Annotated in this window: 228 protein-coding genes, 2 tRNA genes and 1 pseudogene (2 of these 231 cut by a window edge); 100 read left to right on the top strand and 131 right to left on the bottom strand. The window is 65.8% G+C overall.

Features of this window, described 5'->3' with window-relative positions:
* The 3 genes in view from ACWV14_RS11020 to ACWV14_RS11010 are tightly spaced (each overlapping or abutting the next) and all read left to right on the top strand, a layout consistent with a single transcriptional unit that may run on beyond the window.
* Positions 1-83, top strand: partial view of a hypothetical protein gene (locus tag ACWV14_RS11020; RefSeq protein ID WP_454906754.1) — the 3' end only. It extends 109 nt beyond the left edge of the window; the window shows 83 of its 192 coding nt (coding positions 110-192); the start codon falls outside the window, past its left edge; it ends in the stop codon at positions 81-83.
* On the top strand, positions 80-355 hold the full coding sequence (locus ACWV14_RS11015) for a hypothetical protein (protein ID WP_454906756.1): 276 nt from the start codon (positions 80-82) through the stop codon (positions 353-355). Before ACWV14_RS11020 ends, ACWV14_RS11015 begins: the two co-directional genes overlap by 4 nt.
* A complete protein-coding gene (locus ACWV14_RS11010) occupies positions 352-915 on the top strand; it encodes an AAA family ATPase (RefSeq protein WP_454906758.1) in 564 nt (187 codons plus the stop codon). The genes ACWV14_RS11015 and ACWV14_RS11010 overlap by 4 nt, the downstream gene beginning before the upstream one ends.
* Positions 916-982: 67 nt before the next feature.
* Here the strand turns inward: ACWV14_RS11010 and ACWV14_RS11005 are convergent, their stop codons facing one another.
* The 3 genes from ACWV14_RS11005 to ACWV14_RS10995 all read right to left on the bottom strand — a co-directional run bounded on the left by ACWV14_RS11005 (position 983) and on the right by ACWV14_RS10995 (position 3,465).
* Complete coding sequence (locus ACWV14_RS11005; protein ID WP_454906760.1) at positions 983-1,396, bottom strand: hypothetical protein; 414 nt, start codon at positions 1,394-1,396, stop codon at positions 983-985.
* A gap of 155 nt (positions 1,397-1,551) precedes the next feature.
* Positions 1,552-1,857, bottom strand: coding sequence for a hypothetical protein (locus tag ACWV14_RS11000; RefSeq protein WP_454906762.1), 306 nt, complete (start codon positions 1,855-1,857; stop codon positions 1,552-1,554).
* Positions 1,858-1,971: 114 nt separating this feature from the next.
* Positions 1,972-3,465, bottom strand: coding sequence for a recombination directionality factor (locus ACWV14_RS10995; RefSeq protein WP_454906764.1), 1,494 nt, complete (start codon positions 3,463-3,465; stop codon positions 1,972-1,974).
* Positions 3,466-3,927: 462 nt separating this feature from the next.
* Between ACWV14_RS10995 and ACWV14_RS10990 the strand changes: the two genes are divergently transcribed.
* A complete protein-coding gene (locus tag ACWV14_RS10990) occupies positions 3,928-4,392 on the top strand; it encodes a hypothetical protein (RefSeq protein WP_454906766.1) in 465 nt (154 codons plus the stop codon).
* A gap of 105 nt (positions 4,393-4,497) precedes the next feature.
* On the opposite strand, the gene ACWV14_RS10985 is transcribed toward ACWV14_RS10990, so the two are convergent.
* Positions 4,498-4,929, bottom strand: a complete 432-nt coding sequence (locus ACWV14_RS10985) for a hypothetical protein (protein ID WP_454906768.1) — start codon at positions 4,927-4,929, stop codon at positions 4,498-4,500.
* 159 nt (positions 4,930-5,088) lie between these two features.
* Between ACWV14_RS10985 and ACWV14_RS10980 the strand changes: the two genes are divergently transcribed.
* Positions 5,089-6,966, top strand: coding sequence for a helicase-related protein (locus ACWV14_RS10980; protein ID WP_454906770.1), 1,878 nt, complete (start codon positions 5,089-5,091; stop codon positions 6,964-6,966).
* Positions 6,967-7,180: 214 nt separating this feature from the next.
* Here the strand turns inward: ACWV14_RS10980 and ACWV14_RS10975 are convergent, their stop codons facing one another.
* From ACWV14_RS10975 to ACWV14_RS10850, 26 genes are all read right to left on the bottom strand, one after another.
* Positions 7,181-7,882: a hypothetical protein gene (locus tag ACWV14_RS10975; RefSeq protein WP_454906772.1), complete on the bottom strand. Its 702-nt coding sequence runs from the start codon at positions 7,880-7,882 to the stop codon at positions 7,181-7,183.
* Between the two features lie 174 nt (positions 7,883-8,056).
* Positions 8,057-9,154, bottom strand: coding sequence for an IS5 family transposase (locus tag ACWV14_RS10970; RefSeq protein ID WP_454906774.1), 1,098 nt, complete (start codon positions 9,152-9,154; stop codon positions 8,057-8,059).
* Positions 9,155-9,583: 429 nt separating this feature from the next.
* On the bottom strand, positions 9,584-10,687 hold the full coding sequence (locus ACWV14_RS10965; protein ID WP_454906776.1) for a DNA polymerase III subunit beta family protein: 1,104 nt from the start codon (positions 10,685-10,687) through the stop codon (positions 9,584-9,586).
* Positions 10,688-10,853: 166 nt separating this feature from the next.
* Positions 10,854-11,813: a DUF932 domain-containing protein gene (locus ACWV14_RS10960; protein ID WP_454906777.1), complete on the bottom strand. Its 960-nt coding sequence runs from the start codon at positions 11,811-11,813 to the stop codon at positions 10,854-10,856.
* A 139-nt stretch (positions 11,814-11,952) separates the two neighbouring features.
* Positions 11,953-12,219, bottom strand: coding sequence for a hypothetical protein (locus ACWV14_RS10955; RefSeq protein WP_454906779.1), 267 nt, complete (start codon positions 12,217-12,219; stop codon positions 11,953-11,955).
* On the bottom strand, positions 12,216-12,539 hold the full coding sequence (locus ACWV14_RS10950; RefSeq protein ID WP_454906781.1) for a hypothetical protein: 324 nt from the start codon (positions 12,537-12,539) through the stop codon (positions 12,216-12,218). Before ACWV14_RS10950 ends, ACWV14_RS10955 begins: the two co-directional genes overlap by 4 nt.
* A 112-nt stretch (positions 12,540-12,651) precedes the next feature.
* Positions 12,652-13,455: an IS21-like element helper ATPase IstB gene (gene istB / locus ACWV14_RS10945; protein WP_454901618.1), complete on the bottom strand. Its 804-nt coding sequence runs from the start codon at positions 13,453-13,455 to the stop codon at positions 12,652-12,654.
* A complete protein-coding gene (istA, locus tag ACWV14_RS10940) occupies positions 13,445-15,034 on the bottom strand; it encodes an IS21 family transposase (RefSeq protein WP_454901620.1) in 1,590 nt (529 codons plus the stop codon). The genes istB (ACWV14_RS10945) and istA (ACWV14_RS10940) overlap by 11 nt, the downstream gene beginning before the upstream one ends.
* 65 nt (positions 15,035-15,099) lie before the next feature.
* Positions 15,100-15,369 carry a hypothetical protein gene (locus ACWV14_RS10935; RefSeq protein ID WP_454906811.1) on the bottom strand — a complete coding sequence of 90 codons (270 nt, stop codon included), beginning with the start codon at positions 15,367-15,369 and terminating at the stop codon, positions 15,100-15,102.
* A gap of 587 nt (positions 15,370-15,956) precedes the next feature.
* Entirely contained in the window at positions 15,957-16,502 is a 546-nt protein-coding gene (locus tag ACWV14_RS10930; protein WP_454906809.1) for a YcbK family protein, read from the bottom strand.
* A gap of 281 nt (positions 16,503-16,783) precedes the next feature.
* Positions 16,784-17,116, bottom strand: a complete 333-nt coding sequence (locus ACWV14_RS10925) for a hypothetical protein (protein WP_454906807.1) — start codon at positions 17,114-17,116, stop codon at positions 16,784-16,786.
* A 184-nt stretch (positions 17,117-17,300) separates the two neighbouring features.
* Positions 17,301-18,731, bottom strand: coding sequence for a DNA cytosine methyltransferase (locus ACWV14_RS10920; protein ID WP_454906805.1), 1,431 nt, complete (start codon positions 18,729-18,731; stop codon positions 17,301-17,303).
* Between the two features lie 2 nt (positions 18,732-18,733).
* Positions 18,734-19,099 (bottom strand): DUF5983 family protein, encoded by a 366-nt coding sequence (locus tag ACWV14_RS10915; RefSeq protein ID WP_454906803.1) that lies wholly within the window; start codon positions 19,097-19,099, stop codon positions 18,734-18,736.
* A gap of 143 nt (positions 19,100-19,242) precedes the next feature.
* On the bottom strand, positions 19,243-19,776 hold the full coding sequence (locus tag ACWV14_RS10910) for a hypothetical protein (RefSeq protein WP_454906801.1): 534 nt from the start codon (positions 19,774-19,776) through the stop codon (positions 19,243-19,245).
* Positions 19,777-19,850: 74 nt separating this feature from the next.
* Positions 19,851-20,453, bottom strand: coding sequence for a hypothetical protein (locus ACWV14_RS10905; protein WP_454906799.1), 603 nt, complete (start codon positions 20,451-20,453; stop codon positions 19,851-19,853).
* 256 nt (positions 20,454-20,709) lie between these two features.
* Positions 20,710-20,838, bottom strand: a complete 129-nt coding sequence (locus tag ACWV14_RS10900) for a hypothetical protein (protein ID WP_454906797.1) — start codon at positions 20,836-20,838, stop codon at positions 20,710-20,712.
* 151 nt (positions 20,839-20,989) lie between these two features.
* On the bottom strand, positions 20,990-21,187 hold the full coding sequence (locus ACWV14_RS10895) for a hypothetical protein (protein WP_301512338.1): 198 nt from the start codon (positions 21,185-21,187) through the stop codon (positions 20,990-20,992).
* Complete coding sequence (gene istB, locus ACWV14_RS10890; protein ID WP_301505346.1) at positions 21,184-21,975, bottom strand: IS21-like element helper ATPase IstB; 792 nt, start codon at positions 21,973-21,975, stop codon at positions 21,184-21,186. Before istB (ACWV14_RS10890) ends, ACWV14_RS10895 begins: the two co-directional genes overlap by 4 nt.
* Positions 21,968-23,485, bottom strand: coding sequence for an IS21 family transposase (gene istA / locus ACWV14_RS10885; protein ID WP_301505348.1), 1,518 nt, complete (start codon positions 23,483-23,485; stop codon positions 21,968-21,970). The genes istB (ACWV14_RS10890) and istA (ACWV14_RS10885) overlap by 8 nt, the downstream gene beginning before the upstream one ends.
* Positions 23,486-24,430: 945 nt before the next feature.
* Positions 24,431-25,171 (bottom strand): hypothetical protein, encoded by a 741-nt coding sequence (locus tag ACWV14_RS10880; protein ID WP_454906795.1) that lies wholly within the window; start codon positions 25,169-25,171, stop codon positions 24,431-24,433.
* Positions 25,168-25,593: a hypothetical protein gene (locus ACWV14_RS10875; protein WP_454906793.1), complete on the bottom strand. Its 426-nt coding sequence runs from the start codon at positions 25,591-25,593 to the stop codon at positions 25,168-25,170. The genes ACWV14_RS10880 and ACWV14_RS10875 overlap by 4 nt, the downstream gene beginning before the upstream one ends.
* Positions 25,590-25,904: a hypothetical protein gene (locus ACWV14_RS10870; protein WP_454906791.1), complete on the bottom strand. Its 315-nt coding sequence runs from the start codon at positions 25,902-25,904 to the stop codon at positions 25,590-25,592. Before ACWV14_RS10870 ends, ACWV14_RS10875 begins: the two co-directional genes overlap by 4 nt.
* 9 nt (positions 25,905-25,913) lie before the next feature.
* Entirely contained in the window at positions 25,914-26,189 is a 276-nt protein-coding gene (locus ACWV14_RS10865; RefSeq protein WP_454906789.1) for a hypothetical protein, read from the bottom strand.
* Positions 26,190-26,244: 55 nt separating this feature from the next.
* Positions 26,245-26,502: a hypothetical protein gene (locus tag ACWV14_RS10860; protein ID WP_454906787.1), complete on the bottom strand. Its 258-nt coding sequence runs from the start codon at positions 26,500-26,502 to the stop codon at positions 26,245-26,247.
* A 207-nt stretch (positions 26,503-26,709) separates the two neighbouring features.
* On the bottom strand, positions 26,710-27,030 hold the full coding sequence (locus tag ACWV14_RS10855; protein WP_454906785.1) for a hypothetical protein: 321 nt from the start codon (positions 27,028-27,030) through the stop codon (positions 26,710-26,712).
* A gap of 572 nt (positions 27,031-27,602) precedes the next feature.
* Positions 27,603-32,546, bottom strand: a complete 4,944-nt coding sequence (locus ACWV14_RS10850) for an N-6 DNA methylase (protein ID WP_454906783.1) — start codon at positions 32,544-32,546, stop codon at positions 27,603-27,605.
* A gap of 257 nt (positions 32,547-32,803) precedes the next feature.
* Between ACWV14_RS10850 and ACWV14_RS10845 the strand changes: the two genes are divergently transcribed.
* Complete coding sequence (locus ACWV14_RS10845) at positions 32,804-33,256, top strand: hypothetical protein (RefSeq protein ID WP_454906814.1); 453 nt, start codon at positions 32,804-32,806, stop codon at positions 33,254-33,256.
* 58 nt (positions 33,257-33,314) lie between these two features.
* Here the strand turns inward: ACWV14_RS10845 and ACWV14_RS10840 are convergent, their stop codons facing one another.
* From ACWV14_RS10840 to ACWV14_RS10805, 8 genes are all read right to left on the bottom strand, one after another.
* Positions 33,315-33,614: a hypothetical protein gene (locus ACWV14_RS10840; RefSeq protein WP_454906812.1), complete on the bottom strand. Its 300-nt coding sequence runs from the start codon at positions 33,612-33,614 to the stop codon at positions 33,315-33,317.
* 174 nt (positions 33,615-33,788) lie between these two features.
* Complete coding sequence (locus ACWV14_RS10835; protein WP_454912724.1) at positions 33,789-34,046, bottom strand: hypothetical protein; 258 nt, start codon at positions 34,044-34,046, stop codon at positions 33,789-33,791.
* Positions 34,047-34,209: 163 nt separating this feature from the next.
* Complete coding sequence (locus tag ACWV14_RS10830; protein WP_454912723.1) at positions 34,210-34,779, bottom strand: phospholipase D family nuclease; 570 nt, start codon at positions 34,777-34,779, stop codon at positions 34,210-34,212.
* Positions 34,780-34,907: 128 nt separating this feature from the next.
* Positions 34,908-35,096, bottom strand: a complete 189-nt coding sequence (locus ACWV14_RS10825; protein WP_454912722.1) for a hypothetical protein — start codon at positions 35,094-35,096, stop codon at positions 34,908-34,910.
* Positions 35,093-35,233, bottom strand: coding sequence for a hypothetical protein (locus ACWV14_RS10820; protein WP_454912721.1), 141 nt, complete (start codon positions 35,231-35,233; stop codon positions 35,093-35,095). The genes ACWV14_RS10825 and ACWV14_RS10820 overlap by 4 nt, the downstream gene beginning before the upstream one ends.
* 130 nt (positions 35,234-35,363) lie before the next feature.
* Positions 35,364-36,146, bottom strand: a complete 783-nt coding sequence (locus ACWV14_RS10815; RefSeq protein WP_454912720.1) for a hypothetical protein — start codon at positions 36,144-36,146, stop codon at positions 35,364-35,366.
* Complete coding sequence (locus ACWV14_RS10810; RefSeq protein WP_454912719.1) at positions 36,143-36,622, bottom strand: hypothetical protein; 480 nt, start codon at positions 36,620-36,622, stop codon at positions 36,143-36,145. The genes ACWV14_RS10815 and ACWV14_RS10810 overlap by 4 nt, the downstream gene beginning before the upstream one ends.
* On the bottom strand, positions 36,619-36,759 hold the full coding sequence (locus tag ACWV14_RS10805) for a hypothetical protein (protein ID WP_454912718.1): 141 nt from the start codon (positions 36,757-36,759) through the stop codon (positions 36,619-36,621). The genes ACWV14_RS10810 and ACWV14_RS10805 overlap by 4 nt, the downstream gene beginning before the upstream one ends.
* Positions 36,760-37,191: 432 nt before the next feature.
* Between ACWV14_RS10805 and ACWV14_RS10800 the strand changes: the two genes are divergently transcribed.
* Complete coding sequence (locus tag ACWV14_RS10800) at positions 37,192-38,097, top strand: ParB/RepB/Spo0J family partition protein (protein WP_454912717.1); 906 nt, start codon at positions 37,192-37,194, stop codon at positions 38,095-38,097.
* A 30-nt stretch (positions 38,098-38,127) separates the two neighbouring features.
* Here ACWV14_RS10800 and ACWV14_RS10795 read toward each other — a convergent pair whose 3' ends face one another.
* Positions 38,128-38,613, bottom strand: coding sequence for a lytic transglycosylase domain-containing protein (locus ACWV14_RS10795; RefSeq protein WP_454912716.1), 486 nt, complete (start codon positions 38,611-38,613; stop codon positions 38,128-38,130).
* Positions 38,614-38,828: 215 nt separating this feature from the next.
* Here ACWV14_RS10795 and ACWV14_RS10790 point away from each other — a divergent pair, with 215 nt between their 5' ends.
* The 4 genes from ACWV14_RS10790 to ACWV14_RS10775 all read left to right on the top strand — a co-directional run bounded on the left by ACWV14_RS10790 (position 38,829) and on the right by ACWV14_RS10775 (position 41,879).
* Entirely contained in the window at positions 38,829-39,395 is a 567-nt protein-coding gene (locus ACWV14_RS10790) for a hypothetical protein (protein WP_454912715.1), read from the top strand.
* A gap of 126 nt (positions 39,396-39,521) precedes the next feature.
* Positions 39,522-40,484, top strand: a complete 963-nt coding sequence (locus tag ACWV14_RS10785; protein WP_454912714.1) for a DNA-methyltransferase — start codon at positions 39,522-39,524, stop codon at positions 40,482-40,484.
* On the top strand, positions 40,481-41,470 hold the full coding sequence (locus ACWV14_RS10780; protein ID WP_454912713.1) for a DNA-methyltransferase: 990 nt from the start codon (positions 40,481-40,483) through the stop codon (positions 41,468-41,470). Before ACWV14_RS10785 ends, ACWV14_RS10780 begins: the two co-directional genes overlap by 4 nt.
* Positions 41,471-41,561: 91 nt before the next feature.
* Positions 41,562-41,879, top strand: coding sequence for a helix-turn-helix transcriptional regulator (locus ACWV14_RS10775; RefSeq protein ID WP_454912712.1), 318 nt, complete (start codon positions 41,562-41,564; stop codon positions 41,877-41,879).
* Here the strand turns inward: ACWV14_RS10775 and ACWV14_RS10770 are convergent.
* The gene (locus tag ACWV14_RS10770) at positions 41,827-43,068 is read right to left on the bottom strand and encodes a tyrosine-type recombinase/integrase (RefSeq protein WP_454906820.1); all 1,242 of its coding nucleotides are present in this window, start codon (positions 43,066-43,068) and stop codon (positions 41,827-41,829) included. The two genes, ACWV14_RS10775 and ACWV14_RS10770, sit on opposite strands and share 53 nt — an antisense overlap.
* Before the next feature lie 199 nt (positions 43,069-43,267).
* Between ACWV14_RS10770 and ACWV14_RS10765 the strand changes: the two genes are divergently transcribed.
* The gene (locus ACWV14_RS10765) at positions 43,268-43,792 is read left to right on the top strand and encodes an FKBP-type peptidyl-prolyl cis-trans isomerase (protein ID WP_422085869.1); all 525 of its coding nucleotides are present in this window, start codon (positions 43,268-43,270) and stop codon (positions 43,790-43,792) included.
* 78 nt (positions 43,793-43,870) lie between these two features.
* Here the strand turns inward: ACWV14_RS10765 and ACWV14_RS10760 are convergent, their stop codons facing one another.
* The 4 genes from ACWV14_RS10760 to coaBC form a co-directional block, all read right to left on the bottom strand.
* A complete protein-coding gene (locus tag ACWV14_RS10760) occupies positions 43,871-44,371 on the bottom strand; it encodes a glycine zipper 2TM domain-containing protein (protein WP_422085868.1) in 501 nt (166 codons plus the stop codon).
* 170 nt (positions 44,372-44,541) lie between these two features.
* A complete protein-coding gene (dut, locus tag ACWV14_RS10755; protein WP_019655978.1) occupies positions 44,542-44,988 on the bottom strand; it encodes a dUTP diphosphatase in 447 nt (148 codons plus the stop codon).
* A 2-nt stretch (positions 44,989-44,990) separates the two neighbouring features.
* Positions 44,991-45,485 carry a hypothetical protein gene (locus ACWV14_RS10750; RefSeq protein ID WP_454906823.1) on the bottom strand — a complete coding sequence of 165 codons (495 nt, stop codon included), beginning with the start codon at positions 45,483-45,485 and terminating at the stop codon, positions 44,991-44,993.
* On the bottom strand, positions 45,485-46,708 hold the full coding sequence (gene coaBC, locus ACWV14_RS10745) for a bifunctional phosphopantothenoylcysteine decarboxylase/phosphopantothenate--cysteine ligase CoaBC (protein WP_454906825.1): 1,224 nt from the start codon (positions 46,706-46,708) through the stop codon (positions 45,485-45,487). Before coaBC ends, ACWV14_RS10750 begins: the two co-directional genes overlap by 1 nt.
* Positions 46,709-46,900: 192 nt before the next feature.
* Between coaBC and ACWV14_RS10740 the strand changes: the two genes are divergently transcribed.
* The 7 genes from ACWV14_RS10740 to ACWV14_RS10710 all read left to right on the top strand — a co-directional run bounded on the left by ACWV14_RS10740 (position 46,901) and on the right by ACWV14_RS10710 (position 53,092).
* Entirely contained in the window at positions 46,901-48,583 is a 1,683-nt protein-coding gene (locus ACWV14_RS10740; protein WP_081267220.1) for a CTP synthase, read from the top strand.
* A complete protein-coding gene (locus tag ACWV14_RS10735; RefSeq protein ID WP_454906828.1) occupies positions 48,580-48,870 on the top strand; it encodes a DUF1330 domain-containing protein in 291 nt (96 codons plus the stop codon). The genes ACWV14_RS10740 and ACWV14_RS10735 overlap by 4 nt, the downstream gene beginning before the upstream one ends.
* A gap of 55 nt (positions 48,871-48,925) precedes the next feature.
* Complete coding sequence (eno, locus tag ACWV14_RS10730) at positions 48,926-50,209, top strand: phosphopyruvate hydratase (RefSeq protein ID WP_081267222.1); 1,284 nt, start codon at positions 48,926-48,928, stop codon at positions 50,207-50,209.
* Between the two features lie 19 nt (positions 50,210-50,228).
* On the top strand, positions 50,229-50,507 hold the full coding sequence (gene ftsB / locus ACWV14_RS10725; protein ID WP_422085863.1) for a cell division protein FtsB: 279 nt from the start codon (positions 50,229-50,231) through the stop codon (positions 50,505-50,507).
* A 284-nt stretch (positions 50,508-50,791) separates the two neighbouring features.
* Positions 50,792-51,412 (top strand): nicotinamide riboside transporter PnuC, encoded by a 621-nt coding sequence (pnuC, locus tag ACWV14_RS10720; protein ID WP_454907833.1) that lies wholly within the window; start codon positions 50,792-50,794, stop codon positions 51,410-51,412.
* Positions 51,409-52,080, top strand: a complete 672-nt coding sequence (locus ACWV14_RS10715; protein WP_454906830.1) for an AAA family ATPase — start codon at positions 51,409-51,411, stop codon at positions 52,078-52,080. Before pnuC ends, ACWV14_RS10715 begins: the two co-directional genes overlap by 4 nt.
* Positions 52,081-52,117: 37 nt before the next feature.
* Entirely contained in the window at positions 52,118-53,092 is a 975-nt protein-coding gene (locus ACWV14_RS10710) for a hypothetical protein (RefSeq protein ID WP_454906832.1), read from the top strand.
* A 27-nt stretch (positions 53,093-53,119) separates the two neighbouring features.
* On the opposite strand, the gene hslO is transcribed toward ACWV14_RS10710, so the two are convergent.
* Positions 53,120-54,118, bottom strand: a complete 999-nt coding sequence (hslO, locus tag ACWV14_RS10705; protein WP_454906834.1) for an Hsp33 family molecular chaperone HslO — start codon at positions 54,116-54,118, stop codon at positions 53,120-53,122.
* Between the two features lie 37 nt (positions 54,119-54,155).
* A complete protein-coding gene (locus tag ACWV14_RS10700) occupies positions 54,156-54,680 on the bottom strand; it encodes a gamma carbonic anhydrase family protein (RefSeq protein ID WP_454906836.1) in 525 nt (174 codons plus the stop codon).
* Positions 54,681-54,717: 37 nt separating this feature from the next.
* On the opposite strand from ACWV14_RS10700, the gene ACWV14_RS10695 reads away from it, so the two are divergent.
* On the top strand, positions 54,718-55,530 hold the full coding sequence (locus ACWV14_RS10695; RefSeq protein ID WP_454906838.1) for a ferritin-like domain-containing protein: 813 nt from the start codon (positions 54,718-54,720) through the stop codon (positions 55,528-55,530).
* Positions 55,527-56,213, top strand: a complete 687-nt coding sequence (locus ACWV14_RS10690; protein ID WP_454906840.1) for a pentapeptide repeat-containing protein — start codon at positions 55,527-55,529, stop codon at positions 56,211-56,213. The genes ACWV14_RS10695 and ACWV14_RS10690 overlap by 4 nt, the downstream gene beginning before the upstream one ends.
* Positions 56,214-56,237: 24 nt before the next feature.
* On the opposite strand, the gene ACWV14_RS10685 is transcribed toward ACWV14_RS10690, so the two are convergent.
* The 8 genes from ACWV14_RS10685 to ACWV14_RS10650 all read right to left on the bottom strand — a co-directional run bounded on the left by ACWV14_RS10685 (position 56,238) and on the right by ACWV14_RS10650 (position 63,370).
* Positions 56,238-56,717 carry a MaoC family dehydratase gene (locus ACWV14_RS10685; RefSeq protein WP_454906842.1) on the bottom strand — a complete coding sequence of 160 codons (480 nt, stop codon included), beginning with the start codon at positions 56,715-56,717 and terminating at the stop codon, positions 56,238-56,240.
* Positions 56,718-56,759: 42 nt separating this feature from the next.
* Positions 56,760-57,893 carry a thiolase family protein gene (locus tag ACWV14_RS10680; RefSeq protein ID WP_454906844.1) on the bottom strand — a complete coding sequence of 378 codons (1,134 nt, stop codon included), beginning with the start codon at positions 57,891-57,893 and terminating at the stop codon, positions 56,760-56,762.
* 94 nt (positions 57,894-57,987) lie between these two features.
* The gene (locus tag ACWV14_RS10675) at positions 57,988-58,575 is read right to left on the bottom strand and encodes a TetR/AcrR family transcriptional regulator (protein WP_454906846.1); all 588 of its coding nucleotides are present in this window, start codon (positions 58,573-58,575) and stop codon (positions 57,988-57,990) included.
* 74 nt (positions 58,576-58,649) lie between these two features.
* The gene (locus ACWV14_RS10670) at positions 58,650-59,642 is read right to left on the bottom strand and encodes a Bug family tripartite tricarboxylate transporter substrate binding protein (RefSeq protein ID WP_454906848.1); all 993 of its coding nucleotides are present in this window, start codon (positions 59,640-59,642) and stop codon (positions 58,650-58,652) included.
* A gap of 34 nt (positions 59,643-59,676) precedes the next feature.
* Positions 59,677-60,657: a Bug family tripartite tricarboxylate transporter substrate binding protein gene (locus tag ACWV14_RS10665; protein WP_454906850.1), complete on the bottom strand. Its 981-nt coding sequence runs from the start codon at positions 60,655-60,657 to the stop codon at positions 59,677-59,679.
* Positions 60,658-60,677: 20 nt separating this feature from the next.
* Positions 60,678-61,439 carry a DUF72 domain-containing protein gene (locus ACWV14_RS10660; RefSeq protein ID WP_454906852.1) on the bottom strand — a complete coding sequence of 254 codons (762 nt, stop codon included), beginning with the start codon at positions 61,437-61,439 and terminating at the stop codon, positions 60,678-60,680.
* On the bottom strand, positions 61,414-62,325 hold the full coding sequence (gene xerD, locus ACWV14_RS10655) for a site-specific tyrosine recombinase XerD (protein WP_454906854.1): 912 nt from the start codon (positions 62,323-62,325) through the stop codon (positions 61,414-61,416). The genes ACWV14_RS10660 and xerD overlap by 26 nt, the downstream gene beginning before the upstream one ends.
* A 70-nt stretch (positions 62,326-62,395) precedes the next feature.
* The gene (locus tag ACWV14_RS10650) at positions 62,396-63,370 is read right to left on the bottom strand and encodes a tripartite tricarboxylate transporter substrate binding protein BugE (protein ID WP_454906856.1); all 975 of its coding nucleotides are present in this window, start codon (positions 63,368-63,370) and stop codon (positions 62,396-62,398) included.
* Between the two features lie 117 nt (positions 63,371-63,487).
* Here ACWV14_RS10650 and ACWV14_RS10645 point away from each other — a divergent pair, with 117 nt between their 5' ends.
* On the top strand, positions 63,488-64,393 hold the full coding sequence (locus ACWV14_RS10645) for an AEC family transporter (protein WP_454906858.1): 906 nt from the start codon (positions 63,488-63,490) through the stop codon (positions 64,391-64,393).
* A gap of 6 nt (positions 64,394-64,399) precedes the next feature.
* On the opposite strand, the gene ACWV14_RS10640 is transcribed toward ACWV14_RS10645, so the two are convergent.
* The 3 genes from ACWV14_RS10640 to ACWV14_RS10630 are packed head-to-tail and all read right to left on the bottom strand — an operon-like array spanning position 64,400 to position 72,463.
* A complete protein-coding gene (locus tag ACWV14_RS10640; RefSeq protein WP_454906860.1) occupies positions 64,400-70,378 on the bottom strand; it encodes a DUF3320 domain-containing protein in 5,979 nt (1,992 codons plus the stop codon).
* 38 nt (positions 70,379-70,416) lie between these two features.
* Complete coding sequence (locus ACWV14_RS10635; RefSeq protein ID WP_454906862.1) at positions 70,417-71,169, bottom strand: sulfite exporter TauE/SafE family protein; 753 nt, start codon at positions 71,167-71,169, stop codon at positions 70,417-70,419.
* 43 nt (positions 71,170-71,212) lie between these two features.
* Complete coding sequence (locus ACWV14_RS10630) at positions 71,213-72,463, bottom strand: MFS transporter (RefSeq protein ID WP_454906864.1); 1,251 nt, start codon at positions 72,461-72,463, stop codon at positions 71,213-71,215.
* Positions 72,464-72,552: 89 nt separating this feature from the next.
* Here ACWV14_RS10630 and ACWV14_RS10625 point away from each other — a divergent pair, with 89 nt between their 5' ends.
* The 4 genes from ACWV14_RS10625 to ACWV14_RS10610 all read left to right on the top strand — a co-directional run bounded on the left by ACWV14_RS10625 (position 72,553) and on the right by ACWV14_RS10610 (position 75,771).
* Positions 72,553-73,425 carry an AraC family transcriptional regulator gene (locus ACWV14_RS10625; protein WP_422085844.1) on the top strand — a complete coding sequence of 291 codons (873 nt, stop codon included), beginning with the start codon at positions 72,553-72,555 and terminating at the stop codon, positions 73,423-73,425.
* Positions 73,426-73,483: 58 nt separating this feature from the next.
* The gene (locus ACWV14_RS10620) at positions 73,484-74,218 is read left to right on the top strand and encodes a phosphatase PAP2 family protein (protein ID WP_454906867.1); all 735 of its coding nucleotides are present in this window, start codon (positions 73,484-73,486) and stop codon (positions 74,216-74,218) included.
* A 96-nt stretch (positions 74,219-74,314) separates the two neighbouring features.
* Positions 74,315-74,557: an acyl carrier protein gene (locus tag ACWV14_RS10615; RefSeq protein ID WP_081270439.1), complete on the top strand. Its 243-nt coding sequence runs from the start codon at positions 74,315-74,317 to the stop codon at positions 74,555-74,557.
* Positions 74,554-75,771 (top strand): beta-ketoacyl-[acyl-carrier-protein] synthase family protein, encoded by a 1,218-nt coding sequence (locus tag ACWV14_RS10610; protein ID WP_454906869.1) that lies wholly within the window; start codon positions 74,554-74,556, stop codon positions 75,769-75,771. Before ACWV14_RS10615 ends, ACWV14_RS10610 begins: the two co-directional genes overlap by 4 nt.
* 10 nt (positions 75,772-75,781) lie before the next feature.
* Here ACWV14_RS10610 and ACWV14_RS10605 read toward each other — a convergent pair whose 3' ends face one another.
* From ACWV14_RS10605 to ACWV14_RS10590, 4 genes are all read right to left on the bottom strand, one after another.
* The gene (locus ACWV14_RS10605) at positions 75,782-78,334 is read right to left on the bottom strand and encodes a TonB-dependent siderophore receptor (protein ID WP_454906871.1); all 2,553 of its coding nucleotides are present in this window, start codon (positions 78,332-78,334) and stop codon (positions 75,782-75,784) included.
* Between the two features lie 98 nt (positions 78,335-78,432).
* The gene (locus ACWV14_RS10600; RefSeq protein ID WP_454906873.1) at positions 78,433-79,422 is read right to left on the bottom strand and encodes a FecR domain-containing protein; all 990 of its coding nucleotides are present in this window, start codon (positions 79,420-79,422) and stop codon (positions 78,433-78,435) included.
* Positions 79,423-79,427: 5 nt separating this feature from the next.
* On the bottom strand, positions 79,428-79,949 hold the full coding sequence (locus ACWV14_RS10595; RefSeq protein ID WP_454906875.1) for a sigma-70 family RNA polymerase sigma factor: 522 nt from the start codon (positions 79,947-79,949) through the stop codon (positions 79,428-79,430).
* A 46-nt stretch (positions 79,950-79,995) separates the two neighbouring features.
* Entirely contained in the window at positions 79,996-80,889 is an 894-nt protein-coding gene (locus ACWV14_RS10590; protein ID WP_454906877.1) for a LysR substrate-binding domain-containing protein, read from the bottom strand.
* A gap of 139 nt (positions 80,890-81,028) precedes the next feature.
* On the opposite strand from ACWV14_RS10590, the gene ACWV14_RS10585 reads away from it, so the two are divergent.
* From ACWV14_RS10585 to ACWV14_RS10570, 4 genes are all read left to right on the top strand, one after another.
* Positions 81,029-82,384 carry a M20/M25/M40 family metallo-hydrolase gene (locus ACWV14_RS10585; protein ID WP_454906879.1) on the top strand — a complete coding sequence of 452 codons (1,356 nt, stop codon included), beginning with the start codon at positions 81,029-81,031 and terminating at the stop codon, positions 82,382-82,384.
* A gap of 88 nt (positions 82,385-82,472) precedes the next feature.
* The gene (locus tag ACWV14_RS10580) at positions 82,473-82,925 is read left to right on the top strand and encodes a DUF2501 domain-containing protein (RefSeq protein ID WP_454906881.1); all 453 of its coding nucleotides are present in this window, start codon (positions 82,473-82,475) and stop codon (positions 82,923-82,925) included.
* Between the two features lie 91 nt (positions 82,926-83,016).
* Positions 83,017-84,744, top strand: coding sequence for a SulP family inorganic anion transporter (locus tag ACWV14_RS10575; RefSeq protein WP_454906883.1), 1,728 nt, complete (start codon positions 83,017-83,019; stop codon positions 84,742-84,744).
* 8 nt (positions 84,745-84,752) lie between these two features.
* On the top strand, positions 84,753-85,637 hold the full coding sequence (locus ACWV14_RS10570; RefSeq protein WP_454906885.1) for a LysR substrate-binding domain-containing protein: 885 nt from the start codon (positions 84,753-84,755) through the stop codon (positions 85,635-85,637).
* 10 nt (positions 85,638-85,647) lie between these two features.
* On the opposite strand, the gene ACWV14_RS10565 is transcribed toward ACWV14_RS10570, so the two are convergent.
* The 5 genes from ACWV14_RS10565 to clpB form a co-directional block, all read right to left on the bottom strand.
* Positions 85,648-86,229, bottom strand: coding sequence for a DUF3299 domain-containing protein (locus ACWV14_RS10565; protein ID WP_454906887.1), 582 nt, complete (start codon positions 86,227-86,229; stop codon positions 85,648-85,650).
* A 93-nt stretch (positions 86,230-86,322) separates the two neighbouring features.
* A complete protein-coding gene (gene arfB, locus ACWV14_RS10560; protein ID WP_422085835.1) occupies positions 86,323-86,730 on the bottom strand; it encodes an alternative ribosome rescue aminoacyl-tRNA hydrolase ArfB in 408 nt (135 codons plus the stop codon).
* 5 nt (positions 86,731-86,735) lie between these two features.
* Positions 86,736-87,920 (bottom strand): acetyl-CoA C-acyltransferase family protein, encoded by a 1,185-nt coding sequence (locus ACWV14_RS10555; protein ID WP_454906889.1) that lies wholly within the window; start codon positions 87,918-87,920, stop codon positions 86,736-86,738.
* Positions 87,921-88,029: 109 nt separating this feature from the next.
* The gene (locus ACWV14_RS10550) at positions 88,030-88,359 is read right to left on the bottom strand and encodes a hypothetical protein (RefSeq protein WP_422085833.1); all 330 of its coding nucleotides are present in this window, start codon (positions 88,357-88,359) and stop codon (positions 88,030-88,032) included.
* Between the two features lie 9 nt (positions 88,360-88,368).
* A complete protein-coding gene (gene clpB / locus ACWV14_RS10545) occupies positions 88,369-90,990 on the bottom strand; it encodes an ATP-dependent chaperone ClpB (protein WP_454906891.1) in 2,622 nt (873 codons plus the stop codon).
* Positions 90,991-91,128: 138 nt separating this feature from the next.
* Here clpB and ACWV14_RS10540 point away from each other — a divergent pair, with 138 nt between their 5' ends.
* Positions 91,129-92,124 carry a Bug family tripartite tricarboxylate transporter substrate binding protein gene (locus tag ACWV14_RS10540; RefSeq protein WP_454906893.1) on the top strand — a complete coding sequence of 332 codons (996 nt, stop codon included), beginning with the start codon at positions 91,129-91,131 and terminating at the stop codon, positions 92,122-92,124.
* On the opposite strand, the gene ACWV14_RS10535 is transcribed toward ACWV14_RS10540, so the two are convergent.
* Positions 92,121-92,597: a molybdenum cofactor biosynthesis protein MoaE gene (locus ACWV14_RS10535; RefSeq protein WP_454906895.1), complete on the bottom strand. Its 477-nt coding sequence runs from the start codon at positions 92,595-92,597 to the stop codon at positions 92,121-92,123. The two genes, ACWV14_RS10540 and ACWV14_RS10535, sit on opposite strands and share 4 nt — an antisense overlap.
* Positions 92,598-92,857: 260 nt before the next feature.
* On the opposite strand from ACWV14_RS10535, the gene dapA reads away from it, so the two are divergent.
* Positions 92,858-93,751: a 4-hydroxy-tetrahydrodipicolinate synthase gene (gene dapA / locus ACWV14_RS10530; protein WP_454906897.1), complete on the top strand. Its 894-nt coding sequence runs from the start codon at positions 92,858-92,860 to the stop codon at positions 93,749-93,751.
* Here dapA and moaD read toward each other — a convergent pair.
* The 7 genes from moaD to ACWV14_RS10495 are packed head-to-tail and all read right to left on the bottom strand — an operon-like array spanning position 93,738 to position 100,906.
* Positions 93,738-93,989 (bottom strand): molybdopterin converting factor subunit 1, encoded by a 252-nt coding sequence (gene moaD, locus ACWV14_RS10525; protein ID WP_081270455.1) that lies wholly within the window; start codon positions 93,987-93,989, stop codon positions 93,738-93,740. The genes dapA and moaD overlap by 14 nt on opposite strands.
* Positions 93,990-93,997: 8 nt before the next feature.
* Positions 93,998-95,284, bottom strand: a complete 1,287-nt coding sequence (locus ACWV14_RS10520; RefSeq protein ID WP_454906899.1) for a molybdopterin molybdotransferase MoeA — start codon at positions 95,282-95,284, stop codon at positions 93,998-94,000.
* On the bottom strand, positions 95,277-95,822 hold the full coding sequence (mobB, locus tag ACWV14_RS10515) for a molybdopterin-guanine dinucleotide biosynthesis protein B (RefSeq protein ID WP_454906901.1): 546 nt from the start codon (positions 95,820-95,822) through the stop codon (positions 95,277-95,279). Before mobB ends, ACWV14_RS10520 begins: the two co-directional genes overlap by 8 nt.
* A 32-nt stretch (positions 95,823-95,854) precedes the next feature.
* Positions 95,855-97,270, bottom strand: a complete 1,416-nt coding sequence (thrC, locus tag ACWV14_RS10510; protein ID WP_454906903.1) for a threonine synthase — start codon at positions 97,268-97,270, stop codon at positions 95,855-95,857.
* A 38-nt stretch (positions 97,271-97,308) separates the two neighbouring features.
* Entirely contained in the window at positions 97,309-98,631 is a 1,323-nt protein-coding gene (locus tag ACWV14_RS10505; RefSeq protein WP_422085825.1) for a homoserine dehydrogenase, read from the bottom strand.
* 14 nt (positions 98,632-98,645) lie between these two features.
* Positions 98,646-99,677: a DUF1176 domain-containing protein gene (locus ACWV14_RS10500; protein WP_454906905.1), complete on the bottom strand. Its 1,032-nt coding sequence runs from the start codon at positions 99,675-99,677 to the stop codon at positions 98,646-98,648.
* Entirely contained in the window at positions 99,674-100,906 is a 1,233-nt protein-coding gene (locus ACWV14_RS10495; protein WP_422085823.1) for a pyridoxal phosphate-dependent aminotransferase, read from the bottom strand. The genes ACWV14_RS10500 and ACWV14_RS10495 overlap by 4 nt, the downstream gene beginning before the upstream one ends.
* A 144-nt stretch (positions 100,907-101,050) precedes the next feature.
* Here ACWV14_RS10495 and ACWV14_RS10490 point away from each other — a divergent pair, with 144 nt between their 5' ends.
* The 8 genes from ACWV14_RS10490 (at position 101,051) to ACWV14_RS10455 (ending at position 106,691) form a co-directional block, all read left to right on the top strand.
* The gene (locus ACWV14_RS10490) at positions 101,051-101,434 is read left to right on the top strand and encodes an Mth938-like domain-containing protein (protein ID WP_422085822.1); all 384 of its coding nucleotides are present in this window, start codon (positions 101,051-101,053) and stop codon (positions 101,432-101,434) included.
* 146 nt (positions 101,435-101,580) lie between these two features.
* Positions 101,581-102,057 (top strand): peroxiredoxin, encoded by a 477-nt coding sequence (locus ACWV14_RS10485; protein WP_007830801.1) that lies wholly within the window; start codon positions 101,581-101,583, stop codon positions 102,055-102,057.
* 209 nt (positions 102,058-102,266) lie between these two features.
* A complete protein-coding gene (locus tag ACWV14_RS10480; RefSeq protein WP_454906908.1) occupies positions 102,267-104,072 on the top strand; it encodes a PhoH family protein in 1,806 nt (601 codons plus the stop codon).
* Positions 104,073-104,224: 152 nt separating this feature from the next.
* The gene (locus tag ACWV14_RS10475) at positions 104,225-104,596 is read left to right on the top strand and encodes a VOC family protein (RefSeq protein WP_454906910.1); all 372 of its coding nucleotides are present in this window, start codon (positions 104,225-104,227) and stop codon (positions 104,594-104,596) included.
* Between the two features lie 7 nt (positions 104,597-104,603).
* Positions 104,604-105,050: an EVE domain-containing protein gene (locus ACWV14_RS10470; protein ID WP_454906912.1), complete on the top strand. Its 447-nt coding sequence runs from the start codon at positions 104,604-104,606 to the stop codon at positions 105,048-105,050.
* A gap of 14 nt (positions 105,051-105,064) precedes the next feature.
* Positions 105,065-105,514 (top strand): GyrI-like domain-containing protein, encoded by a 450-nt coding sequence (locus ACWV14_RS10465; RefSeq protein ID WP_454906914.1) that lies wholly within the window; start codon positions 105,065-105,067, stop codon positions 105,512-105,514.
* Positions 105,511-105,981 (top strand): 6-O-methylguanine DNA methyltransferase, encoded by a 471-nt coding sequence (locus tag ACWV14_RS10460; protein WP_454906916.1) that lies wholly within the window; start codon positions 105,511-105,513, stop codon positions 105,979-105,981. Before ACWV14_RS10465 ends, ACWV14_RS10460 begins: the two co-directional genes overlap by 4 nt.
* Complete coding sequence (locus tag ACWV14_RS10455) at positions 105,981-106,691, top strand: helix-turn-helix transcriptional regulator (protein WP_454906918.1); 711 nt, start codon at positions 105,981-105,983, stop codon at positions 106,689-106,691. Before ACWV14_RS10460 ends, ACWV14_RS10455 begins: the two co-directional genes overlap by 1 nt.
* Positions 106,692-106,697: 6 nt before the next feature.
* Here ACWV14_RS10455 and dnaB read toward each other — a convergent pair whose 3' ends face one another.
* The 7 genes from dnaB to ppsA form a co-directional block, all read right to left on the bottom strand.
* Positions 106,698-108,104, bottom strand: coding sequence for a replicative DNA helicase (gene dnaB / locus ACWV14_RS10450; RefSeq protein WP_422085815.1), 1,407 nt, complete (start codon positions 108,102-108,104; stop codon positions 106,698-106,700).
* 170 nt (positions 108,105-108,274) lie between these two features.
* On the bottom strand, positions 108,275-108,727 hold the full coding sequence (gene rplI, locus ACWV14_RS10445) for a 50S ribosomal protein L9 (RefSeq protein WP_454906920.1): 453 nt from the start codon (positions 108,725-108,727) through the stop codon (positions 108,275-108,277).
* Between the two features lie 12 nt (positions 108,728-108,739).
* Positions 108,740-109,021, bottom strand: a complete 282-nt coding sequence (rpsR, locus tag ACWV14_RS10440) for a 30S ribosomal protein S18 (protein ID WP_007830781.1) — start codon at positions 109,019-109,021, stop codon at positions 108,740-108,742.
* A gap of 21 nt (positions 109,022-109,042) precedes the next feature.
* Positions 109,043-109,357: a primosomal replication protein N gene (priB, locus tag ACWV14_RS10435; protein ID WP_454906922.1), complete on the bottom strand. Its 315-nt coding sequence runs from the start codon at positions 109,355-109,357 to the stop codon at positions 109,043-109,045.
* 4 nt (positions 109,358-109,361) lie between these two features.
* Positions 109,362-109,736 (bottom strand): 30S ribosomal protein S6, encoded by a 375-nt coding sequence (gene rpsF / locus ACWV14_RS10430; protein ID WP_081270471.1) that lies wholly within the window; start codon positions 109,734-109,736, stop codon positions 109,362-109,364.
* Between the two features lie 116 nt (positions 109,737-109,852).
* Positions 109,853-110,323 carry a hypothetical protein gene (locus ACWV14_RS10425; protein ID WP_454906924.1) on the bottom strand — a complete coding sequence of 157 codons (471 nt, stop codon included), beginning with the start codon at positions 110,321-110,323 and terminating at the stop codon, positions 109,853-109,855.
* 126 nt (positions 110,324-110,449) lie between these two features.
* Positions 110,450-112,843: a phosphoenolpyruvate synthase gene (gene ppsA / locus ACWV14_RS10420; RefSeq protein ID WP_422085811.1), complete on the bottom strand. Its 2,394-nt coding sequence runs from the start codon at positions 112,841-112,843 to the stop codon at positions 110,450-110,452.
* 177 nt (positions 112,844-113,020) lie between these two features.
* Here ppsA and ppsR point away from each other — a divergent pair, with 177 nt between their 5' ends.
* The gene (gene ppsR / locus ACWV14_RS10415) at positions 113,021-113,848 is read left to right on the top strand and encodes a posphoenolpyruvate synthetase regulatory kinase/phosphorylase PpsR (RefSeq protein ID WP_081270474.1); all 828 of its coding nucleotides are present in this window, start codon (positions 113,021-113,023) and stop codon (positions 113,846-113,848) included.
* 74 nt (positions 113,849-113,922) lie between these two features.
* Here ppsR and ahpF read toward each other — a convergent pair whose 3' ends face one another.
* Entirely contained in the window at positions 113,923-115,479 is a 1,557-nt protein-coding gene (gene ahpF, locus ACWV14_RS10410) for an alkyl hydroperoxide reductase subunit F (protein ID WP_454906926.1), read from the bottom strand.
* A gap of 91 nt (positions 115,480-115,570) precedes the next feature.
* Positions 115,571-116,134 carry an alkyl hydroperoxide reductase subunit C gene (gene ahpC, locus ACWV14_RS10405; RefSeq protein WP_007830764.1) on the bottom strand — a complete coding sequence of 188 codons (564 nt, stop codon included), beginning with the start codon at positions 116,132-116,134 and terminating at the stop codon, positions 115,571-115,573.
* Between the two features lie 261 nt (positions 116,135-116,395).
* On the opposite strand from ahpC, the gene bfr reads away from it, so the two are divergent.
* The 12 genes from bfr to hemP all read left to right on the top strand — a co-directional run bounded on the left by bfr (position 116,396) and on the right by hemP (position 124,881).
* Positions 116,396-116,872 carry a bacterioferritin gene (gene bfr, locus ACWV14_RS10400; protein WP_081270476.1) on the top strand — a complete coding sequence of 159 codons (477 nt, stop codon included), beginning with the start codon at positions 116,396-116,398 and terminating at the stop codon, positions 116,870-116,872.
* 120 nt (positions 116,873-116,992) lie between these two features.
* Positions 116,993-117,637, top strand: coding sequence for a PepSY-associated TM helix domain-containing protein (locus ACWV14_RS10395; protein WP_454906929.1), 645 nt, complete (start codon positions 116,993-116,995; stop codon positions 117,635-117,637).
* A gap of 64 nt (positions 117,638-117,701) precedes the next feature.
* Positions 117,702-118,202, top strand: coding sequence for a DUF2271 domain-containing protein (locus ACWV14_RS10390; protein WP_422089159.1), 501 nt, complete (start codon positions 117,702-117,704; stop codon positions 118,200-118,202).
* A 56-nt stretch (positions 118,203-118,258) separates the two neighbouring features.
* Complete coding sequence (locus ACWV14_RS10385; RefSeq protein WP_454906931.1) at positions 118,259-119,068, top strand: DUF4198 domain-containing protein; 810 nt, start codon at positions 118,259-118,261, stop codon at positions 119,066-119,068.
* A 14-nt stretch (positions 119,069-119,082) separates the two neighbouring features.
* Complete coding sequence (locus ACWV14_RS10380; protein WP_454906933.1) at positions 119,083-120,087, top strand: FAD:protein FMN transferase; 1,005 nt, start codon at positions 119,083-119,085, stop codon at positions 120,085-120,087.
* Positions 120,084-121,454: a sulfite reductase subunit alpha gene (locus ACWV14_RS10375; RefSeq protein ID WP_454906935.1), complete on the top strand. Its 1,371-nt coding sequence runs from the start codon at positions 120,084-120,086 to the stop codon at positions 121,452-121,454. Before ACWV14_RS10380 ends, ACWV14_RS10375 begins: the two co-directional genes overlap by 4 nt.
* Before the next feature lie 94 nt (positions 121,455-121,548).
* A complete protein-coding gene (locus ACWV14_RS10370; RefSeq protein WP_454906937.1) occupies positions 121,549-122,229 on the top strand; it encodes a Fe2+-dependent dioxygenase in 681 nt (226 codons plus the stop codon).
* Positions 122,230-122,343: 114 nt separating this feature from the next.
* Positions 122,344-122,616, top strand: coding sequence for a (2Fe-2S)-binding protein (locus ACWV14_RS10365; protein WP_422085804.1), 273 nt, complete (start codon positions 122,344-122,346; stop codon positions 122,614-122,616).
* A gap of 113 nt (positions 122,617-122,729) precedes the next feature.
* Entirely contained in the window at positions 122,730-123,419 is a 690-nt protein-coding gene (locus tag ACWV14_RS10360) for an energy transducer TonB (protein WP_454907834.1), read from the top strand.
* A gap of 22 nt (positions 123,420-123,441) precedes the next feature.
* Entirely contained in the window at positions 123,442-124,155 is a 714-nt protein-coding gene (locus tag ACWV14_RS10355; RefSeq protein WP_454906939.1) for a MotA/TolQ/ExbB proton channel family protein, read from the top strand.
* 5 nt (positions 124,156-124,160) lie between these two features.
* Entirely contained in the window at positions 124,161-124,574 is a 414-nt protein-coding gene (locus tag ACWV14_RS10350; RefSeq protein ID WP_454906941.1) for an ExbD/TolR family protein, read from the top strand.
* A 94-nt stretch (positions 124,575-124,668) separates the two neighbouring features.
* A complete protein-coding gene (hemP, locus tag ACWV14_RS10345) occupies positions 124,669-124,881 on the top strand; it encodes a hemin uptake protein HemP (protein ID WP_422085801.1) in 213 nt (70 codons plus the stop codon).
* Between the two features lie 186 nt (positions 124,882-125,067).
* Here the strand turns inward: hemP and ACWV14_RS10340 are convergent, their stop codons facing one another.
* Entirely contained in the window at positions 125,068-125,475 is a 408-nt protein-coding gene (locus ACWV14_RS10340; protein WP_081268676.1) for a GlcG/HbpS family heme-binding protein, read from the bottom strand.
* Between the two features lie 177 nt (positions 125,476-125,652).
* Here ACWV14_RS10340 and ACWV14_RS10335 point away from each other — a divergent pair, with 177 nt between their 5' ends.
* Positions 125,653-126,354: a Bax inhibitor-1/YccA family protein gene (locus tag ACWV14_RS10335; protein ID WP_081268675.1), complete on the top strand. Its 702-nt coding sequence runs from the start codon at positions 125,653-125,655 to the stop codon at positions 126,352-126,354.
* A 60-nt stretch (positions 126,355-126,414) separates the two neighbouring features.
* Here the strand turns inward: ACWV14_RS10335 and rlmD are convergent, their stop codons facing one another.
* The 5 genes from rlmD to surE are packed head-to-tail and all read right to left on the bottom strand — an operon-like array spanning position 126,415 to position 131,379.
* On the bottom strand, positions 126,415-127,851 hold the full coding sequence (gene rlmD / locus ACWV14_RS10330; protein ID WP_454906944.1) for a 23S rRNA (uracil(1939)-C(5))-methyltransferase RlmD: 1,437 nt from the start codon (positions 127,849-127,851) through the stop codon (positions 126,415-126,417).
* Between the two features lie 41 nt (positions 127,852-127,892).
* Positions 127,893-128,918: a sigma-70 family RNA polymerase sigma factor gene (locus tag ACWV14_RS10325; RefSeq protein WP_454906946.1), complete on the bottom strand. Its 1,026-nt coding sequence runs from the start codon at positions 128,916-128,918 to the stop codon at positions 127,893-127,895.
* Between the two features lie 4 nt (positions 128,919-128,922).
* Positions 128,923-129,834 carry a peptidoglycan DD-metalloendopeptidase family protein gene (locus ACWV14_RS10320; RefSeq protein WP_454906948.1) on the bottom strand — a complete coding sequence of 304 codons (912 nt, stop codon included), beginning with the start codon at positions 129,832-129,834 and terminating at the stop codon, positions 128,923-128,925.
* An 11-nt stretch (positions 129,835-129,845) separates the two neighbouring features.
* Positions 129,846-130,619, bottom strand: a complete 774-nt coding sequence (locus ACWV14_RS10315) for a protein-L-isoaspartate(D-aspartate) O-methyltransferase (protein ID WP_454906950.1) — start codon at positions 130,617-130,619, stop codon at positions 129,846-129,848.
* A gap of 1 nt (position 130,620) precedes the next feature.
* Positions 130,621-131,379: a 5'/3'-nucleotidase SurE gene (gene surE / locus ACWV14_RS10310; protein WP_454906952.1), complete on the bottom strand. Its 759-nt coding sequence runs from the start codon at positions 131,377-131,379 to the stop codon at positions 130,621-130,623.
* A gap of 127 nt (positions 131,380-131,506) precedes the next feature.
* Between surE and ACWV14_RS10305 the strand changes: the two genes are divergently transcribed.
* Positions 131,507-132,493: an NADPH:quinone oxidoreductase family protein gene (locus tag ACWV14_RS10305; protein WP_422089157.1), complete on the top strand. Its 987-nt coding sequence runs from the start codon at positions 131,507-131,509 to the stop codon at positions 132,491-132,493.
* Positions 132,494-132,582: 89 nt separating this feature from the next.
* Here the strand turns inward: ACWV14_RS10305 and ACWV14_RS10300 are convergent, their stop codons facing one another.
* From ACWV14_RS10300 to ACWV14_RS10290, 3 genes are all read right to left on the bottom strand, one after another.
* On the bottom strand, positions 132,583-132,927 hold the full coding sequence (locus ACWV14_RS10300) for an H-NS histone family protein (protein WP_422085796.1): 345 nt from the start codon (positions 132,925-132,927) through the stop codon (positions 132,583-132,585).
* Between the two features lie 272 nt (positions 132,928-133,199).
* Positions 133,200-133,275: transfer RNA gene (locus tag ACWV14_RS10295), tRNA-His, on the bottom strand.
* Between the two features lie 85 nt (positions 133,276-133,360).
* Positions 133,361-133,993: a YbhB/YbcL family Raf kinase inhibitor-like protein gene (locus tag ACWV14_RS10290; RefSeq protein ID WP_454906954.1), complete on the bottom strand. Its 633-nt coding sequence runs from the start codon at positions 133,991-133,993 to the stop codon at positions 133,361-133,363.
* 153 nt (positions 133,994-134,146) lie between these two features.
* Here ACWV14_RS10290 and ACWV14_RS10285 point away from each other — a divergent pair, with 153 nt between their 5' ends.
* Complete coding sequence (locus ACWV14_RS10285) at positions 134,147-134,395, top strand: GlsB/YeaQ/YmgE family stress response membrane protein (protein WP_081268666.1); 249 nt, start codon at positions 134,147-134,149, stop codon at positions 134,393-134,395.
* Positions 134,395-134,739 carry a hypothetical protein gene (locus tag ACWV14_RS10280; RefSeq protein WP_454906956.1) on the top strand — a complete coding sequence of 115 codons (345 nt, stop codon included), beginning with the start codon at positions 134,395-134,397 and terminating at the stop codon, positions 134,737-134,739. The genes ACWV14_RS10285 and ACWV14_RS10280 overlap by 1 nt, the downstream gene beginning before the upstream one ends.
* A gap of 27 nt (positions 134,740-134,766) precedes the next feature.
* Here the strand turns inward: ACWV14_RS10280 and ACWV14_RS10275 are convergent, their stop codons facing one another.
* The 6 genes from ACWV14_RS10275 to ACWV14_RS10250 form a co-directional block, all read right to left on the bottom strand.
* Complete coding sequence (locus tag ACWV14_RS10275; protein ID WP_454906958.1) at positions 134,767-135,441, bottom strand: histidine phosphatase family protein; 675 nt, start codon at positions 135,439-135,441, stop codon at positions 134,767-134,769.
* 112 nt (positions 135,442-135,553) lie between these two features.
* A complete protein-coding gene (locus ACWV14_RS10270) occupies positions 135,554-137,476 on the bottom strand; it encodes a SurA N-terminal domain-containing protein (protein ID WP_454906960.1) in 1,923 nt (640 codons plus the stop codon).
* Between the two features lie 77 nt (positions 137,477-137,553).
* Positions 137,554-137,629: transfer RNA gene (locus tag ACWV14_RS10265), tRNA-Val, on the bottom strand.
* Positions 137,630-137,659: 30 nt separating this feature from the next.
* On the bottom strand, positions 137,660-137,932 hold the full coding sequence (locus ACWV14_RS10260; RefSeq protein WP_007830705.1) for an HU family DNA-binding protein: 273 nt from the start codon (positions 137,930-137,932) through the stop codon (positions 137,660-137,662).
* A 220-nt stretch (positions 137,933-138,152) separates the two neighbouring features.
* Positions 138,153-139,238, bottom strand: coding sequence for a tartrate dehydrogenase (locus tag ACWV14_RS10255; RefSeq protein ID WP_454906962.1), 1,086 nt, complete (start codon positions 139,236-139,238; stop codon positions 138,153-138,155).
* Positions 139,235-140,179, bottom strand: coding sequence for an alpha/beta fold hydrolase (locus tag ACWV14_RS10250; RefSeq protein WP_454906964.1), 945 nt, complete (start codon positions 140,177-140,179; stop codon positions 139,235-139,237). Before ACWV14_RS10250 ends, ACWV14_RS10255 begins: the two co-directional genes overlap by 4 nt.
* Before the next feature lie 38 nt (positions 140,180-140,217).
* On the opposite strand from ACWV14_RS10250, the gene ACWV14_RS10245 reads away from it, so the two are divergent.
* The gene (locus ACWV14_RS10245) at positions 140,218-141,177 is read left to right on the top strand and encodes a LysR substrate-binding domain-containing protein (protein ID WP_454906966.1); all 960 of its coding nucleotides are present in this window, start codon (positions 140,218-140,220) and stop codon (positions 141,175-141,177) included.
* Positions 141,178-141,195: 18 nt separating this feature from the next.
* Here ACWV14_RS10245 and ACWV14_RS10240 read toward each other — a convergent pair whose 3' ends face one another.
* The 4 genes from ACWV14_RS10240 to ACWV14_RS10225 all read right to left on the bottom strand — a co-directional run bounded on the left by ACWV14_RS10240 (position 141,196) and on the right by ACWV14_RS10225 (position 146,189).
* Positions 141,196-142,083, bottom strand: coding sequence for a DMT family transporter (locus ACWV14_RS10240; RefSeq protein WP_454906968.1), 888 nt, complete (start codon positions 142,081-142,083; stop codon positions 141,196-141,198).
* Complete coding sequence (gene pgsA / locus ACWV14_RS10235) at positions 142,080-142,646, bottom strand: CDP-diacylglycerol--glycerol-3-phosphate 3-phosphatidyltransferase (RefSeq protein ID WP_106933864.1); 567 nt, start codon at positions 142,644-142,646, stop codon at positions 142,080-142,082. The genes ACWV14_RS10240 and pgsA overlap by 4 nt, the downstream gene beginning before the upstream one ends.
* 60 nt (positions 142,647-142,706) lie before the next feature.
* Positions 142,707-144,674, bottom strand: coding sequence for an excinuclease ABC subunit UvrC (uvrC, locus tag ACWV14_RS10230; RefSeq protein WP_454906970.1), 1,968 nt, complete (start codon positions 144,672-144,674; stop codon positions 142,707-142,709).
* 87 nt (positions 144,675-144,761) lie between these two features.
* Complete coding sequence (locus ACWV14_RS10225) at positions 144,762-146,189, bottom strand: M20/M25/M40 family metallo-hydrolase (protein ID WP_454906972.1); 1,428 nt, start codon at positions 146,187-146,189, stop codon at positions 144,762-144,764.
* A 74-nt stretch (positions 146,190-146,263) separates the two neighbouring features.
* On the opposite strand from ACWV14_RS10225, the gene earP reads away from it, so the two are divergent.
* From earP to ACWV14_RS10210, 3 genes are all read left to right on the top strand, one after another.
* The gene (gene earP / locus ACWV14_RS10220) at positions 146,264-147,334 is read left to right on the top strand and encodes an elongation factor P maturation arginine rhamnosyltransferase EarP (protein WP_454906974.1); all 1,071 of its coding nucleotides are present in this window, start codon (positions 146,264-146,266) and stop codon (positions 147,332-147,334) included.
* A gap of 153 nt (positions 147,335-147,487) precedes the next feature.
* Positions 147,488-148,042, top strand: coding sequence for an elongation factor P (efp, locus tag ACWV14_RS10215; protein ID WP_081268654.1), 555 nt, complete (start codon positions 147,488-147,490; stop codon positions 148,040-148,042).
* A gap of 119 nt (positions 148,043-148,161) precedes the next feature.
* A complete protein-coding gene (locus ACWV14_RS10210; RefSeq protein WP_422085783.1) occupies positions 148,162-149,025 on the top strand; it encodes an LOG family protein in 864 nt (287 codons plus the stop codon).
* 71 nt (positions 149,026-149,096) lie between these two features.
* Here the strand turns inward: ACWV14_RS10210 and ACWV14_RS10205 are convergent, their stop codons facing one another.
* Genes ACWV14_RS10205 through pncB form a run of 5 tightly spaced genes read right to left on the bottom strand, consistent with a single transcriptional unit; the run spans position 149,097 to position 155,346 of the window.
* Positions 149,097-150,260 (bottom strand): MFS transporter, encoded by a 1,164-nt coding sequence (locus tag ACWV14_RS10205; RefSeq protein WP_454906976.1) that lies wholly within the window; start codon positions 150,258-150,260, stop codon positions 149,097-149,099.
* Positions 150,257-151,624: a DNA recombination protein RmuC gene (locus ACWV14_RS10200; protein ID WP_454906977.1), complete on the bottom strand. Its 1,368-nt coding sequence runs from the start codon at positions 151,622-151,624 to the stop codon at positions 150,257-150,259. The genes ACWV14_RS10205 and ACWV14_RS10200 overlap by 4 nt, the downstream gene beginning before the upstream one ends.
* Positions 151,625-151,648: 24 nt before the next feature.
* Positions 151,649-152,635 carry a 2-hydroxyacid dehydrogenase gene (locus ACWV14_RS10195; protein ID WP_422085780.1) on the bottom strand — a complete coding sequence of 329 codons (987 nt, stop codon included), beginning with the start codon at positions 152,633-152,635 and terminating at the stop codon, positions 151,649-151,651.
* A 28-nt stretch (positions 152,636-152,663) separates the two neighbouring features.
* Complete coding sequence (locus ACWV14_RS10190; RefSeq protein WP_454906979.1) at positions 152,664-154,076, bottom strand: sodium:proton antiporter; 1,413 nt, start codon at positions 154,074-154,076, stop codon at positions 152,664-152,666.
* Between the two features lie 49 nt (positions 154,077-154,125).
* Positions 154,126-155,346: a nicotinate phosphoribosyltransferase gene (pncB, locus tag ACWV14_RS10185; protein WP_454906981.1), complete on the bottom strand. Its 1,221-nt coding sequence runs from the start codon at positions 155,344-155,346 to the stop codon at positions 154,126-154,128.
* A gap of 190 nt (positions 155,347-155,536) precedes the next feature.
* Between pncB and ACWV14_RS10180 the strand changes: the two genes are divergently transcribed.
* Positions 155,537-155,770 (top strand): CsbD family protein, encoded by a 234-nt coding sequence (locus ACWV14_RS10180; RefSeq protein WP_081268647.1) that lies wholly within the window; start codon positions 155,537-155,539, stop codon positions 155,768-155,770.
* A gap of 50 nt (positions 155,771-155,820) precedes the next feature.
* Complete coding sequence (locus tag ACWV14_RS10175) at positions 155,821-156,228, top strand: hypothetical protein (protein ID WP_454906983.1); 408 nt, start codon at positions 155,821-155,823, stop codon at positions 156,226-156,228.
* Positions 156,229-156,298: 70 nt separating this feature from the next.
* Here the strand turns inward: ACWV14_RS10175 and ACWV14_RS10170 are convergent, their stop codons facing one another.
* Both ACWV14_RS10170 and ACWV14_RS10165 read right to left on the bottom strand, forming a co-directional pair.
* Positions 156,299-156,742 (bottom strand): acyl-CoA thioesterase, encoded by a 444-nt coding sequence (locus ACWV14_RS10170; protein ID WP_454906985.1) that lies wholly within the window; start codon positions 156,740-156,742, stop codon positions 156,299-156,301.
* Positions 156,739-157,665 carry a histone deacetylase family protein gene (locus ACWV14_RS10165; RefSeq protein ID WP_454906987.1) on the bottom strand — a complete coding sequence of 309 codons (927 nt, stop codon included), beginning with the start codon at positions 157,663-157,665 and terminating at the stop codon, positions 156,739-156,741. The genes ACWV14_RS10170 and ACWV14_RS10165 overlap by 4 nt, the downstream gene beginning before the upstream one ends.
* 182 nt (positions 157,666-157,847) lie before the next feature.
* Here ACWV14_RS10165 and ACWV14_RS10160 point away from each other — a divergent pair, with 182 nt between their 5' ends.
* Positions 157,848-158,399, top strand: a complete 552-nt coding sequence (locus ACWV14_RS10160; RefSeq protein ID WP_198088673.1) for a phasin family protein — start codon at positions 157,848-157,850, stop codon at positions 158,397-158,399.
* A 131-nt stretch (positions 158,400-158,530) separates the two neighbouring features.
* The gene (locus tag ACWV14_RS10155) at positions 158,531-159,289 is read left to right on the top strand and encodes a 3-hydroxyacyl-CoA dehydrogenase (protein WP_422085775.1); all 759 of its coding nucleotides are present in this window, start codon (positions 158,531-158,533) and stop codon (positions 159,287-159,289) included.
* Here ACWV14_RS10155 and ACWV14_RS10150 read toward each other — a convergent pair.
* Entirely contained in the window at positions 159,237-160,184 is a 948-nt protein-coding gene (locus ACWV14_RS10150) for a YihY/virulence factor BrkB family protein (RefSeq protein ID WP_081268641.1), read from the bottom strand. The genes ACWV14_RS10155 and ACWV14_RS10150 overlap by 53 nt on opposite strands.
* An 82-nt stretch (positions 160,185-160,266) precedes the next feature.
* Between ACWV14_RS10150 and dnaG the strand changes: the two genes are divergently transcribed.
* The gene (gene dnaG, locus ACWV14_RS10145; RefSeq protein WP_454906990.1) at positions 160,267-162,288 is read left to right on the top strand and encodes a DNA primase; all 2,022 of its coding nucleotides are present in this window, start codon (positions 160,267-160,269) and stop codon (positions 162,286-162,288) included.
* A gap of 123 nt (positions 162,289-162,411) precedes the next feature.
* On the opposite strand, the gene ACWV14_RS10140 is transcribed toward dnaG, so the two are convergent.
* Positions 162,412-162,741 (bottom strand): hypothetical protein, encoded by a 330-nt coding sequence (locus tag ACWV14_RS10140; protein ID WP_422085772.1) that lies wholly within the window; start codon positions 162,739-162,741, stop codon positions 162,412-162,414.
* Here ACWV14_RS10140 and rpoD point away from each other — a divergent pair.
* The 3 genes from rpoD (at position 162,734) to ACWV14_RS10125 (ending at position 167,405) form a co-directional block, all read left to right on the top strand.
* Positions 162,734-164,917: an RNA polymerase sigma factor RpoD gene (gene rpoD / locus ACWV14_RS10135; protein ID WP_454906992.1), complete on the top strand. Its 2,184-nt coding sequence runs from the start codon at positions 162,734-162,736 to the stop codon at positions 164,915-164,917. The genes ACWV14_RS10140 and rpoD overlap by 8 nt on opposite strands.
* A 102-nt stretch (positions 164,918-165,019) precedes the next feature.
* Complete coding sequence (locus tag ACWV14_RS10130; protein ID WP_454906994.1) at positions 165,020-166,255, top strand: multidrug effflux MFS transporter; 1,236 nt, start codon at positions 165,020-165,022, stop codon at positions 166,253-166,255.
* Positions 166,256-166,274: 19 nt separating this feature from the next.
* Positions 166,275-167,405 carry an HPP family protein gene (locus ACWV14_RS10125; RefSeq protein WP_454906995.1) on the top strand — a complete coding sequence of 377 codons (1,131 nt, stop codon included), beginning with the start codon at positions 166,275-166,277 and terminating at the stop codon, positions 167,403-167,405.
* Positions 167,406-167,414: 9 nt separating this feature from the next.
* Here the strand turns inward: ACWV14_RS10125 and ACWV14_RS10120 are convergent, their stop codons facing one another.
* From ACWV14_RS10120 to ACWV14_RS10110, 3 genes are read right to left on the bottom strand one after another with little or no spacing between them, the layout of a single operon-like run.
* Complete coding sequence (locus tag ACWV14_RS10120) at positions 167,415-168,404, bottom strand: tripartite tricarboxylate transporter substrate binding protein (RefSeq protein WP_422085770.1); 990 nt, start codon at positions 168,402-168,404, stop codon at positions 167,415-167,417.
* A gap of 47 nt (positions 168,405-168,451) precedes the next feature.
* On the bottom strand, positions 168,452-169,657 hold the full coding sequence (locus ACWV14_RS10115) for a CaiB/BaiF CoA transferase family protein (protein WP_454906997.1): 1,206 nt from the start codon (positions 169,655-169,657) through the stop codon (positions 168,452-168,454).
* Positions 169,654-170,601 (bottom strand): hydroxymethylglutaryl-CoA lyase, encoded by a 948-nt coding sequence (locus tag ACWV14_RS10110; protein WP_454906999.1) that lies wholly within the window; start codon positions 170,599-170,601, stop codon positions 169,654-169,656. The genes ACWV14_RS10115 and ACWV14_RS10110 overlap by 4 nt, the downstream gene beginning before the upstream one ends.
* Positions 170,602-170,711: 110 nt before the next feature.
* Between ACWV14_RS10110 and ACWV14_RS10105 the strand changes: the two genes are divergently transcribed.
* The 3 genes and pseudogenes from ACWV14_RS10105 to ACWV14_RS10095 all read left to right on the top strand — a co-directional run bounded on the left by ACWV14_RS10105 (position 170,712) and on the right by ACWV14_RS10095 (position 173,391).
* A complete protein-coding gene (locus ACWV14_RS10105; protein ID WP_454907001.1) occupies positions 170,712-171,614 on the top strand; it encodes a LysR family transcriptional regulator in 903 nt (300 codons plus the stop codon).
* A 140-nt stretch (positions 171,615-171,754) separates the two neighbouring features.
* A pseudogene (locus ACWV14_RS10100) lies at positions 171,755-172,657 on the top strand (MBL fold metallo-hydrolase); the annotation flags it as partial.
* Entirely contained in the window at positions 172,651-173,391 is a 741-nt protein-coding gene (locus ACWV14_RS10095; protein ID WP_454907003.1) for a DsbA family protein, read from the top strand. The pseudogene ACWV14_RS10100 and the gene ACWV14_RS10095, both read left to right, overlap by 7 nt.
* Before the next feature lie 4 nt (positions 173,392-173,395).
* On the opposite strand, the gene ACWV14_RS10090 is transcribed toward ACWV14_RS10095, so the two are convergent.
* From ACWV14_RS10090 to ACWV14_RS10055, 8 genes are all read right to left on the bottom strand, one after another.
* Positions 173,396-174,100, bottom strand: a complete 705-nt coding sequence (locus tag ACWV14_RS10090; RefSeq protein WP_422085765.1) for an ABC transporter ATP-binding protein — start codon at positions 174,098-174,100, stop codon at positions 173,396-173,398.
* A complete protein-coding gene (locus ACWV14_RS10085) occupies positions 174,093-174,854 on the bottom strand; it encodes an ABC transporter ATP-binding protein (protein WP_081268630.1) in 762 nt (253 codons plus the stop codon). The genes ACWV14_RS10090 and ACWV14_RS10085 overlap by 8 nt, the downstream gene beginning before the upstream one ends.
* Positions 174,851-175,849, bottom strand: a complete 999-nt coding sequence (locus ACWV14_RS10080) for a branched-chain amino acid ABC transporter permease (RefSeq protein WP_454907006.1) — start codon at positions 175,847-175,849, stop codon at positions 174,851-174,853. The genes ACWV14_RS10085 and ACWV14_RS10080 overlap by 4 nt, the downstream gene beginning before the upstream one ends.
* The gene (locus ACWV14_RS10075) at positions 175,850-176,722 is read right to left on the bottom strand and encodes a branched-chain amino acid ABC transporter permease (RefSeq protein WP_081268628.1); all 873 of its coding nucleotides are present in this window, start codon (positions 176,720-176,722) and stop codon (positions 175,850-175,852) included.
* Between the two features lie 140 nt (positions 176,723-176,862).
* Positions 176,863-178,035 carry an ABC transporter substrate-binding protein gene (locus ACWV14_RS10070; protein WP_285414466.1) on the bottom strand — a complete coding sequence of 391 codons (1,173 nt, stop codon included), beginning with the start codon at positions 178,033-178,035 and terminating at the stop codon, positions 176,863-176,865.
* Positions 178,036-178,202: 167 nt separating this feature from the next.
* Positions 178,203-179,189: a PDR/VanB family oxidoreductase gene (locus tag ACWV14_RS10065; protein ID WP_454907009.1), complete on the bottom strand. Its 987-nt coding sequence runs from the start codon at positions 179,187-179,189 to the stop codon at positions 178,203-178,205.
* Between the two features lie 41 nt (positions 179,190-179,230).
* Positions 179,231-180,013, bottom strand: a complete 783-nt coding sequence (locus tag ACWV14_RS10060) for a GntR family transcriptional regulator (RefSeq protein ID WP_422085761.1) — start codon at positions 180,011-180,013, stop codon at positions 179,231-179,233.
* A complete protein-coding gene (locus tag ACWV14_RS10055) occupies positions 180,010-181,128 on the bottom strand; it encodes an aromatic ring-hydroxylating dioxygenase subunit alpha (RefSeq protein ID WP_454907011.1) in 1,119 nt (372 codons plus the stop codon). The genes ACWV14_RS10060 and ACWV14_RS10055 overlap by 4 nt, the downstream gene beginning before the upstream one ends.
* 147 nt (positions 181,129-181,275) lie before the next feature.
* Here ACWV14_RS10055 and ACWV14_RS10050 point away from each other — a divergent pair, with 147 nt between their 5' ends.
* The 4 genes from ACWV14_RS10050 to ACWV14_RS10035 all read left to right on the top strand — a co-directional run bounded on the left by ACWV14_RS10050 (position 181,276) and on the right by ACWV14_RS10035 (position 186,646).
* Entirely contained in the window at positions 181,276-182,397 is a 1,122-nt protein-coding gene (locus tag ACWV14_RS10050) for a 5-methyltetrahydropteroyltriglutamate--homocysteine S-methyltransferase (RefSeq protein WP_454907013.1), read from the top strand.
* Between the two features lie 191 nt (positions 182,398-182,588).
* The gene (locus tag ACWV14_RS10045) at positions 182,589-183,251 is read left to right on the top strand and encodes a glutathione S-transferase family protein (protein WP_454907015.1); all 663 of its coding nucleotides are present in this window, start codon (positions 182,589-182,591) and stop codon (positions 183,249-183,251) included.
* Positions 183,252-183,276: 25 nt separating this feature from the next.
* Positions 183,277-184,659 carry a phospholipase D-like domain-containing protein gene (locus tag ACWV14_RS10040; RefSeq protein ID WP_454907017.1) on the top strand — a complete coding sequence of 461 codons (1,383 nt, stop codon included), beginning with the start codon at positions 183,277-183,279 and terminating at the stop codon, positions 184,657-184,659.
* Between the two features lie 340 nt (positions 184,660-184,999).
* The gene (locus ACWV14_RS10035; RefSeq protein WP_454907019.1) at positions 185,000-186,646 is read left to right on the top strand and encodes an Ig-like domain-containing protein; all 1,647 of its coding nucleotides are present in this window, start codon (positions 185,000-185,002) and stop codon (positions 186,644-186,646) included.
* 15 nt (positions 186,647-186,661) lie between these two features.
* Here the strand turns inward: ACWV14_RS10035 and ACWV14_RS10030 are convergent, their stop codons facing one another.
* Entirely contained in the window at positions 186,662-187,744 is a 1,083-nt protein-coding gene (locus ACWV14_RS10030; RefSeq protein WP_422085755.1) for an ROK family protein, read from the bottom strand.
* Between the two features lie 110 nt (positions 187,745-187,854).
* On the opposite strand from ACWV14_RS10030, the gene ACWV14_RS10025 reads away from it, so the two are divergent.
* Complete coding sequence (locus ACWV14_RS10025; RefSeq protein WP_454907021.1) at positions 187,855-189,414, top strand: glycine betaine ABC transporter substrate-binding protein; 1,560 nt, start codon at positions 187,855-187,857, stop codon at positions 189,412-189,414.
* Between the two features lie 272 nt (positions 189,415-189,686).
* Here the strand turns inward: ACWV14_RS10025 and ACWV14_RS10020 are convergent, their stop codons facing one another.
* From ACWV14_RS10020 to ACWV14_RS09995, 6 genes are all read right to left on the bottom strand, one after another.
* Positions 189,687-191,123 carry an aldehyde dehydrogenase family protein gene (locus tag ACWV14_RS10020; protein WP_454907023.1) on the bottom strand — a complete coding sequence of 479 codons (1,437 nt, stop codon included), beginning with the start codon at positions 191,121-191,123 and terminating at the stop codon, positions 189,687-189,689.
* 13 nt (positions 191,124-191,136) lie between these two features.
* Entirely contained in the window at positions 191,137-192,495 is a 1,359-nt protein-coding gene (gene gudD, locus ACWV14_RS10015; protein WP_454907025.1) for a glucarate dehydratase, read from the bottom strand.
* A 20-nt stretch (positions 192,496-192,515) separates the two neighbouring features.
* Positions 192,516-193,502, bottom strand: coding sequence for a Bug family tripartite tricarboxylate transporter substrate binding protein (locus ACWV14_RS10010; protein ID WP_455342653.1), 987 nt, complete (start codon positions 193,500-193,502; stop codon positions 192,516-192,518).
* A 58-nt stretch (positions 193,503-193,560) separates the two neighbouring features.
* Positions 193,561-194,472: a 5-dehydro-4-deoxyglucarate dehydratase gene (gene kdgD / locus ACWV14_RS10005; protein ID WP_454907029.1), complete on the bottom strand. Its 912-nt coding sequence runs from the start codon at positions 194,470-194,472 to the stop codon at positions 193,561-193,563.
* A 57-nt stretch (positions 194,473-194,529) separates the two neighbouring features.
* Positions 194,530-195,519, bottom strand: a complete 990-nt coding sequence (locus ACWV14_RS10000) for a Bug family tripartite tricarboxylate transporter substrate binding protein (protein ID WP_422085750.1) — start codon at positions 195,517-195,519, stop codon at positions 194,530-194,532.
* A 112-nt stretch (positions 195,520-195,631) separates the two neighbouring features.
* Complete coding sequence (locus ACWV14_RS09995; protein WP_422085749.1) at positions 195,632-196,477, bottom strand: FadR/GntR family transcriptional regulator; 846 nt, start codon at positions 196,475-196,477, stop codon at positions 195,632-195,634.
* A gap of 246 nt (positions 196,478-196,723) precedes the next feature.
* On the opposite strand from ACWV14_RS09995, the gene ACWV14_RS09990 reads away from it, so the two are divergent.
* The 19 genes from ACWV14_RS09990 (at position 196,724) to ACWV14_RS09900 (ending at position 218,457) form a co-directional block, all read left to right on the top strand.
* Entirely contained in the window at positions 196,724-197,524 is an 801-nt protein-coding gene (locus ACWV14_RS09990) for an NAD-dependent epimerase/dehydratase family protein (RefSeq protein ID WP_454907032.1), read from the top strand.
* Positions 197,514-198,404, top strand: a complete 891-nt coding sequence (locus ACWV14_RS09985) for an SMP-30/gluconolactonase/LRE family protein (RefSeq protein ID WP_454907034.1) — start codon at positions 197,514-197,516, stop codon at positions 198,402-198,404. Before ACWV14_RS09990 ends, ACWV14_RS09985 begins: the two co-directional genes overlap by 11 nt.
* 60 nt (positions 198,405-198,464) lie before the next feature.
* Positions 198,465-199,457, top strand: coding sequence for a TRAP transporter substrate-binding protein (locus ACWV14_RS09980; protein WP_285414454.1), 993 nt, complete (start codon positions 198,465-198,467; stop codon positions 199,455-199,457).
* A gap of 12 nt (positions 199,458-199,469) precedes the next feature.
* The gene (locus tag ACWV14_RS09975) at positions 199,470-199,964 is read left to right on the top strand and encodes a TRAP transporter small permease (protein ID WP_285414453.1); all 495 of its coding nucleotides are present in this window, start codon (positions 199,470-199,472) and stop codon (positions 199,962-199,964) included.
* Positions 199,955-201,307 carry a TRAP transporter large permease gene (locus ACWV14_RS09970; RefSeq protein ID WP_285414452.1) on the top strand — a complete coding sequence of 451 codons (1,353 nt, stop codon included), beginning with the start codon at positions 199,955-199,957 and terminating at the stop codon, positions 201,305-201,307. Before ACWV14_RS09975 ends, ACWV14_RS09970 begins: the two co-directional genes overlap by 10 nt.
* A 19-nt stretch (positions 201,308-201,326) precedes the next feature.
* Positions 201,327-202,904 (top strand): galactarate dehydratase, encoded by a 1,578-nt coding sequence (gene garD, locus ACWV14_RS09965; RefSeq protein ID WP_454907037.1) that lies wholly within the window; start codon positions 201,327-201,329, stop codon positions 202,902-202,904.
* A 23-nt stretch (positions 202,905-202,927) separates the two neighbouring features.
* Positions 202,928-203,689, top strand: coding sequence for an SDR family NAD(P)-dependent oxidoreductase (locus ACWV14_RS09960; protein WP_454907039.1), 762 nt, complete (start codon positions 202,928-202,930; stop codon positions 203,687-203,689).
* A gap of 51 nt (positions 203,690-203,740) precedes the next feature.
* On the top strand, positions 203,741-204,721 hold the full coding sequence (locus ACWV14_RS09955; RefSeq protein WP_454907041.1) for a tripartite tricarboxylate transporter substrate binding protein: 981 nt from the start codon (positions 203,741-203,743) through the stop codon (positions 204,719-204,721).
* A gap of 11 nt (positions 204,722-204,732) precedes the next feature.
* Complete coding sequence (locus ACWV14_RS09950) at positions 204,733-205,800, top strand: lactonase family protein (protein ID WP_454907835.1); 1,068 nt, start codon at positions 204,733-204,735, stop codon at positions 205,798-205,800.
* Between the two features lie 37 nt (positions 205,801-205,837).
* Entirely contained in the window at positions 205,838-206,833 is a 996-nt protein-coding gene (locus ACWV14_RS09945) for a Bug family tripartite tricarboxylate transporter substrate binding protein (protein WP_454907043.1), read from the top strand.
* 136 nt (positions 206,834-206,969) lie between these two features.
* Positions 206,970-207,821 (top strand): archaetidylserine decarboxylase, encoded by an 852-nt coding sequence (asd, locus tag ACWV14_RS09940; protein WP_454907045.1) that lies wholly within the window; start codon positions 206,970-206,972, stop codon positions 207,819-207,821.
* A 179-nt stretch (positions 207,822-208,000) separates the two neighbouring features.
* Positions 208,001-208,432 carry a winged helix-turn-helix transcriptional regulator gene (locus ACWV14_RS09935; RefSeq protein WP_454907047.1) on the top strand — a complete coding sequence of 144 codons (432 nt, stop codon included), beginning with the start codon at positions 208,001-208,003 and terminating at the stop codon, positions 208,430-208,432.
* Between the two features lie 85 nt (positions 208,433-208,517).
* Positions 208,518-208,868 carry an FKBP-type peptidyl-prolyl cis-trans isomerase gene (locus ACWV14_RS09930; protein WP_056590059.1) on the top strand — a complete coding sequence of 117 codons (351 nt, stop codon included), beginning with the start codon at positions 208,518-208,520 and terminating at the stop codon, positions 208,866-208,868.
* A 229-nt stretch (positions 208,869-209,097) separates the two neighbouring features.
* Positions 209,098-209,670 (top strand): nucleotide exchange factor GrpE, encoded by a 573-nt coding sequence (gene grpE / locus ACWV14_RS09925; RefSeq protein ID WP_454907049.1) that lies wholly within the window; start codon positions 209,098-209,100, stop codon positions 209,668-209,670.
* Between the two features lie 122 nt (positions 209,671-209,792).
* Positions 209,793-211,730 (top strand): molecular chaperone DnaK, encoded by a 1,938-nt coding sequence (dnaK, locus tag ACWV14_RS09920; RefSeq protein ID WP_081268602.1) that lies wholly within the window; start codon positions 209,793-209,795, stop codon positions 211,728-211,730.
* 108 nt (positions 211,731-211,838) lie between these two features.
* Positions 211,839-212,978 carry a molecular chaperone DnaJ gene (gene dnaJ, locus ACWV14_RS09915; protein WP_205367295.1) on the top strand — a complete coding sequence of 380 codons (1,140 nt, stop codon included), beginning with the start codon at positions 211,839-211,841 and terminating at the stop codon, positions 212,976-212,978.
* Between the two features lie 692 nt (positions 212,979-213,670).
* On the top strand, positions 213,671-215,593 hold the full coding sequence (locus ACWV14_RS09910) for a PrkA family serine protein kinase (RefSeq protein ID WP_237675294.1): 1,923 nt from the start codon (positions 213,671-213,673) through the stop codon (positions 215,591-215,593).
* Positions 215,594-215,644: 51 nt separating this feature from the next.
* Complete coding sequence (locus ACWV14_RS09905; protein WP_454907052.1) at positions 215,645-216,937, top strand: YeaH/YhbH family protein; 1,293 nt, start codon at positions 215,645-215,647, stop codon at positions 216,935-216,937.
* Complete coding sequence (locus ACWV14_RS09900) at positions 216,934-218,457, top strand: SpoVR family protein (RefSeq protein WP_454907054.1); 1,524 nt, start codon at positions 216,934-216,936, stop codon at positions 218,455-218,457. Before ACWV14_RS09905 ends, ACWV14_RS09900 begins: the two co-directional genes overlap by 4 nt.
* Before the next feature lie 4 nt (positions 218,458-218,461).
* Here ACWV14_RS09900 and aroQ read toward each other — a convergent pair whose 3' ends face one another.
* Together aroQ and ACWV14_RS09890 are read right to left on the bottom strand one after the other, a co-directional pair.
* Positions 218,462-218,902, bottom strand: a complete 441-nt coding sequence (aroQ, locus tag ACWV14_RS09895) for a type II 3-dehydroquinate dehydratase (protein ID WP_081268598.1) — start codon at positions 218,900-218,902, stop codon at positions 218,462-218,464.
* 39 nt (positions 218,903-218,941) lie between these two features.
* Positions 218,942-219,913, bottom strand: a complete 972-nt coding sequence (locus tag ACWV14_RS09890; RefSeq protein ID WP_454907056.1) for a LysR family transcriptional regulator — start codon at positions 219,911-219,913, stop codon at positions 218,942-218,944.
* 84 nt (positions 219,914-219,997) lie between these two features.
* Between ACWV14_RS09890 and ACWV14_RS09885 the strand changes: the two genes are divergently transcribed.
* The 4 genes in view from ACWV14_RS09885 to ACWV14_RS09870 are tightly spaced (at most 39 nt apart) and all read left to right on the top strand, a layout consistent with a single transcriptional unit that may run on beyond the window.
* Entirely contained in the window at positions 219,998-220,669 is a 672-nt protein-coding gene (locus tag ACWV14_RS09885; RefSeq protein ID WP_454907058.1) for a Rieske 2Fe-2S domain-containing protein, read from the top strand.
* 8 nt (positions 220,670-220,677) lie between these two features.
* Complete coding sequence (locus tag ACWV14_RS09880) at positions 220,678-221,523, top strand: aromatic ring-hydroxylating dioxygenase subunit alpha (protein WP_454907060.1); 846 nt, start codon at positions 220,678-220,680, stop codon at positions 221,521-221,523.
* Complete coding sequence (locus ACWV14_RS09875) at positions 221,520-222,164, top strand: glutathione S-transferase family protein (RefSeq protein WP_454907062.1); 645 nt, start codon at positions 221,520-221,522, stop codon at positions 222,162-222,164. The genes ACWV14_RS09880 and ACWV14_RS09875 overlap by 4 nt, the downstream gene beginning before the upstream one ends.
* A 39-nt stretch (positions 222,165-222,203) precedes the next feature.
* A protein-coding gene (locus ACWV14_RS09870; RefSeq protein ID WP_454907064.1) for an S-(hydroxymethyl)glutathione dehydrogenase/class III alcohol dehydrogenase crosses the window boundary here: on the top strand, positions 222,204-222,566 show its beginning. It continues 744 nt past the right edge of the window; the window shows 363 of its 1,107 coding nt (coding positions 1-363); it begins with the start codon at positions 222,204-222,206; the stop codon falls past the right edge of the window.

The raw sequence follows: 222,566 nt of genomic DNA, 5'->3' as shown, positions 1-222,566 counted from the left end.
AAGCGCGGGCGCGGATGGCAGAACAATTTTTGCAATTCATTCAGGACGCCATCCAGTCGGCGTCCAAAGGAAAACCGCCATGAGCGCACTACCCATCGGTATCTCCCAAGTCACCATCGAGCACCTCGACGATGCCGCCGACTGCTGCCGGGACGCCAGAGAAACCCTCGAGCGAATCAACCGCATGAACCCGACGTTGCCGCTCGGCAGCGTCCGCCAGCAGTTGACGACCTTGGCGGCGCAGTTGACGGACATGAAGGCGGAGGTCCACAAGCAGGTCTACGCCATGCCGGACGTCATGCGCGGAACGCTGTTTCCTGTCGCACAGGCCGCCCCCTGCACACCGCTGCGGTGACTCGCCACCCCGTTCTGTTCCTTGTCGGCTTGCACGGTTCGGGCAAGACCACGCTCGGCCGGCTTCTGAGGGACCGGCATGGCTGGCGTCAGTTGAGCGTGGGCGACCTCGGACGGCTGGCCCGCCGCAACAAGCTGCCCCAGGGGGTGTCGCTGCGGTTGATGCTGACCCTGGCGCAAGCCACGCCGGGCAAGCACATCGACGATGCTGCGGTGGCGCTGCTGTTGGCACAGATCGATGCGTGGCGCCGCGACACGCCCGTTGCGGTTGACGGCTTCCCCTCGCTGCCGGCACACCTGTCACGCACGCCGGATCGTGCCGGCGTCGTGCACGTGGAATGCGCCAGAGCGATATGCGAGCCGCGCCTGATGCTGCGCAGCGAGCAAACCCAACGCAAATGGACGCCGGGCCTGGCGAGCGCGCGTGACCTCGCCCTCGCCGACCTCGTATCGCACGCGGGCACCAAGCCGTACTTTTGCAAGATCAACAATGACGGCGGCCTTGATGACCTCAAAGCAACGGCCAACCAACTCGACACCTGGGCGTCGCAGCTTGCATAGGGCGGAAAAAAGCGCCGCCCTCCAAAAACGGTGGGCGGCGCTTTTCAATTCATGACACGCGTGTGATTCAAAACGGTCCTTGGTCGGCTTCCTGCTTCGCAGCACGCGCAGCCGACTCCAGAAGCGACATCGTGCCACCATCGTACGCATCGACGGACAACACGCCGGCCGTGATCTCCGCGGCATAGAGGCCGTCGTCAGCATCCTCAAGACGAAGGCGTCCGACCTTCGCATCCCGCTCCCGCTGTGACAGGAATGGCCCATGCAAGACGGGCTCGACGTCCCCGAGCACCTGGATTGCGTAGTAGGCAGCCGGCGATTCGACCTTGCTGGGGGCCGGCACGCCGTGGCAGGCCAGTCGAACGGCATCTTCGAGGCGCTTCATGCGCTCGACTTCGGCAACGACCTGATGAAAGGTGCCTCCTTGCCATCCCAGCGCACTGCACAAGGTCAGCAGCTGCGATTCATAAAGCTTGTTCATTTTTTGATTCCTCGGTAGGCGCAGTCGGCCGATGCCGTCTGCGCCGGTTGAAAAGAAAGGCGCTGCGCTGGACATCCCCACGCTGCGCAACGCAGGCTGGAGTCCAGCGGGCGGAGCCTCGTCATTCGGTGACACGTGGCCACCCGCTTCCTGGCTCAGCCGGGCGCATAGCCGGCGACCAACTCCCTGGGGACGAAGACCCAAGCCTGCACCCATGGACCATCCTCGCCGCGGCTGACCCTGGCCGGCTCGTCAATCTCAATCTCGTCGTTGGAGCCGACGCAGTGACGCAAAGTGGCTTGTCGCACCTCTTCATCGGTAGCAACCAATTCGCACCGCCACGCGTCCCACGTGCGCTGGCTCGGATTCCAGATGTAGCCCAATTCCTTGAGCTGCTCCACCGCGGCGATCTCGGCTTCTTCGCCAAGATCAGGGTCATCAGTTTCGGAAAGATCGCTCATTCTTCGAATTCCTCAGTAGGCACGGACAGCCATTGCCGTCCACACCGGTTGAAAAGAAAAAGCGCTGCACAGGGAATGCCCCACGCAGCGCCAGGCAGGCCGAAGCCCGATGGTTCAAGCGCCCGAATTCGCCTGCATGTGCGCGAGCGTGACTTCCAGCCCGCTGCTCTCGAGCAACTCATGCACATGCATCAAGGCTGCTCTCAGCAGTTGCCTGTTGCGCGTCAACTCCCGGCCGTACTTGCGCATGAGGTACGGCATCGCGGCTTCCCGAACCGGGATCCGGTTGACGTAGAGCGCAGTACAAAGCTCCAGGAAACCGCGGCAGCATTCAGCACCGCGAGCATCCAGCAGCGACTGCAGTTCGCCAAGGGCGCCAGGCACTTTGGCATCGCTGTCCCAGTCTTCGCCGAACTTGGCGATCGCCCAGTCCTGCGCCACGTGCCCCATGCCGTTGTCCTCCGCGAGGTCGATGAACTGCACGAGCGCCGACTCCTCCGATTCCGGGCCCCCCGAAGCACCCGACGTCGAAGTCTCCGACTGGCCATGCTGCTCATCCGCCGCGGTGGCGCCGGGGTGGATCTGACCCGCCCCGACGTCGTCGTCGGCCGCGGTCCCCGCTGTCGCCTGCTGCATCGCACCCGGCAGCCAGGCGGCCGGGAGGCCAACCACGCTGGGCACCGCGGAAGGCGCGGCCAACTGAAGCCGTCGCTGCTCCGCAAGCATGAGCACCTTTGACATCTGCAGCGTGGTCTCCACGAAGGGAACCCATTGCTCGCCGCGCTTCTCCGCGCCATGTTCGTCAAAGTAGGTGCGCGTCTTCTTGACTTTCGTCATGTAGAAGACCGGGTTGCCCTCCCTGTCGAACATCGGCATGCGCCCGCCGCAGATCCCGATGATCTCGTCCAATCGCTGGAAGATGTCCTCCGCAGCGTAGGTCGAACCGGTGGCCATCGCGAAAGTCGCCGATCCGGTCACCCCGGGGATGTAGAAATGCAAGGTGCCGCCGAAGCGACAGGCCCCCGAGCCGAACTCCGGGCAGCTCCCGGGCACGCATTCGCCGCGCACCGTTTCAGTACGGCGTTCGTGCTTCTTGCGCTTCGCCTGCTGCGCCGGATCGACGGGCTTGAGGTACAGGCAGCGCCGCACGCCATCGTCGCCATACGACGAGTGGTACTTGATCGGGCCTTGCGCCACGCGGAACTCGTTGGGAAAGAAATCCTCCACCGAGGGAACGGCTGGAAACACGATCGGAAAGCGGTACAGCTTCTCCTCGGTGTCCCCTTCGCGTTGTTCTCCGTACAGCTGAAGCATCGTGTCGACCACATGCTGACCTCCCTCCACGTCATGCGCATACACATTGAAGTGCTGCGTATTTCGGGGGAAGAACGGGAACTTGATGCCTGCCTTGTCGGCGATCTCCTTCTCGGCATCCTTGAAGCTGATCACGCCGGACTGCGCCTTGCGGAACAGCTCCAGTGCGAAGCTGTTCTGAGATGCCGTCTTCGTGATGGCCTTCGTGCCCGCGCGGATCTTGCCGGAGATCGGAAGGCGGTTGTTGCTGCTCGTGGCCCGGGCCATCAAGCTGTCTCGGATGATGCTACTCATCGTCTGTCCTTTAAGCGTGTTCACGCTGAAGGGTTGTCGGCGCCGGAAATCGGCGCCAACCTTCGTTCCGCATTCGCGGGGTTCAGAAGACAGCGAGGGCCTGAGCCCACATGGACGGATCGCGCGCGACCCGTCCATCTGGGAACTGGAAATCGAAAGATGGTCAGTTCCGCGCGAGGCGTAAAACCGTGAGACGCAGCGGGTGTGCTTGCGCGACTGCCGGGATCGGGTGGGTTGTGACAGCAGCCTTGCCCAGCGGTGCCGCACAAGCACGCCCTCTGCGTCTCGACGGCAGAGTCGACTGTGGGTTACGCCGGGCCTGCGCCGATGCCGATTCGTCACGAGATTCGGTCGCGATTCGAACCGGGCCGAGAGCGCGTGAGTCGACGTCCACGACAAGGAACCGCACCTGCAGGTGGCGGGGACTTGCCGACGGCAGCCGTCTCCCTATCCTCAACTGCCATGACTCAGATCGACCACACCGCAGCACATTGCAAGACGTTGGTGCGAATCCTTCGCGGCGCATTGTCGCCACGGCCAGCCGCCTTCAATGGCGTTCTCAACCCAGTGCATGAGATCGACGACTGCCTGCACGACCTCGAACGCGGTGCGGATCCAGTGCGATGCTGGTTCTTGATCCACATCGCCGCGGTTGGCGCACTGCGCGACCTTGCACGGCTCGATCGGGGCGACGTGCTCGATCATTCGACCTACCGAGATACCCGACCACTCAGGACGAGGTCCGACCACCCATGCAGCGCCCTGTTGAAGGCGATGACCCAGTGCAACGGGTTGGTGGACATGCGCGAGCCGCTCCAGGCGTTCGAGCTCATCGCACGCGATGAAATGTCCGCTTGCGCCCCCTTCGGACTCAAGCTATCGCGTCTGGGCTATGTTCCAGCACCCATGTGGAGAACCGTGCATTGAACGGCCCCGACAGGGTGCGCGCCCGCCCCCCTAGGGGGAGGCATGGCGCGCACCCGATCGGGACGGCTTCGAACAATCCGCCGCCCTCAGCAAGCCCCGCCGGATCTACGCCGGGTTGTAGTGGAGGATCGATTCCACCGTGCAGATGAGATCGACGCAAGCGCGCATGACAGCCCGGTTGCTGTGTCGCTTGTCATCCACGCAGAATCGGACCAGGTTTCGGTCCTCGTCCGTCACGATCGTCCCGGCAACGCGGATACCGCCTTCCTTCAGCGGCGTCTGGATCTGGAAGATCCGCATCTCGGAATCCATCCAGAGCGGCCTGTTCATCCGGAACGCATAGCCCACGAAATATTTATGCTCGAAGGCCTCCTGCGCGAGTTGGAGGTCTCGGGCTTGCAGCGCTCCCGGCTCGAAAACCAGACCGTTCGCGTCGACGGTGGTCGAGTGCGGACGCACGCGCAACGCCGTTTGAAACCGGGTGTCGACAATTTCCGGACGCAGTGCGCTCGTCATTTGCTTCGCAATGGTAGTCATGCTTTCCTTCGTTCCGCAGCACGCGGGATAGGTTGGTGAAAGCGAGACTGAAAACATGCTATGCGGCGACTCCACGCAAGAGCTGTCGAAAGAAGTGCTGTTTGAAATGCAATTTGTTTTGCGGATTGCGCGCACCGGCTCGCGTGCTACGTTGGGGACGTGAACGCGCGCGTGCCCTCTGTGGCCACACCTCTTGCCGCGCTCGGATGCGAATCCGACGCTGACGCCCTTCTGGTGCTGCCGAAGGGCTATGTGGACATGCGTGCGCCGCTTCGACGACTCTCCCAAGCTCCGCTGGACAGCCCTCTGTTCCTGCGCGCGACGGTCAAAAGCAAAATTGGCTACGACAGGCACAAGGAACGCACTTACTCCCCGTTTCCGGCGCGTCTTGGCATCACGATGCAGTTGGACGATGGTCAATACGAGGCGAGCGTCTTCGGCTCCACGGGCGACTGGCGTGAAATCCGCGCTGGCGACGAAGTGACGTTCACCGCGAAGGTCACGGTTTTTCGTGATGAACGCACTTTGTCCGACGTGTGCCTGGCCGCGGCGACGGGTCGGGTGGGGCCGCTCTATGCCGGCATCCAGGGGCGCCTGTCGGGAGCGCTCGTCGCACAGGCGCTGAGACTCGCAGTCCAGAATCGAGCCGCGCTGCGCGACGCCGCGCAACGAATCGCGGAGGAACCCGTTGTCGTGTCGGCGCTGGGAGCGCACGGCTTCAGGGAACCAGAGCCCTTCCTTGTCCACCTGCACTCGCCAAAAACTCCGTTGGTCGGCGCCAACGCCCTTGCGGCAGCCAGGGCGGCCACCGTGGCGCAGGTACGCCACGCAGGCGGCCTGCGGCCAAGTTTCGCGGCGCCGCAGGATGTGATCCCCATCGACGACGACCTGCGTCGCCTCGTTCCAGCGCAACCCGAAACGCTCAGCCCGGGTCAACGCGACGCCTTGAATCGCATCCGCAAGGCCATCAAGGCCCACCGCGCCGCTCGGGTGCTGCTCAACGGCGACGTCGGTTCGGGCAAGACGCTCGTGTTCCTGCTGGCCGCCGCGAGCGTTGCCGAGTCCGGCTTCCGCGTCGCCATCATGGTGCCCAGCGAATTGGTGGCGATGCAGATCCATGCACAAGCCACACGCCGATTCCCCGGTCTGCGCCCCGCCCTTGTGACAGGCGCCGCCGCCGGAGGCGCGTCCGATGACTCGCTCATGCTGATCGGCACCCAGGCGCTGCTGTCACGCCCCCTGGCAGGGTCGCTCCGGTTGCTGGTGATCGACGAGCAGCACAAATTCTCGGTGGAGCAGCGCGGCGCCCTGGCCGGCGATGCCACACATGTCATCGAGGCGAGCGCGACGCCGATCCCTCGATCGCTGGCCCTGGCGCTTTTCGACGGGTGGACGGAGGCGCGCATTCCCGGCTGTCCCGTCGAGAAGACGATTCGCTGCCACCTCCTGCACGATACGGACCGCCGGACGGCCGCCCATATCGTCAGCGAGCACATCGAGGCCGGCCGCAAGGTGGTGTTTCTCTACGCGCAACTCGGCGGCGGCAAGCCGAGTACCAAGTCGGTGCTTGAGGCTGCTGCGCGGCTCGAGCAACGCTTCCCGGGCAAGGTCTGCGCCTTGCATGGGAAGCTCAAGCCAGGTGCGAAAGAGCGTACCTTGGCAGACTTTGCCGCTGGCTTGAAACCGATCCTCGTCTCGACCACCGTGATCGAAGTCGGTGTCGATGTCCCGGACGTGGGCTGCATGGTCGTCAGCAGCGCCGAGCGCTTCGGCGTGGCCCAGTTGCACCAGTTGCGCGGACGCCTGGTGCGCAACGGTGGCGTCGGCGACTTCGTCATGCTGACGGGCAAGCCCGTCGACGGTGCCGGCACCCAACGGCTTCGAGCCGTTCGGGACACAACCGACGGCTTTGCGCTGGCGGAGCGCGACATGCATCTGCGCGGGTTCGGAGACGTGCTTGGCGAAATGCAGTCGGGCGCGGCACAAACGCTGTTCAAATTGGCTCGCCTCGAACCCAAAGACTTTTTGCCCGCCTAGCGTGCGCACTACGCATGCTCGCGAAGCCTAGCCAGCCGGTGATCCCGGAAATGACAATGGCTGACGCCCCCTGCTGCCGCGTCAGATCTGGATAAAAACAGCTTTCTGGCGCCACGTCGAACCGTCGACAACGACTCATTACGGAAATACGAAACGTCGCGCATGGTGCCCCAAAAGGCTACCGTTGAATCGACCATTTCGAAGCAGGAGAAGGTCATTCCACGTCGGACAGGCCTTCGAGGATGCGAGTGATCTCTTGGGATCGCCCGATGACATTCGTCAGCATTGATGTCACCTTGAAGGTTCCGTAGAACTCGTGCACCAGGGTGATACTGCTTTTGAATGACTTGATTCCGAAAATCTTGATGGTATAGATGCGCTTGTTCTGCGCATCGACCTTGCCAAACTCCATGACCTCTGGCGGCGAACCGGAGTAGAAGCGCTCAAGATGCTCGTTAATCTTCTTGAGCTGCGGGTCGGCGTACTCCAGGCTGTGATACGCATGCGTGATGTTGAAATGCGGAGGAAGACTCGCGCCGCACGACTTGAAGATGATTCCGCACGAAAGGGCCGTGAAGAAGTCGTCCAGCCGCTGGATGTCCACCGGATACCGGACGGCGCCGTCGGGCAGAACCTCGGAACCTGCGGCCAGCAGCTTCCTGAATGCCCCATTGTTGTGGTCGAGCTGACTGAAAATCTTGTTCTCAAACACTTCACGCGCCCGATTGCTGGGCGCCGCGTTCATGCAGATCTGCGCAAGCGCATAGATGTCGTTTTTCGACTTTTCGTTGTTGTGCTTCTTGCAGGACTTGACGGTCAGCAGTTGTACGTTTTCTCCCTGAGGAAAGAACGAGCGAGGTGGGATGTGCTCTTTCGTCACCCCCTCTTCGTCGCACCCTTGGAAATAGCACCGCATGATGTCTCCCTATGACCGTATTGACGCCTGAGGGCCTAACAGGCTGCTGAAGTATCAAGCGCGCCGAAGTCATCCTGCGCACTGAAGAAGGCGGTTGGGTGATTTCGACGTTGTGGGCTCGCTGCCGTCGCTGTTTTCTCTATTCCAGGCTCGTTTGAGGCACTCACTGACCCGCTACGCGGCCAGCGGACGGACTTCTGCCAAAGTCCGCATGCGCACGAGGTTGTAGGCGGCCATCGTCAGCACGAACAATTGGTCGACCTTCTTGATGCCGCGCACCATCACCTGCCGGATGGGACCGACGAACTTGGCCCAGCCGAAGCCTTGTTCGATGAGCTTTCGCTTGCGCTGCGAGATCGCATAGCCCTTGCTTTGGGCGATCTCGTCGGGCACCGCCGAGCGACGCCCAGACTTGTTCTGCGCAACGTGCGGCGTGACCTTCAAGCGATGCAGCGCCTCGATGAACTCGGCCGCGTCATAGCCCTTGTCGGCACCGAGCGTGACCTCGGTATCCAGACTCGCCACTGCTTGACGCGCGTCCCTGATCATCACCTTGGCCGCTTCACGTTCGGCGAAGCCGTCGGCCTGCGTCACCATGGCGTTGACGACCAGGCCGTGACGGTTGTCGGCGAGCGTGTGCCCCATGTAGCGCAGCTCGCTGGCCGTCTTGCCCTTGCGGTACAGCTTTGAATCGGGGTCCGTCTTTGACTCGTGTGTTTCGTTGCTGCGTCGCTGCCCCTTGAAGTCCCCGCCGCTGCCGCCAGCGTCGTCCCCGTCCTTGCGAACGAAGCTCTTGTGTCCGGCCCAGGCCTGAATCAGCGTGCCGTCGACACTGAAGTGCTCGCCCGACAACCAATCCTTGTTCTCAGCCGTCTCCAGCACTTCGTTGAAGAAGGCGACCACCGCGTCGTGCTCGATCAGGCGCTGGCGGTTCTTGCTGAACACCGTCGGCACCCACACCGCGTCATCCATTGCCAGGCCGATGAACCAGCGAAACAACATGTTGTATTGGGTCTGCTCCATGAGCTGGCGCTCCGAGCGCACGCTGAACAGGATCTGCAGCAGCATCGCGCGCAGCAGCTTCTCCGGCGCGATGCTCGGGCGTCCGCCCTTGATGTCGGCCTCGTACATCCGAGAAAACAACCCGTCCATCTTGGCCAGTACCTCGTTGACCATCACTCGGATGCGGCGCAGCGGGTGATCGGCGGGAACGAAGTCGTCCAGCCGTCTCATGGTGAACAAACCTTCGGTGAATGTGTCGGGGCCGCGCATCAGAGGGAGTTTCGTGAGTCTGCAAAGACAACGCCTCAGGCCCACCTACGAGGGGACCTTCGAGTGAGGTATTTCAGCAGCCTGCTAAGCCCGGATATGCACCAAATTATCTTTCGCGGCGAGCGATCTTGCGCCTGCCAACTCTCGTCGGAGGGATCTGGCGGGCAGGATTGGGGCATCCGGCGCATCTTGTCACGCACGATGAGATGTGCCGGAGTCGGCATGTCCTGTCGGCCCAAGGGATCATGGTCGTGAGCACAGTTCTGGGTTCGAACGTAGATGCAGACCAGTTCCCCGGAAGCATCGGCGGCCCGCTCGGCACAAAAAAAGCCCCCGCGCGTCCGAAGACGTGCGGGGGCTTTTTCAGTTCAAGCGGGCCTCAGCGTTGCGACCGAAGCCTGCGTTCCACCGATTCGAGCCGACCCGCCATCAGGTGCGCGACGGCATGACGACCACGCTCCAGTCACTACCCTCCGCGTCGCGGATCAGCACCTTGCCGGTGTCGGTCCCCTTCGAGGGGGTGTAGAGGAAGCAAGCCTTTTCAGTCTTCACCGCCGCGAGCGCCGGGATCAACAGCTTGGGCTGGAAGCCCAACTCCATCGCAACACTCACGGGCTCTTCGAGTTCGATGTGGTCCTTGCTCTCTTCATCGGTCGTGAGCGCGATGAATTGCTTGGCCTTGATGGCCACGTTGATGAAGCATGCGCCGCCCTTGGCGTCCGCTACTGCAGCGATCCGCTCCAGCACCGCCAGTGCCGCTTTGCGATCCACGTCGGCACGGTTCATCGCTTCGGCATCCGGAATCACCCGATCGAAGTTGGGATACTTGCCGGCGATGACCGGGCACATCACCTCGAAGGTCTCGGTCCGAAACCCGATGCCGCGGCTGTCGTCGCTGCCGACCGTGCAGATCTCCACCAAGCTGTTGGATTCCAGGACTGACGAGAGTGCCTCGGCGATCTGGATCGGAATGATCGAATCGGGTACCGCAGTGACCGCGAGGCCCGTCTTGAAGCATGCGAGACGAAAACCGTCGGTTCCGACCAGCGTCAGGCGGTTGTCACGCGTTGTCATCAGGACACCGGTGAGGTAGTACCGCACATCGTGGCGAGCCGCGAACGGGGCGACCCGCTCGAACGCGGCCTTCAGATCCGCACCGCTGAACCGCTCACCGATGGGCGTCGCACCATTCCAGCGCGATTCCTCGAGCAGGGACGCTTCTTCGTGGGCGATCTGCAAACGGATGTTGGCATGCCCGAACTTGATCCGCACATCGTCTTTCGTGACCTTGATCTGGCACGGCAAGGACGCGTCGGCGCCGCCCAGAACGGCCGACAAGCGATTGCCGTCGATCTGCGCCGTGAATTCTGTGGCGTCCTGAACGGCCAGGGTCGCCTTGGCGCTGCCCTGGGGGCCGTTGCTGGCATGGATCGTCAACGACGGACCGACACCTTGCAGCGTGACCAGCGAACTGTGCACCGCCTTCTGGACTTTGGCGAGCGCTGCTTTGAGCGCTCCGACTGTGGTCTTCATGAATTTCTTCCTTTCAATTTGCCCGGGATGGGCACTGCGAAGGGAGCAAGCGAAGCACGCTTGCGCAGCAAGGCGAAGTACCTGGCTGCGCAAACACACTTCGGAGGTGTTTGCCTTCGTCACGGACGCGCCAGACACGCCCGATTGGGCGTGTCTGGCGGTCGCGTCACAGCGCGAGAAGCGCTTCCTCGGCCGCGGCTTTCAGGTTCGCGCCCGTGCCGAACCATGCGCTGCTCAGACGGTTCTCGGTGGAATGCGCCCGAACCCGGTGGTCCGTGTACTCGGTCACCGCGTTGAGCAAGCCCCAGGCGGTGCCTTGCACACCCGGCAGGTTCGAGCCGATGGCTGCGCCGCTGAAGAGGCCCAAGATGGTCTGGAAGCCCCTGGTCTCCTGAATCTTCGTCTTCGGGTTCGTCGGAGACGGAAGCACCGACGCGACGACCAGTTCGGCGTCGCCGCGGGTCATCTTGATCTTGCTCAGGCTGCGCATCCGATCCACGAACTTCTCGAACGCCTGACCGCCGATGAGTCCCATTCGACCCTTGACGACTTCGGCATTGAATTCCGTGTTGTGGCGAACTTTGACTTCGAGACCGTCCTCGCCGAGGGCGATGGCCTGGGTGTTCCAGCAGACCACACGCGTGCTGATGAACTTAGCCGTCGTCGCCAGCGAACCGTCGCAACTGGTGATGAGCAACAGATAGGCCTTCACCCGGTCCGAGCCGACAACGTCGTTCTCCAGATGGGTTTTCGCGAGCGCCCAGATGCGCCGTCCGCCCTTCAGCGAACCGAGGGTCTCGATCATGAAGCCTTCGCTCTCGACGAGCGAGCGGAAGAATTCGACCATCTCCTTCGGCTGCACGACCTTGTAGCGGTCCGACACGACGCTGAGCGGTGCGTTCGAGTCGCTGCGATAGAGCACCTGGTAGTCGGAGAAATCATGCAGCGAGCCGTTCGTGTACTGCACGGGCGACGACTTGATTTCCCACTGCATGCGGGCCTGTTCGAGCCATTGCTCCAGGGAGGCTTCGGCCGCAACCCGTTGGCCAAGGCCGTGCCAGGGTGTGGCACCGACGTAGGCCATTTCGGCAACCCCGCTTTGTTGGATGGTCAGTTGATGTGCCATGAATTTCTCTCCTTTCGTTTGCCCAACCTGGGCGTAGAGAAGAGACAAGCCAGACAGGCTTTGCTGTGCGTTCGGCTCGCACAGCAAAGCCCGCATGCGCGGGCCTTGTCTGGAAGGTGTGGGCCCTTCCACTGGAAGATCACGCCAGTTCGGCGTTGCTTGGGGCGCGTGGCGCCAGAAACTCGAGGTTGATTCTCTTGACCTCGCTACGCAGCTGGTGCGCGTTGAGGCCCTCGATGGGTTGAAGGCGTCCTTCCGGCGTCGGCAGATACCCGCCATACCCATTGGAGCGCCAGTAGACGACGCCACTGAGCTTCCCGCGGCACATCACTTCGAAGGGAAGCGCCGCATCGCACACGTCGGCCCGCCATGGAGCTTCGCGCAGCTCGATGAACGCGGTGCTCACCGGGAAACTCCGAGTGATTGCCCGTTGGGTGCGAAGCGCTGCGACAAGATGATCCGGCCCTCTCGCTGCGGCACACCGCTGCGCACGAGGTCCACGACGAATTCGGTGTTGACGTAACCGTCGGTGACCTTCCTGAGCGTACCGGCCGGCAGCACCTCGATCGCCCCGGCATCGGCCGGCGGCTTGGTGACGAGGATGCAATCCGTCAGATCGCGGGCCTTTGCATCCGCCACGAGCGCGGCGGACTCGGCCGATTCGGCTTCGATGTTGACGAAGGCCAGCCGCACCACGCGGAAGACCTCGACGTCATAGGTTGCCATATGCCATCCTTTCCCCATGTCGGGGTATTGAACAAAGGATGTTGAGTTCCATGGAATCCTGACCCGCGATTTCCATCGAATATTGACCCACCCTCTTTGCGAGCCAGCCGGCTCACGGTGTGGATAAGTTCTTGGCTTTCTCCTTTTTAGGTTGGACTGCTTGAACGGGTTGAGCCGAGCTGTGCTTGAAGCGGAAGCTGTCGTTTCCGGTCTCCAGAATATGGCAGTGATGCGTGAGCCGGTCCAGCAACGCCGTCGTCATCTTCGCGTCGCCGAAGACGCTGGCCCACTCGCTGAAGCTCAAGTTGGTTGTGATCACCACGCTCGTGCGTTCGTAGAGTTTGGACAGCAGATGGAACAACAGCGCGCCACCTGATGCGCTGAACGGCAGGTAGCCCAGTTCATCGAGCACCACCATGTCCGCGTACATCAGTCGGTGCGCGATGTGGCCGGGATTGCCACTGGCCTTCTCTTGCTCGAGTGCGTTGACCAGTTCTACCGTCGAGAAGAAGCGCACCCGGCGGTGTTGGTGCTCGATGGCCTGCACGCCCAGCGCCGTGGCGATGTGGGTCTTGCCGGTGCCCGGACCGCCCACGAGCACCACGTTCTGCGCATCGTCCATGAACTCGCATCGGTGTAGCTGACGCACCAGCGCCTCGTTGACCTCGCTGTTGGCGAAGTCGAAGCCAGCGAGATCGCGATAGGCTGGGAAGCGAGCGAGCTTCAACTGGTAGGCCACCGAGCGTACCTCCCGCTCGGCTGTCTCTGCCTTTAGCAACTGCGAGAGCATCGGTTGGGCCGCCTCGAAGGCCGGCGATCCCTGCTCGGCCAGCTCCGCGACGGCCTGGGCCATGCCGTGCATCTTGAGTTCGCGCAGCATGATCACGATGGCGCCGCTGGCAGGGTCATGTCGCATGGCGCACCTCCTGGCTACTCGACTTGGAGTTCAGCGGCCCGCGCAGGCCGCCAGCAGCGCTGGCACGCCCCCGGAGCGTGTCGTAGCGCAGCACATCGGCCTTCGGCTCGTTCATCAGGCGCAGTGCCTGCGGTGCCGTGACAGGCGCCGGCGCAATGGGCTTGGCATCGAGCAGTCGGTGCAGCACATTCAGCACATGAGTCTTGCTGGCCACGCCGGCTTCCAGCGCCAGTTCGACCGCGGTCAGCACTGCCTGCTCGTCGTGGTGCAGCACCAGCGCCAGGATCTCCACCATCTCGCGGTCTCCGCCTGGCTGCTTCAGCAGCGCGGCCTGCAGCCGCCGGAAGCCCTGCGGCAGCTCGCTGAAGGGCGCTCCGTTCCTGAGCGCTCCTGGCTTGCGTTGCAGCACTGCCAGGTAGTGCCTCCAGTCGTAGACGGTCTGACCTGCGGTGTCGTGGCGACGGTCAATGATGCGCGTGTGCTCGCACACGATCTGGCCCTCGGCCGCCACGACGAGGCGTTCGGCGTACACGCGCAGGCTCACTGGCCGGTTCGCGTAGGAGGCCGGAACGCTGTAACGGTTGCGCTCGAAGTGCACCAGGCAGGTGGGCGAGACGCGCTTGGTGTGTTCCACGAAACCATCGAAGGGTCTGGGGATCTGCAACAGTAGTGGCCGTTCCTGCGCCCAGACATCGGCTACGGTCCCTGGCAGCTTGCCGTGGACGATCTCGCCCCACAGCGCCTTGCAGCGGTCCTCCAGCCAGTCGTTGAGCAGCGCCAGCGTGGCGAACGCCGGCACAGGTTGCCACAACCGGTGGCGCGCATCACGCACGTTCTTCTCGACCTGGCCCTTCTCCCAGCCCGAGGCCGGGTTGCAGAACTCGGCCTCGAACAGGTAGTGACTGACCATGGCGCTGAAGCGCGCGTTGATGTCGCGCTCCTTGCCGCGGCGTACCTTGTCCACGGCGGTCTTCATGTTGTCGTAGATGCCGCGCCGAGGCACGCCCCCGAGTACCTCGAAGGCCCGGTTGTGCGCATCGAACAGCATCTCGTGGGTCTGCAACAGGTAGGCGCGCACGATGAACGCACGGCTGTGGCTGAGCTTGAAGTGCGCCACCTGCAGCTTGGTGCGTTCACCAGCGATGACGGCCCAGTCCTCGCTCCAGTCGAACTGGAATGCCTCGCCGGGACCGAAGGCCAGAGGCACGAAGGTGCCGCGCCCGGTCGTCTGCTGGACCTCGTGGAGATGCGCATGCCACGCTCGTGCAAAGGCCGCCACGCGGTTGTAGGAGCCCTGGTAGCCCAGCGCCACCAGATCGGCGTGCATCTGCTTGAGCGTGCGCCGCTGCTTGCGTGACTTAGACGCCTCGCTCTTGAGCCAGCCGCCGAGCTTCTCGGCGAACGCGTCGAGCTTGCTCGGGCTGATGCGCTTCGCGTAGCTGGGCGCCGCCTCGCCCTCGCGAAGGTACTTGCGGATGGTGTTGCGAGACAAGCCCGTGCGCCGGGCTATCTCTCGGATGGACAGTTGCTCTCGCAGTGCCCAACGCCTGATGACACTCAGTGTCGCCACGTCAATCACTCCTGTGCTCCTGCTGCTAAAAGCAGCAGGTTAGGGTTATCACGTGGGTCAGATTTAGATGGAAATCACCGGGCCAAGTGGGTCACTTCTGGATGGAAATCAACACAAAGGATGCAGCGCGAGGCTTTCCGGTGCGCTCCAAATGAGCACAGCGGAAAGCCGGCTATTCGCCGTTGCAGCGTGAATTGAAAGAGAACCCGCTCCTCACCCACGCATGCGATGGTGTAGGCCGTCGACGCCTGCGCGCCGGCACTGCCCGCCCCGATCGCGAGGACCATCGGCAGGCACAGCGCGAGCGCGATCAGACGCGCGACACGGACAAACTGGGTTTTCATGGAAATTTCCTTTAGGTTGCTTCATTCCGCGGGATTGCGGAGCTTGATGAAAGGAGTCCGAATGGCTGTGTGAGGGTGCTCGACCGAGCGCCCTCACATACCCACTCATCCCGCAATCGCCGATATGGCAATTGATTGGACGGGGTACGGCATACCGCGCGACGGCGGAGGATGCTTATCGATCGTTGCCCGTCGCGCTGCCCGTGCCAAGGCAGCGTCTGAGGCGTCGTTCACCGCAGGTGAAGATATGGGGGCTTGGATGGTGTGAAGCTGAGCAACAGGCTCATCTTGTCGGTCAACCTGAAGGCCGCCTCGGGGCAGCTACATACAGCGCACGATTTCCTCCTTTCCGAACTTGTCGGGTTGAAAAGGGGCAAGCCAGAGCAGATCGGCTTGAGGGTGTCCGGTCAGCGACTGAACACTCTCAAAACGACGGCGATTCCGACCAAGGTGCCGCATGAAGGACTTGCCATGTCGGTGGAATCAGAGGACGTCGTTCCGCGCGAGGCGGTACTCGGAGTATCGAGCCTTGGACGCCGAAGACAATCGCCGAAAGAGGCCGTGTTCCGCACCTCATTGGTCCGGCTTCAGACCCCTCGCCAGAACCTCATACGACCGTCATCCAGATGAAGGAAGTCGCGCGCCTGATAGAAACCGACGCCGCCGCCCGAGAGGTAGAAGCCGAACCTTGCCAGGGACTCCGTGCTGACGCCGGGCACCCGACCATCCCACGCCCGTCCTTCCTTGTGCAGACTGTTGCGCGCTGCGCCCTCGGTGTTCGCGTTGGTTCGCGGCGTCCGGTAGCCGGAGTTCGTGACCAGCGGCCGCTGAATGCCGTTGGCCGTCAGCCACCCCTGCAATCCGCAGAGGATGTCCAGCAGCACGGGCGACATCTGCACCGCGGAATTGGCCTGTGAGTCCCGCAGCAGCATGCACAGCCGCGCATAGCCGCTCCAGACGATCTGCCCATCGGCGAAGTAGGTTTCGCGAACCTGCTCCCGGGTCTGCGGCCGGTACAACCACACCGAACGCGGTTGCGACCAGAAGTCGGCGGATTGCCCCATCGCAGCTGGTGTCACGATCTGGGCGATCGCACCGGCGGCGGTGACTTTCAGGAATTGGCGACGAAGCATATGGCCATCGTGCCAACGGCTGCGCGCGCCCCAGGTTGGAATGGCGCGGCTCTCGGCCCGGAATTCGACTGGATCGTCGTTCAGGCCAAGCGGCCAAATTTGGCCGCTAGATCTGGAGGCGCTTTGACAGCGACTTCGCCTACAGCCGCCAGAACGCAGACCTTATGGAAGCTTTTAACCTTGACCTGACAGCACATTGCAGACGTGATATGAAAATCAGAGTCATATCAAGTGCAACTCCAGCCAACCGTTGACAACGGGGCCGGACCTCGGCAGGCAGGTCAATCGACTGCTGGCCCAACCCCAATGTGATGCTTTCCCTTGGGGGTCAGTACGGCGCCCATGTTGTCCTCACTCATGCTCATGAAGCCAGCCTCGACCAGTTCTTTGAGGCCAAGCGCCACCCCTTCCCGTGTCATCTTCATGCCGTGTGCGACGGCCTGGATTCGTTGTCCGGCACTCACCGCCCCCTTGGGCGAAATGAAGTGCCTCTTGAAGTATTGAAGGACAGCTTGAGCATCTGGCGACATAGGCTTTTCGTGGGGAATGATGCGCCATGCTATCCCAGTGAGGGGCGCAGAGACTCCTTGGCGCTCGTCCAGTTGGTACTTCAAGAAGACCATGGCCTGACACCAAGGGGTGAGACTGCCGATTTCAGACGCCAATTCCCCGCAGAGCTCTTGCGCCGAGCCTGCATGCCCAAGGACGACCCCGCCAGATGTTCCTCTGGATCGCGACGTCACATATGAAAATGCCCCGTCACTCCGAAGAGCGACGGGGCACCTTGTCCATGTGAAATCAGCCGATGACCGCGCCCAGGCGCTCGGCCGCGGCACTGATGCCGCTGAGCTGTGGACCAGTAGCCTGAAGCGCCTTCAGCGACCGGCCGATGAGGCGAAACATCGCGCGCAAAGGCTCGTACGCGATGCCCTGCCCCAGCATCTCGTGGGCCGTCGTCGCCGGCAACCCGTCGATCAGGTGCAGCGGCACGCCCTTGATCCGTGCATGCTCGACCGGGGTGAACTTGCGCAGCAGGTCCGGATTCTCCGGATGCTGGACGTAGGGATCGGTCGAGCCACCCTTGTTGTAGTGCTTTCGAATCGTCGGCACGCTCGTTGACGTGGCATCGACGATCTGCATCCCGAAGCCCTTGCCCGCCGCCAGGTCGCGGACTTCCTTTTCCTTCAGGTAGCCGAGCTCCGACCAGCACTGTGCATCGGGCGCAACCGGATCAAGGTACGCCTCCAACACCGACGATCGCGCAGGCGCCGACGCCGGCAGGGCCTGTGTCGCATCGAAGACCAAGCCATCGGTCGCGGCCACCAGGATCCAGCGGACCCGGTTCTCGATGCACCCAAAATCCCGTGCCGACAGCACCACCTCGGTCACCTTGTAGCCCATGTCTCGAAGCTGCGATCGCAAGATCTCGGCCGAGGCACTGGACGCATAGGACTCCACGTTCTCGAGCAGCACGACGGCCGGCTGGGCCCTCTGGATGAGGGCAATCGCCGGTACCACCAGGTGGCCAACCTCCGGATGCGACTCCATCATGCTGATCCCGCGTTTGCTCTTGCCGGCCTTGGAGGCACCGGAGCACGGCAACCCCATCTCCAGCACTTCGACCTTGGGCAGACGAGCCATGGCCCATTCGTCCTGTGCGAGTTCCTGCAGCGGTGCCACCAGCATGCACGCATCGCCGGTCGCGTCGTTCTGCAACGTGGACTGCAGGGCGTAGCCTTCATCGATCTCATTGGCAAAGGCCAGGGCGACCTGCAGTCCTTCATCCCCGAACCCGGCATGGGCAGCGTGCGACAGGATGCCGCCACCGTGCGCCAGGCTTGCGGTAGAGAGTGGTTCTCCCAGAGCCAGCTTCGCGAGAAGCCGGTTCATGCGCTCCTGCTTGGCCAGCTCCGACGCCAGCGGCATCACCCAGACGCCATCGACACGGACCACGATGCGAACCACGCCCAGCCGCGCGAAGACCTGGAGAATCTCCGCGCTGTTGATGTCCACGACGGGAACCGTCCTTCCATTGCGGCGCTTGGAGCACACGCCATGCGTGCCCGTAGTGTGGGGTTTGAGCACCAGTGCCCCGCCCCTCGGCTCGATGTTGAACCGGCAGCCCGGGGACAGGCCTGCATTCGTGATGCGAGGCGTCTCCAGCCACAGCCGTGGCGCTCCACGGTTCATGCCGATCTTCTTGATCCAGAGGTCAAACTTCGCGCCCATGGTCATTGCTCCGCCGCGCCCGCAGCATCGTCGTACGACGCCAGATCGCCGCACACCTCGGCATCGCCGTCGAACATGATCCAGTCCGCGTCATGCCTTTGCGCGTAGCGAATGCACGCGGCCAGATCGCCCGGGCAGTGCTCGCCGATATCGACGCCGTCGGCCTTCGACGGAACGTAGACAAACCAGCCGTGTTCGTCCTTTCGATAGACGATGGCGTCGACCGCATCGTTGCTCATCAATTCCCGCGTCACCGCAGCGAGATGCGCTGTCGAGAGATCCAGAAGCGTGAGCTTTCTCGGCTCGGCTTCGCCAATCTGTTGAATCGCCAGTGGCGATGACACGGCCTGTGCAACCGAAGTTGTCATTGCGTACCTTTCATGCTGCGCAGAGCAGCTGTTGAGAAAGGCAACAGCACGTGGACTTGCATATGCGCGCGACGACACGCATATGCAAACCCACCAAGGTGGGTTCGCAGGGGCGCCGCTGGCGCCCGCCGGGTCAAATCAGGTCAGACTTCGCCAGGGCCGAAGGCCCGGCTGCTGGGCCATGGGTTGTCGTCAAGCGATCGGAATCTCTCGAAAAGCGCGACTTCCAACGGGCCGTCGAATTCCCAGCGGCGGCACGGCAGGTTCTTGTAGGCCCCATCTCCGGTGGTGCCGCCGAGCGTGCCGAACGCAGTCGACCTCGCGCATCTGACGTCCGATGCCGCCAGTTCGTGAAGCAGCGCCACACGGTGCGGGTCCATTCGGCCAATCAGATGATCGGACACGGTCACCCTCAGCTCGAGCCGAACGTCCGTCAACGCAGGGTCGCTGGCGTTGGTCAGTATCTTGCGCAGACGGGCGATGTACCGCTCGGGCGTCATCGCCCCGCTCTGTCCGAAGCTGCCTACGCACAGGCTGCCGCCCTCGCAAGCGCCGGCGTTTCGAATACTCCCCGCCATTGCTTCGTCGAACGTCCCGATGGATGCGACATGCCACCTGCGCGTTCTTGCTCCGCTTGCAGCGAACACGTTGCTCGAGCCCATCAGGACGGACAGCACCAGCAAATCTTCCTTCAGCCCATGCCGCGCCCTATCGAAGCGAACCGCACAGTGTCTGTACTCGCACTCGGAGCTCATGCTGCCTCCCAAAGCGGGGATTGCTGAAGAGACACATGGGTCTCCGCGGAAGGGAGTTGGGAAGCCGGCGGTGTCAAGACGACGAGTCGCAAATGACTGCCCGCCGGCGATTGACTGCCCAGACAGCCAAGACCGGCGAGCCGGCGCACCAGCGTACCGTTGGCGGCCGGACCAAATGGAATTCGCCAACGTCGATGTGCGGCGTCCTCGGCCTGCATGAACTGCGCCCCGTCGGTGAACGCATCGCTGTCGCACTCGCCATCCACATCGCGGACGACATCGCTGGCCGCAAGTCGCAGATCCCAGGCCAGGGCAAGCCCGGCAACTGTCGACACCGGCCGCGCCGCCTGGAACGCCGTGCGCCAGAGCGCCAAGTACTTCTCGGGCAGCATGCGCGCCCCGTTGACCGTCAAGGTTCCTGACTCCGCCCGCACGGCGAAGTCGCCGCACAGGGTGTAGAAGTGGCTGTATTGCCAGTTCTGGGCAGGCAAGCAGTCCCACCGGCCGTCGTGGCGGAACAGAACGATGCGGTTTTCCTCCTCTTCCGGCCGGACATCGTCCGCATGAACGACCAGGCGGCCCGTTTCGTTGATGACCATGGATTCCTTTCTTCTCCGTACAGGAGACACGTTGAGAAAGGACCAAGCCCAAGCTTGCCAATGAATCCCGAACCGGACGCATTGGACAGCCCCTTGGCGGAGGTGCAAGGAGAACGGCAGGTCCCGATGGAAGCAGCCGATATGACCAGGAACAATCGTTAGGCGCTGGCCCACGTCCGCGCTATTGCCGTCCGCCGCGTCTGCCGCTGTGCTCGCTTTTTCAAGCACAGTGGCAGACCCGAAGGTCTGCGGTTGGTCAGCCGGGCGCCAGTTCCCAGACACCAGGCTCCACGTTGCGATAACGCGAGTCCAGTTGAAGGGTCTGCCGCACCTTGGCCTTCCAGTTCTCGTTGGCTGCGACCTTCTCGGGCGCGTGATCACTCACCACGCGATAGAGGTCCGCCAGGACAATCTTTCGTTGTCTGTTGGCGGCGGTGTAAATCCGCTGCTATTCGGCGGTGAGGATGCGGTTTTGCAGGTGGTTGAGGCGCAATGGAAGAGGGCCCCTTGCGGGGCCCTGGTTGGGTGAGCGGGGTTCAGAACGGCTCGTCCGGATCGAAGGACGCAGGCGGCTCGTCGTGCACGAGCTGGTCGTACCAGGCCTGCTGGACGTCGCGGCCGTAGATTCTCCACAGCTGCTCGCGCAGCACGCGCAGGCACTCGAAGACGGCCAGGGCCTGCTCGGCAGTCCAGTTGGTGGGAAGCGTTGGTGGTTGTTCGCGCTCGGACATCATGACTTCTTGCTCCTGACAGGTTTGCCTGCGCGCTGCCTGGAACGCGCAGCCAGGCGCTCCTGAGCTTCCTTGGCGCGATAGGACTGGCCCTCGATGCGCACGACCTCGGCGCGGTGCATGAGGCGGTCCACGAGCGAGACGACGCACCCTGCGTTGGGGAAGACCTCGCCCCAGTCGGCAAACGCCTTGTTCGTTGTGACCACGGTGCTCTTGTGCTGGTAGCGGCGGCTGACCAGCTCGAAGAGCAAGTCGGCGTGGCGGTTGGAGTAGGACAGGTAGCCGACCTCGTCGATGAGCAGCAGATCGGGCGCGGCATAGCGGCGCAGCCTGCTGCGCAGGGCCGAGTCGCTGTCCAGCGCCGCGAGGTCGCCGAGCAACTGCCCGGCGGTGACGAACAGCACCGTATGTCCTGCCAGCACGGCCTGGTAGCCCAGGTTGCAGGCGCACATCGTCTTGCCCACGCCGTTGGGGCCGGCGAACACGACGTTGGTGGCATCGGCGAGGAACTGCAGCGTCATGAGCTCCTCGATGGCTGCGCGATCGATCTGCGTGGGCCAGCTCCAGTCGAAGTCGGCGACGGGCTTGAATTGCCCGATGTGCGCATCGCGAAGGCGCCGCTCCAGGCTTCGTCGGCCGCGTTCCTGGAGCTCCCAGCGCAGCCACTGCGCGATGCGCTGCGCCGCATCGGCGTCGGCCATCACCTCGGACCAATGGGCCAGAAGCCCATGCAGACGGAGGCCCTGGGCCTGTTCGCGCAACTCGGCGGCGTTCATCGGTGTCTCACTCATCGCGGCGATCTCCTTGGTCGGGCTGTGAGGCCTGCACGATCTGGTCGTACGACGCCAGCGCGTGCGAGCGCACCGGCGCGTCGCGCCGGGCGACCTCCTCGCTCAGGCGCAGCTCGGTGGGCGGCGGCAGGCCCTGCTCCTCGCGGGCGCGCTCCAGTGCCAGGCGCACGGCGTTGGGGTGTGGCACATCGCGTTTGAGCGCTTCGCCGATGGCCGCCTGCAGGGGCGCGGCGCCATAGCGATCGAGCAAGCGCAGCAGCGCGGCCGTGATGGTGCCCAGGTTGTGGCCGCGCGCGGCCGCCGCCTTGAGCAACGCGAGCGCCCCCGGCGCAGCATGGGCGAGCCGATCGGTGCCGCGATGCGCATGGGCGGCGCGCTTGCGCTCCACCAGCGCCTGGATATGGGCCAGATCCTCGATCTGTTGGCCGCTGTCATAGCTGCGCGGGTGCGAGGCGACTTCCTGTGCCCCGTCGAAGACGCGCATGCGCCGGTCATCGGCAAGCACCGACAGCGTGCGCCGCACATGGGTGTGCGGCACCGTGTAGTCGTTCAGGTCGAACCGCACGTAGGGTGTCTTGCCCACCTGCACGGCCACGCGCTCGCCCAGCGGGTACTCGCGCTCGGGCAACGCCAGCAGGCTCGATCGCTCGACCTCGAAGGCATCGTTCACGCTCAGGCGTGAATCCTCCGGCCAGCGCCGCTGCGACGCCTGGCCCTCGCACCAGGCGCGCGCCTGAGCGTTCAGATCGTCCAGGTCGATGAAGGCACGGGCGGCGAAGAAGCTGTCGCGAACGTAGCGTATGGCGCGCTCGACCCGGCCCTTCTCGTTCCCGCGCGCGATGGCCACCGGGCGCGGCTCGAAGCAATGATGGGCGGCGAACTTGAGCAGCTCGGGGTTGAAGCGCACGGCGTCGCCTACGCGCTCGAGTACGGCGCTCTTGAGGTTGTCGTAGAGCAGGACCCTCGCGCACCCGCCATAGGCGATAAAGGCCTCGGCATGGCCGCGCAGGAAGCTGTCCATCCGGGCATCGAGGAAGAACCTCAGGAAGATACGCCGCGAGTAGCTCAGCACCATCACGAAGGCCATCAGCGGTCGGCGTGCACGGCCGATCTGCAGGTGACCGAAATGAGCCCAGTCAACTTGGGCGGCCTCACCCGCAAGGGTGCGCAGCCGCAGGAAGGCCTCGGCCGCTGGGCGCGGGCGCATGCCGGCAATGACATGGCGGAAGTGCTCAGGGCTGCCGCGGTAGCCGCGTTCGTGGACCATCGTGAACAGCCGCGCGGCGGTGAGCGTGGGGAACTTGACCAAGGTCGCGAGGACGAAGTCGCGGTACGGATCGATGCGACTGGGCCGCAGCGGCGAAGCCGGCGCGGGATCGCCGGCCTGCGCGAGCACGCGCCGCACGGTATCGCGATGCACATGCAACTGGCGGGCGATGGTGCCTACGCGCCAGCGCTCGGCGCGGTACAGACGCAGGATCTGCGCACTCAGATCGGCATGGATAACCAAGGTGTCTCCTTCACGGACAGGGATCGATGAGGCGAGCAGGCCAGCGTGAAGCGCGGGCGTGACGCAGGAAGCCCTGGCGAGTCCAGGGCGACAGCGCCGCGGCACAGCGCCGGCAGCGCCAGGCGATCGGCGTCGCATCGGACACGGAGGGCGCGCGCACGTGGGCTTGCTCAGGCGCGGCCAGTGGAGCACCGAGGGCCGGGATCGGGGAACCCTGATGCGTCACGATGTTGGTGGCGGCAGTGTCCAACGCGGCCACTGAGTGGCACGGCCGCTCGCGTTCGCGGCGTCGCTGGCGCCAGCGGCGTGCGCGCTCGGCATGCGCCATGCGTCCGGCGCGGCCTGCCTGGTAGCGCCGTGCGGCCTCGCGCTGCGAGTCCTGGCGTGCTGCGCGAGAGCACGCCGGGCCGCAATAGCGCTGGCCGCGATCGCAGCGACTGCACAGCAGCACCTGTGCACGGCAGCGCGCGCACACGAACAGGCGGGCGGGATGGTCGACCAGTTGCCAGGCTCCTCGGGGTCACTCCCGAGGACCTCGCCGCTCAGAGCGGCGCCCCGCTGCTGCGAGCGGGCCCGGCCCGTTCGCAATACACTGGCGCTGCATCCGCTTCGGCGTGTTGTAGGGCACGGCGTGCGGAATGAAGCTGCCAGGCCAACGGCCGCCGCCGTGCCCGCCTACGACTCGGGCATGCCCCGAGTTCTACCGCACTCGCAGCCCACCCTCCCAGAGGACCGTGGCCGTCACGACGCGCCGCCGCGCAGCAGGCCGCCCTGCAGGGCGGCCTGCTGCGCGACCCATCCCACACGAACGATCACTGCAAAACCGCCGCCTCGCCGCCGGTCACGGAAACGGCACCTCACCGCCGATGAACAAAAGCGCCTTCTCACCGCCGATGAACAAAAGCGCCTTCTCACCGCCGAATAAGCGCGCTTCCTGACCGCCGTTCACAGTTGTCCCGTCTCAATGAACGCGGACTGCACCACAGCCTTCCAGGTTCCCGTCATGCGCCGCTGCGCCGCATGGGCCATGTCCGCTAAGGTGGCGAGCATCGACGCAATGCGCCGCGACCTCTTCCAGAGGACGATGTACTCGTGCAGGATGAAGGGATACTTCATCTTCCGGTACGCGCGATCGCCGCTGACCGTGTTGTGCTGGGTCTTCACGATCACTGCCGCGAGCTCCGATCGGGGCATCCGGGCGATCATCTCGGCGCTGAAGCAGTGGTACTGCCCGTGTTTGCGCATGTCGCCCATGATCATCCCGTAGTGGCCGTCGCCGACCGTCGCATTGCGCTGATTCAGCAGCGCCACATGCAGCTTCTCGTAGAACTCGTCGACGCTGTCACAGCGCGACAGGTCGTCGGCCTGCACACCGGGATATTGCTCACCGCTGTAGACCACCATCGAATGGTACGGCGGATGCGACAGGACCAGGTCGCCCTCGCGTCCTGCGGCCTGAAGCACCGAGTCGCGCAGGATGTTGAAGCCGCTGTGCAGATCGAGACCCAAACAGTCGATTCCCATCTCTCTGGCGACCTCCACGGACGTTCCCGAGCCGACCATGGGATCGATGAAGAAGCCCGGCTGCAGTTGCTCGAAAAGTGTCTTGTACACATGCCCCGAGCAATTGCCTCGCCATGCGCTGTCGCCCCACTTCCCCCGATCGGGAAACGACAGCACACTCACGCCAGAAACTCCCTGGCCGCGTCGATCGCGTCCTGAAGCTTCACGGCAAAGACCGTGGGCCCGAGTTCAGCCCCGTGATGCGCAAGCCGCGATGCGCCGCCAGCGCTCTCGACCAGTGCCACGAAGGTGGCCAGGCAGGTTCGTTCCGGCGAAGTAGTGCGGGACTCCAGCGCAACCCCGGCTGTTTCCGGACCGAGACGGTCTCCATCGCGGTAGCCCACGCCGATCTCGATGGCCTTGGCCTCGACATCTTCCATGACTTCGTCGACCCAGGTGCTGGCGACCCGGCCCCGATGCTGCTCGACATGCACGGTCAGCGCGGCCCGCAGTGCGGAGAGCGCATGCTCGGCGCTCGTGCCGAATGCCTCGAAATGAAAATTCCGGGTATCCAATGACACCCGGTGCAGAACAGTCGCATTCATGGCGATCCTCCAAAGAATGAGCGATAGATTCCCAGCAGCGTCGAGGCCATGAAGGCCAGCGTTTGCAACTGGAGCTTGTTGAACCCCTTGGCCCTGGCGAACGCCAGCCATGACAGGTTCGAGCCGAGAAAGCAGAGCCATCCCAGCCTTGTGTAGCCAGCGCCGAGACCGACGGCGAGCAGGAACGCGCCCACGATGCCGAACATCGACCCGAGGGATTCCCAGTCCAACCAGGTGACCAACGGTCTGGCAGGTTGGCCGCCATGGCGGCGATAGCGCGTGTGCAGTGCGCGCAGCGATTTCAAGTTCATTTGATTCCTTCAACTGGGACCGCCCCCTTGCGCAAACGCACCGGGAGGAAGAGTCCAGTTGTTGAGTACGACGGGCGCCGTGTAGTCCTCTGAGAGCGCCAGCGCGACGTTCGGGCCAGACGCGGTTTCATAGGGGGAGCCCGTGTCGGCAAGGGCTGCGACAGCCATCTTTCGATGGATCGTCACGCCGAAGTCGGCTTCGTGATGCGCAATCAGCGTGAATCGCTGTGGCGCGATCGCTCTCACCGTGGCCCATTGGTGGGCCGACGCGAAGACACAGGTCATGCAATCGAGGTCCGGCCGAGCGCAGGGCAAGGCGACTGGCGAAAGCCCGTCAATCTCAAGCTGTCGCACCGGCAGGCTCGACTGCTGACGCGCGACGACTGCGGGACAGGTCGAATTCGCACACCCAGGCGCCGACACCGTCGACGAATGCCTCGACATGACAGGTTTGGTACTTCGGGGGAACGATGCTCGGATAGCGGTCGACGAGAACGTCGACTTTTCTGACATCGGTGTTTGCAATCTCGTCAGCAGCAGCCGGGTCGAGATTGCGTGCGCGCTTCTTGAGCGAATTGAAGGCAATGATGAGGGTCATGCTCGTTTCCTTCTGCACAAGGCAGTTGAGTTGAGAAACGATGCCCGCAGGGACTTGCCGATGCGCTCCGAAAGCACATCGGTAAATCTCTTCAATCAGAGGATTGGCGACGCTGGCGAATCGCCACGCCCCACTGGCAGTAGCGCGAAGCGCTTTCCTACGGTGTGACCCGTCGGAAAGCCTTCGACACGTCCTAGCCGACGGCTGTCAGCCGTCGAAGCCCACGTCGCTGTGGGTCGCAATTCGGTTGCCGCGGTTGTGCTCCGCGTCGGCGGCGCTCTCGGTGATCATGGAGCCGGGAACCTTGATTCCAAGCTCGAGAAGGACCACCGCGATGAACACCTGATTGGCGCATGCGCCGTAGGCATTCACGTCTTCGATCGTGGAATAGAGGATTTCATCCTCGCCATCCCGCGGTTCGTCAACCCGCCGTATCTGCAGGAAGAACTCGCGTGTCGGGCGGTCCCAGCCTGTCACGATGGACACGGGTCGATCCCGAAAATTGGTGTTGTAGATGTGCTGGCTCATTGGTTTTTCCCCAGATGAATCATTCGATGCCAAACGAGCCCCTGCGTCCACAGACCGCAGGGGGCCGGGTCCGCATCGCCCAGAGGCAGGTCCTCCACGTGATCTCTCGCTTCGCGAAAAGCTGGCCCACCCGATAGAGGTACACCAGCGCGCTCGGCGCTTTCGGAGAATTCATTGTCTGGTTCCTTCCATGTGAATGGGCAGTTGAAAACCAGGGAGCCCGTCGGCTCACGTATCGGCGCGGCTTCGCGGATACGTCAACCGGCAAGGACTTGGGATCTTCGGCCGAAGCGTTCGACTTTGGACTGACCGGGGCCGAATGGGCAGCTCAGACAAGACCCCGTGACGAAACTTCGATCGTGCCGCGCGGAGCGACCTCGCCAGTGTGGCTCGCCCGTGCATGTCCGGCAACCTCGAAACGGACCGCGATCCGCACGTCATTGGCGCTGGTCGGAACTCGGCCGCCAAAGGAAAGGTCGGGCTGGCTTGTGATGCCTGAAGCAAGCACCACAAGCCAGCCCCCCAATGAAAGGGGGATGGGAGCAAGGGATTTCTCCCCTGCCCTTTGCCAATCAGGCGGCTTCGCCGACCTCCTCGAGTGCCACGCCAGCGCTGTCGCTTTGCATGAGCCCCAAGGAAGCGTCGATTTCCTCCTGCCGGACGACTGCAGCGCGCAGCCGCTCTTCATATTCGAACGTTCGCCCGACCTGCTGTTGCAGCGACGCGACCTCCGAAACCAGCGAATCGCGCTTGAGCCTGCGCTGTTCGAGGACGTCCACATAGACCTGCTTGAGACCCGGCAACCATCTTGCGATGGCGTCCTTGCCCATCGGCATGTCGGGCTCCACCTTCAACCCCGAGGGGCCACAGAGGGTCTTGCGCACGCCATCCCGACCGAAGAACTCCATCGTCAGCGTGAATCCTGCCCAGGAGGCCAGCTCAATCACTCGCTTGTCGCCGATATCACGGCCGCCGGCAGCAATGCGCGCCACCGCCATCTTCTCCATCAGCAACTTCCCGAGCTGCTCGCCAGACGGGTATGACCGGCCATCGACAACGAGAGATTCGCCGAGCCCTTCCGCTGCGGAAAGGTCCGACTTGAGCGCCGCGATGGATTGCTCCACCGACGCGAGGCTGTCGCTCGCCCAGTGCAGCCGCTGACGCAACTGCCACTGCTGCTCGTGGAACGCCGCCCGAATCTGCGACAGCTTGGCCACTTCCGCATCGACGCCGGCTTTCTCGATCACCAGGGGGTTCCCCGATGCGATCGCCTTGATCTCCGCGTACGACAGCGCCTGGCTGGTCACGTCTTCGATACTGCGCACATCGCCCTTGCCCTCCATCACTTGCGCAATGAAGCGCGCTTTGGTCTCCAGCGTCTGCCACATGTACGCGTCGAAGCTTCCTTCGGTGACGTAGCGATAGATCCAGATCTCGTCGTTCAGGTTGCCCTGGCGCTCGATCCGGCCGTCGCGCTGTTCCACGTCCCGGGGCCGCCACGGCGCATCCAGATGGTGCTCCGCGATCAGCCGGTCCTGCACGTTCGTCCCGAACCCCATGAGCTCGGTGGAACCAAAAAGAACCCGGATCTTGCCGACCCGCACCTTGCGGTGCAACTCGGCCTTCTGCAGGTCGGTGCCGTAGTCCTGCGCAAACGCGATCTCCGCCGCGGTCACGCCGCGTGCAATCAGCTTCTCTCTCATGTCCCGATACACCGAGAACAGGGTGTTCGCCGGCGTGGACAGGTCACAGAACACCAGTTGCGTGAGCCGCTGACCCTCGCCATCTTCCCAATGGCGGAAGACGTTCTCGAGGCAGGCGTTCACCTTGCCGCCCTTGTAGTCCGGCAATGCCGAATCGATGCAGCGCATGTCGAGTGCGGCTTTGCGCCCGTCACTCGTCACACACAGCATGTTGTCCTCTGCCGGCTCGACCAACCGATTTCGGATCGCCTCGGCCCGCTTCACCAACCCCGCAACATAGTCTTTCAACACGTCGCTGGCCGGCACGCTCACCACCGTATGGCTACCGCCGGCCAAACTCGGCACCGGCAGGTTCAGCATGGCCTTCGTGCGAATCTCGGCCACCTCGCGGAAGACCGTCATCAACTCGGGCACGTTGTCGAACTTGCAGAACCGGGTGTGCATCCGGTACCCACTGCCATCCGGTGCGACCTCGATCGAAGTCACCTCGCGGCCGAAGTTCGCGGCCCATGCGTCGAAGCGGGAGATCCCCCGCTGCGCCAGCGCGTTCTCCTGGAGGTACAGCTGCATGATGAACAGTTCTGCCACCGTGTTCGCGATCGGTGTCGCCGTCGCGAATGCCAGGCCGCGGGTGGTGTCGCCGCCTCGGCGCCGAAAGACCTCGCGCGATTTCAGGAACATGTCGAATGCCCTGATCGACGCGGTCGTGTTGATGCCCGCAATTCGCGTCTTGCGCGTGAAAAACCAGAGGTTCTTGAACAAGTCCGCCTCGTCGACGATCAGCTGGTCGATGCCCAGCTTGTCGAATGTCAGGCAGCCATCGTCCCGTTCACCTCTCTCGGTCAGCGCTTCCAGCTTGGCCTCGATCGATTTCTTGGTGCGCTCGATGTCGCGCACACTGTCCCGGTCCTCCGCGCTGCCCTTGCATTCACTCAGCGCATCGTCGAGCTCGCACTTGGTCGCCTCGATGAACGTGTCGGTCGCTTCCTTGGACAGACCGATCTTGCCGAACGACGCATGGGTCACGATGATCGCGTCCCAGTTGCCCGAGGCAATTCGCATCAGCAGCGTCTTGCGCTTGTCGCCGACCAGGTCTTCCTTGGTCGCCGCCAGAACCTTGGCTCGCGGAAACGCCCGCAGGTATTCGCCCGCAAACGCTTCCAGCATGTGGTTCGGCACCACCAGCGTGGGCTTCTGCGCCAGCCCGAGCCGCTTCAGCTCCTGCGCAAGGCAGATCTGAATCAGCGTCTTGCCGCCGCCTACCGCCAGCGCGTAGAGCACGTTGCCGCTCACCACGCCACGCCAGATGGAGTCCTTCTGGGCATCACGCAGGTTGATCTGCGGATTGAGCCCAGGGATCATCAGGTGCGAGCCGTCGTACTTCCGGTTCACCGTGCTGTTGAAGAGCTTGTTGTACCGCTCCTCCAGCGCTTTGCCTCGCGGGTCGTCCTGCTTGATCCACACCTCGAAGGCCTGGTGGATCTTCGCCGCCTTGTCCCGTGCCGCCGTGGTCTCGGCGGTATTGACGACATCCCGGAACTTGCCTTCGACTTCCACCTTGTCGGTGACCTTCGGCTGCTGCTGGTTGAGCGCCGCCTGCAACAGGTCGAAAAAGTTCCGGCGCCCGGTGCCCCAATCGCCCGTTGCCCTTCCGTCCCGAAGGAACTGACTGCCGGCCTTGACCGTCCACGCGCTGAGCAGTGGACTGTGCGACACCTCGCAGACCTTGTCACTCACCTCGAAAATCGACTGCGCGAACGCCTCGATTTCTTCGGGATGAAGCCAGGGTGCACCGAGTCTGATCGCAATCATCTCCAACGGCACGTCCGTCGGCATCACGGCCTCCAGCGCCTTGACGTTGGCTTCGAAGCGGGGCGACTCCATGGCGCCGGAGCGCGCGCAAATCAGTTTCGCTCGAACGTCGCCGCTGAGGTACTCGGTCGCGTCCACGATGCGTCCGTCCGCCGGGTCCTCATAGGCCAGTTCCGCTTCCAGCAGCTCTGCCGTCACCTCGTCTTCGTTGCGCTGCAGTGCCGACGCCATGAATGGCAGGTCGATACGCCCGAAGCGGTTGTAGGACAGCGCGATCGCGTCGCCGATCGACTCCGCGGTCTCCGCGAGCGTGGCCCGGGAAACCGTGGACATCGTGAAGATGTCCGCCTTCAGCCAGGCCTCGGCGTGCTCGCAGTAGCGTTCCATCGACCACAGCAAGGGTGCGTGTCCGTCGAGGGAAATGAGTTTTCGATTCTTCGGCAACATCAGCGCCCCGTGGCGCTTGACAAAGCCCTCATAGCGGTCGTTAAGGGCACGTCGCAGCGAGGCCCCGTCTTGCCCGGATACCTCACGCTCGATCAGCTCCAGTGCAATGTCGCGAAGCGCGATCATCCGCGCGAGGCGATCATAGGTTGCGGCGGGCAGATGGGACTGCGACTCGGCATTGCCGTAGGGGTCGATGTACGCCACTCGCCCTTCGAGATCGAAGAAGTAGCCGGACTGGACCGACTGCGGCGTTTGCTCGCTCAGCGGGTCGCGAATGGCATCTTCAGCCGGGGCGTACCAGCCTTGCAGGTGGCCCCACTCCGCCATCGAGTCGATGGCGCGATCCAGCGCTTCGGGCAAGGCCACCTCCGCGGGAAGCTTCGTTTCCCACACCACCTTCTCGCCATAGCGATGACTCTTGCTCACGACCGCCTTGCCAAGATGCAGGTGCGGGTCGGCCGCAAATACTTCGTTGACGCAGTACGCGACGTATCCTTCGCGCAGGTTCGGCGCCTGATGCTTTGCCGTGAAGTCGAGCCCCTTGCGTCCGTCCTCGACAGCCGGCTTCTTGCGCAACACCAGAATGTCGGTCCCCACACTCGTTCCTCCGAGTGCCTCGAAGGCGCTGTTCGGCAGCCGCAGCGCGGTGACCAGATCCGCCTTCTGGGCGAGGTAGCTGCGCAGGCGTGTGCTGTCTTTGTCCAGCGTGCCCGTCGTGGTCAGGAATGCGACGATGCCGCCCGGACGAACCAGGTCCAGCGCCTTGGCAAAGAAGTAGTCATGGATGACCAGCTTCATCGCATTGAAGCGCTTGTCGTTCAGCTTGTAGTTGCCAAACGGGATGTTCGAGATCACGAGGTCGAACGAATTCGCACGCAGCGGCGCATCCTCGATGCCACAGCAGTGAATCCGGGCGGTGCGGCTTGCGTACAGGGCCTTGGCGATGGATGCCGAGACATTGTCGGGTTCGACCATCGTAATGGTCGAGGCCGAACGCATCTCGCCGGGCATGCAGCCCGTGAAATGGCCGATGCCAGCGCTCGGGTCCAGGACGTTTCCACCCTGAAAACCCATCTCGCCGACGACCTTCCACATGGCGCGGATGACGGCCGGCGGCGTGTAGTACGCCGTCAGCACGGACTCCCGCGCAGAGCGGTACCGGGTTTCGCTCAACAGTTCCTTGAGGCGGTCCTGTTGGGCCTTGTACTTCGTGTCGGGATCGAACACATTGGCGGCACCGCCCCAGCCGGTGTAGCGCACGAGAATGTCGCGCTGCGCCGAATCGAGCGAGGCGAAGTTGCCGCTGCTGCCATCCAGCAGTTCCAGCGCCGCAAGGTTGTATCGGATCTTGGCCGCTTCGCCGCTGACCGCGTCGAGTTGGCTGCCGATCTGGAAGAAGACCTCCGGCTCGATGCGCCTGGACGCCACCTTCGCCGCGATCGCCACGGGGGCGAGCGCATTGGGCGGGGCTTCCGGCACCGGATCGAGGACCGCGTCCACCACCCCGTCGAAGATCAGCGAGAGCTGATTTTCATGGGCAAATTTCTTTCGCATGAATGCTCCATTGCAAAAGGAGTCCACGCCTCTCTCGGGGCGATGAACCCCGAGGGTGAAAATGAAGACAGGCCAACAAATTTGTTTGACCTGTGTTTGCATCCGTCGCGCGCGAGCGCGATGAAAAGCGACCAGCCGCAAGGCTTGCGCCTGGGTGCTCATCAGGAGCACGCAGACGTAAGCCAACCCGAACGCGGGTCGAGCGAGGCGATGTCCATGCGCTTGCATGTCGCGGGAAGCCAAGTAAGCTGTGCGCCATGAAGAAGCCCGATCTGCAAAGCGCGACGGACGCCCTGGAGGCGACGATGTTTGGCCCCGCGGGCTGTCCGGAATCGCCTGCGAGCGGCGCTTCGCACCGCGAGACCCGCTGGGCCTCCAATCCGCTGGTGCTGATCGACGAGCAGATGCGTTTCCTGGAATCCGGCCTCTCGACCGAGCAGGAATGGGCCGAGAACGTGGTCTTCTGGATCGACGATGCGCTCGACTGCATCGCGCGCAACGGCAAGGACTACCGATGGAACATTTTTGAGTTCTCCGACGGCCACCTCACCAGCCAACCGGACTCGAGGATCGGACAGCTCCTGAGGGACATGGCCAAAGTGAACGACTTCATGGCGTGGAAGCCCTACCTCGAACAGATGCGCACGATCGCTGCTGCGGGGCTGAGGCCTGTGCCAACTGGCCCGAGACGCGATGCGGTTCTGAACTGAGCGAGATGAACCGCATCCCGTCGAGTTGCCTCTTCTGGATGCGATTCACCTGCGTCAGCTATTTGCGGCGCCGAAACATCTTGGCTTCGGCCATCTTTTTCTCGGTCGCTGCGACGTAGGCGCGAGCCTTCTTCGCGTTGTACAAAACGCTCGGGAACACGTACATCCCGTCGTTCTCGATGCCATCGAGAAACTCGCGCACCTGCTTCAAGTGAGCGGGTTTGACAGCGTGGTTGAAGACGTTTTCCCAGAAGTCCTCGTTGAACAGCCGGGCGTTTCCGATGGGCACCTCGTCGCGGTACCTCTGCACCATCCTGCTACTTCTCGCATCGCGCATTGCCTTTGAACTGTCGTTCATTTTCTGCTCCTTCGTGCCGAGTCCACGGCGTGTTTGAATGGAGCCAGCCCACAAACGGAGGGCTTGCCGCTGGACGCACCGGCGCACAGGGGCAAGCCGTCTTTCTCTCGGCTGCCGGGATCGCGGGAAGAAGGCCAGAGCCTTCGTTCCCGCCAATCCCGTTTCATGCCCAACTCAGTTCTTGTGGTTGACCACTTCCGTGCGGCGCACCAGGTTCCACGCGATCTTGTGAAAGCGCGCGATCTCGGGCACGTCGGTGAAGGCGCACTCGCTCAGGCGATTCAGGTAGGCCACGACGCCGGCCGTCTTGCGTGGATCGGACGCTGCTTCATGGATGCGCTGCCACTCGACATAGCTGTACGCGCGGTACGCCAGTTTCTCGACCGACAGGTACTTGGCGCTGGTTTGCGCGCTGTTCTTGCTCTTGCTCATGGGACTCCTTTCGTGCTGCGGCTGCAGCAGGTTGAAATGAGTCCGGCCATCGAAGGCTTGCCGCTGGGTGCGCGTCGCAAAGGCATGCGGCACACCCAGAGGCAAACCCCGAAGGGTTTGCATTGCCATGGTTCGGGATCGAGGCCGTCGCGTCGCGGACAGCTCAGTTGCCCGGGATGCGCGAGCCCGCCGATGCCCTCAGCTTCTCCCAGTCGGCCAGGTACGCCGCCGCGAGTTGGGGGCATCGGCCGATCACGAGCACGTTCTCGGCGTTGTCGAGGTCCGCGCCCTTGGTGTAGTTGTAGCTACCGGTCTCCACCGTCTCACCGTCGATCACCATCACCTTGTTGTGCTGGATCCGGTAGGCGCTGGTGATGACGACCTGCACGCCGTGGTCGGCCAGGTAGCTGGCAATCGACGGGCCAGGCTTCGAGGCGTTGTGGTCCTTGTCGAGCACGACGCGCACGTCGACACCGCGGCGGCTCGCATCGAGCAAGGCCTTCCCGATGCGCGCATCGAAGAAGTAGTAGCCGGCCACGCGGACGCTCTTCCTGGCGCTGGCGATCGCCAGCAGGACGAGGTCGGAGGCGCCGCCGTTCGGCGAGAACGCGGTCCTTGCCATGCAGCCTGACAAAGCGACGGGGGCTGCAGCCGTGCCCGCAAGGGCAATCGGGGGAAGCAGCGAGCCCGCCAGGGCCAGCACGATGGCGATCAACTGATTCGCGAGGTTCAAGAATTTCTCCTTTGGATTCACTTCCGCGGAACGCGGGCTTGGTGAAGGAGGTGCCGGAGGCTTGCGTCTGCGTTCGACCCGGTCGCCCGATCGACACGCAGGCGCAAACCCCGGAGGGTCTGCGATGGTCAGCGGCCGAAGCCGTACACGCCGCGCACTTTCAGACCGACCCAGAAGGCCGCCCAGATGGGCGAGAGCAAGGCGATCACCAGGAAGATGAACAGCCTGCTCAGCCGACTCGGCTTGGCGGGAAGTTGGCGGCGGATGCCGGCGCCGCTGGCGCGAGCGACACGGGGTGTCGTGCGCGCGGCGTTCACTTGGCGCTCCGCTCGGCAATCGCGAAGTCCAGCATGTCATCCATGCCGCGAACGGATTCCTCGGACAGCTCGACCGTCGAGCCTTCGCTGTCCGAGACGTCGATGCCCGTTTCCACGAGCAATTCATAAGCACTCATACAAGCTCCTGTCAGTGCCGCGCACAGCGGCATGGTTGAAAAGGAGTCGCCCTGTGGCGTGCCAGCGCACTGCATGGAATGCGCTCGCAGGCCACACGTCGCGAGACGTGCGGGGCTGGGTTGGCTGGGACTACGACGCACCTTTCGGCAGGTCGACCTTCGCAAACACTTCGACCGCGTCGGCGCCATTCAGCAGAATGAGCACCATCGGGTTGTACGGGTGGCCCAGCGCATCGGCCGCGGCCAGAGCGCCGGCGAAAAACTCGAACTGGCGGGTGGCGTGCTTGACGGTCCCGACCTTGAGTTCCTGCACCTCTCGGCGCGACTTCCAAAGCAGTGCGAGCGCATGCAGGAAGTCAGCCTGCCCCGGCTGCCCGCCGTTCGGGTCATAGGCCGACGACGCGTCGGTAGGAGCGACCTTCAGGGCCGGATCGCCTGCCTGGGATGCGGAAACCTTGGCATGCGCTTGCGTAAGCTGTATTCCCTTGGTCACCAGCGCATGGCCATAGCCATCTTCACCGGGGTTGTAGCGCTTGTTCACATCCGCGATCGCGTCCTGAATCTCGGTCTCCGCGACCTTCGCGGCGAGCGGGGCAAGCCGCGACACTGCCGGCTCTTCGCCGCAGAGGTCGACACCATCCTCTTCGTCGTTTCCGTCAAGGCCGTTGAAGATGCGCGCGTCGCTGACGATCTCCTTCATGGCGTCGGCGCCCATCGCGTCTGCGGCTTCACGTTGCGCATCGTCGATGTCGCTCCAATCCACGGAACCATCACCGCCGTTCGCCTCGTCGGCGATCTCGTAGGCTCGCGCAACGCTGTGGGCACAGTAGGTCGCCCACAGCAATTGATGCCCCGTGTAGATCGTTCCGCCGACGCAGTAGCGGATGGCGTCTTCGATGAGGTGAGCGGTCATGACGCCCCCTTCGCGTCCTGTGGAGGGGACTTCGCAGCGAGGCCTTCTTCGGAGTATTCGGAGACGACCTGTTCGGGCTCGTGCTCGCGGTAATCCGCAACCACTACAGCAAAGGCCTCGCCGATCCTGGTGATCCAGGCGTAGGCATAGGGCTTCCGTTGCAGCAGTGCCGCCGATTCAGCCTCGGCCAGCGCAGCGTATGGCCCAAGGGTTCGGGTGTCGATGGGCACCCAGACCCATGCAGAGACCCATGCCCCTTTTTCTGCGGAGGTGACGAACGGCTTGTCGTCGATCTCCAGACTGTCATCGGATCCGTCGGCATAGAAACGCCGGGCCGCTTCGATCGTCTCTTCGTGCGATTCGCGGTTGGCATCGAGCTCAGAAAGATGACCGTCCAGCGCGCAGACGGCGCCGGCGAGGTCACCTTTCTCCCAGGCATCGACCACCGATCGAGCGAGGTCGAATAGCACCGTCACTGCGGGACCTCCACACTGGAGTTGTCCAGGCAGTAGCCCACGTCGATGCGGTCCGGGACCGCCTGACCCTGGGGCATGCAACGCAGGCTGGCGTAGCAGCGAATGCGCCGCCACATGTCATTGAGGTTGAAGTTCATGTCTTGTCCTTCCATGCGGATGGGTTGTTGAAAGACATGCAGCCCTTGCGGCTTGAGGCTGAGACCGGTGGAGGTCGCAGGCTGAAATCGCCGGAGATCGGAGTTGAAAGTACCTGAGGGCGTCGCACTGCCCATAGGGAGCCGGGAGCCGCCATGCGGCGAGGCGCGAGCCGGGCTCAAGTGCGCGTTCGGCTGCCGGCGTTGCGCCAGGTGCCGTCGGTGGGACTGTCGTGCCGCATGAAGCGGTAGGCGCAATTGTGCGGCGGCGGCCTGGAATCGGGATTCCCGAAAGCCGTGAGATTCCCCGCTGCATTCAGCGAAACGCACGGCCCGCGCGCCGACTTTTCGAGTTGCGCGCGAGAAACGCGGCGCTATCTTGATTTCAGCCCGGCGCGGGCGTCCCTCCAACCTCCTTTTCTTTTCAGGACCAACATGAGTGCGTTCAACGACAAGGCGATCCAGAAATTCGATACCGAACTGACTTCGGGCAACGTGAAGGCCGCCATGTCCGCGGCGACAGCGAAGTCACGCGACCTGTGGCAAGTGCCGATCCGCGAGATCAAGGTGCTGCCGGGCTTCAACCCTCGCATCCACGATGCGGCCTACGAGGCCCATGTCGAGGAGACCGCCCAGTCGATCCTCGAGCACGGCTTCTACCAGGACAAGCCGCTGGCCGGCTACGTTGCCAACGAGTCAGGCGAGCAGGTCATCTACGTGACCGAGGGCTCGACCCGCCTTGCAGCGGCCCACCGCGCGATCGAGCTCGGCGCATCACTAGAGACTCTTCCCGTCGCGGTCAAGGACCGCTCGACCACCATGGAGGATCTGACGGTCGCGCTGGTCAAGGGCAACAACGGCAAGCCGTTCACTCCGTACGAGTTGTCGATCATCGCCAAACGGCTGACTGGGTTCGGGCGCGATACGGCCTACATCGCCAAGGTGCTGTCGGTCACCACCACCTACGTCGATGACCTGCTGACGATCGCGGGCGCCCCGACGCAGATTCGGGAATGGGTGCAATCGGGCAAGCTGTCGGTTTCGCTGGCGGTCTCGACGATGAAGAAGCACGCCGACAAGGCGCGAGGCGTGTTGGCCAAGGCATTGGAGAACGCCAGCGAGGGCGGCAAGGAGCGCGCGAGCGCCAAGCACCTGCCGGGCCACGTTCGGGCGAGCTACATCAAGAAGCAGTCTGCGCCCCTGTTCGCGGCGGTCGGCGAACTGCGCAGCGATCCGGCCTGGATACAGGTGCCGGACACCGTGCGCGAGAAGATCGAGCAGATCCTGTCCGGCCTGCCCGAGGCGGCGCAAGCCGATGAGGCGAGCGCTGGCGCGGCCTGATCGAAGGTTTCGCGGGCCGACAGCAGGCCCTCAGTCGCTGCTGGACGCCGCCGGCGGCACCTGAACCTGTGCGGACTGTGGCCGTTTGGCAATTCCCCTCCAGCGCCGGTAAATCAGCAACTGGTAGTTGACACCCCGATTGGGTGTCTCCGAGTGGTAGGCGCCGACGGCCGCCCACGTGTAGCCGTATTTGAGGATCTTCTTTTTGAGCAGCCATGCCCCCGCCATGACGTTCGTGCAGGGGTCGTACAGCGCTCGCGCGGTGATGCCGAACCGGCTGAGATCAGACAAATGCACCGAATTGATGCCCATCAGTCCCCGGTCCACCGACCCGTTCGAGTTGACGACGCTCGTGTCCGGGCGCCCCTCGGACTCCTGGGCTGCAATGGCGCGCAGCAGATCTGCCTCCACGCCGTAGCGCTGGGCGGCTTCGTTGAAGCAGTAGGCGTGGCTTGTCGCACAGGCCGCCGCGATCAGTACGGCGGCGCAAGACTGGCGCCATGTCGGATATCGCATGCTGCCATTGAGCCGAGCTCTGGCCTGATTTCACCGGCGAAACACCGGCTGATTTCCACTTCATTGCGACGGATCCGCGCGGCCGACCGGACTACATTGAATTCCGCAGTCTCCTCCCTGTGCCCCTGCGGGGGCCTTCAGCCCGCCTTGGCGGGCTGCTTTTTTTTTGGTGGGAAGGTGGCAAGCGGCCAAATTTGGCCGCTTGGGGTCTGAAGATGACGATCACAACGCAACGCCTCACACTGACGGCCGGGGATTTGGCCGGGACCCCCTTCGAAAGCGTGCGGACCCAGCCCTGGCTGATGGTGCTGCTGGGCCCGCTGATGGTTGGGCTGCACCGCTGCGAATGCTCGTGCGGTCAGGTCAGCCTGGCTCGGCAGTACCTCGCCGGCACGGCCGCACTCATCGCGCAAGATTCCAGCGGCGACGCGGCGCGGGTCGCACGCCAGGCATTGGGGGCGGCCGATTCGCTGGAACTTGCGACACACGTTATGGAATCGCCGTGCTGGGTCACCGGCGGTCCACTGGCCATCCGCTCACCCCGCACGGCCGTCGCAGCACATGTGCGCGAAAGCATGAACACCGCCGCCGAGTCCCTCTCCCTGCCGCTCGCACCGCATCGCCGCCTTGTCGTGGATGCCGCCCAGGTGGTTGGCAGCGTGTGTCCGGCCTGCGGCGAGCCGGTGGTCCCTCCGACCGTGGGCCGGCCGGTCGTGCTTGCCGTCGCGACGGACCAGCACGGCGCCGACATGCGCCCGGTGCCGATGGTGGCATGCCTCTGACATGTGAATCACGGCACCCAATGGACCCGAGGGATCGGCCGCAATCGCACTTGCCGAACGCGGTGCGCATGGCATTTTGAGTGGAACCCACGCGGTCCGCGGGGGCAAGACTTCGAGGAATTCCCCATGCACCCCTGGCTTGATCGCTGCCATTTCGGCGATTGCGTCGAGACGATGCGCCGGATGCCGTCCGGCATCGCCAACACATGCATCACGTCACCGCCCTACTACGCCCAGCGCGACTACGGCCACCCCGGACAGATCGGCCTGGAGGCCACGCCGGCCGAATACGTCGCCAAAATGGTCGCCGTGTTCCGCGAGGTGCATCGCGTGCTGCGCGACGACGGCACGCTGTGGCTCAACCTCGGCGACAGCTATGGCAAGAACAACAAGCAGCTGCTGGGGATTCCCTGGCGCGTGGCCCTGGCACTGCAGGACGATGGCTGGGTGCTGAGACAGTGCATTGTGTGGGACAAGCCCAATGCGATGCCGGAAAAGGCGACGGACCGCTGCACCAACGCACACGAGTTCATTTTTCTGTTGTCAAAGGGAACGACCTACTACTTCGACCAGGAGGCGATGAGGGAGCCCGTTGCGCAGAGCTCGCTCGCGCGACCATCGGGCCAGGTCATTCCCAATCAGGCGAGCTTCGAACCGGTCGCGGCCGAGGCCGAGGCCGAGGCCGAGCCAGCACCTACCGTTCGGGCTCGGGGCGGCAAGAACGCTTTGCGCGGGCAAGGCCATTTCTCCAAGGGTGGCACTGTTCCAGTCAATCGACCCGGCCGCGAAATGAAGACGGTCGGCAGCGACGCGCTGACCCGCAACAAGCGCAGCGTCTGGAGCGTGGCGACACGGCCTTACGAGGGCGCACATCTCGCGACCTATCCCGCCGAGTTGATCGAGCCCTGCGTGCTCGCTGGAGCTCCGGTCGGTGGCGTTGTTCTCGACCCGTTCCTCGGGAGCGGCACCACGGCCGAAGTGGCTCAGAATTTCGGGCGCTCATTCATTGGCTGCGAGCTGGACCCGGGGTGCGAGCCTCTGCAAGCCAGGCGGCTGCGGCAGCCGGCGCTGCTTTTGGAGCCCGCGTGAAAACCGCTTCGACCGCCGCGAGGGCAACACACTGGCTCAACCGCTGCCATTTTGGCGACCGCATCGAGACGATGCGCGGAATGCCAGCCGGCATTGTGCAAACCTGTGTCACGTCGCCGCCGTACTTCGGCCTTCGCGACTATGGGCATGCTGGTCAGATCGGGCTCGAGGAAACGCCGGCGGAGTTCGTTGCCAAGCTGGTCGAGGTATTCCGCGAGGTGCGGCGACTGATGCGCGACGACGGGACGCTCTGGCTCAACCTCGGCGATAGCTACGCGGGCGGAGGGTGTGGTGCGCGGGACGAAGATCGTTGGCCAAAGCAAAGCCGCAACGACAACATGCCGGTCCATGCGAAAACGAAAACAGGACTGAAGGCGAAAGACTTGATCGGCATACCTTGGCGGGTGGCGTTTGCGCTCCAGGACGATGGTTGGTACCTGCGCCAAGACATTGTTTGGTCGAAACCAAATCCGATGCCCGAGAGCGTCGACGACCGCTGCACCAAGGCACACGAGTACATCTTCCTGCTCTCGAAATCGGCGAGCTACTACTGCGACATGAAAGCGATCGAGGAGCCCGCGGTGTCGAGCTTGGCTGACATTCGACGTGCCCGGATCCTGGGCCGCGGCGAGCAAGCCGCGAGCGGTGCCTACCTCGGCTCCCCGCAGCGCGACAAGAGCGGTGGTTTTCCGGTGCGCGATGTGGAGCACCCAACCAGGAACAGGCGCAGCGTCTGGACGGTTCCGACAGCACCCTACAAGGGCGCTCACTTCGCGACATTCCCTCCCGCTCTGATCGAGCCATGCATCCTGGCTGGTGCTCCTGCCGGCGGAGTCGTGCTGGATCCGTTCTTCGGGAGCGGTACCACCGGCCAAGTCTCACAACAGCTTGGCCGCGACTTCATCGGCATCGAGCTCAACGAGGCAAACGAGCCGTTGCAACGAGAGCGACTGCGCCAGCCTGGACTGGTCCTCGGAGAACGCTGAAAATCTCTCGCTCGTCGTCATCTGAAAGCCGTACCAAATCCCCGCAGTTTCATGCACAGGCTCAGCCGCAAGTCGCGCATATTCAGTGTCCATGAGCGTCGTCCTACCGAAGCGTGCCCTCCATCCAAACACCCGTCGATCAAGCAATGACGACGAGCGGCAGCACATAAGACCGGCAGCTCTGATGCTGTCAGCCGCCGCTGCGTACATCGGGCTTAGTGAGTCCGGCCTGCAGGCTCTGGTACGCGGCGGATCAATCCCGAAGCCGAGGCAACTTTCCGAGCGTCGGGTAGCCTGGCTGGTGAGTGAACTAGATGCATGGCTGGAGTCGCGGCCGGTATCAGAGATCCTGCCACCTAAGAACTGTGGGCGCCGACGAGCGCTTCAAGCTTCTCATCCAGGCGAGTAAGCCAAGCCAGTCGCTCCAAATCATACGTATGGCGGTTGTACGTTCCCTCGATGCCCTTGGGCAGGTGACCAAGCACCGCTTCAGCAACCTCGGGAGGACAGCCCATTGAGGCAAGGAGCGTTCTAGTGGAACGCCGTAGATCGTGCGGAGCCCAGTGCGTCACCGGCAACCGCTCCCGTACGTGACGCTTCGCAGTCTGGCAGTAGGGCTGAACGTAGTTCACCGCAGCACCAATCGCCTGCTGCGCGGTGTGCGTCCCCCCCTCCTCTGTTTCGGCCGCGAACAAATATCCAGAGGCCGGCGCACTGACTATCCTTTTTTGCACAATCTTGGCCGCCCTCCCGATCAAGGGAACACGTAGGTCGGTGGCTTGGGGATGTCTGGCGTTCTTGGTCTTCACCTTGGGAATCGTCCACCAGAGGCCCGTGGCTTCTTCCTGGATCTCATGCGCCTCCATGGCCACGATCTCTGACCCGCGAGTGCCAGTCCACAAATACAAGGTCAGCACGTCCTGGACCATCTCGCTGAAGTTTGGAAGCCACTGCACGAGTTTCCCCAACTCGTCGGCGCTTAGGAAGCGCTTCGTCGTGACGCGGCGACCAGCAACTAATCGACCAACAGATCGCAGTTTCCCTCTCATCAGTTGCCGCCACCAGTTAGGCGTGTCTTGCGGCAAACGACCTGCATCCATCGCATACTCCCAGGCAGCGCCAAGCTCGGATCGCAGTTTCTGGGCTTGAGTGGGTGTTTTGCGCTGCGCGTGCAGTACGTCGAACGCTTGAGCCCGGGTCAGTTGATTGGCCGGGATGGTTGCCACATCGCCCAGCATCTGTTTAAACATGCGGCTGACGGCTTCCCTGCCGCGAACCTTGCGACTTTCAGCGATGTGCCCGGAAACGTAGAAATCGCAGACCTCTTCGACAGTCTCGACACGGACCGCCCTCGTGACGGGATCCGTCCCTCCCATTCGGACTTCACGAAGCTTTTCCCATGCCGCGATGGCGGCCGGCGCAGACATGGCAGGCCAGTTGCCGATCTTCTTTTGCCGCATACCCCCAGTCTCGGGAGACTTCCAGCGGTACGTCCACGAACGCCCCTGTGTGGTGCATTGCAACCGCAGGCCTGGGCACCCTTCGATGCCAAGGTGCTCGTCGGGCTTTAGACTCTTTGCTTCACGGGCATCGAACATGGATAAAGTCTAGCGTAGGTTCTGCGCAAAAACCTACGCTCAGGCATCGAATGTAGTGAAGTGCCAGTGAGTGTCCGTACCATCGCCTTTTGCGCTTGTCGAAGCATCGTTTCATTGGAGAAATGTGGTCCGAGCGGCGATACGGCTTGAATATCAACAACTTAAGCGCGGCCGCTGGATCGGCCGCAATGGCTCTGCAATGGAAATCTCTGAACAATGCGTGGTCGGCTTGACCTGGACGATGAAAGACACGCTCGGCGACGTGCTGGACGTGCTCGAAGAGCCGGTGGAATTCATGGTGGGCGGCGACGATCTCTTCGACGTGATCGAGGCGGCCCTGCAGGGCCATGAGCCCGGCGCCCGGGTGCAACTGCAGATCGAGCCCGAGCAAGGCTTCGGCGACTTCGACGACCAACTCCTCTTCCTGGAGCCCCGCTCGCTCTTCCCCGAAGGCACGGAAGAAGGCATGACCTTCGACGGCTCGGCGCTGCCCAAGGGCGTGAACGCCGACATTCCGAAGGACACGATCTACACCGTGGCCGAGATCTACCCCGACCACCTGGTGCTCGACGGCAACCATCCGCTGGCCGGCATCGCGATCCGGCTCGACATCACGGTGCGTTCGGTGCGCGAGGCAACGGAAGAAGAAGTCGGACGCGGCACTGCGGGCACGGGTTTCTTCAAGGTCGCGCCGATGGCCCCGGGCAACGAGACGCTGCACTGACGACGGCCGATAGCGCCCAAGAAAAAGCCGGGCATTGCCCGGCTTTTTCGTGCCCCGACGAGTCGGGGAGTGGATGGGTCACATGCGCGAGATCTGGCCGTTGTCGATGCGCACGCGGTCGCCGATGCGCAGGTCGCCGGGGCTCTGCACGTCGAATGCGCGGTAGCCGCCACGGTCGGTCTGCACCGACACGCGATAGGTCTCGTATACACGGGGGCCGTTCTGCTGGGCCTCGATGCTGTTGCCCAGCAGGGCGCCGCCCACGATGCCGAGCGCGGTGGCCGCGGCACGGCCATTGCCGCGCCCGAACTGGTTGCCCACCACGCCGCCGATGACGCCGCCGGCCACTGCGCCGCCGCCCGAGGTGCCGGTGCCGGCGGTTTCGCTGCGCAGCACCTCGATGTTGGCCACATGACCGTATTCGACGTAGGAGGCTTCGCGGTACTGGATGGCCTGCGGCGGTGCCTGGTAGGGGTAGCGCGAGGTCTGGTAGACAGGCGCTGGCGCCACGCACGCCGTGAGAGTGGCCACGGCCAGCACGGAAGCGGTAACGGAAACGAAGCGCATTGAAATCTTCATGTTGAGAGGCTCCTCAGATAGAACGGCGCACGAACAATGCGCCTGCGTGTGTCTAACGCCGCAGCCGTTGCCGCGATGACGCGAAACACACGTTGAAACCTTCGAGGCAACGGGGCTGCCCGGGTTCCGTTCTTTACCGCCCGGAAACTCAGGCTCCCCTCAGGGTTCGCTCAATGTTTGCCCGTGGAGCCGTAGCCGCCCTCGCCGCGTTGCGTAGGTGCAAATTCTGTGACCACCCGAAACTGCGCCTGCACCACGGGCACGATCACCAGCTGCGCGAGCCGCTCCATCGGGTTCAGCACGAAGGGCGTGTCGCTGCGGTTCCAGGCGCTGATCTTCAGTTCGCCCTGGTAGTCGCTGTCGATCAGGCCGACGAGGTTGCCCAGCACGATGCCGTGCTTGTGGCCCAGGCCCGAGCGCGGAAGGATCAGCGCCGCGTAGGCCGGGTCGGCCAGGTGGATCGCGATGCCGGTGCCCACCAGCTGCCAGCCGTTGGGCTCCAGCGTGATGGGGGCATCGAGGCAGGCCCGCAGGTCGAGGCCGGCGCTGCCGGGGGTGGCATACGCGGGCAATTGATCCACCATGCGCGGATCGAGGATACGGACGTCTACTTTCACTTTTAATTGCTGCCTTGCTTCTGTTGCTGTTCTCTTTGCTTGCGGTTCGCCTCTTCCAGCAGCAGCTGCCACTTGGCGACACCGGGGGTGAACTTCACGCCCTTCAATTTCTTGCCGAACCACAGGGCCACGCCCAGCAGGAGCACGAGCACGCCGAAAGGCACGCCCGAAGCCCACAGGACGAGGAACACCAGCGCGCCGACCGCGCCCATCACCTTGAGCACCTTCGGATCGAACGCATCGGGCTGGGCCTTGGGTACTTCGCCGTTGGGCAGTTCTTGCTGTTGCTGCTGCCGTTGCATGGCAGCCGTGACGGGGCCCTGGGCCCTCTGCGCACCCGGGCCCTGCTGGCCGGGAGGCTGGGTCATGCCGACATCGAGCCCCGGCTCGCCCTCTTTGGGCGCGCGCCTTGGCAATGCGGCCTGGGCCGACAGCCGTTCGACGTAACGCGCGAAGTCGCCATTGGGCGGCGTGTTCCATTGGGGATTCAGGTTCATCAGACCCTCCAGTCGGGAAGTCGTGCGGCGATTTCGGTCATCAGTTCGCGGGCCAGCGTGAGCTTGGGCGCGCGCGGCAGTTCGCGCACGCCGTTGGCGTCGACCAGCAGCAGCGCGTTGTCGTCCTGCCCGAAGGTCAGCGGGCCGATGTTCCCGACCAGCAGCGGAATGCCCTTGCGCTCGCGCTTGGCCTTGGCGTGGGCCGCGAGGTTTTCGCTTTCGGCCGCGAAGCCCACGCAGAAGAGCTTCTTCGACTGGGCGCGCTCGCTTCGCGCGACGGTCAGCAGGATGTCGGCGTTCTCGACGAACTCCAGCACCGGGGTCTTGCCGCTGCCGTCTTTCTTGATCTTCTGGTCGCTCTGCGTGGCCGGGCGCCAATCGGCCACGGCGGCTGTTGCTATGAAAACACTAGCAAACTCCGCAGCGCGGGTGGTGGCTTCGAGCATGTCCTGCGCCGACAGTACGTCGACGCGCGTGACGCCGCGCGGCGTGGGCAGGTGGACCGGTCCGGCCACCAGCGTGACCTCGGCGCCCGCTTCGCGGGCCGCGCGGGCAATGGCAAAACCCATCTTGCCGGACGAATGGTTGGTGATGCCACGGATCGGGTCGAGCGACTCGAAGGTCGGCCCCGCCGTGACCAGCACCTTCTGCCCCGCCAGCAGCTTGGGGCTGAAAAAAGCCGTGATGTCCTCGAGCAACTGAGCGGGCTCGAGCATGCGCCCGTCGCCGGTTTCGCCGCAGGCCTGCCAGCCGTTGCCCACGCCCAGCACCGTGGCGCCGTCGGCCGCCACCTGCATCAGGTTGCGCTGCGTGGCCGGATGACCCCACATCTCGCGGTTCATGGCCGGCGCGATCAGCAGCGGAATGCGGTCCATGGGGCGGGCCAGGCACATCAGGCTCAGCAGGTCGTCGGAGCGGCCCTGCACCAGCCGCGCGATGAAGTCGGCGCTGCAGGGCGCCAGCACGATCGCATCGGCCTCGCGACTCAGGTTGATGTGCGGCATGTTGTTGGGCTCGCGGGTGTCCCATTGCGAGGTGTAGACCGTGCGCCCCGAGAGCGCCTGCATGGTCACCGGCGTGATGAACTGCTCGGCCGCTTCGGTCATCACGACCTGGACGGTCGCGCCCGCCTTGACGAACAGCCGGCACAGCTCGGCCGATTTGTAGCAGGCGATGCCTCCGGTGAGGCCCAGGACGATGTGTTTGCCGGCGAGATCTTGCATGGGCTGTATTGTTGCTCACCCCCAGGCTTCGCACTTCGTGTCTTCGCCTCCCCCCAACCGGGGGCGGGCCGGCCGCTTCGGGTGGCCGTGCGCGGCGGCCCCCACGAAAGATGCCCTTCACGAAAGGTGCCGCGAAGGGCACACCTATAATCGCAATTTCCCACTGCCCGGATTGCAAAGTCCGGAACTGGCATGACCAAATTTGTCTTCGTCACCGGTGGTGTCGTATCTTCCCTTGGCAAGGGAATCGCCTCCGCCTCGCTCGCCGCGATCCTCGAATCGCGCGGCCTCCAAGTCACCCTCATCAAGCTCGATCCGTACATCAATGTCGACCCCGGCACGATGTCGCCCTTCCAGCATGGTGAAGTGTTCGTCACCGATGACGGCGCAGAGACCGACCTCGACCTCGGCCACTACGAGCGCTTCATCAACACGCGGATGCGCAAGGCCAACAACTTCACGACCGGCCAGATCTACAAGACCGTGCTCGAAAAAGAGCGCCGCGGCGACTACCTCGGCAAGACGGTGCAGGTGATTCCGCACATCACCAACGAAATCCAGGAATACATCAAGCGCGGCGCCGGCATCGGCACGGCGCACGAGGTGGACGTGGCCATCGTCGAAATCGGCGGCACCGTGGGCGACATCGAATCGCTGCCCTTCCTCGAGGCCGTGCGCCAGATGAGCCTGCGCATGGGCCCGAACAACTCGGCCTTCGTGCACCTGAGCTACGTGCCCTGGATCGCCGCCGCCGGCGAACTCAAGACCAAGCCCACGCAGCACACCGCGCAGAAGCTGCGCGAAATCGGCATCCAGGCCGACGCCCTGCTGTGCCGCGCCGATCGCCCGATCCCCGACGACGAGCGCGCCAAGATCTCGCTGTTCTCGAACGTGCCCGAATGGGGCGTCATCTCGATGTGGGACGTGGACACCATCTACAAGGTGCCCCGCATGCTGCACGAGCAGGGCCTGGACGGCCTGATCTGCGACAAGCTTCGCATCAACACCCCGCCCGCCAAGCTGCAGCGCTGGGACGACCTGGTCTACGAGGTCGAGCATCCGCAAAAGGAAGTGTCGATTGCCATGGTCGGCAAGTACGTCGACCTGTCGGACAGCTACAAGTCGCTGAACGAAGCCCTGCGCCACGCCGGCATGAAGAACCATGCCCGCGTGAAGATCGACTACATCGACTCCGAGACGATCAACGCGCAGGACGTGTCGCGCCTGGCCAAGTACGACGCCATCCTGGTGCCCGGCGGCTTCGGCCAGCGCGGCGTGGAAGGCAAGATCTCGGCTGCCCGCTTCGCCCGCGAAGGCAAGGTGCCCTACCTCGGCATCTGCCTGGGCATGCAGGTCGCCACCATCGAATACGCCCGCCACGTGGCCGGCCTGAAGAACGCCAACAGCACCGAGTTCGACCCCGAGACGCCCACCCCCGTGATCGCGCTGATCACCGAGTGGAAGGACGCCGACGGCACCGTGAAGACGCGCGACGAGAAATCCGACCTCGGCGGCACCATGCGCCTGGGCGCGCAGAGCTCCGACGTCTCGCCCGGCACGCTGGCCCACAGCATCTACGGCGACGTGGTCACCGAGCGCCATCGCCACCGCTACGAAGCCAACGTCAACTACCTAGACGAGCTGCGCAAGGCCGGCCTCGTGATCTCGGCGCTCACGCAGCGCGAGCACCTGACCGAGATCGTCGAGCTGCCGCAGGACGTGCACCCCTGGTTCATGGGCGTGCAGTTCCACCCCGAGTTCAAGTCGACCCCGTGGGGCGGCCATCCGCTGTTCAACGCCTTCATCAAGGCGGCGCTCGAACACAAGGAAAAGGGCGCGGGCAGCACCAACAAGGCACTGAAGGCCGTCGCATGAGCAGCGGATACGTCATCGCCCACGTCGAAGTGACCAACCCGACGCAGTACGAGGAATACAAGAAGTGGTCGAGCGCCGCCATGCAGGCGCACGGCGCCGAAGTGTGCGTGCGCGGCGGCCAGGTCCAGCCGCTGGAAGGCAACTGGAAGCCCACGCGCATCGTGATCCTCAAGTTCGCCAGCTTCGAGAAGGCCAAGGCCTTCTACGACACGCCCGAATACCTCAAGGCCCGCGAAGCGCGTGCCGGCGCCGCGATCATGAACATGATCGCCGTCGAGGGCCTCTGAGCCCCCTGCCCCATTTATTCATCCGCCAAAGAGAACCGAAAGAGAAAGACAAAAGATGAGTGCAATCGTTGACATCGTCGGCCGCGAAATTCTCGACAGCCGAGGCAACCCCACCGTCGAATGCGACGTGCTGCTGGAGTCGGGCACCATGGGCCGTGCGGCCGTGCCCTCGGGCGCGTCGACCGGTTCGCGCGAAGCCATCGAGCTGCGTGACGGCGACAAGAGCCGCTACCTGGGCAAGGGCGTGCTCAAGGCCGTGGAGAACATCAACACCGAGATCTCGGAAGCCGTGCTCGGCCTGGACGCCAGCGAACAGGCCTTCCTCGATCGCACGATGATCGACCTCGACGGCACCGACAACAAGGGCCGCCTGGGCGCCAACGCCACGCTCGCCGTGTCGATGGCCGTGGCCCGCGCCGCGGCCGAAGAGTCCGGCCTGCCGCTGTACCGCTACTTCGGCGGCATGGGCGGCATGCAGCTGCCGGTGCCGATGATGAACGTCATCAACGGCGGCGCGCACGCCAACAACAGCCTCGACCTGCAGGAGTTCATGATCATCCCCGTGGGCGCCAAGAGCTTCCGCGAGGCCGTGCGCTACGGCGCCGAAGTGTTCCATGCGCTCAAGAAGATCCTGGGCGACCGCGGCATCAGCACGGCGGTCGGCGACGAAGGCGGCTTCGCCCCCAGCGTCGAGAGCCATGAAGCGGCCATCCAGCTGATCCTGGAAGCCATCGACAAGGCAGGCTACACCGCAGGCGAGCAGATCGCCCTGGGCCTCGATTGCGCGGCCAGCGAGTTCTACAAGGACGGCAAGTACGTGCTGTCGGGCGAAAACCTCTCGCTCACGTCCGAAAGCTGGACCGACATGCTCGCGACCTGGGTCGACAAGTACCCGATCATCAGCATCGAAGACGGCATGCACGAAGGCGACTGGGACGGCTGGAAGCACCTGACCGAGCGCCTGGGCAAGCGTGTGCAGCTGGTGGGCGACGACCTGTTCGTCACCAACACCAAGATCCTGCAAGAGGGCATCGACAAGGGCATCGCCAACTCGATCCTCATCAAGATCAACCAGATCGGCACGCTGACCGAGACCTTCGCTGCCATCGAAATGGCCAAGCGCGCGGGCTACACGGCCGTGATCTCGCACCGCTCGGGCGAAACCGAAGACAGCACCATCGCCGACATCGCGGTGGGCACCAATGCCGGCCAGATCAAGACCGGCTCGCTGTCGCGCTCGGACCGCATCGCCAAGTACAACCAGCTGCTGCGCATCGAAGAAGACCTCGGCGACATCGCCGTGTACCCGGGCCGCGGCGCGTTCTACAACCTGAAGTAACGCACCGGAGGCCTCGCGCATGCGCGCCCGCTTCGTTCCACCGATCATCCTGCTGCTTCTGCTGGGCGTCCTGCAGTGGCAGCTGTGGAACGGGCGCGGCAGCGTGCGCGACGTGGCGCAGCTGCGGACCAAGCTGGCCGACCAGAAGGAAGCCAACGCCAAGGCCACGCTGAACAACGAGCGCCTGACCTCGGAGGTCAACGACCTCAAGGAAGGCCTAGAGATGGTCGAGGAACGCGCGCGGGCGGAACTCGGCATGGTGAAGCCGAACGAAGTGTTCGTACAAATCGCGCACTAGGATGACCCCCAGTCTTCGCGCACTTCGTGTCGCTTCGCCAACCCCCTTCCAGGGGGCGACACAGGCGGCCCGGCAAAGCCGGTTCCGCGGTGTCTCACGAAAAGACTGCGCCCTCAGCCCAGGCAGCGGCAGCCTGTCGGACGAGTCCTTGGCATCTTGATTCAGCACAGTTTTTTGCATGAGCGCGAAATACCGCGGAACCGGCTTTGCCGGGCCGCTGGTATTGCCCCCGGCAGGGGGTTGGCGAAGCGACACGAAGTGCGCGTAGCCTGGGGGTGAACTTGATTCTCGAGCTTCTCTCGGCCCCCGCTTTTCTGCTCTGGGGCTCTCCCGTCAGCTGGCTCGAGCTTGTTGCCGCGCTCCTGGCGCTCGCCATGGTCGGCTGCAACATGCGCGAGATTCACTGGGGATGGCCGCTGGCCATCGTCAGTTCGCTGCTTTATGTGGCCGTCTTCGCCAAGGCGCGCATCTACGGCGACGCCTCGCTCCAGGTCTTCTTCGCTTTCGTCGCCCTGTGGGGCTGGGCCCAGTGGCTACGCGGCCACCGGGCCGACGGGAGCGCCTTGCATGTCGGCCGGCTTTCGCCGCGTGGCATTGCCCTCACTCTGGCCGCCTGCGCATTGGCGTGGCCGGCCGTCGCCCTCTTCCTGCGCCGCTTCACCGACACCGACGTGCCCTGGTGGGACGGCTTCGCCACCGGGCTGAGCCTGGTCGGGCAGTTCCTGCTCGGGCGCAAGTTCATCGAGAACTGGCTGATCTGGCTGGCGGTGAACGTGGTCAGCGTGGGCCTGTTCATTCACAAGGGCCTGTGGCTCACGGTCGGGCTGTATGCGGTGTTCGCTGTGCTCAGCGTGGCCGGCTACCTGGCATGGCGGCAGCGCCTGCCACAGGCGGCACGCGCATGACGCCCACCCTGCCGACCGGCTGCGTCATCGCGCTGCTGGGCGCCGAAAGCACCGGCAAGACCGAGCTGGCGCGCGCCATCGCGCAACGCCTGCAGGACCGCGGCACGCCGGTGACGCTCGTGGGCGAGTACCTGCGCGAATGGTGCGAGCGCGAACGCCGCACGCCGCGCCCCGACGAGCAGCAGGCCATTGCCGACGAGCAGACCCGCCGCATCGGCGTTGCCGCCGCCTCGGGCGTGGTGGTGGCCGATACCACCGCGCTCATGACGGCGGTCTACAGCGAGCAGCTGTTCGCCGACACCTCGCTCTACGAAGGTGCCCTGGCCGCGCAGCGGCGGTACGCCATCACGCTGCTCACCGCGCTCGACCTGCCCTGGGTGGCCGACGACATGCGCGACGGCCCGCATGCGCAGCAGCCGACCGACACGCTGGTGCGCGCCGCGCTCATCGGCGCCAGGCTCTCGTTCGCCGTGGTGCATGGCAGCGGCGGCGAACGCCTTGCCAACGCCTGGAACGCGATCAACTCGATCGCGGGCAACGAAGGCCGCACCCGCGCACGCGGCCGGCTCGAATCCAAGCCCGCCTCGTGGTCATGGCCTTGCGAGAAATGCTCCGACCCGGAATGCGAACATAAGCTCTTCAGCGACCTGATCGCGCGCCGCGAATAAGCGAGCGGCGCGCACCATCCCCTTCACCGGAGACCCGATGCCCCTTTCGACAGCCGCGCGCCTCGCCCCTGCCACCACATTCATCGCCCTGCTGCTGGCCGCCGGCCCTGCCGCTGCCGCCCCCGTCGCGGCCACCATAGAGAACGGCACCACCACCACCGCCTGCGCCGAGGAAGACAACGTCTCCCTCACCCTGCGCGGCGACGGCATCCGCCACATGCGCATCGAGGCGCTGCAGCCCGACTACCTCGACAAGATCGGCAACGACGTCACCGCGCCCGACTTCTCGGGCTGCAACTTCGACGGCGGCGCCCACCCCACCGACCCCGCGCACCGCTTCAAGAAGCGCACCGTGGTACTGCTGGACAACGCCGAGTGGCGCATCGTCGGCATGACGCTGCCGACCTTCTGGCGCCCGCAGAGCGTGCCCGTGACCGTGGGCAAGCGCAGCGACCGCGGCTTCCATCTGCTGCAGGTGTTCAGGAAGGAAAACGGCAAGGCGCTCGAGGCCATCGTGCTCTACCCGTCGGACGGCTACTGGCGGCTCAAGCCGCTGCCGGACCCACGCTTCGGCGACGGCGTGTACGGGTCGTCGTTCCTGCTCGGACCGGTGGAGGCGGCCGCGCGGCCGGTGGTGAGCATCGCGTCGATCCGCATCGTGCCGAAGCCGCTGGCAATCCACGTGCGCTTCGCGAACGGCGGCAGCGCGGTGGCGCGTGTCGATGAAATAAGCCGCACGCGCACCGCGCTCGACGTCACGCTGTCGAAGCCGACGGTGAATGCGCAGCCCTTCGCGGTACTGCGCTCGATGTATGTGACGCCGGACAACGCCGACGTGAGCGAAGTGCGCTGGCAGGCCGCGCCGCAAGCCGCGCAGCAGGTGCTGCCGCTGCCCGACGTGAAGAGCCTGCAGGCCACGCAGGTGCGCTTCGGCCGCAGCCTGCCGTCGAAGCACAACACGAGCGCGCCGGACATCTCGTTCGGCGACTTCGACAGCAGCGAAGCGCGCTGAGCCGGCGCTCGCGCCTCGACAGGCCGCTTACTGGACGACCGGGCTGCCCGGAATCTGGTCCGTCGGCGGCCTGAAGATCTGCGCGGTGTCGACCGCGTCGAAGCGGTACTGCTTGCCGCAGAAGTCGCAGCCCACCTCGATGTCGCCGCGCTCGGCGAGGATGCTCTCGGCTTCCTCCACACCCAGCCCGCGGATCATCTGCGCCACGCGCTCGCGCCCGCAGGTGCATGCGAAGTGCGGGCCCAGCAGGCCGGCCTGCGGCTCGAAGCGCAGCAGCTTCTCTTCCCAGAACAGGCGGCGAAGAATGGTCTCGACGTCGAGCGTGAGCAGTTCGTCGCGGGTCAGGCTGGACGCGAGGATCGAGATGCGGTTGTAGTCCTCGTTCAGGCCGATCTGGTCTTCGTTGGCCTGGTCGTGGTCCTTGCGCGAGGTGCCTTCGAGGTTGCCCTCGCCCTTCACGGGCAGGCGCTGGATCAGCAGGCCGGCGGCCACCTTGTCGTCGGCCGCGAGCACCAGCGTGGTGTCGAGCTGCTCGCTCTGCAGCATGTAGTGCTGCAGCACGTCGCTGAGCTTGCCGAGCTTCTCGCCGTTGTCGTCGAACAGCGGCACCACGCCCTGGTAGGGCGTCGTGCCCGGCAGCTTGTCCTTGGGGTCGAGCGTGATGGCGCAGCGGCCCTTGTTGTTCACGTTGACCATGTCGGGCAGCCGGGCGTCGGCCGGCAGGTCGCCGATCACCTTGGCGGTGGCGCGCAGGCTCAGGTCGGGCTTGGCCTCGGCCACGGCCACCTTGACCGGGCCGTCGCCGAAGATCTGCAGGATCAGCGCGCCGTTGAACTTGATGTTGGCCTGCATCAGCGTGGCGGCAGCCGTCATTTCGCCGAGCAGTTCGGCCACGGGCGACGGATAGGCGCCGGTGGCGGTGTTGGAGGCGCGCCGCGCAAGGATCTCCTGCCACGCATCTGTCAGGCGCACGATCATGCCGCGCACCGGCAGGCCATCGAACAGGAATTTGTGCAGCTCGCTCAAAACGTTTTCTTTCTCTGTGTGCCTGCAACCGAACCGGTCAGGCGATCTTTTTCAGGCCCTTCGCGAAGCGATGGGCATTCTCGACATAGTGCTCTGCGCTCTGGCGCAGCCGGGCGGCCGCGGCGTCATCGAGGGTGCGCACCACCTTGGCCGGCGAGCCGATGATGAGCGAGTTGTCCGGAAACTCCTTGCCCTCGGTCACGACGCTGCCGGCGCCAACGATCGAATTGCGGCCGATCTTCGCGTTATTCAAGACCACGGCCTGGATGCCGATCAGCGAGTTGTCGCCGATGGTGCAGCCGTGCAGCATCACCTGGTGGCCCACGGTGACGTTGTCGCCGATGGTCAGCGGGCAGCCGATGTCGGCATGCAGCACCGACAGGTCCTGGATGTTGCTGTTGCGTCCGATGGTCAGCGTCTCGGTGTCGCCGCGAAGCACGGCGCCGAACCACACGCTCGCGTTGTCGGCCAGCTTGACGTTGCCCATGACCTGGGCGCTGTCGGCCACCCATGCGCCTTCGCCGAGGGTCGGTGCAACGCCGTCCAATTCATAAATCGCCATCGTGGTTGTCTCCGGGGGCAAAACTAGAATTGTAGGGATGCACCCCCGATTGAGCGCGCTGGCCGCGCTGCGACTGACCGATCCTGAACAGAAGGTGGCTGCAACGCGCGCCATTTCTCTGCACGGCGCTACTGATTCCATAGCAACCGACCCGATCCGCACGCCCGGCGACGACACCGGCGTGCCCGGCCGCCCCGACAAGCCAGTGCGCGTGGCCGCCACCGCCGTGCAGAAGCGCTCGCCGTTCACGCCCGATGGCCGGGCCGCGCTGATCCATTCGATCTGCCACATCGAGTTCAACGCGATCAACCTCGCGCTCGACGCCGTGTGGCGCTACGACGGCATGCCCGAGGCCTACTACCGCGACTGGCTGCGCGTGGCCGACGAAGAGGCGCTGCACTTCACGCTGCTGCACACGCATCTGCAGGACATGGGCTGGCGCTACGGCGACTTTCCGGGCCATGACGGCCTCTGGAACATGTGCGAGAAGACCAAGGACGACGTGCTCGGCCGCATGGCGCTGGTGCCGCGCACGCTGGAAGCGCGCGGGCTGGACGCCACGCCGCTGATCCAGGCCAAGCTCAAGCGGGTGAACACGCCCGATGCGCTGCGGGCAGTCGAGATCCTGGACATCATCCTGCGCGACGAAGTGGGCCATGTGGCCATCGGCAACCACTGGTACCGCTGGCTGTGCGAGCGCGCCGGCATCGACCCCGAGGCCACCTACCCAGCCTTGGTCGCGCGCTACGACGCACCGCGCCACAAGCCGCCTTTCAATCTCGAGGCACGCGGCCGGGCCGGCTTCAGTCCCGAAGAACTGCGCGCCCTGACCGACTCCCGCCCCGAATGACCCACGTGATTTCAGACCAGACCTGGTCGCGCCCCGACCTGCTGGCCTGCCTGCAGGAGCGCAAGGGCGCCGAGCCGCTGCATTTCGAGCGCTGCGATTTCGACAGGGCCGACCTGTCGCGCCTCGACCTGCGCGGCGCGCAGTTCACGCTCTGCAACTTTGCCGAGGCTTCGTTCGAACGCGCACTGCTGGCGGACACCCGCTGGGCCGGATGCCGCTCGCGCCAGGCCGACTTCGGCCTCGCCGACCTGACGAACGCGCGCTTCCAGGACTGCGACCTGAACAACACCCAGTGGGCGCGCGCCAAGATGGCCTCGGCCTTCTTCACCGGCGTGAAGCTCACCGGCGCGCACTTCGGCGAAGTGTCGGCGCTGGGCATCGGCTTCAAGGATTCGCTGCTGGTCGATGCGCATCTGCGCGGCATGTCTTTCCGCAAGCAGACGCTCGAACAGCTCGACTTCTCGGAAGCCGACCTGTCGGGCTGCGATTTCCGCGAAGCGGTGTTCGAGGGCGGCAGCCTGCGCAACGCGCACCTGAAGCTGGCGCGATTCGAGGGTGCGGACCTGCGCGAGGTCGACCTCGGCGGACTGCGGCTCGCGAACGCGGCGCAGTTCAAGGGCGCCACCATCTCGCACCGGCAGGCCGCCTCGCTGGTCGAGGAACTGGGCCTGCGGGTGGTCTGAACCGGCTCTCGGGCCTTCAGGCCCTCAGATCGCCTCGGGCCTGGCATGCACCACCAGCTTCGGCGTGAAGTGCTGGAGCACATCGCCGCGCTGATTGAGCGTCTGGCAGCGCATGGTGACCATCGCGCGGCCGGGCTTGGAGCGCGAGGGCACGATGTCGACCACTTCGCTCACCACATGCAGCACGTCGCCGGGCCGCGTGGGTTTGGGCCATTGCAGCTCGCCACCCGAGCCGATGATGCCGTCGGCCAGCGGGATGCCGCTTTCGACCAGCAGCTTCATGGTGAGCGCCGCGGTGTGCCAGCCGCTCGCGGCCAGCCCGCCAAAGAAAGTCTTCTTTGCGGCCTCTTCGTCGGTGTGGAAAGGCTGCGGGTCGAACTGCCGCGCGAAGGCCTGGATCTGCGCCACGTCCAGCGCATGCTCGGCGCTCTGGAAGCGGTCGCCGACGGACAGGTCTTCGAGGTACAGCTTGGGCCTGGCGCCGGCTTCAGGGGTTGCCGTCATCGGTTCTCCTTGGGGTTCGTGCCCGCATTCTCGGACCGTTCTTCAGACGCGCTCGAGGATGGTCGCGATGCCCTGCCCGCCGCCGATGCATTGCGTGGCCAGCGCATAGCGCCCCTTCTCGCGCACCAGCAGCGACGCGGCCTTGCCGGTGATGCGAGCGCCGGTCGCGCCCAGCGGATGGCCGATGGAAAGGCCGCCGCCGTCGAGGTTGATCTTCGCGGGATCGAGGCCCAGGTCGCGGATGCAGGCCAGCGCCTGCGACGAGAAGGCTTCGTTGATCTCGATCACGTCGAGGTCGGCCGCGCTCAGGCCGGCACGTGCCAGTGCCTTGCGTGTCGCAGGGATCGGGCCGATGCCCATGATGGCCGGGTCGACCCCCACGGTCGCGAACGAGCGGATGCGTGCCAGCGCCTGCAGGCCGTGCTTTGCGGCAAACGCATCGCTGGTGACGAGCACCACGGCCGCGCCGTCGGTCAGCGGAGACGAGGTGCCGGCCGTCACCACGCCGTCGGGGCGGAATGCGGGCTTGAGGTTCGCCAGCGCTTCGGCAGAGGTGCTTGGGCGTATGCAGCCGTCGGCATCGACGATGTCGCCCGAGGCCAGCCGCACCGGCACGATCTCGCCTGCCAGCCGGCCTTCTGCGCGTGCGGCTGCAGCCTTGCGATGCGATTCCACCGCGAAGGCTTCCTGGTCGGCGCGGCTCACATTCCAGCGCTGCGCCACGTTCTCGGCGGTCTCGCCCATGGAGATGTAGGCGTCAGTGTTGGCCAGCAGCTCCGGGCTCGGCGAGAAGTTGAAGCCGCCCTGCGGCACCGCCGTCATCGATTCCACGCCCACGCACAGGAACGCATCGCCCATGCCCGCCTCGATCTGCGCGGCGGCGATGTGCACCGCCTGCATCGACGAGCCGCAGAAGCGGTTCACCGTCATGCCGCCCACCTCGTGCGGCAGCCCGGCCAGCAGCCCGACGATCCGCGCGAGGTTGTTGCCCTGCGAGGCCTCGGGGTAGGCGCAGCCCAGGATGATGTCTTCGAGCAGCGCGGGATCGAGGTCGGTGCGTTGCAGCAGGCCCTTCACGACGCCGGCCGCGAGCGTGTCGGGGCGCACGTCGGCCAGCGCGCCTTTCTTCGCGAAGTGGAAGGGAGAACGGGCATAGGCGGAAATCACGGCTTTCATGAAATGCTCCAACAGATAAAACCTACCATCCAATCGGTAGGTTAAAGGGTCAAAAAAATAGGCACGCCGAAGCGCGCCTGCGTCAGGCCCGCGTTCAGCCGGGCAATGAACTCCTGAGTTGCGCGATGGCTTCGTCGAACTCGTCCACGCGCCCTGTCATGCGTGCCGACAAAAGCGCACCCTGGCAGGAAGAAAACACATAGGCCGCCAGCGAAGCGACCGACGCGCCCTTCTTGCGGGCCGGCATCAGCGCACCCAGCACGCCCGTGAGCCACGTCACCTGGGTGCTGCGCAGTTCGCGAACCGCCTCGCGCAGTTCGTCGTTGATGACGTCCCAGCCCGGCGCCAGCGCACCCGCAGGGCAGATGCCGGAACCGGCCTTCAGCGTGTTGCGGTACATGCGGAAATAGGATTCGAGCGCGTCCTTCGGTTCGCGCGCGCGGGCGGCGTCCCAGTCCTTGAAGCCCTGGGTTGCGGCGCGGATCACCGCGATGCCCAGCGCTTCCTTGCTCGGAAAGTGGTGATAGAGGCTGGCCTTGCGCACGCCGACCGCGTCGGCCACGTCCTGGAAGCTGAAGCCCAGGTAGGAACGGGTTTCAATGAAGCCGCGCGCCACCGCGAGGATCTGCTCGCGGGTGCTGCCGGTGGCAAGGGCTGGGGCGGCTGCTGTGGCGCTGGTCATCTACCTACTATAAGGTAGGGAGAATCGAAGCACAAGCGCAGGTGTCTTCCAGGCGTCAGCTGGTTCGAGGCGGCTCAGTCGGCCTTGATGTTCGCCGCCTTGATGATGCGGCCGTTGCTTTCGAATTCGCTGGCGATTTCCTTCGCAAAGGCTGCCGAGGTGCCGCCGGTCGGCACGTTGTCGGTGGCCGTGAGCTTGGCGCGCAGCTCGGGGCTCGCCAGCGCCTTGTTGATCTCGGCGTTGTACCGCGCGACCAGCGCAGCCGGCGTGGCGGCCGGCGCGAACACGCCGAACAGCGAGTTGATGTTGGCCGCCTTGTAGCCCAGCTCGCCCAGCGTGGGCACCTGCGGCAGGCTCTCCAGCCGGGCCGGTGCTCCCACTGCCAGCGGGCGCAGCTTGCCCGACTGGATGTGCGACGACAGCGTCGGGCTCGCGTTGGTCGAGAGAATCTCGAACTGCCCGCCGATCGCGTCGTTGAGCTGCTGGCCGCCGCCCTTGTACGGCACGTGCGTGATGTCCACGCCCGCCGCCGCGTGCAGTTGCTCCAGCACGATGTGGCCCAGCGACGCCGGACCGGACGTGGCCCAGCGCACAGCGCCCGGGTGCGCCTTGGCGTCGTCGATCAGCGCCTTGAAGTCCTTGGCCTTGCTGGCCGGCGTGGCGATCAGCAGCACCGGCGAATACATCACGCTGGCCACTGGCACCACGTCCTTCAGAGGATCGAAGGGCAGCTTGCCGAGGTGCGGGCTCAGCACCAGCGGGCTGATGGCCGAGAAGCCCAGCGTCGCGCCGTCGGGCGCGGCCTTGGCCACCGCGTCCATGCCGATGGCGCCGCTTGCGCCGGCCCGGTTGTCCACGATCACCGTGATGCCCATCTGCGCCGCGAGCCGGTCGCCCAGTGCCCGCGCGACCACGTCGCTCACGCCGCCCGCCGGGTAGGCGACGATGAGCCGCACGGTCCTGGGCACGGCCTGCGCGTAGGCGCCGGAAGCGGCGCACAGCGCGGCGGCGGCGAGGAGTCGGGTCGCCGTGCGGCGCGATGGCTTCGAGGAAGCGAGGAAATTCATGGTGTCTGTGGATCGGGTCGTCTGCGTGATTGCGTCAGTCCAGCTGCAGCTTTCGCTCCTTGATCAGCCTGGACCACTTCTCATTGTCCGCCTTCACGAAGGCCCCGAACTCGACCGGGCCGAGCGAATGCACCTCGGCCCCCGCCGTCGCGAACTTGGCCTTGATCTCCGGCTGCGCCAGCGCCCTGGCCAACTCGCCCGACAGCCGCTCGACGACCTCCTTGGGCATGTTCGCCGGCCCCACCAGCCCCTGGAAGCCGACCGACTCCATGCCCGCCAGCCCCAGTTCCTTCACGGTCGGCACGTCGGGCAACTGCGGGTCGCGCACCGGGCCGGTCACGGCCAGCGCCTTGAGCTTGCCGCCCTTCACCTGCGGCAGCAGCACGCTGCCCGCGTCGATGAGGATCTGCGTCTGCCCGCCGATCAGGTCCTGCACCGCCGGCGCGCTGCCCTTGTAGGGCACATGCGTCATGTCGAGCCCCGTCACCTGGTTCATCAGCTCGCCGTTCAGGTGTGTCGATGTGCCGTTGCCGCCCGAGGCAAAGTTGACCTTGCCCGGCTGCCCCTTGGCCCACGCCACGAACTCCTTGAGGTTCTTGGCCGGATGGTCGGGCCGCGTCACCGCGATGTAGCTGCCCTGGCTGATCTGCCCGATGTAGGTGAACTGTTTGATCGGGTCGTACGGCGGCTTGCTCTGCAGGTAAGGCGCGATGGCGAAAGGCCCGGTGTTGGCCAGCAGCAGCGTGTAGCCGTCGGCGGGCTGGCGCGTGAGTTCGGTGGCCGCGATCATGCCGCTGGCGCCGGGCTTGTAGTCGACCACAAGTTGCTGCTTCAGCGCCTCCTGCAGCGGCACCTGCACCGTGCGCGCCGCAAAGTCGATGCCGCCGCCGGGCGGATAGCCGACGATCAGGCGAATGGGCTTGGCGCCCGGAAAGCCTTGTGCGGCGGCGAGGCCTGCAGCTGCGGCCATTGCCAAGCCAAGGCCAAGGCCGGCGCTGAGTCTGTTGAATTTCACGTTCCGTCTCCTCTTGTTGATCATTGATTCTGTAGCAGCCGCAGCAGCGTCAGCGCGTTGCCTGTCGCCTCGCCGCCGGCCGTGTTGTCGAGCACGCACCAGCACTGCGCGCCCTCTTCCTTCGCGAGCTGCAGCCGCTGCGCGAGCCGCGCAAGCAAGTCGTCGTCGTAGGCAGACCAGTAGCGCCGCGGCGAGCCGTGCAGCCGCAGATAGACAAGGCCGGGCCAGCCGCCGGGGGCCGCGGCTTCGTCGAACAGCACCGGGTCTGCGAGCACACGGGCTACCTCGAAATCAGACAGCAGCCCGTCGACCTGCGGCGTGAACCAGCTGCGATGACGGGGTTCCAGCACCACCGCGCCCGGGTGCCTGCGCCGCAGTGCGGCGAAAAACCTGCGCACCACTCCGGCATCGAACGCCAGGCTGGGCGGCAACTGCACCACCAGCGCACCGAGCTTGTTCCCGAGGCCCTCGACCTGCGCGGCAAATTCTTCGAACGCCGGCATCGCTTCGACCAGCCGGCATTCGTGCGTCACCGCCTTCGGCAGCTTGACCGCAAAGCGAAACCCCTCGGGCGTGCTCGCGGCCCAGCGTTCGTAGGTCTCGCACCGGTGCGGCCGGTAGAACGAGGTGTCGATCTCGACCGCGTCGAAGCGCTGCGCATAGCGCTCCAAGTGCGAACCTTCGGGCGGAAACACCGGCCACAGCGCGCGCGGCAGGCTCCATCCGGCGCAGCCGATGCGCCAGGCCTGCAAATGCTCAACCGCGTGGGTGGTGCTTCGCATGAAGCTGCTTCAGGCGCTCGCGCGCCACATGCGTGTAGATGGTGGTGGTCGAGATGTCAGCGTGCCCCAGAAGCAGTTGCACCGCGCGCAGGTCGACCCCGTGGTTCAGCAGGTGCGTGGCAAAGGCGTGGCGCAGCGTGTGCGGCGACAGCGGCACGTGGATGCCCGCCGCGGTCGCGTGCTTCTTCACGATGATCCAGAACATCACCCGCGTCATGCCCGCGCCGCGCGCTGTGACGAACAGGTCGGGCGTCTGCTGGCCGTCGAGGATCGCGGGGCGCGATTCCTCCAGGTAGCGTTCGATCCAGCGCCGCGCCTCACCACCGAAGGGCACCAGCCGCTCCTTGCTGCCCTTGCCCAGCACGCGCAGCACGCCGTCGTTCAGGCTCATGTCGATGGCCTTGAGCGCCACCAGTTCGCTCACGCGCAACCCGCTCGCGTACATCAGTTCCAGCATGGCGCGGTCGCGCAGGCCCAGCGGCGATTCGACATCGGGCGCGGCCAGCAGGTCGTCGACCTGCTTCTCCGACAGCGTCTTGATGGCGCGCGGCATCTGGCGCGCAGGCATGAGACGGATGCTCGGGTCGGCCGTGATGCGCCGCTCGCGCAGCGCCCAGCGGTAGTAGCGCTTGAACACCGTGAGCCGGCGGTTGGCCGACGTCGCCTTGCCCTTGTTGGTGAGCCGCGCGCCCATGTAGGCCTGCAGGTCGGTCTCCCTCGCGGTGGCGAGCGTGGCGCCGCCTTGCTGCGCGCCCAGCCACTGCGCGAACAGCGCGAGGTCGCGGCGGTAGGCGGCCAGCGTGTTTTTCGACAACCCGTCCTCGAGCCAGAGGGCGTCGATGAAATCGTCGATATCGGGTGTGGGTGCGGCGGCGGCCTCGGTCATGCGTTGCAAGATAGCAAAAAAGAAAAAGCCGCCCGGGGCACGGGCGGCTTCAGTCGAAAGAATACCCGGCTCAGTCGAGCTTCAGGTTCTGCTTCTTCACGACTTCCTTGTAGACCTCGTACTCGGCCTTGATCTGCGCGGCGAACTGCTCGGGCGAATTGGCCACGATCAGCGAGCCCGTGTCCTCGATGCGCTTGCGCACCGCAGGTTCTTCCACCGCCTTCTTCACGCCGGCGCTGATCTTCTCGACCACTTCCTTCGGCAGGCCCTTGGGGCCGAGGATGCCGTAGTAGGCCATGCGGTTCACCGGCTCCAGGCCCACTTCCTTGAAGGTAGGCACGTTGGGCAGCGCGGCCAGGCGCTGGGGCGCGGACACCACGATCGGGATCAGCCGGCCGCTGGTGATGAAGGGCATGGCCGAGGGGATGTTGTCGAACATGATCGGCACTTGGCCGGCCACCACGTCGTTCAGCGCCGGGCCCGCGCCGCGGTACGGGATGTGCGTAACGAAGGTGTTGGTCAGGCTCTTGTACAGCTCCATCAGCAGGTGGCCGATGCCGCCCGTGCCCGACGAGGCATACGAGTACTTGCCGGGGTTCTTCTTCAGCTCGGCCACGAACTCGGCGTAGTTCTTGGCCGGGAAGCTCGGGTTGACCGCAATGATGTTCGGCGTGGCCGCGATGTTGATGATCGGCGTGAAGTCGTTGATCGGGTCGTACGGCGTCTTCGGGTTGATGGCCGGGTTGGCCGCCGTGCTCGACACCGTGGCAATGCCTAGCTTGTAGCCGTCGGGCGTGGCGCGTGCCGTCTCGGCCGCGCCCACGATGCCGCCGCCACCGGCGCGGTTGATCACCACCACCGGCTGGCCCAGCACCTTGCCCAGCGGGTCGGAGATCACGCGCGCCACGATGTCGGTCGTGCCGCCCGGGGCGAAGGGCACGCTCAGCTCCACGGGCTTGCTGGGGTATCCCTGCGCGAAGCTCGGGCCCGCTACCGCGACCAGCGCGGCGGCGCCCACCAGAGCGCTCCATTGACGACGTTGCATCGAAAACTCCTTGACTTGACTTTGATGTCGAAAAAACGAAAGCCCGGATGCTAGCGGCTCACGGGCTGCATCCGTGCTGTGGATTACCCATGGTCCGTCCGGTTTATCCTCGAAGCGGTGAACTATGCGCAGCTGCTCTTCCCCGACTTTTCCCTCATCGCCATCGGCTGGCTCCTGTGCCGCTACACCGCCCTCGACCGCCGCGTGTGGGACCAGGTCGAGAGCCTGGTCTACTACTTTCTTTTTCCTGTGCTGCTGTTCCACTCGATCGTGCGCAGCCCGCTGGACTTCGGCGCGACGTCGAACCTGCTGATCGCGGGCCTGTGCATCGGCGCGGTCGGCATCGGGCTGGCCTACGCACTGCCCTTCATGCCCGGCATCGGCTCGCACATCGACCGCCGCGACCACGCGGCCAGCGCCCAGGTCGCGTTCCGTTTCAACTCCTTCATCTGCCTCGCGCTGGCCGAGCGGCTGGCGGGGTCCGAAGGCCTGCTGCTCATTGCGGTGCTGATCGGCGTGTGCGTGCCCATCTTCAACATCGCGGCCGTGTGGCCGATGACGCGTCATGCGCAGACCGGCTTCTTGCCTCAACTGGTGCGCAACCCGCTGATCGTCGCGACGGTCGCAGGGCTGCTGGCCAACGTGCTGGGGCTCACCGTGCCGGGCTGGGCCACGCCGACGCTCACGCGCATCGGTGCCGCGTCGCTCGCATTGGGGCTGCTGGCCGCGGGCGCGGGCATGAAGTTCTCGACGCTGGGCACGGGCAAGGTGCTGGCGGTTTCGATACTGGCCATACGGCATCTCGTCCTGCCGCTGGTTGCATGGGGGCTGGCGCTGGCGCTGCGGCTCGATGCGATGCAGGCTTCTGTGCTGATGGCTTTTTCGGCCGTGCCGACTGCTTCGAGTGCTTATGTGCTGGCTGCGCGGATGGGATGCAACGGGGCTTATGTGGCGGGGTTGGTGACGCTGTCGACCTTGCTGGGGGTGTTGAGCCTGCCGTTCGCGCTGGCGTTGCCGAGGTAGGCCGAGTCAGGCCCCCTGGTAGAGGCGCAACGCACCGGACGTCTCACTCACCCGTTTCGCTGCAACCAGCGCTTCCACCGCATCCATGACACGGCGTTCTGCATCCGCAGGCATTCGCGACATGCCCAACAGACGACACACGGCCCTGGCGGTGTCCGAGCGCGCCGGCGTTCCCGCCTCGCGCACGACGTGAAGCACCAGCGCAGCCACCTCCTCGATACAGACCTCGGTGACATGCCGCTTGGACCCGTCCGTTGCATCGGCGATGCGAAACGCATCCCAGGCGTACGGTTCGGCATGGGCGGGCCAATAGAAGGTTTCGTGGGCTTCCGTAGTTCGCGGTAGCGCGTGCGGCACCAGCGCCTTGAGCCGATCGACGATCCGGGGCCCGGTACGCTCGAGCCCCCAGGCGCGTGCCACGCGCTTGAAGAGCGTCGACTCCGGCAACGGCCCTTCCGCATCGATCACTGACTGAAGCTGCTCGGAGAGCCGTTGCGCTGACGCGGCACCATAGAAAGCCACCGGATCGCCCGCCGCAACGGTCGCAGGTGTGTAGATGCGACGACCCGCATCATGTGCACCGGCGCTGGATTCGGCCACCGCCCCCACCGCTGCCGCAGGCCGCGCTTCCGAGGGCTGCTCGAACGGATCGACGTCGGGCACGACGGCTGGCTTGTCCGCATCATCGCCGCCGTCCTCCTCCTCGACGAGCGATTGAAGCAGCAGCGAGAGCTTCCGGACCTCCGCTTCGATGTTCATCCACCAGTCCGTCGACCAGATGCGGTGAATCCGCCACCCAAGCCCTTCGAGAACCAATTGCCTGAGCCGGTCGCGATCGCGCGCGGTGGCACCGGAGTGATAGGCCCTGCCATCGCACTCGATGCCGACCAGGTAGCGGCCGGGCGCACGCGGATCCACGACGGCCATGTCGATGCGATAGCCCGAGCAGCCGACCTGGGGATGCACTGTCCAGCCCATATCGCGCAAGACCTTGATTACCGCGATTTCGAATGGGCTCTCCGGGTCCATGCCCGTCGGCACGCTCTGTTCGGCCAGCGCTCTCGAACCGCGAATGGCGAACTCGAGGTAGTGCTTCAGATCTCTGACACCCGCAGCGCGCACCCGTGCCAGATCGATCTGCTCGGGCATCAGCGTGCTGTAGATGACCACGGCTTCCCGCGCCCGGGAGATGGCGACGTTCAACCGGCGATGGCCGCCTTCGCCGTTGAGCGGCCCGAAGTTCATCGTCGTCTTGCCGGCGGCGTCCGGTCCGTAGGTGATCGAGAAAAAGATGATGTCGCGTTCATCGCCCTGGACGTTCTCCAGATTCTTGACGAACAGCTTTTCACCCGTTTGCGCCGCGATGGCGCGGTCCAGATCCGGACTGGCACGACGGCGTGCGTCCAGCAAAGTGTCGATGAGTGCTTGCTGGGTCTGGTTGAACGTGACTACCCCCAAGGTCAGGTCCCGCTTCTTTGGATTCAGGAAATGCGCCTCGATGCCCTCGACGATGGCTTCGGCCTCGGCTCGGTTCGTTCTGCTGCCGCCGCGGTCATAGACACCTGCGACGCGCTGGAACCGGACAGCCACGTCATCGGTCACCGGGGAAGGGAATGTGACCAGGGAGTCGTCGTAGTAGCGGTGGTTGCTGAAGGTGATGAGGCTTTCGTGGCGGCTGCGGTAGTGCCACTTGAGGCTGAGCTTGTTCATGCCCGCGCCAAGGCATTCGTCCAGGATGCTTTCCAGGTCTTCGACACGTTCGTCATCACCCGTTGCCTCGTCGCTGTCGGATGACTTGTTGAAGAAATTGGTGGGCGGCAACTGCTTCGGGTCTCCTACGACCACGAGCTGCCTGCCGCGTGCGATCACGCCAATCGCGTCCCACACGGGGATCTGGGACGCCTCGTCGAAGATGACCAGGTCGAATTGGGAGAACCCCGCGTCCAGATACTGCGACACCGAGAGAGGCGACATCAGCAGGCACGGCTTCAGCCTGGGCAGCAGCGTGGGCATGGCCTGCACGAGTTGGCGCACGGGCATGTGCGCACGCTGCTTCTGGCGCTCGCGCAGGAGCCGGCCCATTTCCGGGCTGGCCTTCGCCTCGACGCCGGCGGCGGACGGGATTTTTCCGGCCAGGGTCGCGGCGAGATAGCGCTCCGTGAGCTTCTGGAAATTGGCATCCGCGACCCTGAACTCACCGATCTTGCGTTCGTGATCGGCACTGGCGAAGTTGCGAAGAATCGGATCGATGTCAATGGCCTTTTTGGCCCACCAGTTTCGATAGCTGAATTCGAAGTGCTGCGCCACCTCGCTCAGGCCGACAAGGCCGCGCTCGAGGTCGGACACCAACCCCTGCAACCCTTGCGCGATGGCATGCTCTCGTGCATTGCGCCAAAGGCACCACGCCTGCAAACGCTGCCTGGCCGATTGCCAGCTGGCCACGACGCCCTGGATGCGTTCGAGCGCGCCGTCTGCGTGACCGGGGCCGGCGAGGGGAGCCACCGGCTTCGCGGTGTCATTCAGCGTGTCGAGCTTCTGGCGCATATCGCGCAGCGCGCTTCGAAAATCGAGAAGAGCTTGCCCGACTTTCGCACCGGGCTCCAGCGCCGCGCGGTTTTCAGCGACGAGCGGCGACAGGGCGGCTCTTAAAGCCTGCGCGCGTTGTTCGTCTCCGGCCGCGACCCGGGACACCGCCTGCGCGAACTGCCCGGCCCATTCTTCATGGGATGCCAACGACTGCCAATCCGTATGGATGCCGTCGTAGGCGCCTTCGAGCAGCGCCTGTGCATCTGCCTGCATCGACTGCAGCACCAGGTCTTCCTCGTTCAACTCGACCAGCGGCCGCAGCATCGCGTCGACCTGTGCGGCCTGCGGTCGCTTCATGTCTTCACGGAAGGCCGCCAGTTTCGCCGTGACTGCGCGCTTGCCCAGCAGCGCCTTCAGCCACCAGGAAGCCTTCGCGGCGGACCAGTTCGCGAGCAGTTCGGCACCATTGAGCTTGGCGAGTTGCGGCGTCCAGCCGGAACCGATGCTCGCCCAATGCCTGGCACGGGCCGCGCCGTGCTTCACCAGCGCCTGGACGCGCGCGCGCGCCGAGGGATCGTGTGCTTGCCGGGCAAGGCTTGCGGGAACCTTGGGTGCCGCGAGCAAAGTATCGGCCAGGGCATCCAGGTTGGCATAGCCATCCATGCTCAAACCCGTGAGTCCCTCGCCCAGGACCGGCTCGAGCGCCTGGGCCTTGGCATGCAGCACCGTCGTCACGCGAGCCAGTTCCTGGCAGGCGACCAGCAGATCGTCTCCCCAGGTCGGACTCCATTGCGTCATGCCGACGAGGCTGAGCGGATGCCCGTTCAGTCCGCCGATGGAACCCGCCAGCGCGGCCATGCTGCGCGAGCTTTCCCGCAGCCGGTCGAGGTCGTCGCGCTTGTGCGTCAGTGCATCGGCCCAGGGCATCGCCGAAGGCTCCTTGCCGGCATGGCCCAAGCAGGTGCCGATCGCGTCGAACACCGTCAGGCCGTTGGGGTAGCTCCGGTGCAAGGCATCGACGAGGCCATTGAGGTCTTGACGCAGCTGTGCAAGACGCTCCGCCTCCCGGGACCAGTCGTCGGTCGTGCGCTGGCCGGCCATGTCCAGCGCGCTTCCCAGTTGCTGCAGCACCTCGGCTTTTTTCGACTTCGAGGAATGCAGTTCCAGGCAGAACGGCCCCAGCCCGATGGCGGTGAGCCGCCGGTGAACGACCGACAGCGCGGCCATCTTTTCGGACACGAAGAGAACGGTTTTTCCCTTCCCGAGGCTGTGGGCAATGATGTTCGCGATGGTCTGGCTCTTGCCCGTGCCCGGTGGCCCCTCCAGCACGAGATCGCGTCCGGTATCGACCGCGCAGATGGCCTTCAACTGGGAGGAGTCCGAGAGCAGCGGCGCCAGGATGTCCTGCGGCTTGTAGAGCTGGTCCAGTCGCTCGAACTCACCCGCCTCCCCGTCGCGCACGAACGGCTGGCCCGGGTTGTCGATGAGATGCCGCACCACGCGATTGGCCCTGAGCTGGTCCGTGCGGTCTTGCAGGTCCTTCCACATCAGGTACTTGGTGAAGGAGAAAAGGCCCAGGTGCGCTTCCTCGCGAACCTCCCACTTCTTGATCTCGGCAACGGCCAGGCGGAAAGCCTGCAGCACGCGGTTCACGTCGATGCCCTTCTCGTCGACGGGCAGCGTGTCCAGCCCCGCAATCCGCAACTCGAAGTTCGCCTTGAGGAACTGAAGGAGCGTCGGATTGACGATGGCTTCGTCGTCGTGCCGGGCAAGCCTGAAACCCGAGCGCACGGACTGGCGCTGCAAAGTGACAGGCACCAGAAGGATGGGCGCGACGTTCCTGCGCTCGGACTTCTCGTCCTCGGTCCATTGCAACAGGCCGATGGCCAGGTAAAGGGTATTGGCACCGCCTTCTTCGAGGCCCGTGCGCGCCGCTGTATGAATGGCCAGGAGACGGCCGTCCAGTTCTTCCTGGGCGACCTTCGCCAGCAAGTCGCGATTCGACAGCGCCTCGAGCGCCATATCGTCCAACGGCGTGCGACCGTTGCGGTCGGCATGAACCTGCGCCATGCGCGGGTCTGCGCCTTCCATGATCGACGGCAGCGCCCGGACCTTGAAGTCCTTGCCTTCGGACAAGACATCTTCGAGCCGCGCAAGGTCGGGGGCCACGAATTGCAGCGTCGTCTTCGTCGCCTTGAAATTCAGGAGCTTGTTCCGAAGCGTCAGGTCCAGCAGCCGTGACTTCCATTTCGACAGGCGGCCTTCCGGTGTGTCGGCGTAGCTCAGGTCCAGGGGCACCAATGCGCCGACATCCAGGTCCGGCATGGGAGGCATCGACTCGATGCCGGCAGGCGCTTCTTCCAGCGGATCACCGTCCGCCCGCTTCGGCGATGCGGCCTTCGAAGGCAGCGGCCGGATCTGCACTTCGCGCGCACGATGAATGTCCACCGCGTAGCGAAACGCCTCCTCTTCGAGAAGGTGCGCATTGCCCTGTTCCATCGCGATGCGAAGCGTCGGACGGTGGCTGGCGTGCAGCGCCACGCCCGTGGTCTCGAACACAAGCAATTCGCCGCTGTCGACCCGCTTGCGTACGGCCTGCACGTCGTCGGTCAGAGGGTCAGGAAAACTCGCCGGATGAAGCCAGACCCCCACCCAGGCGTGTCCTTCCTTGAAAAGCACGACGGCACGCAATCCGGCCTGCTCGAAGCAGGAGGCAAAAAGCATCGCAAGGTCGAGGCATGTCGCCACGCTGGTGTCGAGAATGCGGTCGGGCGTGCGAATCTTCTGACCGTCGGTGCCGAATGAAGCAGGCGGCTCCGCGTAGTGCAACCCCGCAGCAGCGATGGTGCTGTAGATGGCGGATATCTGCTTCCAGACGACATCACGGCTCTTGGACTGGTAGCCGTCCATCGAAAGTTCGGAGTGGGCAGTTCTGAGAAGGCTCGCGGCCTTGCCGACCAGCACGTCGACGGCCGGGTTGTTCGGCATGCAAAACGCAGCCAGGAGTTCGGGCAGGGCACGGGTGCCGGCCCATTGGTCATAGGCAAGCACCTGCACCGAGTGGTCCGCACGCGCGACTTCCAGGTTGCCGGCATGCGCGGTGATCGTGATCGATGCAGTGAGGGCCTCCTGTAGTTCGGCCAGGTACGCGTGGTCCGGCCGCAGATCAAGCGGAGAGATTCGCCGTGATTCGCTCGGCCCCAGACGGTCGAAACGCAGCTTGACGCCTTCCGCAAAGCGGGGATTGCATCCCACCAGAACTTCAATGTCTTCCAATGCCTCGGAGCCGGTGTTCGTCAAACGCAGCGAGCGGATGACCGGCACGGAGTTCTGAATGGAGGCGTAGCCCAGCGTTGTATCGGCCTCGACTTCGATGAGCATGGCCTGGAGGAAATTGGAGGGTTCCGACGTAACAGCCACGTCCGTTCCCGAAGACTCGGCGCTGTCCTGCGCATTCATAGGCGGATCCCTCATTTTTATTGGAGCAAGGCAATTCTTCAGAAACGCTGCAGCATCGCCGGCACAGCCGACGCCAGCATCGCCATGCCCGAGGCGGTCAGCAGGCCCAACACCAGCTTGCGAAACGCCGCCTCGCTGATGCCCACATAAAGCCGCGCGCCGAGCAGCACGGGCACCGCGACGGCCAGCGCCACCACGGCCAGCAGCGGCACGGTCGAACGCCCGATACTGCCACTCGCGAGATGAATCGCAAATGCCACCGCCAGCATCGACAGGTTGAAGTTCTGGATCACCGCGCGCTGCGTATCGCGCTGGAAGCCGCGCAGCGTGCACCACAGCGTGGGAATGGTCCCCGAGAAACCGCCGATGCCGGCCATCGCGCCACCGATGGCACCGGCCACGCCGTCCGCCACGCGACCGCCGAAGGCGATCTTCGGCAGGTGCTGCGACACCAGCATGGCCGGGCACCACAGCACCAGCAGCACGCCAAGGCACAGCTTGAAGACCACGAGGTCCAGGTGCGGCAGCAGCCACACACCGAAAGGCACGCCCACGAGTCCGCCGAGCACGAAGGGCCACAGCAGGCTCCTGTCGAAGGCGCGGCGTACGGTGACGGCGGCAATCACCTGCCCGGTGAGCGCACCGAAGAGTGCAAGCAGCGCAGCCAGCTGAGGCTCCAGCGTCCAGGCCCACACCGACATGGCCACCATGCCGAACGCAAAGCCGGACAGGCCCTGCACGAAGCCCGCCAGCACTGCACCGGCGATCACTGACACATACAAGGCTTGCATGCGGCCGATGATATCGGCCGCTGTTCAACAAGCCGGCAGAGGCTCAGGCGGAAGCCGGCACCAGCGCCGTGCGGCGCACCCGGCGCACATTGAAGGCGCTGGCAATCAGCACGCCCTGCACCACCGCCAGGCCGACGATGACGCTCGTGTACTGCCCGTGGTCCATCAGCCGGCCGAACACCAGCGGCGCCACGGCCTGCCCGATGTCCAGGCCCGCGTACACCACGCCATAGACGCGGCCGGTGGCGTTGGGCGGGGTCGACTTCTTCACCAGCAGGTCGCGCGAAGGGCCGGCCACGCCGGAGACGAAACCCATCATGCCGAACAGAACCGGCACCACGATCGGCGGGAAGTCAGCGAAGGCCAGCACCAAGGCCAGCATGGCGGCCACGCCGAAGCCCGCGCCCACGATGCGCTCGCAGCGCGACGGATCGGACGCGAGAAAGCCGCCCACCACCATGCCGGCCGCGCTGGCCACCATGTAGACCGTGAGGCACACCGCCACCAGCGCCAGCGGCACCGCGTGCAGGTGGCCCGCAGCCGCCGGCGCGAAGGTCTGCACCACGCTGATCACCGCGGCATAGAAGAAGAAGAAACCGAAGCACATCCACACCGCGGGAATGCGCAGGAAGTCGAACTCGCCGCCGGCAGGCGCGGGCTCGCCCTGCCCGGTGGCCTTGTGCACGGCCGCCGCGTCGAGCGACAACACGATGCGGTAGACCCACAGCACCAGCAGCACCACGACGGCCACGACACCCGCCGACGCCAGCGCCACGCGCCACGAGTACGCCATCGCAATCGGCACCACGAAGGCCGGCGCCAGCGCCCAGCCCAGGCTGCCGGTGATGCCGTGCACGCTGTAGGCATGGCCCAGCCGCGTGGGTGCGACCTTGCGGTTGAACAGCGTGTAGTCGACCGGGTGGAACACGCCGTTGCCGATGCCGCCGACCACCGCGCACACAAGCAGCATCCAGTAGCTCTGCGCAGCTGCGTAGCCGAAAGCCGCGAGCCCCAACGCACCCAGCCCGACGAACAGCACCGGGCGCGGGCCCAGCTTGTCGACGATGAAGCCCGAGGCCGCCTGCACGATGCACGAGACCACGAAGAACACAGTGAGCACCGCGCCCAGTTCGACGAAGCTCACGTTGAACGCGTCTTTCAGCCAGGGAAACAAAGGCGCCAGGATGAGCTGGCTGAAGTGGCTGACCGCATGGGCCAGGCCGACCAGCCCGATCAGCTTGGCGTCGGTGCGCAAGGTGGTGGGCGGAACGGCGGCGGAGGATGAAGAGGACATGGATTGCTACAAAAAACCGGGGCGGGCTTCGATCCTATGCGGCGGGGACGCGGCAGAATGCCGATACAGCGACAACATTTGTCGAAACCATGCCAAGCGCCGCCTCCCCCGCCGCCTCTCCTTCTTTCGCGACTGCTCCCGCGACCGCGCCGGCCAACAGCGTCGGTCCGCTCACGCCGCATCTCTACGCCCCCGACGCGGTGCGACCGCTGCGCGCCAAGGAGCATTTCCTGAGCGCCGACACCCTGGTCGAGCTGCACGAGCACCCGTGGCCCCAGCTCACCTTCTCCACCCGCGGCGTGATCCGGCTCAGCACGCAGGACGGCAGCTACATCGTGCCGCCCTCGCGCGCGCTCTGGGTGCCGGCCAACATGCCGCACAGCATCACGCTGATCGAGGACGCGGAACTGCGCACCGTCTACCTGCACGCCTGGATCGCTCCCACCTGGGAGAAGTGCGAGGTGCTCGAGATCAGCCCGCTGCTGCGTGCACTGATGCTCGCGCTCGACACCACGCCCGACGGCCTGCCACCTGCCGACCCGCATGCGCCTCAGCGCGAACGCATGATCGCGCCGCTTCTGGTGGACGAGGTAGAGCGCGCCACGCAGATCCGCATCGACGTGCCGCTGCCCGCCGACAAGCGCCTGCGACAACTCTGCGAGGCGCTGCTGCGCAACCCGGCCGACCGCGCCACGCTGGCCGAGCGCGCTGCCACCATCGGTGCGAGCGAGCGCACGGTGGCGCGCCTGTTTCGCGACCAGCTCGGCATGAGTTGGCAGCAATGGCGCCAGCAGGCCGTGATGGCGCATGCGCTGCCGCTGCTGGCCCGCGGCATGGCCGTGAGCCAGGTGGCGGCAGCCAGCGGCTATGCCACCGACAGCGCCTTCTGCGCCATGTTCAAGGCGGCGACCGGCCGCTCGCCGACCTCGTTCCAGCACCGCAAGCGCGCCGTCGCCAGCTGAACCGGCAAGGCATCGCGCGGCGGGTCATGCCGCTCTGGCAAGATCGGCGACCGACACCATGCATTCACCGATCCCCCTGCAGCTGGCGCCCGAAGCCCCGGCGCCCACATGGACCGCCGACATCTGGCTGCGCATACGCCGCCATTTCCTGCTGAAGGCGGTCGGCACAACGGTCTTCACCTGGCTGTTCTTCATCGGCTACTTCCACCTGCTGCGCAACCCGTCGTTCCCGATCACGGTGATGCCGCTGACGCCGCTGGACCACCTCATCGCGTTCCAGCCCTATGCACTGGGCGCCTACCTGTCGCTCTGGTTCTACGTCGGCATTGCGCCAGGGCTGCAGCTCACATTCCGCGAGCTGTTGGTCTACGGGCTGTGGATCGGCGGGCTGTGCATCACCGGGCTGGGGCTCTTCTATTTCTGGCCGACGCAGATTCCGCCGCTGTCCATCGACGTGTCCGGCTTCCCCGGCTTTGCCATGCTGCAGGGTGTGGACGCGGCGGGCAACGCCTGTCCCTCGATGCACGTGGCGGTGGCCATCTTCACCGCCATCCGCATCGAGCACGTGCTGCGCGAAACCCGCACGCCGGCACTGTGGCGCGTGCTGAACTGGGCCTGGTTCGCCGCCATTGCCTACTCGACGCTGGCAGTCAAGCAGCATGTGGTGCTCGACGTGGCGGCGGGCGCCCTGCTGGGCGTGGTGTTCGCCCTGCCCTCGCTGTACTGGCGGCCAGGGAAGCGTTTGCGAGGGGATTCCCCTCACGTGGGAGCGGATATCATTGGTCATCATTGACCACAACAGCCGGAATGAGGAAGGGATCGATCCAATGGCATGCCCTGCAGGGGTGGCAATCGATCAGCGGCAGCATATGACGACAGGCATCGCACGATGAGTTCGCTGAAGGAATTGCAGGACCTGATCCACGAGAAGTACGGCATCGAACCGTCGAAGCTCGACCCACACGCCTCGATGCGGGAAACCGGCGGACTCGATTCGCTGGCGCTCGCCGAATTCCTGTTCGCCATCGAAGACCACTTCGGCATCACCATGCCCGACGAGGACGCGAACATCGACACCCTGGCCGAACTCGCGGCGCTGGTCGACAAGGTCCGGGCAGCGAAGGCAGCGTGAACCACGAGGTCGCCGTCACCGGACTGGGCGTCATGGCGCCGCACGGCGACGCGCCGGGCGCGCTGTTCCAGGCCTTGCTGCAAGGCCGCTCGGCCATCCAGCCCGTCTTTCCCGAACTCCCCAAGCCCGCCGCCGCAGCCACCGTCGCCTTCGACGAAACGCGCTGGTTCACCAAGCTGCAGCTCGCTGGCGTCGACCGCGTGAGCCAGCTGGCCGTGGCTGCGGCCGACCTGGCGATGCGCGATGCGGGCATTGCCACAGGCGATGCCGATCCCGAACGCATCGGCGTCTTCGCCGGTTGCGGCATGGGCGGCGCGGCGGCACTGGAGGCCGCCTACCGTGGCAACGGCCGCGTGTCGCCGCTCACCATTCCGGCCTTCATGCCCAACGCGCCTGCCGCCCATGTGGCAATGCGACAGGGCGTGCAGGGCCCGGTGCTCACCTATTCCGTCGCCTGCGCCTCGTCATCGGCAGCCATTGCCGAAGCGGCCAAGGCGGTGCAGCGCGGCGAGGTCGACATCGCCATTGCCGGCGGCAGCGAAGCGCTGATCGTGCCGGGCGTGGTGCTGGCCTGGCAGGCGATGCAGACGCTCGCCACCTTCCAGCCCGGCGAAGCGGCCGGCGCGGTGCGGCCCTTTGCAGCCGACCGCAGCGGCTTCGTGCTGGGCGAAGGCGCGGCCTTCCTGATCCTGGAATCCGCCGAGCGCGCACGCGCCCGTGGCGCCCGCAGCTACGCCACGCTGGCCGGCTGGGGCCTGAGCAGCGACGCCACCCACCTCACAAAGCCCGACGCCCCCGGCCAGGCCCGCGCACTGCGCGCCGCACTGCGCCAGGCCGGCCTGCAGCCGCGCGATGTGGGCTACTGCAATGCGCACGGCACGGCCACACGCATCGGCGACGTGGTCGAGCGCAATGCGCTGGCCGACGTGTGGGGCGACGACCTCGACGCGCTGCGCGTGAGTTCGACCAAGGCGCTGCACGGCCACATGCTGGGCGCGGCCGGCGCGCTCGAAGCGCTCATCACCGTGCTCGCAGTGCACGAGCGGCAGTTGCCGCCCAATGCGCACTGCACGCAAATCGACCCGGCATGCAGCCTGAACCTGGTGCAGCCGGGCGACACGGCGGCGCCTTCGCTCGAGGCCGCCGTCAGCAATTCCTTCGCCTTCGGCGGCACGAACTCGGTGCTGCTGTTCCGCCGGCCGGACGCTTCCTAGGCTTCCTGGCTCAGAACTGGTAGCGAAGCGTCAACGTCACGTTGCGCGGTTCGCCGTAGAAGCCCGTCTCGAACAGGCCCATGCCCGCGTAGTACTTCTTGTCGAGCAGGTTGTGGATGTTGAGCATGGCGGACAGCGCCTTGTTCACCTGGTAGCGCGCCATCAGGCTCACCAGCGCATAGCCCTTCTGCCGGATCTCAGCGTACTCCTGCGCCGCCGGGTTCCACACCTTGCCGTAGAAGGCGCTCTGCCAGCTGACGCCGCCGCCGACCGTGAGCGCGTTCCATGCGCCGGGCAGCCTATAGCTGGTCGACAGCCGCACCACATGTTCGGGCTGGCTGGCCATCAGCGTCGCGCCGTAGACACGCTGGCCCTTGGCGTCGCGCACATGGTTGTAGGCATAGCCCGCCTGCAGGTTCCAGCCGGTGGCGATCTGCCCCGACAACTCGGCCTCGATGCCCTTGTTGGTCACGCCCTTCACGGCGCGGTACACCGAAGCGCCGTCGACGAAATCGACGTATTCCGCCACGTTGTCCTGCCGGATCTGGAACGCGGCCAGGCTCGCATTGAGGCGCCCCTCGAGGTACTCCGCCTTGATGCCCGCCTCGATGCCGCGTCCCTCGACGGCCGGCAGGAACTGGCGGTTGGCGTCCAGCAGCGACTGCGGCGAGAAGATGCTGGTGTAGCTGCCGTACACCGAGTAGGTGTCGTTCAGGTCGTAGACAACGCCGGCATACGGCGTGACCACGCCGCTCTCCCGGTAGTTGCTGGCCAGCGCCGGCGTGACGCCGTCGCTGAAGACCCGGGCGTCGCCGCCGACGACGCGGCTGACGCGAGCCCCCACGATCACCGACAGCGCATCGGTCGGCCGCAGCCGGGTGGCGCCGTACACGCCGCTCTGGCGGCGGCGCTCCGAGTACGAGGCAATAGGCGGGTAGGCCGGCTGCTCGAACGCGCCGTTCCAGTTGAAGATGCTGCCCGTCAGCATGGGATAGAGCGATTCGGACCACGGCCCGTGCGTCTTGCTGTCCGACCAGGACGCGCCGAACATCGCTTCGTGCTTGCGTCCCAGCAGGCTGTAGGAGCCGTTCAGGCTGGCGCTGACGGTGTTCTGCGTGCGGTCGCCGCGGAAGTCGCCCGAGAACAGGTACATGCCGTCGCCGGTCACCGGATCGGGGTTGCCGCCGCTGGCAGAGCCGAGCAACGAGCGGTGTTTGCTTTCCTGATTGCTCACGTTGAGCTTGAAGCGCCAGTCGTCGTTCAGCCGCTGTTCCAGCGTGGCGAACACGTTGCGCGTTCGCATCTGGCGTCGGCTCCAGTCGGTCGCGGGGTTGAACGAGCGGCTGAAATCGGTGCGACTGCCGTCGCTGTAGAAGATGGGGAAACCGGTCCAGGTCGAGTCGCGGGGGTCGGTGTCCTGATAGTCGGCGCCCAGCGTGAGCAGGGTGTCGCGCAAAAGATCGGCTTCGATCACGCCGTACGCCACGCTTTTCTTCTGGCGATAGCGATCGAGGAACGACTCGCGGTCCTGGTAGGCGCCGACGAAGCGGCCGCGTACGCTGCCGCTCGCGTTAAGCGGCCCCGACAGATCGACCTCCCCGCGCCCGTTGTGCCAAGAGCCCACCGTGCCGGCTACCGATCCGGCAAAACGGTCGGTGGGACGCTTGCGGATGAAGTTGACGGTGGCCGACGGGTCGCCCGTGCCGCTCATCAGGCCAGTCGCGCCCTTGAGGATCTCGACACGGTCGTAGATCGTCAGGTCGCCGTTGGTGGCGCCCCAGTCGTACACGCCGTCGTAATCCTTGGCGACGCCGTCGTACTGGAAATTGGTGACCGCGAAGCCGCGGGCGCTGAAGCTCCAGCGGTCGCTGTCATAGCTCTGCACGGTGATGCCGGGGCTCTGGCTCATCAAGTCGGAGACGCTCACGACGCCCTGGTCGTCCATCTGCTGGCGCGTCACAACGGTCACGCTCTGGGGCGTATCGCGCAAGGAGAGGCCGAGGCCGGTGGACATGGACGACGGGCCGGCCGTGTAGCTTCCGGTACCGTCGGTTCTTGCATCGCGCACGGCGTCCGCCGTGACGGTCACGGTGGCCATGGTGGCTGCCGCGCCCTCGGCGGAAGCGGAGGGCGCGCCTCCCGGCAGGGCCCGCAGCGCATAGCCGCCGCTGGCCGCGGGGACGGCACCGAGCCCCGTGCCTTCGAGCGCCCGGGACAGCGCCTCGGCCACCGTGTGGCTGCCGCTCACGCCACGGCTGCTCAGCCCCTCGGTGACTTGGGAGCCGAAGGTGATGAGCACGCCGGCGTCGCGCCCCAGACGGTTGAGAACGCCCTCGAGCGGGCCTGCGGGAATGTCGAAGCGACGCACGTCCTGACTGCGCGAGCCTGCCTGCTGTGCGAGCGAAGTGCGCGGCGCCGCAAGGCTTGCCGCGACCATGCCGGCCACCGCGGCAAAACACAAGGTCCGCGAGGCCAGGGCCAGCACGTGCAGGCGCGCCTTGCCACTGGAGTTCGAACGGGAGGAGTTCGGCGCGAAAGTCGGCCGGCCGGAATGCTCAAGCATGAAAGTGCCTTCGATGGAAAGGTGAGTGGCGAGAAAAGAAAAAGAGGCGACGCATCCGCGCCCCTCCCTTCGTTGACAAGCACCCCCGCCGAACTAGCTCATTTATTTTTTCTGGCGTGCACCGTGACCCAGTACCGCGTGTACGTGTGCACCTCGACAGGCAGCGAGGAAGTCAGCGCCGCGAGGATGCGGTCGGTGTCGTCCAGCGGGTAGGCGCCCGACACCTGCAGGCCGGCAACAGCCGGGTCGCACCCCAGCCGCCCTTTCCGGTAGCGGCCGACTTCGGCCAGGAAGCCGTCCAGGCGCATGCGCGAGACCACAAGCATGCCGTCGTCGGCCCAGGCACCTGCATTGCTGTCGAGCGCGCCGGCGTACATTGCCCGCGTGCGCGTGAAACTCCCGGCCTCGCCGGCCTGGAGGATGCGTGACGCGGTGGGCGCGTCGGCGGGGCGCAGCTCTACCGCGCCTTGCTGCACGCCCACGTCGACTCCACCTTCGCTGCCCCGTTCACGCACCGTGAAGCGCGTGCCGATGGCGCGCACGGCGCCCGCCTCGGTCTCGACGAAGAACGGACGGCGCAGCGCGTCCTGCGCGGTCTGCACACGGATTTCTCCGCGCACCAACTGCAGCACGCGGCGATCCGCGTCGAAGCGGACATTGACGGCGCTGTCGGTGTTGAGCACCACGCTGCCGCCGTCTGGCAGTTGCACCGTTTGCCGATCGCCGATGCCCGAGACGTGGTCGGCCGTCCATGCACGCCACGGCGTGGACTGGCGCACGGCCAGCGCGCTGCCGCCGGCGACCACGAGCACGGTCAGCAGTTGCATGCTGCGGCGTCGGCGCAGCGAGTCCGGCGGGGTGCTCAGCACGGCCCTGGCCAGCGGCGTGGGAATGTCCGCGAACCGGCCGCCGACGGTCTCGATGCGCTGCCACGCTGCCTCATGCGCCGCGTCGGCCTCGCGCCAGCGCCGCCACAGGGTCAGCCGCGCGGCGCTGATGTCGCTCTCACGCAGCTCGACCCACCATTGCACGGCCTGTTGCGCAACCGCCTGCGAGACGGGCGCGCCGTCGGTTCCGGAGAAAGCCATCCGGCCTACTCCGAGAAAAAGCAACGCATCGCCGCCTTCGCCAGGTGCCGCTTCACGGTCGACACCGAAATGCCAAGTTCCGCGGCGATCTCCGCCTGGCCCAGGCCCTCGAGCTGCGCCAGCAGGAAGGCCTGCTTGGCCTGCACGGGCAGGCCAAGCAGGCGCCGGTCGATCTCGACCAGCGTCTCCAGCACCATGAGCCGCACTTCGGGCGCGGGCGCCATGGGCTCGGGCAGGAGCGCCAGCGCATCGAGATAAGCCTGCTCGATGGCGCGGCGGCGCACATGGTTGATGAGCAGGTTGCGCGCGACGGTGGTGAGGTAGGCGCGCGGCTCTTCGACGCGTTCCAGCCCCGGCGCGCGCATCACGCGCAGGAAGGTGTCCTGCGCCAGGTCCGCCGCGTCGAAGGCGTTGCCCAGTTTCTTGCGCAGCCAGCCCTGCAGCCAGCCGTGGTGGTTGGCGTACAGCGTCTCGACCTGCTGGTGCGAGGCGGACTGGGCAATGGACGCTGCGGAGGAAGGCGACACGCGGATTCGAAGGGGCGAAGGCCCTCTATACAAATAAGAACTGTTCTCATTGTATCGACGCCGCCGCAAGGAGCCATTCGACGAAGGCACCGACCAGCGCATCGTCGGTGCGGCTCGGCGCCACGAACACGCTGTAGCCACGGCTCGACGGCACCCGTTCCGGGCAGGCCAGCACCAGTTCGCCCGAACGCAGTTCGCGCTCGATGAAGTACTCAGGCACCAGCCCCACGCCCAGGTCGGCGCGCACCGCCGCGACCAGCGACGAGAACAGGTCGAAGCGGTGCCCCGCCACCAGGTTCTCGGGCGCACGCGCATTCGCCGCCTGGCCGAACCACTCCTCCCAGGCGCCCATGCGGGTGCGCAGATGCAGCAGCGGCGCGGCACGGAAGTCGCCGCGCGCCATCGCCGCCCGGCCCTTGGCTTTCGGCGAGCACACCACCACGCACGGCTCGCCCATCAGCGGCAGCGCATTGGCGCCGGGCCACACCGCGTCGTCGTACTGCACGCCGACGTCGAACGGAAGGTCCTCCATGTAGAGGTACGTGGGAAACACCTGCAGATGCAGGCTGCAGCCCGGATGCTGCGCAATGAACTCGGGCAGCCGCGGCGTGAGCCAGCCTTGGGCCAGCACCGGCACCGCCCCCACCAGCAGGCGCAGGCCGTCGGTGCGCTGCGCCATCGCCTCAAGCGTGTGGTTCTGCAACCGCAGCAGGTCGCCGGAAATCTGGCCGTGGTAGCGCCGACCCGGCTCGGTCAGCTCGGTGCCGCGCGCCGTGCGCTGCACCAGCCGCACACCGATCTGCGCCTCCAGCAGCCGCAACTGCTGGCTCACCGCGCTGTGGGTGAGGCACAGCTCTTCCGCGGCCTTGCCCACGCCGTGATGGCGCGCCACCGCGTCGAAGATCAGCAACGCGCGGGTGCTGGGAATATGGCGGCGCATGGGCCCTCGTTAGAAAAACTGACAACGCGGAAGATTAAACCAGAGCACGCGCCTAGCACAGCCGCAAGAATCATTGACGACGCCGCGCCGGCGGCGTCTCTGCCTCCATCGGTTTTTCTTTCAAGGACATTCCCGCACCATGCCTCGCCCTGTGTCTCTTCGCCTCGCCCCGCTCGTCCTCGCCCTGGCGTCCGCCGCCGCCGGCCTCGCGCATGCCCAGACCGGCTCGGTCGCGGCCACGCCCGCGCAGGTGCGCCCGGAGGTAGACAAGGCCTACACGCAGCTGATGGCGTCGCCGCAGATCCAGAAACTGCTGGACGCGGTGAAGGCCGACCACGCGCGCTCGGTGGAAGACCTGAAGATGCTCACCGAGATCGAGGCGCCCCCGTTCAAGGAACAGAAGCGCGCCGAAGCCTTCCTCGCACGCATGAAGGCCCTCGGCCTCGATGACGCGAAGATCGACGCCGAAGGCAATGTGGTCGGCCTGCGCAAGGGCACGGGCAACGGACCGAAGCTGCTGATCTCGGCTCACCTCGACACCGTGTTCCCCGCCGGCACCGACGTGAAGGTCAAGGAGCGCGACGGCAAGCTCTACGCGCCCGGCATCTCCGACGACACGCGCGGCCTGTCGGTGCTGCTGTCGTGGCTCAAGGTGCTGAACGACAACAAGATCCAGACCGTGGGCGACCTGCTGTTCGTCGGCAACGTGGGCGAGGAAGAACTGGGCAACCTGCGCGGCATGAAAGCCGTCTTCCGCGACAACCTCGACATCGACGGCATGGTCGGCCTCGAGCCCGCGCCCGAGGGCACGGTGCTGATGCTCGGCACCGGCAGCCATCGCTACGAAGTGACCTTCAAGGGCCCGGGCGGCCACAGCTTCGGCGCATTCGGCCAGGTGCCCAGCGCCATCCACGGCATGGGCCGCGCCATTGCCAAGATCGCCGACGTGCGCACGCCCACTTTCCCGAAGACGACGTTCACCGTGGGCACGGTCGGCGGCGGCACCTCGGTCAACACCATCGCGCCGGACGCGCGCATGGCGGTCGACATCCGCTCCGACGAAATGGCGCCGCTGCTGGAGACCGAGAAGAAGATCCTCGCGGCCATCGACGAGGCCGTGGTCGAGGAAAACAAGCGCTGGAACGTGAACACGCTGAGCGTGAGCACCAAGCTCATCGGCGACCGCCCGGGCGGCCGAACGCAGTCGGACACGGTGATCGTCGAGGCCGCCACGCGCTCGAACGCGGCCTTCGGCCACAAGACGCTGCTGACCGGCGCGAGCACCGACGCGAACGTGCCGATGTCGCTGGGCATTCCAGCCATCATCATCGGCGGCGGCGGCAAGACGGGCGGCTTCCACGCGCTGAGCGAATGGATCGACGTGACCGACGGCTGGAAGGGTGCGCAGAACTCGCTGGTGACGGTGCTAGGGCTGGTCGGCGTGCAAGGCACGAGTGCGCCGCTCCTGGAAAAGCGCCCGCCCCGCACGAAGTAAACCGGGCGCGTGCCAGGGGGCCTCGCCCCTGGAAGTCTCCGGTATGCTGATGGCCGCTTTCCATCACGCTTACCGACAGGAGGACACCATGCACGCCCGCTCCACCCTCATCGCCCTGGCACTGCTCGCGGCAGGTGCCTCGGCGCAAGCCAACAACCTGCTCGACCAGCTGAAGGAAAAGGCAGGCGAGGCCGCCAGCGCCAACACGCAAGGCGGCTCCGGCGGGTCCGCGCTCGGCGGCCTGGGCAACAACCTCGGCTTCAAGATGCCCGCCATCGGCTCCAGCACCATCGGCAACGCAGCCGGAGTGCTGCAGTACTGCGTCAAGAACAACTACCTGGGCGGCGACGCAGCCTCGGTGAAAGACAAGCTGCTCGCCAAGATCACCGGCCAGAAGCCCCAGGAAACCGGCTTCGCCAACGGCGCCAAGGGCCTGCTCAAGGGCGGCGACGGGCAGACGCTGAACTTCAAGGTCCTGTCGTCCAAGCTCAAGACCAAAGCCTGCGACTACGTTCTCAAGAACGCAACATCGCTGATCTAGGCACGCCTCAGCTCCCAATGCTTCGCGCAGCCGCGTAAGCTCTCCGCGCCCGTGCGGCATCAAGCACCGTTGCGGGCGCCATCCGTCATCCATGAATCCGGCCACCACCTCTCCTTCCCTGCGCCAGCGCCTCTCCCGCTGGGTTCCCTGCCTTGCCTGGCCCCGTCCCTCCGCCGCGCTGCTGCGCAACGAGGCGATGGCCGGCATCACCGTCGCGCTGATGGTCATTCCGCAGGGCGTGGCGTATGCCGCGCTGGCCGGCATGCCGCTGGTGACGGGCGTGTATGCCGCGCTTTTCCCGGCGCTGATCGCGGTGATGTTCAGTTCGTCGCAGCGTCTGTCGGTGGGGCCCACGGCGCTCACCAGCCTGCTGGTCGGTGCCTCGCTCGCGCCGCTGGCGGTGGCGGGCAGCGCCGAGTGGGTGGCGATGGCGGTGTGGCTCACGCTGATGTCCGGCGCCATCCAGATCGTGCTGGGCGCGGGGCGCTTCGGCTGGCTGCTGCGGCTGGTCAATTCGCCGGTGCTGATCGGCTTCACGCAAGGGGCGGCGGTGCTGATCGCCATCTCGCAACTGCCCGCGCTGCTGGGCTTCACCGGCCGCACCATTCCGCAGGTACTGCGCGGCGGCCCGTTGCCCGACTTGGTGGCCATCGCCTTCGGGCTCGGCAGCATCGCGGTGCTGTGGCTCGGCAAGCGCCTGCTTCCGCGCTTTCCGACCACGATGGCGCTGGTGGCCGGCGCGGCCGCCATCAGCTGGGTGGCCGACTACGCGCTGCAGGGCGGCGCGGTGGTCGGCAGCCTGCCTTCGGGCCTGCCGTCTTTCTACTGGCCCGGCCTGCTGCCGATGGGCACGCTCGGCGCGCTGGTGCTGCCGGCGCTGATGATCACGCTTGTGAGCTTTCTGGAAACCGCATCGAGCGCCAAGGTCGACAACGCACGCGCCGGCACGCTCTGGAACGAAAACCAGGACCTGATCGGCCAGGGCCTGGCCAAGCTGGCCTCGGGCTTCTCGGGTGCGTTCCCGACCAGCTCGTCGTTCTCGCGCTCGGCCATCACGCTCTATGCGGGCGCGCAGACCGGCTGGTCGACGCTGTTCAGCGTGCTGGTGGTGGCCGGCGCGCTGCTGTGGCTGATGCCGCTGCTCTATCACGTGCCGCAGGCGGTGCTGGCGGCGGTGGTGGTCACGGCCATCCTCGGGCTGGTGAAGCCGGCGAGTTTCACCGCGCTGTGGCGCATTTCGCGCATCGAGGCGGGCATTGCCTTCGGCACCTTCGTGCTGACCATCGCGACCGCGCCCAGCATCTACTGGGGCGTGCTCGGCGGGCTGCTGGCCGCCCTGGCGCACTACATGTACCGCCACCTGCATCCGCGCATCATCGAAGTGGGCCTGCACCCCGACGGCAGCCTGCGCGACCGCAATCTCTGGAAGCTGCCGCCGCTGGCGCCGCAGCTTTATGCGCTGCGCATGGACGCCGAGCTCGACTTCGCCTCGGCCTCCACGCTCGAACGCGCCCTCACCGTGGCGCTGGCCGAACGGCCCGGGCTCACCGACGTGTGCCTCTTCGCGCAGCCCATCAACCGCATCGACATCACCGGCGCCGAGGTATTCGGCTCGATCCGCCGGATGATGGAATCCAGGGGCATCCGCCTGCACCTGAGCGGAATGAAGCTGCCCGCGATGCAGGTGCTGGAACGCGCCGGCCTGCTCGCGCCGGGACCGATGCTGTTCAGCTACCGCACCGACGGCGAGGCGCTCGCCGCGCTGATGCCGCGCATCGACGTACCGGTGGCTTCAGCCGAAACCGAATCCGCCGCCTGACACGCCGCATGAAAACCACCATCGAAGAACTGGTTGCGTTCCGCACGGTGGTGGACACGGGCTCGATCACTGCCGCGTCGGAGCAGCTTGCGCAAACGGTCTCCGGCATCAGCCGTGCATTGAGCCGGCTCGAGCAGAAGCTCGACACCACGCTGCTGCGCCGCACCACGCGCCGGCTGGAGCTCACTGAGGAAGGCGCCGCCTTCCTGCAGCGCACGCGTGCCATCCTCGACGCGATCGACGATGCCGAAGAGCAGATGGCCGCGCGCCGCCAGCAGCCCGCCGGGCGCTTGCGCGTGAACGCGGCCTCGCCATTCATGCTCCATGCCATCGTGCCGCTGGTGCCGGAGTTCCGAAAGCTCTATCCGCAGATCAGCCTGGAGCTGGATACCGACGACCTGCCCATCGACCTGCTGGAGCGCCGCACCGACATCGCGATCCGCATCGGCCCGCTGCGCGATTCCACACTGCATGCGCGCCCGCTGGGCACACACCGGCTGCGCGTGCTCGCGAGCCCGGCATACCTCGAAGCCAACGGCAAGCCGCGCAAGGTGGATGAGCTGGCCGGCCATGCACTGCTCGGCTTCACACAGCCGGAGTCGCTCAACCGTTGGCCGCTGCGAGGTCCGCACGGCGACGAGTGGACCATCGCGCCGACGGTGGTGGCATCGAGCGGCGAAACCCTGCGCCAGCTGGCGCTGGCCGGTGTTGGCATCGCCTGCCTGGCCGACTTCATGACCCATGCCGACCGAACCAGTGGTGCACTGGTGCAGGTGCTGGGCAAGGACACGGTGGACGTGCGCCAACCGGTGAACGCGGTGTACTACCGCAACACGCAGCTGTCGGCGCGCATCACATCGTTCCTGGATTTCCTGTCGCAGCGCATGGCTTGAGGGCCTCGGGTCACTGCGGCTGCCGGGGCACGAAACGCTCGACCGCCGCGGAGGCAATCTCGTAGCCGCTCACGCCCATGTCCGCCGACGCATAGCGCGCCGCCTTCAGCGTGCCGCTGACGTACACCGTGTCCATCGCATGCAGCCCCTTCACGGGGCCGGGCGCGATCACGTGCACGATCTGGTTGGCGGGCGGCGGCGGGGTGTGGATGCAGGCGCCGAAGTACGGCACCAGCAGGAATTCGCGGATGCCCTCCTGCGAAGCATCCAGCGGCACGACAAAGCCCGCGAGCTTGGCCGCCTTGCCGTCCAGTTCGACGTTGACCGGCGCGTTGTCCCAGACGGCGCGCATCTCGTCGAGCATCTGGATGGCCTTGGGATCGTTGTCGCGCAGCGCCTCGAGGCTGATGTTGCGGTAGCGCTTCGTCGGGTCCCAGCTCTTGGGGATCAGCTCTTCCCATTTGAGTTCGGGCGCCGCGGCGTTGCTGGCAACCTGCCCCGATGCTGCATCCGGCGCGCAGCCGTCAAGCAGCACGGCCAGCGGTGTCAAAAGAAGCGCCGACAACAGGACGCGTGCGATATGGCTTCTCATTCGCCTGATTGTGCGGGGGCGATGTTTCAGGCATATAAAGCTGCGGCTTTGTCCCTCCGCCCGGCCTCGGCATCCGGCGAGGCGCCGGCGCGCTCAGTCCCGCACCGGCCCGCGCAGGTTCTTGATCTGCGAGCGCTGGCTCTTGCCTTCGAGACGGCGCTGCTTAGAACCGTAGGTCGGCTTGGTGGCGCGCCGCACGCGCGGCGGCGCGGCCACGCTGTCGACTACAGCCTGCAGGCGCGCGAAGGCGTCGGCGCGGTTCATTTCCTGCGTGCGGTGCTGCTGTGCCTTGAGCACCAGCACGCCTTCCTGCGTGATGCGGCTGTCGCGCAGCGCGAGCAGCCGCTCCTTCACGTCGGCGGGCAGCGAACTCGCCGGGATGTCGTAGCGCAGGTGCACCGCGCTCGACACCTTGTTGACGTTCTGCCCGCCCGCGCCCTGCGCCCGGATGGCGCTGATCTCGACCTCGTCGGGATCGATCAGGACGGGCGGACGCAGCACAGCGCTCAGACCCGTTCGAAGACGGCGGCAATGCCCTGCCCGCCGCCGATGCACATCGTGACCAGCGCATAGCGCCCGCCCGTGCGGTGCAGTTCGGCAATCGCCTTCGTCGTGATGATCGCGCCCGTCGCGCCCACCGGGTGGCCCAGCGAAATGCCCGAGCCGTTCGGGTTCACCTTGGCGGGGTCGAAGCCGAGTTCCTTGATGACCGCGCAGGCCTGCGCCGCGAAGGCTTCGTTCGACTCGATCACGTCGAAGTCGCTCACTTTCAGGCCGGTGCGCTCCAGCACCTTGCGCGTGGCCGGCACCGGGCCGATGCCCATGTACGCGGGCTCGACGCCGGCGTGCGCATAGCCGACCAGGCGTGCAAGCGGCTTCAGGCCGCGTGCCTTGACACTCTCGCCGGCAGCCAGCACCACGGCGGCAGCGCCGTCGTTGATGCCCGAGGCGTTGCCGGCGGTCACGAGGCCGTCTTTCTTGAATGCGGGCTTCATCTTCGACAGCGTCTCGACGGTGGTGTCTGCGCGCACATGCTCGTCGGTGTCGAACAGCACGACGCCCTTGCGCGTCTTCACTTCGACCGGAACGATCTGCTCCTTGAAGCGGCCAGCCGCGATGGCCGCTGCCGCGCGCTGCTGGCTGGTGACGGCCAGTTCGTCCATCTGCTCGCGCGTGATGCCGTAGCGCGCCGCCACGTTCTCGGCGGTGATGCCCATGTGGATCTTCTCCCATGGGTCGTGAAGGATGCCGAGCATGTAGTCGACCAGCACCGCATCGCCCATGCGCGCGCCGTAGCGCGCAGAGGTGTCGAAGTAAGGGCCGCGGCTCATCGACTCCGAGCCGCCGCCGATGGCGATGTCGCAATCGCCCAGCGCGATGGCCTGCGCCGCCGACACGATGGCCTGCAGGCCCGAGCCGCACAGGCGGTTGACGTTGAAGGCCGGCGTTTCGATGGGGCAGCCCGCATCGATGGCGGCCACGCGGCTCAGGTAGGCGTCCTTCACGTCGGTGGGAATCACGTTGCCCATCACAACGTGGCCGATGGCGTCAGCGGCCACGCCGCTGCGCTCGATGGCGGCCTTCACTGCCGTGGTGGCCAGCTGGGTGTTGGGTACATCCTTCAGGGCACCGCCAAAAGTGCCGATGGCGGTGCGGGCGGTGCCGACCACGAAGATGTCGCGCGAAGTCATGGAATGTCTCTCCTGGATGAAAGCGAAAGCCGCGAGAAGCGGCGGCTGCAGGAGGACGATTCTGACGGCGAACCGCGCGACGGGTTGTCGCGCGTGGAATAGCGCAGTCTCAGCCGCGCGAGACCGACTTGGGCGACACGTCGGTCACGTCGCTGGCGCTGCCGCGAATGCGCACCGGGCGCTCCACCGATTCACCGCGCGCCCGGGCATTGGCCACGTCGGCGGCGGTCGGCTCGGCCGGCTGTGCCGCATTGCGAAATTTGTCGAAGCCCGAGCGCGGGTTGAAGCGCATCACCCAAGGGCTCACAGGCTTGCCCGTGAGACGCCCCCAGGCATAGCGCACACCCCACACAGCCGCCAGCAGCATGACCGCGACGGCCAGGCTGGCCGCGAAAACCAGCCCCAGGAGCAGAAGAATGACGCGAAAAATGAAGTTCATCATCCGACTTTAGGCCGAAGCAGCTGCGGTTGGTTCCCCTGCCTTCGCGAACGAGAACTGGCCCGGCGACCGGATCGGGTCGGTCGTGACCTCGATGGTGTCTTTCGGCCCGAAGCTGCCGTCCAGCAGCAGCTTCGACAGCGGGTTCTCGATGCGCTGCTGGATGGCGCGCTTCAGCGGACGTGCGCCGAACACCGGGTCGAAGCCGACCTTGGCAATCTCAGCCAGCGCCGCCGGCGACACCTCCAGGCCCAGGTCCATCTTCGCGAGCCGCGCCTGCAGCACCTTGAGCTGGATCGCGGCGATCGATTCGATGTTCTTCGCGTCGAGCGCGTGGAACACCACGGTCTCGTCGATGCGGTTCAGGAACTCGGGGCGGAAGTAGTTCTTCAGCTCGTCCCACACCGCTTCCTTGATCTCCTCGGAAGGCTTGCCCACCATGGCCTGGATGATCGGCGAGCCGATGTTGCTCGTCATCACGATCACGGTGTTCTTGAAGTCCACGGTGCGGCCCTGGCCGTCGGTCAGGCGGCCATCGTCGAGCACCTGCAGCAGCACGTTGAACACGTCGGGGTGGGCCTTCTCGACCTCGTCGAGCAGAACCACGCTGTAGGGCTTGCGGCGCACGGCTTCCGTGAGGTAGCCGCCCTCCTCGTAGCCCACGTAGCCCGGCGGCGCGCCGATCAGGCGGGCGACCGAATGCTTCTCCATGAACTCGCTCATGTCGATGCGGATCAGGTGGTCTTCGCTGTCGAACAGGAAGCCCGCGAGCGCCTTGCACAGCTCGGTCTTGCCCACGCCCGTGGGGCCGAGGAACAGGAACGAGCCCGTGGGACGGTTCGGATCGGACAGGCCCGAGCGCGAGCGGCGGATCGCGTTGGCGACCGCACCGATGGCCTCGTCCTGGCCGACCACGCGCTCGTGCAGCTTGTCTTCCATCACCAGCAGCTTGTCGCGCTCGCCCTGCATCAGCTTGGCGACAGGGATGCCGGTGGCACGCGCCACGACCTCGGCGATTTCTTCCGCGCCGACCTGGGTGCGCAGCAGCGTGGGGGCGCTGGACTTGCCCTTGTTCGCTTCGCTGGCCTCGGCTTCCTTCAGGCGCTTTTCGAGCGCGGGCAGTTGGCCGTACTGAAGCTCGGCGACCTTGTTGAAGTCGCCCTTGCGCTTCCATTCCTCGATCTGGAACTTGATCTTGTCGACGTCTTCGCGCACTTGCGCGCTGCCCTGGGCTTGCGCCTTCTCGGCCTGCCAGATCTCGTCGTAGTCGGCAATTTCCTTCTGCAGCTTGACGATCTCGTCCTCGATCAGGCCGAGGCGCTTCTGCGAGGCCTCGTCCTTTTCGCGACGCACGGCTTCGCGCTCGATCTGCAGCTGGATGAGGCGGCGGTCGAGCCGGTCCATGACCTCGGGCTTGGAGTCCATCTCGATCTTGATCTTGGCCGCGGCTTCGTCGATCAGGTCGATGGCCTTGTCGGGCAGGAAGCGGTCGGTTATGTAGCGGTCGCTCAGTTCGGCCGCGGCCACGATGGCCGGGTCGGTGATCTGCACGCCGTGGTGCACTTCGTACTTCTCCTGCAGTCCGCGCAGGATGGCGATGGTGGCCTCCACGCTCGGCTCGCCCACGATGATCTTCTGGAAGCGGCGCTCCAGCGCGGCGTCCTTCTCGATGTACTTGCGGTATTCGTCGAGCGTGGTGGCGCCCACGCAGTGCAGCTCGCCGCGCGCGAGCGCCGGCTTGAGCATGTTGCCCGCATCCATCGCGCCTTCGGCCTTGCCGGCACCGACCATGGTGTGCAGCTCGTCGATGAAGACGATGGTCTGGCCTTCGTCCTTCGCGAGCTCGTTGAGCACGGTCTTCAGGCGCTCTTCGAATTCACCGCGGAACTTGGCGCCGGCCAGCAGCGCGGCCATGTCGAGCGACAGCACCCGCTTGCCCTTGAGCGAATCGGGCACCTCGCCTGCGACGATGCGCTGCGCGAGGCCTTCGACGATGGCGGTCTTGCCCACGCCAGGTTCGCCGATGAGCACGGGGTTGTTCTTGGTGCGGCGTTGCAGCACCTGGATGGCGCGGCGGATTTCCTCGTCGCGGCCGATGACCGGGTCGAGCTTGCCCAGGCGGGCGCGCTCGGTCAGGTCCATGCAGTATTTCTTGAGGGCTTCGCGCTGGCCTTCGGCGTCGGCGCTGTTCACGCCCTGGCCGCCGCGCACGGCGTCGATGGCCGCTTCGAGCGACTTGCGGCTCAGGCCGTTTTCGCGGGCGGTCTTGCCGATGTCGGCCTTGCTGTCCGCCAGGGCCAGCAGGAAGAGTTCGCCGGCAATGAACTGGTCATTGCGCTTGATGGCTTCCTTCTCGGTGGCCTGCAGCAGCTTGCCGAGTTCGGGGCCGACCTGCACGATGTCGTGGCCCTGCACCTGCGGCAGTTTCTTGATGGCGGCTTCGGCCCCGTTCAACAGGCCGGGCACGTTGACGCCGGCACGCTCCAGCAGGGCACGGGGACCATCGTCCTGCCGCAGCATCGCGGCCAGCAAGTGAGCCGGCTCGATGTAGGCGTTGTCGTTGCCCAGCGCGAGCGACTGTGCGTCGCCCAGTGCTTCCTGAAATTTGGTGGTGAGTTTGTCTTGTCGCATGGTGGTATTCCTGCATCCAAAATAGGGCCGTTCGGGCACGATTCAAGGCTGCCGGCCAGGCCGGCGCACTGGGCACGGGTATTGCACAAGACCCGTTTCCTGCCCGTAGGCATTTCCCTCTCTCGAATGGAGTCGATCATGGTTTTTTCAATGCAGCGCGTTCAGCCGGTCCGCCGGGCGATCGGCGCCGTCCTCTTTCTAGCCGCCATGGGCCTGTGCGGCCTTGCGCAGGCGCAAAGCGGCACCCCCATCCGCCTGCTCGTGGGCTTTCCGGCAGGGGCCGGCACCGACGCCATTGCACGCACGCTGGGCGAAAAACTCAAGGACGTGCTGGGCGTGCCCGTGGTGGTCGAGAACCGCGCGGGCGCGGGCGGGCAGATCGCGGCCACGGTGCTGAAGTCTTCGCCTGCCGACGGCCACACGCTGTTCCTGTCGCATGACCACACCATCTCGATCCTGCCGCAGGTCGTGAAGAACCCCGGCTTCAACCCGGCCACCGACTTCGTGCCCGTGGCCGGCTTCGCCACCTTCGCCAACGTGCTGGCCGTCTCGGGCGGCACGCCGGCCAAGTCCATGGACGAATACGTGAAGTGGGTCCGCACCCAAAAGGGCGGCAAGGAAACCATCGGCATCCCCGCACCGGCCTCGATCCCCGAGTTCCTGGTGAAGATGATCTCGGACAAGTACAAGATCGACGTGCAGCCCGCCCCCTACCGCGGCAGTGCGCCCATGACGGCCGACATGCTGGGCAACCAGATCACCGCGGGCATCGCTTCTGTGCCGGACTTCATCGAGAACCACAAGGCGGGCAAGGTGCGCATCGTGGCCTCCATCGGCGCCAAGCGCCAGGCCGTGATCCCGAACGTGCCGACCTTCACCGAACTGGGCTTCGCGAACCTGGACGACCTGCCCTACTACGGCATCTTCGCGCCGGTGGGCACGCCGCAGCCGATCATCGACAAGTACGGCGACGCGCTGCAGAAGGTGCTGGCCATGCCCGACGTGAAGCAGAAGCTCACCACGATGGGCCTGACGGTCGGCTACGAGCCGCAGGGCCAGTTCGCGGGCCGCGTTCGCACGTACACGCAGACCTGGGAACGCATCATCCAGTCCAGCGGCTTCAAGCCTCTTTAAGCATTCGGGGCGCTGATGCCCCAGCGCGCCAGCGCCGCGTCGTCGGCCACGCGCGCATCGACCCAGCGGGCGCCTTCGGGCGTCTGCTCTTTCTTCCAGAAGGGCGCCTGGGTCTTTAGGTAGTCCATCAGGAACTCGCAGGCCTCGAAGCTCTGGCCGCGGTGCGCCGACACCACCGCCACCATCATGATCTGGTCCGGCGGCTGCAGCAGGCCGACGCGGTGGATCACGCGCGCACCGAGGATGTCGAAGCGCCTGTGCGCCTCGTCGATCATGGCCTCGATGGCTTTCTCGGTCATGCCGGGGTAGTGCTCCAGCTCCATCGACGAAACGCTGCTGCCGTCATTGCGGTCGCGCACGATGCCGACGAAGCTGCAGACGGCACCCACGCGTTTGTCGCCGGCACGCAACGCGGCTACCTCCTGCGAGAGGTCGAAATCGTTCGTCTGGATCGAAACACGGGCAACGCTCATGTCCGAATTGTGGCATCGCGATAGACTGTGCCGATGCCCTGCCTTGCCACGCCCACGCTCTTCCCGGTGCCTTCGCACCCCGAAGACTGCCGTGCGCACCGGGGCAGCAACAAAGCCAAAAAACCAAAGCTCGTCTGACCGGAGCCGAGGTTCCGTCGTCGGATGAGCGACGGAACCTGCCAAGGCTTTGGCCCCTCTTGGGTTGCGCGCGCATCGGACGATGGTTCTTTCCATCGGTCGATTCCTGAAAGGAAACCCGCGTGCCTCAACAACAAAACCCAACCACCCCCGACTTTTCCGGCTTCTGGGTGGCCCTCGTCACCCCGTTCCACGATGGCGCCGTGGACCACGCCGCGCTTGCCACGCTGGTCCGCCGGCTCGCGAACGACGGCGTGACAGGCTTCGTACCCTGCGGCTCCACCGGCGAGGCCGCCGCGCTCGACGAGGCCGAGCAACTGGCCGTGCTGGACACCGTGCTGGAAGCCGCAGGCGGCCTGCCGGTCGTGATGGGCATTTCCGGCTACCACCTGGGCAAGGCCACGGCATGGGCGCGCAAGCTCTCGGAGCGCCCGCTGGCAGGCCTGCTGGTGTCCGCGCCGCACTACGTGCGTCCCTCGCAGGCCGGCCTGCTCGAATGGTTCCGCGCCATCGCCGACGCCAGCACGGTGCCGGTGCTGGTCTACGACATTCCCTACCGCACCGGCGTCACCATCGCCCGCGATACGCTGCTGGCATTGGCCGGGCACCCGCGCATCCGCGGCATCAAGGACTGCGGCGGCGACACGGCCAAGACGCGCGCCGTGATCGCCGATGGCCGGCTGCAGGTGCTGACGGGCGAAGACCACCAGATCTTCAGCACCATGGCCGAAGGCGGCGTGGGTGCGATCGCGGCCAGCGGCAACGTGCAGACGCGCCGCTTCGTGCAACTGGTGCGGCTGATGGCGCAAAACCGGCTGGCCGAGGCGCGCACCGAGTGGCAGGCGCTGCAGCCGCTGGTGGAAATGCTCTTTGCAGAACCGAACCCCGGCCCGGTGAAGGCGCTGCTCGCCCACGCGGGCGAAATGCAGAATGAATTGCGCTCGCCGATGACCCGTGCGTCCGACAGCCTGCGCGAGCGCCTCGTGGCGCTCGACGCCTCGCTCAACCGCCCGTGACCGGAGGAAAGAAAGCGACCTCGCAGCCTTCGTGCAGGGCTGCGGCTTCATCGCTCATCGCCTGGTCGAGCGCCATGCGCACCGCCCTGCCCCTGGCCAGCGCGGTGGCGTAGGCACCGCCCCTTGCAATGAGTTCGTCGCGAAGGGCGGCGAGTGTTTCGGCCTTCGTGTCGACGGCCTCGCCACTGCTGGAAAGCGCCTCGCGCACCGAGGCGAAATAACGGACCTGGACTTTCATGAGCGGATTCAGCCCAGCAGCGAAGCGAAGGGAATGAAGTCGACGGTGTCGCCGGACTTGATCGTCTGCCCCGCCGGGTTGTCGACCACGCCGTCACCCCAGACCATCGAGGTGAGCACGCCCGAACTCTGGTTGCCGAACAACTCGAGTCCGCCGGCCGCGTTGCGACGCGCGCGCAGGAACTCGCGGCGCTTGTCGGCGCGCGGCCAGTCGAAATCGGCGCGCATCTTCACCGGCTCCGGCGCAACACGCGTGGCGCCTTGCAGCGTCAGCAGGAAGGGCCGCACCAGCATCAGGAAAGTCAGGAAGCTCGACACCGGGTTGCCCGGCAGTCCGGTCACATGGCAGGCGCCCTGCCCGTTGCCGCGCGCGATGGAGCCATAGGCGAAAGGCTTGCCTGGCTTCATCGACAGCGACCACAGCTGCAGCTCGCCAAGCGACTGCAGCGCCGCGCGAATATGGTCTTCCTCGCCGACGGACACGCCGCCGGTCGTGATGATCAGGTCGCTGGACTCGGCCGCATCGCGCAGCGCCGCGATGGTGGTTTCGCGGTTGTCGGGCACGATGCCCAGGTCGTTCACCTCGCAGCCCAGGCGATGCAGCAGCGCACGCATGAAGAAGCGGTTGGAGTTGTAGATGGCGCCGGGCTTCATCGCGTCGGGTGCGACCTCGCCGGGCATCACCAGTTCGTCGCCGGTAGAGAGCATGGCCACGCGCGGCTTGCGGGCCACCTGCAACTTGTGGAAGCCGATGCTGGCCGCCAGGCCAAGCGCGGCGGGCGTGAGGCGCTCGCCCTTCTTGAGCACGACATCGCCGGAGGCCACGTCTTCCCCTGCGCGGCGAATCCACTGGCCGGCTGCCGGCACGATGGCGATGCGCACCGAGCCCAGGCCGCCCTCCTGCGGCGTGGCGGCCGTGTCTTCCTGCATCACGACCGCGTCGGCGCCTTCGGGGATCTGCGCGCCCGTGAAGATGCGCGCCGCCGTGCCTGCCGCTAGCGGCGTGCCGACGGTGCCCGCGGGAATGCGCTGCGCTACCTTCAGTTCGGCCCCCGGCGCTGCGCAGTCGGCCACGCGCACGGCATAGCCGTCCATCGCGCTGTTGTCGCGCGGCGGCACCGTGAGGCCGGAGACAAGGTCCTGCGCCAGCACGCGGTCGTCGGCGTCGAAGGTGACGACGCTCTCGGTCGGCAGCGCCGGTTGCGCCTTCGCGAGCAGGACGGCGATTGCCTCGTTCAGCGGCATCAGCGGCGGACGCGACGAAGAAGCGGAGAAGGGAACGGGTGAATCAGCCATGGTGTTCCGGGTTGTATTCGAAGCGGTCGCCGCTGTCGATCAACCACTTCGCAATGGCCTCGGCGTCGTTGAGGTCGAACAGCGGGCGCCCGGTGGGCGACGGCAGACTGCCCGGCGCGTCCGTGGCAATGGCGGTGACGAAGGGGTCATCGGTATAGAGCACCGGGCGCGCCGGCTCGCCTTCCGCGGGCTGGCGCCAGATCTCGATCTTTAGCACGTCGCTGTGCCGGAAGCCCTCGACCAGCACCCAGTCGGCCGCGGCATGCACTTCGGCCAGCAGCTGGTGAACGCTGAGCTCGACAGGTACCTCGAACTCGCGCATCACCGCCAGCCGCTGGTCGGACGCCACCACCACTTCGAAGGCGCCGGCCTGGCGGTGGCGCCAGGTGTCCTTGCCCGGATGGTCGATGTCGAACTTGTGGTGCGCATGCTTGACCACCGACACGCGCAGCCCCTGCCGCTTGAGCGCCGGAATCAGGCGCTCCAGCAGTGTGGTCTTGCCCGCGCCCGAATAGCCGGCCAGACCGACCACCTTCATGCGACGACCTTCATGAGCGGGCCCGGCCGTGGTCAGTCACAGTTCTGCGCGATGTAGGCCTTCACGGCTTCCGCGTCGGCCGGCAGCTTGACGACGCGCTTGGGCAGCGCCTCGATGCCCTCGAACTTCTTCGGGCGCGCAGGCTCTTCGCCCAGCGCCTCGACCAGCGTGGCCGCGAACTTGATCGGCAGCGCGGTTTCGAGCACCACCATCGGCACGCCCGGCGCGAGGTGCTCGCGCGCGGCCTTCAGGCCGTCGGCCGTATGCGGGTCGACCAGCGTGGCAAAGCGCTTGTCGGTGTCGCGGATGACGGCCAGCCGGTCGGCGTGCGTGCTGCGGCTGCTCTTGAAGCCGAAGCGCCCGGCGGCCTGCTGGAATGCCGGGTCGCCGCTCAGGTCGAAGCTGCCCTGCACGCCCAGGTCTTCGACGAACAGCTTGCGCAGCCGGGCGGCGTCGCGGCCCACCAGGTCGAACACGAAGCGCTCGAAGTTGCTGGCCTTGCTGATGTCCATCGACGGGCTGGAGGTCTCGTGCGTGTCGGCTGCGCCGCGCACTCGGTACACGCCGGTGCGGAAGAACTCGTCGAGCACGTCGTTCTCGTTGGTGGCGACCACCAGCGTCTGGATCGGCAGGCCCATCATGCGTGCCACGTGGCCCGCGCAGACGTTGCCGAAGTTGCCCGAGGGCACGGTGAAGCTTACCGGCTTGTCGTTGCTCGCGGTGGCCTGGAAGTAGCCCGCGAAGTAGTACACGACCTGCGCCAGCAGCCGCGCCCAGTTGATCGAGTTGACCGTGCCGATGCGGTACTTGCGCTTGAAGCCCAGGTCGTTCGACACCGCCTTGACGATGTCCTGGCAGTCGTCGAACACGCCGGTGATGGCGATGTTGTGGATGTTCTCGTCCTGCAGGCTGAACATCTGCGCCTGCTGGAACGGGCTCATGCGGCCGTCCGGCGAGGTCATGAAGACGCGCACGCCCTTCTTGCCGCGCATGGCGTACTCGGCTGCGCTGCCGGTGTCGCCGCTGGTGGCGCCCAGGATGTTGAGCTCGGAGTCGCGGCGGCCCAGTTCGTACTCGAACAGGTTGCCCAGCAGCTGCATCGCCATGTCCTTGAAGGCCAGCGTGGGGCCGTTGGACAGGGCTTCGAGGTACACGCCGTCTTCCAGTTCGCGCAGCGGCACGATCTCGTCGGTGCCGAACACTTCGGCGGTGTAGGTCTTCGCGCAGAGCGCCTTCAGGTCGGCCGGCGGAATGTCGTCGATGTAGAGCGACAGGATCTCGAAGGCCAGCTCGGCGTACGGCAGCGCGCGCCACTTGGCGAGCGTGGCTGTGTCGACCTGCGGGTATTGCTCGGGGAGGTAGAGGCCGCCATCGGGCGCGAGGCCTTCGAGGAGGATTTCGCAGAAGCGCTTGCGGTCGGGGTGGCCGCGGGTGCTCAGGTAGTTCACTTTGGATGCTCGGTTGTTTGGCGTAGGCGCGCCGTCGCTCAGGACAGCTCTTCCTTGCGGATGCGCACGATGGGCTGCAGCACGGTGGGCAGCGCCTGAAGCTCGGCCAGCACGTCGTTGACGGTGCCTTCGCGCGCGTCGTGCGTGAGGATGATGAGGTCGGTCTGCGTCGACCCCTCGCCGCCCACTTCGTCGGCTTCGCGCTGCAGCACGGCGTCGATGCTGATGCCGGCGGTGGCGAGCAGGCCGGTCACCTTGGCGAGCACGCCGGCCTGGTCGGCCACGCGCAGGCGCAGGTAGTAGCTGGTGACGACCTCGGTCATCGGCAGCACCTTCAGGTCGCTCATGGCGTCGGGGTGGAAGGCCAGGTGCGGCACGCGGTGCGCGGCGTCCGCCGTGTGCAGGCGGGTGATGTCGACCAGGTCGGCGATCACGGCGCTGGCCGTGGGCTCGCTGCCCGCGCCCTTGCCGTAGTACAGCGTGGTGCCGACGGCGTCGCCATGCACCACCACCGCGTTCATCGCGCCTTCGACGTTGGCCAGCAGGCGCTTCGAGGGCACCAGCGACGGATGCACGCGCAGCTCGATGCCCTTGGCGGTGCGCTTGGTCACGCCCAGCAGCTTGATGCGGTAGCCGAGCTGCTCGGCGTACTTGATGTCCTGCGCGGCGAGCTTGGTGATGCCCTCGATGTGGGCCTTGTCGAACTGCACCGGGATGCCGAAGGCGATGGCGCTCATCAGCGTGACCTTGTGGCCGGCGTCCACGCCTTCGATGTCGAAGGTAGGGTCGGCTTCGGCGTAGCCCAGGCGCTGCGCTTCCTTGAGCACGGTCGCGAAGTCCAGGCCCTTGTCGCGCATCTCGGACAGGATGAAGTTGGTGGTGCCGTTGATGATGCCGGCCAGCCACTGGATGCTGTTGGCCGTGAGGCCTTCGCGCAGCGCCTTGATGATCGGGATGCCACCGGCCACCGCAGCCTCGAAGGCCACCATCACGCCCTTGGCGTGCGCGGCAGCGAAGATTTCGGTGCCGTGCACCGCGAGCAGCGCCTTGTTGGCCGTGACCACGTGCTTGCCGGCCGCGATGGCCTCGAGCACCAGTTGCTTCGCAATGCCGTAGCCGCCGATCAGCTCGATGACGATGTCGATGTCGGGGTTGGCGATGATTTCGCGCGCATCGCTGACCACCTTCACGCCCTCGCCGGCCACTTCGCGGGCGCGGGCGGTGTCGAGGTCGGCCACCATGGTGATCTCGATGCCTCGGCCGGCACGGCGCTTGATTTCTTCCTGGTTGCGCTGGAGCACCTTGAAGGTGCCGCTGCCGACCGTTCCTGCGCCGAGCAGGCCTACTTGGATGGATTTCATTGGGAGAGTCGCGTTCATGGTTTGGATGGGGTGGCGGCCGGCTCGGTCACGACGACGCGGCTGACGTAGCGGGGCAAGGTCCAGGCACCACCGGCGAAGCCACGGCACATGCCGTCGCCCGTCGCGCCGGTGCGCACGAAGTCCTTGCCGTTGAAATTCCAGGTTTCGGCCGACCAGCAGTCGCCGATGCCGCGCCCCTTCATGGAGGAGGTGACGCTGGCGTCCTTTTCGTCGAACTCGCCGCTCGCCTCGAGGGACACGGGCGCATGAGGCGGCTTGTCGTTGGCAATCCAGAGCAGCGTGGTGTAGTTGTACGCCCCCACGCCGCAGCCCAGCGCCAGCAGCACCTTGCGGTCGTTCAGGCGGTGGACTTCCACCGACTTGGCGTTGACCTGGTCCTGGTTGTTGCACTGCTCGAGCGCGTCTTTCAGGTCGAGCGAGGGGAAGATGCGCGCGGCCAGGGCGGCATCGCCGGGACGTGCCTTCGGCGGCCTCGGCACGTTGACGACGGGCATGGGCACAGGCTGCAGCGCCGAGGATTCGGGCTTGCTGCCCTTGCGCACCAGCGCCCCCGGCGTGCCCACGCGGCCCTGCGCCTCGTCCATCTTCAGCAGCACGGCGTTGAGGCCGGAGAGCGAAAGAACCCACTTCTTGCCGCCGCCCGCCGTGACCTGGGCTTCGTCGCCCTTGAGGAGTTCAGGCAGTACGGTACGGACCTGGCTGTCGTCGAAGCTGGCGGTTCCCGCCTCGAGACCGGAGACCGTGGCCTTGCCAACCTTGAAGCGCAGCGCTCCCTTGACGCCATCGGTATCGCCGATCTGGAGCTGGATGTCGATCGGCGTGCCAGGGCCGGCCTTGCGGGTGACGAGCATCGACACCGGCTCGCTGCCGCCGCTGTCCGCCTGGTAGCCGGCGGCCCGGCAGGTCAGCGTGTTGTCGCAGGCCAGTTCCCAGTCGTTGTGCGAGAACGCGACCGGCTCCTTGCCGGCGGCGCCAAAGGACAGCGCGACCAGGGACAGCGCCACGGCGACACGGGCGACGTTCATGAGTTCGTCTTGCGGCGCAGGCGGTACTGCTCCAGGAACTTGGCGATGCGGTTGATGGCTTCGCGCAGGTCGTCTTCGTGGGGCAGGAACACGATGCGGAAATGGTCGGGCGTGGCCCAGTTGAAGCCGGTGCCCTGCACCAGCATCACGCGGGTTTCCTTCAGCAGCTCGAGGAAGAACTGGCGGTCGTCCTCGATCGGGTAGACCTCGGGGTCGAGCTTGGGGAACATGTAGAGCGCGGCGCTCGGCTTGACGCAGCTCACGCCGGGAATGGCGGTGATCAGTTCGTAAGCCAGGTCGCGCTGGCGGCGCAGGCGCCCGCCTTCGCACACGAGGTCGTTGATGCTCTGGTAGCCGCCCAGCGCCGTCTGGATGGCCCACTGGCCGGGCACGTTGGCGCACAGGCGCATGTTCGAGAGCATGTTCAGGCCCTCGATGTAGTCCTGCGCGGCGCGCTTGTTGCCCGACACCGCGAGCCAGCCGGCACGGTAGCCGCACGAGCGGTAGCTCTTGGAGAGCGAATTGAAGGTCAGCGTGAGCACGTCGGTCGACAGGCTCGCGATGGCGGTGTGCTTGACGCCGTCGTAGAGCACCTTGTCGTAGACCTCGTCGGCAAAGATCACGAGGTCGTGCTCGCGCGCGATGGCCACGATGCTCTTGAGCAGGTCGTCGGAATACAGCGCGCCGGTCGGGTTGTTCGGATTGATGACCACGATGCCCTTGGTGCGGGGCGTGATCTTGGCGCGGATGTCGTCGAGGTTCGGCATCCAGCCATTGGCCTCGTCGCACAGGTAGTGCACCGGGGTGCCGCCGGAAAGGCTCGTGGAAGCGGTCCAAAGCGGATAGTCGGGGGCCGGCAGGAGCAGCTCGTCGCCGTCGTTGAGCAGCGCGTTCGTGGACATGGCGATCAGCTCGCTGGCGCCGTTGCCGAGGTAGATGTCGTCGAGCGTGACGCCCACGACGCCCTGCTTCTGCGTCTCGTGCATCACGGCCTTGCGCGCGGCGAAGACACCCTTGCTGTCCGAATAGCCCGCCGAGGTCGGCAGGTTGCGGATCATGTCCTGCTGGATTTCCTCGGGTGCGTCGAAGCCGAACACGGCCAGATTGCCGATGTTGAGCTTGATGATCTTCTGGCCGTCCTCTTCCATCTGCTTGGCGGCATCCATGATGGGACCGCGGATGTCGTAGAGGACGTTGGCCAGCTTGGCCGATTTCTTGAGCTGCTTCAAAGGGCCCTCCCGGGCGCGGATTAACGGGTTGAGACGGATTTGTTACTCGGAGATACAGGCCGGCGAGGTCCGCTTGCGAAAGCCCTTGCAAGCCCTCTGGCACCAGGGAAAACCTATAATTTGACCACAGTTCCCAGTGCCCAGATGAAGCTCCAGCCCGACAAATCAGACGCCCAGTCCCTCACCGCGCACGGCCCCGGCTGGGTTGCAATCAACAACGAAAAAGTCGAAGGCAGCGTGGTCGTCGGCTCGCGCGGCGAGCGCTTCGAATGGAACTGCGCCAGCTTCGACCAGCTCGGGCCGGAACATTTCGCGCAACTGACCTCGCTGGGCGCGGAATTGATCATTTTCGGCAGCGGAAACCGCATCCGCTTTCCCCAGCCGGCCTGGCTGAAGCCCCTGATGGCGCAGCGCACCGGCGTCGAGACCATGGACACCGCCGCCGCCTGCCGGACCTACAACATCCTGGCCGGGGAAGGCCGCCACGTAATCGCCGCCCTGCTGGTCGAGAGCCCGGCGGGTGGCTGATAGAGGTGTTTTCGGGGTAAAATACTAGGTTGCGAACAGGCCAGCTACCCCAAAGTTAGCAACGACCAATCCTCCATTCGTCGAGCAAGCCCCGAAAAAGGCTGAGAGGGCTCGAAGAACGGAATCTAACGGAGAAAACAAGTTTCATGGCGATCGTTGTCAACAAACCCATTCCTGAATTCGACGCCAACGCCACGGGCGGCCTCAAGGTCTCGAATACCTCGCACCTCGGCCACGTGCTGGTCATGTATTTTTACCCGAAAGATAACACTCCGGGTTGTACAACCGAAGCAATGCAGTTTCGCGACCGCTACAAAGACTTCGAAAAAGCCGGCGCCACGGTCTTCGGCGTGTCCCGCGACAACATGAAGTCGCACGACGAATTCAAGGCCAAGCTCGAACTCCCCTTCGAACTCATCGCCGACACCGAAGAAAAAATGTGCCACATGTTCGGCGTGGTCAAGAACAAGATCATGTACGGCAAGAAGGTCAAGGGCATCGAGCGCAGCACCTTCCTGATCGGCGCCGACGGCATCCTGAAGGCCGAATGGCGCGGGCTCAAGGTTCCGGGGCACGTCGACGACGTGCTCAAGGCGGTCAAGGCGCTCAAGAAGGCGGCCTGATCACCGCAGGCGCCGCAAGCGCGCTTTCGCTGCGTGGCGTGGGAAATGCCCAACGCCACGCGCAAAAGAGCCCCCGGCGCGTCATTTGCGGTGTGCATAATGGCCTCATGCCGTTGAGCTCCACGACCGCATCCCCCGAACAAAGCCGCCTTGGTCTTCAGGCGGCTTTTTCGTTTTCTGGTTCCCACTTCCTGCGAGCGATCTGACACATGCCATTGCCCCCCGCCCCAACGAAACGCGCCGCATTGCTCTCGCCGGACGCACTCGACGCGCCCGCCCGGTCCTCGCACAGGGGCTCGCGCCGCGCCACCGACCAGCGCGCCGATGAGGCACCCGCACGCACGCCTCAACCGCTGGAGCTGTTCGACAGCGTCGGCACCGACGGTGCCGGTGGCGCATCCGCCGCCACGCGCTCGGCACGCCGTACAAAGGCGAAAGCCTCGCCCGCCGCACCCGCCGTCTCTCCGGCACCCGTGAGCGCCCCCCAGCCGCAAGCCCTCATACAGGTCGAGACGAAGGTGCCGACCGCTTTGGCCGCCGCCCCGACACCTGTCGCCCCGGCGCCGCAGGCTCCCGCCCGCCCCAAGCGCAGCAAGTCCACCGGCCCCGCCAAGCTCTTCGTGCTCGACACCAACGTGCTGCTGCACGACCCGATGTGTCTGTTCCGCTTCGAGGAGCACGACATCTTCCTGCCGATGATCGTGCTGGAAGAGCTCGACGGCCACAAGAAAGGCACCACCGAAGTCGCCCGCAATGGTCGCCAGACCAGCCGCACGCTCGACGCGCTGGCAGCCGCGCAGGATGCCGACATCGACAAGGGCCTGAAGCTCGACACCACCGGCCACCGCGAAGCCGGCGGCCGCCTGTTCTTCCAGACCGCCCCGCTCGACTACTCGCTGCCCGTCAGCCTGCCCCAGGGCAAGGCGGACAACCAGATCCTCGGCGTGGTGCAGGCGCTGCGCGACGAGTACGCCACCGACAAGCCCGGCAAGCCGAAACAAGAGGTCGTGCTGGTGTCGAAGGACATCAACATGCGCGTCAAGGCGCGCGCGCTCGGTCTGGCCGCCGACGACTACCAGAACGACAAGACGCTGGAAGACGGCGACCTGCTCTATGCCGGTTCGCTGGCCCTGCCGCCCGACTTCTGGACCCGCCAGAGCAAGACGGTCGAAAGCTGGCAGAGCGGCAGCAACACCTTCTACCGGATCAGCGGTCCGCTGGTGCCCAACCTGTATATCAACCAGTTCGTCTTCTTCGAGGCGCCCGGCGAGCCGAGCATGTACGCGCGCGTCACCGAAATCCGCGACAAGACCGCGGTGCTCAAGACGCTCAAGGACTACAGCTCGGGCAAGAACGCCGTGTGGGGCGTGAACACGCGCAACCGCGAGCAGAACTTCGCGATGAACCTGCTGATGGACCCGGAGATCGACTTCGTCACGCTGACCGGCACCGCCGGCACCGGCAAGACCCTGATGGCGCTGGCCTCCGGCCTGACGCAGGTGCTCGACGACCGCCGCTACACCGAGATCATCATGACCCGCGCCACCGTGAGCGTGGGCGAAGACATCGGCTTCCTGCCCGGCACCGAGGAAGAAAAGATGGGCCCCTGGATGGGCGCTCTCGACGACAACCTCGAGTTCCTGGCCAAGGGCGACGGCGGCGGTGCCGGCGAATGGGGCCGCGCGGCCACCAACGAGCTGATCCGCAGCCGCATCAAGGTCAAGAGCATGAACTTCATGCGCGGGCGCACCTTCCTGAACAAGTACGTGATCATCGACGAGGCGCAGAACCTGACGCCCAAGCAGATGAAGACTCTGATCACGCGCGCCGGCCCCGGCACCAAGATCATCTGCATGGGCAACCTTGCGCAGATCGACACGCCGTACCTCACGGAAGGCTCCTCCGGCCTGACCTTCGCGGTCGACAAGTTCAAGGGCTGGCCGCACGGCGGGCACATCACGCTGGCGCGCGGCGAACGCTCGCGGCTGGCCGATTTCGCGAGCGACGTGCTCTAAGCCTTCGCTTCGTCCCGCACAGGGCCCGCGCATGCTCCCCCGAGCATCGCGGGCTTTTTTTCGCCCTGCCGACAGGCTACTGACAAGACGCTGTCAGTAGCCCGCCAGCACCATCGAGGCTCCTTCCCAACACACGAAAGAGAGCCCTCCAAATGCAAAACGCCATCAGCTGGTTCGAGATCCCGGTCGCCGACATGGACCGCGCCCAGATCTTCTATGAAACCGTCCTGGGCCGCAAGCTGCGCCGCGAGACCTTCGGCGACGACACGCTGGCCGTGTTTCCCCACGACAAGCCCGCCACGGGCGGCGCCCTGCAAGCCGGCGCGAACGGCAGCGCACGTGCCGGCACCGGGATCCGCATCTACCTCGATTGCGCGCCCAGCATCGACGCCGTGCTGGCACGCGTCGAGGCGGCCGGCGGACAGATCGTGGGGCCCAAGGCCGCGCTGCCACCGGGCATGGGCTTCATCGCCTACCTGCGCGACACCGAAGGCAACGAAGTCGGCCTGCACGCGCTGGACTGAACCCATCATGACGCAGCGAAACTGGATCGCCGTGGCCAGCGCCGAGCACGCCCGGCGCGGCCGCGACCACCGGCCCACCGGCTTCATGCAGGTGGGCCACGGCAAGCATGCGCCACTCAAGCGGCTCTCGCCCGGTGACCGCGTGGCCTACTACTCGCCGGCCACTGTGTTCGGCGGCACCGACAGGCTGCAGAGCTTCGTCGCGATCGGCATCGTGCAGCCCGGCGAGCCCTACGAGTTCGACATGGGCAACGGCTTCGTGCCCTGGCGCCGCGACGTGGCGTATGCGGCCACCCACGAAGCGCCCATCGCGCCGCTGATCGAACGCCTCGCCTTCATCGAGAACCCCAAGCAATGGGGCTACAAATTCCGCTTCGGCATGTTCGAGGTCAGTGATGACGACATGCGGCTGATCGCCCAGGCCATGAAGGCCGAACCGAAGACACTATTTTGAGGAGAAGAAAAGACATGGAACCCATCCGCCAGCACGTCGACGCCTTCCGCGTCTCGGGCCTCACCGTCCGCACCACCAACCGCGAAGAAAGCGCCCCGGCAACCGCTCGCCTCAGCGCGCTGTGGGGCCGCTTCTTCGGCGAAGAGACTTATGCATCGACCCCGAACCGCACGGCCGACATGCGCATCTTCGGCGTCTACTCGGCCTATGAATCGGATGCCCATGGCCCGTTCGACGTGACGGCCGGCGTCGTAGTCACGAATGGGGAAGGCAGCATCCCCATCGAGGCCGGCGACTACCTCGTCTTCACCGGCCAGGGCGAGATGCCGCACATGGTGATCGCCACCTGGCAGCACATCTGGCAATATTTCGAGGCACACCCGGATGTCGCGCGCAGCTACCGCAGCGACTTCGAAGCCTACGAAGGACCGGACAAGGTGGCGATCCACATCGGAGTTGCATGAGCCTCAAGAAGAGCTGGCGCGAGAGACTGGCCAGCTACCCTCACCTGCCGACCGTCAAGGAGATTCCCGCCGCCATGCGCCCCAGGCGCGGCGAAGGGACCATCGCCACGCCGTCGCCACAGGAAGTCGAAGCCGCGATGCGCAGCGTGCCCGAAGGCCGCCTCGCAACCGTCATGGGCATCGGCGAGGACATTGCAGCGCGTCACCACGCCACCATCGGCTGCACCGTGACCACGGCGATCTTCGCGCACATGGTGGCGCATGCGGCCGAGGAAGCGCTGTCGAATCCGGCGGAGCGCGCGCCCTGGTGGCGCACGCTCAAGATCGGGGGCGAGCTCAATCCGAAATACCCCGGCGGCATCGAGGCGCAGATGTCGAAGCTCGAGGCCGAGGGCCACACGGTCGTGCAGCGCGGCAAGCGCTACTTCGTCGAAGGATTCGCGAAGAAGCTCACCGGAACAAGCTGATGCGCCGCGCCGACCGTCTCTTCCAGATCGTGCAGCTCATTCGCGGGCGCCGCCTCACCACGGCCGCCTTCCTGGCGCAGCGCCTCGAGGTGTCGGAACGCACGGTGTACCGCGACGTGGCCGACCTGCAGCACCAGGGCGTGCCCATCGAAGGCGAGGCCGGCATGGGCTACCGGCTGGGTGCGGGCTTCGAGCTGCCGCCGCTGATGTTCACGCAGGACGAGGCATCAGCCTTGGTGGCCGCCGCTCGCATGGCGCAGAGCTGGGTCGACCCGGCGCTGGCACGCGACATCGAGACCGGTCTCGGCAAGATCCTGTCGGTGCTGCCGGTGGCGGCGCGGGTGTCGGCCGAGGCGCTGGCGCTCTACGCTCCCGCGATGGGCCTGGACCCCGCCTTGCGTGCGCGGCTGCAGACGCTGCGCGAGGCCGTGCAGTCGCACAACAAGCTGCGGCTGGCCTACCGCGACGTATCGGGCGACGCCAGCGAACGCACGGTGCGGCCGCTGGGTTGTTTCTACTGGGGCAAGGTATGGACGCTGTCGGCGTGGTGCGAGCTGCGCGACGACTTCCGCGGCTTCCGGCTGGACCGCATGGATGCGATCGACATGCTGCCCGATCGTTTTCGCGACGAGCCCGGCAAGACGCTGGCCGACCTGCTTCGCACCTTCAAGGTCGAGAAGGTGCAAGGGCAGATCCTGCCGATCAAGTAGGCACGTTCAGTACTGCTCGTTGTGGCTGTAGCCGGCCAGGTTCTCGAACTTGGTGATCGGCTTCAGGAAAGCCAGCTTGACGGTGCCCGTGGGACCGTTCCGGTGCTTGCTGATGATGACCTCGGCCACACCCGGCTCCTTGCTGTTCTTGTCGTAGTAGTCGTCGCGGTAGATGAACATGATGATGTCCGCGTCCTGCTCGATGGCACCGGATTCGCGCAAGTCGCTCATCATGGGACGCTTGTCGGTCCGGCTTTCCACGCCGCGGCTGAGCTGCGACAGCGCGATCACCGGGCACTTCAGTTCCTTGGCCAGCATCTTCAGACCCCGCGAGATCTCGCCCACGGCGGTGGCGCGGTTCTCGTCGCCGGAACTGCTGGTGGACATCAGCTGAAGGTAGTCGACCACGATCAGGCCAAGCCGTCCGTACTGGCGCGCCAGCCGCCGCGCATTGGCACGCAGTTCGCTGGTCGAAAGGCCCGGCGTCTCGTCGATGTGCAGCGACACGGTGCGCAGCTTCTCGATGGCTTCGGTCAGGCGTGGCCACTCTTCGTCGCTGAGTTTGCCGGTGCGCAAATGGCCCTGGTCGATGCGGCCGATCGAGCCCACGATACGCACCGCCAGCTGCGAAGCGCCCATTTCCATCGAGAACACAGCGACGGGCAACCCCTCTTCGAGCGCGACGTGCTCGGCGATATTGATCGCGAGCGAGGTCTTGCCCATCGACGGACGCGCGGCGAGCACGATCATGTCGCCGGGCTGCAGGCCCGAGGTCATCTTGTCGAAGTCGTGGAAGCCGGTGCGGATGCCCGTGATGTCGTTCGGGTTCTCGGCCATCTCGGTCACGCGGTCGAGCAGTTCGACCACCAGGGCATCCATGCTCTGGAAGCCCTGCTTCATCCGCGTGCCTTCTTCTCCGATGTTGAAGATCTTCTGCTCGGCTTCGTCGAGGATCTTGTCGACCTGCTTGCCTTGCGGATTGAAGGCCTGCGTCGCGATCTCGTCGGCAGCGGACACCAGTTTTCTCAGGATCGAGCGCTCACGAACGATCTCTGCGTAGCGCCGGATGTTGCTCGCGCTGGGTACGTACTGCGCGAGCGAGTTCAGATAGACCAGCCCGCCGATCTCGTCGGCCTTGCCGAGGTTCTGCAACTGCTCGTAGACCGTGATCACGTCGGCCGGCTTGCTGGCATTGATCAGCCCGCCAATGGCGGCATAGATCAGCTTGTGTTCGTGCCGGTAGAAGTCGCCGTCGACCAGCAGATCGCCCATGCGATCCCAAGCTCCGTTGTCGAGCAGCAGACCGCCGAGCACGCTCGATTCAGCCTCGATGGAATGAGGCGGAATGCGCAGTTGGGCGATCTGGCGGTCGGCCGACGGGTCATTGTCGGCATAGGAGAAAACGGCGGACATGGACTTCCCTTGCAACCCTGCATGCTAAGCCGCGCACGCCGATGCGTGTGTGGACAAGGTTGTGAATAAACGGTGATCTTCCAGTGCAATGCACTGGAAAACACGGGCGCGAAAAAAGAAAAGCCGCCCGAAGGCGGCTTCTGCTGCAGCGCACAAGGCGCTGTGAGCGATCAGGCGGTTTCGCCGTAGACCGTCACGGTGATGTCGACCACCACATCGGTATGCAGGGCAACGCTCACGGTGCTGTCGCCGACGACCTTGATCGGGCCGTTGGGCAGGCGAACTTGCGCCTTGACAACCTTGTAGCCTTGCTTGCCCAGCTCTTCGGCGATGTCGCCGTTGGTGACCGAGCCGAACAGACGGCCGTCGACGCCAGCCTTTTGCGTCAGCTTGATGGTCGTGCCACCGAGCTTTTCGCCTTGAGCTTGCGATTCGGCCAGCTTGGCGGCCGCAGCCTTTTCGAGTTCGGCGCGCTTGGCTTCGAATTCGGCCTTGTTGGCGGCGGTGGCACGGCGGGCCAGGCCCGTCGGGATCAGGAAGTTGCGAGCGTAGCCGTCCTTGACCTTGACGATATCGCCCAGGGCACCGACGTTGACAACCTTGTCCAGAAGAATGATTTGCATGTTCTCGACTCCTTAGACGCGGTGCTGGTCGCTGTACGGCACCATGGCCAGGAAGCGCGCGCGCTTGATGGCGGTGTTCAACTGGCGTTGGTAGATCGCGCGCGTGCCGGTCAGGCGGGCGGGGATGATCTTGCCGTTTTCGCTGATGAAGTCACGCAGCGTGTCGATGTCCTTGTAGTCGATTTCTTCGACGCCAGCGACGGTGAAGCGGCAGAAGCGCTTGCGCTTGAACAGCAGCGACTGGGTGTTGCGCTTCGGGCGCTTGTCTTTGTTGAATTTCTTGAACGTGGCCATTTGAGGACCTCTTTTCGAAAATTAATCTTGCTGAAAATCCTGGATATGCAGGACCGGATGCTTGCCGTTGCCCGGTGTCGCGAGAAAGCCCTGAAAACGCCAGAGGCTCCCCATCGACTGCTTTGCGAGCCGTTCGGCGATTGCGCCGAAGGCCACGGCCTTGAGGGCCGTCTTGACCTGCCGGGGCTTACCCTCTTCCTGGAGCGTCGACTCGTGTTCGAGCTTCAGGTCGATGGCGGGCAAGCCGGCCGGCGTGAATCGCAAGGCTCCGAGTTCGGCAACGGCGGCGGACAGCAGAAGCTGGTTGACCCCGGTTGCCGCAGCGGCAGCAGTCACACCATCAGTTGTTGTTGGCGGCGTACTCGGCCTGCTGGGCCTTGCGGGCCTCTTCGCGCTCGACCGTCTTCATCATCGACGAAGGACCGGTTTCGGCCTTCTTCTTCTGAACGGTCAGGTGGCGCAACACGGCGTCGTTGAACTTGAACGCGTGTTCGAGTTCGGCCATCACGGCTTGTTCGGCTTCGATGTTGACGCACAGGTAGTGCGCCTTGTTGAGCTTGTTGATCTGGTAAGCCAGCTGACGGCGGCCCCAGTCTTCAACGCGGTGGACGTTGCCGCCGCCGGCCGTGATCAGGCCCTTGTAGCGCTCCAGCATGGCCGGAACTTGTTCGCTCTGATCCGGGTGGATCAGCAAAATGATTTCGTAGTGACGCATGGCACTCCTTGTGGATTCTTCCGAAGAAGAGGAAAAGCCACCTGCAGCGTCGGGCGCAGTGTGGCAAGGCAAAGCCGGCGATTATAGCCCTGTAATCCGCACGCCGGCAAGGCGCCTCAGTCTCCCAGGGCCTTGTCCAGGGGGGCAGCCTTCTCCGGGCCGACCGCGGCACGGATCTTCGGCGCCAGCGCCACCAGGTCGTCGTAGCTGGTCGTGCCCTCGACCTGGAGGTTGAGCCGGAAGCCCATCAGGCCCAGGCTGCCGGTGAGCTGGGTAGCGATGGGATAGGCGTCCTTGTAACGCTGCTGCTTGCTGCGGCCGGAGGCACTGGCGGCCGGCTTCGGCTCCTCTGCAGGGGCCGGGCCCGCGGCAACAGGCTGCGCGGCCTTGCCGCCCACGGGCTCCAGCACGCCGAGCGAGATCATCTGGTCGACGTCTTCCCGCGAAATGCCCATGCCCGCGGCAAGCACGTCATCGACCGATCGCTTGCCGTCGAAAAGGATGAACGCCGAGCGCTGGCGTGGCGACAGCGGGACCGAGCGGTCTTTGAGGGCCTGGTGGCCTGCTTCGGTCTTGAGAAGAATCATGGTGGTCCCCGTTCCGGGATGCGCCCGTGAGTTCCCTCAAGTCTGGCAGCAAATACGCAATTTGTTTCAGAAACAGGCCAATGGCGCGGGAATCCCCCATGGGGGATTTCCGCAATCCGACAGGCTTCAGCGCTTGGCCAGCTGTTGCCAGGTGTCGATCACGCTGTCGGGATTCAGCGAGATCGACTCGATGCCCTGCTCCGCCAGCCACAGCGCGAAGTCGGGGTGATCGCTGGGGCCCTGGCCGCAGATGCCGACGTACTTGCCCTGCGCCTTGCAGGCCTTGATGGCGCGGCTCAGCATGGCCTTGACGGCAGGGTCGCGCTCGTCGAAGTCGGCGGCCAGCAGTTCGAGGCCCGAGTCGCGGTCCAGGCCCAGGGTGAGCTGGGTCAGGTCGTTCGAACCGATCGAGAAGCCGTCGAAGAACTGCAGGAACTCGTCGGCCAGGATGGCGTTGCTAGGCACCTCGCACATCATGATCAGCTTGAGCTCGTTCTCGCCGCGCTTCAGGCCGTGTTCGCCGAGCAGGCCGGTCACGCGCTCGGCCTGGCCCAGGGTGCGCACGAAGGGCACCATGATCTGCACGTTGGTCAGGCCCATGTCGTTGCGCACGCGCTTCAGGGCTTCGCATTCCATGGCGAAGGCTTCGCCGAAATCGGCGCTCAGGTAACGCGCGGCACCGCGGAAGCCCAGCATCGGGTTTTCTTCTTCCGGCTCGTAGCGGCTGCCACCGATCAGCTTGCGGTATTCGTTCGACTTGAAGTCGGACAGGCGCACGATGACGGGCTTGGGCCAGAACGCGGCCGCGATGGTCGCGATGCCTTCAGCCACCTTGTCGACGTAGAACGCACGCGGCGAAGCATGGCCGCGGGCCACCGACTCGACGGCCTTCTTCAGGTCGTTGTCGACGTTCGGATAGTCGAGGATCGCCTTCGGGTGCACGCCGATGTTGTTGTTGATGATGAACTCCAGGCGGGCCAGGCCCACGCCGTGGTTCGGCAGCTGCGCGAAGTCGAAGGCGAGCTGCGGGTTGCCCACGTTCATCATGATCTTGAGGTCGATCTCGGGCATCACGCCGCGCTGCACTTCGGTCACTTCGGTCTCGAGCAGGCCGTCGTAGATGAAGCCGGTGTCGCCCTCGGCGCAGCTCACGGTCACCAGCGTGCCGTCCTTCAGCAAGTCGGTGGCGTCGCCGCAGCCGACCACGGCCGGAATGCCGAGTTCACGCGCGATGATGGCCGCATGGCAGGTGCGCCCGCCGCGGTTGGTGACGATGGCGGCGGCACGCTTCATGACCGGCTCCCAGTTGGGATCGGTCATGTCGGTGACGAGCACGTCGCCGGCCTGCACCTTGTCCATTTCGCTGATGCTGTGCACGAGCCGCACGGGGCCGGTGCCGATCTTCTGGCCGATGGCGCGGCCTTCGGCCAGCACTGCGCCCTTGCCCAGCAGCTTGTAGCGCTGCTCGGCCTTGCCCTGCTGCTGGCTCTTCACCGTCTCGGGACGTGCCTGCAGGATGTAGAGGTGGCCGTCGGTGCCGTCCTTGCCCCACTCGATGTCCATCGGGCGGCCATAGTGCTCCTCGATGACCAGGGCGTATCTGGCGAGCTGCTCGACGTCGGCGTCGCTCAGCGAGTAGCGGTTGCGCTGCTCGGCCTTGACGTCGGTGGTCTTCACCAGCTTGCCGCTCGCCTTTTTCTCTTCGGGCGTCGCAAACTCCATCTGGATCAGCTTGGAGCCGAGGTTGCGGCGGATGACGGCCTTCTTGCCGGCGCGCAGCGTCGGCTTGTGCACGTAGAACTCGTCGGGGTTCACGGCGCCCTGCACCACCGTTTCGCCCAGGCCGTAGCTGGAGGTGATGAACACCACGTCTTCGAAGCCCGATTCGGTGTCGATGGTGAACATCACGCCGGCGGCGCCGAGGTCGGAGCGCACCATGCGCTGCACACCAGCCGACAGCGCGACCACGTCATGCTCGAAGCCCTTGTGCACGCGGTAGCTGATGGCGCGGTCGTTGTAGAGGGAGGCGAAAACCTCCTTCATCTTGTGCAGCACGTCGTCGATGCCGACCACGTTCAGGAAGGTCTCTTGCTGGCCCGCGAAGGAGGCGTCGGGCAGGTCTTCCGCGGTGGCCGAGGAGCGCACGGCGAACGACGCGGCCGGGTTGCCGGCGCTCAGCGTGGCAAAGGCTTCGCCGATGGCTTTCTGCAGGTCGGCCGGGAAAGGCTGGGCCTCGACCATGGCGCGGATCTCGGCGCCGGCGGTGGCCAGGGCGCGCACGTCTTCGGTGTCCAGCGCGGCCAGGCGCTTGCTGATCTTGTCGGCCAGGCCATCGTGGGCCAGGAACTGGCGGAATGCGTGCGCCGTGGTTGCGAAACCGGTAGGCACCCGCACGCCTTGCGGCAGCTGCGAGATCATTTCGCCGAGGCTGGCGTTCTTGCCGCCAACCGCCTCGACGTCGGTCATTCTCAGGTTTTCAAACGGTACGACCAGGGCGGTCGCGTCGAAAAGTGCAGACATGGGGAAGCTCCAGAAGTTGAAACCGGTGCCGCATGCAGACGGCGCGGCACGATCGTTGTCGTTGCTTTGGGTGCTGGCGCGGTGTGCATGGAAAGAATTGGGGATGGGAAGCGGATTCCCGATAATGGCCCGGATTGTAGGCGTGGCAAGGTTGCCCGCGCCGCAGGACAAGGCCGCATGACCACGCATTCACGCACTGTTTTCTTCATTTCCGACGGTACGGGCATCACCGCCGAGACCTTCGGTAACGCCGTTCTCGCCCAGTTCGAGATGAAACCGCGCCATGTCCGACTACCTTTTACCGACACGGTCGACAAGGCGCACCAGGCGGTGCGGCAGATCAACCACACGGCTGAACTCGAGGGCGTGCGCCCCATCGTCTTCACCACGCTGGCCAACATGGACGTGCTGGAAGTCATCGAAACCGGCTGCAAGGGCATGCTGCTGGACATGTTCGGCACCTTCGTGCGGCCGCTGGAAATCGAGTTGGGCGTGAAGTCCAACCACCGGATCGGCCGCTTCAGCGACGTCAGCAAGAGCAAGGAATACAACGACCGCATCGCCGCGATCGATTTCAGCCTGCAGCACGACGACGGCCAGAGCAACCGCGACCTCGAGGGCGCCGACGTGATCCTGGTGGGCGTCAGCCGCAGCGGCAAGACACCGACTTCGCTCTACCTGGCGATGCAGCACGGCCTGAAGGCGGCCAACTACCCGCTGATTCCGGAAGACTTCGACCGCCGCCAGCTGCCGCCTGCCCTGACGCCGCACCGCAAGAAGATCTTCGGCCTGACCATCCAGCCCGACCGGCTCAGCGAGATCCGCAACGAGCGCCGGCCCAATTCGCGCTACGCCAGCCTTGAGAACTGCCGCCACGAGGTGAGCGAAGCCGAGGCGATGATGCGGCGCGCCGGCATCCGCTGGCTGTCGACCACCACCAAGTCGATCGAGGAAATCGCGACGACGATCCTGCAGGAACTGCGGCCCGAGCGGCTGACGTACTGATTTCGCTATCTTTTGGATAGCAAAGAGCGCCCGGCAAGCGGGCGCTCTTGCATGGCGCATGCGCCGATGCGTCTTCAGGCAGGAGCCGATGTGCGAATCAGGTGATCGAACGCACCCAGCGCCGCCTTCGCGCCATCGCCCGCCGCGATGATGATCTGCTTGAACGGCACCGTGGTGGCGTCACCCGCCGCGAACACGCCGGGCACCGAGGTCTGGCCGCGTGCGTCGACGATGATTTCGCCGTGCTTCGACAGTTCGACCGTGCCCTTGAGCCAGTCGGTGTTGGGCACCAGGCCGATCTGGATGAACACGCCTTCGAGCTCGACCTTCTTCAGCTCGCCCGTCGCACGGTCCTTGAAAACCAGGCCGTTGACCTTCTGGTCGCCGGTGATCTCGGTGGTCTGCGCATTGGTGAAGATGTCGACGTTCTTCAGGCTCTTGAGCTTGCGCTGCAGCACGGCGTCGGCGCGCAGTTGCGTGTCGAACTCGATCAGCGTGACATGGCCGACGATGCCGGCCAGGTCGATGGCCGCTTCGACGCCCGAATTGCCGCCGCCGATGACCGCGACGCGCTTGCCCTTGAACAGCGGGCCGTCGCAGTGCGGGCAGTAGGCCACGCCCTTGTTCTTGAACTCGTGCTCGCCGGGCACGTTGATGTTGCGCCAGCGCGCACCGGTCGAAATGATGACGGTCTTGCTCTTGAGCGAGGCGCCGCTTTCGAGCTGCACCTCGATGAGGTCGTTGCCCGGCACCAGCGCCCTGGCGCGCTGCAGGTTCATGATGTCCACGTCGTAGTCGCGCACATGCTCCTCAAGGGCGTGGGCGAACTTCGGTCCTTCGGTTTCCTTGATCGAGATGAAGTTCTCGATGCCCATGGTGTCGAGCACCTGGCCGCCGAAGCGCTCCGAGGCCACGCCGGTGCGGATGCCCTTGCGCGCGGCGTACACGGCCGCTGCGGCGCCGGCCGGGCCGCCGCCGACGATCAGCACGTCGAATGCATCCTTACCGGCAATCTTCTTCGCTTCGCGCTCGACGCCGCTGTTGTCGATCTTGGCGAGGATTTCTTCCAGGCTCATGCGGCCCTGGCCGAATTCGGTGCCGTTCAGGAACACGGTCGGCACGGCCATGATCTGGCGTTCCTTGACTTCGTCCTGGAAGGTGCCGCCTTCGATCATGGTGGCGCGGATGCGCGGGTTCTGCACCGCCATCAGGTTCAGCGCCTGGACCACGTCGGGGCAGTTGTGGCAGGTGAGCGAGACGTAGATTTCGAACTCGAAATCGCCGTCGAGCGCCTTGATCTGGTCGAGCACGGCCTGCTCGACCTTCGGGGGATAGCCGCCGATCTGCAGCAGCGCAAGGATCAGCGACGTGAATTCATGGCCCATGGGCAGGCCGGCAAAGCGCGGGCCGTGGTTTTCGCTCGGGCGGTTGATCGAGAACGAGGGCTTGCGGTGGTTGTCGTCGCGGCTTTCGGTCAGCTTGACCAGCGGGGAAACATCAGCCACATCCTTCAGCAGCGACAACACTTCGCCCGAGGCCTTGCTGTCGTCGAGCGAGGCGACGATCTCGATCGGCTGCGTGGCGCGTTCGAGGTAACTCTTCAATTGGGCTTTGGTGTTTGCGTCGAGCATGAGGGACTCTCTTTCGATAACTGGAAACTATCAACTGGGGGACAAAAAAGCCCGGGGCCTCGTGAGCGCCCGGGCTTTCGCACGGGGACGCTTAGATCTTGCCGACGAGGTCGAACGACGGAGCGATCGTCTTGTCGCCTTCGTTCCACTTGGCCGGGCACACTTCGTTCGGGTGAGCGGCGGTGTAGACGGCTGCTTTGAGCTTGCGCAGGGTTTCCTTGACGTCGCGAGCGATTTCGTTGGAGTGCACTTCGGCGGTCTTGATGATGCCTTCAGGATTGATCACGAAAGTGCCGCGCAGTGCCAGGCCTTCTTCGGGGATGTGCACGCCGAAAGCGTTGGTCAGCGTGTGGGTCGGGTCGCCAACCAGCGGGAACTTGGCCTTGCCGACGGCCGGCGAGGTGTCGTGCCAGACCTTGTGCGAGAAGTGCGTGTCGGTGGTCACGATGTAGACCTCGGCACCCAGCTTCTGGAACTCGGGGTAGTTGTCGGCCGCGTCTTCGACTTCGGTCGGGCAGTTGAAGGTGAACGCCGCCGGCATGAAGATCAGCACGGACCACTTGCCCTTGAGCGTCTCGTCGGACACGTCGATGAACTTGCCGTTGAGGTAGGCCTGGGTCTTGAAGGGCTGGACTTGGGTGTTGATCAGGGACATTGAAATTCCTTAGATGCTGCGGTTGGACAAAGATAAGTGCGAGCCATTAGTATAACTACCAATCAAACACATTCAATAGTCAGTATCTATTAAAAGTATTGGAGCTTGCTATGTTCCCGATGGCTGCGAAACGCCTTTGGACATGAACCAATACGAACGTGTATCACCATCACACGCATGCAGACCGGCGCAGCATGGGATTGCTTGCAAGCGTGCGTCCGGTCCTCTGACAATCCCCTCTTTCAGAACAAGGAAAACGTCATGAAGGGCGACCCCAAGGTCATCGAACATCTGCAGGCGCAGCTCAAGAACGAGCTGACCGCAATCAACCAGTACTTCCTCCACTACCGCATGCTCAAGCACTGGGGTCTGGACAAGCTGGCAAAGAAGGAATACGAGGAATCGATCGGCGAAATGAAGCACGCCGACAAGCTGATGGACCGCATCTTCATGCTCGACGGCCTGCCGAACCTGCAGGACCTGGGCAAGCTGAACATCGGCGAAGACGTGCCCGAACTGCTGCGTTGCGACCTCGGCGCCGAAACCGGCGCGCAAGCCACCATCAAGGACGGCATCGCGCATTGCGAATCGGTGCGCGACTATGTCTCGCGCGATCTGCTGCAAGAGATCCTGGACGACACGGAAGAGCACATCGACTTCCTCGAAACCCAGATCGACCTGATCGACAAGGTCGGCCTGCAGAACTACCTGCAGTCGCAGATGGGCGAACTCGAATAAGCAAGGCTTCCGCGCTTGCCAGCCAACGGGACTTCGGTCCCGTTTTTTATTGCTTTACGTAACTTAACCACGCTCAATTAGCAGTCATTCTCATTTGCGCAGATAGAATCCGCGCCTTCGATGACTGCCGCCCGCCCTGACAACCGACGCCGCGCCTACTGGCTCAAGACCCTGCATGAATGGCACTGGGTCAGCTCCGCGATCTGCCTGATCGGCATGATCCTGTTCAGCATCACGGGCTTCACGCTGAACCACGCCGGCCAGATCGAGGCCAAGCCGGCCGTCACCAGGCTCAGCGGCACGGTCGACGAAGCCTTACGCGCGCAGCTCGGAAAGCAGTTGGCCGCCGCCAAGGCCGAGAAGGGCAAGGCCCCCCTGCCCGCGGAACTCCAGGCCTGGGTCCAACAGCACTGGGACATAGCCACCGCCGGGCGCGACGCCGAATGGTCGGACGACGAAATCTATCTTTCGCTTCCCCGCCCCGGCGGCGACGCCTGGCTGCGCCTGAGCCTGGCCGACGGCGAGATCGAATACGAGCGCACCAATCGCGGCTGGCTCTCTTACTTCAACGACCTCCACAAGGGCCGCAACACCGGCGCTGCGTGGAGTTGGTTCATCGACATCTTCGCGGGCGCCGCGCTGGTCTTTTCGATCACCGGCCTGTTCATTCTCAAGATGCACGCCGGCAACCGTCCTTTCACCTGGCCCATGGTGGGCATGGGGCTGGTGGTGCCGGTGCTGCTCGCGCTGCTGTTCATTCATTGACCATCCGTCGTTTCAGAAAAAAGAGGTTCCCGTGCACGTTCGCTACTCACTCGCGCCGCTTGCCATGTCGGCACTGTTCGCGGCTCCGGCCTTTGCAGCCGGGCTGGCAGTCAATATCGAGATTCCGCGGCTGAACGTATCCGAATACCACCGTCCCTACGTGGCGACCTGGATCGAGCGCAGCGACAACACCGTGGCCGGCACGCTGGCCGTCTGGTACGACGTGCGCACCAAGACGAACAACCCCGAGGGCGAAGGCACGAAGTGGCTGAAGGACCTGCGCCAGTGGTGGCGCCGCGGCGGCCGTGAACTCGCGGTGCCGGTCGACGGAGTCACGGGCGCCACCAAGCCCGCCGGCAAGCACCAGCTGAGCTTCACCGAAGGCTCGGCCCAGATGCCCAAGCTCGCACCCGGCGCCTACAAGCTGGTGGTGGAAGCCGCGCGCGAAGTGGGCGGCCGCGAAGTCGTGAGCATCCCCTTCCAGTGGCCGCCGACCGCCGCCGCGCAGCCGACCGCTTCCGGCAAGGAAGAGCTCGGCGAGATCAAGCTCGAACTCAAGCCCTGAGCGGCACTGCACGACCGTCTTTCACCGCCAGCCCGTCACCTCAAGGATCTGCCAACATGACCCACCTCACCCTGCGCGCCGCCGGCCTTGCCGTCGCCCTCACGGCCGTCGCCTCGCTGGCCCAGGCACACAACGCCTGGCTGCTGCCCTCGTCCACCGTGTTTTCCAAGGCCGACACCGTCACCATTGACGCCGCGGTGTCGAACGACCTCTTCGTCGCCAACCACGCGCCGCTGCGCCTGGACGGCCTGCAGATCACCGCCCCCGACGGCAGCACCGTCAAGCCCGAGACCGAAGCCAAGCTGAAGCTGCGCAACGTGTTCGACGTGAACGTGGCGCAGACCGGCACCTACCGCATCGCGGTGATCAACGCCGGCGCGTTCGCGAGCTGGAAGGACAAGGCAACCGGCCAGACCAAACGCGCACGCGGCACGGCCGAAAGCATTGCCAAGGAAGTACCGGCCGATGCAACGGAAGTGGCGATCACGCAGTCGGCCGGCCGCATCGAGACCTTCGTGACCGTCGGCAAACCTTCGGCGCTCAAGCCGATCGGCCAGGGCCTGGAGCTGGTCTCCGCGGGCAGCCCGACCGACCTGGCCAAGGGCGAGAAAGCCACCTTCACCCTGAACCTCGACGGCCAGCCCGCGAAAGACCTCGAAGTGACGGTGACGGCAGGCAATACGCAGTACCGCGACAAGCTCGAGGAAATCAAGCTCAAGACCGACGACAAGGGGCAGTTCAGCGTGACCTGGCCGGCCGCCGGCATGTACTGGCTCGACGCCAGCACCAAGGACAACAAGACCACGGTGCCACAAGCCAAGGAACGCCGCCTGAGCTACGCCGCCACCCTTGAAGTGATGCCCTGACGCGGCAAGCGGCCTTGGGAATTTCGTTCAGCACCTGGCGCGCTGGCGGCTACGCCAACGCGGCCGTCCCTCGCCCCGCCGACCCGGCCAGTCTCCAGCAGTTGGCCGGCCAGACGATGGGCACCACCTGGTCGCTGCGGTTCGACAACCCGCGGATGCTGCCGCTGGCGTCGGTGCGCGAGGCTGTCGAGGAGGCACTGGGCGTGGTGATCGCGCAGATGAGCCACTGGGAACAGGATTCGGACATCAGCCGGATCAACCGTGCGCCCGCCGGGTCGCGCCATGTGCTGCCGAAGGAGTTCGCCGAGGTGATGCGCTGCGCGGCACGCTGTGCGGCTGCCAGTGGCGGGTCAATCGATCCGACGGTCGGGTCTCTTGTCGCCTGCTGGGGCTTCGGCCCCGAGGCCGATGAATCCGGCGTGCCGGCCGCGCAGGCCCTTGCCGAAGCGCGTTCGCAGGTCGGCTGGCAGCGATTGGCATTCGATGCAGCCGACGGCGCGCTGACGCAGCCGGGTGGTGTCGTGCTCGATCTTTCCGGCATCGCCAAGGGCTTCGCGGTCGATCACGGCACGCAGGCGCTGCAGGCACTTGGGCTGAGCGACTTCCTGTTCGAAATAGGTGGCGAGCTGCGAGGAGTCGGGCGGCGTCCCGGCGGGCAGCCGTGGCAGGTGCAGGTCGATAGCGGCCTTGCAGTCGCGCAACTCGTCGCGCTGGCGGACATGGCGGTAGCGACATCCGGCGACCGGTGGCACCAGCGGGTGCATGAAGGCAGGCACTGGTCGCACACCATCGATCCGCGCACTGGGGAGCCGGTCGCCCATGCGCTGGCCAGCGTCACCGTGCTGCACCCGCGGTGCATGGAAGCCGACGCGCTGGCCACCGTGCTGACCGTGTTGGGCCCCGACGACGGGTGGGACTTCGCGGAACGGCACCGTGTCGCCGCGTTGTTCGTGAGTCATGGCGATCCGTCGCCCACCATGCGAGCCACGAGCAACTGGCCTGCACAAGCCCGGTCATGAACGAGGCCGCGTGGCGCGCGCTCGGCGCGAGCTCTTCCGTGATCGCCTATGGCGCGTTGTGCACCGCTATCTATATGCGTGAGCGCCGGAGAAAAGCGGCAGCCTTGCGTGCTGCCGCCGCGCTGTCGGCCGACAGCCGCGACGAGCCGCCCACCCTCGTGGTTTTCGCGAGCCAGACAGGCCAGGCGGAAACCATCGCCTGGCAGACGGCGCAGCAGTTGCGAGCCGCCGGCACGCCGGTGCGGGTGATGGAGATGAACACGCTCGATGCCGCGACCCTCGGCGCCGCTCGCAGAGCCGTCTTCATCGCAAGCACCTACGGCGAAGGCGATGCACCCGACGGCGCCAGCGTCTTCTGCGAGCAAGTGATGGGCTCGCCGCAGTCTCTAGGCTCGCTCCGCTACGCAGTGCTGGCGCTGGGTGACCGGCAATATGCAAACTTCTGCGGCTTCGGTCGCGCGCTCGACGAGTGGCTGCATGCGGCGGGCGCCGCGCCTGAATTCGAGCGCATCGAGGTCGACAACAGCGATCCGGCCGCACTGGCCGGGTGGCAAGCCCGGTGGGGCTCTTCGGCGGACGCCGCGTCCTCCGCCGAAGAGCCAGGCGACGCCTTCGCGCAATGGCGGCTGACCAGCCGGGAACTGCTCAACCCCGGCAGCGCCGGCGCCCCTGTCTTTCATCTGGGACTGGTGCCTCAGGCCGGCTCGATGCCGCAATGGGCCTCCGGCGACCTGGCGCAGGTAGCGGTCGCAAGCGACCCCATGCATCCTCGCGACTATTCGATCTCGTCCCTGCATTCCGATGGCGAGCTGCAACTTCTGGTGCGGCAGGAACAGCATCCCGACGGCACGCTGGGCGCCGCGTCGGGCCTGCTCACGTCAACCCTCACGGTAGGCGACAGCGTGGCGGTGCGCCTGCGGCCGCATCGCGGCTTTCGTCTCGACGGCAACGAAGCCCGCCCGTTGATCCTCATCGGGAACGGCACAGGCCTGGCGGGACTGCGCGCCCACCTGCGTGCGCGGGCCGCCGCGGGCCGGCACGACAACTGGCTGGTATTCGGCGAGCGCCAAGCAGCCCACGACTTTCTCTACCGCGAAGAGATCGACGCCTGGCAGGCTCAAGGCGTGCTTCGTCGCCTCGACATGGTGTTCTCGCGCGACCAGCCGGAGCGCTTCTACGTACAGCACCGGCTGCTGCAATCGGCCGACACCTTGCTGCAGTGGCTGCAGGACGGCGCGGCAATCTATGTCTGCGGGAGCCTCCGGGGCATGGCCTCGGGCGTGGATGCCGCTTTGCGCCAGATTGCCGGCGAAGGCTTGGTGAGTGAGCTATCGACGAGCGGACGCTACCGGCGCGACGTCTATTGAAAACCGGCAGTCGCAGCCGGGCTCGTCCGATGCGGTGCGACACTGGAACCCCCGCCCGTTCCGGGGCTTTTTCTGACTGCGGAATTCTTTACAAATGATGCTGCATGTGCCCGGGGTACTGAGCCCCGACCAGGTTCGCCAGATGCGCCTCGCGCTCGACGCCTCGCCTTGGACCGATGGGCGCGAGACCGTTGGCGACCAGGGCGCCCAGGTCAAGCGCAACCGGCAGTTGCCGGAGCAATCGCCGATCGGCCGCGACCTCGGCAAGACGGTGTTGGCGGCGCTGTCCCGGAACGCCCTCTTCTTCTCGGCCGCGCTGCCGCTGCGCTTCGTGCCGCCGCTGTTCAACCGTTATGAGGGCGGCGAAAACTACGGGGTTCATGTCGACGGCGCGGTGAGGGCCGTTCCCGGCAGCGGGGAGCAACTGCGGACCGACCTTTCCTGCACCCTCTTTCTTTGCGAACCGGAGGACTACGAGGGCGGCGAACTGGAGGTGGTCGACACCTACGGCTCGCACGAAGTGAAGCTGCCTGCCGGCGATCTCATTCTTTATCCGGCCAGCAGCCTGCATCGGGTGCATCCGGTCACCCGGGGTGCGAGGGTGTGTTCGTTCTTCTGGCTGCAGAGCATGGTGCGCAGCGACCAGCAGCGCGGCATGCTTTTCGAGCTCGACCAAAGCATCCAGAAGCTGCGGGCGCGCCTTGGCGAGTGCGAGGAAACGGTAGCGCTCACCGGCCACTATCACAATCTGCTGCGGCTCTGGTCGGAAGTCTGACGCCTGCATGCGGGTGTTGCAGGAATCGGTAACACCATAGTTATTGCAAATGCGATAAATTCTTATTTATAATCAGCCACATCCAACAGCCAGCCAACTGCCGCTTTCACCGCCATGATCGTTTGCGTCTGCCGCCGAGTCTCCGACCGCGAAATCGCACGTCACGTGCGCGCCGGCATGACTTTCGACGAAGTCCAATTCGAACTAGGCGTGGCCACCCAGTGTGGTCAGTGTGAAGGTTGTGCGCGCGATATCGTCGCGCAGTGCAGCGCTTCGCACCCGGTCGCCGCCTTGAATTGCGAGCCGGGTCCGAGGACGATCCAGCTTGCCAACTCCATCAAGGAAAGCAAGGCATGGAACTCGTCTCGGCACTCGGCGGCAGCCTGATCCTGGTCGCAGGCTCGGTCTGGTGGATTTTCCGAAAATAACGCCGGTAGCGTCTTCGTAGCGGTTTTGCTGCAATCGTGGCACTTTCCTGAGTGTCCGCATTCGAATGGTTGATCGTGTCTGATCGCTTTGCCCCTCCCCCCTCCGTCCTCGGCCTGTCCCGCAATGTCGTCATTGCCGGCAGCGTCATCGTCTTTCATGCGGCCGCGCTATGGGCACTGCAAAGCGGGTTGCTCCGGCGCGCTGCCGAGGTGGTGATTCCGGTCGAGATCCTGAGCCAGTTTGTCGAACCGCCGAAACCGAAGGCCGATCCTCCCCCTCCGCCCCCGCCGCCGCCTCAGCCCAAGGTGACGAAGGCACCGCCTCCGCCGCGGCCCCAGGCCATTCGTGAGCCGAAGCCCACTCCAGCACCCCAGGCGCCCGTCGGCGTCACGGAGCCGCCACCTCCGGCTGCCCCGCCGGCACCGCCAGCTCCTCCTGCGCCGCCCGCACCGCCACCGGCTCCGCCGGCACCGCCCGCCGTGCAGCTGCCATCCAGCAACGCCGACTACCTGCAGAACCCCAAGGCCACTTACCCGGCAATGAGCAAGCGGCTAGGCGAGCAGGGCAAGGTCATCGTGCGGGTGCTCGTCGGCGTCGACGGACTGCCCAAGAGTGCCGAAGTCAAGAAATCCAGCGGCTTCGATCGCCTCGACGAAGCCGCCGTGGAATACATCCTGAAATGCCGGTTCGTTCCCGGCAAGGTCAATGGGGTGGTGCAGGCCATGTCCTATGACGCCCCCGTCAACTACGTTCTGAACTAATTTTTCTCTGGAGCAACTTCGTATGGATTCCCAATTTGGCTTGATGAACGTCTGGAACCAAGGCGACTTCGTCACCAAGGCCGTGGCGGTGCTGTTGATCGGCATGTCGCTCGCGTCGTGGATCGTGATCATCATCAAGGCACTCGACGTCATCCGCTACAAGCGCCTTGCCAAGCATTCGCAAGACTTCTGGCACAGCGAAGACTTCGCGACCGCGCTGAACAAGCTCGGCAAGGACGACAGCAACCCGTTCCGCGCGCTGGCCCTCGAAGGCCGCGAAGCCGCGGCGCACCACCGCAACACCAAGGCCCATCTGCATGACGCGCTGGACGTGAGCGACTGGATCACGCGCGCCCTGCGCAATGGCATCGATGCATTCACCGCTCGCCTGCAGACTGGCCTGGCCATCCTGGCGTCGGTCGGCTCGACCGCTCCCTTCATCGGCCTGTTCGGCACGGTCTGGGGCATCTATCACGCGCTGATGAGCATCGGCTCGGCCGGCCAGGCGACCATCGACAAGGTGGCCGGTCCGATCGGCGAGGCGCTGATCATGACGGCCCTGGGCCTGGCCGTGGCCATTCCCGCGGTGCTCGGCTACAACGCGCTGGTGCGCGGCAACAAGTTCGTGCTGACCAAGCTGAATGCCTTCGCCCACGACCTGCACGCCTACTTCGTGACCGGCGCCCGCGTTCAGAGCGGCACTGAAGCGATCGTGGTTCCGCTCAAGAAGGGCTGAGCATCATGGCTTTCGGAACCCAAGACGAACCCGATGAGGTGATGAACGAGATCAACATGACGCCGCTGGTCGACGTCATGCTGGTGCTCCTGATCATCTTCATCATCACCGTGCCGGTGATGAAGCACGCGGTCAACATCGACCTGCCGCGCGCCACGAGCGAGCCCGAGCAACCCAAGCCGCAGAACATCCTGTTCAGCATCACGGCGAATGGCGAGTACTACTGGAACGAGCAGAAGATCGATGACAGCGAGTTGCCTGGCCGCCTGGCGGCCGAAGCTGCCAAGGAGCCCCAGCCCGAACTGCACATCCGCGGCGACAAGGCCGTGCGCTACGAGCGCGTGGCCAAGGCCATGTCCGAGGCCCGCGAAGCCGGCGTGCGCAAGATCGGCTTCATCACGGAACCCGATACGAAGTGACCTGAATCGCGATCGAAAAAAAGTTGATCGCCGCTATTGATTTTTTATTGCGAATCATTATCATTCAGTCATCGCTTCGATAAGGGAACACCAAATGCCAGCCACCCCCAACGCTTTTTCTGTTCTGAACCATCCTTCGCTCGACCAGTCGGGTGGCGGCCATGCGTCGATCCAGGCAATGCGTCCGGTCCCGATGGTCGAAAGCACGGAGCTTCTGAAAGGAAGCAAGACCGTGGGCATCATGCACAACGGTTCCCTTTATCGGCTTCAAGCCACCAAACTCGGCAAGCTGATCCTGACCAAGTAAGGTCGTTCAGCCCGCCCCTCGCGCAAGTTTCATCGTGGGGCGACTCAAGGAGATTCATCTCTCCGAGGGTCGTTTTTTGCTAGCCAACGGTTCGCCGACTAGCCAAGCTTTTTTTCACGCTGAAGCCGCCAAAAAGAAAACGCCGACCTTGAAGTCGGCGTTTTGCTTTGTGCGGTTCCGAAAGAATCAGAGGCCGAGCGCCGCGATACCCGCTTTGGCGATCTGCGCATCTTCATTCGACTTCACGCCGCTCACGCCAACTGCGCCGATCACGTGGCCATCCTTCACGATCGGCACGCCGCCTTCGAGCAGGCCCTGCACTTCAGGCGCCGTAAGGAATGCGGTACGGCCGCCGTTGATGATGTCTTCATAGACCTTGCTCTCGCGACGGCCCATGGCAGCCGTGTGTGCCTTGGCCGGGGCGATATGCGAAGACAGCGCTGCGGCACCGTCCAGACGCTGCAGCCAGAGCAGGTTGCCGGCGTCGTCCGAAATGGCGATGGTGACAGCCCAGTTGTTCTTGAGGGCCTCGGCTTCTGCCGCCGCGGCAATGGTCTTGACGTCGGCGAGTTCGAGGAATGACTTGGTCTTCATGGTTTGGCTCAGGTTGCGTAAAAACCCCACAGCATAACGGCCACGCAGCCAGCAGTGCCTTCGGGCAGGTGCCAAGCTTGGGAACATCCTGCATACGGTCTTTATCGAAACCTGCTCTTGCAGCCCCCTAGAATGCGCCCCAACTGCGTCTCAGCAGCAACCACAGGAGCTCCGGCCATGAACGACCGCGTTACCACCCTAGACACCTCCACAGGCTACGGCCAGCCGCTGGCCCAGGCAGAACGCCAGCGCGTGCTGCGCAACACCTACTGGCTGCTCGCGCTCAGCCTGCTGCCCACCGTGCTCGGCGCCTGGGTCGGCGTCAGCACCGGCATCACCCGCTCGCTCACGGGCGGCCTCGGCCTCATCGTGTTCCTCGGCGGCGCGTTCGGCTTCATGTTCGCCATCGAAAAGACCAAGAACTCCGCCGCCGGCGTGCCGGTGCTGCTGGGCTTCACCTTCTTCATGGGCTTGATGCTGTCGAGGCTGATCGCCATGGTGCTGGGCTTCAAGAACGGCTCGGAACTCATCATGACGGCCTTCGGCGGTACTGCCGGCGTGTTCTTCGTCATGGCCTCGCTGGCCACGGTCATCAAGCGCGACCTGTCGGGCATGGGCAAGTTCCTGTTCGTCGGCGCAATGGTTCTGATGTTCGGCGCCATCATCAACGTGTTCGTGGGTTCGAGCACCGGCATGCTGGTGATCTCGGTGGCCGCCATCGGCATCTTCTCTGCCTACATGCTCTATGACCTGAAGCAGATCATGGACGGCGGAGAAACCAACTACATCACCGCCACGCTCGCGCTTTACCTGGACCTGTTCAACGTGTTCCAGAGCCTGCTGGCCCTGCTGGGCATCTTCGGCGGCGAACGCGACTGATCGATAGGCCCCGCGAAGGGCCACACACCAAGAAAAAGGGCCCCGCGAGGGGCCCTTTTTTCATTCCAGCTCGAACACCGCGATCGACTCGACGTGCGCCGTGTGCGGGAACATGTTGACCACGCCCGCAAAGGTGCAGCGGTAACCCGCCTGATGCACCAGCAGGCCGGCATCGCGCGCCAGCGTGGACGGATTGCAGCTCACATACACGATGCGCTTCGGCGGCGTCCAGCCGTCGGTGCGCAGTTCGGGCTGCTGATGCAGGTCGGCCATGGCCTTGGCAAGCGCGAACGCGCCTTCGCGCGGCGGGTCGACCAGCCATTTGTCGGCGCTGCCGTCCGCCACCAGCATGGCCGGCGTCATCTCGAACAGGTTGCGTGCGACAAACGTTGCGGGCGACAGCCCACGACGGGCGGAGGTCGCGGGCTGGTTCGTCTGGTAGTTGTCGGTGGCGCGCGCCACCAGCGTGTCGCTGCCCTCGATGCCCAGCACCTCGCGCGCCTTGCTCGCCAACGGCAGCGTGAAGTTGCCGAGGCCGCAGAACCAGTCGATCACGCGCTCGTCGGGCTGCACGTCGAGCAGGCGCAGCGCCTTGCCCACGAGCGCGCGGTTGATGTGCGGATTGACCTGCGTGAAATCGGTCGGCTTGAAAGGCATCGTGACGCCGAATTCAGGCAGCCGGTAAGCCAGCGGCGTGCCGCCCTCTTCGAGCAGCTTGACTGTGTCAGGCCCCTTGGCCTGCAGCCACCATTGCACGCCCTCGTTCTGCGCTGCAAAAGCCTTCAGGCGCTCGATGTCGGCGCGCGACAGCGGCTCCAGATGCCGCAGCACCAGCGCGATCGTGCCGAGCCTCGTGGAGTCCGGTGCGTCGCCGCAGGCGAGTTCGATCTGAGGGCAGGTCTCGCGCGCATCGAGCGAGCCGATCAGCGCGCGCAGCGGCATCAGCATTTCGCTGACCTGCTTCGGCAGCACCGGGCACACCTGCATGTCGGCCAGGTAGCGGCTCTTGCGCTCGTGGAAGCCGATCAGCACCGTGCCCTTCTTGACCACGTGCCGCACCGACAGCCGCGCGCGATAGCGGTAATGCCACGCCGGGCCCTCGAGCGGCCGCAGCAGGTTCTCGGGCTTGACCTTGCCGAGGTGCCACAGGTTGTCTTCCAGCGCGCGCTGCTTCACGGCCACCTGGGCGGCCGGGTCCAGGTGCTGCATCTTGCAGCCACCGCAGGCGCCGGTGTGCAGGCCGAAATGCGGGCAGCCGGGGCGCACGCGCTGCGATGATTCACGACGGATGGTCGTGACCGTGCCCTGCTCCCAGTTGTTCTTCCGGCGATGGACGTTGAACTGCACTTCCTCGAAGGGCAATGCGCCCTCGATGAACACGACCATGCCGTCGGCCTTGTGCGATACGCCCTGTGCATCGAGGTCGAGCGACTCGACCTGCAGCCATTCTTCGCCGGGATTCGTGGGGACTTTCTTTTCTTCGATGGATTCCGTCATCCCCCGATTGTCTCAGCGCGGCCGAGACAACCTGAAAGCACCTAGAACAACGCGTCCCGCCCGACGCCGGAACGCGCCAACTGGCGGCGCATCTTGGCCAGCGCCTCGTTCTGGATCTGCCTGACACGCTCACGCGTAAGGCCGAGCCGGACGCTCAGAACCTCGAGGGTTTCGGGCTCGCGATCGTGCAGGCCATAGCGGCCCTCCAGCACCTCCCGCTCGCGCGCATCGAGCGCATGCACCCACTGGTCGAGCAGACGCTCGACTTCATGCGCGTGCGTGGTGCTGCTGGGACTGCTTTGTTCGTCGTCGGAGGCCACGGTGTCGGCCAGCGTGAAGCCGTCGTCGCCGCGCGCATCGCCCGCATCGAGCGAGCGCGGCGCCTCGGCCAAGGCCAACAGGTCGGCCACCGCCTGGACGTCACGCCCGAGCAGCGCGGCGATGTCTTCCACGCGCACGCCATCGGGTCGGCGAGCGAGGAACTCGGCGTCGCCTTCGAGCGTGCGCCGGGCACGCAGCACCTGCTGGAGTTCCCGCACCACATGCACCGGCAGGCGGATCGCCCGTGCCTGCGTCATGACGGCGCGCTCGACCGACTGGCGGATCCACCAGGTCGCGTAAGTAGAGAAGCGAAAGCCGCGTTCGGGCTCGAACTTGCTGATGGCATGCATCAGCCCGAGGTTGCCTTCTTCGATCAGGTCGGACATCGGCACGCCGCGCCCCAGATAGCCCTTGGCAATGCTCACGACGAGCCGCAGGTTGTGCTCGATCATCGACTGCCTCGCGGCAAAGTCGCCGGCCCGCGCGGCGCATGCGGCCTGGTATTCCTCGGCGGGAGTGAAGAGTTCTGTGCGACGAACCTGGCGCAGGTAGATGGTGAGGGCATCGGCGCCCTCACCGCCGATCAAATCGGCAGCCGCACCATTGGGCTGTGCGGCCGTGCCCTCTAGCGAGCGAAGGTCTTGCTCGGGTGGCTCGTCGGCATGGTCCGCGGAAGGCGGAAGCGCGCTGCCCTTGCCCGCCGACCCGCGCACGGGCGGCGTGCGGCGGGGGCGGGAGGCAGCCATGGCATCACCGGCCGGGCAGGTAACGCGAGGGATCGACGGGCTTGCCCTGGCGGCGGATCTCGAAGTGCAGCTTGACGCGATCGGAATCGCTGCTGCCCATTTCGGCGATCTTCTGGCCCTTCTGAACCGACTGGTCTTCCTTCACGAGCAGCGTCTGGTTGTGCGCATACGCGGTCAGGTAGGTGTTGTTGTGCTTCAGGATGATCAGGTTGCCGTAGCCGCGCAGGCCGGCACCGGCGTAGACCACGCGGCCATCAGCGGCGGCCAGCACCGGGTCGCCTGCCTTGCCGCTGATGTCGTAGCCCTTGTTCTTGGCCTCGTCGAAGCCTGCGATCAGCGAACCGCTCGCGGGCCAGATCCAGCCGAGGTCTTCGTCACCCGACGCACCGCTGCCCGGTCCTGCCGGAGATGCGGTGACGGGAGCCGGCGGCTTGCTTGCGCCGGTGGGAGGCGTGACCGGCGCGATGACGGGAGGCGGCGTCACGGGCTTGGTGACAGCACCTTCGGAACCGCTCGAAGTCGAAGGCGCTGCCGCGACGGAAGTACCCGGGCCGGTCGGGGGAATTACCCGCAGCACCTGGCCGACTTCGATCAGGTCGGGGTTGTCGATGTTGTTCCAGCGCACGATGTCCTGCCAGCGCTGCCCTGTCTCGATGCCGATGCGGCGAATCGTGTCGCCCGGACGCACTGCGTAGTACCCGGGCTTGCCGTAGTTTTCAATGCCGGCAAGCGGCTTGCCATTGGCGTCGGTGGTGATCGGTGGGCCGCCAGGAACCGTGCTGGGTGCCGGGGCGCGAGTCATGGTGCCGCGGTCTTCGACCGGTGCCGGCCCACGCGGCGTGGAACAGCCCGCGATCACGAGCACAAAAGCCAACGTGATGCCAGCGAACCAACTCCGATTGCCAATACCCTGCATTTGTTATTCCTTCAAGCAATCCCCGATTTTAGGGGGACAAAGTGGACCGCCTCAAGAATGAGCCGCTCCAACCCCCGCGGGGTCTTGTCAATGACGACAAGTGCTTGACCGCCGCTCGCGGAATGGGTCGGCGCCACGATGCGGCCACCTACCGCGAGTTGCGTGATCCAGGCTTCGGGCACCGCCTCGCCACCCGCCGCGGCAATGATGCCGGCGTACGGCGCGCCCTTGGCATAGCCGATCATTCCGTCGCCCAGCATGAGATGCACGGTGGCCAGCCGGAAGTGCCGCAGATTCGCGCGCGCGCGCTCATGCAGCCCGCGCAGGCGCTCGATGCTGTAGACCTCCGTGGCCACATGATCGAGCACAGCCGCCTGATAGCCGCAGCCGGTGCCGATCTCCAGCACGCGGCCCAGCTTGTCTTGCGGCTTGCCAACCAGCGCCGGCGCGCCGAGCAGCAACTCGATCATGCGAGCCACCACGCTGGGCTTGGAAATGGTCTGCCCCAATCCAATAGGCAGGCTCGTGTCTTCGTAGGCCTGGTTGACCAACGCGCTGTCGACGAAGCGATGCCGGTCCACGGCACCCATTGCACGCAGCACGCGCGGATCGGAAATGCCCTGCGCCGCTAGCTTCTGCACCATGCGTGCGCGCACCGCGTCCGAAGCCATCGAGGGCGTGGACGGCACCATGGGCTTGACCGGCGCGGCGGGCATGCGCCCGCGCGTGGCGGCCGAGGCTGTGGGTGTCAGTCGAACGGGGAAACTGGGCCGCTGCGTGGCCATGTCAGTTGCCGAGACGGGCCACCGTCTCGCGCCATTGGCCGAGGTTGGCGTGGTCGGTCAAGTCGATCTGCAACGGCGTCAGCGCAATGTGGCCCGCGGCGGTGGCGTGGAAGTCGGTGCCCTCGCCGCTGTCCTTGGCGCCACCCGCGCCGGCGATCCAGTACATGGTTTCGCCGCGCGGGCTGTCCTGCGTGATCACTTTCTCGGCCGCGTGGCGGCGGCCGAGGCGACAGACCTTGACCGGCTTGAGCTGATCGAACGGCAGGTTCGGCACATTCACGTTGAGCAGGAAAGGCGCATCGCCGAGCATGCGCTCGCGCTCGATCTGCTGCACCAGCCGGCGCGCCACCTGGCCGGCCGCATCCACGTGCGCCCAGCCCTTCTCGATCTGCGAGAAGGCGATGGCCGGGATACCGAAAAGATAGGCCTCCATCGCCGCGCCGACGGTGCCCGAATAGATGGTGTCGTCGCCCATGTTGGCACCGTTGTTGATGCCGGACACCACCAGATCGGGCCGGTAGTCGAGCAGGCCCTTGAGCGCGATATGCACGCAATCGGCCGGCGTGCCGGTCACGTAGCGAAAGCCGTTGTGCGCCTCGCGCACGTAGAGCGGAGCGGCCAGCGTGAGCGCGTTCGACTTGGCGCTGTTGTTGTGTTCGGGGGCCACCACCTCGACGTCGGCGATGTCCTTCAGCGCGTCGTGCAAAGCGACGATGCCCGGCGCCTGAAAGCCATCGTCGTTGGAAATAAGTATCTTCATGGTGTCCTGGATGCGCCAGATTGTAGGCGTCGGGTGCGTCGCAGCAGGGACAAGCCCGCCTTGCCGCGCCCCCTATCATCGCCCGCATTCATTGCCCTCACCCGACTCACACGAAGGAGACCCGAGCATGCACGCATGGCTTTGCGAAAACCCCACCGGCGTCGATGCGCTGACCTGGAAGGAACTGCCGACCCCGACCCCGGGCCCCGGCCAGGTGCTGATCGAGATCAAGGCGGCCAGCCTGAATTTCCCCGACCTGCTGATCGTGCAGAACAAATACCAGATGAAGCCGCCGCTGCCCTTCGTGCCGGGCTCCGAGTACGCAGGCGTCGTACAGGCGGTCGGCGAAGGCGTCACGCACCTCAAGGTCGGCCAGAACGTGGCCTGCCTGTCGGGTACCGGCGGTTTCGGCACCCACACGCTGGCACCCGCCGCGCTGTGCATGCCGCTGCCGGAAGGCTTCGGTCATGTCGATGCAGCCGCTTTCATCATGATCTACGCCACCTCCTGGCATGCGCTGATGGACCGCGCACAGCTCAAGGCCGGTGAAACCGTGCTGGTGCTCGGCGCCGCCGGCGGCGTGGGCACCGCGGCCATCCAGATTGCCAAGGCCGCGGGCGCCAAGGTCATTGCGGCCGCATCGACCGACGAGAAATGCGAACTCTGCCGCTCCATCGGCGCAGACGCGACGATCAACTACACCACGCACGCCCTGCCCAACGGTTTTCGCGATGCCATCAAGGCCGCTACCGACGGCAAAGGACCGGATGTCATTTATGACCCGGTCGGCGGTGATTTCGCGGAGCCGGCGTTTCGCTCGATCGGATGGCGCGGCCGCTATTTGGTGGTGGGTTTTGCATCCGGCCCCATTCCGTCGCTGCCATTGAATCTGACGCTCTTGAAAGGCGCCTCGCTGGTCGGCGTGTTCTGGGGCGATTTCGCCAAGCGCGAACCCAAGGCCAATGCGCAGATGATGGCCGAATTGGCCCAGTGGTACGGTCAGGGAAAGATCAAGCCGGTGATCGACAGCACGATGCCGATGGCGGAATTGAAGGCCGCCTATGCCCACATGGGCTCGCGCGGCGTCAAAGGCAAACTCGTGATGGTCAACTGAACGCGCTGCTGCGCGTCAACCCCAATAAAAAAGCCCGCATCCGCGGGCTTTTTTATTGGGCAGCTGCCTGCCACCGAATGCGCAGGCACTTACTTGATCTCGTAATCGGAAAGCGACTTGCCGGCAGCCAATGCTTCCGTCACCCAACGCGGCTTGCGGCCACGGCCACCAGACCAGGTTTCACCCGTCGGGCCACGGTATTTGGCGACGGCCTTTGCCGGAGCGGCACCAGCGCTGCGTTTTGCAGTGACGGCGCGGCCGGTCAGTTTCAGGTCAGAAGCCGTCAACCCATATTCGGCAATCTTCTTGCGCAACTCTTCGATCACGCCAGCGCGTTCCTGGTTGCGCAGGTCTTCAGCCTGCTTGCGCAATTGCGCAATCTGCTCGTCGTGCTTCTTGATCTGGGAATTGATATCTGCGAGGGTCGAAGCCATTGTTGGACTCCTGAAATTGAAAACGAGCGGATTTTAATTCAATTTACATTTGTCACGCACGCGCCTCTCGATCAAAAAACCTGCAGTTCATTGCTTTAATGCAACAACTCGCAACGTAACGGTGCGCCAGCCCAGGATGGGATATGCGAATCAGAAGAGGAAAAGAGAGTTGGCGTGCCGTAGAAAACGGGGCCGGAAATGACAACGCCGGAGCAAGTCCGGCGGTGTAATCCTTTGGCGGCTATTGAGCAATAGCGCAAAGGAGATATTTTTGGGGTGGCTGATGGGACTCGAACCCACGACGACCAGAATCACAATCTGGGACTCTACCAGCTGAGCTACAGCCACCGCAGAGCCTCAGATTGTAGCGTTAAAAATCGTCGTTTTGACGATTGAGATCAACTCGATTGCTCGAAAGTCACATTCGTGCATCTCAACCCGCCGCCAGCGGACCTGCGGAAGGCACGCTTTCCTCGATCTTGATGGAGCCGTCGGGCCGCTCGCAGGTGCCGATCAGCAGGCCGCTGGCGATGGCGCGCGCGCGCAGGGCTTCGAAAACCTCTTCCCGGCCGGGCGTACCGGAGAACTCGGGCGCCTGGCTCAACGCGAACACCTGGAATGCATAGCGATGCTTTCCGTGCCCCGGCGGCGGATCGGGCGGCAACCACATCGCCTGCAATGCCGAATTGCGCCCGACATGCAGGCCGGCGCCATCGTTGCCCGGGCTGGGTATGGCAGCTTCGGCAAGGGAGCCGCTCTCAGGCGGCAAGCCGACGACGATGGCATGCACCAGCGGGTTCGGCGTCGGCGAATCTGCGTCCTCCACGATCAGCAACAGCGCCGCAGTGCCTGCAGGCAGATCCGTCCATTGCAGAGGTGGCGACACGCCCTCCCCGTCAGCCGTGTACCGCGCAGGTATTGGCGCATGGTCTACGAACGCGATGCTCGTCACCGCAATGGAGGCCATGCCCTCCCGCATTCCGAGCGCATTGAAGACGATGTTGTCCAACCCCGCGCGAACACCCTGCAGCGCGTGACCAATGACATCAGGCAATTTTTCCAGCATCCGACGGGTATACCGCCGCGCGGAGTCGCCTCTTGTAGGACGCCACGCGCCCTAGGCGTCGCGGCGATCCATATGGCTCCGCTATCATGAATGCGAGCCGCGCAGACCGCTTGGCTTTCGTCACTTCCACTTCACCGCAAAAGGAATTTTTTCATGAGCATCGTCTGGACTATTCTGATCGGGTTCGTCGTGGGTCTGGTGGCACGCGCCGTCAAGCCAGGGGACGATTCCGCAGGCTTCATCATCACCACGATCATTGGCGTTGCCGGTTCACTGATCGCAACCTACGTCGGCCAGGCGATGGGCTGGTACATCGCCGGACAGGGTGCCGGCTTCATCGCTTCCGTGCTGGGCGCAATCGTGCTGCTGATTCTTTACGGCCTGATCAAGCGCAAGAGCTGATGCCGCCGCGGGCACCCCGCAAACCACGCGCAAAGCACCACGTCTATGTGGTCGAACTCGACGACCGCGTCTGGAACAACGGCCGCTTTCGTCGCGCCAACCCCGACTACCGACTCGGCAAGCCTTTCGTCTATGTCGGCATGACGGGGCTGGACCCCGACATCCGCTTCGACAAGCACAAGGCCGGCATCCAGGCCAACAGCTTCGTCCAGGAATTCGGCCTGCGCCTGCTGCCCGCGCTCTACGAGCGCTACAACCCGATGCCGTATGAGGACGCCCGCTCGATGGAAGTCGAACTCGGCATCATGCTGCGCAAGGCCGGCTACGGCGTATGGCAGGCCTGAGCCAGCCAGCGCACCACGACCACGCACTCAGGCGTAAGTCACCCAGTCTTCGTAAGCCGGACCGTCCAGGTGCGGCAGCGTGTTGTAGGTCACGAGCATGTGCCGCTTCGGGGTGAACGCGAATTCCGTGACCGAAGTGTTGCGGATGCGCAGGTTGAGTTCGATCGTGGTTTCGGCACTCGTCCCCAGCACATGGCCGACGGCGGTGCTGATCGGACCGCCGCTGGACACAACCAGCACTTTCGCGCCGTGATGCTTGTCGCGCACATGGTCGAGTGCCGTGGTCACGCCCGCCAGGAAGTCGACATAGCTCGGCATGCCTGCAGGCTCGGTCTTGCCCTGCATCCAGGCACCCAATCCTTCGCGCAGCAAGCGGAAGTGATGACGGTACATCTCGGGTGAATCGGGCTTCTCCAGCTTGCCTTCATGGATCGTGGCGATCACAGCCTCGCTGTCGTACTCGTTGAGTCCGGGCCACGGCAGCACGTCGTCGCGCGAAAGGCCCAGCCCTTTGGCGATGCCTTCCCAGGTCTGGCGATGGCGCTTGAGCGTGCCGGTGATCACCGCATCGAAAGCCATGCCGCGCTCGCGCCAGTATTCGCCGAGCCGAACGGATTGCCGATGCCCGAGTTCGCTCAGGTTGTCATAGTCGGCGGCACCAAAACTGGCTTGCCCGTGGCGCACGAGATAGAGGGTTCCCATGTGCGGGATTCTGGCAAGAAGCGTGGTCGCCGCTTGTCCCTAGTGCGACCAAAACGAAAAAGCCCGAGCCATTGGCTCGGGCTGTGTCTTGCGTTGCGAAGACTCTTGCGGGTCAGCGACCGGCTGCTGCTGCGCCAGGCAGCGGGTCCGCCGGCTTGGGCACCAGGATCTGGGCCTTGTAGCGGTCCTTCAGCATGTTGTAGTACGCGGCATCTTCCGCAGCGGCCACCGACTGGCCGACCTGCGTCTGCTCCTGCTTCGCGAGCTCGGCAGGCGGCGGCGTGCGCGGGACGACCTTGTTCACGCGAACCACGGCATAGCCTTGCGCGCCCAGGTCCACGCCGACCAGGGTCGGCAGTTTGGCGGCGTCGGCACGCAGCGCGGCGTCGATCACCGGCAGCGGTTGCGATGCCGCATCGCGGCGCGAGACGGTCATGGCCGCGCCGAAGGTCGCGCCGTCGGCCTTGGCCGTCCACGCGGCGAGCTTTGCTTCGCCTTCTGTCTTGGCCAGCACGGCGGCGCGCTCATTGACGAGCTGCGCGCGGATCTTGTCCTTGACCTCGGCCAGCGGCACCGGATGCGCCGGCGTGTACGTCGTCACGCGGCCCGATGCGAGTTGGCTCGAGCCGACCTCGATCGCCTCGGTGTTCTGCTTGCGTTGGAGCGAATCCGGGGCGAACAGCGCATTCAGGAAGTTGCGGCTGGCCAGCGGGCCGGTGGCACCAGGCACGGGTGTGCGCGCCACGTTGCTGGCCGTCTGGATCGTGAGCTTCAGCTTCTCGGCCGCGGGCTTGAGGCTGTCGGGCGTCTGGTACACGGCATCGGTGAAGGTCTCGGCGGCCTTCGCGAACTCTTGAGTGGCCTGCTGCGAGCGCACTTCGTTCTCGATGGTCGCACGCACCTGTTCGAACGGCGGCACCACGGCCGGCTTGATGTCGGTCAGGTGAATGATGTGATAGCCGAACTCGGTTTCGATCACGTTGCTGATCTCGCCCTTCTTCAGCGAGAACATCGCGTCTTCGAACGGCTTGACCATCGCGCCCTTGGTGACGAAGTCGAGGTCGCCGCCCTTCTCCGCCGAGCCCGGGTCTTGCGAATTCTTGCGCGCCACGTCGGCGAACGTGTTCGGCGCCTTCTTCACTTCGGCCAGCAGTTCTTCCGCCTTGGCCTTGGCCTTTGCGCGATCGGCTGCGGGCATGCTCGACGGCGCGGTGATCAGGATGTGGCTCGCGCGGCGTTCTTCCTTCGTGCCGAAACGCCCGGAGTTCTGGTCGTAGTAGGACTTGAGATCGGCCTCGCTGACGTTGATGTTCTTCTTGGCCGCTTCGAGGTCGAGCACCAGGTACTCGATGTTGGCCTGCTCCGGCGCCTGGAACTGCGCCGAGTGGTCCTTGTAGTAGGCCTCGATGTCGGCGTCGCTCACCGTCACCTTCGAGGCGAATGCCTCGGGGCCGAAGCGCGCAACCTGGATTTCGCGGCTGTCGTAGAACGCGTTGATCGTGGTGGCGGCCAGTGCCGGCGGCGTGAAGGCCGAGCCCGAAATGCCCAGCATCACCTGCTGCGTTGCCATGTCCGCACGCACGGAGGCTTCGTACTGTTCGGGCGTGCGGCCCGTCACGCGCTGGAAGGTCTCGCGGTCGAACTTGCCATCGGGCGTGCGGAACGAGGCCAGGCCGGGGTCTTGCGCGAAGATGCGCGAGAGGCGGTCTTCCGACACAGTCATGTTCGCCTTGGAAGCTGCTGCCGCCAGCACGCGGTCGCGCACCATGCGCTCCAGGGTGGCGTAGCGCAGCGCATCGGACTCAAGCAGCGTCGGGTCGACGTTGGGAGACTGCTGGCGGATGCGGTCCGTTTCGACGCGATGCTGCTGATCCCACTCGGGGCGAGTGATGTCGTGCCCTTCGATGCGCGCAACCTTCTCGTCCCCGCCGAACCCCTGGTAGCGTTCGACCCCGAAGAACACGAACGAGGGAATGATCAGCAAGAACAAGAAAATCATCACGATCTTGGTGTGCTTGCGGAAGGCTTCAAACATGCTTGAACACTCTTTTTCGACGGCTGTCGGACGGCAATAAAAAAGGCGAACTTGCGGTTCGCCTTTGCATCTGGTGGTGGTGGGTGCTGAGGGGCTCGAACCCCCGACCTACGCCTTGTAAGGGCGCCGCTCTACCAACTGAGCTAAGCACCCCACCGGAATTTATTCTCCGAGTCTAACGCCTTAGTTCAGCGCGTCTTTCAGCGCCTTGCCTGGACGGAACTTCGGGATCTTGGCGGCCTTGATTTTAATCGCGTCGCCGGTGCGGGGATTTCGGCCCGTGCGGGCAGCGCGTTTACCTACTGCGAAAGTGCCGAAACCGACGAGCGAAACAGAACCGCCCTTCTTGAGCGTGGTACGAATGGCGCCGATCGTGGATTCGAGCGCGCGGGTCGCTGCGGCTTTGGAGATGTCGGCGTTCTTTGCGATGTGCTCAATCAGTTCGGTCTTGTTCACAAGGGCCCCTTGTAGAAAAAAAGTTGGTCGGCTTTCGTCAGCTGCGACCTGGCCGCGGTGTGTGCGACTCAAGAACCTGGCAGGCCTGACGCCTCGGCAGCGCACTGCCAGCGAGGATTACAACCACTGGTCTGCAGGGTGTCAATAAGACACGGCGCCTTGCCGATCAGCGGAGCGCGCGATTTTAGGGGCCTTTCGTGAACTCCTTTTCCCGTGCGGCTCAAAGCGCCTCGGCGATGGCTTTGCCAAGGTCCGCGGTGCTCGCCTTCCCACCGATATCCGGGGTGCGCGGTGCTCCGCTTTGGGGCGCGAGCACCTTCTCGATGGTCGACAGGATGGCATCGTGCGCCTGCTTGTGGCCCAGGAACTCCAGCATCATCGCGCCGCACCAGATCTGCCCGATGGGGTTGGCGATGCCCTTGCCCGCGATGTCGGGTGCCGAGCCGTGCACCGGCTCGAACAGCGACGGCGTGGTGCGCTCGGGGTTGAGGTTGGCGCTCGGCGCGATGCCGATGGTGCCGGTGCAGGCCGGGCCCAGGTCGGACAGGATGTCGCCGAAGAGATTGCTCGCCACCACCACGTCGAAGAAGTCGGGCCGCTGAACGAAGTGTGCGGTGAGGATGTCGATGTGGAACTTGTCGAGCGTCACGCCCGGATAGTTCTTGCCCATCTCGGCCACGCGCTCGTCCCAGTAGGGCATGGTGATCGAGATGCCGTTCGACTTGGTGGCGCTGGTCAGGTGCTTCTTGGGGCGCGACTGCGCAAGCTCGAAGGCGAACTTCAGCACGCGGTCGACACCCACGCGCGACATCACGGTTTCCTGCACCACGATCTCGCGCGGCGTGCCCTGGTACATGCGACCGCCGATGCTGGAGTATTCGCCCTCGGTGTTCTCGCGCACGATGTACATGTCGATCTCGCCCGGCTCGCGCGGCGTGCCGTCGCGCCGCACCACCGGCGCGATGATGCCGGGCATCAGGCGCGCCGGGCGCAGATTGATGTACTGGTCGAACTCGCGGCGGAACATCAGCAGCGAGCCCCACAGCGACACGTGGTCGGGAATCTTCTCGGGCCAGCCGACCGCGCCGAAGAAGATGGCGTCATGTCCGCCGATCTGGTCCTTCCAGTTGTCGGGCAGCATCTGGCCGTGCTTCTCGTAGTAGTCCCAGCTCGAGAAGTCGAAGTGGTCGAACTTCAGGTCGATGCCGAATTTGGTGGCCGCCGCCTCGAGCACGCGCAGGCCCTCGGGCGTGGTTTCCTTGCCGATGCCGTCGCCGGCGATGACTGCGATTCTCTGGGTGCTCATGATGTGGCTCCTGCTTGTTGGGGAAGGGAAAAGAATTCGAGCGCCTCGGCCAGCAATGCGTCGGGCGCCTCTTCGGGAACGTAGTGGCCGCAAGGCAGGGCACGGCCCGATACCTCGGCCGCGCGCTCGCGCCAAAGCGCCAGCACGTCGAAGGCCTTGCCGACCGCGCCGTGCTCGCCCCACAGCACGCGCAACGGCTGCGCAAGGCGTTGCCCGGCTGCGATGTCGGCACGGTCATGGACGAGGTCGATCGTTGCGGAGGCGCGGTAGTCCTCGCAGATGGATTCGGCCGTACCCGCGATGCCGGCGCAGCGCTCGTACTCCGCGAGCACCTCGGGCGCGAACGGCGCCAGGCCCGCATGCCGCCCGCCCATCACGCTGCGCACGTAGCGCACCGGGTCGGAGGCGATCAGTGCTTCAGGCAGCGGCGGCGGCTGGATCAGGAAGAACCAGTGCCAATATGCCTTGGCGAACGCTTCGGAGGTCTGCTCGTACATGGCGAGCGTGGGCGCGATGTCGAGCAGCAGCATGCGCTCGACCGCCGCCGGATGGTCCGCCGCAAGCCGGTGCGCCACGCGCGCGCCGCGGTCATGCGCGAGCACGCCGAAGCGCTCGAAGCCGTGGTGCCGCATGGCGGCGAGCGCGTCGAGCGCCATCTCGCGCTTGCTGTAGACCCGGTGCTCGGCATCGGCGGCCGGCCGGCCCGAATCGCCGTAGCCGCGCAGGTCCAGTGCAACCACGGTGAAGCGCTCGGCCAGCGCCGGTGCCACGCGGTGCCAGATCACATGCGTCTGCGGATGACCGTGCAACAGCAGCAGCGGCGCACCCTGCCCGCCGATGCGGCCATGGATGCGCACGCCGTCGCGCGCGATGTCGAAAGTGGGGAAGGAGAGGAACGGGTTCGTCACGTCGGCGATTGTGGGTTGCACCCTTGCCGCCATCAAGCAACAATCAGCCAATTCATACTTTCTATTTCGGCATGAATTCTCCCTTGATGGACCGTGGCGACCTGGCACTGGTGCTGGCCATCCGCGACCAGGGCAGCCTGGCCGGCGCCGCCGATACGCTCGACGTCGTGCCTTCCGTCATCACCAAGAGGCTTGGCGCGCTCGAGGCGCGGCTGGGCCAGCGCCTGTTCGACCGCACCACGCGGCGGCTCAGCGTCACGGCCGAGGGCGAGGCGGTCTGCCTGCATGCGAAGACGCTGCTCGAGGGCTTTGCCGCGCTCGAAAGCGAACTCGGAGAGCGCCAGAATGAACTGGTCGGCACGATCCGCCTTGCCGCCACATTCGGTTTCGGGCGACGCTGGCTCGGGCCAGCGCTGGCCACTTTCCAGACCCGGCACCCGGCACTGCAGATCGAGCTGCTGCTGACCGAGCAGCTGCCAGACCTCGGCGCCGAAGGCTACGACGGCGCAATCTGGCTCTGGGCCGTGCAGCAACCCCGGGCGGCCGACTGGGTCACGCGGCGCATCGCGCGCAACCAGCGCGTGCTGGCGGCGTCACCGGACTATCTGGCACGCCGCGGCATGCCGGCCACGGTCGAGGCACTGGCATCGCACGACTGCCTGGTCGCGCGTGAAAACGGCGAGGTCAACCAGCGCCAGTTCACGCTCTGGAGCCTGCGCCATGCGCGCGACGGCAGCACGGCGAGGGTGCGCGTGCAGGGCCGGCTGGCCAGCAACTCGGGCGAGATGGTGCGCGACTGGTGCCTGGCCGGGCATGGCGTGATGCTGCGCAGCCTCTGGGACATCGCTCCGCAGCTTGCCAGCGGCGAACTGGTGCGCGTGCTGCCTCAATATTCGATGGCGGACGCCGACATCCATTGGGTCGCCCCGTGGCGGCCAAAGACGCCGCGCCGCGTGCGGCTGCTGGTCGATCACCTCGCGGAGCAGTTTCGAGCGGAGCCCTGGAAGCCGGGCAAGGCCGGCGCACGCTGAATATGCGGGCCGGCCGGCTCAGCGCTCGCTGCGCACCACCAGGCTCACGCCGACGGCTGTGAGCGCAATGCCCAGCACCGTCACCAGCGTGATCGGCTCGCTGAACAGCAGCCATGCCATTACCGCCGTGCAGGGAGGCACCAGGTACAGGAGGCTGGTGACGGCAGTGGCCGTGCCGCGCTGTATCAACATATATAGAAGAGAACTGCCGCCCAGCGACAGTGCCAGCACCGACCAGGCCATCGCGCCGCCCGACTGCAGGTTCCACTCGATGTGCTGCGGCTCCAGCGCCGCGAACGGCAGCGTGACGAGCAGCGCCGCCGCCATCTGCACCGCGCTTGCGCTGCGCACATCGCAGGGCGCGACGAAGCGCTTCTGGTACAGCGTGCCCGCGGTGATCGAGACCAGCGCCATCAGCGCCAGCCCCATCGTCAGGGCGCTCACCTCGCCGCCCTGCCCGAGCTTGCGCGACACCACCAGCACCAGCCCAGCGAAACCCAGCGCAAGCCCACCCCACTGCCGCTTGGAAATGCGCCCGCCGTTGAACGACATCCAGACCGCCGTGAGCACCGGCTGGATTCCGACCAACAGCGCCACCAGCCCGGCGCCCATGCCCTCATGCACCGCAGCCCATACGCCGCCGAGGTAGCCCGCCTGCATCAGGACGCCGGTGACCGCCAGGTGCCCCCACTGGGCGCGCTGCTTCGGCCAGGCGACCCGCGCCAGCGCCACCCACACGCCGAAGCAGGCCAGGGACAGCGCATAGCGCACGGCCAGGAACTTGAGGGGTGGCGCATACGGCATGCCGTAGCGCGCAACGATGAAGCCAGTGCTCCAGATCAGCACGAAGACCCCGGGCATCGCCCGCAGCCAGCCCGCATTGCGGGCCGCGGCCGCCGAGGTCATTTGGTACGCGCCCGGATTTCTGGAATGGCCTTCTGCAGGTAGTACACCATCGACCAGATGGTGAGCACGGCCGAGATCCAGATCAGCCATTGACCCCAGAGCCCGGTGTCGATCACCTTGAAGAGACGCCCGTCATACAGAAGGAACGGGATGGCGACCATCTGCACGGTCGTCTTGACCTTGCCGATCATGTGGACCGCCACGCTCTTGCTGGCGCCGATTTGCGCCATCCACTCGCGCAGCGCCGAGATCGCGATCTCGCGGCCGATGATGATGAGTGCCACGAAAACGTCGGCGCGCTGCAGGTGAACCAGCACCAGCAGCGACGCGCAGACCAGGAACTTGTCGGCCACCGGATCGAGGAAGGCGCCGAAGGCCGAGGTCTGGTTGAGCTTGCGCGCCAGGAAGCCGTCGAGCCAGTCGGTGGCCGCGAAGACGATGAACATGACCGTGGCGATCAGGTTGCGCATCGGCTCGGCCATCGGCAGGTAGAACACGCCGACGATCAAAGGGATCGCGACGATGCGCGTCCAGGTCATGATGGTCGGTAAGGTCCAGAACATCGCTTGATTGTGTCATGGCGGCGTTACCCCTCGACCGGCAACCGGTTGAGGGCACCCGCCTCAGTGCAGTGCCTTGTAGATCTCTTCCGCCAGGTCGGAGGCGATGCCCTCGACCGAGGCTATGTCTTCCACGCTCGCCGCAGCCACGCCGCGGATACCGCCGAAGCGTTGCAACAGCCGCGCCCGCCGCTTCGGCCCGATGCCCGGAATGTCTTCGAGCTGGCTGCCACCCACCCGCACCTTGGCGCGCTTGGCGCGCATGCCGGTGATGGCGAAGCGGTGCGCCTCGTCGCGGATCTGGGCCACCAGCATCAGCGCGGCGGAGTCCTTGCCCAGGTAGACCTTCTCGCGGCCGTCGGCGAACACCAGTTCTTCGAGCCCGACCTTGCGGCCTTCGCCTTTCTCGACGCCGACGATCAGCGACAGCGGCAGGCCCAGCTCGCCGAACACCTCGCGCGCCATCGACACCTGGCCCTTGCCGCCGTCGACCAGCACCAGGTCGGGCATGCGCGCGGTGCGGGGCTTCGGCGGGGCTTCGGTGCCGTCGCTCTCGGCGTCGCCAGGCGGCAGCGCATCGGTTTCGGCCGCCATCGCCTCGGCCAGCTTGCCGTAGCGGCGGTGCAGCACCTGCCGCATGGCCGCGTAGTCGTCGCCGGGCGTGATGCCTTCGATGTTGTAGCGGCGGTACTCCTTGTTCTGCATGGCGTGGTGCTCGAACACCACGCAAGAGGCCTGAGTGGCCTCGCCGGCCGTGTGCGAGATGTCGAAGCACTCGACGCGGAAGTTGTCGAGGTCGTCCGATGCCAGCTCGAGCGCATCCGCCAGCGCGCGGGTACGCGCCTGCTGCGAGCCCTCCTCGGCCAGCAGCCGGGCCAGTTGCAGGCCGGCATTGGTCTCGGCCATCTCGAGCCAGTGGCGGCGCTGCTCGCGCGGCTGGAACACCGCCGTCACGCGAGAGCCGGCCTGCTGCGAGATCGCCTCTATCAGCTCGCGGCTAACCTGCTGGCTCAGCACCAGCGTGGCCGGCACCGGCACGTCGATGTAGTGCTGGGCGATGAAGGCCTCGAGCACCTGCACCTCGATCGGGTCGGCGGCGACGAGGCTGGCATCGTCGCCGTCGTCGGCGTCCAGCTCGCCATGATGGATCTGCGCCGCGTCTTCCACATGCACGGGGAAGTACGGCCGGTCGCCCAGGTGGCGGCCGCCGCGCACCATGGCCAGGTTCACGCAGGCCTTGCCGCCCTGCACCTTGACGGCCAGTATGTCCACGTCCTTGTCGGAGGCGATCTCGATGGACTGCTGGTGCAGCACGCGCGAGATGGCCGACATCTGGTTGCGCAGCTCGGCCGCCTGCTCGAACTCGAGCTTCTCGGCGTGCGTCATCATGCGCTGCTCCAGCTTCGAGAGCACCAGTTGCGTGTCGCCCATCAGGAAGGCCTCTGCGCTGGCCACGTCCTGCGCATAGGCGTCGGGCGCGATGTAGCCGACGCAGGGCCCGCTGCAGCGCTTGATCTGGTACAGCAGGCAAGGCCGCGTGCGGTTGGCATACACCGTGTCCTCGCAGGTGCGCAGGCGAAACACCTTCTGCAGCAGCTGAATCGATTCCTTCACAGCCCAGGCGCTGGGGTACGGCCCGAAATAGCGGTGCTTCTTGTCGACCGCGCCGCGGTAGTAGGCCAGCCGCGGAAACTGGTGCGACGCGATCTTGAGATAGGGGTAGCTCTTGTCGTCGCGGAACAGGATGTTGTAGCGCGGCTTGAGCGTCTTGATCAGGTTGTTCTCGAGCAGCAGCGCCTCGGCCTCGGAGCGCACCACCGTGGTCTCCATGCGCACGATCTTCGAGATCATGTGACCGATGCGGGTGCCGCCGTGGCTCTTCTGGAAGTAGTTGGCGACCCGCTTCCTGAGGTTTCGCGCCTTGCCCACGTACAGCACCGCGCCCGCGGCGTCGAAATAGCGATAGACCCCGGGCAGCTGCGGCAAGGCCGCGACTTCGCTGAGCAATTGATCGGAATGCACGTCTGACATGGCGGCTATTGTGGCGTGCGGCGCACGGCCTGGCCGAGCGCCCGCCGCAAACCCGGCGGGGCCGGAACAAGCCCCTGCCAGGAATGCCTACTTCGCGAGCTCGCTCACCAGCCGGTACAGGAACTCGCGCCCGTCGTACAGGCGCTGGATCTCGATGCGCTCGTCCAGTCCGTGGGCGCGCGCATCGGCCGGCTCCAGGAACATGCCGGTCACGCCGTACATCGGGATTCCGGCATTGCGCATGAAGCGGCTGTCGGTGGCGCCGGTGCTCATGGCCGGCACCACGGGCACGCCCGGCCACATCTGCTGGGTGAGCGACTCCACCGTCTTCACGAGGTCGCCGTTCAGCGGCGACGCCGGGCTGCGCAGCGGCTTGCCCATGTTGCGCACCACGATCTTGTCGTTGCCGACCGCCTGGGTCAGCAGGCGCTCGACCTCTTCGGGGTCGTCGTGCGGCAGGATGCGGCAGTTGACCGTCGCCTTGGCCGACTGAGGCAGCGCATTCTCGGCGTGGCCGGCCTGCACCATCGTCGCAACGCAAGTGGTGCGGAACTGCGCGTTGTAGGCCGGATTGGCCGACATGCGCTCGATCACCGACGGGTCGGGGTTGCCCGCGCCCACCGCGCGCATGTCGTCGGCCAACTGGCCGGTGGCAAACGGCGCGCTGCGCGCGAAGTAGGTCTTGGTGACGTCCGCCAGCTTGACCGGGAAATTGAAATTGCCCAGCCGCTCCAGCCCCGCCGACAGCGCGTAGATCGGGTTGCTCTTGGTAGGCACCGAGCTGTGCCCGCCGACGTCTCGTACCTCCAGCATGTAGGTGGTGTACATCTTCTCGGCCACCTGCATGCGGTGCAGGTTCGGCTTGCCACCGCGCAATTCACCGCCACCGCCTTCGTTGATGCCGAACTCCGCCTGCAGCAGTTCGGGCTTGTTGTTGATGAGCCAGAAGGCGCCGTTGCTCAGCGCGTCGCCGCGTTCTTCGTCGGCGGTCAGCGCGAGGATGATGTCGCGCTTCGGCTTGAAGCCCTCCTGCTTGAGCTGCCCCACCACCGAGACCAGCGCCGAGGCCATCGCCTTGTCGTCGATGGAGCCGCGCGCGGTGAAGTAGCCGCCGGTTTCCTGCAGCTTGAACGGGTCGGTCTTCCAGTCTTCGCGGCGGGCCTCGACCACGTCGATGTGGGCCAGCAGGAGCAGCGGCTTCTTGCTGCCGTCGCCCTTGAAGCGCAGCACCAGGTTGCCCTTCTTCGGGAAGGGCTCGAAGATCTGGATGTCGCCCGGCGCGAAGCCCGCTTCGATCAGGCGCTTTTCCATGGCACGCGCCGCCACCGTGTTGTCTCCCACCGAATGGGTGGTGTTGATTTCCACCAGTTCCTTGTAGATGTCGTGAAAGCGCTGCTGCTGGGGCGTGAGCGATGGCGGCGGCGTCGGCGTCTGGGCCAGCGCGGCAGTCATGCCGCAAAGGGCCAGCGACACGGCAAGCATGGTCTTCACGGCGCGGAAGGTCTGCATCCTCATGGTCTCTCTCCGATGGTTGTTGTGCCGGCCAGCATAGCAAGCGCGGCCACGGAACACGGGCACACTCGCGACCTATGCAATCGAGGCAATGGGACATCTTCTGCAAGGTCATCGACAACCACGGCGACCTGGGCGTCTGCTGGCGGCTGGCCTGCCAGTTGGCGGTGCGCGGCGAACGCGTGCGGCTGTGGATCGACGACGCGGCCGCGCTGCGCTGGATGGCGCCGTCGGGACACGAAGGCGTGCGGGTGGTCGACTGGCTAGACAACGCCGCGCTGCAGGCAGCCGTGGCCGAGCCCCCGCCCGACGTGCTGGTCGAGGCCTTCGGCTGCGAGCCGGCGCCGGAGCTGATCGCGCGTTTTGCAGAAACACCGGGCAAGGCCTGGATCAACCTCGAATACCTGTCGGCCGAGCCGTATGTGGAACGGCTGCATGGCTTGCCCTCTCCGGTGTTCCGGGGTCCGGGCGCCGGGCTGACCAAGCGCTTCTTCTACCCTGGCTTCACGCCCGCGACCGGCGGCCTGCTTCGGGAGACCGACCTTGCGGCGCGGCAGGCCGGCTTCCACCGCACACAGTGGCTCTCCGAACGGCAGATTCCGTGGCAAGCCGGCGAGCGCCTGGTGTCGCTGTTCTGCTACGAGCCCCCGGCGCTTGCTGCATTGCTGGCCCGGTTGGCGCAGGGCCCCGAGCCCACACGGCTGCTGGTGACGGCCGGACGCGCGGCGCAGGCGGTCAAGGCACTGCTCGGCACTGAAGAAGCGAGCGGCGCGCTATCAATTTCATACCTGCCCTATCTCACCCAGCCGGATTTCGACCACCTGCTCTGGGCCTGCGACCTGAACTTCGTGCGCGGCGAGGATTCGCTTGCGCGTGCGCTCTGGGCCGGCGCACCGCTGGTCTGGCAGATCTACCCGCAAGACGACGACGCGCACCACGTCAAGCTCGGCGCCTGGCTGGACTGGCTGGGCGCCCCGCCCTCGCTGCGGCTTTTTCACCACGCGTGGAACGGCTTCAGCAACGCCCCATTGCCGCCACTGGAAATGCAGGGTCCGTGGCGCGAAACCGCCCGCAGTGCCCGTGGGCGGCTGCTCGCGAAGGACGATCTGGTCACGCAACTGCAGGAAATGGTCGCCCAAAAAAGCTAAAATAGCGGGCTTTGCGGATTTCGGCCCGGATTCCTTCGGTCCGTAATGCTCTCCGCTAAACCTGCCGCGGGACATGTACCGCGGGGCCAGCAACACCGGCACATACCGTCGATGGCTCCGCGCACCGAGCGGCCAACATCCAGAGACCCTGTTATGAAAATCGCTCAAGAAATCCGCGCCGGCAACGTCATCATGCACGGCAAGGACCCGATGGTCGTCCTCAAGACCGAATACAGCCGCGGCGGCCGCAACTCCGCCACCGTGCGCATGAAGATGAAGAGCCTGATCGCCAACTTCAACACCGAAGTGGTTTTCAAGGCCGACGACAAGATCGACCAGATCGTGCTGGACAAGAAGGAGTGCACCTACTCCTACTTCGCAGACCCCATGTATGTCTGCATGGACGCCGAATACAACCAGTACGAAGTCGAAGCCGAGAACATGGGCGACGCCCTGAACTACCTCGAAGACGGCATGGCCGTCGAAGTGGTGTTCTACGACGGCAAGGCCATTTCGGTCGAACTGCCGACCAGCGTCGAGCGCGAAATCACCTGGACCGAACCCGCCGTCAAGGGCGACACCTCGGGCAAGGTCATGAAGCCCGCCAAGATCGCCACCGGCTTCGAAGTGCCCGTGCCGCTGTTCGTGTCGCAAGGCGACAAGATCGAAATCGACACGCGCACCGGCGAATACCGCAAGCGCGTCTGAGCCTCTCCGGCCGATCGACCACCACCCTCGACAAAGGCTCCGCAAGGAGCCTTTGTCGTTTCCGGGCACACTGGTTGCAACGCTGCACAATCACGCAGGTCCATCTGTCCCGTTTCTTCATGAACAACACGCACGATCTTCACGACAAACGCCTGGCCGACGCCTGGGCCACGCTCCAGTCCCACGCCGACAAGGGCCTCCCGCTGGATCCCGATCCCTCGCGCATCGCCTTCGCCGACCCCGAGTTCCTGCTGCGCCGCGAAACCCGCGGCATCCGCATGCAGCTCGAGTTGATGAAGCCCGACGTCGAGCAGCGCGCCCACGGCATCGAGAACACCGTGGTGGTGTTCGGCAGCGCGCGCTTTCGCAGCGAGGAAGACGCCGCCGCCATGATCGCCCAGGCCGATGCGGCCGGCGATGCGGCCGCCTCCGAGCGCTGGCGCCGGCTCGCGCGCAACTCGCACTACTACGAGAAGGCACGCGCCTTCGGCAAGCTGGTCGCGCAGTACAGCAACGACAAGGAACCGCAGGACAAGCTGTTCGTCTGCACCGGCGGCGGCCCCGGCATCATGCAGGCGGCCAACCGCGGCGCGCATGAAGGCGGCGGCCTCTCGGTCGGCCTGGCCATCGCGCTGCCGATGGAAGAAGAGGCCAACCCGTACGTCACGCCGGCGCTGAGCTTCAAGTTCCACTATTTCGCGATCCGCAAGATGCATTTCATGATGCGTGCGAAGGCGCTGGTGGCGTTTCCGGGCGGCTTCGGCACGCTCGACGAACTGTTCGAAGTGATCACGCTGGTGCAGACCAAGAAGTCGAAGCCGGTGCCGATCGTGCTGTTCGGCTCGGACTACTGGAAGCGGCTGATCGACTTCGACTTCCTCGTCGACGAAGGCGTCATTTCACCGGGCGACGTGAAGCTCTTCGAGTACGTCGACGCGCCCGACGACGCCTGGAACGCGATCAAGCGTTTCTACAAGCTCTGACCTGAATCCCCTGCAGCCACGCGCTGCAGTTGTCGACAAGGCGCCGCTGCCGAACGGCAGGCGGCGCCATGTCAGACCTTCAGGCCCCATGTAGCGCGCGCGCCCAGCGCCAGCACGCCGCCGACCACCCAGAACACACCTGCGATGCCTATCAGCGCGCCGAGCGAGCCGAACAGCATCGGCATCGCCACGCTCGACGCATTGATGGTCATCAGGCGCAGCCCCAGCGCCTCGCCGTGCCGGGTGTGCGGCGTGATCTGGTGCAGCATGCTCATCACCATCGGCTGCACGGCGCCCAGCGCGAAGCCCAGGATCACCGAGCACACGCCCATGGCCCAGGCCGCGTCGAGCAGCGGATAGACCGCGAACACCAGCGCCGTCACCACGGTGGAGCTCAGGATCACGCTGCGCTCCGAGGCGCGCGATGCGATCACCGGCAGCACCACCCGAATGACGGCCGCCGCGACCGCGAAAGCGCCGAGGATCGAGCCGATCACCGAAGCGCTGATGCCCCTGTCGTGCCCCAGCACCGGCAGCACGAAGGCGTGCACGTCCCAGCTCGACGACTGCAGCCAGTTCACGAACAGCAGGCGGCGGAACATCGGCTCGCGCAGCAGGTCCCAGGCGCGCGTGGGCGTGGCACCCGCCAGCGGCGGCGTGGGCGGCGGCTCGTGCGCGCCGCGCGCGAGCAACCAGCAGACGAGGGGCAGCGCCGCCATCACCGCGAAGCAGACGCGAAAGGCCAGCATGTCCGCCGGTGCGCGGCCTGCGTGGTCGATCAGCATGCCGGCCAGGAAAGGCCCGACGAAATTGGCCGCCGCCGGTGCAATGGCGAGCCAGCTGAACACGCGCTTGAGCTGGGTCGGGTCATGCGCGGACCGCCCCACATGCCGCTGCAGCGCAATGACGGTCGCACCCGTGGCGCCGCCGGTCAGCAAAGCCGACAGGCACATCACCGGGAACACGGGGAACACCACCACCAGCCCCGCGCCGACCACCGCCGCAATCACCGACAGCCACAGCGGCCGCTTGAAGCCGTACCGGTCGGCAAAGCGCCCCGCGGGCAGCGCCAGAAACACCTGGGTCAGCGCGAACAGGGAGATCAGCACGCCGACCGCCGCCGCGCTGTAGCCCTGCTGCAGCGCCAGCAGCGGTGTGGCGAGACGCATGCCGGCCATGGTGGCATGCAGGCAGACCTGGGCGCCGATGACGCGCAGAAGCTCGGAGCCTTTCACGGGGTGTCGTCGCCCTCGCTGTCGGCGGTGGGCGGCAGCAGCGCCTGCGACTGCGCCTCGGGCAGGGCCTCGACCTTGCGCAGCGCCAGGCGCATCTGCTTGGCGCGCGTGTCGGCCTTGTCGAGCGTGTCGGACGCCTTGGCCACTTGTTCCTTGATGCGCGCGACCCAGTCGCCGTAGCGCTCGAACTCGGTCTTGACCGCGCCCAGCACCTTCCAGACCTCGGAGGCCTGCTGCTCCAGCGCGAGCGTGCGAAAGCCCATGTGCAGGCTGTTGAGCATGGCGAGCAAGGTGGTCGGGCCGGCCAGCGTCACGCGGTGCTGGCGCTGGATGGCGTCCATCAGTCCGGGGCGGCGCAGCACCTCGGCGTAGAGGCTTTCGACCGGCAGGAAGAGGATGGCGAAGTCGGTGGTGTGCGGCGCCGCGAGGTAGTTGTCGGCAATCGACTTGGCCTCAGTGCGGATGCGCGCCTCCAGCGCCTTGGCGGCCAGCTCCGCAGCGGGCGCGTCGGCACGCTCGTGCGCGTCGATCAGGCGCTCGTAGTCGTCGCGCGGGAACTTGGCGTCGATCGGCAGCCACACGGGCGCGCCCTCCTCGCCACGCCCCGGAAAGCGGATGGCGAAGTCGACGCGCTGCCCGCTGCGCGGCTTGGTCTCGATCTGCTTGGCGAACTGGTCGGGCGTGAGCACCTGCTCGAGCAAGGCCTCGAGCTGCACCTCGCCGAACACGCCGCGCGTCTTCACGTTGGTCAGCACGCGCTGCAGGCTGCCGACACCGACGGCCAGCGTCTGCATTTCGCCGAGCCCCTTGTGCACCTGCTCGAGCCGGTCGGCCACCTGCTTGAAGCTTTCGCCCAGGCGGGTTTCGAGCGTGCTCTGCAGCTTCTCGTCGACGGTCTTGCGCATCTCGTCGAGCTTGGCGGCATTGGTCTGCTGCAGCTGCGCGAGCTGGGACTCCATGGTCGCGCGCACCTCCGAAAGACGGCGTGCGTTCGATTCGCTCAGGCCCTGCAGTTGCGTATTGAGCGTGTCGGCCAGCGTCTTCTGCAGCGACGCGAGCTGCAGCGAAAAGGCATCGAGCTGCGCGTTCTGGGTGCGTGTGGCTTCGGCGCCCTGCTGCACCAGAGCGCGCTGGAAGGTGGCAAAGGCCTGCGTGGTTTCCTGGCGGGCACCGCGCGAGCTGTCGGCGATTTCCCGGCGCAGTTCGCGTTCGGTGCGCTCGTTGGCCGAGCCGATGCTGGCAAGCACGCGCAGCAGGTCGCCGTGGTCGGCAGGGGGCTGCCGGCGGGCCAGCAGCCATATAACCAGCACGAGCTGGATGACCGCGAGTACGGCCAGTCCGATCAGGATAAGGGCAGTGTCCAAGGTCTGGTTGTCGCCTCTTGCTTCTTACTTGCGGGCGGCGGGCACGGGCGTCACCGGTGTCAGCGGTCCCTTGCCGCCGAAGTAGGCGATGAGGTTGTCGGCGGCCAGGTCGGCCATTGCGCGGCGCGTGGGCACGGTGGCGCTGGCGATGTGCGGCGTGAGCACGACGTTGGGCACGGTCAGCAGGTCGGGGTGGACCTTGGGCTCGCCTTCGAACACGTCGAGGCCGGCGGCGGCGATGCGCTTCTCGCGCAGTGCAACAGCCAGCGCCGCGTCGTCCACGATGCCGCCGCGCGCGATGTTGACGAGCGTGGCCGTCGGCTTCATCAGCGCAATTTCTGCCGCGCCGATGGTGTGGTGCGAAGCCGCCGAGTACGGCACCACCAGCACCACGTGGTCGGCGGTCTTGAGCAGCTCTTCCTTGCTCACGTAGCTGGCCTTGCATTCGGCCTCGAGCGAGGCGTCGAGCTTCGAGCGGTTGTGATAGACCACCTTCATGCCGAAGCCGTGCGCGCCGCGCTTCGCAATGCCCTGCCCGATGCGGCCCATGCCGATGATGCCCAGCGTGGAGCCGTGGATGTCGGAGCCCGCGAACATGTCGAAGCTCCACTTCTGCCACTTGCCCGCGCGCAGGAAGTGTTCGCTCTCGGTGATGCGGCGCGCCGTGGCCATGAGCAGCGCGAAGCCGAAGTCGGCCGTGGTCTCGGTCAGCACGTCGGGCGCGTTGGTGCCGAGCACGCCGTGCGCGGCCATCGCGTCGACGTCGAAGTTGTTGTAGCCCACCGCCATGTTGGCGCAGATCTTCAGGTCGGGGCAGGCGTCGAGCACGGCGGCGTCGATGCGCTCGCTGCCGGTGGTGAAGGCGCCCGCTTTGCCCTGCAGCTTCGCGATGAGCTGATCCTTGCTCCAGCTTTCGTCGGACTGGTTCGACTCGACCTCGAAATGCTGCGACAGGCGCTCGATGGTCTCGGGGAAGATCGCGCGCGCGACCAGGATCTTGGGCTTGCTCATGATGTTGTCTCTTGTCGAAGGAAGAAGATCAGCGGAAGAAGATGAAGGTGCAGATGACGAACAGCGGAACCAGGATCGCCATCGACCACGCCATGTAGCCGAAGAAGCTCGGCATGCGCACGCCGCGGCTTTCGGCAATGGCCTTGACCATGAGGTTCGGCGCGTTGCCGATGTAGGTGTTGGCGCCCATGAACACCGCACCGGCCGAAATGGCGGCCAGCGTGGAGGCATAGGTCGTCATCAGTGCGGCCGGATCGCCGCCCGCGGTGTTGAAGAACACGAGGTAGGTCGGCGCGTTGTCCAGGAAGGAACTCAGCACGCCGGTGGCCCAGAAGTACATCGCCGGATCGGGCTGGCCGTCGGCACGCGTCACGGCCGAGACGATGGCGCCGAACGGCCCTTGCGTGCCGGCCTTGAGCATCGCGATCACCGGGATGATGGTCAGGAAGATGCCCGCGAACAGCTTGGCCACCTCGGCCATCGGCCCCCATTCGAACTGGTTGTCTGCGTGCACCTTGGGCGCGGTGAGCTTGTACGAGACCACCGCGATCAGCGCCAGCCCCACATCGCGCAGCAGGCCCGGCAGGCCGACCTCGGTGCCGAACACGTCGAACACCACGGGCGACTTCCAGAAGCCGCTCATCAGCACCAGCGCGACGATGCCGCCCAGCAGCCAGAAGTTGGCGGCACCGTCGAAGCGGATGCCGGGAGTGTCGGGCGTCGGGTCGACTGGCAGCACGCCTTCCTTGCGGTAGTAGTGGCGGTCGATGAAATAGAACAGCGCCAGCAGCACGGCCAGTATGAAGAGCGTCTCGGGCAGGATGTTCTGCACGGTCCAGAAAAAGCTGACGCCCTTCAGGAAGCCGAGGAACAGCGGCGGATCGCCCAGCGGCGTGAGCGAGCCGCCCGCGTTCGACACGATGAAGATGAAGAACACGATCACGTGCACCCTGTGCATGCGGTTGTCGTTGGCGCGGATCAGCGGCCGTATCAGCAGCATCGAGGCGCCCGTGGTCCCCATGAAGCTTGCGAGCACCGCGCCGATGGCCAGGATCGCCGTGTTGAGCCCTGGCGCGCCGCGCAGGTTGCCCCGGATATGGATGCCGCCCGCCACGGTGAACAGCGCCGTCAGCAGGATGATGAACGGGATGTACTCGGCCACCAGCGCATGCACCAGTTGCACGCCGGCCAGCGTCGCGCCGTAGGTGGCGGCAAAGGGCAGCAGGAAGGCCAGCGCCCAGGCCGCGGATATCTTGCCGTAGTGGTGGTGCCAGAACGATGGCGCAAGCAGCGGCATCAGCGCAATCGACAGCAGGATGCCCGCGAAGGGCACGCCCCACAGCGGCGACAGCTTGCCGCCGTCGAAGTCGGCGGCCGTGGCCAGGGCGGGAAGAAGGAGCAGCGGCACCGCGGCCGCGGTCAGTCGGATCGTTTTTTTCATCGGGGCTGTACCGTACCAGAGCGTGTGGCGCGGGGCGCGGGTACAGCCGTCAGGCGGGGGGTTGTTCGATCTCGAAGACCTGCCGCAGGTAGGCCAGGTATTTCTCGTCCTCGCACATGTTCTTGGACGGCGTGTCCGACAGCTTGGCCACCGGCTGGTCGTTGCAGTGGATCATCTTGATGACGATCTGCAGCGGCTCGTAGCCCAGGTCGTTGGTGAGGTTGGTGCCGATGCCGAAGGCCAGCTGGCAGCGGCCGCGGAACTGCTGGTAGAGCTCGATGGTGCGCGGCACCGTCAGGCCGTCGCTGAAGATCAGCGTCTTGGTACGCGGGTCGACCCGGTTGGCGACGTAGTGCGCCAGCATGCGCTCGCCCCACTGGAACGGATCGCCGCTGTCGTGGCGGGCGCCATCGAAGAGCTTGCAGAAATACAGGTCGAAGTCGCGCAGGAAGGCGCTCATGCCATACACGTCGGACAGCGCGATGCCGAGGTCGCCGCGGTACTCGCGCGCCCAGCTCTCGAAGCCGAAGATCTGGCTGTCGCGCAGCCGCGGGCCGAGCGCCTGGCAGGCCTGCAGGTATTCGTGCGCCATGGTGCCCAGCGGAATCAGGCCGAGCTTCATGGCGTACAGCACGTTGCTGGTGCCCGCGAGTTGCGGCAGCCGCGCGCCCGTGGGCGGATGCACCGCCGGGGGGGTGACTGCGCCCAGCCGCGCGGTCAGCGTGCGCAGGACCTCTTCGTGCCAATCCTTGGAGAAGCGGCGGCGCGTGCCGTAGTCGGCGATCTTGAGGTCGGCCAGGCCCTCGTCCTGCAGTTGCGCGATCTTGGTCTCGAGCCGGCGGCGGCCCTCTTCGAAATCGGGCTTCTTCCGGGTGTTGCGGAAGTAGACCTCGTTGACGATGGCCAGCACCGGGATCTCGAACAGGATTGTGTGCAGCCACGGCCCCTTGATGCGGATCTCGAGTTCGCCCGAGGGCTGGGGAATGATGTTGATGTACTTCTCGTTGAGCCTGAAGAGACCGAGAAAGTCGACGAAGTCGCTCTTGATGAAGCGCATGGAGCGCAGGTAGGCGAGCTCTGCGTCGCGGAACTGCAGCGAACACAGGCTGCGCACCTCGTCGCGGATCTGGCCTGCGAACTGGGCCAGGTCGACACCGGGGTTGCGGCACTTGAAGCGGTACTCGACCCGGGCCCCGGGAAAGTGGTGCAGCACGACCTGCATCATCGTGAATTTGTAGAGGTCGGTGTCGAGCAGGCTGTGAATGATCATGGTGCTGTACGCGATGCTGTGCGATGCGGTGTCTCAAACTTTCGGCGTCCGCTCGATTATCACGGGGCGCGTCGGCCTCTGCCTACGAGGCCCGGACAGCACGTCCTACCGATGGGGTGAATCCACCCGGCGACATTGACTTCACGGCGGCGCAACGGTCCGCCGAATCAACATCTCAAAGGAGAGTCGCATGAACAAGGACACCATCGAAGGCAACTGGAAACAGCTCAAGGGCAAGGTCAAGGAGCAATGGGGAAAGCTGACCGACGACGACTTCGATGTCATTGCCGGCAAGCGCGACCAACTGCTGGGCCGCATCCAGGAACGCCACGGCATCAGCCGCGACGAAGCCGAGAAGCAGGTGAAGGAATGGGAATCGCGCGACGGCCGCACGCCCGACGCGCTGTGGTTCGAGCGCTACTGAAGCGCCCGCCGACTTCGACCTGTTTCAACAACTCCCGGAAGGAAACTCCAATGAAAAAACATCTGCTGATGCTCGCTCTTGCATCCACCTGCTTCGTCGCCACGCAAGCCAGCGCGATGACCAAGGACGAATACAAGGTCGCCAAGGAAAAGATCGAGGCCGACTACAAGGTCGCCAAGACCCAGTGCGACACGATGAAGGACAACGCCAAGGACGTCTGCCAGAAGGACGCCAAGGGCAAGGAAGACGTGGCCAAGGCCGAGCTGGAACAGCAATACCAGCCGAGCGATAGCCATGCCCGCAAGGTCGCTGAAGAAAAGGTGAAGGCCACCTACGAGGTCGCAAAGGAAAAGTGCGACGACCAGAAGGGCGACGCCAAGAGCGCCTGCGTGAACCAGGCCAAGGCTGACGAAGACAAGGGCAAGGCCGACATCAAGGCCATGAAGAAGACGATGTAAGGCCTGACCGCCTTCAAAAGACAGAACGGCGCCCTCGGGCGCCGTTTGTCGTTGAGGAACTGGTTTCCGCTCAGGCCTTGAGCGATTCGACCACCTGCTGCAATGCCTCGGGTAGCGGCACGGGGCGCTGGGTGGCGCGGTCGACGTAGACGTGGATGAAGTGGCCCTGCGCCGCGGCGCTGTCAGAGCCTTCGGCGAACAGAGCGATTTCATAGCGAACGCTGGAGCGGCCGGCCTGCGCAACGCGGATGCCCGCCTCCACCGTCTGCGGAAACGCGATGGGAGCGAAGTAGTTGCACTGGGTCTCGACCACGAAGCCGATGGTCTGGCCCTGGTGGATGTCGAGCGCGCCGCGCTCGATCAGCAGCGCGTTCACCGCCGTATCGAACCAGCTGTAGTAGACGACGTTGTTGACGTGGCCGTACATGTCGTTGTCGGCCCAGCGCGTCGGGATGCTGCGAAAGGCGCGATAGCCGTCACGTGTATTCGGGGTAGGTTTGGTGGTGGCGCTCATCGCGCGGCATTTTGCCAGTGGCGCCAGTACTCCAGGGCCACCCTGAAGGTGCCGACCTGCACCTGCACCGTCTCCGCAATGTCGCTGGCGTAGCCGCCGGCCATCGCGAACGCCATCGGCAGGCGGCGCTGCCAGGCCCAGTCGAACACACGCCGGTCGCGCGCCTCCAGCCCGTCGAAGCTGAGCTTGAGGCGGCCCAGGCGGTCGCGCTCGAAGGGATCGGCGCCGGCGAGGTAGATCACGAGGCCGGGGGCAAAGCGCCGGTCGAGTTCGTCGAGTGCGTGCTCCAGCGCGGCCAGGTACTCGGCGTCGCCGCAGCCGTCGGGCAACTCGACATCGAGGTCGCTCGTCTCCTTGCGGAAGGGAAAGTTCTTCTGGCCGTGCAGCGACAGCGTGAACACGCTCGGGTCACTCTGGAAGATGCTCGCGGTGCCGTTGCCTTGGTGCACGTCGAGATCGATCACCGCCACCCTGAGCGACTGCCCGGCTCGGGCGTGCTCTGCCTGCATGAGCCGGGCGGCCACGGCGGCGTCGTTGAAGACGCAGAAGCCGCTGCCCTTGTCGGCGTAGGCATGGTGCGTGCCGCCCGCCATGTTGGCCGACACGCCCTCCGCGAAGGCCACGCGGCAGGCGGCGATGGTGGCGCCGGCCGAACGGCGCGAGCGCTCGACCATCGCCTCGCTCCAGGGAAAGCCGATTTCGCGCATCGCCTGCGGGCTGACGCTGCCTTCGCTGACGGCGGAGATCCATTCGGGTGTGTGGGCGAGCGCCAGCTCGTCGTCGCCGGCACGCGGAGCCACGTCCATCACCACCGCCGGAAGCTGCTCCAGCAGGCGGTCGCGCAGCATGGCGTAGCGCGACATGGGGAAGCGATGGCCCTCGGGCAGGGGCAGGACGAACTGGCCGGAATAGAAGGCGCGCATGCCCGCATTCTGGAGCGGCAGGCCGAATTTAGAAGACGCGTTCTAAATTGCTGCAGAGCAGCAAAAACCCCTTGCCCGCAAAACTCAGCTGCCTATACTTGAGGCCATGCTGCACCGCAACATAGACGGCGAGACAGCGCAACGTGAACCGACCACCTAATCATCCCTTCTGGAGATCTCAAATGGCCCTGACAGCTGACCAAATCCTCGCCGCCCAAAAAGCCAACCTCGAAACCCTGTTCGGCCTGACCACCAAGGCCTTCGAAGGCGTCGAAAAGCTGGTCGAACTGAACGTGACTGCTTCCAAGGCAGCCCTGGCCGAAGCCCAGAGCACCGCCCAGGCCGCCCTCAGCGTGAAGGACGCTCAAGAACTGCTGACGCTGCAAGCCAGCCTGTTCCAGCCCCTGGCTGAAAAGACCGCCGCCTACAGCCGTCACCTGTACGACATCGCCCAAGGCACCGGCGCCGAGTTCGGCAAGGCTTTCGAAGCCAAGGCCACCGAAGCCCAACAAGCCTTCGTCGGCCTCGTCGACAGCGCTTCCAAGAATGCACCGGCCGGTTCGGAAACCGCCGTTGCCGTGCTGAAGAGCGCCGTGGCCGCCGCCAACAACGCTTTCGAATCGGTTCAGAAGGCCGTCAAGCAAGCGTCGGACGTCGCCGAAGCCAACTTCAACGCCGTGTCGACGCAAGCCGTCGCCGCCGCGAAGACCGCGACCGCTTCGCGCAAGCGCTAAGCAGCCGACCACCACCAGTTGTCTCCTTGGGTCCTCACGGATCCAATTCAGGGCCTCATCCTCGGATGAGGCCTTTTTTTTGGCCTGACGGGCGTCTTCGATAATGCAAGGCTCATCTCAGGAGACTTTCAATGCAGATCGACGGCAAGGTTTTTATCGTGACCGGTGGCGCTTCGGGCCTCGGCGAAGGCACGGCGCGCATGCTGGCCGCCAACGGCGCCAAGGTGGTCATCGCCGACATGCAGGCTGACAAGGGCGAAGCCGTTGCCAAGGAAATCGGCGGCGTGTTCGTCAAGTGCGACGTGAGCCAGGAAGCCGACGGCCAAGCGGTGGTGGCCGCCGCGCTCAAGCTCGGCAAGCTGGTCGGACTGGTCAACTGCGCCGGCATCGCGCCGGCCGAGAAGACCGTGGGCAAGAACGGCCCGCACGCGCTGGCGGTGTTCAGCAAGACCGTCACGGTCAACCTGATCGGCAGCTTCAACATGATCCGCCTGGCGGCCGACGCCATGGGCAAGAACGAGCCCGAAGCCACCGGCGAGCGCGGCGTGCTGATTTCAACCGCTTCGGTCGCGGCCTACGACGGCCAGATCGGCCAGGCGGCCTACAGCGCCTCCAAGGGCGGCGTGGTCGGCATGACGCTGCCGATCGCCCGCGACCTCGCGCGCAGCGGCATCCGCAACATGACCATCGCCCCCGGCATCTTCGGCACGCCCATGCTGTTCGGCATGCCTCAGGAAGTGCAGGACGCCCTGGCGGCCAGCGTGCCCTTCCCCTCGCGCCTGGGCACGCCCGAGGACTACGCCAAGCTGGCCAAGCACATCATCGAGAACGACATGCTCAACGGCGAGGTGATTCGTCTGGACGGAGCGATTCGATTGGCTCCCCGCTGACCTCGGAGGCTGGCGGCTTCGTGCTGCCGGTGCGGTCCAGGCGCTCGTACTGCGCGATCACCTGGGCTCCCAGCAGCACCAGCGTGGCCGCAATTTCCAGGCTCAGCAGCACCACGATCGCCGTGGTGAGCGAGCCGTAGACCACGTTCACCTGCGACAGCGTAGAGAAGTACCAGATCAGCACGCGCCGCGTGGCCTCCCACAGCAGCGCGGCCGTCACGCCGCCCAGCAGCGCATGCCGCAGCGACATGCGCCCGGCCGGCATCACGAGGTAGAGCGAGGTCAGCATGAAGATCTCGCCGCCCAGCCCCAGCAGGTACAGCAGAAGCCCCGAAATACCCGACAGCGACCAGCTGTGCCCCAGCAGGTCGACGCTCTCCTGCCCCACCAGCTGCAGCGCGCCCGACACCAGCGTGACCAGCAGCAGCCCCACGCAAAGGCACAGGATGTAGACGTACGGCATGGCCACGGACACCAGGAAATGGCGTTTGTGGGCGGCCTTGCGGTGGTGGAAGAACACCGCCATCGCACTCTCGAGAACGCTGAAGGCCAGAGAGCTGAAGAAGATCATCGTCACCAGCAGCACCGGCCCGAGCACGTCGCGGTGATCCAGGAAGCTCGACAGTTCGGCCACGATGGCTTTCGACTGCCCCGGCAGCAGCCATTCGAGATACCGCCCGATGGTGCGCAGCAATTCGGCCTGCTCGATGACGTGCGACAGCGCGATCACGCTCACGATCAGCAGCGGCACGATGGACAAGAGCGCGTAGTACGCCACCGCGCCCGCGAGCAGCAGGCCCTGGTTGGCGCGGAATTCCTTCAGCGCCTCCCAGGCGAATCGCACGGGGTGGCGCAGCACGGGAGCAGCATGTTGCAAGGGGTTGGACATCGTCATGCGTGGATTTCGGTCGCGGCCAGTATGCCGCCCGGCCGCGGGCGTTCGGCGGCTTGCGTATGATTTGCCGCTCTTCGCCTACATGACCATCCCCGCTTCATTCATCCAGGAACTCATCGCGCGCGCCGATGTGGTCGAGATCGTCGGCCGCTATGTGCAGCTCAAGAAGGCCGGCGCCAATTTCATGGGCCTGTGCCCGTTCCACGGCGAGAAATCGCCCTCTTTCTCCGTCAGCCCGACCAAGCAGTTCTATCACTGCTTCGGCTGCGGGGTGCATGGCAACGCCATCGGCTTCCTGATGGAGCATGCGGGCATGGGCTTCGTCGAGGCGGTGCATGACCTGGCCGGCCAGTACGGCCTGCAGGTGCCGGAGGACGACGCCTCCCCCGCCGAACGCGCCCGCGCCGCCAGCCAGCGCCAGAAGCAGGCCACGCTGACCGACGTGCTCGAAAAGGCCGGCGACGCCTACCGCAAGCACCTGCGCCAGGCGCCCGGCGCCATCGAATACCTGAAGGGTCGCGGCGTGTCCGGCGAGGTGGCCAAGCAGTTCGGCATCGGCTACGCGCCGGCCGGCTGGCGCGCGCTGGCCAGCGTGTTCCCCGACTACGACGACCCGCTGCTCGCCGAGAGCGGGCTGGTGATCGTCAACAACGAAGAAGGCAAGCTCAGCGAGGAGGAAGCCAAGCGCTACGACCGCTTCCGCGACCGCGTGATGTTCCCGATCCGCAACGTGAAGGGCGAGTGCATCGGCTTCGGCGGCCGCGTGCTGGGCGACGAGAAGCCCAAGTACCTGAACTCGCCTGAGACGCCCGTGTTCAGCAAGGGCCGTGAGCTCTACGGCCTCTACGAAGCCCGTGCCGCCTTCCGCGACCGGGGCTACGCACTGGTCACCGAGGGCTACATGGACGTGGTGGCGCTGGCGCAACTCGGCTTTCCGAACGCGGTGGCCACGCTGGGCACGGCCTGCACGAGCGAGCATGTGCAAAAGCTCTTCCGCTTCACCGAATCGGTGGTGTTCAGCTTCGACGGGGACGCCGCCGGCCGCCGCGCCGCGCGCAAGGCGCTCGACGGCGCGCTGCCCTACGCCACCGACGTGCGCAGCATCAAGTTTCTGTTCCTGCCGGCCGAGCACGACCCCGACAGCTTCATCCGCGAGCACGGCGCCGAGGCCTTCGCCCGCTTCGTGACCGAGGCCACGCCGCTGTCGCGCTTCATGCTCGAAGCCGCCCGCGAAGGCTGCGACCTGACCACCGCCGAAGGCCGCGCCCACATGACCAGCAACGTGCGCCCGCTCTGGAGCGCCATGCCCGACGGCGCGCTCAAGCGCCAGCTGCTGGGCGAGATCGCCGCGCTGGTGCAGCTCGACGCGGCGGCGCTCTCGGAGCTGTGGGCCTCCACGCCCGGCCCGCGCAAGCCTGGCGGCACCTCCGCCGGGCAGCGCCACAACGAACCGCCCATGTACACGGGCGGCGGGGACGACTACTACCCCGACATGCCGCCGCCGCAGGACTACGAGCCGCCGCGCTATGAAAGCGATAGCAAGCCCAAGTTCCAGCCGCAGCGCAAGTTCATCAAGGGCAAGCGCTGGGGCGGCAAGTTCGAGGAGCCCATAGAGCCGCTGCGCGGCCGCGGCACCCCGCCCAGCCGGCCCGACGTAGCGGTGCGGCTGCTGCTGTCGAACATGGCGCAGTGGGAGGCGCTTTCGCACGAGCTGCACCTGATGCTGTGCGACCTGCCCGGCTCGCACGGCGCCCTCTTCACATGGCTCGACAGCCAGCTGCACGAGCACGGCGTCCAGCCCTGGGCGGCGCTGCGCGAGGGCCTGCGCGGGCTCGACTTCGAGCCACTGGCCGAGCGGCTCATGGCCGTCTCCGAAGCCGGGCCGGTGCCCGAGGGCGAGGAAGAACAGCACCTGGCCGACGCCGCCAAGGAGCTGACCAGCGTGCTCGACTTCATGCTCGACGACCGCCTGAAAGCCCAGCAGAGCGAGGCCATCGCGGCCGTAGGTAAAGACCCGAAGGCCCTGGAGCGCTACAAGGCGCTGGAGGCGCGCCGGCTCGAATTGCGCAACCGCCTGCGCCCGTCCGGTACAGAAAGTGCTTGAAATTTGCGCAACGCGCTATAATGTAGGGCTTCGCAACTGGCGAAATTAGGCAAGAGCGACAGCAGCACCTCCGGGCCGACCCCTAGCGCAACGCACTCCAACGGTAAATTCCGGCGGAAAGGGTCAATAACCGCAAGGACTGCACACCAAATGTTCGCCCGACATCTTGCCTGTTGAGGAATCACTTCCTCTTTCCCAATTGTTTTGTCCGTGCCTGTGCACGGGCGTGGTGGCGCTGTCCGCGTGACGGCGCGCCTGTGATTCCGCTTGTCTTTTCTTGCCGTAACGAGGTCGTATGCCCAGTTCAAAGAAGCCTGCTCCTTCACTTGCCAAAAGCGTCGCCACCAAGCCCGCAGCAGAAAAACCGTTGAAAGCCGGCCAGTCGCCGGCATCTAAGACGGGTGCCGCCGCAACCAAATCGGCAGCCGCAACGAAAGTGAAAACCGTGCCCACGAAATCGACCTCTCTCGACGATCCCAAAAAAGCCGCCGCCCCCGCCGCCAAGAAAGTCGGGCGCCCGCCCAAGGCCGCCGGCGCCGCTGCCACCACCGGCGCCAAGCGCGGCCGCAAGCCCAAGGCTGACAAGGACGCGCCCGAGAGCGACATCGACCTGTCGGACATCGAGGACGACCTGGCCGGCGACGAACCCGCGGCAGCCACGACCACCGAAGAGAAGGTCAAGCCGCTTCGCATGAAGATCAGCAAGGCGAAGGAACGCGCCTTGATGAAGGAGTTCGGCCTCGACGAGACCGTGCTCTCCGAAGAAGACCTGGCCAAGCGCCGCTCGCGCCTGAAGACCCTGATCACGCTGGGCAAGACCCGCGGCTACCTCACGCACGGCGAAATCTCCGACCACTTGCCCGACAAGCTGGTCGACGCCGAGACCATGGAAGTCGTGGTCACCATGCTCAACGACATGGGCGTGGCGGTGTACGAGCAGACGCCCGACGCCGAAACCCTGCTGCTGAACAACACCGCACCCACCGCCACCACGGTGGAAGAAGCCGAGGAAGAAGCCGAAGCGGCTCTCTCCACGGTGGACAGCGAATTCGGCCGCACCACCGACCCGGTGCGCATGTACATGCGCGAAATGGGCACGGTCGAACTGCTGACCCGCGAAGGCGAAATCGAAATCGCCAAGCGCATCGAAGGCGGCCTGATGGCCATGATGGAAGCCATCTCGGCCTCCCCAGCCACCATCGCCGAAATCCTGCGCCTGGCCGCCGAGATCCGTGAAGGCAAGGTCGTCATCTCGACCATCGTCGACGGCTTCTCGAACCCCAACGAGGCCGACGACTACGTGGCCGAAGAAGACTTCGACGAATTCGACGAAGAAGACGACGACGACGGCAAGGGCGGCTCCAAGGCCCTGACCAAGAAGCTCGAAGAACTCAAGCGTGACGCGCTCGAACGCTTCGACCGCATCGCCGCCCTGTTCGAGAAGGTCCACAAGATCTACGACAAGGAAGGCTACGGCACGCCGGCGTACGCCAAGGCCCAGCAGGCCATGTCGGACGAGCTGATGACCATCCGCTTCACCGCCCGCACCATCGAAAAGCTGTGCGACCTGGTGCGCACGCAGGTGGACGACGTTCGCAAGAAGGAACGCGAGCTGCGCCGCATCATCGTGGACAAGTGCGGCTTCCCGCAGGAAGAGTTCATCCGCGACTTCAGCGGCTTCGACAAGAACGGCAACGTCATTCCGTCCAACCTGCTGAACCTCAAGTGGGTCGAGAAGCAGGCCGCCGCCGGCAAGCCGTGGAGCACGGTGCTCGGGCGCAACATCCCGCCGGTGCAGGAACTGCAGCAGAAGCTCGCCGACATCCAGTCGCGCGTGGTGGTGCCGCTCACGCAGCTCAAGGACATCAACAAGCGCATGAACGAAGGCGAATCGTCTTCGCGCGACGCCAAGAAGGAAATGATCGAGGCCAACCTGCGCCTCGTGATCTCCATCGCCAAGAAGTACACCAACCGCGGCCTGCAGTTCCTGGACCTGATCCAGGAAGGCAACATCGGCCTGATGAAGGCGGTCGACAAGTTCGAATACCGTCGCGGCTACAAGTTCTCGACCTACGCGACGTGGTGGATCCGCCAGGCCATCACCCGCTCGATCGCCGACCAGGCGCGCACCATCCGCATCCCGGTGCACATGATCGAGACGATCAACAAGATGAACCGCATTTCGCGCCAGCACTTGCAGGAGTTCGGCTTCGAGCCCGACGCCGGCATCCTGGCCGCGAAGATGGAGATCCCGGAAGACAAGATCCGCAAGATCATGAAGATCGCCAAGGAGCCGATCTCGATGGAAACTCCCATCGGCGACGACGACGATTCGCACCTGGGCGACTTCATCGAGGACAGCAGCAACACGGCGCCCATCGAAGCCGCCATGCAGGCCGGCCTGCGCGACGTGGTCAAGGACATCCTCGACTCGCTCACGCCGCGCGAAGCCAAGGTGCTGCGCATGCGCTTCGGCATCGAAATGAGCACGGACCACACGCTGGAAGAAGTCGGCAAGCAGTTCGACGTGACCCGCGAGCGCATCCGCCAGATCGAAGCCAAGGCGCTGCGCAAGCTGAAGCACCCGAGCCGTTCGGACAAGCTGCGCAGCTTCATCGACACCCTGTAATCCGGGTTCGCTGAAGCCAAAGCGCCCGCCTTGCCCCTCACACGGGCGGCGGGCGTTCTCTTTTTCGTAGACAGACAACAAGTACAACGGAGCTGCCTTTCCATGAATCCCGATGCAGACAAACTCTGGCAGGCCCCGCGCTGGGCGCTTGCCGTGCTGCTCGCCGTGCTGGGCATGCTCGGGCCCTTCTCGATCGACACCTACATCCCGGCGTTCTCGGGCATCGCGCAATCGATCGGCGCGACGCCTGCAGAGATGCAGCAGACGCTCTCGGCCTACCTTTTCGGCTTCGCGTTCATGAACCTGTTCCACGGCGCGCTGTCGGACAGCTTCGGGCGCCGCCCCGTGGTGCTGTGGGGGCTGGCGGTGTTCACGCTGGCGTCGCTGGGCTGCGCGCTGTCGCAGAACATCACGCAGCTGGTGCTGTTCCGCGGGCTGCAGGGCCTTTCGACCGGCGCCGGCATCGTGGTGTCGCGCGCGGTGATCCGCGACATGTTCCCGCCCGCCGAGGCGCAGCGGGTGATGAGCCAGGTCACGATCTACTTCGGCGTGGCGCCGGCCATCGCGCCCATCGTGGGCGGCTTCCTGTTCGTGCACGCGGGCTGGCATGCGGTGTTCTGGTTCCTGGTGGCGGTGGGCGTGGTGCTGTTCACGGCCAACTACAAGCTGCTGCCCGAGACGCTGCACAAGGACCACCGCCAGCCCTTCCAGGTGCGCCACCTGATGCGCGGCTACTGGGACCTGTGCTCCGACCCGCGCTTCCTGCTGCTGGCCTTTGCCAGCGGCGTGCCCTTCAACGGCATGTTCCTCTACGTGCTGGCCGCGCCCGCGTTCCTCGGCGACCACCTCGCCCTGCAGCCGCAGCAGTTCTTCTGGTTCTTCCTGCTGACCATCGGCGGCATCATGCTCGGCGCGCGCGCCAGCGGGCGCATGGCCGGCAAGGTCGCGCCCAAGCGGCAGATCCGCGACGGCTTTCTCATCATGCTGATCACCTCGGTGGTCAACGTGATGGCCAACACCTTCTTCCAAGCGCACGTGGCATGGGCGCTGTGGCCGCTGGCGGTGTTCGCCTTCGGCTGGGCGCTGATGGTGCCGGTGGTCACGCTGCTGGTGCTCGACCTGCACCCCGAGCGCCGCGGCATGGCCTCGTCGCTGCAGGCAGTGATCGGCTCCACCGCCAACGGCATCGTGGCCGGCGCGGTGGCGCCGCTGGTGATGCATTCCACGCTCGCGCTGGCGCTGACTTCGATGGCCATGCTCGCCATCGGCCTCGTCGCCTGGGTGTGGCTGCACGGCCGCTGGCCCGAGATCGGGCGCATGGTCGCCCACGAAGGCTGAGCACGGGAGACGCGTTCCGATGCCGAGGTTCGACGCCCTCCTGGCTCATGCGCGCGCCTGGCTGCCGGCACGCACCACCGTCGATGCGCGCGAACGTCTGCGCGCAGTGGCCGGTGCCGGCCTCGGCCTGCTGGCGGCGGCGCTGCTGTCGCACTGGCTGGCAGGTCCGCTGCATGCAAGCGTCTGGCTGATCGCGCCGCTGGGCGCCAGCGCGGTGCTGGTGTTCGCGGTGCCGGCGAGCCCGCTGGCGCAGCCCTGGCCGGTGATCGGCGGCAACACGCTGTCGGCGGTGGTGGGCATCGCCTGCGCCAGCTGGATTCCCGAGCCGACCATCGCTGCTGCCGTGGCCGTGGCACTGGCCGTTGCGCTCATGTTCAGCGCACGCTGCCTGCATCCGCCCGGCGGCGCCGCGGCGCTGCTTGCGGTGCTCACGCACACCACGCATTTCTCGTCGGCGCTGTTCCCCTTCTTCACCAACTCGCTGCTGCTGGTACTGGCGGGCGTGCTCTACAACACGCTCACCGGCCGGCGCTATCCGCATGTGCAGGTCGCGCGCCCGCCGGCGGCCGATGCGCGCTTCAGCCAGGCCGACATCGACGCCGTGCTGGCCCGCTACAACCAGGTGCTGGACATCAGCCGCGACGACCTCGAATCGCTGATCCAGCAGACCGAGCTGGAGTCGTACAAGCGCCGCCTCGGCACGCTGCATTGCGCCGACATCATGTCGAGCGAGCCCATCTCGGTGGAGTTCGGCACGCCGCTGCAGGAAGCCTGGGCGCTGATGCACGAACGCCGCATCAAGGCCCTGCCGGTAACGGATCGCACGCGCCGCGTGGTCGGCATCGTCACGCAGGCCGATTTCTTCCGCCAGCTCGACCTGCAGCACCACGACGGCATCGCGGGCAGGCTGCGCGAGCTGATTCGCGCCACGCGCACCGTGATGTCGAACAAGCCAGAGGTGGTCGGCCAGATCATGACGCGCCAGGTGCGCGTGGCCAGCGCCGACCGGCCGGTGGTCGACCTGGTGCCGCTGTTCTCCGAAGGCGGGCACCACCATATCCCGATCATCGACGGCGAGAAGCGCCTGACGGGGATGATCACGCAGTCGGATTTCGTGCGGGCGCTCTACCGCGCCGTCGGGCCGGCGTAGGCCCGGCCGTCATTCCAGGACGACGTTCGCTTTCTTCACCAGCGCCGCATAGCGCGCCGCCTCGCTGCGGAAGTACGCCGCGGCCTGCTCGGGCGTGGTGGGCTTGATGACGTTGCCCTGCTTGTCCATCGCCTCTTTCACCTCGGCGCTGGTGAAGGCTGCGGCCACCGCGTCGTGCACGCGCTGCACATCGGCGGCCTGCATCTTCGCCGGCCCGATCACCGCGAACCAGCCTTCGACCGCGTAGTTGGGCAGCCCCTGCTCCGCGATGGTCGCGATGTCCGGGGCGGCCGGCGAGCGCGTGGCGCCGCACAGACCGATGGCGCGCAGCGCGCCGCTCCTGATGTGCGGCTGCACCGCCGGCAACGACACCACGCCCATCTCGACCTGCCCGCCGATCATGTCGGTCACCATCGGGCCCGTGCCCTTGTACGGAATGTGCCGCGCCTTCACGCCGGCCTCGTCCATGAACATCTCGCCGGCCAGGTGAATGATGGTGCCGTTGCCCGACGACGCGTAGTTGTAGCCGCCGGGCTTGGCGCGCAGCAGCGCGATCAGCTCCTGCACGTTCTTCGCGGGCAGCTTCGGGTTGGCCACCAGCACCAGCGGCGTGGCACCCACCACGCTGATCGGCGTGATGTCATTGATCGCGTCGAACGGCATCTTCTTGAACACCGCCGGGTTGATGACGTGGTTGTTCGACACCATGCCCAGCGTGAGCCCGTCGGGCGCGGCCTTGACGATGGCCCCCGCTCCGGTGATGCCGCCGGCACCCGGCAGGTTCTCGATCACCACCGGCTGGCCGAAGGCCTTGCCGAGCGCGGGTGCCGCCGCACGCACGATGGTGTCGACGCCGGAGCCGGCGCTGATCGGCAGGATGAAGCGGATGGGCTTGTCCGAGCCCTGTGCGAACGCCGGGCATGCGGCCACCGCGGCGGCGCAGGCACCGAGGCCCAGCACCGCGCGGCGGTTCATCGGGGGAAATGTCTTGTCGGTCATGGCTTTGTCTCTCTTTATGGTTTTGAAAATTCGCGCCGGCGCGTGGATCAGGCCACCGCCGAGCCCGCAAGCAGTTCATCGACCTGCTCGCGCGCATAGCCCAGTTCGGCCAGCAGTTCGCGGGTGTGCTCGCCCAGCGTCGGCGGGTGCATGCGCACGCCCAGGCGCTCGCCGCCGAGCGTGATCGGGAACAGCGTGGTCTGCGCCATTTCGCCGGCGCGCTCGCCGTCGGGCAGGCGGATGTCCACGAGGCCGCCGGTGGCCTTGAGGTGCGGATCGGCGTACAGGTCTTCGGGCCGCGTGATCGGCGCGAAAGGCAGGCCGTTGGCCTCGAAGATGGCCGACAGCTCCGCCGCCGAACGCCCGGCCAGCCGCTCGCGCAGGTCGGCCAGCAAGGTGGGCCGCGCACGCACGCGCTCGTTGTTCGTCTGCAGGGCGGCGTCGGCCTTCAGGTCGTCGAAGCCCAGCGCGTCGCAGAAAGTCTTCCACTGCGCATCGCTCACCGCGGCCAGGAAGATCTGCTCGCCGTCCTTCACGGTGAACACGTCGTACAGCGCCCAGGCCGAGATGCGCTCCGGCATCGGCGCGGCGGCCTGACCGGTGATGGCGTACTGCATCATGTGCTGGCCGACCAGGAACACGTTGTTTTCGAACAGCGCGGACTGCACCTCCTGCCCCTTGCCGGTCTCGGCGCGCTGCATCAGCGCGGCAATGGCGCCGATGGCACCGAACATGCCGCCCATGATGTCGTTCACGCTGGTGCCAGCGCGCAGCGGATCGCCGGGGCGCCCGGTCATGTAGGCCAGCCCGCCCATCATCTGCACCACCTCGTCGAGCGCGGTGCGGTGGTCGTACGGGCCGGGCAGGAAGCCGGTGTGGTTCACGTACACGAGGCGCGGGTTGAGCTTGCCGAGCGCGGCGTAGCCCAGGCCGTACTTGTCCATGGTGCCGGGCTTGAAGTTCTGCGCCACCACGTCGGCCGTGGCGCACAGGCGCAGCGCGGCTTCCAGCCCCTGGGGGTTCCGCAGGTCGAGTGCGATGCTCTTCTTGTTGCGGTTGAACATGGGAAAGAAGCCCGCGCCGGCGCCCAGCAGGTGCCGGGTACGGTCGCCGTCGATGGGTTCGACCTTGATGACTTCCGCCCCCAGGTCCGCGAGCACCATGCCGCAGGTCGGGCCCATGACCATGTGGGTGAACTCGACCACGCGGATGCCTGCAAGCGGCAGGCGCTTCTTTTCTTCGGTGGCGCTCATGCCGCGACTCCCTCGGCAACAGCGAAGGTCTTGGGAAAGCCAGCGCGCCATACCGTGCCCTGCAGCGTTTCTCCCTCGAGCCAGCCCGCCACCCGGCGGCGCAGGTCGAGCAGCTTCGGCAGATCGACGCCGGTCTCGACGCCCATGCTCTCGAGCATGAACACCAGGTCCTCCGTGTCGACATTGCCGCTGGCACCGGGTGCATGCGGACAGCCGCCGATGCCGGCCAGGCAGGCGTCGAAACGCGTGATGCCGACTTCCAGCGCGGCATACACGTTCGCGAGCCCCATGCCGCGCGTGTCGTGAAAATGGCCGCACCACAGCCGGTCGCCCGCGATGCGCAGCGCACGCTCGAACAGGCTGCGCACCATCGCCGGATCGGCATAGCCGACGGTGTCGGCCAGGCTCACGCGGTCGGCGCCGGCGTCGAGCAGCGCCTGCATCAGCCGCAGCACTTCGTCGGGATCGACATGGCCCTGCAGCGTGCAGCCGAAGGCCGTGCCCACGCCGCCGTCGATCAGCGTCTTCGAGCCCGCCGCGTCGCGCGCCGCGCGGATGCGGCCGACCTCGGCCACCACTTCGTCAGGGGTCTTGCGCAGGTTGGCAAGGCTGTGCGCATGGCTGGCCGACAGCGGCACGATCACCAGGTCGGCCTCGCCCGCGATGGCACGCTCGGCGCCCTTGAGGTTGGGCACCAGCACCGAGGCGAACAGCCCCGGCAGCGTCTTCGCATAAGCCAGCAGTTCGGCGGTGTCGGCCAGCTGCGGCAGCAGGTGCGCCGGCACGAACGAGCCGACCTCGATCTCGCGCTGGCCGGCCGCGTGGGCGTCGCGGATCCATTCGAGCTTGCGTTCGGTGGGCAGCACGCGGGCGATGCTCTGGAGGCCGTCGCGCAGGCCCACTTCGCGGACGACCGCGCGGGGCGGCAGGAAGGCGTGAATCAAGACTTTGTCTCCGTCGTGAGGGTACGGCGCCCATGTTAGAAGTTCCGATTCGATCCAGAAGGTATATTTTGGAAGCCACCTGATTCCAAACCGGAATATCTAGAGACACCATGCGCGACCTCGACCTGACCACCCTACGGCTATTCGTCTCCGTCTGCGAAACGCACAGCATTGCGCGCGCCGGCGAGCAGGCCAGCATCGTCGGCTCGGCCATCAGCAAGCGGCTGGCCCAGCTTGAAGAGGCGGTGGGCACGCCGCTGCTGCTGCGCAAGCGGCGCGGCGTGGTGCCGACGCCGGCAGGCGAGACCCTGCTGGAACACGCCCGCGCAATGCTCGGCAGCGTGAACCGCATCGAGCGCGACATGGCCGCCTATGCCGGCGGCGCCCGCGGGCACGTGCGCATCCTGGCTTCGGCTTCGGTCATGGCCGAGTCGCTGGCGGAGGACGTGGCCGGCTTCCTGCAGAACCCGGCGCACCGCAACATCCGCGTCGACATGGAGGAGCGCGTGAGCCCTGAGATCGTGCGCGGCATCCGCGAAGGCAGCGCCTCCATCGGCCTGTGCTGGGACGCGGCCGACCTCGAAGGCCTGCAGAGGCGCAGCTACCGCACCGACCACCTGGCCATCGTCGCGCATCCTTCGCACCCGGTGGCGCAACACGCGCAAGTGCGCTTCGAGGACGTGCTCGACCATGAATTCGTCGGCATGCCCGCGCTCAGCGCGGTGCAGCTGATGCTGGCGCGCGAGGCGGCGGTGGCGGGCAAGCCGCTGGTGCACCGGGTGCTGGTGTCGAACTTCGATGCGGCGCTGCGCGTGGTGCGGGCCGGGCTGGCGATCAGCGTGGTGCCGGCGGAAGTGGCGCGGCCCTTCACCGACGCCTACGGCCTGCGGCTGATGCCGCTGACCGACGCCTGGGCGCGGCGGCGGTTTGCGATCTGCTTCAGGGACGAGGCCACGCTGTCGCCCTCGGCGCAGTTGCTGGTGGCGCATCTGCAGCGCTGCGCCACGGACTGACCGAGCCGCCGGGCCTCCGATTCGCCCGGAATCGGAAACGATTCATTGCGATTCGTCGGGTTTTTGTTTCGGTTCACGCAACCTAACATTCGAGGCATCAGCGCTGTCACACCCCTCACCGCACACAGAAAGATCGCACCATGTTCCGCAGAGCCCTTCTCTCCGCCGCCGCCCTCGCCACTACGCTGAGCCTCGCCCCGCTGGCCGCGCAAGCCGCCACGGCCGCGCAACCGCTCAAGCTCGACGTCTACAACCCCGGCGCGAAGTCGATGTTCCCGGTCTCGTCGGAGATCGTCACCGGCCAGACCGACGCCGTGCTGATCGACGCGCAGTTCCAGCGCAACGACGCCGAGGCGCTGGTGCAGAAGATCAAGGCCACGGGCAAGAAGCTCACCACGGTCTACATCAGCCACAGCGACCCCGACTATTACTTCGGCCTCGACGTGATCCATGCCGCCTTCCCCGACGCGAAGATCGTCGCCACGCCGCAGACGGTGGCCGCCATCCAGGCCTCGAAGGACGGCAAGCTCGCGCACTGGGGCCCGATCCTGAAGGACAACGCACCCAAGTCGCTGGTGGTGCCCGAGGCGCTGGCCGGCGACAGCCTCGAACTCGAAGGCCGCAAGATCCAGGTCGTCGGCCTCGACGGCCCAACGCCCGAGCGCAGCTTCGCGTGGATTCCCTCGCTGAAGGCGGTGATCGGCGGCATCCCCGTGTCGGCCAACATCCACGTCTGGGTGGCCGACACGCAGACGCCCGAGTCGCGCCGCGACTGGCTCAAGACGCTGGACCGCATCCAGGCCCTGCACCCGAAGACGGTGGTGCCCGGCCACTACATGCCGAATGCCGACGGCTCGGCGCCTTACACCATTGCGTCGGTGAAGTTCACGCGCGGCTACCTCAAGGCCTTCGAAACCGAGGCTGCCAAGGCCAAGGACTCGGCCGCACTCATCGCCGCGATGAAGAAGCGCTACCCGAAGCTGGAAGACGCCTCGTCGCTGGAGCTCGGCGCCAAGGTCATCAAGGGAGAAATGAAATGGCCGCAATGAACGCAGCAACCGACCAAGGCGCCACCCTGCACTACATCTTCGACCCGCTGTGCGGCTGGTGCTACGCCGCCGCGCCGCTGGTCGACGCGGCACGCGGCGTGCCCGGACTGCAGGTCGAGTTCCACGGCGGCGGCATGATGACCGGCGCCAACCGCCGCCAGATCACGCCGCAGTGGCGCGACTACGTGATGCCGCACGACCATCGCATCGCCGAGATGACGGGCCAGCCCTTCGGCGAGAACTACTTCGAGGGACTGCTGCGCGACACCGGCGCGGTGATGGACTCCGAGCCGCCGACCACCGCCGTGCTGGCGGCCGAATCGCTGCGCGCGGGCGGCGGGCTGGACATGGCGCATCGCCTGCAGCAGGCGCATTACGTGGAAGGCCGGCGCATCGCCGACGTGGAAGTGCTGAAGGCACTGGCGGCCGAACTCGGTTTCGACGCCGAAGCCTTTGCCGCGGCATTCGATCGCCTGTCGGGCGCGCCGACTGCCCAGCACATTGCCGAGAGCCGGCAATTCCTGCAGCGCGCGGGCGGCCAGGGCTTTCCGACCTTCGTACTGACACAGGCCGACGGCCGCGCGGGCCGCATCGACATCGGCCCCTGGCTCGGCCGCGCCGAAGACTGGAAAGCGCAGCTTGCCGCGCTGGTTGCGGCGTCTCAGCCCGCCGCGACCGACACAGCCGCGACGCCGCCGGTGTGCGGCCCCGACGGCTGCGCGATCTGAGGCTTCAGCGCGCGACGCCCAGCAGCCGGTCCAGCACCTGCGGCTGTGCGCGCAATGCCGCTGCAGAGTCGGTGTGCACGATGGTGCCGTGGTCCAGCACCACCGCCTCGTCGGAAATCGCGAGGATCGCCTGCGGATGCTGCTCCACGATGATCGCGGCCAGCCCCTCGTCCTGCGTGATGCGGCGGATGGCGCGCAGCAGCTCTTCCACGATGATGGGCGCGAGCCCCTCGAGCGGCTCGTCGAGCAGCAGCAGCTTGGGGTTGAGCACCAGCGCGCGGCCCACGGCCAGCATCTGCTGCTCGCCACCCGAGAGCTGCGTGCCCAGGTTGGTCTTGCGTTCCGCCAGGCGCGGGAACATCTCGTAGACGCGCTGGGTGTTCCACTTGCCGGGCCGCTCCACGGCGGTGAGGTTCTCGTGCACCGTGAGCGACTTGAAGATGTTGCGCTCCTGCGGCACCCAGCCGATGCCGGCCGCCGCGCGCTGGTGCGGCGCCAGCTTGTGCAGCGCCTGCCCGCCCAGCGCGATGCTGCCGCCGTGCTGGCGCGTCGCGCCCGCCAGCGTGTTGATCAGCGTGGTCTTGCCGGTGCCGTTGCGGCCCAGCAGCGCCAGCGTCTGGCCTTCGCCGAGCGTGAACGCCACGTCGTGCAGCACCACTGCCTCGCCGTAGCCGGCGCTCAGGTTTTCGATTCGCAGCAGCTCAGACATGGGCGGCTTCTCCGTGGCCCAGATAGACCTCTTTCACCTTGGGATCATTGGCGATGGTTTCGGGGTCGCCCTCGGTCAGCAGCGTGCCGTTGACCAGCACCGTCATGCGGTCTGCGAAGCTGAACACCAGGTCCATGTCGTGTTCGATCAGCAGCACCGACACGTCGGCCGGCAGCGCGGCCACGGTCTGCAGCAGCTCTTCGCGCTCGCCGGCGGGCACGCCCGCCACCGGCTCGTCGAGCAGCAGCACGCGCGGCTCGCAGGCCAGGGCGATCGCGATTTCCAGCAGCCTGCGCTTGCCGTAGGCCAGGTGCTTCACCTGCTGGCGGGCCACGTCGCTCAGGTGGAACTGTTCGAGCAGTTGCGTCGCGCGCTCGACGATCGCCTTGCTGGAGCCGAGCGGCCGCCACCACTGCGCGCCCGCGCCCTGGTGCTGCGACACCACCAGCGCCAGCGTCTCCAGCGGCGTCATAGAGTCGAACAGCTGGTTGATCTGGAAGGTGCGCACCAGGCCGCGCGCCACGCGCTTGTGCGGCGCGAGCTTCGTGATGTCTTCGCCCAGCAGCGTGATGCGGCCTTCGGTCGGCGTGAGCACGCCCGTCAGCTGGTTGATGAGCGTGGTCTTGCCCGCGCCGTTGGGGCCGATCAGCGCATGGCGGGCGCCGCGCTTGAGCTCCATCGTCACGTTGTTGGTGGCCGTGATGCCGCCGAAGCGCATCACGAGGCCGTGGGTGGAGAGCACGGTGTCGCTCATGCCGCACCGCCCTTCTTCTTGCCGGCGCCGAACCATGTCCACGGCTTCAGCAGACGGTCGCGGCCCACCAGCACCAGCAGCACCAGGATCAGGCCGATCCAGAACATCCAGTATTGCGGCGTCACCGCCGACAGCCAGGTCTGCAGCAGCTTGAACACGATGGCGCCCGCCACCCCGCCATAGAGCCAGCCCACGCCGCCGATGACCAGCATCAGCAGCACGTCGGCCGAACGGTCGAAGGCCAGCACGTCGAGCGATGCGAAGCCGGTGGTCTGCGCCAGCAGCGCGCCCGCCGCTCCGGCAACGCCGGCCGCGACGGTGTAGACCGTGACGAGCCGCGGCACCACCGGGATGCCGATGGCCATCGCGCGCAGCCGGTTGTCGCGGATCGCCTTCAGCGTGGCGCCGAACGGCGAATGCACCAGCCGGCGCATCAGCAGGAACAGCACCAGCATCACGGCCAGTGAATACCAGGCGGCCGTGCGGCCGTACAGGTCGAAGTCGAACATGCCGAGCACCGGGCCCATGACCACGCCCTGCAGGCCGTCGGCGCCGCCGGTCAGCCAGTCGAGCTTGTTGGCGAGTTCGAGCAGCAGCAGCGCGGTGCCCAGCGTGACCATGAGCCGCGTGAGGTCGCTGCCGCGCAAGATAGTCACGCTGGCCACCAGGCCCAGCAGCGCAGACAGCACGATGGCAAACACCAGGCCCACGGTCGGGTCGGGCATCACCAGCTTGGCGAACAGCGCCGCCGCATACGCGCCGAAGCCGAAGAAGGCAGCATGGCCCAGCGACACGATGCCGGTGTAGCCCAGGATCAGGTCGAGCGACATCGCGAACAGCGCGACGATGGCGATTTCATTGACCAGCAGCGAATGCGAAGGCATGACCAGCGGCAACGCGAAGGCCACGGCCCAGGCCACGAACTCGAGCGGATGCCAGCGCGCCTTGCGCAGCAGGGCCGACTGGAAGCCGGCCGAGGAAGAAGGAGCGCTCATTCAGCGGCCTCCTTTTCGGGTGAACAGGCCCTGGGGCCGCCACATCAGGATCAAGATCATCAGCAGGTAGACGGTGAACGCACCCATCTTCGGAATGAAGTACTTGCCCGCCACGTCGGCAATGCCGAGCAGCAGCGCGGCCGCCAGCGGCCCGGTGATCGACGAGGTGCCGCCGACCGAAACCACGATCAGGAAATAGATCATGTACTTGAGCGGGAAGGTCGGGTCGAGCCCCAGGATCTCGGCGCCCAGCGCCCCGCCCAGCCCCGCGAGGCCCGAGCCCACGGCAAAGGTCAGCAGGAACACGATGTTCACGTTGATGCCCAGCCCCGCCGCCACGCGCGGGTCGTCGACCGCCGCGCGCAGCCGGCTGCCGAAGCGCGTCTTAGACAGGATGAGCTGCAGCACCACCGTCAGCACCGCGCAGACCGCGATGATGAAGAGGCGGTAGTGCCCCATGCCCAGCAGCAGCGCGCCGTCGCCGATCTCGGTGCGTCCGCGCAGCCATTCGGGCAACTGCACGTTCTGTTGAGAAGAGCCGACGAAGTAGTCGACCGCGGCCACCGCCATGAAGGCCAGGCCGATGGAAAAGAGCACCTGGTCCAGGTGCGGCTTGCCGTACATCGGCCGGTAGAGCGTGCGTTCCAGCAAGGCTCCGGCCAGCGCGACGACGATGAACGCCAGCGGCAGGCAGGCCAGGAACGGCACGCCCAGCTTCTGCATGGCAAACACCGTGAGATACCCGCCGGCCATGGCAAAGGCGCCGTGCGCGAGGTTGATGAAGTTCATCAGCCCGAGCGTCACGGCCAGCCCTACGGCGAGCACGAAGAGCAGCATGCCGTAGGCGATGCCGTCGAAAAGAATGGTCAACATGTCAGCTACTCAAACACTGGCCGCGCCTCGCGGTCTCTTCGGGAAACACCGAGGAACCGGCTTCGCCGGGCCTCAGGTGTTGCCCCCGGTAGGGGGAAGGCGAAGCGACACGAAGTGCGCGCAGCCTGGGGGCGAGCCCTTTACTTGGCCTTGCCAGGGTCTTTAACGCTCTTGATCACGTCGAACTCGACGTTGTAGAGCTGGCCGTCCTTCTTCTCGACCTTGCGCAGGTACACGTCCTGCACGATGTCGCGCGTCTGCGCATCGATCAGCACCTGGCCGCGCGGGCTCTCGAAGACCTGGCCCTTCATGGCCGCCAGCAGCGCTTCGCCGCCGCCCTGGCCCTTGGTGGCCTTGAGCGCCTCGTAGATCACGCGCATGCCGTCATAGCCGCCCACGGCCATGAAGTTGGGGCGCATCTTCGGGTTGGCCTTCTCGAAGGCTTCGACGAACTTCTTGTTCATTGCCGACGGGTGAGCGGCCGAGTAGTGGTGCGAGGTGACCACGCCCAGCGCGCCGTCGCCCATGTCGTTGAGTTGATCGTCGTCCGTCACGTCGCCGGTGGCGATCATCTTGATGCCGGCCTTGTCCATGCCGCGCTCCAGGAACTGCTTCATGACGGCCGCGCCCGCGCCCGAGGGCACGAAGACGAACAGCGCGTCGGGCTTGGCGTCGCGCACCTTCTGCAGGAACGGCGCGAAGTCGGGGTTGCGCAGCGGCACGCGCAGCTTCTCGATCACCTTGCCGCCGTTGAGCTGGAAGCGCTCGCTGAAGAACTTCTCGGCGTCGTTACCCGGGCCGTAGTCGGCCACCAGCGTGACGACCGTCTTCACGCCGTTCTTCGGCGCCCAGTCGCCCATGGCCACCGACACCTGCGGCAGCGTGAAGCTCGAACGGATGATGTAGGGCGATGCCTCGGTGATGCTCGACGTGGCGGCGGCCATCACGACTTCGGGCGTCTTCGACTGGGTGGCGATGGGCGCCACGGCCAGGGCCAGGGGCGTCAGGCCGAAGCCGGCCAGCACGTTGACCTTGTCGTTCACCACCAGTTCCTGTGCCAGGCGCTTGGTGACGTCGGGCAGGCCGGTGTCGTCCTTGACGATCAGCTCGACCTTCTTGCCGGCCACGGTGTCGCCGTTCTGGGCCATGTAGAGGCGCGCGGCGGCTTCGATCTGGCGGCCGGTGGATGCCGACTGGCCCGTCATCGGCAGGATCAGGCCGATCTTGAACTTGTTGTCCTGGGCACTGGCCAGCGACATTGAAAGCGCGAGCGCCGACAGGGCTGCGGTCTGGATGAGATGGCGTCTTTGCATGTTTTTTCCTTCAGGGACGGAACTCGAAACCGGGGCTATTTTCAACACTTTGCAACAAACGGCGCAGCAGGCATTCACCTACCCCGCCTCTTTCGCTTGGCATTGTTGCGCGATCAATAAATGAACTGCGCGATCATCGCGCAAGACGGCTCGCGCCCGGGGTGGGGTCAGCTGTCGGCGCGATACGCGGAGTCGAGCGTGAGCGTACCCACCGCGCGTGACACGCAGGCGCAGATGCGCGTGGTCGCCTCTTTTTCGTGCTCGCTGAGGAACACGTCGCGGTGGTCGATCTCGCCGTCGACGGCGATCACGTCCATGGCGCACAGGCCGCACTCGCCGCGCTTGCAGTCCGAGAGCGTCTGCACGCCGGCGGCATCCAGTGCCTCGAGCAGCGTGCAGTCGGCCGGCACCGTAATGGCGAGGTCATGGCGCGGAATGCGCACCTGGAACGCTTGCGTGGCGAGCCGCCCGCTGCTGCCGAAGGTCTCGAAGCGCAGGTCCGAGATGGGCCGGCCGGCCGCATGCCAGGCGCGCTTGAGCGCCTCGAGCATCGGCACCGGGCCGCAGGTGTAGAGCTGGCCGCCGGGCGGCAGCGCGGCGATGGCGGCGGCGAAGTCGATGGGCGCCGAGCCTTCGTGCGCTTCGACGCTCTCGCCCAGCGCTTCGCGCAGATGCGCGAGGTAGCCGAACTCGTCGGCATTGCGCGCGCCGTAGAGCATCTTCACCGGCACGCCGCCGCGCCTGGCGTGCTCGCCCAGCCGCTGCGCCATCAGCACCAGCGGCGTGATGCCGATGCCGCCCGCCACCAGCAGGTAGCCGGGTGCGGACATGTCGAGCGCGAAATGGTTCTGCGGCGCGCTGACCTGCAGCCGGTCGCCCACGGCCAGCCGCCACATCGCGAGCGATCCGCCACGGCCGTCGTCGAGCCGCTTGACGGCGATGCGCCAGCAGCGGCCGTCGCCCTCGCCGACCAGCGAGTAGGAGCGGGTCTGCAGCTTGCCCTGCGCCGCCATCACCTGCACCTGCAGGTGGGCGCCGGGTTCATAGGCGCCGGCAAAACCGTCGTCGGGGCGCAGTTCGAACTCGCGCACGGTGGGCGTCACGTCGCGCAGCGCAACCACCTGCGCCTGCATCCATTGAAGATCGCTTTTCATCGGGAAACAACACCAACAGGAAGGGAGGGAAAGGAAGGGAATCAGCCGCGGCGGCGGATCAGCTGCACGCCCGGAAGCGGGCGCTGTTCGGCGGTCGGCGTGCCGTGCAGCGCCTCGCGCAGGTTGCGCCGCGCGATGCGGCTGTGCTCGCGCATCAGCGACTCGGCGCGCGAGCCTTCGCCGGACTCGATGGCGTCGAGCACCTGGATGTGCTGGTCCTGTGCAATCACGAGCATGTCGCGCGCGGCGGGCGAATTGGCCTGCACGATGACGAAGCCCGAGGGCGACGCGAACGGCAGGTTGACCACCCGCTCCAGTTGCTGCGCGATGACCGGGCTGCCCGCCATTTCGCACAGCAGCGCATGGAAGCGTTCGTTGTGCGTCACGTAGCGCGAGAAAGCCGCGTCGTCGAGCGCGGGCTCGCGCAGCAGTTCGTCGATGCGCGTGAGGCAGGCGCGTGCCTCGCGCAGCACCACCGGCGCGGCTCCGCGCTCGGCCGCGAGGCGGGCCACCAGGCCTTCGAGCGTGCCGCGCAGTTCAATGGCATCGGCCACGTCGCGCTCGGAAAAGGTACGCACCGCGTAGCCGCCGTTGGGCAGCGCTTCGAGCAGGCCTTCCTGCTCGAGCCGCATCAGCGCGGTGCGCACCGGGGTGCGAGACACGCCGAGCTGCTCGGAGATGGCCACTTCGGCAATGCGCGCGCCGCCGGGCAGCTCGCCCGCGAGGATCATTTCGCGCAGCCGCAGCTGTGCCTTCACGGCCTGCGAGCTGCCGCTGTCGCCGGGCTGCTGTTCCGCGGCGGAGGAAACCACGGCGGCCCTCATGCGGCCTGCTTTTCGCCAGGCTGCTCGGCGGGGCGGATCGGAATGGCCGCGCGCGCAGGCTTTTCCTTCTCGATCATGCGGTCGATGAGCTTGCGCGCCCACATCGAGCCGGCGTCGATGTTGAGGTTGTAGAACTTGTGGTCGGGGTGCTCGTCCATGGCTTTCTGCTGCGCCTCGAGCACCAGCTCGTCTTCGCGGAAGATGCCGGCAACGCCCTCGCGCAGCTCATGCGTGAGGCGCTGCTCGCCCAGGCAGTAGTTGCGCGAGAAGGCCCAGAAGTACAGGCAGGTCTTGTCGGTCTCGGGCGTGATGGTGTTGAGCACGTAGCCGTTGACGCCCTTGCTGCGGTCGCCCGCATCGCCGTTCTTCGGCACCGCGCCACTGCCGGCCTCGGCCACGCCGACGTCGATGTTCACCGTGCACGGGCCTTCGAAACGAATGATCTGCCAGCGGTCGACCTTGCCGGTGTAGCCGCGCGCATGGCGGATCTGGCCGCCCCAGAACGGCGGCGGATCGATGTTCTCCATCCAGCGCGTGACGGTGGCAGAGCGGTCGCCGTGCGTGGCGACGAAGGGCGCCTCGGCCACTTCGCGGTTGCCGATGGACGAGCCGTGCACGAAGGTCTCGTGCGTCAGGTCCATGAGGTTGTCGACCACCAGGCGGTAGTCGCAGTTGACGCGGATCATCTTGCCGTCGCCGGCCCAGGCGGGGTCGTCGTTCCAGTGCATGTCGGGCACCAGCGCCGGGTCGGCCTTGGCCGGGTCGCCGGGCCAGATCCACACGAAGCGGTGCTTCTCGACCACCGGAAAGCTGCGCACGCAGGCCGACGGGTTGAGGGTTTCCTGGCTCGGCATGTGGGTGCAGCGGCCCTGGCTGTTGTAGACGAGGCCGTGGTAGCCGCACACCAGCTCGTCGCCTTCGAGGCGGCCCAGCGACAGCGGCATCAGCCGGTGCCAGCAGGCGTCTTCGAGCACGGCGACTTCGCCGTCGGTGCGTCGGAACAGCACCACTTTCTGGTTGCAGATGGTGCGTGGCAGCAGCGCATGGCGCACTTCGACGTCGTAGGCGGCGGCATACCAGGCGTTCAGTGGAAAGGCGGTCGTGGGCGTTTTCATGAATACTCAATGTATACAGAAACACGGAAATTTCCAGCCATTTCGGGCATTTATAGGGAAAACACTGAGATTTCTGTATACATCCATCGCAGTTTCGATGGCGATACGATGTCCGGCCAGTTCCCCCTCATCAAGACGGAGTCATCCATGTCACAGCACGCCGCCCTGCCCGCCCGCTACGACCACGTGGGCAGTTTCCTGCGCCCCAAATACCTGCTCGAAGCGCGCGAGCAAAAGGCCAAGGGCGAGATCACGCCCGAACAGCTTCGCCTGGTCGAAGACAAGGCGATCACCGAGATCGTCAAGTTCCAGGAAGACATCGGCCTGAAGAGCATCACCGACGGCGAATTCCGCCGCACCTATTTCCACATCGACTTCCTCGATCAGCTCGGCGGCGTGAAGACCGACATTCCGGTCACCATCCGCAAGCCCGACGGCACCGAAGAACTCGCACCGCCCGCGATGCGCGTGATCGACAAGGTCCGCCACGTGAAGGACATCCAGCTCGCCGACTTCCAGTACCTCAAGAGCCAGGTGTCCGCGGGCAACACGCCCAAGGTGACGATCCCCTCGCCCACCATGCTGCACTTCCGCGGCGGCCGCGCCGGCATCAGCAAGGACGCCTACCCCGAGCTCGACCCGGCGTTCTACGACGACGTGGCCAAGGCCTATGGCGACGAGCTTCGCTCGCTGGCCGCCGCCGGCTGCAACTACGTGCAGATGGACGACACCAACCTCGCCTACCTGTGCGACGAGCACATGCGCGAAGCCGCCCGCAAGCGCGGCGACGACCCGAACGAACTGCCGCACCGCTACGCCGCCTTCATCAACAAGGTGGTCGCGCAGAAGCCGCCGGGCATGCTGCTGGCCATGCATCTGTGCCGCGGCAACTTCAAGAGCACGCACGCCGCCGCCGGCAACTACGAGCCCGTGGCCGAGGCACTGCTCAAGGAGATGGACCTCGACGCCTACTTCATGGAGTACGACGACGCGCGCTCGGGCGACTTCAAGCCGCTGCGCTACCTGCCCAAGGGCAAGACCGTGGTGCTCGGCCTGGTGACCACCAAGTTCGGCCAGATGGAAGACAAGGACGAGCTCAAGCGCCGCATCGACGACGCCGCCAAGTACGCCTCGCTCGACCAGCTCGCGCTGTCGCCGCAGTGCGGCTTCTCCAGCACCGTGCACGGCAACAACATCGCGGTGGAAGCGCAGCGCAACAAGCTGCGCCTGGTGGTCGAGACCGCGCAGGAGGTCTGGGGCTCGACCTGAAGCACCGTTTCTGTTGAAGTCGGGGGAATGAAAAGACTCACCCCCAGTCTGCGCGCACTTCGTGTCGCTTCGCCCACCCCCTCGCCGGGGGCAACACCTGTGGCCCGGCAAAGCCGGTTCCACGGTGTTCCCCGAATGGCCCGGCTCGGCTTCATGCATCGCGGATCAAGTCATGCAACGGAGCAGCTGCAATGACCCGGATCTACTCCGGCCCCCTCAGCATGTTCGGCGCCAAGGTCGAGATCGCGGCGCGCGAAAAAGGCGTTGCCTTCGAACTGGTCATGGTGCCGTTCATCGAAGGCGACGCCTACGAGCCCAAGCACCCTGAAGTGCTGCGCGTGAACCCGGTCAAGCAGCAGGTGCCGGTGCTGGTCGACGACGAGGTCTCGCTCTTCGACTCGACCCAGATCTTCGAGTACCTCGAAGACCGCTACCCGCCCCCCGCGCTGTGGCCCGAGGGCATTGCAGACCGCGCCCGCGCGCGGCAGCTCGAGCAGAAGTCCGATGAGGTCTTCTTCCCCAACGTCATCAAGCTCTTCGGCCTGCAGGACGCGATGCAGAGCGCTCCCGCCGTCGCGGCCTGCGCCGCCTGCGCGCGCTACTACGACGAAATGGAAGGCCTGCTCGCCACGCGCGACTACCTCGCGGGCCCCTACGGCTTCGCGGACATCGCCTTCTACATGGCCTGCGTGTTCGCCGACCGCAAGGGCGCCGGCATGACCGACGCCACGCCGCGCCTGCTGGCATGGCGCACCCGCGTGGGCGAACGGCCGGCGGTACGCGCGGTGGTCGACCCGATGATGCAGTTCCTTGCCTCGCAAGGGCGCGGCGTGCCGGCCTTCCTGCAACGCTGATTCCGCGCTGACGCATCATTGCGCCATGCCGCACAACACCCGTTTCGACTGGCTGCCCTCTCCTTCGCAGCACTTTCTCGTCGTGACCTTCGCGCTGCTGGTCTATGTGCTGACCACCCGCGCGCGCCGCGAGCAGCGCGCCCCCACCACGGCCATCGCCTGGGTCATGGGGCTGGTGCTGATGCCCTATTTCATCCTTCCGATGTACCTGCTGTTCGGCCAGCGCAAGCTGCGCCCCGCCGGCTCGCCCCGGCCGCCGCGCTCGGTGCCGCCGGGCCACTGGGCGGCCGACCTGATCGAGAGCTTCGGCCTCGCGCCGCCGGGCCGCTCGGCCGTTCGCATGCATGCCGACGGCGAGGCCGCGCGCGAGGCGCTGTGGCAGGTGATCGACGGCGCACAGGAGCGCATCGACGTGTGCACCTTCATCATCGGCGACGACGCGCTGGGCCATTCGGTGATCGACCGGCTCGCGAAGCGGGCGCGCGAAGGCATCAAGGTGCGGGTGCTGCTCGACGGCTTCGGCGCGCTGTCACTGCCTCGCCATCACTTCGACCGGCTGCGCGCGGCAGGCGGCGAGGTGGCGGTGTTCCGCCCCTTCTTCAGCCTGCGCCGTATCGGCCCGCGCAACCTGCGCAACCACCGCAAGTTCACCATCGCCGACGACGGCTGGCTCTGGTCGGGCGGGCGCAACCTCGCGGGCGAGTACTTCACCGGCAACCCAAAGCACCCCCAGGCCTGGCGCGACCTGTCGTTCGACCTGCGCGGCAGCGTGGCCGCCGCGGCGGCGCGCCAGTTCGACCACGACTGGAATTCGGTGCGCCCGCGCAAGGCCCGCGCGATCACGGCCGACGACGTACCCGAAGGCCCCGGCACCGCAATGGCCCAGTTCCTGCCGAGCGGCCCCGACCAGACCGAGGACACCGCGCACGCGCTGCTGATCGACGCCTGCTTCCGTGCCGAGCATCGCGTGCTGGCGATCACGCCCTACTTCGTGCCCGGCGACGGCCTGCGCGACGCGCTGCGGCTGGCCGCCCGGCGCGGCGTGCAAGTGACCATCGCGATGCCCGCGCAGTCGAACCACCGCCTGGCCGACTTCGTGCGCGCCCGCGCCATGCGCGACCTTGCCCGCGCGGGTGTGAACTTTCGAATGCTGCCTTTCATGGTGCATGCCAAGGCTGTGGTGCTCGACGAAGAACTGGCGATGTGCGGCTCCATCAACCTCGACCTGCGAAGCCTGCTGCTGAACCACGAGGCGGCGGTGGTGTTCTACGGCGCCGAGGAAATTGATTGGCTGGCCGAGTGGATCGAGACCACTGCCTCGGCCGGCGAGCCCTACCGCGCGCGGCGCCCCGGACTGATGCGCGACCTGGCCGAGGGGCTGCTGCTCACGGTAGCCTTCCAGCTGTAATCTTGGGTGCATAAATGCAACAAAAATGCAACAAGCAGAACATGCACACTAAAATTCCCACCGGTTTCGGTAGTTGACAGGCGCGCCTGACCCCTGATTTACCAGTCATCGGTCGGGCTCGAACGGATTCCCGCAACCCTCCGCCTTGCGGGGAAGTCCGCCCAGGCTGCCGCCGCACGGCAGCCCGAAGCGCCGTCCGTTCGAGTCCAGTGCCCCGGCCATCCGGGGAAATCCGATGCGAGCCTTCTTCTCGCCGCGCGCACTTGCGAATCTCGCGAAACTGGTTCTTGCGCTACCAGTTCTCATCGCACTGTCCGGAATACCGCCCGCTTTCGCCGCCATGGACGAAGTCGGCCGCGCCTCCCCCAGCATTCACCGCCTGAAGTTCTTCGTCGACCCCGAGCTGGCCGCCGACATCGGCCCCGCCGAGGCAGGCCGCCGGCTCGCCCAGTACGTGGCCGACGTCAACACCGTCTTCACCCGCGAGACCGTGCGCAGCTTCGTCTTCGATCCCGCCACCGACCTGCAGCTGGTGGCGCCCACCGCCGCTCCGGCCTGCAGCTACAACGGCCTCGTGAACGGCGAGGTGGTGGTCTGCGTGTCGAAGTCGACCCGGGGCTACAGCCACGGCGGCCTGTCGACCAGCTGGACCTTTCCGCAGAAGGGCGTGACCTGGAACCTGAACTGGATCGCCATCCATGACCCGCTGCGCCTGTCGCGCGCCATTACGCCGGCGGCGCCAGAGTCCACCGAGAAGGACTATCTCGGCCGCCAGCTCAAGACCCTGCTGCACGAGCTGGAGCACGTGTTCGGCGCCGGCGCGGGCGAGTACTACAACGGCATCGCCGTGGCCGACACCACCGGCGTCGCACCCGTCACCGACCTCGCCCTGTCGAACGACACCGACCGCTATTGGTGGACCCGCCAGAACTGGCGGCTCGACCCGCTGCTGGGCACCGTGTTCGAGCAGCGCCGCGACCCCGCCGCCAACCGCATCGCGACGCTGGACATGATCCGCTTCACCGCCGGCACCAAGGCCAACATCGACACCGACTGGAGCGACTGGCCCAAGCTCGGCAGCTCGAAGTTCATGGCCGCCACCACCGCCACGCAGGTGCGCGTGACCGACCTCGACAGCGGCGCCGCGCTGCCCGGCGCGCAGGTGTCGGTGTGGCGAGACCCCGGGGGCGGCAAGCCGCTGGTCATGCTGGTGACCGGCGTGGCCGATGCGTCGGGCCGCTTCACGTTCGACTGGAACTGCGGCTTCAGCTGCTTCGCCGTCGGCAAGACGACGCTGCTGGTCAAGGCACGCGCCGCCAACCGCGCGCCCGGCGCAAGCTGGTTCACCATCTTCGACGCCTTCGAACAGAAGGCCGTGCAGGGGCAGTCGATATTCACCATCGACCTGGCGCTCGGCAGCGCCGACGCAACGCCGCCCATCGTGTCGCTGGCCGCCCCCTCCATGGCCACGGTGGGGCAGCTCACGGTCATTGCCCCGGCAGTGGTGGACAACGCGGGCGTATGGGGAGTCAAGGTGCTGGGCCGGGACAGCATTCCGATCTGCACCTTCACCGCCCCGCCCTACACCTGCAGCTGGACGCCGACCTCGCCCGGCGTGCAGACGATCCGCGTGGTCGCAATCGACGCGGCGGGCAACTCCGCGGTTGCCTCGGCCAACGTGATCGTCAATCCGCCTTCGGACAGCGTGCCGCCGGCCGTCTCGCTGTCGGTTCCGCCGGGCATCGCGGCCGGCATGGCGACGCGGCTTGCCGCCACCGCATCCGACAACGTGGCCGTGGCCGAACTGAAGTTCATCGTCGACGGCAGGACCGCGTGCACGCTGCGTGCCGCGCCCTACGTATGCGCCTGGACGCCGAAGAGGCCGGGCGCCGCGAACGTCGAGGTGCGCGCGGCCGACGCGGCGGGCAACGTTGCCTCCGCCTCCGCGAACGTGCGCGTCGAAGGACTGCGGGCCGAAGACCTGTAGCAGCGGGCCGCCGCTTCAGGGCCTGTTCGTGAAGCTCGCGTTGCCCAGCCCCGTGCCGATGGTGAGCACGCCCCACTGCTTCACGTCGCGCATGAAGGGCAGTTCGCTCAGGCCCTGCACCACCGCGTCGTTGTGCATCAGCACCAGCATCGGGTCGGCGCCCAGGGTCAGCATGCGGCGCCATACCGCCGTCGGCAGGTGGAAGGCGTGGCTTTCCCAGTCGCCCGGCAGGTTCTGCGCGCCGCGCGCGATGGAGCCGTCGGAGCGGATCAGCCCCGGGCAGCCGATGCCGATGAAAGGCGCGAGCCGGATCTTCTTGCGCTCGCTGTAGCGCACCATGTCCATCAGCATGTCCGCGATGTGCTCGACCATGTTGCTGCGGTTGGGCCCTTCGTCGGCATGGCGCCATTTCTCGCGCCGCACCACCTCCGCGCGGGAGAAGTCGGGCGCCTTGCGGTAGCGCGTCTTCACGATGCCGCAGCGCACGTTGGTGCCGCCGATGTCGACCGCCAGGATGGCTTCGTACTTGCGCAGCAGCGCGGGCGGCGCCAGGTGCACCCAGCCGATCAGGCCGCCGTCGTCCACGTTGTGCGAGAGGCGGCCCAGTTGCACGTGCAGGCCCATCTCTTCCAGGATGGCGCCCGTCTGCAGCACCGCGCGCTCGCCGACGTCGCTCTCCGGAAAGCCGCCGCCGATGACGATGCGCTCGACCTTCTGCCATGACGGCTGGCGCAGGAAACGCTGGATGACGGAGGCCAGTTCCTCGGTGAATTCCTCGATCACGCCGTGCATCACGTCGCCGGCCTCCGAGGCTTTCTTCGCGCTCAGCACGCGGTCGAGCGCTTTCTTGCTCAGGTCGCGCGAGTGCAGTTCGCCGAGCGGGTCCTTGCCGTTCTTGCGGCGGCGCTTGCGCCAGCGCTCGAGCAGTTCCCTGAAGGCCGTCTGGCTCGCCTGGTCGCCGACGAAGCCGTCCTTGTCGCGCAACTGGAGGCTGTAGCCTTCGACGTGCACGCCGGGGAGTTCGCGCAGGCCGTGCACATCGGCGGCGGGCAAGGGGTCGGACTTGGGAGTTTCGGGCTTCGGCGGTTTGGACTTCATGGCTTGCATGGTGCGCGCGCGGCAGCCTGCGGCCCATCGGTTGCGCGCACGACGGCGTGTAGGAGATTGGCGGGTACGCCAAGCCGGTCGATGTCTATAAACTGGCCGCGATGCATCTGCCCCGTTGCCTCCGCCGCCTCGCACTGCTCCTGACGCTCGCCTGGTTGGGCATGGCGCCCCTCGCGCAAGCGGCGGACGACACGCTGCGCGTCGGCTCCAAGCGCTTCACCGAGTCGTACATCCTTGCCGAACTGCTGGCGCAGACCGCCGCGCCGCACACCGCGTCGCCGCCCGTCGTGCGGCAGGGCCTGGGCAACACGGCCATCGTGTACGAGGCGCTGCGCTCGGGCGCGATCGACATGTATGCCGAATACACGGGCACCATCGCGCTGGAAATACTCAAGGGCTCGCCGGCGGACACGCGCGAGGCCATGAATGCGGCGCTCGCGCCGATGGGCCTGGGCGTTGCGATTCCGCTGGGTTTCAACGACGGCTATGCGCTCGCGGTGCGCGCGGCCGATGCCGACCGGCTGGGCCTGCGCACGCTGAGCGACCTGGCGAAGCACCCCGAACTCAAGCTCGGCCTGTCCAACGAATTCATCGGCCGCGCCGATGGCTGGAAGGGCCTGGCCGAGCGCTACGGCTTCAAGCAGACACCCTCGGGGCTCGACCACGGGTTGGCATACGACGCGGTGGCCGCCAGGCAGATCGACGCGATCGACATCTACACCACCGACGCGAAGATCGACCACCTGGGCCTGCGCGTGCTGGAGGACGACAAGAAGTACTTTCCGCGCTACGACGCGGTGGTGCTCTACAAGCTCGATTTGCCGACGCGGCTGCCCGAGGCATGGGCCGCGCTCAAGACGCTCGAAGGCCGCGTGGACGAGCACGCGATGATCGCGATGAATGCCCGCGCCGAACTGCAGAGCGTGCCTTTCGACGTGATTGCGCGCGACTTTCTCGCGAGCGCCGGCAAGGAAGCGAAGGCGGGGCAGTTGCAGCCGAAGGAAGAGCGCCGCGGCTTCGTAGCCAAGCTGTTCGGCCCCGACCTGTGGAAGCTGGCGAGGCAGCATCTGTTCCTGGTGGCGCTGTCGGTGGGCGTCGCGATTCTCATCGGCGTGCCGATCGCGATACTGGTGTTCCCGCATGTGCGGCTGCGCGCGGTGGTGCTGGGCTTCGCGAGCCTGTTGCAGACGGTGCCTTCGCTGGCGTTGCTGGCGGTGCTGATTTCGATGCTCGGCGCCATCGGCGCGTTGCCGGCGCTGATCGCGCTCACGCTCTATTCGCTGCTGCCGATCATGCGCAACACGGTGACGGGCCTGGCCGAGGTGCCCAACGGTCTGCGGCTGGCCGGCACGGCGCTGGGCATGACGCCGCCGCAGAGCCTTCAACTGGTGCTGTTGCCGCTGGCGCTGCCCACGCTGCTCGCGGGGGTGCGCACCGCCACGGCGATCGCCATCGGCACGGCCACCATTGCGGCGTTCATTGGTGCCGGCGGGTTCGGCGAGCGCATCGTGACGGGGTTGGCGCTCAATGACCGTGAGCTGCTGTTGGCGGGCGCTTTGCCGGCGGCTGCGTTGGCGCTGTTGAGCGAGGGGCTCTTTGAACTCGTGGAGTATCTGATGAGGCGTCGGCGGCAGGCGCCGGCGTCTTCTTTGCCGGTCTGAGTTTTTTTCGGGGCGTGTGCGCAGGCCACCGGGTACTCCCCTCCGCGAATGTCCCCCGCCCTTCGGGCTCCTCCTTTATTTCGCTGCGGGGAGCACCCGGCGCCCTGTGCACTGGACGCAGCGCTTGTGCGGGCCGGTCCACCAGTGCTCTGAACGCTCACGACGGCGGGGTGCCTTGCGCAGCGAAATAAAGGGGGAGGCCGCAGGCCGGAGGACATTCGCGGAGCAAGGCACCCCGTCGGCGTGAGCGCGCCCTGAACACAGCCCAAAGATCAGGCCAGGGTATACGCCGTCTTCACCGTGGTGAAGAACTCCTGCGCATAACGCCCCTGCTCGCGCGGCCCGTAGCTCGAACCCTTGCGGCCGCCGAAAGGCACGTGGTAGTCCACACCCGCCGTCGGCAGGTTGACCATCACCATGCCGGCCTGGCTGTGGCGCTTGAAGTGCGTCGCGTACTTCAGCGAAGTGGTGGCGATGCCGGCCGACAGGCCGAACTCGGTGTCGTTGGCGGTGGCCAGCGCTTCCTCGTAGTTCTTCACGCGGATCACGCTGGCGACCGGGCCGAAGATCTCTTCCTTGTTGATGCGCATGCTCGCGGCCGATTCACTGAAGAGTGCCGGCGACATGTAGTAGCCATCGGTCTCCAGCTTCAGCAGCTCGCCGCCGGCCGCCAGCGTGGCGCCCTCGCCCTTGCCGATGGCGACGTATTCCATGTCCTGGTCGAGCTGCGACTTCGACGAGACCGGGCCCACGTCGGTGCCCTGCGCGAGCGCGTCGTCCACCCTGATCTTCGCCATGCGTTCCTTCATGGCGGCGATGAACTTCGGATAGATGCCCTCGGTCACGATGAGGCGGCTCGACGCGGTGCAGCGCTGGCCGGTCGAATAGAACGCGCTCTGCACGCTCAGCTCCACGGCCTGTGCGAGGTCGGCGTCGTCCAGGATCACCTGCGGATTCTTGCCACCCATTTCGAGCTGCACCTTCTTGTGGTTGGTGACGCACTGGATCGCGATGTTGCGGCCCACGCCCACCGAGCCGGTGAAGCTGATCGCATGGATGCCCGGATGATTGACCAGCGCATTGCCGATCACGCTGCCGCGGCCCATCACCAGGTTGAACACGCCGGCCGGAATGCCCGAGCGGCTGATGATCTCGCTCAGCGCCCAGGCACTGCCCGGCACCAGGTCGGCGGGCTTGAGCACCACGCAGTTGCCGAAGGCCAGCGCAGGCGCGATCTTCCAGGCCGGAATGGCAATGGGAAAGTTCCACGGCGTGATGAGGCCGACCACGCCGACCGGCTCGCGCGTGATTTCCACGCCGATGTTGGGGCGCACCGACGGCAGCACCTCGCCCGACAGCCGCAGGCATTCGCCGGCGAAGAACTTGAAGATCTGGCCCGCGCGCGTGGCCTCGCCGATGCCTTCGGCCTTGGTCTTGCCTTCTTCGCGTGCGAGCAGCGTGCCCAGCTCTTCCTTGCGCGCGAGGATTTCGTTGCCGATCTTGTCGAGCGCATCCGAGCGGGCCTGGATGCTGCCCGTAGCCCATGCCGGAAAGGCTGCAGTAGCCGCCGCGACGGCAGCGTCTACGTGGGCGGCATCGCCCTGCGTGTACTGGCCGAGCACGTCGGACAGGTTGCTGGGGTTGACGTTGGGGCTGTAGCTCGCGCCGGCACGCCATTCGCCGGCGATGAGGTTGTCGAAGTTTTGCATTGCGTCGTTTCCTTCAGCGCACCATGCAGGGGCGCTTGTTGTCGAAAGTCCAGTTGGGAATCAAGTATTGCATCGCCTGCGCATCGTTGCGAGCGCCAAGGCCGTGTTTCAGGTACAGCTGGTGCGCCTTCTCGACTTCGTCCATGTCCAGCTCCACGCCCAGGCCCCCGCGCGTCAGCACCTTCACGAAGCCGCCTTCTATCTGCAGCGGCGCCTTGGTCAGGCGCTGGCCGTCCTGCCAGATCCAGTGCGTGTCGATGGCCGTGACCTTGCCCGGTGCGGCGGCAGCCACGTGCGTGAACATCGCGAGCGACACGTCGAAATGGTTGTTGGAGTGCGAGCCCCAGGTCAGGCCCCATGCCTGGCACAGCTGTGCCACGCGCACCGAGCCCTGCATGGTCCAGAAGTGCGGATCGGCCAGCGGAATGTCGACCGACTGCAGCGAGAGGCTGTGCACCATCTCGCGCCAGTCGGTGGCCACCATGTTGGTGGCGGTCGGCAGGCCGGTGGCGCGGCGGAACTCGGCCATCACCTCGCGCCCGGAGAACACGCCTTCGGCGCCGCACGGGTCTTCGGCATAAGCCATCACGCCGTGCAGGTCGCGGCACAGGCGGATGGCGTCCTGCAGCAGCCAGCCGCCGTTCGGGTCGAGCGTGACGCGCGCTTGCGGAAAGCGCTCGTGCAGCGCGCGGATGGCCTCGACTTCTTCCTCGCCGCGCAGCACGCCGCCCTTGAGCTTGAAATCGGTGAAGCCGTAGCGCGCATGCGTGGCCTCGGCCAGGCGCACGATAGCCTCTGGCGTCATTGCTTCTTCGTGGCGCAGGCGGAACCAGTCGTTGTCGGCGCCGGGGTCGCTCTCGTAGGGCAGGTCGGTCTTCTTGCGGTCGCCCACGTAGAAGAGGTAGCCGAGCATCTGCACCGCGTCGCGCTGCTGGCCTTCGCCGAGCAATGCCGCCACGGGCACTTCGAGGAACTGGCCGAGCAGGTCGAGCAGTGCGGCCTCCACGGCCGTTACTGCGTGGATGGTCACGCGCAGGTCGAAGGTCTGCAGGCCGCGGCCGCCGCTGTCGCGGCCGGCAAAAGCACTGCGCATGCTGTTGAGCACCGCGTTGTGGTTGCCGATGGACTGGCCGACGATGAGGCCGCGCGCGTCTTCCAGCGTCTGTCGGATCTTCTCGCCGCCGGGCACCTCGCCCACGCCGGTGCGCCCGGCGCTGTCGGTCAGGATCAGCAGGTTGCGCGTGAAGAACGGGCCGTGCGCGCCGCTGAGGTTCATCAGCATGCTGTCGTGGCCCGCGACGGGAACCACGCGCATGGCGGTAACGACGGGGGTGCCCGGCACGGCTTTGGAAACGGGTTCAGGACTTGTCATCTTCGGACTCGGTGCTTCGGTCAGTCGGCGGTGATGTGGCGTGTATCGATGAGCGTCTTCCAGCGCGTCCACTCGCGCAACTGGAAGGCGGTGAATTCCTCGGGCGTGCTGGCGACGATTTCAAGGCCCTGGTCGAGCATGCGCTTCTTCGTCTCGGGGTCCTGCATGGCGGCGATGACTGCGTCGCTCAGCTTCTTCTTCGTAGCGGCCGGCAGCCCCTTCGGCGCGGCCATGCCCTGCCAGGAATAGACCTCCGCGCCCTTCACTCCGGCCTCAGCCAGCGTGGGTACGTCAGGCAGCACCGGCGAGCGCTTGTCGCCGGTGACGGCGATGGCGCGCAGCTTGCCGGCACGGATGTGCGGCAGCACGGCATTCACGTTCTGGAACGAGAAGTCGACCTGGTTGCCCAGCAGATCGTTCACGGCCGGGGCGCCGCCCTTGTAGGGCACGTGCACGCCCTCGGTCTTCGTCTGCTGCCAGAACAGTTCGGCCGAGAGATGGTCTGACGAGCCGTTGCCCGAACTGGCGAACGAGACCTTGCCCGGGGTCTTGCGCAACAGGGTCAGCACGTCGGCCACGGTGTGCTCGGGACGCGCGACATTGGCGACCAGCACGTTGGGCGCCTGCACCGGCACACTGATGTAGTCGAAATCCTTGGTCGCGTCGTAGGGCACGCCCTTTTGCAGGTGCGGCGTGACGACGAAGGCGCCGAGCGAGGACACGAGCAGCGTGTAGCCGTCGGGCGCCGCGCGCTTGACGAAGCCGGTGCCGATGGTGCCCGTGGCGCCGGGGCGGTTGTCGACGACGAAGCTGCCGCCGAGCCTGGTCTGCAGTTGCAGCGCCAGCGCGCGCGCCACCATGTCGGTGGATCCGCCTGCGGGGAACGGCACGATGATGGTCACCGGCTTTTGCAGGGGCCATGCATCGGCTTGTGCCCAGGCATGGAGCGGTGCCAGTGTGGAAGCGGCGAGCGTGAAGCCCGCCGCGAAAAGTCTTCTTCTGTTCATCCGCATGTTGGGCATCACATGTTGTCTCCGGCGTTTTTCTTGTCTTGCGCGAACAGGCTTACTGCGGGCCGAGCGCGTCGATCAGCGCCTTGAGCTGTTCCATCTCGGCCGGCTTCAGGTCGGTGAGCGGTGCGCGCACGGGGCCGGCGTCGTGGCCGACGATCTTTGCGCCGGCCTTCACGATGCTCACCGCGTAGCCCGGCACGCGGTTGCGCAGCTCGAGGTAGGGCATGAAGAAGTTCTTCAGCAGGCGGTGCTGCGTGGGCAGGTCGTCGGCGGCCACGGCCTTGTAGAAGTCCATTGCAGTCTTCGGAATGAAGTTGAAGACGGCCGACGAATACACCGGCGTGCCCATTGCCTTGTAGGCGGCGGCATAGACCTCGGCCGTGGGCAGGCCGCCCAGGTAGGCGAAGCGGTCGCCCATCTTCTGGTAGATGGCGACCATGGCCTCGATGTCGCCGATGCCGTCCTTGAAGCCCACGAGGTTGGGGTTGCGCTCGGCCAGGCCGGCCAGGGTGTCGGGCTTGAGGCGGCTGGTGGCGCGGTTGTAGACGATCACGCCGAACTTCACGCTCTTGCACACGGCTTCGACGTGCGCGGCCAGGCCTTCCTGGCCGGCTTCGGTGAGGTAGTGCGGCAGCAGCAGGACGCCGTGCGCGCCGGCTTTTTCGGCGGCCTGCGCGCACTGAATGGCGAAACGCGTGGGGCCGCCGGCACCGGCAATGATCGGCACCACGCCGCGGCAGGTGTCCACCGCCGTCTTGATGATGCCCGGGTACTCCTCGCCGGTGAGCGAGAAGAACTCGCCCGTGCCGCCGGCCGCGAACAGCGCGCTGGCGCCGTAGGGAGCGAGCCATTCGAGACGCTTCTCGTAGCTGCTCTTGTTGAAGTCTCCGTTCGCGTCGAAGTCGGTCAACGGGAACGAAAGCAGGCCGGAGCCCATGATGGTCTTGAGTTCTTGGGGGTTCATGGGGAAGAGTCCAGTAAAGATTTGAATGAGAAGAAAAAATGGGGGCGAAGCGGCCGGTCAGTCGAGCCTGACGTTCGCTTCCTTGACGACCTGCGCCCAGCGCGCGCGCTCCTTGGCGAAGAACTGGTCCTGCTCCGGCGCGGCCATGGTCACGACCTCGGCGCCCTGCCCGGCGAGGCGGGCGCGGATGTCGGGCGTGCGGATGATGCGCACCAGCTCGCGGTTGAGCCGCGCGATCACCGCGTCGGGCACGCCGCGTCCCGCGACCACGCCCTGCCAGGTACCCGACTCGTAGCCGGGGGCGCCCTGCTCCGCGATGGTCGGCACATTGCCGATCAGCGGCATGCGCGTGGCCTTGGACACCGCGATGAGCTTGAGCTTGCCGGCCTGCACCTGCGGGTAGGTGGCGAGCATGCCGTTCATCAGCACCTGCGTCTGGCCGGCGACGGTGTCTAGCACCGCCTGCACGCCGCCCTTGTAGGGCACGTATTCCCACTTGGCGCCGACCTTGCGCTGCAGCTCGATGCCCGCCAGGTGCGCGGTGCTGCCGCTGGCGGTGACGGCGAAGTTGAGATCGCTTTTCTTCGACAGCTCGACCAGCTCCTTCAAGGTGTTCGCCTGCACCGACGGATGCACCACCAGCAGGTGCGGCGAGTAGGCCAGCATGGCCACCCCGCGCAGGTCCTTCGACGGGTCGAACGGCAGCTTGGGGTACAGCGAGGGGCTGATGGCCAGCGCACCCAGGTCGCACAGCATGAGCGTGTAGCCGTCGCCCGGCGCCTTGGCCAGCAGGTCGGCGCCGAGGTTGCCGTTGGCGCCCGCCCGGTTGTCGACGATGACCGACTGCCCGAGCGCCTCGGACAGCGGCTGGCTGATGGCCCGCGCAATGATGTCGGACGAACCGCCCGGCGGATACGGAACGATGAGCTTGAGCGGCTTGGACGGCCAGTTGCCGCCGCTGCCCTGCGCAAGAACCCGCGCGGGCAGGCTGGCGGCCAGTGTCGTGGCAAGCGCGGCCCCTAGTGCGCCGCGTCGGTTGATGGTCATGCTGTCTCCTTTTGTTCGATGGCTGTCGTGGCCATTCCTGATACTCGAATCAAGTTATCAGTCATCGTACAACTAGAGAAACGAGTTGTCCAGCCAGGCAAACAAGAAAAACTCAGCTCGAAGTGGCGTTGTCGACCGAAGCAGCACCGCCAGCGGTTGCGGCATCGGCCTTTGCCTTCTGCTGCTGCGCGGCCTCTTGCGCCATGCGCAGGCGCTCGCGGCTGTTGGTCAGGTGGATGCGCATGGCCGCGCGGGCCGATTCGGGGTCTCGGCGCGCGATGGCCGCGTAGATTTCTTCGTGCTCGCGGTTCACGCGGCTCAGGTAAGGCGCCCCGCCCTCGTGCGTGCGGATCGCGCTGATGCGGGTGCGCGGAATGAGCGTGGTGCCCAGGTGCCTCATGATGTCCGCAAAGTAGGGGTTGCCGGTCGATTCGGCGATCTGCAGGTGGAAGCGGAAGTCCGGCCCCACGGTGTCGCCCGCCACGACCACGTTGTGCTCGAAGTCGTCGAGCGCCTGGCGCATGGCGACCAGCTGCTCTTCTGTACGGCGGCTGGCGGCGAGGCCGGCCGACTCGGTCTCCAGGCTGATGCGCAGCTCGAGCACGGCCAGCACGTCGACCGAAGCGGCGATCTCGCCGGGGTCGAGGCGGAACACGCCGCCCGTGCGCGGCTGCAACACGAAGGTGCCCACGCCGTGCAGCGTCTCGACCAGGCCGCCGGCCTGCAGCTTCGACAGCGCCTCGCGCACCACGGTGCGGCTCACGCCGTAGGCCTGCATGATGGCCGACTCGGTCGGCAGCTTGTCGCCGGGCCGCAGCGACTGGTTGCGGATCTTCTCGCCCAGGTCTTCCACCAGCCCATGCGCGAGGCCGCGTGCGCGCTGGCGCGGACGCCCCACGAAAGCCGTTTCCGCCGGCGCTTCTGATATCGAGGGATTACCCGCAGTCGACTGAACCATGGTCACGATGATAATCCCCAAACTAGTTGTACGACAACAGATAACCTATCACTCAACCACCTCTAGACGTCGCCGGCCACTCCGCCAGCGGCTTTACGGTTTCAACGGCACCGACATGCAGCGCCCTTTCGACCTCGCCCTGCCGGCATCGTACCGGCCGCTGCTGCAGGCAAGACACCGCGACGGCGGGCCGCCGGAAACCACTACCACTGCGTGCATGGACGGGCAAAGATGAAAGACAACAAGATGAACCGCCTTCTCCTGACCGGCGCCGCCGGCGGCCTCGGAAAGGTGCTGCACGAGCGGCTCAAGCCATTCGCCGAGGTGCTGCGGCTTTCGGACATCGCCTCGCTGGCACCGGCCGCCGATGCGCACGAGGAAGTCGTGCCCTGCGACCTGTCGGACAAGGCGGCGGTCGATGCGCTGGTGGACGGCTGCGACGCCATCGTCCACCTGGGCGGCGTGTCTGTCGAGCGGCCGTTCGAGGAAATTCTCGAAGCCAACATCAAGGGCGTGTTCCACATCTATGAAGCCGCGCGCCGCCACGGCGTGAAGCGCGTGGTGTTCGCCAGCTCGAACCACGTGATCGGCTTCTACAAGCAGAGCGAGCACATCGACGCGCATGCCGTGCGCCGGCCCGACGGCTACTACGGCCTGTCGAAGTCTTTCGGCGAGGACGTGGCGCAGTTCTACTTCGACCGCTGGGGCATCGAGACCGTCAGCATCCGCATCGGCTCCTCGTTCCCCGAGCCGGCCAACCGCCGGATGATGAGCACCTGGCTCAGCTACCACGACCTGACGGCGCTGATCGAGAAATCGCTGTTCACGCCCGACGTGAAGCACACGGTGGTCTACGGCATGTCGAACAACCGCGACGTGTGGTGGGACAACAGCGCCGCCGCGCACCTGGGCTTCCTGCCGCGCGACAGCTCGGAAGTGTTCCGCGACAAGGTCGAGGCACAGCCGCCCGTCGCGCCGACCGACCCGAACGCCATCTACCAGGGCGGCGCCTTCACCGCACAAGGCCCGTTCGGCGATGAGCGCTGAACTCGTTCTCGACGCGCGCAACGGCACCGGCGAAAGCCCGGTGTGGCATGCGCGCGAACAGGCGCTCTACTGGGTCGATATTCCGGCACGCACGCTGAACCGCTGGCATGCAGGCGAAGGCCATGCGAAGTGGACCGCCGGCGAAATGATCGCCTGCATCGCACCGCGCGCCGACGTGCCCGGCGAATGGATCGCCGGCCTGGAAAGCGGCCTGTTCTCGCTGAAGCCGCAGGCCGACGGCACGCTGGCCGCCACCTCCCTGGCGCCCGTCGCACACGCCGCCCCGGCCATGCGATTCAACGACGGCCGCTGCGACCGCCAGGGCCGCTTCTGGGCCGGCACGATGCTGCTCGACATGGCGGCGGGCGCACGCGTCGGCCGCCTCTACAGCTACGGCAAGGGCGACGGCGCTGCCACCCTGCGCCTCGACGACCTCATCGTGCCCAACGGCCTGGCCTTCAGCCCCGACGGCCGCACGATGTATCTCTCGGATTCGCACCCCACGGTGCAGGCCGTCTGGGCCTTCGACTACGACACGCAAACCGGCACCCCCAGCAACCGCCGCCTCTTCATCGACATGAAGCCCCTGTCCGGCCGCCCCGACGGCGCGGCCATGGACACCGACGGCTGCTACTGGATCTGCGGCAACGACGCCGGCCTGGTGCACCGCTTCACGCCCGACGGCCGGCTCGACCGCTCTCTCGAAGTGCCGGTGAAGAAGCCCGCGATGTGCGCCTTCGGCGGCACCGGGCTCGACACCCTCTTCGTCACCTCCATCCGACCCGGCGGCATCGACCTGTCGGACCAACCACTGGCCGGCGGCGTGTTCGCGCTGCGGCCCGGCGCACAGGGCCTCGCGGAGCCCGCTTTCGGCATCTGACCCGTTTATCGATACATCCATCCGCTGCGTTTTCTTTTCATCCACCGAGGAGCATCAAAAATGAAATCACTACAAATGAAGAAGCTGTCGGGCCTGATCGCGATTGGTTTGATCGCATTCACGGCAAGCAACGCCACCATGGCGCGAACCTTCCGTTCCGCCGAGGTGCACGCCAAGGACTTCCCCACCAACCAGGCGGTGAAGTTCATGGGCGATGAACTGTCGAAGGCCACGGGTGGCAAGGACAACATCAAGATCTTCGCGGACAGCTCGCTGGGCTCCGAGAAGGACACGGTCGAACAGGTGAAGATCGGCGCGCTCGACATGGTGCGCGTGAGCAGCGCGTCGTTCCACGGCATCGTGCCGGAGTCGGTCATTCCGTCGCTGCCCTTCCTGTTCCGCGACATCGAGCACTTCCGCAAGGCGATGTACGGGCCGGCCGGCGACAAGGTGCTGGCCGCCTTCGAGAAGGCCGGCTTCATCGGCCTGTGCATGTATGAAAGCGGCGCGCGCTCGGTGTATGCCAAGAAGCCGATCAAGTCGGTGGCCGACATGAAGGGCCTGAAGATCCGCGTGCAACCCTCCGACCTGATGGTGAGCCTGGTGAGCGCCACCGGCGCCTCGCCCACGCCGATGCCCATCGCCGAGGTCTACACCGGCCTGAAGACCGGCCTGGTGGACGCCGCCGAGAACAACTATCCCTCGTACGAAGAGGCCAAGCACTTCGAGGCCGCGCCGGTGTACTCCGAGACCATGCACGTCATGACGCCCGAAGTGCTGGTGTTCTCCAAGAAGATCTGGGACACGCTCACCAAGGAAGAGCAGGTCGCGATCCGCAAGGCCGCCAAAGACTCGGTGCCCTACTACGTGAAGCTGTGGGAGCCGCGCGAGAAGGACGCCAAGGCGGCCGTCATCAAGGGCGGCGCCAAGATCGTCGCGGCCTCCGAGATCGACCGCAAGGGCTTCGTCGACGTCGAGAAGCCGGTGTGGGACAAGTTCGCGACCACGCCGGAGCAGAAGGCGCTGGTGCAGGAAATCGTCAACACCAAGTGACGCGCGCCGCACATGAGCCTGCTTACCTCATTGAACGCGCGGCTCTCCCGCTGGGCGATGTACATCGCCTGCGTGTGCCTCGTCGGCCTGCTCGCGGTGGTCGTCTATGGCGTGGTGCTGCGCTACGTCTTCAATGACGCCCCGCCGTATGTCGAGCAGGTCGCGCTGCTGCTGGTGATCTCGGTCGCCATGTTCGGCGCCTCCGCCGGCGTGCGGGACGCCGGGCACATCGGCCTCGATTCGCTGGTGAAGGCCCTGCCACCCAAGGGCCAGTTCTGGTGCAAGGCGCTCACATACGTGCTGACCATCGGCTTCGCCGTGGCGCTGTTCGCGGGCGGCGCCGAGATGGCAGTGTCCACGCGCGAATCGACGATTCCCACGCTAGGCCTGTCCGAAGCCGTGCGCTATGTGCCGATCCTCTTCGCCGGGGTGCTGATCACCCTCTTCTCCATCGAGCACCTGGCTGCTCAGTTCACCGGCCAGAAGGTCGTTCCATCATGGCATTGACAGTGCTGTCCCTCAGCTTCGTGCTGTTCCTGCTGCTGGGGATGCCCGTGGCCTTCGCCATCGGGCTGAGCTGCCTGGCCACGTTCGCCTACGAAGGCCTGCCCTTCGAGACTGCCATCCAGATGATGGTGTCGGGCATGAACGTGTTCTCGTTCCTGGCCATTCCGTTCTTCATCTTCTCGGGCGAACTGATGCTGCACGGCGGCATCGCGGACAAGATCGTCGCCTTCGCGCGCAGCCTGGTGGGCCACTGGAAGGGCGGCCTCGGGCTGGCCAACGTGGTGGCGTCCACGCTCTTCGGAGGCGTCTCGGGTTCGCCGGTGGCCGACACCTCGGCCATGGGCGGCGTGATGATCCCGATCATGAAGCGCGAGGGCTACAGCGCGGCCTACGCGGTGAACGTGACGACGCACGCATCGCTCTCGGGCGCGCTGATGCCGACCTCGCACAACATGATCATCTACGCCTTCGCCGCGCAGGCCGCGGTGGGCACGATCGACGGGCACATCATCAAGGGCGTGTCCATCGGCGACCTGATGTTCGCGGGGCTGATCCCGGTGTTCTGGATCATGGTTTGCATGCTGGTGGCCGCCTACTGGCAGGCCGCCAAGCACGGCTACCCCAGGCGCACCGACGGCAGCACCATGGTCGAGCGCTTCCCCGGCTGGGGCATGGTGGGCAAGACCTTCCTGTCGGCCATTCCCGGCCTGATGGTGATCGTGATCATCCTGGTCTGCGTGATGCAGGGGGTGGCAACAGCCACCGAGGCGGCGGCCATCGCGGTGACTTACTCGTTATTGCTCACGGTGGTGGCCTACCGCACGATGACGCGCGAGAAACTCTTCAAGTCGCTGGCCAAGGCCTCGAAGACCACCGGCGTGATCCTGCTGCTGATCGGCGTGTCGAACATGCTGCGCTACCAGATGGCCTACCTGGAGATTCCGGACGCCATCGAAACAGTGCTGCTGGCCGCCACCTCCAGCCCATGGCTGATGCTGCTGTACATCAACATCATCCAGATCTTCCTGGGCATCTTCCTGGACATGGCGGCGCACATCCTGATCACCACGCCGCTGTTCCTGCCGTTGGCCATCCAGATGGGCGTGGGCCCGGTGCAGTTCGGGATGATGCTGCTGCTGAACTGCGCGCTGGGCCTGGTGCATCCGCCCGTGGGCACGGTGCAGTTCATCGGCTGCGCCATCGGCAAGATATCCATCGGGGAGGCGACGAAAACCGCGTGGCCCTACTATCTGGCGATCTTCATCGCCATCACCCTGGTGACCTACGTGCCGGCCTTCTCCACCTGGCTGCCCACGATGCTGACCGGCCACAAGGTGCTGTAAGCAAAAAGAGGTTCGCACGATGAGCAACGCCACCGGAGCCTCGCCGCTCTACATCCGCATCCACGCCAACGACAACGTCGCCATCGTCGCCAACGACGGCGGCCTGAAGGCCGGCGCCGAGTTTGCCGACGGCCTGCGGCTGGTGGACAACGTGCCCCAGGGCCACAAGGTCGCGCTGGTCGACCTGGCCGAAGGCGAGGCCATCCGCCGCTACGACGTGGTGATCGGCTATGCGCAGAAAGCGCTGCCGCGCGGCAGCTGGGTGCACGAACGCGTGATGCGCATGCCGGTGGCGCCGGAGCTCGACGGCCTGCCCATCGCGACCGTCAAGCCCCCTGCCCTGCCGCCGCTGGAGGGCTACACCTTCGAGGGCTACCGCAACGCCGACGGCTCGGTGGGCTCGCGCAACATCCTCGCCATCACGGAGACGGTGCAATGCGTGGCCGGCGTTATCGATTTCGCGGTGCAGCGCATCAAGGCCGAGCTGCTGCCCAAGTACCCGAACGTGGACGACGTGGTGGCGCTGGCACACAGCTACGGCTGCGGCGTGGCCATCGACGCGCCCGACGCCATCGTTCCGATCCGCACGCTGCGCAACATCAGCCTCAACCCGAACTTCGGCGGCGAGGTGATGGTGGTGAGCCTGGGCTGCGAGAAGCTGCAGCCAGAGCGGCTGCTGCCGCCGGGCAGCATCCCCATCGTCGACAAGCGCGGCGAAACCGAAGGCGATGCGGAACTCGACGTGGTCTGCCTGCAGGACGACGAGCACATCGGTTTCATGTCGATGATCGACTCGGTCATGCGGCAGGCCGAGGTGCATCTGGCGCGCCTGAACGCACGCCGCCGCGAGACCGTGCCCGCCAGCGAGCTGGTGGTGGGCGTGCAGTGCGGCGGCAGCGACGCGTTCTCCGGCGTCACCGCCAACCCCGCCGTGGGCTTCTGCACCGACCTGCTGGTGCGCGCGGGCGCCACCGTGATGTTCTCGGAAGTGACCGAGGTGCGCGACGGCATCGACCAGCTCACCTCGCGCGCTTCCACGCCGGAGGTGGCCAAAGCCATGATCCGCGAGATGGCCTGGTACGACGCCTACCTGCAGAAGGGCCGCGTCGACCGCAGCGCCAACACCACGCCGGGCAACAAGAAAGGTGGCCTGTCGAACATCGTCGAGAAGGCGATGGGCTCCATCGTCAAGTCGGGCTCGGCGCCGATCACGGGCGTGCTCGCGCCGGGCGAGAAAGCCACGCAGAAGGGCCTGATCTACGCGGCCACGCCGGCCAGCGACTTCATCTGCGGCACGCTGCAACTGGCGGCCGGCATCAACCTGCATGTGTTCACCACCGGCCGCGGCACGCCCTACGGGCTGGCCGAAGTGCCGGTCATCAAGGTCGCCACGCGCAGCGACCTGGCGCGCCGCTGGCACGACCTGATGGATGTGAACGCAGGCCGCATCGCCGACGGCGAGGCCACGATCGAAGACATCGGCTGGGAAATGTTCCACCTGATGCTCGACGTGGCAAGCGGCCGCAAGAAGACCTGGGCCGAGCACTGGAAGCTGCACAACGCGCTGGTGCTTTTCAACCCGGCGCCGGTCACCTGAACAACCCGTTAAGGAGCAAACACATGGAAGACCTCAAGGACAAGACCGCCCTCGTCACCGGTGCCAGCACCGGCATCGGCGCGGCGGTGGCCATTGCGTTCGCGGCGCGCGGCATGCGCGTGGCGGTGCACTACAACAGCTCGGCGGCCGCGGCCAACCAGGTGGTCGAGACCATCCGCGCGGCGGGCGGCGCGGCAGTGGCGGTGAAGGCCGACGTGCGCGACACCGGCGCGATCCGCGACAGCGTGAAGCAGACGGTGGCCGAGTTCGGCGGCATCGACGTGCTGGTCAACAACGCCGGCAGCCTGGTCAAGCGCGTGCCCATCGCCGAGTTCGACGACGCGCTGTTCGACGAGGTGATGCACATCAACGCGCGCTCGGTGCTCGCGTATTGCCGCGAGGTGGTGCCGCTGATGCGCGCGCAGGGCGGCGGCAACATCATCAACGTGACCTCGGTCGCGGCGCGCACCGGCGGCGGGCCGGCCGCGTACCTCTATGCAGGCTCCAAGGGCTTCGTGAGCACCGCCACGCACGGCCTCGCGAAGGAACTGGTGGGCGACCGCATCCGCGTGAACGCGGTGGCGCCGGGCGTCATTCAGACGCCCTTCCAGGACCGCTTCTCGACGCCCGCGATGCTCGATAACTTCCGCGCCAGCATTCCGATGGGCCGCCTCGGCGAGCCCGAAGAGTGCGTCGGCGCTTTCCTGTATCTCGCTTCGGATCAGCTCTCGGGCTATGTCACGGGGCAGGTGATCGAAGTGAACGGGGGGCAGTACATGCCCTGACCGCGCACGTTTTTTCCAGCAACCGCAAAACCAATAACGGAGACAAGACAGATGACGACGAAATTCCTGCGCAAGCTCGCGGCCCTCTCGGGTGCGCTCGGCCTTGCATTCGGCCTCGCGGCGCCCGCCGCGCAAGCCGCCGGCAACGACTACCCGAACCACACGGTCGAGCTGATCGTGCCCTACCAGCCCGGCGGCGGCACCGACGCGCTGGCCCGCGCCTTCGCCGACGCGAGCCGCAAGCACATGTCCGAGAGCATCGTGATCGTGAACCGCCCCGGCGCGGGCGGCGCCATCGGCTGGAACGAGGTGATCCATTCGCGGCCCGACGGCTACAAGCTGGCGGTGCTCACGGTCGAATTGCTGACGCTGCCGCACCTGGGCCTGGCCAAGTTCAACTACGACGACTTCCAGCCGATCGCGCAGCTCAATGCCGACCCGGCCGCCATCACTGTGAAGGCCGACTCGCCCTACAACACCATCGAAGAATTCCTGGCCGCCGCCAAGAAGAAGCCGGGCGAAATGGGCGTGGGCAACTCGGGCACCGGCTCGATCTGGCACCTGGCGGCATCGGCGCTGGAGGACAAGACTGGCGCCAAGTTCAACCACATCCCGTTCCAGGGCGCGGGCCCGGCCGTGCTGGCGCTGCTCGGCGGCCACGTCGATGCGGTGGCGGTGAGCCCGGCCGAGGTATCGACCTACGTTCAGGCCGGCAAGCTCAAGATGCTGATGGTGATGGCCGACAAGCGCCTGGCTGCCTTCGACAAGGTGCCGACCGCCAAGGAGCGCGGCATCGACATCTCCATCGGCACCTGGCGCGGCCTCGGCGCGCCGAAGAACACGCCGCCCGAAGTGATGGCCAAGCTGCGCGACATCGCCGCCAAGACCGCCAAGGAGCCGCTGCTGCGCGAGGTGATGGACAAGCAGAACCTGGGCTACGCCTACACCGACGGCGCCGCCTTCAAGGAAACGCTGGCCAAGGACAACGAGTACTTCAAGCAACTCATCACCAAGCTCAACATCAAGCCCTGAGCACGGCCATGATGAAGAAGACGAGCATCGCGTCGCTGCTGTGGCTGGCCGCCCTCGGCCCGGCTTCGGCCGCGACCTGGGTCTATGTGTCGAACGCCGACAGCCAGGAAATCTCGGTGCTCGAACTTGACCGCGGCCAGGGCGCGCTCAAGCCGGTGCAGACGCTGAACGTCGGCGGCACAGTCATGCCGATGGTGGTGAGCCGCGACAGGCGCGTGCTGTATGCCGCGCTTCGCTCGCAGCCGTTTCGCGTGACCGCGCTGTCGATCGACGGCGCCACCGGAAAGCTGCAGAAGCTCGGCGAGGCGCCGCTGGCCGACAGCATGGCCAACATCGACCTCGACGCCAGCGGCAGGTGGCTGTTCGCGGCCTCGTACCAGGGCGGCAAGATCACGGTCAACGCCGTCGGCAAGGACGGCACCGTGGGCCCCATCCACCAGCTGATCCAGACGGGGCCCAATGCCCACGCCATCCATGCGGACGCAAGCAACCGCTTCGTGCTCGCCACCAGCCTGGGCGGCGACAACGTGTCGAGCTGGCGCTTCGACGCGGAGAAGGGGCTGCTCTCGCCCAACGATCCGCCGCTGACCAGGACCCCCGAGAAGTCGGGCCCGCGCCACTTCGCCTGGGACAAGGCGCAGCGCCACGTCTACCTGCTGGACGAGCTCGACGCGGCGCTGCACGTGTTCGCGTGGGACGCCGCGCGCGGCACGCTCAAGCTCGAGCAGAGCACGACCACGCTGCCCGCCGGTTTCACCGGCAAGCCATGGGCCGCCGACCTGCATCTGACGCCCGACGGGCGCTTTCTCTATGCATCGGAGCGCACCTCGAGCACGCTCTCCGCATTCAAGGTCGATGCCTCCACCGGACAGCTGCAGCCCCTGGGCCAGACGCCGACAGAGAAGAGTCCGCGCGGCTTTGCCATCGACTCTTCCGGCCGCTACCTGATCGCGGCGGGACAGGAATCGAACGGCATCTCGCTTTACGCCATCGACGCCGCCACCGGCGCGCTGGGCAAGCCCCAGCACCTGGACGTGGGCAAGAACCCGAACTGGATCGAAATCGTCGACATGCCCTGAGGGGCCCGCACCACAGACAAATCAAGGAGACATTCACATGCAACGCCGCGCACTCATCCGCACCGCCCTCGCCTCTTCGCTCGCCGCCGGTCTTCCGGCAGCCTTCGCGCAGAGCAGCAGCAACTGGCCGACGGGCAAGGCCATCACCTACCTCGTGCCGTTTCCCGCGGGCGGCACGACCGACGTGCTGGGCCGGCTCATCGCGCAGAAGCTCGGCACGGTGCTTGGCACGAGCGTGATCATCGACAACAAGGGCGGCGCCGGCGGCAGCGTGGGCTCGGAGGTCGGCGCTCGCGCCGCGCCGGACGGCTTCACGCTGGTGGGCGGCACCATCAGCTCGCACGCCATCAACGTGAGCCTGTACCCCAAGATCGGCTACGACCCGATCAAGTCGTTCGCGCCGGTGACGCTGATCGGCACCAACCCGGTGGTGCTGGTGGTGAGCCAGAACAGCCCGTACAAGACGCTGAAGGACATTCTGGAAGCCAGCAAGGCCAAGTCGGGCGGGCTGTCGTCGGCCTCGGCGGGCACGGGCACTTCGCAGCACCTGGCGCTCGAACTGCTGGCCTACAAGTCGGGCGTGAAGTTCACGCACATTCCATACAAGGGCAGCGGCCCGGCGATCCAGGATGCCATCGGCGGCCAGGTCGACATGATGTTCGACACCACGGTGGTGGCCGGCCCGCACATCCAGAGCGGCAAGCTGCGCGCCATTGCGGTGACGTCGTCGAAGCGGCTGGCCTCGCTGCCCGACGTGCCGACGATCGCGGAGTCGGGCCTGCCGGGCCTGAAGGACTTCGAAGTGGTGTCGTGGCAGGCGATCTTCGTGCCCGCCGCCACGCCGGCCCCTGTGGTCGACCGGCTGCACACCGAGATCCGCAAGATCCTCGCGACACCGGAGATGCAGGACAAGCTCAAGGGCTTCGGCATGGAGCCGGCAGACATGACGACGACGCAGATCGCGGCCTTCCAGAAGGCCGAAGTGGAAAAGTGGGCGCAGGTGATCAAGGCCGCGGGAATCAAGGCCGACTAGCAGGCAAGGCTGCGGCGGGCGCCGCGCCCGTGGCCCGCGTGGCCCGCGTGGCCAATACCGAGGGAAGCTTCCTACGCCCCGCCCGGGAAGCCCTTTATAGAATGCCCCTCCAATTCGCATTCCAGGCCCCCACCACGTGTCCGACCGCTCCGCCGTACTGCCCCAATACCTGTTCCCCAAGCAGGCCCTGACCAATTTCGCCGGCTGGGTCGCGGGCAAGGAGCGGGGGGCGGTCACGACGTGGATCATCCGGCGCTTCGTGGCCAAGTACGGCGTGGACATGGGCGAGGCGCTCGAGTCGGACATCCACCACTACAAGAGCTTCAACCAGTTCTTCACGCGCGAACTCAAGCCGGGCGTGCGCCCGCTCGCGCAGGCCGACCTGACCTGCCCGGTGGACGGCGCGATCAGCCAGTTCGGCCCGATCCAGGGCGACCAGATCTTCCAGGCCAAGGGCCACAACTACACGACCACCGCGCTGGTCGGCGGCGACGCCACGCTGGCGGCCAAGTTCGCGCACGGCAGCTTCGCGACCCTCTACCTGAGCCCGAAGGACTACCACCGCATCCACATGCCCTGCGACGGGCGGCTGGTGCGCATGATCCACGTGCCGGGCGACCTGTTCTCGGTGAACCCGACCACGGCGCGCGGCGTGCCCGGCCTCTTCGCGCGCAACGAGCGCGTGGTGTGCGTGTTCGAGTCGGCGCACGGCCCCTTCGTGCTGGTGCTGGTGGGCGCCACCATCGTCGGCAGCATGGCCACGGTGTGGCACGGCGTGGTCAACCCGCCTCGCGTGGGCGAGCTGCGCGAGTGGAGCTACAACGACCAGCAGATCGACATCCGCAAGGGCGACGAGATGGGCCGTTTCTTGCTCGGCTCGACGGTCGTCATGCTGTTCCCGGCGCCTGCGCTGGCGTTCAACCCCGACTGGTCGCCAGGGCGTGCGATCCGGCTGGGCGAAGCCATGGCCAACTATTCCAATTTGTGAGGCTTTGTCTCACAACCCGCATGCCGCATGCCTTCACAGCTATAAAACTAGTAGCATCACAATCCTTTGCGCTATAGTCGTCTGCCACCCGGACGGTTCATAACCACACACAAGAGAACGCGCGCCATCGCCCCTGCCCCCAGGTCGGCGGCCCGCCCAGCTTCGAGGAGATGATGTCGATGAGTACCAAGGAAAACGCAGCCGTCAGCCAGCTGCTCGCCCTGCTCGAAGCCCGCTATGCGCTGCGCGTGCTCTGGGCGCTGCGAGACGGTCATGCCCAGACCTTCCGGCTGCTGCAGGACAGCGTGGGCGGCATCACTCCCAACACGCTCAACACCCGCATCAAGGAACTGCGCGAGGCCGGCATCGTCGGCCACGGCAGCGACGGCTACAGCCTCACGCTCAGCGGACAGGACCTGCTCAAGCGGCTGTCCGACCTGCAGGCATTTGCCGGCAAGTGGCAGCTGGGGCAGATCAAGAAGGCCGCGGCGCCGACAGCGCCTGCAGCCCCCTCGCCCACCGCTGCCGTCCCGGCGCCGGCACCGCAGACCCCGGCCGCAGAGCCCGCTGCCGTACCCGCGCAGCCCGGCGACGACACCAGCCACGGCTGACGGCCGACAGGCCGGGCGAATCCGGCCTCGGTAAACTCCGCGCCTTCGATTCATTCTTCTCACATCGACGCAAGGAGCGTTTCCCATGCCAACCACCCCCTCCGGCCTGCAATACGAAGACACCGAAGTCGGCACCGGCGCCGAAGCCAAGGCTGGCCAGCACGTGCACGTGCACTACACCGGCTGGCTCTACAACGACGGCACCCAGGGCGCCAAATTCGACTCCAGCCGCGACCGCAACGACCCGTTCGCGTTCTCGCTGGGCGCCGGCCAGGTCATCAAGGGCTGGGACGAAGGCGTGGCCGGCATGAAGATCGGCGGCAAGCGCACGCTGATCATCCCCGCATCGCTGGGCTACGGTGCCCGCGGCGCCGGCGGCGTGATCCCCCCCAATGCCACCCTGAAGTTCGACGTCGAGCTCCTGGACGCCCACTGATTGGGGCTCGCCCCCAGGCTGCGCGCACTTTCGTGTCGCTTCGCCTACCCCCTATCGGGGGCAACACCTGCGGCCCGGCAAAGCCGGTTCCGCGGTGTTCCGCGAGAAAACACCCTCAAAACCTCGTGCGGCGGCCTCCTGGGCCGCATTTTTTCGCTTGAAATGCTTCTGGCCAGCCCCAAGTGGCTGGCTATCGTTTGTTTTCCGGCTCGCGCCGGTTCTTTGAAAAATGTCTGACCCGCAACAATCCGCACAGAATTCGCAAATGCTGCAAGGCGAGCCAAGCCCCGAAGAACTGGAGGCCGCGCAAGCCGCCAACGAAGCCGACGCCCTCGCCGCACTGGCGCAGGCCCAAGGCGAGCTGGCTGCCCTGCAGGCCAAGAACACCGAACTGGCCGACCAGTACCTGCGCGCCCAGGCCGACGTGCAGAACGCCCGCCGTCGCGCCGACGAAGAAGTCTCCAAGGCCCGCAAGTTCGCCGTGGAAGCCTTTGCCGAGAGCCTGCTGCCGGTGACCGACAGCCTCGAAGCCGGCCTGGCCGTCAAGGACGCCACGCCCGAGCAGATCCGCGAAGGCGCCGAAGCCACGCTTCGCCAGCTCAAGAGCGCGCTCGAACGCAACAAGGTGATCGAAGTGGCCCCCGCCCCCGGCACCAAGTTCGACCCGCACCAGCACCAGGCCATCTCGGTGGTGCCCGCCGACCAGGAGCCGAACACGGTGGTGACCGTCCTGCAGAAGGGCTACACCATCAACGAGCGCGTGCTGCGCCCGGCGCTGGTCACGGTCAGCGCGCCGAAGTAAGCCACCCCGCATTCACCGGCACACAAGATTCCCACAGGAAATCCCCGCTTCATACCTTGAATCGCGACGGGTTATCCACAAGTTCATAACAACATATTTTTCAGGCTTTCAGGAGTAAGAACATGGCAAAGATCATCGGCATCGACCTCGGCACCACCAACTCGTGCGTGTCGATCATGGAAGGCAACACCACGCGTGTGATCGAGAACTCGGAAGGTGCGCGCACCACGCCGTCGATCGTCGCGTACCAGGAAGACGGTGAAGTGCTGGTCGGTGCCTCGGCCAAGCGCCAGGCCGTCACCAACCCCAAGAACACGCTGTACGCGATCAAGCGCCTGATCGGCCGCAAGTTCGAGGAAAAGGAAGTCCAGAAGGACATCGACCTGATGCCCTACACCATCGCCAAGGCCGACAACGGCGACGCGTGGGTGGAAGTGCGCGGCAAGAAGATGGCCCCGCAGCAGGTCAGCGCCGACATCCTGCGCAAGATGAAGAAGACCGCCGAAGACTACCTCGGCGAAACCGTGACCGAAGCCGTGATCACGGTGCCGGCCTACTTCAACGACGCCCAGCGCCAGGCCACCAAGGACGCCGGCCGCATCGCTGGCCTCGACGTCAAGCGCATCATCAACGAGCCCACCGCTGCCGCGCTGGCCTTTGGCCTCGACAAGCAGGACAAGGCCGACCGCAAGATCGCCGTGTATGACCTCGGCGGCGGCACCTTCGACGTGTCGATCATCGAAATCGCGGACGTCGACGGCGAGAAGCAGTTCGAAGTGCTGTCGACCAACGGCGACACCTTCCTGGGCGGCGAAGACTTCGACCAGCGCATCATCGACTACATCATCGGCGAGTTCAAAAAGGAACAGGGCGTCGACCTGAGCAAGGACGTGCTGGCCCTGCAACGCCTGAAGGAAGCCGCTGAAAAGGCCAAGATCGAGCTGTCGAACAGCGCGCAGACCGACATCAACCTGCCATACATCACGGCCGATGCCACGGGTCCGAAGCACCTGAACATCAAGCTCACCCGCGCCAAGCTCGAAAGCCTGGTCGACGAGCTGATCGAGCGCACCATCGCTCCCTGCCGCCTGGCCATCAAGGACGCCGGCATCAGCGTGGGCGACATCAACGACGTGATCCTGGTCGGCGGCATGACCCGCATGCCCAAGGTGCAGGACAAGGTGAAGGCCTTCTTCGGCAAGGAACCGCGCAAGGACGTGAACCCCGACGAAGCCGTGGCTGTCGGCGCCGCCATTCAAGGGCAAGTGCTCTCGGGCGACCGCAAGGACGTGCTGCTGCTCGACGTGACCCCGCTGTCGCTGGGCATCGAGACCATGGGCGGCGTGATGACGAAGATGATCGCCAAGAACACGACCATCCCGACGAAGTTCGCGCAGACCTTCTCGACCGCCGAGGACAACCAGCCGGCCGTGACTATCAAGGTGTTCCAGGGCGAACGCGACATCGCCTCGGGCAACAAGCTGCTCGGCGAGTTCAACCTCGAAGGCATTCCGCCGGCATCGCGCGGCACGCCGCAGATCGAGGTGAGCTTCGACATCGACGCCAACGGCATCCTGCACGTCGGCGCCAAGGACAAGGGCACCGGCAAGGAAAACAAGATCACCATCAAGGCGAACTCGGGCCTGAGCGAGGACGAGATCCAGAAGATGGTGAAGGACGCCGAGCTGAACGCGGCCGACGACAAGAAGAAGCTCGAGATCGTGCAGGCCCGCAACCAGGGTGAAGCCATGGTCCACAGCGTGAAGAAGTCGCTGGGCGAGCACGGTGCGAGCCTGGAAGCCGCCGAGAAGGACGCGATCGAAGCCGCGATCAAGGACCTGGAAGAAGCCCTCAAGGGTGAAGACAAGGCCGCGATCGAGGAAAAGACCAACACGCTCATGACCGCAAGCCAGAAGCTCGGCGAGAAGATGTATGCCGAATCGCAGGCCGCGGCCGGCGCCTCGGCAGCTTCGGGTCCGGCGGGCGCGGAAGCCGGCGCGCATGCGCAGGCCGACGACAACGTGGTCGACGCCGAAGTCAAGGAAGTCAAGAAGGGCTGATCTTCAGTCCCTTGGACAAGGCTGGAACACCTGCGGAGGTGCTCCAGCCTTTCTCGCTTCAAGTTACCCGAGTTTCCGCTGCTTCCCTGATCTGCTGATCGACCTGCCATGGCCACCAAACGCGACTACTACGAAACCCTCGGCGTCCCCAAGAACGCGAGCGAGGATGAAATCAAGAAGGCTTATCGCAAGCTCGCGATGAAGCACCACCCCGACCGAAACCACGGCGACACCGCAAAGGACGCCGAGGCCAAGTTCAAGGAGGTGAAGGAAGCCTACGAAATGCTGTCCGACGGACAGAAGCGCGCAGCCTACGACCAGTACGGCCACGCCGGCGTCGACCCCAACATGCGCGGCGGTCCGGGCGCGGAAGGCTTCGGCGGCTTCGCGGAAGCCTTCGGCGACATCTTCGGCGACGTGTTCGGCGGTGGCGGCCGCGGCCGCACCAGCAGTGGGCGCCAGGTGTTCCGCGGCAGCGACCTCAGCTACGCGATGGAGATCACGCTCGAGGAAGCCGCGGAAGGCAAGACGACCGAGATCCGCATCCCGACCTGGGACGAGTGCGACACCTGCCACGGCTCGGGCGCCAAGCCCGGCACCAAGCCCATCACCTGCACGACCTGCCACGGCGCGGGCGCGGTGCAGATGCGCCAGGGCTTCTTCAGCGTGCAGCAGACCTGCCCCACCTGCCACGGCAGCGGCAAGATCATTCCCGAGCCCTGCACCGCGTGCCACGGCCAGGGCAAGATCAAGCGCAACAAGACGCTCGAAGTGAAGATCCGCGCGGGCATCGACGATGGCCAGCGCATGCGCGTCACCGGCAGCGGCGAGCCGGGCGTCAACGGCGGCCCGCCGGGCGACCTGTACATAGAGATCCGCCTCAAGAAGCACGACATCTTCGAGCGCGACGGCGACAACCTGCACTGCGTGGTGCCAGTGAGCATGACCACGGCAGCGCTGGGCGGCGAGATCAACGTGCCCACGCTCAAGGGCGCGGCGGCCATCGATATTCCCGAAGGCACGCAGAGCGGCAAGCAGTTCCGCCTGCGCGGCAAGGGCATCAAGGGCGTGAACTCGAGCTACCCCGGAGACCTGTACTGCCACGTGCGCGTCGAGACGCCTGTGAAGCTCACCGAGTTCCAGCGCAAGCTGCTGAAGGACCTCGACGACTCCCTCAAGAAGGGCGGCGAGAAGCACAGCCCGACCGACAAGGGCTGGTTCGACAAGGCGAAGGAATTCTTCAGCTGAGCGCACCAACGCTGTGCAGACACTGTTCGCCGCGCAACGCGGCGGACTACTTCTTTCGGTGAGGGCTCAGCCCGCAGCGCTGGGGCCCTCGTGACCGCCAAGGTCACACAAGTCCTCGAACTGGTGCACAGGAGCCGCCGAGCCTCCTGACGGGCACCACGACGAGGCTCATCGCACCGATTCGGACCGCGCCGACCCGCGTCCGCGCTGCTTTCCCACGTTCATTTGCGCTGGCCGCCCATCAGAGGAAGTGGCGCGGGGATTGCTTTTATATTTTTTTTTGATGTGCAATAAACCAAACGACAGGCCGCGCGTTATTGAAGGGAGTGCCATTTTTTATTGAGCCCCGAGGCTCAATAGGCGATGCTTTCCCGGAAAAAACACGGCGCAGCCGATGGCCATTCGGCATAGGCTTTTCACCCGGAGAGAATTGCGAAAACGAGCCTTTGAATTTAACTGAAATTTGAATACTAGTTCCGTTTTCTCCAAGGAACTTTACTCGGCGATGTGGTTCTGAATTAACAAATGATTTGCCGGGTTCAATCTTTGCTTTATGCTGATTGTTAGCAGATTGTTGTAAGGGAGTTTTCCGCGGCATGCAGCCAAGGGCAGGCACACCTTAAATGTTGCGCAAAGCCTTTGCTGCACGCCATCGGGCCAAAAGCCCACTGACTCTTGATGGAGGCGTGACCATGGATGTGATCAGCAACTTTGCCGCCCGCTACGAGCGCACCCGCGAGGAAGTCATCTCGCTGCAGGACTACCTGGACATCTGCAAGCGCGATCCCACCGCGTATGCCACGGCCTCCGAGCGCATGCTCAAGGCTATCGGTGAGCCGGAGTTGGTAGACACGCGCAATGACCCCCGTCTCTCGCGCATCTTCGCCAACAAGGTCATCAAAATCTACCCGGCGTTCAAGGAGTTCTACGGCATGGAAGACGCCATAGAACAGGTGGTGTCCTATTTCCGCCACGCCGCGCAGGGACTGGAAGAAAAGAAGCAGATCCTTTACCTGCTGGGCCCCGTGGGCGGCGGCAAGAGCTCCATCGCGGAGCGCCTGAAGCAGCTCATGGAGCACGTGCCCTTCTATGCGATACAGGGTTCGCCGGTCAACGAATCCCCGCTCGGCCTCTTCGACACGCTCGAAGACGGCGAGATCCTTGAAAAGGAATACGGCATCCCCCGCCGCTACCTGAACCGAATTCTCTCGCCCTGGGCCGTCAAGCGGCTCGAGGAGTACGGCGGCGACATCCGCCAGTTCAAGGTCGTCAAGCGCTACCCGTCCGTGCTGCGGCAGATCGCCGTGGCCAAGACCGAGCCCGGCGACGAGAACAACCAGGACATCTCCTCGCTGGTCGGCAAGGTCGACATCCGCAAGCTCGAGACCTACGCGCAGGACGACCCCGACGCATACGCCTACTCCGGCGGCCTGTGCCTGGCAAACCAGGGCCTGCTTGAGTTCGTGGAAATGTTCAAGGCGCCCATCAAGGTGCTGCATCCCCTGCTCACGGCCACGCAGGAAAGCAACTTCAAGGGCACGGAAGGCTTCGGTGCCATTCCCTTCGACGGCATCGTGCTCGCGCACAGCAACGAGAGCGAGTGGAAAGCCTTCCGCAACAACAAGAACAACGAGGCTTTCCTCGACCGGATCTACATCGTCAAGGTGCCCTACTGCCTGCGCGCCTCTGAAGAAATCAAGATCTACGAGAAGCTGGTGCGCAACTCCTCGCTCGCCAAGGCCCCCTGCGCTCCGGGAACGCTGCGCATGATGGCCCAGCTCTCGGTGCTCACGCGCCTGAAGGAGCCCGAGAACTCGAGCACCTTCAGCAAGATGCAGGTCTACGACGGCGAGAACCTCAAGGACACCGACCCCAAGGCCAAGTCGATCCAGGAGTACCGCGACTACGCGGGCGTCGACGAAGGCATGAGCGGTGTCTCCACGCGCTTCGCCTTCAAGATCATCTCGAAGGTCTTCAACTTCGACAGCTCCGAAGTGGCCGCGAACCCGGTGCACCTGATGTACGTGCTCGAACAGCAGATCGAGCGCGAGCAGTTCGCCCCCGAGGTCGAGCAGAAGTACATCAGCTACATCAAGGAGCTGCTGGCGCCGCGCTATGCCGAGTTCATCGGCAAGGAAATCCAGACAGCCTACCTCGAGAGCTACAGCGAGTACGGCCAGAACATCTTCGACCGCTACGTGACCTACGCCGACTACTGGATCCAGGACCAGGAGTTCCGCGACGTCGACACCGGCGAAGTCTTCGACCGCGCCTCGCTCAACGCCGAACTCGAGAAGATCGAGCGGCCCGCCGGCATCGGCAACCCGAAGGACTTCCGCAACGAGATCGTCAACTTCGTGCTGCGCGCACGGGCCGGCAACGCGGGGCGCAACCCGGCATGGACAAGCTACGAGAAACTGCGCGCGGTGATCGAGAAGAAGATGTTCTCCAACACCGAAGAGCTCCTGCCGGTGATCAGCTTCAACACCAAGAGCAGCGCCGACGAGCAGAAGAAGCACGAGGACTTCGTGACGCGCATGGTGGAGAAGGGCTACACCGCCAAGCAGGTCCGCCTGCTCTGCGAGTGGTATCTGCGGGTGCGCAAGAGCTCATAGCGACGAACGCGCCGTTCTTCCCCTTACCTTGCAAGGAGCGTTGACAACATCGTGGCCATCCTGCAGCAGATCATCGACCGCCGGCTATCGGGCAAGAACAAGTCCATTGGCAACCGCGAGCGCTTTCTCAGGCGCTACAAGGGGCAGATCCAGGAAGCGGTGAGGCGCGCCGTCAGCGGCCGCAATATCCGCGAACTGGAGCAAGGCGAAGACGTGACCCTGCCGCGCCACGATGTGTCCGAGCCCGTGTTCGGGCACGCCCGCGGCGGCGACCGCGAATACGTGCACCCGGGCAACCAGGAGTACCTGAAGGGCGACCGCATCAAGCGCCCCGAAGGCGGGGGCGGAGGCGGCTCCGGCAGCGGGGAAGCCAGCGACAGCGGCGAGGGCGAGGACGACTTCGTCTTCCGCCTCACGCGCGAGGAGTTCATGCGCGTCTTCTTCGACGACCTTGCGCTGCCGCACCTCATTCGCACGCAGATTGCCGACGTGCCCGAATGGAAGAGCCACCGCGCCGGCTTCACCAGCGACGGCTCCCCCAACAACCTGCACGTGGTGCGCTCGATGCGCGGCGCCCTCGCCCGCCGCATCGCGCTGGGCGGCGAACCGCGCAAGGAACTCAAGCGGCTTGAGGCGCACCTCGAGCAGCTGAAGCAGCATCCGCAGGCCGCGCAGGCCCTCATCCAGAATGAGATCCGCGAGACCGAGGAGCGCATCGCCGAGCTGCGCCGCACCATGCGGCACGTGCCCTACATCGATCCCATCGACCTGCGCTACCGCAATCGCGTGAAGACGCCGGTGCCCAGCGCCAAGGCGGTGATGTTCTGCCTCATGGACGTGTCGGGCTCGATGGACGAGGCGCGCAAGGACATGGCCAAGCGCTTCTTCATGCTGCTGTACATGTTCCTCACGCGGCACTACGAGAAGATCGACCTCGTGTTCCTGCGCCACCACACGCAGGCGCAAGAAGTGAGCGAAGAAGAGTTCTTCCATGCCACAGAGACGGGTGGCACCGTGGTGTCGAGCGCGCTGGTGCTGATGGACGAGATCATCAAGGCGCGCTACCCGAGCGGCGAGTGGAACGTGTACGGCGCGCAGGCCAGCGACGGCGACAACTGGCACCAGGACAGCGGCCGCTGCCGCGAGCTGCTGGTCGACAACATCCTGCCGGTGGTGCGCTACTACGCCTACGTGCAGGTGGCCGAGACCGAGCAGAACCTGTGGCAGGAATACCAGCAGCTCGAAGGCGTACAGCCCAACTTCGCGATGCGCAAGGTGTCCGACGCGCAGGACATCTATCCGGTTTTCCGCGACCTGTTCAAGAAGGAAGGGGTGACGCCATGATCACCGACCGTGTTCTCGAACGCCTGCCCAGCCCCTCCGACTGGACCTTCGAACTCATCGAGACCTACCACACCGAGATCGCCAAGACGGCCAAGAGCTACGGCCTCGACGTGTACCCGAACCAGCTCGAGGTCATCACGGCCGAGCAGATGATGGACGCCTACGCCAGCGTGGGCATGCCCATGATCTATCGCCACTGGTCGTACGGCAAACAGTTCATCTCGACCGAGAAGAACTACAAGCGCGGCCACATGGGGCTGGCCTACGAGATCGTCATCAACTCCGATCCGTGCATCGCCTACCTGATGGAAGAGAACACCATGGCCATGCAGGCCTTGGTGATCGCGCATGCGGCCTACGGCCACAACAGCTTCTTCAAGGGCAACTACCTGTTCCGCATGTGGACGGACGCCTCGTCCATCATCGACTACCTGGTCTACGCGCGGCACTACATCGCCGAATGCGAGGAGCGCCACGGCCTCGATGCGGTCGAGCAGTTGCTCGACTCCTGCCACGCGCTGATGAACTACGGCGTCGACCGCTACCGCCGCCCGCAGAAGCGCTCGCTGGCGCAGGAAAGCGCGCAGCGCGCCGAGCGCGAGCGCCACATGCAGCAGCAGGTGAACGACCTCTGGCGCACCCTGCCGCGCAAGAGCGAGCAGGCGGCCGAGGCCGATTCGTCGAAGCGCTTCCCGTCGGAGCCGCAGGAGAACCTGCTCTATTTCATCGAGAAGAACGCCGCACTCCTCGAACCCTGGCAACGCGAGGTGGTGCGCATCGTGCGCAAGATCGCGCAGTACTTCTACCCGCAGCGCCAGACCCAGGTCATGAACGAAGGCTGGGCCACCTTCTGGCACTACACGCTGCTCAACACCATGTACGACCGCGGCCAGTTGGCCGACGGCTTCATGATGGAATGGCTCAGCTCGCACACCGGCGTGATCTACCAGCCGCCGGTGGGGCATCGCGCCTACAGCGGCATCAATCCGTATGCGCTCGGCTTCAAGATGATGACCGACCTGCGCCGCGTGTGCGAGAAGCCGACCGAGGAAGACCGCCGCTGGTTCCCCGACTTCGTGGACACCGACTGGGTCAAGACGCTCGACTACGCCATGCGCAACTTCAAGGACGAGAGCTTCATCGGCCAGTTCCTGAGCCCGAAGACGATGCGCGACTTGCGCCTGTTCTCGATCCGCGATTTCCAGAGCGAGTCGGAGTTGGAGGTGTCAGCCATCCACGACGACAGCGGCTACCACGCGCTGCGCGAATCGCTGTCACGCCAGTACGACATCGGCAGCCGCGAGCCCGACATCCAGGTCTGGAACGTGGCCACGCGCGGCGACCGCTCTCTGACCTTGCGCCACACGCAGCGCAACCACCTGCCGCTGCACGACGGCGCGGAAGAGGTGCTGAAGCACGTCGCGCGGCTCTGGGGCTTCGACGTGCACCTGGAAAGCATCGACAACCAGGGCCGCGTCAGCCGCAGCTGGAAGGCGTCGGCGCCCAAGCAGCAGTACTAGTCAGTCAGGGCACCAGCGCCGCGATGGCGAGGGTGTAGCCCTTCACGCCCAGGCCCACGATGATTCCCTTCGCGGCCGGCGAGATGTACGAATGGTGGCGGAACTGCTCGCGCGCATGCACGTTCGAGATGTGCAGTTCGATCAGCGGCACGCTCGCGCCCTTGATGGCGTCGTGCAGCGCGATCGAGGTGTGCGTGTAGGCGCCGGGGTTCATCACCACGCCCAGCATGTTGCCCGCCGCCACCTCGCGGCCGGCCTCCTGGATCCAGTCGATCAGCACGCCTTCGTGGTTCGACTGGCGGCATTCGATTTCCACGCCATGCTTGGCGCCCGTTTCCTTGCACAGCCGTTCGACGTCGGCCAGCGTGTCGCGTCCGTACTGTTCGGGCTCGCGCGTGCCGAGCAGGTTGAGGTTGGGGCCGTTGAGGACGAGGATTTTCTTCATGATGGCTGTATGAATGAGGGTCGGTCTGGCAGGCGCCGATTATGGTCTCGCGGCCGCCCTGCGGCGGCGCGCGGCCGATGACCCGACGTAGTAGTTGTAAGAGTCGATGTCGACCACGCAGCGGGCCATCAGGTCGACGAACGCCCGCAGCTTCTGCCCCATGTAGCGCTGCCGCTGGTAGGCGCAGTAGATGCGGCGCGGCTCGGGCTGCCATTGCGGCAGCACCGGCGCGAGCACACCCTGCTCCACCTCCGGCCGCACGAAGAAGGCCGGCAGCAGCGCGATGCCCAGGCCGTCGATGCAGAAGGTCTTCATGACCCAGTGGTCGTTGGTCTCGAAGGCGGGTTCGGGCTGGAAGGCGAAGCTCTGCGCGCCCGACACCAGCAACACCTGCGAGCGCCCCGAAGAAGGTTCCTTCATCACGATGGACTGATGCGCAGCCAAATCCTCCGGCGACGACGGCGTACCGTGCCGCGCCAGGTACTGCGGGCTCGCATAGAGCCCGTAGTTCAGCCGCCCGAGCAGCTTGGCGACGAGGTTTGGCGCGTCGGGCGGCTCGGAGCAGACATAGCAGTCGACGTCGCTGATACGAGGGGCATGGAAGCCGTTGGCCACGTCGAGCTGGCAGCGCACCTCGGGGTGCGACTCCAGGAACAGCTTGACCACGTGGCAGACGAAGGAGGTGCTGAACTGCGTGTCCGACAGCAGCGAGAGGCGGCCCGACACGCCCGTGGTCAGCTCGTGGATCTCGGTGCTGGCCGCCTCGAGCCGGCCCGTGACTTCGTCGAGCAGCCCCTCCCCGCGCAAGAGGAAGGCGCGCCCGGCCTCGGTGAGCGCGATTCGGCGCGGGCTGCGCTGCAGCAGTTGGGCGCCCAGCAACTCTTCGAGCCGCGTGAGCTGGCGGCTCAGCGTGGCCTTGGACGTGCCCGAGAGGCTTTCGGCCCTGGTCAGGCTGCCGCTCTTTGCGACCAGCACGAAGGCCTCGACCAGTGCAAGATCGATCCGGCTCATGCGGCCCGGCGTTGCAGGAATGAAAAGTAGCGTCTCTCCATGTGGCTTTCATCGGTGCGTGGGAAGCGGTACGGTATCACCGCCATGAACACACACAACACCGCCGTCTGGCACCCCGTCGCGCGCTCGGTCGACCTGCGCCCCGGCGACAACATCGTCGCAGGCTTTGCAGAAGGCCAGGAACTCGCGCTATGGCGCGCCACCGACGGCACCGCACAAGCCTGGGAAAACCGCTGTCCGCACCGCAGCGTGCGCTTCACGCTGGGGCAGGTGGTCGACGACCACCTGGCCTGCGCGTACCACGGCTGGCAGTACGCCGCCGGCAGCGGGCAATGCACCCGCATCCCGGCGCACCCGAGCATGCAGGCGCCGCGCAATGTCTGCGCCAGGACCTTCGGCACGGCGGAAGCGGCCGGAATGCTCTGGGTTCAGCTGTCGCCGGAGGCACCGCCCGCGCCGCCGGCTCTGGCCGGCGCCGTGCCCGCCGGCTGGCACTTCTGCCGCACGCTGACCGTGAACATGCCCGCCGAAACCGTGCGGGCAGCCCTGGCGCAACGCGGCCTGAGCACCGACGTGCCCTCGGGCGCGTGGCGCGGCCAGCTCGACGGGGTGGCCACCGCCGCCCTCGTCCTCGACGCCCAGCCCCAACTCGCTTTCGTCCACCTCTGGACAGACGCCGCCCCAGGCTCCCACGCCATGCAGGCCCTGCACACCGCCGCTCGCAGCCTGCGCGGCGACATCGAAGCCCTCGGCTGAAAGATCCCATGCCCTTCGTCACCGACGACCCCAACATGCTGGACGACTGGCTCGTCATCGGCCCCGCCACGTCCGCACCCCGCACCACCCGTTTGCTCGGCGAAACCGTGCAGCTGTGGATCGACCCTGAAGGCACGCCCCAGTGCCGCCTCGGCGACCGGCCGCTGGCCGTGCAATCCCGCTACGGCTACCTCTGGGCCTGCCCCAGCGGCAACCCTGCGCGCTCGCTGTTCGACTTTGCCGAATACAGCGAGCCCGGCCGCCGCACCATCGACTGCGGCGGCATCGGCGTTGCGGTGTCGGGCCTGCGCGTGATCGAGAACTTCCTCGACATGGCGCACTTTCCCTTCGTGCATGCCGGCTACCTCGGCAAGGTGCCGCACACCGAGGTGGCGCAGTACCAGGTGCAGGTCGAGCCCGCCACCGGCGAAATCTGGGCCACCGACTGCCGCTTCTGGCAGCCCCGTGCCTCGGCCGCGCACGACGGCACGGGCAGCGAGGTGCTCTACAAGTACCGCGTGATGCAGCCCTTCTCGGCCATGCTCTACAAGTCGAGCTTCCGCGAGGGCCAGCTCGATGCCATCGGCCTCTTCCTGCAGCCCGTCGACGACGAGCATGTCATCGCCCACACCATGCTCGCCTGCTTCGACGACGACTCCACCGATGCCGAGCTCATCGCCTTCCAGCACACGATCTTCGGGCAGGACAAACCCATTCTGGAGAACCACGCCTTCAAGCGCATGCCGCTCGAAGGCCGCGCCGAGACGCCGACGCGCGGCGACACCTCCTCCGTCACCTACCGGCGCTGGCTGCGCGAGCGCGGCATGCGCTTCGGCGTGAGGGCGGCGGCATGACGGTGAAGCTCCACGACTACCCGCTGTCGGGCAACTGCTTCAAGGTGCGGCAGATGCTGGCGTGGCTCGGCGTCGAATACCAGACGGTACCGGTCGATTTCTTTCCCGGCCGCGAACACAAGTCGGCCGCGTTCCTGGCGAAGGTCAATCCGCTCGGCCAGTTGCCGGTGCTCGACGACGACGGCTTCGTGCTGCGCGACGCTCAGGCCATCCTGGTCTACCTTGCGAGCCGCTACGACCCGCAGGGCCGCTGGTACCCCGACGACCCCAGGCTGCGCGGCCAGATCGCGATGTGGCTCGCCACCGCCGACGAGATCACCCGCACCGCCTCGGCCGCGCGGCTGCACGATGCGCTCGGCTACCGCCACCTCGACATCGACGCCTGCCGCGGCGGCGCGCGCGCCGTGTTCCGCCTGCTCGATGACCATCTGGCGGAACAGGCCTCCGCAGGCCTGCGCTGGCTCGCATCCGCGCCCGAGCCGACCATTGCCGACATCGCCTGCTTTCCGTACGTGGCGCTGGCCGGCGAAGGCGGCATTTCGCTCGACGAATTTCCCGCACTGCGAAACTGGGTCTGGAATGTCCGCCACGTGCACGGGTTCATCGGCATGTCGGGTATCTTCCCCGCTGGCCCCGCCTGAGTATCCTCACCCCTCCCGCCTTCTGAAGAACCCAACACCATGAAAACCAAAGCCGCCGTCGCGTGGAAATCCGGAGCGCCGCTCACCATCGAAACCGTGGACCTCGAAGGCCCGAAATTCGGCGAAGTGCTGGTCGAGATCAAGGCCACCGGCATCTGCCACACCGACTACTACACGCTCTCGGGCGCCGACCCCGAAGGCATCTTCCCCGCCATCCTGGGCCATGAAGGCGCGGGCATCGTGGTCGACGTCGGCCCCGGCGTCACCACCCTGAAGAAGGGCGACCATGTCATTCCGCTGTACACGCCCGAATGCCGCCAGTGCAAGTTCTGCCTGAGCCGCAAGACCAACCTGTGCCAGCTGATCCGCGGCACGCAGGGCAAGGGCCAGATGCCCGACGGC

Source organism: Variovorax durovernensis (assembly GCF_977011995.1).
This window is presented reverse-complemented; position numbering and strand designations above follow the sequence as displayed.

Excerpts from the sequence above, each read along its gene's own strand:
- ACWV14_RS10815 (WP_454912720.1), bottom strand. The coding sequence starts at position 36,146 with ATGACCGCTCACCTCATCGAAGACGCCATCCGCTACTGCGTCGGCGGA.
- ACWV14_RS10930 (WP_454906809.1), bottom strand. The coding sequence starts at position 16,502 with ATGCTTCGTCGCCAATTCCTGAAAGTCACCGCCGCCGGTGCGATCGCC.
- ACWV14_RS10585 (WP_454906879.1), top strand. The coding sequence starts at position 81,029 with ATGCCTCGCCCTGTGTCTCTTCGCCTCGCCCCGCTCGTCCTCGCCCTG.
- ACWV14_RS10475 (WP_454906910.1), top strand. The coding sequence starts at position 104,225 with ATGCAAAACGCCATCAGCTGGTTCGAGATCCCGGTCGCCGACATGGAC.
- ACWV14_RS10190 (WP_454906979.1), bottom strand. The coding sequence starts at position 154,076 with ATGAAAAAAACGATCCGACTGACCGCGGCCGCGGTGCCGCTGCTCCTT.
- ACWV14_RS10820 (WP_454912721.1), bottom strand. The coding sequence starts at position 35,233 with ATGAGTGCTTATGAATTGCTCGTGGAAACGGGCATCGACGTCTCGGAC.
- ACWV14_RS09935 (WP_454907047.1), top strand. The coding sequence starts at position 208,001 with ATGAGTACCAAGGAAAACGCAGCCGTCAGCCAGCTGCTCGCCCTGCTC.
- ACWV14_RS10775 (WP_454912712.1), top strand. The coding sequence starts at position 41,562 with ATGAGCGTCGTCCTACCGAAGCGTGCCCTCCATCCAAACACCCGTCGA.
- ACWV14_RS10485 (WP_007830801.1), top strand. The coding sequence starts at position 101,581 with ATGGCGATCGTTGTCAACAAACCCATTCCTGAATTCGACGCCAACGCC.
- ACWV14_RS10985 (WP_454906768.1), bottom strand. The coding sequence starts at position 4,929 with ATGACTACCATTGCGAAGCAAATGACGAGCGCACTGCGTCCGGAAATT.
- coaBC (WP_454906825.1), bottom strand. The coding sequence starts at position 46,708 with ATGCAAGATCTCGCCGGCAAACACATCGTCCTGGGCCTCACCGGAGGC.
- dnaK (WP_081268602.1), top strand. The coding sequence starts at position 209,793 with ATGGCAAAGATCATCGGCATCGACCTCGGCACCACCAACTCGTGCGTG.
- ACWV14_RS10255 (WP_454906962.1), bottom strand. The coding sequence starts at position 139,238 with ATGAGCACCCAGAGAATCGCAGTCATCGCCGGCGACGGCATCGGCAAG.
- ACWV14_RS10600 (WP_454906873.1), bottom strand. The coding sequence starts at position 79,422 with ATGGCTTTCTCCGGAACCGACGGCGCGCCCGTCTCGCAGGCGGTTGCG.
- ACWV14_RS10935 (WP_454906811.1), bottom strand. The coding sequence starts at position 15,369 with ATGAAAACCCAGTTTGTCCGTGTCGCGCGTCTGATCGCGCTCGCGCTG.
- bfr (WP_081270476.1), top strand. The coding sequence starts at position 116,396 with ATGAAGGGCGACCCCAAGGTCATCGAACATCTGCAGGCGCAGCTCAAG.
- ACWV14_RS10470 (WP_454906912.1), top strand. The coding sequence starts at position 104,604 with ATGACGCAGCGAAACTGGATCGCCGTGGCCAGCGCCGAGCACGCCCGG.
- ACWV14_RS10180 (WP_081268647.1), top strand. The coding sequence starts at position 155,537 with ATGAACAAGGACACCATCGAAGGCAACTGGAAACAGCTCAAGGGCAAG.
- ACWV14_RS10055 (WP_454907011.1), bottom strand. The coding sequence starts at position 181,128 with ATGAAAACGCCCACGACCGCCTTTCCACTGAACGCCTGGTATGCCGCC.
- ACWV14_RS09975 (WP_285414453.1), top strand. The coding sequence starts at position 199,470 with ATGAGCCTGCTTACCTCATTGAACGCGCGGCTCTCCCGCTGGGCGATG.
- ACWV14_RS10385 (WP_454906931.1), top strand. The coding sequence starts at position 118,259 with ATGACCCACCTCACCCTGCGCGCCGCCGGCCTTGCCGTCGCCCTCACG.
- ACWV14_RS10840 (WP_454906812.1), bottom strand. The coding sequence starts at position 33,614 with ATGAACGACAGTTCAAAGGCAATGCGCGATGCGAGAAGTAGCAGGATG.
- ACWV14_RS10640 (WP_454906860.1), bottom strand. The coding sequence starts at position 70,378 with ATGAATGCGCAGGACAGCGCCGAGTCTTCGGGAACGGACGTGGCTGTT.
- ACWV14_RS10480 (WP_454906908.1), top strand. The coding sequence starts at position 102,267 with ATGCCATTGCCCCCCGCCCCAACGAAACGCGCCGCATTGCTCTCGCCG.
- ACWV14_RS10950 (WP_454906781.1), bottom strand. The coding sequence starts at position 12,539 with ATGGCAACCTATGACGTCGAGGTCTTCCGCGTGGTGCGGCTGGCCTTC.
- ACWV14_RS10635 (WP_454906862.1), bottom strand. The coding sequence starts at position 71,169 with ATGCAAGCCTTGTATGTGTCAGTGATCGCCGGTGCAGTGCTGGCGGGC.
- ACWV14_RS10860 (WP_454906787.1), bottom strand. The coding sequence starts at position 26,502 with ATGACCCTCATCATTGCCTTCAATTCGCTCAAGAAGCGCGCACGCAAT.
- ACWV14_RS10700 (WP_454906836.1), bottom strand. The coding sequence starts at position 54,680 with ATGGCGATTTATGAATTGGACGGCGTTGCACCGACCCTCGGCGAAGGC.
- ACWV14_RS10035 (WP_454907019.1), top strand. The coding sequence starts at position 185,000 with ATGGACGAAGTCGGCCGCGCCTCCCCCAGCATTCACCGCCTGAAGTTC.
- ACWV14_RS10095 (WP_454907003.1), top strand. The coding sequence starts at position 172,651 with ATGGCCGCAATGAACGCAGCAACCGACCAAGGCGCCACCCTGCACTAC.
- ACWV14_RS10300 (WP_422085796.1), bottom strand. The coding sequence starts at position 132,927 with ATGGCTTCGACCCTCGCAGATATCAATTCCCAGATCAAGAAGCACGAC.
- eno (WP_081267222.1), top strand. The coding sequence starts at position 48,926 with ATGAGTGCAATCGTTGACATCGTCGGCCGCGAAATTCTCGACAGCCGA.
- ACWV14_RS10690 (WP_454906840.1), top strand. The coding sequence starts at position 55,527 with ATGACCCACGTGATTTCAGACCAGACCTGGTCGCGCCCCGACCTGCTG.
- ACWV14_RS10355 (WP_454906939.1), top strand. The coding sequence starts at position 123,442 with ATGGATTCCCAATTTGGCTTGATGAACGTCTGGAACCAAGGCGACTTC.
- ACWV14_RS09890 (WP_454907056.1), bottom strand. The coding sequence starts at position 219,913 with ATGAGCCGGATCGATCTTGCACTGGTCGAGGCCTTCGTGCTGGTCGCA.
- ACWV14_RS10375 (WP_454906935.1), top strand. The coding sequence starts at position 120,084 with ATGAACGAGGCCGCGTGGCGCGCGCTCGGCGCGAGCTCTTCCGTGATC.
- ACWV14_RS10630 (WP_454906864.1), bottom strand. The coding sequence starts at position 72,463 with ATGTCCTCTTCATCCTCCGCCGCCGTTCCGCCCACCACCTTGCGCACC.
- ACWV14_RS09970 (WP_285414452.1), top strand. The coding sequence starts at position 199,955 with ATGGCATTGACAGTGCTGTCCCTCAGCTTCGTGCTGTTCCTGCTGCTG.
- efp (WP_081268654.1), top strand. The coding sequence starts at position 147,488 with ATGAAAATCGCTCAAGAAATCCGCGCCGGCAACGTCATCATGCACGGC.
- ACWV14_RS10115 (WP_454906997.1), bottom strand. The coding sequence starts at position 169,657 with ATGAGCGCCACCGAAGAAAAGAAGCGCCTGCCGCTTGCAGGCATCCGC.
- ACWV14_RS10365 (WP_422085804.1), top strand. The coding sequence starts at position 122,344 with ATGATCGTTTGCGTCTGCCGCCGAGTCTCCGACCGCGAAATCGCACGT.
- ACWV14_RS10325 (WP_454906946.1), bottom strand. The coding sequence starts at position 128,918 with ATGGCTGCCTCCCGCCCCCGCCGCACGCCGCCCGTGCGCGGGTCGGCG.
- mobB (WP_454906901.1), bottom strand. The coding sequence starts at position 95,822 with ATGAAGGTGGTCGGTCTGGCCGGCTATTCGGGCGCGGGCAAGACCACA.
- ACWV14_RS10575 (WP_454906883.1), top strand. The coding sequence starts at position 83,017 with ATGAATCCGGCCACCACCTCTCCTTCCCTGCGCCAGCGCCTCTCCCGC.
- moaD (WP_081270455.1), bottom strand. The coding sequence starts at position 93,989 with ATGAAAGTCCAGGTCCGTTATTTCGCCTCGGTGCGCGAGGCGCTTTCC.
- ACWV14_RS10080 (WP_454907006.1), bottom strand. The coding sequence starts at position 175,849 with ATGAGCGCTCCTTCTTCCTCGGCCGGCTTCCAGTCGGCCCTGCTGCGC.
- ACWV14_RS10160 (WP_198088673.1), top strand. The coding sequence starts at position 157,848 with ATGGCCCTGACAGCTGACCAAATCCTCGCCGCCCAAAAAGCCAACCTC.
- ACWV14_RS10425 (WP_454906924.1), bottom strand. The coding sequence starts at position 110,323 with ATGATTCTTCTCAAGACCGAAGCAGGCCACCAGGCCCTCAAAGACCGC.
- ACWV14_RS10895 (WP_301512338.1), bottom strand. The coding sequence starts at position 21,187 with ATGATGTCCGAGCGCGAACAACCACCAACGCTTCCCACCAACTGGACT.
- ACWV14_RS10340 (WP_081268676.1), bottom strand. The coding sequence starts at position 125,475 with ATGAAGACCAAGTCATTCCTCGAACTCGCCGACGTCAAGACCATTGCC.
- ACWV14_RS10920 (WP_454906805.1), bottom strand. The coding sequence starts at position 18,731 with ATGGGCGCGAAGTTTGACCTCTGGATCAAGAAGATCGGCATGAACCGT.
- ACWV14_RS10870 (WP_454906791.1), bottom strand. The coding sequence starts at position 25,904 with ATGAACTTGAAATCGCTGCGCGCACTGCACACGCGCTATCGCCGCCAT.
- ACWV14_RS10555 (WP_454906889.1), bottom strand. The coding sequence starts at position 87,920 with ATGACTTCGCGCGACATCTTCGTGGTCGGCACCGCCCGCACCGCCATC.
- ACWV14_RS10715 (WP_454906830.1), top strand. The coding sequence starts at position 51,409 with ATGACGCCCACCCTGCCGACCGGCTGCGTCATCGCGCTGCTGGGCGCC.
- ACWV14_RS10915 (WP_454906803.1), bottom strand. The coding sequence starts at position 19,099 with ATGACAACTTCGGTTGCACAGGCCGTGTCATCGCCACTGGCGATTCAA.
- ACWV14_RS10320 (WP_454906948.1), bottom strand. The coding sequence starts at position 129,834 with ATGCAGGGTATTGGCAATCGGAGTTGGTTCGCTGGCATCACGTTGGCT.
- ACWV14_RS10250 (WP_454906964.1), bottom strand. The coding sequence starts at position 140,179 with ATGGCGGCAAGGGTGCAACCCACAATCGCCGACGTGACGAACCCGTTC.
- hemP (WP_422085801.1), top strand. The coding sequence starts at position 124,669 with ATGCCAGCCACCCCCAACGCTTTTTCTGTTCTGAACCATCCTTCGCTC.
- xerD (WP_454906854.1), bottom strand. The coding sequence starts at position 62,325 with ATGACCGAGGCCGCCGCCGCACCCACACCCGATATCGACGATTTCATC.
- ACWV14_RS10075 (WP_081268628.1), bottom strand. The coding sequence starts at position 176,722 with ATGTTGACCATTCTTTTCGACGGCATCGCCTACGGCATGCTGCTCTTC.
- ACWV14_RS10875 (WP_454906793.1), bottom strand. The coding sequence starts at position 25,593 with ATGAATGCGACTGTTCTGCACCGGGTGTCATTGGATACCCGGAATTTT.
- ACWV14_RS10025 (WP_454907021.1), top strand. The coding sequence starts at position 187,855 with ATGCATCTGCCCCGTTGCCTCCGCCGCCTCGCACTGCTCCTGACGCTC.
- ACWV14_RS10710 (WP_454906832.1), top strand. The coding sequence starts at position 52,118 with ATGCCCCTTTCGACAGCCGCGCGCCTCGCCCCTGCCACCACATTCATC.
- ACWV14_RS10615 (WP_081270439.1), top strand. The coding sequence starts at position 74,315 with ATGAGTTCGCTGAAGGAATTGCAGGACCTGATCCACGAGAAGTACGGC.
- ACWV14_RS10210 (WP_422085783.1), top strand. The coding sequence starts at position 148,162 with ATGAACAACACGCACGATCTTCACGACAAACGCCTGGCCGACGCCTGG.
- ACWV14_RS10520 (WP_454906899.1), bottom strand. The coding sequence starts at position 95,284 with ATGGCTGATTCACCCGTTCCCTTCTCCGCTTCTTCGTCGCGTCCGCCG.
- ACWV14_RS10680 (WP_454906844.1), bottom strand. The coding sequence starts at position 57,893 with ATGAAAGCCGTGATTTCCGCCTATGCCCGTTCTCCCTTCCACTTCGCG.
- ACWV14_RS10090 (WP_422085765.1), bottom strand. The coding sequence starts at position 174,100 with ATGTCTGAGCTGCTGCGAATCGAAAACCTGAGCGCCGGCTACGGCGAG.
- earP (WP_454906974.1), top strand. The coding sequence starts at position 146,264 with ATGCAATCGAGGCAATGGGACATCTTCTGCAAGGTCATCGACAACCAC.
- rlmD (WP_454906944.1), bottom strand. The coding sequence starts at position 127,851 with ATGACGGAATCCATCGAAGAAAAGAAAGTCCCCACGAATCCCGGCGAA.
- ACWV14_RS10280 (WP_454906956.1), top strand. The coding sequence starts at position 134,395 with ATGCCGCCGCGGGCACCCCGCAAACCACGCGCAAAGCACCACGTCTAT.
- ACWV14_RS10535 (WP_454906895.1), bottom strand. The coding sequence starts at position 92,597 with ATGAGCGTTGCCCGTGTTTCGATCCAGACGAACGATTTCGACCTCTCG.
- ACWV14_RS10800 (WP_454912717.1), top strand. The coding sequence starts at position 37,192 with ATGAGTGCGTTCAACGACAAGGCGATCCAGAAATTCGATACCGAACTG.
- ACWV14_RS10845 (WP_454906814.1), top strand. The coding sequence starts at position 32,804 with ATGAAGAAGCCCGATCTGCAAAGCGCGACGGACGCCCTGGAGGCGACG.
- ACWV14_RS10085 (WP_081268630.1), bottom strand. The coding sequence starts at position 174,854 with ATGAGCGACACCGTGCTCTCCACCCACGGCCTCGTGATGCGCTTCGGC.
- ACWV14_RS09875 (WP_454907062.1), top strand. The coding sequence starts at position 221,520 with ATGACGGTGAAGCTCCACGACTACCCGCTGTCGGGCAACTGCTTCAAG.
- ACWV14_RS11005 (WP_454906760.1), bottom strand. The coding sequence starts at position 1,396 with ATGAACAAGCTTTATGAATCGCAGCTGCTGACCTTGTGCAGTGCGCTG.
- ACWV14_RS10225 (WP_454906972.1), bottom strand. The coding sequence starts at position 146,189 with ATGAGGATGCAGACCTTCCGCGCCGTGAAGACCATGCTTGCCGTGTCG.
- ACWV14_RS10290 (WP_454906954.1), bottom strand. The coding sequence starts at position 133,993 with ATGCTGGAAAAATTGCCTGATGTCATTGGTCACGCGCTGCAGGGTGTT.
- ACWV14_RS10625 (WP_422085844.1), top strand. The coding sequence starts at position 72,553 with ATGCCAAGCGCCGCCTCCCCCGCCGCCTCTCCTTCTTTCGCGACTGCT.
- ACWV14_RS09985 (WP_454907034.1), top strand. The coding sequence starts at position 197,514 with ATGAGCGCTGAACTCGTTCTCGACGCGCGCAACGGCACCGGCGAAAGC.
- ahpF (WP_454906926.1), bottom strand. The coding sequence starts at position 115,479 with ATGCTCGACGCAAACACCAAAGCCCAATTGAAGAGTTACCTCGAACGC.
- rpsF (WP_081270471.1), bottom strand. The coding sequence starts at position 109,736 with ATGCGTCACTACGAAATCATTTTGCTGATCCACCCGGATCAGAGCGAA.
- istB (WP_301505346.1), bottom strand. The coding sequence starts at position 21,975 with ATGAGTGAGACACCGATGAACGCCGCCGAGTTGCGCGAACAGGCCCAG.
- ACWV14_RS10750 (WP_454906823.1), bottom strand. The coding sequence starts at position 45,485 with ATGAACCTGAATCCCCAATGGAACACGCCGCCCAATGGCGACTTCGCG.
- ACWV14_RS09980 (WP_285414454.1), top strand. The coding sequence starts at position 198,465 with ATGAAATCACTACAAATGAAGAAGCTGTCGGGCCTGATCGCGATTGGT.
- ACWV14_RS09885 (WP_454907058.1), top strand. The coding sequence starts at position 219,998 with ATGAACACACACAACACCGCCGTCTGGCACCCCGTCGCGCGCTCGGTC.
- kdgD (WP_454907029.1), bottom strand. The coding sequence starts at position 194,472 with ATGAACCCCCAAGAACTCAAGACCATCATGGGCTCCGGCCTGCTTTCG.
- ACWV14_RS09880 (WP_454907060.1), top strand. The coding sequence starts at position 220,678 with ATGCCCTTCGTCACCGACGACCCCAACATGCTGGACGACTGGCTCGTC.
- ACWV14_RS10490 (WP_422085822.1), top strand. The coding sequence starts at position 101,051 with ATGAAGCTCCAGCCCGACAAATCAGACGCCCAGTCCCTCACCGCGCAC.
- ACWV14_RS10240 (WP_454906968.1), bottom strand. The coding sequence starts at position 142,083 with ATGACCTCGGCGGCCGCGGCCCGCAATGCGGGCTGGCTGCGGGCGATG.
- ACWV14_RS10270 (WP_454906960.1), bottom strand. The coding sequence starts at position 137,476 with ATGTTTGAAGCCTTCCGCAAGCACACCAAGATCGTGATGATTTTCTTG.
- ACWV14_RS10990 (WP_454906766.1), top strand. The coding sequence starts at position 3,928 with ATGACTCAGATCGACCACACCGCAGCACATTGCAAGACGTTGGTGCGA.
- ACWV14_RS10570 (WP_454906885.1), top strand. The coding sequence starts at position 84,753 with ATGAAAACCACCATCGAAGAACTGGTTGCGTTCCGCACGGTGGTGGAC.
- ACWV14_RS10565 (WP_454906887.1), bottom strand. The coding sequence starts at position 86,229 with ATGAGAAGCCATATCGCACGCGTCCTGTTGTCGGCGCTTCTTTTGACA.
- ACWV14_RS10245 (WP_454906966.1), top strand. The coding sequence starts at position 140,218 with ATGAATTCTCCCTTGATGGACCGTGGCGACCTGGCACTGGTGCTGGCC.
- ACWV14_RS10670 (WP_454906848.1), bottom strand. The coding sequence starts at position 59,642 with ATGAATTTCCTCGCTTCCTCGAAGCCATCGCGCCGCACGGCGACCCGA.
- ACWV14_RS10785 (WP_454912714.1), top strand. The coding sequence starts at position 39,522 with ATGCACCCCTGGCTTGATCGCTGCCATTTCGGCGATTGCGTCGAGACG.
- ACWV14_RS10020 (WP_454907023.1), bottom strand. The coding sequence starts at position 191,123 with ATGCAAAACTTCGACAACCTCATCGCCGGCGAATGGCGTGCCGGCGCG.
- ACWV14_RS10850 (WP_454906783.1), bottom strand. The coding sequence starts at position 32,546 with ATGCGAAAGAAATTTGCCCATGAAAATCAGCTCTCGCTGATCTTCGAC.
- rplI (WP_454906920.1), bottom strand. The coding sequence starts at position 108,727 with ATGCAAATCATTCTTCTGGACAAGGTTGTCAACGTCGGTGCCCTGGGC.
- ACWV14_RS10170 (WP_454906985.1), bottom strand. The coding sequence starts at position 156,742 with ATGAGCGCCACCACCAAACCTACCCCGAATACACGTGACGGCTATCGC.
- ACWV14_RS10605 (WP_454906871.1), bottom strand. The coding sequence starts at position 78,334 with ATGCTTGAGCATTCCGGCCGGCCGACTTTCGCGCCGAACTCCTCCCGT.
- ACWV14_RS10805 (WP_454912718.1), bottom strand. The coding sequence starts at position 36,759 with ATGAACTTCAACCTCAATGACATGTGGCGGCGCATTCGCTGCTACGCC.
- ACWV14_RS10580 (WP_454906881.1), top strand. The coding sequence starts at position 82,473 with ATGCACGCCCGCTCCACCCTCATCGCCCTGGCACTGCTCGCGGCAGGT.
- ACWV14_RS10120 (WP_422085770.1), bottom strand. The coding sequence starts at position 168,404 with ATGACCGACAAGACATTTCCCCCGATGAACCGCCGCGCGGTGCTGGGC.
- ACWV14_RS10760 (WP_422085868.1), bottom strand. The coding sequence starts at position 44,371 with ATGAAGATTTCAATGCGCTTCGTTTCCGTTACCGCTTCCGTGCTGGCC.
- ACWV14_RS10660 (WP_454906852.1), bottom strand. The coding sequence starts at position 61,439 with ATGCGAAGCACCACCCACGCGGTTGAGCATTTGCAGGCCTGGCGCATC.
- pgsA (WP_106933864.1), bottom strand. The coding sequence starts at position 142,646 with ATGTTCTGGACCTTACCGACCATCATGACCTGGACGCGCATCGTCGCG.
- dnaG (WP_454906990.1), top strand. The coding sequence starts at position 160,267 with ATGACCATCCCCGCTTCATTCATCCAGGAACTCATCGCGCGCGCCGAT.
- ACWV14_RS10965 (WP_454906776.1), bottom strand. The coding sequence starts at position 10,687 with ATGAAGACCACAGTCGGAGCGCTCAAAGCAGCGCTCGCCAAAGTCCAG.
- ACWV14_RS10175 (WP_454906983.1), top strand. The coding sequence starts at position 155,821 with ATGAAAAAACATCTGCTGATGCTCGCTCTTGCATCCACCTGCTTCGTC.
- ACWV14_RS10275 (WP_454906958.1), bottom strand. The coding sequence starts at position 135,441 with ATGGGAACCCTCTATCTCGTGCGCCACGGGCAAGCCAGTTTTGGTGCC.
- grpE (WP_454907049.1), top strand. The coding sequence starts at position 209,098 with ATGTCTGACCCGCAACAATCCGCACAGAATTCGCAAATGCTGCAAGGC.
- ACWV14_RS09990 (WP_454907032.1), top strand. The coding sequence starts at position 196,724 with ATGAACCGCCTTCTCCTGACCGGCGCCGCCGGCGGCCTCGGAAAGGTG.
- ACWV14_RS09910 (WP_237675294.1), top strand. The coding sequence starts at position 213,671 with ATGGATGTGATCAGCAACTTTGCCGCCCGCTACGAGCGCACCCGCGAG.
- ftsB (WP_422085863.1), top strand. The coding sequence starts at position 50,229 with ATGCGCGCCCGCTTCGTTCCACCGATCATCCTGCTGCTTCTGCTGGGC.
- ACWV14_RS10765 (WP_422085869.1), top strand. The coding sequence starts at position 43,268 with ATGGAAATCTCTGAACAATGCGTGGTCGGCTTGACCTGGACGATGAAA.
- gudD (WP_454907025.1), bottom strand. The coding sequence starts at position 192,495 with ATGACAAGTCCTGAACCCGTTTCCAAAGCCGTGCCGGGCACCCCCGTC.
- ACWV14_RS10305 (WP_422089157.1), top strand. The coding sequence starts at position 131,507 with ATGCACGCATGGCTTTGCGAAAACCCCACCGGCGTCGATGCGCTGACC.
- ACWV14_RS10065 (WP_454907009.1), bottom strand. The coding sequence starts at position 179,189 with ATGAAAAGCGATCTTCAATGGATGCAGGCGCAGGTGGTTGCGCTGCGC.
- ACWV14_RS10550 (WP_422085833.1), bottom strand. The coding sequence starts at position 88,359 with ATGAACTTCATTTTTCGCGTCATTCTTCTGCTCCTGGGGCTGGTTTTC.
- ACWV14_RS10390 (WP_422089159.1), top strand. The coding sequence starts at position 117,702 with ATGTCGGCACTGTTCGCGGCTCCGGCCTTTGCAGCCGGGCTGGCAGTC.
- dnaJ (WP_205367295.1), top strand. The coding sequence starts at position 211,839 with ATGGCCACCAAACGCGACTACTACGAAACCCTCGGCGTCCCCAAGAAC.
- ACWV14_RS09960 (WP_454907039.1), top strand. The coding sequence starts at position 202,928 with ATGGAAGACCTCAAGGACAAGACCGCCCTCGTCACCGGTGCCAGCACC.
- ACWV14_RS10455 (WP_454906918.1), top strand. The coding sequence starts at position 105,981 with ATGCGCCGCGCCGACCGTCTCTTCCAGATCGTGCAGCTCATTCGCGGG.
- ACWV14_RS10195 (WP_422085780.1), bottom strand. The coding sequence starts at position 152,635 with ATGAGCAAGCCCAAGATCCTGGTCGCGCGCGCGATCTTCCCCGAGACC.
- ACWV14_RS10045 (WP_454907015.1), top strand. The coding sequence starts at position 182,589 with ATGACCCGGATCTACTCCGGCCCCCTCAGCATGTTCGGCGCCAAGGTC.
- rpsR (WP_007830781.1), bottom strand. The coding sequence starts at position 109,021 with ATGGCCACGTTCAAGAAATTCAACAAAGACAAGCGCCCGAAGCGCAAC.
- ACWV14_RS10125 (WP_454906995.1), top strand. The coding sequence starts at position 166,275 with ATGCCGAGGTTCGACGCCCTCCTGGCTCATGCGCGCGCCTGGCTGCCG.
- ACWV14_RS10350 (WP_454906941.1), top strand. The coding sequence starts at position 124,161 with ATGGCTTTCGGAACCCAAGACGAACCCGATGAGGTGATGAACGAGATC.
- ACWV14_RS10865 (WP_454906789.1), bottom strand. The coding sequence starts at position 26,189 with ATGACCTGTGTCTTCGCGTCGGCCCACCAATGGGCCACGGTGAGAGCG.
- ACWV14_RS10735 (WP_454906828.1), top strand. The coding sequence starts at position 48,580 with ATGAGCAGCGGATACGTCATCGCCCACGTCGAAGTGACCAACCCGACG.
- ACWV14_RS10770 (WP_454906820.1), bottom strand. The coding sequence starts at position 43,068 with ATGTTCGATGCCCGTGAAGCAAAGAGTCTAAAGCCCGACGAGCACCTT.
- ACWV14_RS10010 (WP_455342653.1), bottom strand. The coding sequence starts at position 193,502 with ATGAACAGAAGAAGACTTTTCGCGGCGGGCTTCACGCTCGCCGCTTCC.
- ACWV14_RS10040 (WP_454907017.1), top strand. The coding sequence starts at position 183,277 with ATGCCGCACAACACCCGTTTCGACTGGCTGCCCTCTCCTTCGCAGCAC.
- ACWV14_RS10995 (WP_454906764.1), bottom strand. The coding sequence starts at position 3,465 with ATGAGTAGCATCATCCGAGACAGCTTGATGGCCCGGGCCACGAGCAGC.
- ACWV14_RS10370 (WP_454906937.1), top strand. The coding sequence starts at position 121,549 with ATGATGCTGCATGTGCCCGGGGTACTGAGCCCCGACCAGGTTCGCCAG.
- ppsA (WP_422085811.1), bottom strand. The coding sequence starts at position 112,843 with ATGTCTGCACTTTTCGACGCGACCGCCCTGGTCGTACCGTTTGAAAAC.
- clpB (WP_454906891.1), bottom strand. The coding sequence starts at position 90,990 with ATGCGACAAGACAAACTCACCACCAAATTTCAGGAAGCACTGGGCGAC.
- ACWV14_RS10960 (WP_454906777.1), bottom strand. The coding sequence starts at position 11,813 with ATGGCACATCAACTGACCATCCAACAAAGCGGGGTTGCCGAAATGGCC.
- ACWV14_RS10740 (WP_081267220.1), top strand. The coding sequence starts at position 46,901 with ATGACCAAATTTGTCTTCGTCACCGGTGGTGTCGTATCTTCCCTTGGC.
- ACWV14_RS10695 (WP_454906838.1), top strand. The coding sequence starts at position 54,718 with ATGCACCCCCGATTGAGCGCGCTGGCCGCGCTGCGACTGACCGATCCT.
- ACWV14_RS10540 (WP_454906893.1), top strand. The coding sequence starts at position 91,129 with ATGGTTTTTTCAATGCAGCGCGTTCAGCCGGTCCGCCGGGCGATCGGC.
- ACWV14_RS10790 (WP_454912715.1), top strand. The coding sequence starts at position 38,829 with ATGACGATCACAACGCAACGCCTCACACTGACGGCCGGGGATTTGGCC.
- ACWV14_RS10130 (WP_454906994.1), top strand. The coding sequence starts at position 165,020 with ATGAATCCCGATGCAGACAAACTCTGGCAGGCCCCGCGCTGGGCGCTT.
- ppsR (WP_081270474.1), top strand. The coding sequence starts at position 113,021 with ATGACCACGCATTCACGCACTGTTTTCTTCATTTCCGACGGTACGGGC.
- pncB (WP_454906981.1), bottom strand. The coding sequence starts at position 155,346 with ATGATCATTCACAGCCTGCTCGACACCGACCTCTACAAATTCACGATG.
- ACWV14_RS10000 (WP_422085750.1), bottom strand. The coding sequence starts at position 195,519 with ATGACCATCAACCGACGCGGCGCACTAGGGGCCGCGCTTGCCACGACA.
- ACWV14_RS11000 (WP_454906762.1), bottom strand. The coding sequence starts at position 1,857 with ATGAGCGATCTTTCCGAAACTGATGACCCTGATCTTGGCGAAGAAGCC.
- ahpC (WP_007830764.1), bottom strand. The coding sequence starts at position 116,134 with ATGTCCCTGATCAACACCCAAGTCCAGCCCTTCAAGACCCAGGCCTAC.
- ACWV14_RS10070 (WP_285414466.1), bottom strand. The coding sequence starts at position 178,035 with ATGCAAAGACGCCATCTCATCCAGACCGCAGCCCTGTCGGCGCTCGCG.
- ACWV14_RS10795 (WP_454912716.1), bottom strand. The coding sequence starts at position 38,613 with ATGCGATATCCGACATGGCGCCAGTCTTGCGCCGCCGTACTGATCGCG.
- dnaB (WP_422085815.1), bottom strand. The coding sequence starts at position 108,104 with ATGTCCGCCGTTTTCTCCTATGCCGACAATGACCCGTCGGCCGACCGC.
- ACWV14_RS10835 (WP_454912724.1), bottom strand. The coding sequence starts at position 34,046 with ATGAGCAAGAGCAAGAACAGCGCGCAAACCAGCGCCAAGTACCTGTCG.
- ACWV14_RS10975 (WP_454906772.1), bottom strand. The coding sequence starts at position 7,882 with ATGCGGTGCTATTTCCAAGGGTGCGACGAAGAGGGGGTGACGAAAGAG.
- ACWV14_RS10150 (WP_081268641.1), bottom strand. The coding sequence starts at position 160,184 with ATGACGATGTCCAACCCCTTGCAACATGCTGCTCCCGTGCTGCGCCAC.
- ACWV14_RS10315 (WP_454906950.1), bottom strand. The coding sequence starts at position 130,619 with ATGGCCACGCAGCGGCCCAGTTTCCCCGTTCGACTGACACCCACAGCC.
- ACWV14_RS10165 (WP_454906987.1), bottom strand. The coding sequence starts at position 157,665 with ATGCGCGCCTTCTATTCCGGCCAGTTCGTCCTGCCCCTGCCCGAGGGC.
- ACWV14_RS10500 (WP_454906905.1), bottom strand. The coding sequence starts at position 99,677 with ATGAACGTCGCCCGTGTCGCCGTGGCGCTGTCCCTGGTCGCGCTGTCC.
- ACWV14_RS10050 (WP_454907013.1), top strand. The coding sequence starts at position 181,276 with ATGTCACAGCACGCCGCCCTGCCCGCCCGCTACGACCACGTGGGCAGT.
- ACWV14_RS09930 (WP_056590059.1), top strand. The coding sequence starts at position 208,518 with ATGCCAACCACCCCCTCCGGCCTGCAATACGAAGACACCGAAGTCGGC.
- ACWV14_RS10105 (WP_454907001.1), top strand. The coding sequence starts at position 170,712 with ATGCGCGACCTCGACCTGACCACCCTACGGCTATTCGTCTCCGTCTGC.
- ACWV14_RS10285 (WP_081268666.1), top strand. The coding sequence starts at position 134,147 with ATGAGCATCGTCTGGACTATTCTGATCGGGTTCGTCGTGGGTCTGGTG.
- ACWV14_RS10685 (WP_454906842.1), bottom strand. The coding sequence starts at position 56,717 with ATGACGGCAACCCCTGAAGCCGGCGCCAGGCCCAAGCTGTACCTCGAA.
- ACWV14_RS10970 (WP_454906774.1), bottom strand. The coding sequence starts at position 9,154 with ATGCGCGGCCCCGACACATTCACCGAAGGTTTGTTCACCATGAGACGG.
- ACWV14_RS09955 (WP_454907041.1), top strand. The coding sequence starts at position 203,741 with ATGACGACGAAATTCCTGCGCAAGCTCGCGGCCCTCTCGGGTGCGCTC.
- ACWV14_RS09950 (WP_454907835.1), top strand. The coding sequence starts at position 204,733 with ATGAAGAAGACGAGCATCGCGTCGCTGCTGTGGCTGGCCGCCCTCGGC.
- ACWV14_RS11015 (WP_454906756.1), top strand. The coding sequence starts at position 80 with ATGAGCGCACTACCCATCGGTATCTCCCAAGTCACCATCGAGCACCTC.
- istB (WP_454901618.1), bottom strand. The coding sequence starts at position 13,455 with ATGCGACATGACCCTGCCAGCGGCGCCATCGTGATCATGCTGCGCGAA.
- ACWV14_RS10155 (WP_422085775.1), top strand. The coding sequence starts at position 158,531 with ATGCAGATCGACGGCAAGGTTTTTATCGTGACCGGTGGCGCTTCGGGC.
- ACWV14_RS10060 (WP_422085761.1), bottom strand. The coding sequence starts at position 180,013 with ATGAGGGCCGCCGTGGTTTCCTCCGCCGCGGAACAGCAGCCCGGCGAC.
- ACWV14_RS10855 (WP_454906785.1), bottom strand. The coding sequence starts at position 27,030 with ATGAGCCAGCACATCTACAACACCAATTTTCGGGATCGACCCGTGTCC.
- ACWV14_RS10505 (WP_422085825.1), bottom strand. The coding sequence starts at position 98,631 with ATGAAATCCATCCAAGTAGGCCTGCTCGGCGCAGGAACGGTCGGCAGC.
- ACWV14_RS10675 (WP_454906846.1), bottom strand. The coding sequence starts at position 58,575 with ATGACCAGCGCCACAGCAGCCGCCCCAGCCCTTGCCACCGGCAGCACC.
- aroQ (WP_081268598.1), bottom strand. The coding sequence starts at position 218,902 with ATGAAGAAAATCCTCGTCCTCAACGGCCCCAACCTCAACCTGCTCGGC.
- ACWV14_RS10905 (WP_454906799.1), bottom strand. The coding sequence starts at position 20,453 with ATGGTCATCAACGAAACGGGCCGCCTGGTCGTTCATGCGGACGATGTC.
- ACWV14_RS10650 (WP_454906856.1), bottom strand. The coding sequence starts at position 63,370 with ATGCAACGTCGTCAATGGAGCGCTCTGGTGGGCGCCGCCGCGCTGGTC.
- ACWV14_RS10465 (WP_454906914.1), top strand. The coding sequence starts at position 105,065 with ATGGAACCCATCCGCCAGCACGTCGACGCCTTCCGCGTCTCGGGCCTC.
- ACWV14_RS10460 (WP_454906916.1), top strand. The coding sequence starts at position 105,511 with ATGAGCCTCAAGAAGAGCTGGCGCGAGAGACTGGCCAGCTACCCTCAC.
- ACWV14_RS09945 (WP_454907043.1), top strand. The coding sequence starts at position 205,838 with ATGCAACGCCGCGCACTCATCCGCACCGCCCTCGCCTCTTCGCTCGCC.
- ACWV14_RS10590 (WP_454906877.1), bottom strand. The coding sequence starts at position 80,889 with ATGCGCCGCCATATTCCCAGCACCCGCGCGTTGCTGATCTTCGACGCG.
- surE (WP_454906952.1), bottom strand. The coding sequence starts at position 131,379 with ATGAAGATACTTATTTCCAACGACGATGGCTTTCAGGCGCCGGGCATC.
- uvrC (WP_454906970.1), bottom strand. The coding sequence starts at position 144,674 with ATGTCAGACGTGCATTCCGATCAATTGCTCAGCGAAGTCGCGGCCTTG.
- ACWV14_RS10395 (WP_454906929.1), top strand. The coding sequence starts at position 116,993 with ATGACTGCCGCCCGCCCTGACAACCGACGCCGCGCCTACTGGCTCAAG.
- ACWV14_RS09900 (WP_454907054.1), top strand. The coding sequence starts at position 216,934 with ATGATCACCGACCGTGTTCTCGAACGCCTGCCCAGCCCCTCCGACTGG.
- ACWV14_RS10620 (WP_454906867.1), top strand. The coding sequence starts at position 73,484 with ATGCATTCACCGATCCCCCTGCAGCTGGCGCCCGAAGCCCCGGCGCCC.
- ACWV14_RS10030 (WP_422085755.1), bottom strand. The coding sequence starts at position 187,744 with ATGAAGTCCAAACCGCCGAAGCCCGAAACTCCCAAGTCCGACCCCTTG.
- garD (WP_454907037.1), top strand. The coding sequence starts at position 201,327 with ATGAGCAACGCCACCGGAGCCTCGCCGCTCTACATCCGCATCCACGCC.
- ACWV14_RS10335 (WP_081268675.1), top strand. The coding sequence starts at position 125,653 with ATGAACGACCGCGTTACCACCCTAGACACCTCCACAGGCTACGGCCAG.
- ACWV14_RS09995 (WP_422085749.1), bottom strand. The coding sequence starts at position 196,477 with ATGGTTCAGTCGACTGCGGGTAATCCCTCGATATCAGAAGCGCCGGCG.